At 63.6% G+C, this 170,770-nt stretch carries 159 protein-coding genes and 4 tRNA genes (1 of these 163 only partly in view); 62 read left to right on the top strand and 101 right to left on the bottom strand.

Features of this window, described 5'->3' with window-relative positions:
* Nucleotides 1-637, bottom strand: a 637-nt coding sequence (locus tag HOP58_RS06780) for an AAA family ATPase (protein WP_234259897.1), incomplete at its 3' end; no start/stop codon positions are given.
* A 144-nt stretch (nt 638-781) separates the two neighbouring features.
* Here HOP58_RS06780 and HOP58_RS06775 point away from each other — a divergent pair.
* On the top strand, nt 782-1,192 hold the full coding sequence (locus HOP58_RS06775) for a nucleotidyltransferase domain-containing protein (RefSeq protein WP_234259896.1): 411 nt from the start codon (nt 782-784) through the stop codon (nt 1,190-1,192).
* Nucleotides 1,193-1,276: 84 nt separating this feature from the next.
* Here the strand turns inward: HOP58_RS06775 and HOP58_RS06770 are convergent, their stop codons facing one another.
* The 6 genes from HOP58_RS06770 to HOP58_RS06745 form a co-directional block, all read right to left on the bottom strand.
* Nucleotides 1,277-1,504: a hypothetical protein gene (locus HOP58_RS06770; protein WP_234259895.1), complete on the bottom strand. Its 228-nt coding sequence runs from the start codon at nt 1,502-1,504 to the stop codon at nt 1,277-1,279.
* Nucleotides 1,497-1,874, bottom strand: a complete 378-nt coding sequence (locus HOP58_RS06765; protein WP_234259894.1) for a hypothetical protein — start codon at nt 1,872-1,874, stop codon at nt 1,497-1,499. Before HOP58_RS06765 ends, HOP58_RS06770 begins: the two co-directional genes overlap by 8 nt.
* Before the next feature lie 93 nt (nt 1,875-1,967).
* Nucleotides 1,968-3,482, bottom strand: a complete 1,515-nt coding sequence (locus HOP58_RS06760; protein ID WP_234259893.1) for a flagellin — start codon at nt 3,480-3,482, stop codon at nt 1,968-1,970.
* A gap of 195 nt (nt 3,483-3,677) precedes the next feature.
* Nucleotides 3,678-4,505 carry a flagellin gene (locus HOP58_RS23155; RefSeq protein ID WP_346657452.1) on the bottom strand — a complete coding sequence of 276 codons (828 nt, stop codon included), beginning with the start codon at nt 4,503-4,505 and terminating at the stop codon, nt 3,678-3,680.
* Between the two features lie 107 nt (nt 4,506-4,612).
* Nucleotides 4,613-4,894, bottom strand: a complete 282-nt coding sequence (locus HOP58_RS06750; protein WP_191225039.1) for a HigA family addiction module antitoxin — start codon at nt 4,892-4,894, stop codon at nt 4,613-4,615.
* 10 nt (nt 4,895-4,904) lie between these two features.
* A complete protein-coding gene (locus HOP58_RS06745) occupies nt 4,905-5,183 on the bottom strand; it encodes a type II toxin-antitoxin system RelE/ParE family toxin (RefSeq protein ID WP_234240409.1) in 279 nt (92 codons plus the stop codon).
* 175 nt (nt 5,184-5,358) lie between these two features.
* On the opposite strand from HOP58_RS06745, the gene HOP58_RS06740 reads away from it, so the two are divergent.
* Together HOP58_RS06740 and HOP58_RS06735 are read left to right on the top strand one after the other, a co-directional pair.
* Entirely contained in the window at nt 5,359-5,637 is a 279-nt protein-coding gene (locus tag HOP58_RS06740; protein ID WP_234259892.1) for a helix-turn-helix transcriptional regulator, read from the top strand.
* Nucleotides 5,630-6,916, top strand: a complete 1,287-nt coding sequence (locus tag HOP58_RS06735) for a type II toxin-antitoxin system HipA family toxin (protein ID WP_234259891.1) — start codon at nt 5,630-5,632, stop codon at nt 6,914-6,916. The genes HOP58_RS06740 and HOP58_RS06735 overlap by 8 nt, the downstream gene beginning before the upstream one ends.
* 19 nt (nt 6,917-6,935) lie before the next feature.
* Here HOP58_RS06735 and fliD read toward each other — a convergent pair whose 3' ends face one another.
* The gene (gene fliD / locus HOP58_RS06730) at nt 6,936-8,330 is read right to left on the bottom strand and encodes a flagellar filament capping protein FliD (RefSeq protein WP_234259890.1); all 1,395 of its coding nucleotides are present in this window, start codon (nt 8,328-8,330) and stop codon (nt 6,936-6,938) included.
* A gap of 217 nt (nt 8,331-8,547) precedes the next feature.
* On the opposite strand from fliD, the gene HOP58_RS06725 reads away from it, so the two are divergent.
* Complete coding sequence (locus HOP58_RS06725; protein ID WP_191224916.1) at nt 8,548-9,648, top strand: Fic family protein; 1,101 nt, start codon at nt 8,548-8,550, stop codon at nt 9,646-9,648.
* Nucleotides 9,649-9,657: 9 nt separating this feature from the next.
* On the opposite strand, the gene HOP58_RS06720 is transcribed toward HOP58_RS06725, so the two are convergent.
* On the bottom strand, nt 9,658-10,644 hold the full coding sequence (locus tag HOP58_RS06720; protein ID WP_234259889.1) for an OmpA family protein: 987 nt from the start codon (nt 10,642-10,644) through the stop codon (nt 9,658-9,660).
* A gap of 162 nt (nt 10,645-10,806) precedes the next feature.
* Nucleotides 10,807-13,329 carry an EAL domain-containing protein gene (locus HOP58_RS06715; RefSeq protein ID WP_234259888.1) on the bottom strand — a complete coding sequence of 841 codons (2,523 nt, stop codon included), beginning with the start codon at nt 13,327-13,329 and terminating at the stop codon, nt 10,807-10,809.
* Nucleotides 13,330-13,801: 472 nt separating this feature from the next.
* Here HOP58_RS06715 and HOP58_RS06710 point away from each other — a divergent pair, with 472 nt between their 5' ends.
* Nucleotides 13,802-14,167 (top strand): flagellar protein FlaG, encoded by a 366-nt coding sequence (locus HOP58_RS06710; RefSeq protein WP_234259887.1) that lies wholly within the window; start codon nt 13,802-13,804, stop codon nt 14,165-14,167.
* A gap of 4 nt (nt 14,168-14,171) precedes the next feature.
* Here the strand turns inward: HOP58_RS06710 and fliE are convergent, their stop codons facing one another.
* A complete protein-coding gene (gene fliE, locus HOP58_RS06705) occupies nt 14,172-14,501 on the bottom strand; it encodes a flagellar hook-basal body complex protein FliE (RefSeq protein WP_234259886.1) in 330 nt (109 codons plus the stop codon).
* A 299-nt stretch (nt 14,502-14,800) separates the two neighbouring features.
* Here fliE and fliF point away from each other — a divergent pair, with 299 nt between their 5' ends.
* The 13 genes from fliF (at nt 14,801) to fliR (ending at nt 25,970) form a co-directional block, all read left to right on the top strand.
* Nucleotides 14,801-16,534 (top strand): flagellar basal-body MS-ring/collar protein FliF, encoded by a 1,734-nt coding sequence (gene fliF, locus HOP58_RS06700; RefSeq protein WP_234259885.1) that lies wholly within the window; start codon nt 14,801-14,803, stop codon nt 16,532-16,534.
* Nucleotides 16,527-17,531 (top strand): flagellar motor switch protein FliG, encoded by a 1,005-nt coding sequence (gene fliG, locus HOP58_RS06695; protein ID WP_234259884.1) that lies wholly within the window; start codon nt 16,527-16,529, stop codon nt 17,529-17,531. The genes fliF and fliG overlap by 8 nt, the downstream gene beginning before the upstream one ends.
* Nucleotides 17,524-18,270, top strand: a complete 747-nt coding sequence (locus HOP58_RS06690; RefSeq protein ID WP_234259883.1) for a flagellar assembly protein FliH — start codon at nt 17,524-17,526, stop codon at nt 18,268-18,270. Before fliG ends, HOP58_RS06690 begins: the two co-directional genes overlap by 8 nt.
* 10 nt (nt 18,271-18,280) lie before the next feature.
* The gene (gene fliI / locus HOP58_RS06685; RefSeq protein ID WP_234259882.1) at nt 18,281-19,678 is read left to right on the top strand and encodes a flagellar protein export ATPase FliI; all 1,398 of its coding nucleotides are present in this window, start codon (nt 18,281-18,283) and stop codon (nt 19,676-19,678) included.
* Nucleotides 19,675-20,130, top strand: coding sequence for a flagellar export protein FliJ (gene fliJ / locus HOP58_RS06680; protein ID WP_234259881.1), 456 nt, complete (start codon nt 19,675-19,677; stop codon nt 20,128-20,130). Before fliI ends, fliJ begins: the two co-directional genes overlap by 4 nt.
* Before the next feature lie 18 nt (nt 20,131-20,148).
* Entirely contained in the window at nt 20,149-21,426 is a 1,278-nt protein-coding gene (locus HOP58_RS06675) for a flagellar hook-length control protein FliK (RefSeq protein WP_234259880.1), read from the top strand.
* A gap of 108 nt (nt 21,427-21,534) precedes the next feature.
* The gene (fliL, locus tag HOP58_RS06670; RefSeq protein ID WP_234246766.1) at nt 21,535-22,011 is read left to right on the top strand and encodes a flagellar basal body-associated protein FliL; all 477 of its coding nucleotides are present in this window, start codon (nt 21,535-21,537) and stop codon (nt 22,009-22,011) included.
* Nucleotides 22,012-22,030: 19 nt separating this feature from the next.
* Nucleotides 22,031-23,077, top strand: a complete 1,047-nt coding sequence (fliM, locus tag HOP58_RS06665; protein WP_234259879.1) for a flagellar motor switch protein FliM — start codon at nt 22,031-22,033, stop codon at nt 23,075-23,077.
* Nucleotides 23,070-23,642, top strand: a complete 573-nt coding sequence (fliN, locus tag HOP58_RS06660; RefSeq protein WP_234259878.1) for a flagellar motor switch protein FliN — start codon at nt 23,070-23,072, stop codon at nt 23,640-23,642. Before fliM ends, fliN begins: the two co-directional genes overlap by 8 nt.
* The gene (gene fliO, locus HOP58_RS06655; protein ID WP_234259877.1) at nt 23,639-24,076 is read left to right on the top strand and encodes a flagellar biosynthetic protein FliO; all 438 of its coding nucleotides are present in this window, start codon (nt 23,639-23,641) and stop codon (nt 24,074-24,076) included. The genes fliN and fliO overlap by 4 nt, the downstream gene beginning before the upstream one ends.
* Nucleotides 24,073-24,837, top strand: a complete 765-nt coding sequence (gene fliP / locus HOP58_RS06650; protein ID WP_234259876.1) for a flagellar type III secretion system pore protein FliP — start codon at nt 24,073-24,075, stop codon at nt 24,835-24,837. Before fliO ends, fliP begins: the two co-directional genes overlap by 4 nt.
* Nucleotides 24,838-24,883: 46 nt before the next feature.
* The gene (fliQ, locus tag HOP58_RS06645; protein ID WP_010628978.1) at nt 24,884-25,153 is read left to right on the top strand and encodes a flagellar biosynthesis protein FliQ; all 270 of its coding nucleotides are present in this window, start codon (nt 24,884-24,886) and stop codon (nt 25,151-25,153) included.
* A 25-nt stretch (nt 25,154-25,178) separates the two neighbouring features.
* Nucleotides 25,179-25,970 carry a flagellar biosynthetic protein FliR gene (fliR, locus tag HOP58_RS06640; RefSeq protein WP_234259875.1) on the top strand — a complete coding sequence of 264 codons (792 nt, stop codon included), beginning with the start codon at nt 25,179-25,181 and terminating at the stop codon, nt 25,968-25,970.
* Between the two features lie 138 nt (nt 25,971-26,108).
* Here fliR and flgL read toward each other — a convergent pair whose 3' ends face one another.
* The 11 genes from flgL to flgB all read right to left on the bottom strand — a co-directional run bounded on the left by flgL (nt 26,109) and on the right by flgB (nt 37,101).
* Entirely contained in the window at nt 26,109-27,404 is a 1,296-nt protein-coding gene (flgL, locus tag HOP58_RS06635) for a flagellar hook-associated protein FlgL (RefSeq protein WP_234259874.1), read from the bottom strand.
* A gap of 20 nt (nt 27,405-27,424) precedes the next feature.
* Nucleotides 27,425-29,332 carry a flagellar hook-associated protein FlgK gene (gene flgK / locus HOP58_RS06630; RefSeq protein WP_234240374.1) on the bottom strand — a complete coding sequence of 636 codons (1,908 nt, stop codon included), beginning with the start codon at nt 29,330-29,332 and terminating at the stop codon, nt 27,425-27,427.
* A gap of 60 nt (nt 29,333-29,392) precedes the next feature.
* The gene (gene flgJ / locus HOP58_RS06625; RefSeq protein ID WP_234240372.1) at nt 29,393-30,520 is read right to left on the bottom strand and encodes a flagellar assembly peptidoglycan hydrolase FlgJ; all 1,128 of its coding nucleotides are present in this window, start codon (nt 30,518-30,520) and stop codon (nt 29,393-29,395) included.
* Nucleotides 30,520-31,644 carry a flagellar basal body P-ring protein FlgI gene (locus tag HOP58_RS06620; RefSeq protein ID WP_234246797.1) on the bottom strand — a complete coding sequence of 375 codons (1,125 nt, stop codon included), beginning with the start codon at nt 31,642-31,644 and terminating at the stop codon, nt 30,520-30,522. Before HOP58_RS06620 ends, flgJ begins: the two co-directional genes overlap by 1 nt.
* Before the next feature lie 29 nt (nt 31,645-31,673).
* Complete coding sequence (locus HOP58_RS06615; RefSeq protein WP_234240369.1) at nt 31,674-32,384, bottom strand: flagellar basal body L-ring protein FlgH; 711 nt, start codon at nt 32,382-32,384, stop codon at nt 31,674-31,676.
* A gap of 55 nt (nt 32,385-32,439) precedes the next feature.
* Nucleotides 32,440-33,222 (bottom strand): flagellar basal-body rod protein FlgG, encoded by a 783-nt coding sequence (gene flgG, locus HOP58_RS06610; RefSeq protein WP_234259873.1) that lies wholly within the window; start codon nt 33,220-33,222, stop codon nt 32,440-32,442.
* Nucleotides 33,223-33,270: 48 nt separating this feature from the next.
* Nucleotides 33,271-34,026 carry a flagellar basal body rod protein FlgF gene (locus tag HOP58_RS06605; RefSeq protein WP_234259872.1) on the bottom strand — a complete coding sequence of 252 codons (756 nt, stop codon included), beginning with the start codon at nt 34,024-34,026 and terminating at the stop codon, nt 33,271-33,273.
* Nucleotides 34,027-34,061: 35 nt separating this feature from the next.
* A complete protein-coding gene (gene flgE, locus HOP58_RS06600) occupies nt 34,062-35,333 on the bottom strand; it encodes a flagellar hook protein FlgE (protein ID WP_234259871.1) in 1,272 nt (423 codons plus the stop codon).
* A gap of 220 nt (nt 35,334-35,553) precedes the next feature.
* Entirely contained in the window at nt 35,554-36,246 is a 693-nt protein-coding gene (gene flgD / locus HOP58_RS06595; RefSeq protein ID WP_234259870.1) for a flagellar hook assembly protein FlgD, read from the bottom strand.
* Nucleotides 36,247-36,251: 5 nt separating this feature from the next.
* On the bottom strand, nt 36,252-36,656 hold the full coding sequence (gene flgC / locus HOP58_RS06590; RefSeq protein WP_234259869.1) for a flagellar basal body rod protein FlgC: 405 nt from the start codon (nt 36,654-36,656) through the stop codon (nt 36,252-36,254).
* 31 nt (nt 36,657-36,687) lie between these two features.
* Entirely contained in the window at nt 36,688-37,101 is a 414-nt protein-coding gene (gene flgB / locus HOP58_RS06585) for a flagellar basal body rod protein FlgB (RefSeq protein WP_234254750.1), read from the bottom strand.
* Between the two features lie 183 nt (nt 37,102-37,284).
* Here flgB and flgA point away from each other — a divergent pair, with 183 nt between their 5' ends.
* The 3 genes from flgA (at nt 37,285) to HOP58_RS06570 (ending at nt 38,837) form a co-directional block, all read left to right on the top strand.
* Complete coding sequence (flgA, locus tag HOP58_RS06580) at nt 37,285-37,974, top strand: flagellar basal body P-ring formation chaperone FlgA (protein ID WP_234259868.1); 690 nt, start codon at nt 37,285-37,287, stop codon at nt 37,972-37,974.
* Between the two features lie 135 nt (nt 37,975-38,109).
* Nucleotides 38,110-38,391 carry a flagellar biosynthesis anti-sigma factor FlgM gene (gene flgM, locus HOP58_RS06575; RefSeq protein ID WP_234259867.1) on the top strand — a complete coding sequence of 94 codons (282 nt, stop codon included), beginning with the start codon at nt 38,110-38,112 and terminating at the stop codon, nt 38,389-38,391.
* On the top strand, nt 38,388-38,837 hold the full coding sequence (locus HOP58_RS06570) for a flagellar protein FlgN (RefSeq protein ID WP_234259866.1): 450 nt from the start codon (nt 38,388-38,390) through the stop codon (nt 38,835-38,837). Before flgM ends, HOP58_RS06570 begins: the two co-directional genes overlap by 4 nt.
* 137 nt (nt 38,838-38,974) lie before the next feature.
* Here HOP58_RS06570 and HOP58_RS06565 read toward each other — a convergent pair whose 3' ends face one another.
* Complete coding sequence (locus HOP58_RS06565) at nt 38,975-40,984, bottom strand: diguanylate cyclase (protein WP_234259865.1); 2,010 nt, start codon at nt 40,982-40,984, stop codon at nt 38,975-38,977.
* Nucleotides 40,985-41,252: 268 nt separating this feature from the next.
* Here HOP58_RS06565 and HOP58_RS06560 point away from each other — a divergent pair, with 268 nt between their 5' ends.
* On the top strand, nt 41,253-42,998 hold the full coding sequence (locus tag HOP58_RS06560) for a diguanylate cyclase (RefSeq protein ID WP_234259864.1): 1,746 nt from the start codon (nt 41,253-41,255) through the stop codon (nt 42,996-42,998).
* Between the two features lie 22 nt (nt 42,999-43,020).
* On the opposite strand, the gene HOP58_RS06555 is transcribed toward HOP58_RS06560, so the two are convergent.
* The 3 genes from HOP58_RS06555 to HOP58_RS06545 form a co-directional block, all read right to left on the bottom strand.
* Nucleotides 43,021-44,427 (bottom strand): amidase, encoded by a 1,407-nt coding sequence (locus HOP58_RS06555; RefSeq protein WP_010628996.1) that lies wholly within the window; start codon nt 44,425-44,427, stop codon nt 43,021-43,023.
* An 85-nt stretch (nt 44,428-44,512) separates the two neighbouring features.
* Entirely contained in the window at nt 44,513-45,475 is a 963-nt protein-coding gene (locus HOP58_RS06550) for an SDR family oxidoreductase (protein WP_234259863.1), read from the bottom strand.
* 294 nt (nt 45,476-45,769) lie between these two features.
* Nucleotides 45,770-45,845, bottom strand: a tRNA-Ala gene (locus tag HOP58_RS06545).
* 251 nt (nt 45,846-46,096) lie between these two features.
* Between HOP58_RS06545 and uvrY the strand changes: the two genes are divergently transcribed.
* The 7 genes from uvrY to nadB all read left to right on the top strand — a co-directional run bounded on the left by uvrY (nt 46,097) and on the right by nadB (nt 51,340).
* The gene (gene uvrY, locus HOP58_RS06540; protein ID WP_234246787.1) at nt 46,097-46,750 is read left to right on the top strand and encodes a UvrY/SirA/GacA family response regulator transcription factor; all 654 of its coding nucleotides are present in this window, start codon (nt 46,097-46,099) and stop codon (nt 46,748-46,750) included.
* A 24-nt stretch (nt 46,751-46,774) separates the two neighbouring features.
* Nucleotides 46,775-48,589: an excinuclease ABC subunit UvrC gene (uvrC, locus tag HOP58_RS06535; RefSeq protein ID WP_103968259.1), complete on the top strand. Its 1,815-nt coding sequence runs from the start codon at nt 46,775-46,777 to the stop codon at nt 48,587-48,589.
* Between the two features lie 67 nt (nt 48,590-48,656).
* The gene (gene pgsA / locus HOP58_RS06530; RefSeq protein WP_086508806.1) at nt 48,657-49,205 is read left to right on the top strand and encodes a CDP-diacylglycerol--glycerol-3-phosphate 3-phosphatidyltransferase; all 549 of its coding nucleotides are present in this window, start codon (nt 48,657-48,659) and stop codon (nt 49,203-49,205) included.
* A 71-nt stretch (nt 49,206-49,276) separates the two neighbouring features.
* Nucleotides 49,277-49,351, top strand: a tRNA-Gly gene (locus HOP58_RS06525).
* Nucleotides 49,352-49,452: 101 nt separating this feature from the next.
* Nucleotides 49,453-49,526, top strand: a tRNA-Cys gene (locus HOP58_RS06520).
* 40 nt (nt 49,527-49,566) lie between these two features.
* Nucleotides 49,567-49,653 (top strand) — tRNA-Leu (locus tag HOP58_RS06515).
* 88 nt (nt 49,654-49,741) lie between these two features.
* Nucleotides 49,742-51,340, top strand: a complete 1,599-nt coding sequence (gene nadB, locus HOP58_RS06510; RefSeq protein ID WP_234259862.1) for an L-aspartate oxidase — start codon at nt 49,742-49,744, stop codon at nt 51,338-51,340.
* Between the two features lie 31 nt (nt 51,341-51,371).
* On the opposite strand, the gene HOP58_RS06505 is transcribed toward nadB, so the two are convergent.
* Together HOP58_RS06505 and HOP58_RS06500 are read right to left on the bottom strand one after the other, a co-directional pair.
* On the bottom strand, nt 51,372-51,764 hold the full coding sequence (locus HOP58_RS06505) for a hypothetical protein (RefSeq protein WP_191224684.1): 393 nt from the start codon (nt 51,762-51,764) through the stop codon (nt 51,372-51,374).
* Nucleotides 51,724-52,017, bottom strand: a complete 294-nt coding sequence (locus tag HOP58_RS06500) for a succinate dehydrogenase assembly factor 2 (protein WP_191224683.1) — start codon at nt 52,015-52,017, stop codon at nt 51,724-51,726. Before HOP58_RS06500 ends, HOP58_RS06505 begins: the two co-directional genes overlap by 41 nt.
* A gap of 203 nt (nt 52,018-52,220) precedes the next feature.
* On the opposite strand from HOP58_RS06500, the gene HOP58_RS06495 reads away from it, so the two are divergent.
* The 3 genes from HOP58_RS06495 to lapB are packed head-to-tail and all read left to right on the top strand — an operon-like array spanning nt 52,221 to nt 54,039.
* Entirely contained in the window at nt 52,221-52,517 is a 297-nt protein-coding gene (locus HOP58_RS06495; RefSeq protein WP_086508802.1) for an integration host factor subunit beta, read from the top strand.
* Nucleotides 52,518-52,544: 27 nt separating this feature from the next.
* Entirely contained in the window at nt 52,545-52,850 is a 306-nt protein-coding gene (locus tag HOP58_RS06490; RefSeq protein WP_086508801.1) for a LapA family protein, read from the top strand.
* A 1-nt stretch (nt 52,851) separates the two neighbouring features.
* Entirely contained in the window at nt 52,852-54,039 is a 1,188-nt protein-coding gene (gene lapB / locus HOP58_RS06485; RefSeq protein ID WP_234259861.1) for a lipopolysaccharide assembly protein LapB, read from the top strand.
* 11 nt (nt 54,040-54,050) lie between these two features.
* Here lapB and pyrF read toward each other — a convergent pair whose 3' ends face one another.
* The gene (pyrF, locus tag HOP58_RS06480; RefSeq protein ID WP_103968256.1) at nt 54,051-54,752 is read right to left on the bottom strand and encodes an orotidine-5'-phosphate decarboxylase; all 702 of its coding nucleotides are present in this window, start codon (nt 54,750-54,752) and stop codon (nt 54,051-54,053) included.
* Between the two features lie 196 nt (nt 54,753-54,948).
* On the opposite strand from pyrF, the gene cfa reads away from it, so the two are divergent.
* Together cfa and HOP58_RS06470 are read left to right on the top strand one after the other, a co-directional pair.
* A complete protein-coding gene (gene cfa, locus HOP58_RS06475) occupies nt 54,949-56,100 on the top strand; it encodes a cyclopropane fatty acyl phospholipid synthase (RefSeq protein ID WP_234259860.1) in 1,152 nt (383 codons plus the stop codon).
* A 228-nt stretch (nt 56,101-56,328) separates the two neighbouring features.
* Nucleotides 56,329-57,237, top strand: coding sequence for a GGDEF domain-containing protein (locus tag HOP58_RS06470; RefSeq protein ID WP_234259859.1), 909 nt, complete (start codon nt 56,329-56,331; stop codon nt 57,235-57,237).
* A 6-nt stretch (nt 57,238-57,243) separates the two neighbouring features.
* Here HOP58_RS06470 and HOP58_RS06465 read toward each other — a convergent pair whose 3' ends face one another.
* Nucleotides 57,244-57,678, bottom strand: a complete 435-nt coding sequence (locus tag HOP58_RS06465; RefSeq protein ID WP_234259858.1) for a hypothetical protein — start codon at nt 57,676-57,678, stop codon at nt 57,244-57,246.
* A gap of 264 nt (nt 57,679-57,942) precedes the next feature.
* On the opposite strand from HOP58_RS06465, the gene HOP58_RS06460 reads away from it, so the two are divergent.
* The gene (locus tag HOP58_RS06460; RefSeq protein WP_010629010.1) at nt 57,943-58,281 is read left to right on the top strand and encodes a 4a-hydroxytetrahydrobiopterin dehydratase; all 339 of its coding nucleotides are present in this window, start codon (nt 57,943-57,945) and stop codon (nt 58,279-58,281) included.
* Complete coding sequence (locus HOP58_RS06455) at nt 58,282-59,469, top strand: amino acid aminotransferase (RefSeq protein ID WP_010629011.1); 1,188 nt, start codon at nt 58,282-58,284, stop codon at nt 59,467-59,469. It abuts the gene before it with no gap.
* 73 nt (nt 59,470-59,542) lie between these two features.
* On the opposite strand, the gene HOP58_RS06450 is transcribed toward HOP58_RS06455, so the two are convergent.
* On the bottom strand, nt 59,543-60,289 hold the full coding sequence (locus HOP58_RS06450; RefSeq protein WP_026038191.1) for a Crp/Fnr family transcriptional regulator: 747 nt from the start codon (nt 60,287-60,289) through the stop codon (nt 59,543-59,545).
* Nucleotides 60,290-60,443: 154 nt separating this feature from the next.
* On the opposite strand from HOP58_RS06450, the gene HOP58_RS06445 reads away from it, so the two are divergent.
* On the top strand, nt 60,444-61,976 hold the full coding sequence (locus HOP58_RS06445; RefSeq protein ID WP_234259857.1) for an NCS2 family permease: 1,533 nt from the start codon (nt 60,444-60,446) through the stop codon (nt 61,974-61,976).
* Between the two features lie 126 nt (nt 61,977-62,102).
* Here HOP58_RS06445 and HOP58_RS06440 read toward each other — a convergent pair whose 3' ends face one another.
* From HOP58_RS06440 to HOP58_RS06430, 3 genes are all read right to left on the bottom strand, one after another.
* Nucleotides 62,103-62,576: a Spy/CpxP family protein refolding chaperone gene (locus HOP58_RS06440; RefSeq protein ID WP_234259856.1), complete on the bottom strand. Its 474-nt coding sequence runs from the start codon at nt 62,574-62,576 to the stop codon at nt 62,103-62,105.
* An 83-nt stretch (nt 62,577-62,659) separates the two neighbouring features.
* Nucleotides 62,660-64,027: an MATE family efflux transporter gene (locus HOP58_RS06435; protein ID WP_234259855.1), complete on the bottom strand. Its 1,368-nt coding sequence runs from the start codon at nt 64,025-64,027 to the stop codon at nt 62,660-62,662.
* A gap of 54 nt (nt 64,028-64,081) precedes the next feature.
* On the bottom strand, nt 64,082-65,902 hold the full coding sequence (locus HOP58_RS06430; RefSeq protein WP_010629016.1) for an EAL domain-containing protein: 1,821 nt from the start codon (nt 65,900-65,902) through the stop codon (nt 64,082-64,084).
* A 277-nt stretch (nt 65,903-66,179) separates the two neighbouring features.
* Between HOP58_RS06430 and HOP58_RS06425 the strand changes: the two genes are divergently transcribed.
* Nucleotides 66,180-66,974 carry a 2OG-Fe dioxygenase family protein gene (locus tag HOP58_RS06425; RefSeq protein ID WP_234254772.1) on the top strand — a complete coding sequence of 265 codons (795 nt, stop codon included), beginning with the start codon at nt 66,180-66,182 and terminating at the stop codon, nt 66,972-66,974.
* Nucleotides 66,975-67,056: 82 nt separating this feature from the next.
* Here HOP58_RS06425 and HOP58_RS06420 read toward each other — a convergent pair whose 3' ends face one another.
* From HOP58_RS06420 to asd, 18 genes are all read right to left on the bottom strand, one after another.
* Nucleotides 67,057-67,641 (bottom strand): YceI family protein, encoded by a 585-nt coding sequence (locus tag HOP58_RS06420; RefSeq protein ID WP_234259854.1) that lies wholly within the window; start codon nt 67,639-67,641, stop codon nt 67,057-67,059.
* A 39-nt stretch (nt 67,642-67,680) separates the two neighbouring features.
* Nucleotides 67,681-68,235, bottom strand: a complete 555-nt coding sequence (locus HOP58_RS06415) for a cytochrome b (protein WP_010629019.1) — start codon at nt 68,233-68,235, stop codon at nt 67,681-67,683.
* Nucleotides 68,236-68,386: 151 nt separating this feature from the next.
* Nucleotides 68,387-69,583 (bottom strand): O-succinylhomoserine sulfhydrylase, encoded by a 1,197-nt coding sequence (locus HOP58_RS06410; RefSeq protein ID WP_234259853.1) that lies wholly within the window; start codon nt 69,581-69,583, stop codon nt 68,387-68,389.
* A gap of 8 nt (nt 69,584-69,591) precedes the next feature.
* On the bottom strand, nt 69,592-71,115 hold the full coding sequence (gene purF / locus HOP58_RS06405; RefSeq protein WP_010629024.1) for an amidophosphoribosyltransferase: 1,524 nt from the start codon (nt 71,113-71,115) through the stop codon (nt 69,592-69,594).
* A gap of 111 nt (nt 71,116-71,226) precedes the next feature.
* A complete protein-coding gene (locus tag HOP58_RS06400) occupies nt 71,227-71,790 on the bottom strand; it encodes a CvpA family protein (RefSeq protein WP_010629025.1) in 564 nt (187 codons plus the stop codon).
* A gap of 4 nt (nt 71,791-71,794) precedes the next feature.
* Nucleotides 71,795-72,487 carry an SPOR domain-containing protein gene (locus HOP58_RS06395; RefSeq protein ID WP_234259852.1) on the bottom strand — a complete coding sequence of 231 codons (693 nt, stop codon included), beginning with the start codon at nt 72,485-72,487 and terminating at the stop codon, nt 71,795-71,797.
* Nucleotides 72,488-72,504: 17 nt separating this feature from the next.
* Nucleotides 72,505-73,791 carry a bifunctional tetrahydrofolate synthase/dihydrofolate synthase gene (gene folC / locus HOP58_RS06390; RefSeq protein ID WP_234259851.1) on the bottom strand — a complete coding sequence of 429 codons (1,287 nt, stop codon included), beginning with the start codon at nt 73,789-73,791 and terminating at the stop codon, nt 72,505-72,507.
* A 9-nt stretch (nt 73,792-73,800) separates the two neighbouring features.
* Complete coding sequence (gene accD, locus HOP58_RS06385; RefSeq protein ID WP_234254778.1) at nt 73,801-74,829, bottom strand: acetyl-CoA carboxylase, carboxyltransferase subunit beta; 1,029 nt, start codon at nt 74,827-74,829, stop codon at nt 73,801-73,803.
* A gap of 80 nt (nt 74,830-74,909) precedes the next feature.
* Nucleotides 74,910-75,725 carry a tryptophan synthase subunit alpha gene (trpA, locus tag HOP58_RS06380; protein ID WP_234259850.1) on the bottom strand — a complete coding sequence of 272 codons (816 nt, stop codon included), beginning with the start codon at nt 75,723-75,725 and terminating at the stop codon, nt 74,910-74,912.
* A 2-nt stretch (nt 75,726-75,727) separates the two neighbouring features.
* Entirely contained in the window at nt 75,728-76,942 is a 1,215-nt protein-coding gene (gene trpB, locus HOP58_RS06375; RefSeq protein WP_234259849.1) for a tryptophan synthase subunit beta, read from the bottom strand.
* Between the two features lie 73 nt (nt 76,943-77,015).
* Entirely contained in the window at nt 77,016-77,669 is a 654-nt protein-coding gene (locus tag HOP58_RS06370) for a phosphoribosylanthranilate isomerase (protein WP_234259848.1), read from the bottom strand.
* A 35-nt stretch (nt 77,670-77,704) separates the two neighbouring features.
* Nucleotides 77,705-78,760: a hypothetical protein gene (locus HOP58_RS06365; RefSeq protein WP_234259847.1), complete on the bottom strand. Its 1,056-nt coding sequence runs from the start codon at nt 78,758-78,760 to the stop codon at nt 77,705-77,707.
* A gap of 21 nt (nt 78,761-78,781) precedes the next feature.
* A complete protein-coding gene (locus HOP58_RS06360; RefSeq protein WP_234259846.1) occupies nt 78,782-80,041 on the bottom strand; it encodes a PqqD family protein in 1,260 nt (419 codons plus the stop codon).
* Between the two features lie 37 nt (nt 80,042-80,078).
* Nucleotides 80,079-80,264, bottom strand: coding sequence for a lasso RiPP family leader peptide-containing protein (locus HOP58_RS06355; RefSeq protein WP_234259845.1), 186 nt, complete (start codon nt 80,262-80,264; stop codon nt 80,079-80,081).
* Between the two features lie 218 nt (nt 80,265-80,482).
* The gene (locus tag HOP58_RS06350) at nt 80,483-82,423 is read right to left on the bottom strand and encodes an asparagine synthase-related protein (protein ID WP_234259844.1); all 1,941 of its coding nucleotides are present in this window, start codon (nt 82,421-82,423) and stop codon (nt 80,483-80,485) included.
* A 162-nt stretch (nt 82,424-82,585) separates the two neighbouring features.
* On the bottom strand, nt 82,586-83,509 hold the full coding sequence (truA, locus tag HOP58_RS06345; RefSeq protein WP_234259843.1) for a tRNA pseudouridine(38-40) synthase TruA: 924 nt from the start codon (nt 83,507-83,509) through the stop codon (nt 82,586-82,588).
* Between the two features lie 7 nt (nt 83,510-83,516).
* Nucleotides 83,517-86,096: a FimV/HubP family polar landmark protein gene (locus tag HOP58_RS06340; RefSeq protein ID WP_234259842.1), complete on the bottom strand. Its 2,580-nt coding sequence runs from the start codon at nt 86,094-86,096 to the stop codon at nt 83,517-83,519.
* Nucleotides 86,097-86,306: 210 nt separating this feature from the next.
* Nucleotides 86,307-87,419 carry an aspartate-semialdehyde dehydrogenase gene (gene asd, locus HOP58_RS06335; protein ID WP_234259841.1) on the bottom strand — a complete coding sequence of 371 codons (1,113 nt, stop codon included), beginning with the start codon at nt 87,417-87,419 and terminating at the stop codon, nt 86,307-86,309.
* 355 nt (nt 87,420-87,774) lie between these two features.
* Between asd and HOP58_RS06330 the strand changes: the two genes are divergently transcribed.
* On the top strand, nt 87,775-89,013 hold the full coding sequence (locus tag HOP58_RS06330; RefSeq protein WP_234259840.1) for a nucleotidyltransferase family protein: 1,239 nt from the start codon (nt 87,775-87,777) through the stop codon (nt 89,011-89,013).
* A gap of 127 nt (nt 89,014-89,140) precedes the next feature.
* On the top strand, nt 89,141-90,856 hold the full coding sequence (locus HOP58_RS06325) for an ABC transporter ATP-binding protein (RefSeq protein WP_234259839.1): 1,716 nt from the start codon (nt 89,141-89,143) through the stop codon (nt 90,854-90,856).
* A gap of 43 nt (nt 90,857-90,899) precedes the next feature.
* On the opposite strand, the gene HOP58_RS06320 is transcribed toward HOP58_RS06325, so the two are convergent.
* The 5 genes from HOP58_RS06320 to leuC all read right to left on the bottom strand — a co-directional run bounded on the left by HOP58_RS06320 (nt 90,900) and on the right by leuC (nt 95,370).
* Complete coding sequence (locus HOP58_RS06320) at nt 90,900-91,172, bottom strand: lasso peptide biosynthesis PqqD family chaperone (protein WP_234259838.1); 273 nt, start codon at nt 91,170-91,172, stop codon at nt 90,900-90,902.
* 219 nt (nt 91,173-91,391) lie between these two features.
* Nucleotides 91,392-91,871 (bottom strand): lasso peptide biosynthesis B2 protein, encoded by a 480-nt coding sequence (locus HOP58_RS06315; protein ID WP_234259837.1) that lies wholly within the window; start codon nt 91,869-91,871, stop codon nt 91,392-91,394.
* A gap of 119 nt (nt 91,872-91,990) precedes the next feature.
* Nucleotides 91,991-93,070 carry a 3-isopropylmalate dehydrogenase gene (leuB, locus tag HOP58_RS06310; protein ID WP_234259836.1) on the bottom strand — a complete coding sequence of 360 codons (1,080 nt, stop codon included), beginning with the start codon at nt 93,068-93,070 and terminating at the stop codon, nt 91,991-91,993.
* A 197-nt stretch (nt 93,071-93,267) separates the two neighbouring features.
* On the bottom strand, nt 93,268-93,921 hold the full coding sequence (leuD, locus tag HOP58_RS06305) for a 3-isopropylmalate dehydratase small subunit (RefSeq protein WP_234259835.1): 654 nt from the start codon (nt 93,919-93,921) through the stop codon (nt 93,268-93,270).
* Between the two features lie 3 nt (nt 93,922-93,924).
* Entirely contained in the window at nt 93,925-95,370 is a 1,446-nt protein-coding gene (gene leuC / locus HOP58_RS06300) for a 3-isopropylmalate dehydratase large subunit (RefSeq protein WP_234259834.1), read from the bottom strand.
* A 328-nt stretch (nt 95,371-95,698) separates the two neighbouring features.
* Here leuC and HOP58_RS06295 point away from each other — a divergent pair, with 328 nt between their 5' ends.
* Both HOP58_RS06295 and HOP58_RS06290 read left to right on the top strand, forming a co-directional pair.
* Entirely contained in the window at nt 95,699-96,589 is an 891-nt protein-coding gene (locus HOP58_RS06295; protein ID WP_234254783.1) for a LysR family transcriptional regulator, read from the top strand.
* Between the two features lie 91 nt (nt 96,590-96,680).
* Complete coding sequence (locus HOP58_RS06290) at nt 96,681-97,985, top strand: hypothetical protein (protein ID WP_010629040.1); 1,305 nt, start codon at nt 96,681-96,683, stop codon at nt 97,983-97,985.
* A 4-nt stretch (nt 97,986-97,989) separates the two neighbouring features.
* Here HOP58_RS06290 and HOP58_RS06285 read toward each other — a convergent pair whose 3' ends face one another.
* Nucleotides 97,990-98,505 (bottom strand): zinc ribbon-containing protein, encoded by a 516-nt coding sequence (locus HOP58_RS06285; RefSeq protein ID WP_010629041.1) that lies wholly within the window; start codon nt 98,503-98,505, stop codon nt 97,990-97,992.
* Between the two features lie 206 nt (nt 98,506-98,711).
* Between HOP58_RS06285 and leuS the strand changes: the two genes are divergently transcribed.
* From leuS to HOP58_RS06255, 6 genes are all read left to right on the top strand, one after another.
* Nucleotides 98,712-101,294 (top strand): leucine--tRNA ligase, encoded by a 2,583-nt coding sequence (gene leuS / locus HOP58_RS06280; protein WP_234254784.1) that lies wholly within the window; start codon nt 98,712-98,714, stop codon nt 101,292-101,294.
* Between the two features lie 22 nt (nt 101,295-101,316).
* On the top strand, nt 101,317-101,808 hold the full coding sequence (gene lptE / locus HOP58_RS06275; protein ID WP_234254785.1) for an LPS assembly lipoprotein LptE: 492 nt from the start codon (nt 101,317-101,319) through the stop codon (nt 101,806-101,808).
* 15 nt (nt 101,809-101,823) lie between these two features.
* Nucleotides 101,824-102,882 (top strand): DNA polymerase III subunit delta, encoded by a 1,059-nt coding sequence (holA, locus tag HOP58_RS06270; protein WP_234259833.1) that lies wholly within the window; start codon nt 101,824-101,826, stop codon nt 102,880-102,882.
* Between the two features lie 226 nt (nt 102,883-103,108).
* Nucleotides 103,109-103,501 carry a PA2779 family protein gene (locus HOP58_RS06265; protein ID WP_010629045.1) on the top strand — a complete coding sequence of 131 codons (393 nt, stop codon included), beginning with the start codon at nt 103,109-103,111 and terminating at the stop codon, nt 103,499-103,501.
* Between the two features lie 14 nt (nt 103,502-103,515).
* Nucleotides 103,516-104,472: a PA2778 family cysteine peptidase gene (locus HOP58_RS06260; protein WP_234259832.1), complete on the top strand. Its 957-nt coding sequence runs from the start codon at nt 103,516-103,518 to the stop codon at nt 104,470-104,472.
* Nucleotides 104,473-104,503: 31 nt separating this feature from the next.
* Nucleotides 104,504-104,929, top strand: coding sequence for a DUF488 family protein (locus HOP58_RS06255; protein ID WP_234259831.1), 426 nt, complete (start codon nt 104,504-104,506; stop codon nt 104,927-104,929).
* A gap of 133 nt (nt 104,930-105,062) precedes the next feature.
* Here the strand turns inward: HOP58_RS06255 and HOP58_RS06250 are convergent, their stop codons facing one another.
* The 19 genes from HOP58_RS06250 to HOP58_RS06160 form a co-directional block, all read right to left on the bottom strand.
* The gene (locus HOP58_RS06250; RefSeq protein WP_234259830.1) at nt 105,063-105,905 is read right to left on the bottom strand and encodes an aldolase/citrate lyase family protein; all 843 of its coding nucleotides are present in this window, start codon (nt 105,903-105,905) and stop codon (nt 105,063-105,065) included.
* Nucleotides 105,902-106,537 carry a sugar transferase gene (locus HOP58_RS06245; RefSeq protein WP_234259829.1) on the bottom strand — a complete coding sequence of 212 codons (636 nt, stop codon included), beginning with the start codon at nt 106,535-106,537 and terminating at the stop codon, nt 105,902-105,904. The genes HOP58_RS06250 and HOP58_RS06245 overlap by 4 nt, the downstream gene beginning before the upstream one ends.
* Nucleotides 106,538-106,639: 102 nt before the next feature.
* A complete protein-coding gene (locus HOP58_RS06240) occupies nt 106,640-107,758 on the bottom strand; it encodes a hypothetical protein (protein WP_234259828.1) in 1,119 nt (372 codons plus the stop codon).
* Nucleotides 107,755-108,927 carry a glycosyltransferase family 4 protein gene (locus tag HOP58_RS06235; protein WP_234259827.1) on the bottom strand — a complete coding sequence of 391 codons (1,173 nt, stop codon included), beginning with the start codon at nt 108,925-108,927 and terminating at the stop codon, nt 107,755-107,757. The genes HOP58_RS06240 and HOP58_RS06235 overlap by 4 nt, the downstream gene beginning before the upstream one ends.
* A gap of 2 nt (nt 108,928-108,929) precedes the next feature.
* Entirely contained in the window at nt 108,930-109,892 is a 963-nt protein-coding gene (locus HOP58_RS06230) for a D-2-hydroxyacid dehydrogenase (protein WP_234259826.1), read from the bottom strand.
* A gap of 50 nt (nt 109,893-109,942) precedes the next feature.
* Nucleotides 109,943-110,710 (bottom strand): hypothetical protein, encoded by a 768-nt coding sequence (locus HOP58_RS06225; RefSeq protein WP_234259825.1) that lies wholly within the window; start codon nt 110,708-110,710, stop codon nt 109,943-109,945.
* A complete protein-coding gene (locus HOP58_RS06220) occupies nt 110,707-111,411 on the bottom strand; it encodes a hypothetical protein (protein WP_234259824.1) in 705 nt (234 codons plus the stop codon). Before HOP58_RS06220 ends, HOP58_RS06225 begins: the two co-directional genes overlap by 4 nt.
* Nucleotides 111,412-111,426: 15 nt before the next feature.
* Entirely contained in the window at nt 111,427-112,635 is a 1,209-nt protein-coding gene (locus tag HOP58_RS06215; RefSeq protein WP_234259823.1) for a CDP-glycerol glycerophosphotransferase family protein, read from the bottom strand.
* Nucleotides 112,636-112,647: 12 nt separating this feature from the next.
* Complete coding sequence (locus tag HOP58_RS06210) at nt 112,648-113,598, bottom strand: glycosyltransferase family 2 protein (RefSeq protein ID WP_234259822.1); 951 nt, start codon at nt 113,596-113,598, stop codon at nt 112,648-112,650.
* A 713-nt stretch (nt 113,599-114,311) separates the two neighbouring features.
* On the bottom strand, nt 114,312-115,703 hold the full coding sequence (sthA, locus tag HOP58_RS06205) for a Si-specific NAD(P)(+) transhydrogenase (protein WP_010629068.1): 1,392 nt from the start codon (nt 115,701-115,703) through the stop codon (nt 114,312-114,314).
* Between the two features lie 95 nt (nt 115,704-115,798).
* On the bottom strand, nt 115,799-116,062 hold the full coding sequence (nqrM, locus tag HOP58_RS06200) for a (Na+)-NQR maturation NqrM (protein ID WP_010629069.1): 264 nt from the start codon (nt 116,060-116,062) through the stop codon (nt 115,799-115,801).
* 18 nt (nt 116,063-116,080) lie between these two features.
* Nucleotides 116,081-116,860, bottom strand: a complete 780-nt coding sequence (locus HOP58_RS06195) for a hypothetical protein (RefSeq protein WP_234254798.1) — start codon at nt 116,858-116,860, stop codon at nt 116,081-116,083.
* Nucleotides 116,857-118,089 (bottom strand): NADH:ubiquinone reductase (Na(+)-transporting) subunit F, encoded by a 1,233-nt coding sequence (gene nqrF / locus HOP58_RS06190; RefSeq protein ID WP_010629071.1) that lies wholly within the window; start codon nt 118,087-118,089, stop codon nt 116,857-116,859. The genes HOP58_RS06195 and nqrF overlap by 4 nt, the downstream gene beginning before the upstream one ends.
* 71 nt (nt 118,090-118,160) lie before the next feature.
* Nucleotides 118,161-118,778 carry an NADH:ubiquinone reductase (Na(+)-transporting) subunit E gene (nqrE, locus tag HOP58_RS06185; protein ID WP_010629072.1) on the bottom strand — a complete coding sequence of 206 codons (618 nt, stop codon included), beginning with the start codon at nt 118,776-118,778 and terminating at the stop codon, nt 118,161-118,163.
* Nucleotide 118,779: 1 nt separating this feature from the next.
* Nucleotides 118,780-119,448: an NADH:ubiquinone reductase (Na(+)-transporting) subunit D gene (locus tag HOP58_RS06180; RefSeq protein WP_010629073.1), complete on the bottom strand. Its 669-nt coding sequence runs from the start codon at nt 119,446-119,448 to the stop codon at nt 118,780-118,782.
* A gap of 9 nt (nt 119,449-119,457) precedes the next feature.
* Complete coding sequence (locus HOP58_RS06175) at nt 119,458-120,270, bottom strand: Na(+)-translocating NADH-quinone reductase subunit C (protein ID WP_010629074.1); 813 nt, start codon at nt 120,268-120,270, stop codon at nt 119,458-119,460.
* A complete protein-coding gene (locus tag HOP58_RS06170; RefSeq protein WP_010629075.1) occupies nt 120,270-121,496 on the bottom strand; it encodes an NADH:ubiquinone reductase (Na(+)-transporting) subunit B in 1,227 nt (408 codons plus the stop codon). The genes HOP58_RS06175 and HOP58_RS06170 overlap by 1 nt, the downstream gene beginning before the upstream one ends.
* Nucleotides 121,496-122,845 carry a Na(+)-translocating NADH-quinone reductase subunit A gene (locus HOP58_RS06165; RefSeq protein WP_234259821.1) on the bottom strand — a complete coding sequence of 450 codons (1,350 nt, stop codon included), beginning with the start codon at nt 122,843-122,845 and terminating at the stop codon, nt 121,496-121,498. Before HOP58_RS06165 ends, HOP58_RS06170 begins: the two co-directional genes overlap by 1 nt.
* 371 nt (nt 122,846-123,216) lie before the next feature.
* Nucleotides 123,217-124,680: a glyceraldehyde-3-phosphate dehydrogenase gene (locus tag HOP58_RS06160; RefSeq protein WP_234254800.1), complete on the bottom strand. Its 1,464-nt coding sequence runs from the start codon at nt 124,678-124,680 to the stop codon at nt 123,217-123,219.
* A gap of 232 nt (nt 124,681-124,912) precedes the next feature.
* Between HOP58_RS06160 and mfd the strand changes: the two genes are divergently transcribed.
* Nucleotides 124,913-128,362 (top strand): transcription-repair coupling factor, encoded by a 3,450-nt coding sequence (gene mfd, locus HOP58_RS06155; protein ID WP_234254801.1) that lies wholly within the window; start codon nt 124,913-124,915, stop codon nt 128,360-128,362.
* 202 nt (nt 128,363-128,564) lie between these two features.
* Nucleotides 128,565-129,644, top strand: a complete 1,080-nt coding sequence (locus HOP58_RS06150) for a L,D-transpeptidase family protein (RefSeq protein ID WP_234254802.1) — start codon at nt 128,565-128,567, stop codon at nt 129,642-129,644.
* Nucleotides 129,645-129,807: 163 nt separating this feature from the next.
* On the opposite strand, the gene HOP58_RS06145 is transcribed toward HOP58_RS06150, so the two are convergent.
* Both HOP58_RS06145 and HOP58_RS06140 read right to left on the bottom strand, forming a co-directional pair.
* Nucleotides 129,808-130,071: an Lpp/OprI family alanine-zipper lipoprotein gene (locus HOP58_RS06145; protein ID WP_010629080.1), complete on the bottom strand. Its 264-nt coding sequence runs from the start codon at nt 130,069-130,071 to the stop codon at nt 129,808-129,810.
* A 193-nt stretch (nt 130,072-130,264) separates the two neighbouring features.
* Nucleotides 130,265-130,879, bottom strand: a complete 615-nt coding sequence (locus tag HOP58_RS06140; protein WP_010629081.1) for a L,D-transpeptidase — start codon at nt 130,877-130,879, stop codon at nt 130,265-130,267.
* Nucleotides 130,880-131,051: 172 nt separating this feature from the next.
* On the opposite strand from HOP58_RS06140, the gene HOP58_RS06135 reads away from it, so the two are divergent.
* A complete protein-coding gene (locus HOP58_RS06135; RefSeq protein WP_234254803.1) occupies nt 131,052-133,466 on the top strand; it encodes a xylulose 5-phosphate 3-epimerase in 2,415 nt (804 codons plus the stop codon).
* Between the two features lie 186 nt (nt 133,467-133,652).
* Here the strand turns inward: HOP58_RS06135 and HOP58_RS06130 are convergent, their stop codons facing one another.
* The 7 genes from HOP58_RS06130 to HOP58_RS06100 all read right to left on the bottom strand — a co-directional run bounded on the left by HOP58_RS06130 (nt 133,653) and on the right by HOP58_RS06100 (nt 143,022).
* Nucleotides 133,653-134,897 carry an ATPase, T2SS/T4P/T4SS family gene (locus HOP58_RS06130; protein ID WP_234259820.1) on the bottom strand — a complete coding sequence of 415 codons (1,245 nt, stop codon included), beginning with the start codon at nt 134,895-134,897 and terminating at the stop codon, nt 133,653-133,655.
* A 179-nt stretch (nt 134,898-135,076) separates the two neighbouring features.
* Nucleotides 135,077-135,508 carry a hypothetical protein gene (locus tag HOP58_RS06125; protein ID WP_010629084.1) on the bottom strand — a complete coding sequence of 144 codons (432 nt, stop codon included), beginning with the start codon at nt 135,506-135,508 and terminating at the stop codon, nt 135,077-135,079.
* A gap of 11 nt (nt 135,509-135,519) precedes the next feature.
* The gene (locus HOP58_RS06120) at nt 135,520-135,984 is read right to left on the bottom strand and encodes a 2-hydroxyacyl-CoA dehydratase (RefSeq protein ID WP_234254805.1); all 465 of its coding nucleotides are present in this window, start codon (nt 135,982-135,984) and stop codon (nt 135,520-135,522) included.
* A 133-nt stretch (nt 135,985-136,117) separates the two neighbouring features.
* Nucleotides 136,118-136,582 (bottom strand): DUF6586 family protein, encoded by a 465-nt coding sequence (locus HOP58_RS06115; protein ID WP_234254806.1) that lies wholly within the window; start codon nt 136,580-136,582, stop codon nt 136,118-136,120.
* The gene (topA, locus tag HOP58_RS06110) at nt 136,579-139,206 is read right to left on the bottom strand and encodes a type I DNA topoisomerase (protein ID WP_234259819.1); all 2,628 of its coding nucleotides are present in this window, start codon (nt 139,204-139,206) and stop codon (nt 136,579-136,581) included. Before topA ends, HOP58_RS06115 begins: the two co-directional genes overlap by 4 nt.
* 269 nt (nt 139,207-139,475) lie before the next feature.
* Entirely contained in the window at nt 139,476-141,944 is a 2,469-nt protein-coding gene (locus HOP58_RS06105) for a DUF3141 domain-containing protein (RefSeq protein WP_234259818.1), read from the bottom strand.
* A 136-nt stretch (nt 141,945-142,080) separates the two neighbouring features.
* Nucleotides 142,081-143,022: a hypothetical protein gene (locus HOP58_RS06100; RefSeq protein WP_234259817.1), complete on the bottom strand. Its 942-nt coding sequence runs from the start codon at nt 143,020-143,022 to the stop codon at nt 142,081-142,083.
* Nucleotides 143,023-143,114: 92 nt separating this feature from the next.
* Here HOP58_RS06100 and HOP58_RS06095 point away from each other — a divergent pair, with 92 nt between their 5' ends.
* Both HOP58_RS06095 and lipA read left to right on the top strand, forming a co-directional pair.
* Nucleotides 143,115-144,104 carry a LysR family transcriptional regulator gene (locus HOP58_RS06095; protein ID WP_234259816.1) on the top strand — a complete coding sequence of 330 codons (990 nt, stop codon included), beginning with the start codon at nt 143,115-143,117 and terminating at the stop codon, nt 144,102-144,104.
* A gap of 175 nt (nt 144,105-144,279) precedes the next feature.
* Nucleotides 144,280-145,335, top strand: a complete 1,056-nt coding sequence (gene lipA / locus HOP58_RS06090; protein ID WP_010629092.1) for a lipoyl synthase — start codon at nt 144,280-144,282, stop codon at nt 145,333-145,335.
* 22 nt (nt 145,336-145,357) lie between these two features.
* Here the strand turns inward: lipA and lipB are convergent, their stop codons facing one another.
* The 11 genes from lipB to HOP58_RS06035 form a co-directional block, all read right to left on the bottom strand.
* On the bottom strand, nt 145,358-146,008 hold the full coding sequence (lipB, locus tag HOP58_RS06085) for a lipoyl(octanoyl) transferase LipB (protein ID WP_234259815.1): 651 nt from the start codon (nt 146,006-146,008) through the stop codon (nt 145,358-145,360).
* 18 nt (nt 146,009-146,026) lie between these two features.
* Nucleotides 146,027-146,335 carry a DUF493 domain-containing protein gene (locus tag HOP58_RS06080; RefSeq protein WP_234259814.1) on the bottom strand — a complete coding sequence of 103 codons (309 nt, stop codon included), beginning with the start codon at nt 146,333-146,335 and terminating at the stop codon, nt 146,027-146,029.
* 198 nt (nt 146,336-146,533) lie between these two features.
* Nucleotides 146,534-147,739, bottom strand: coding sequence for a D-alanyl-D-alanine carboxypeptidase family protein (locus tag HOP58_RS06075; protein WP_234259813.1), 1,206 nt, complete (start codon nt 147,737-147,739; stop codon nt 146,534-146,536).
* Between the two features lie 51 nt (nt 147,740-147,790).
* On the bottom strand, nt 147,791-148,807 hold the full coding sequence (locus HOP58_RS06070; RefSeq protein ID WP_234259812.1) for a septal ring lytic transglycosylase RlpA family protein: 1,017 nt from the start codon (nt 148,805-148,807) through the stop codon (nt 147,791-147,793).
* Nucleotides 148,804-149,802 carry a lytic murein transglycosylase B gene (gene mltB / locus HOP58_RS06065; RefSeq protein ID WP_234259811.1) on the bottom strand — a complete coding sequence of 333 codons (999 nt, stop codon included), beginning with the start codon at nt 149,800-149,802 and terminating at the stop codon, nt 148,804-148,806. Before mltB ends, HOP58_RS06070 begins: the two co-directional genes overlap by 4 nt.
* A gap of 128 nt (nt 149,803-149,930) precedes the next feature.
* A complete protein-coding gene (gene rodA, locus HOP58_RS06060) occupies nt 149,931-151,085 on the bottom strand; it encodes a rod shape-determining protein RodA (RefSeq protein ID WP_234259810.1) in 1,155 nt (384 codons plus the stop codon).
* A 3-nt stretch (nt 151,086-151,088) separates the two neighbouring features.
* A complete protein-coding gene (gene mrdA, locus HOP58_RS06055; protein ID WP_234259906.1) occupies nt 151,089-152,999 on the bottom strand; it encodes a penicillin-binding protein 2 in 1,911 nt (636 codons plus the stop codon).
* A 39-nt stretch (nt 153,000-153,038) separates the two neighbouring features.
* A complete protein-coding gene (gene rlmH, locus HOP58_RS06050) occupies nt 153,039-153,506 on the bottom strand; it encodes a 23S rRNA (pseudouridine(1915)-N(3))-methyltransferase RlmH (protein WP_234259809.1) in 468 nt (155 codons plus the stop codon).
* Nucleotides 153,503-153,862 carry a ribosome silencing factor gene (gene rsfS, locus HOP58_RS06045; RefSeq protein WP_234244633.1) on the bottom strand — a complete coding sequence of 120 codons (360 nt, stop codon included), beginning with the start codon at nt 153,860-153,862 and terminating at the stop codon, nt 153,503-153,505. Before rsfS ends, rlmH begins: the two co-directional genes overlap by 4 nt.
* Before the next feature lie 66 nt (nt 153,863-153,928).
* The gene (gene nadD, locus HOP58_RS06040) at nt 153,929-154,558 is read right to left on the bottom strand and encodes a nicotinate-nucleotide adenylyltransferase (RefSeq protein WP_234259905.1); all 630 of its coding nucleotides are present in this window, start codon (nt 154,556-154,558) and stop codon (nt 153,929-153,931) included.
* Between the two features lie 65 nt (nt 154,559-154,623).
* Nucleotides 154,624-155,925, bottom strand: a complete 1,302-nt coding sequence (locus HOP58_RS06035) for a glutamate-5-semialdehyde dehydrogenase (protein WP_103968199.1) — start codon at nt 155,923-155,925, stop codon at nt 154,624-154,626.
* A gap of 89 nt (nt 155,926-156,014) precedes the next feature.
* Here HOP58_RS06035 and HOP58_RS06030 point away from each other — a divergent pair, with 89 nt between their 5' ends.
* Genes HOP58_RS06030 through HOP58_RS06020 form a run of 3 tightly spaced genes read left to right on the top strand, consistent with a single transcriptional unit; the run spans nt 156,015 to nt 159,260 of the window.
* On the top strand, nt 156,015-156,890 hold the full coding sequence (locus HOP58_RS06030; RefSeq protein ID WP_234250159.1) for a hypothetical protein: 876 nt from the start codon (nt 156,015-156,017) through the stop codon (nt 156,888-156,890).
* Complete coding sequence (locus HOP58_RS06025) at nt 156,883-157,815, top strand: GGDEF domain-containing protein (protein WP_234244635.1); 933 nt, start codon at nt 156,883-156,885, stop codon at nt 157,813-157,815. Before HOP58_RS06030 ends, HOP58_RS06025 begins: the two co-directional genes overlap by 8 nt.
* A 44-nt stretch (nt 157,816-157,859) precedes the next feature.
* Nucleotides 157,860-159,260 (top strand): bifunctional DedA family/phosphatase PAP2 family protein, encoded by a 1,401-nt coding sequence (locus HOP58_RS06020; protein ID WP_234259808.1) that lies wholly within the window; start codon nt 157,860-157,862, stop codon nt 159,258-159,260.
* Nucleotides 159,261-159,283: 23 nt separating this feature from the next.
* Here the strand turns inward: HOP58_RS06020 and HOP58_RS06015 are convergent, their stop codons facing one another.
* The 3 genes from HOP58_RS06015 to mpl form a co-directional block, all read right to left on the bottom strand.
* Nucleotides 159,284-159,907: a LysE family translocator gene (locus HOP58_RS06015; RefSeq protein WP_176342770.1), complete on the bottom strand. Its 624-nt coding sequence runs from the start codon at nt 159,905-159,907 to the stop codon at nt 159,284-159,286.
* A 67-nt stretch (nt 159,908-159,974) separates the two neighbouring features.
* The gene (locus tag HOP58_RS06010; protein WP_103968195.1) at nt 159,975-160,592 is read right to left on the bottom strand and encodes a flavin prenyltransferase UbiX; all 618 of its coding nucleotides are present in this window, start codon (nt 160,590-160,592) and stop codon (nt 159,975-159,977) included.
* Nucleotides 160,585-161,964, bottom strand: a complete 1,380-nt coding sequence (mpl, locus tag HOP58_RS06005; RefSeq protein WP_234259807.1) for a UDP-N-acetylmuramate:L-alanyl-gamma-D-glutamyl-meso-diaminopimelate ligase — start codon at nt 161,962-161,964, stop codon at nt 160,585-160,587. The genes HOP58_RS06010 and mpl overlap by 8 nt, the downstream gene beginning before the upstream one ends.
* Before the next feature lie 179 nt (nt 161,965-162,143).
* Between mpl and HOP58_RS06000 the strand changes: the two genes are divergently transcribed.
* Nucleotides 162,144-163,403 carry a 6-phosphofructokinase gene (locus HOP58_RS06000; RefSeq protein ID WP_103968194.1) on the top strand — a complete coding sequence of 420 codons (1,260 nt, stop codon included), beginning with the start codon at nt 162,144-162,146 and terminating at the stop codon, nt 163,401-163,403.
* Between the two features lie 63 nt (nt 163,404-163,466).
* Here HOP58_RS06000 and HOP58_RS05995 read toward each other — a convergent pair whose 3' ends face one another.
* Complete coding sequence (locus tag HOP58_RS05995) at nt 163,467-165,197, bottom strand: bifunctional protein-serine/threonine kinase/phosphatase (RefSeq protein ID WP_234259904.1); 1,731 nt, start codon at nt 165,195-165,197, stop codon at nt 163,467-163,469.
* Nucleotides 165,198-165,420: 223 nt separating this feature from the next.
* On the opposite strand from HOP58_RS05995, the gene ppa reads away from it, so the two are divergent.
* The 5 genes from ppa to prmA form a co-directional block, all read left to right on the top strand.
* On the top strand, nt 165,421-165,951 hold the full coding sequence (ppa, locus tag HOP58_RS05990; RefSeq protein ID WP_010629112.1) for an inorganic diphosphatase: 531 nt from the start codon (nt 165,421-165,423) through the stop codon (nt 165,949-165,951).
* A 198-nt stretch (nt 165,952-166,149) separates the two neighbouring features.
* Nucleotides 166,150-168,024 carry a protein-disulfide reductase DsbD gene (gene dsbD / locus HOP58_RS05985; RefSeq protein ID WP_234259806.1) on the top strand — a complete coding sequence of 625 codons (1,875 nt, stop codon included), beginning with the start codon at nt 166,150-166,152 and terminating at the stop codon, nt 168,022-168,024.
* Between the two features lie 190 nt (nt 168,025-168,214).
* The gene (gene accB, locus HOP58_RS05980) at nt 168,215-168,679 is read left to right on the top strand and encodes an acetyl-CoA carboxylase biotin carboxyl carrier protein (protein ID WP_010629115.1); all 465 of its coding nucleotides are present in this window, start codon (nt 168,215-168,217) and stop codon (nt 168,677-168,679) included.
* A gap of 27 nt (nt 168,680-168,706) precedes the next feature.
* Nucleotides 168,707-170,047, top strand: a complete 1,341-nt coding sequence (accC, locus tag HOP58_RS05975; RefSeq protein WP_010629116.1) for an acetyl-CoA carboxylase biotin carboxylase subunit — start codon at nt 168,707-168,709, stop codon at nt 170,045-170,047.
* An 80-nt stretch (nt 170,048-170,127) separates the two neighbouring features.
* Nucleotides 170,128-170,770, top strand: partial view of a 50S ribosomal protein L11 methyltransferase gene (prmA, locus tag HOP58_RS05970; RefSeq protein ID WP_010629117.1) — the 5' portion only. It continues 272 nt past the right edge of the window; the window shows 643 of its 915 coding nt (coding positions 1-643); the start codon lies at nt 170,128-170,130; the stop codon falls past the right edge of the window.

Here is a 170,770-nt window from a genome sequence, read left to right as displayed (position 1 = left end):
GATTGTTGAGGCCGGAGAACAGGCTTACCTTGCTGAACTTCGACACCCCGGTAAGCAGCACGAAGGCCAGGTGCGGGTCGGCATCCTTGAGCACGCTGTAGAGGTTCTTCAATCCCTCGCGTAGCTCGCGGGCCCGTTCGGGCTCGAGTAGATTGTCGAGAATGGGCTTGTCGTACTCGTCGACCAGCACCACCACCCGCTGACCGTACCTTTCGTGGGTGCCGCGGATCAGGGCCGAAAATTCGCCGGCGATGTCGGTCTCACGCCGCAAGGGAACACCCAGACGTTCGCGATGTTGAAACAGCTGGTCGCGTATCCGCTCATCGAGTTGCTCGCGGTTCTGCATCACGCCATCGGCAAAGCTCAGGCGGATCACCGGATGCCGAACCTGCCAGTCCCACTTGTCGTGGATATAGAGCCCTTCGAATAGCGCCTCGCGCCCCTCGAACAAACAGCGCAGGGTGTCCAGCAGCAGGCTCTTGCCGAAGCGTCGCGGGCGCGAGAGGAAGTAGTACCCGCCCTGTTCCACCAAGCGATGCAGCTGTGGGGTCTTGTCGACGTAGTAGTAGCCGCCTTCGCGCAGCTTGTCGAAGGCTTGAATACCAATGGGCAGTTTCTGTCGGGGCGCGGCGGACACGACACTCTCCTGGGACAAGCGCTCATTCCCGGCCAGCATAGCATGGCGCACGGCCGGGTGGCGTGGTGGTGGAGGCAGCGCGGATTGCCAACGCTGAACCGAGCAGGCATCCTGTCTTCATCGCAACCATCATGGTGGAGTGCCATGTCCTGCTCACCCGATGCACTAGCAGCCGTCTCGGAGTACTTGGCTGCAGCGCTACCTGAGCTTCAAGCCGTCTATCTTTATGGCAGCCAGGCCACGGGGGCGGCAACAGCCGACAGCGATGTGGATCTCACCCTGCTGCTGCCCACTCGCCTGGCAGCCGAACAGCGCTGGCAGATGAGCGGTGAAGTGGCGGAAAGGTTGCGAGCCGATGTCGACCTGCTGGATCTGCGTCAGACTTCAAACGCTTTGCAATATCAGGTCGTGACCGAGGGACGGAAGCTTTGGCAGCGCGGCAACAGCAGCGATGAATTCGAGTTGATGGTACTAAGTGAATATTGGGACTTGGCCATTCAACGACGAGAGTTGATCGAAGACATCAAGCAAAGAGGCAGCGTTTATGGCCGATGAAGTACTTCTCAACAAGAGCGCGACCATCGAGCGATGCGTGGCCAGAGAACTACTCGACTATGCCACTCGCTTGATTGAGCTGGCTTAGCCAGTATTCACGCTCAAGCGTATGCATGCCGAGGCGTTCAACATCGCCAGGGTATGCGCCCGCTGCTGCTTTACGGCATCGTCCAGAATCGCCAGCAGCCTGTCGTAGTCTTCCGACATCTTCTCGTCCATGCCGGAGGTCTCGAAGCGCTCGAGGGTGCTCTGCGTCTCGTCGATGAGCTCTTGCAGCGCGTCGATCACGCGCTGGTAGTCGGCTTCATTCATGCGCACTGCCGCCCGAGTCGGTTTGCAGCGCATGGGAACGGGCATAGAGTCGCCGGATGCTTTCGATGGCCACGGCCTCGTGCTCGTCCAGCCTCAGCAATGCACCACCCTTTCCTTCCGGATCGTCCGTTGCTTCCATCAGCTCATCCGAGTAGCGCCTGAGCAAGTGATCGAGGTTCATGCGGATCATGGTCAGCTCCAGCTCGAATTCCGTCTGGAGGTTCTTCAAGCGCAGCTTCTCTCTCGGTTCATAGCAGTTCTGCAGCTTTACCGTCAGCGTATCGCTGAGGAAATGCTCGGTGGCCTTCAGTTTCGGAATCAGATCCTCGACAAGTTCCTTGGCCGACAGTCTGGCTACCCGTTCAGTCATGCCATGCTCTCCTCAAGAAAACAGGCGCCACAAGGGCGCCTGTCGGGTCTTGAAGGGTGGGGCAAGACCTGCCCCCACCCGATCAAGTCCAGATTAACCCAGCAGAGACAGCACGTTCTGCGGAATCTGGTTAGCCTGGGCCAGTACGGAAGTGCCGGCCTGCTGCAGAATCTGCGCGCGGGTCATGTTGGCGACTTCCACCGCGTAGTCGGCATCTTCGATGCGCGAACGAGCGGCTGACAGGTTGGTAGCGTTGGTGTTCAGGTTGGTGATGGCGTCTTCGAAGCGGTTCTGGACGGCACCCAGCTCGGAGCGCAGGCTGTCGACCATGTTCAGGGCGGCATCGATCGACTTTAGGGGATCCACAGGAGCCAGAGCACCCAGAGTCACTTCACCGGTCGCCTGATCAACGGTGGCGGTGTAGTAAGTCGCGTCATCGCCTTCACCGTTACGGATGAAGTACGAGCCGTTATCGCCCTGCATCAGGGTGTTGGTACCTTCCAGCGCATCGTTGACACTGCTCAGATCAGCAGCGATCTCTTCCTGAGCGGCCAGGGTCAGAATGTTGCCGGTAGTAACCTCAGCATAATCGGTGAAGTCTGTGATGGCTGTGCTGTCAGCAGCGCCAAGCACAACCGCACCAGTTTCAAGGTCGATGGTATTGGTTGTCCCATCGATTGTCCAAGAATTGGTACCGTCGGAAACAACCAGTGTGCCAGTAGCGTTCGCTTGATGCACAGCAAACTCGACATCGCCGGCAGCATCTTCACGAATGGCGCTGTCAAGCGTGCTCAGCTCAACCAGGTTACCATCAGAATCAACGAAGCTGTCTGCGGTAGTTGCAGCAACACCAGTAGCGGCCGTGCCACTTGTGTCATAAGAGACGGTGTTGGTTGCTGAATCGAAGGTGGCATCGAAGAGGTCAGTGCCAACCTGGGCGTACAGCGCACCGTCATCACCCACTACCAGGGTGGCCTGCTCAGGCTCAGCGCCACTGAACGTCAGTGCAACGGTGGTCGCTTCCTGTGCCGGACGAAGAACGCCGCCCTCGACAGCTGACAGGGAAGACGAAGCCACCTGGTTACGCAGATCCAGGTTAGCCAGACCCAAAGTTTGGGCGTTGATTTGCTTCAGGTTAACGGTGATGGTTTCACCATCGTTGGCACCAACCTGGATCTTCAGGCCCTGGTCGCCGGCCAGCACTTTCACGCCGTTGAAGTTGGTTTCTTCTGAGATACGGTTGATTTCAGAAAGACGCTGGCTGATTTCGTCCTGGATGGACTGCAGGTCATCGGGTGAGTTGGTGCCGTTAGCGGCCTGAACGCTCAGCTCACGAATGCGCTGCAGGTTGTCGTTAACCTGGTTCAGCGAACCTTCGGCGGTCTGGGCGATGGAGATACCGTCGTTGGCATTACGCTGTGCCTGGTTCAGACCGGTGATCTGAGCGGTCATACGGTTGGCGATGGCCTGACCGGCAGCATCGTCCTTGGCGCTGTTGATACGCAGGCCGGAGGAGAGACGCTCCATGGAGGTCTGCAGGGCGTTCTGGCTCTTCTGCAGGTTAGCCTGGCCAATCATGGAAGTGATGTTGGTATTGATGACTGACATGGGTCATTTCCTTTTTTACGTTGAGGGCTCCATTGGCGGGCCCACTGAACCTGGTTTCGCTGGCCCAGCATCTTCGGGCCTACCTCAACGGCGCCGTTGGCCGTTACCCTGATTAACGGCACCTGTGGCCAGGACTTTAGGAAGAAGGGAAAAAAATTTTGAATTTTGTCTCGGACCTGGCGTCGAGGACCGGAATCAGCGCTGGCGCAGCAGCTCCAGAACGAGTTCCGGCATGCGGTTCGCCTGGGCCAGGATGGCGATACCGGCCTGCTGCAGGATCTGAGCGCGCACCAGGTTGGAGACTTCCTGGGCGTAGTCGGCATCCATGATTCGCGAGCGAGCGGCGCTGAGATTGACCACGGTGGTTTGAATGTTGTCGATCACCGCTTCGAAGCGATTGTGCAGCGCGCCGAGCTGGCTGCGCTGGCGGTCGGTTCGCTTGAGCGCTTCGTCCAGGGTATCGAGCGGCATTTCGGTGGCATCACCGCCTTCATGTGCCACGACACGAAAGCCATTCAGCCCCAGCGTGTGCCGATTGATGGCCTGGAGCTCGATGGTGATGGTCTCGCCATCATTGGCCCCCACCTGGATACGTAAGCCACGGCTTTCGCCCAGCACGGAAACGCCGTTGAAGCCTGTCTGCAGCCCGATGCGATCTATCTCATCCAGGCGCTGGTCGATCTCGTCCTGTATCGCGGCAAGATCGGTAGGGCTCAGAGTACCGTTGCCGGCCTGCACGGTGAGCTCCCGGATACGCTGCAGATTGGTATTGACCTGGCCGAGTGCGCCTTCGGCGGTCTGTACCAGCGAGATGCCGTCGTTGGCGTTGCGCGCGGCCTGGTTGAGCCCGCGAATTTGTGCGGTCATGCGGTTGGCAATGGCCTGCCCTGCCGGGTCGTCCTTGGCACTGTTGATGCGCTGGCCCGACGAGAGCCGCTGCATGGCACTCTGCATGGCCTGCTGGCTGCTACGCAGATTGTTCTGCACGATCATCGACAGAATGTTGGTGTTGATGCCTATCACGCAAACGCCCTCACCCCGTGCACGAAGGGCACCGGTGGAGAGAATATCGGCTTCTGCGGGTAAAGCTTTAGCGCGGTGTCGTTGGCATTCGCTCGTTTGGCGTTTCGTCAACCCGCGGCATGCAGAGGGATTACCTGAGCGCGTGGACGCTGGGACGCCTGCCAGAGTTCATGCTTGAGTTGCATTTCCAGCCACATCTCGGCGCTAGTGCCCAACGCCTGTTCAAGGCGCAGCGCCATATCAGCAGAGATGCCAGCGCCTCCATTCAGGATGCGGGAAAGGGCAGCGCGTGTCACGCCAAGCCGCGAGGCTGCCTCGGTGACAGTGACATCTCCGATGTACTCGCGCAGTACGGCGCCAGGGTGTGCAGGATTGTGCATACGGCCCATACTTTCTCTCCTAATGGTAGTCCTGATAATCAACCAGAATGGCGTCTTCCCCTTCGAAAGCGAAGGTGAGTCGCCAGTTCCCGTTGACGGTGATTGCCCAGTGCCCGGCCAAGTCGCCCTTGAGCGAATGGAGCTTCCAGCTAGGTGCACTCATATCTTCGGGACGTTTGGCGCTATCCAGGGCTGTGAGCTGCACCTGCAGCTTCGGTGCATGCTTGGCCTGGATGCCGGCTGTAGAGCCGGTTTCAAAGAACTTGCGCAGGCCTTTGTGACGGAAGCTCTTGATCATGCGTATACTGTATAGTATCGCTACACACAATACAATGGTTTCGCTCGAGAACCGCAAGGCACCGGGGTAGCCGGTTAACCCTCCGCCGCCACTCTTCTATAGATACGATAATATCTATTTTAACCATTTTTCTGCTATGATAGATATAATCATATCCCTTTATGTGTGTTTACCTATGCGCATCTCTCTACTCACCGCCAGTGACGTTCAGCACGACCTGGCCAAGGCCGTTCGCCGCCGTCGCCGCGAGCTGAAACTGTCGCGCCACGCCCTGGCCGAGCGAAGCGGTGTGCCGGCACCGACCATCAAGCGCTTCGAGAGCACCGGCCAGATTTCGCTGCGCCAGTTCCTGCTGCTGTGGCAAAGCGTAGATCAACTGGAACGTCTGGCAGCGCTTTCCGCAACCCCGCCGAGCACGCCGCAAAGCATCGAGGAGGTGCTGCGCGATGCCTGACTTCGTTCCGGTAAGGCAGCTCGAGGTACTGCGCCGACTCAGTGATGGCCGTCAAACACGCATTGGGCGGTTGGCGCAGAGTCGTCAGGGTGTGTTCTTCCAGTACGACGACGCCTACTGTCGAGAGTTTCACAACCTCTCGCCGTTTCAGCTAGCGTTCGATACACGGCTGCAAGGCGCACCGCGCCAGCCTCACCATGGCCTGCACGGCCTGTTTGCCGATTCGCTGCCGGACGGCTGGGGTCTGATGCTGATGGATCGCCTTTTTCGTCAGCACGGCATATCGCCACACGACGTTACGCCAATGGACCGCCTGGCTTTCGTTGCCGAGCACGGCATGGGAGCCTTGAGCTACCGGCCCGCTTCCAAGCTTGTCGATTACGCTGAATCTACCCCCTGGAGCAGCCTGGGTGAGCTTGGCGAGCAGGCCCGCCGACTCTTCGAAGGCCAAACCGACACCGTGCTCACGGCCTTGGCCCAAGCCGGCAGTTCGGGCGGGGCTCGCCCAAAGGTACAGGTGTATCTTTCACCCAATGTCACTGACCTGGCCAGCACCCACCCACGTGAGGGGTTGGAACCCTGGCTGGTCAAGTTCACTTCGAGTACGCTGGCATTGGGCCATGAGGAGGGGCTGTGCGAGGCTGCCTACCTGACCCTTGCCCGTCATGCCGGCATCGAGACACCCGAGTGGAAACTGATTTCGCCCCCCGAAGACTCCCCGGCACTTGCCTGGCTTGCATTGCGACGCTTCGACTGCAGCGAGCGGGGGCGTTACCACATGAGCAGTGCCTGTGGCTTGCTGGATGCCGATTTTCGTTCGCCGTCGCTGGATTACGAAGATCTGATCAAGGCCGGCCAAGTTCTGTGCCGCAAACCTGCCGTCGGAAAAGCGCTGTTTCGTCGCGCCATGTTCAACCTCTTTGCCTGCAATCAGGACGATCACAGCAAGAACTGGGCGTTTCTACTCGATGACGAAGGCCAATGGAGCCCCACCCCCGGCTACGATCTGACCTTCAGCCCCAGCCCATATGGCGAACACGCGACGGCGTTCAAGGGCCACGGTAGAAACCCACCCCTCAAGGCCGTTCAGGCGCTGGCCGAACAGGCCGGCTTCACTCGCTGGAGCGAAGCCAGGCAGGCGATAGAGAAAGTCGTGATGGCAGTCAGCGGCTGGGACACCGTTGCGAAGGAGTTGGGTGTCAGCATCCAGACACGACGGGAAATACAGCGGCGGCTGAGCGCCATTCAGAAAGAAAACCGCCCACTGTGGGGCGGTTGAGCGCTCGAATGGCGGGCTATCAGTTCCGCCCGAGCTGGGCGTTCATCATCTCGAACTGCTGGAACAGGTAGTCGCTGGTCTGGTTCATCTGGGCGATCATGCCGTCGAGCTGGCCGAACTGGGTGCGGTAGCGGGCGATGGTGGCCTCGATGCTCTGCTCCATGCGCAGGTAGCGCTCGTTGAGACTCTCGATACGGCTCTCGGCACCGCTGATGGCGCCGCCCAGGACACCATTGCTGCCATTCAACTGTGTGACGATCTCGCTGATCTGACCGGCCAGGCCGCCGGTAGTGCTGTCGCCGGCGAAGAAGTCGCTGAGTGCGTCCTGGTCGTTGGCGATCACGCTATCCAGACGCTGTTGATCGATTTCCAGGGTGCCGTCGAGCTTCATCGAAATGCCGATATCGCTGAGCATGGAGAAACCGCCCTCCCCTGCCTCCATGCCGCCGGCCAGCACGCTGCGCAGGCGCCCTTCAATGCTGCGCACGGCACTGTCACCGAGCAGATCGCCAGCGGTCTCGCTATCGCCGCTGAAAGCGGTCAATTCGCCGATGGTGCTCTTGAGCGCATTGTAGGCCTCGACGAAGCCGGTGATGGCTTCGCGCACCGCGCGGGTGTTCTGTTCGACCTTGACGGTACTGCTACCCTCTTCCGTCAGGCTGAGCGTGACGCCTTGGATCGCTCCTTCCACCTGGTTAGAAGCACTGGTGATGGGAATGCCATTGACGTTGAGCAGCGCATCCTGTCCAGCCTGAGCAATGGCTTCGGCCCCTTCGGTTTCACTGAATGCGATGCCATCGGCAAAGAAACCATCACTGAAGGTCAGATCGGTAATGGAAGCCGCCTCACCGGTCTCGCTGCTCATCAGTGCGAGCCGGTAGCCCTCACCGTCGTTGACGATGGAGGCGGTGACGCCGGCACCCTCTTGGGCATTGATGGCATCGCGAATGTCCTCGAGCGTACTGCCGGCGGCGATATCGATGTCGATCGCCTGAGGAGCCTCGCCGGTAGCGTTGCCGAAGTGCAACGTCAGCGTCTGGTCGCTATCGGTCAGTACCTGGTCGAGATCGACCTCGAGGCGCGCCGAGGCCAGGCTGCCTGCCGTGGCCAACCGCTCCACATCGATGGCGTACTGGCCCATGGCCGCATCACGACCGGCAGCCGCTTCGACGGAGCTACCGGCGACGGATGTGGAAAGGCTCTGATAGAGGGATGCGTCGTTGAGGGCGTTGGCGGCGGCTTGAAAGCCGGAAAGTGCGCCCTTGAGTTCACCGTAGGCGGAGATCTTGACTTGCTGGGTCTCGATCTGCCGTTCGATGGGCTTGAGCTTGCCGCGCTCGGCTTCGTTGAGCTGGTCGAGCAGACCGTTGAGATCGAGCCCGGAACCGATGCCGAGAGAAGAAATGCTGGCCATAAGGGACTGCCTTGTGTCGGTGTATTGACTTCCTGTTATCACAACCTCGGCGGCTTACCAAAAAACTTTAGCTTTCCGACAAAAAATTCCAGAACTCGCCGGCCGCCTCCTTGCGGAGTTGGTGTTACCCCTCATGCTCCGATAAATCATCATGGCGGCAGGAAACGAGCGCAGGGTGCCGTATAATGGCGACAATCGACCCTTTTGAGGCTGCCATATGCCAAAAAGCACCGCCTACCGCCCACCGTTCACGCTAACGCCATTAGCGCTCCGCCTTGTCGCGGAGATCAGCGAGGCTGTCGGGCGCTATGCGATTCTGGCGGAATACAGCCTCACCCCACAGCTGCGGCGAGAGAATCGGCTACGAACGATTCACGCATCGCTGGCCATCGAAAACAATACCCTCACGCTGGATCAGGTTAGTGCTGTCATCGACGGCAAGCGTGTGCTTGGCCACCCACGGGAAATCCAGGAGGTACGAAACGCTTTCTCCGCCTATGAAGCCATGCCGGGCTGGACACCCGAATCGGTGAAAGATCTGCTTGAAGCTCACAGCCTGCTGATGCAAGGGCTTGTCGATGATGCCGGCCGTTTTCGCACCGGAGGAGTGGGCATCTACAAGGGCAGTGAGCTGGTTCATATGGCCCCGCCCGCTCAGCGGGTACCTTTGCTGGTCGAAAATCTTCTGAAATGGCTGTCCGGCACAGATGAGCATCCATTGATTGCAAGCGCCGTGGTGCATTATGAACTTGAGTTCATCCACCCCTTTGCCGACGGCAACGGCAGGATGGGACGCCTGTGGCAAACCTTGATACTGCGTCGCTGGCGGCCGCTGCTGAGCTATCTACCTGTCGAGACGGTCATTCGCGACCGGCAGCAGGAATATTATGACACCCTGGCACAAGCCGACCAGGCAGGAGAAGCCACGCCTTTCATTGAATTCATGCTCACCGCACTGCGCGATGCCTTTAGGGAAGCGATTGAAAGCGAACCCGGCGCTTTCTCCCCCGCCATACAGCGGAATAGTCCAGATAGTGCCCTACGGACCGACCTAGCTAGCGACCCAGTAGACGACCCAGCTAGCGACCCAGTTGAAAGGTTGATGGCTGTCCTGGCGGCAGGAGAAGCCGGAACGGCGGCATTGATGGCAGCCCTTGGGCTGAGTCATCGCCCGACGTTCCGCAAGAACTATCTAGCCCCCGCGCTTGATGGTGCATGGATCGAACCCACCCAGCCTGAAAAACCCAACAGCCCCAAGCAGCGATACCGGCTGACACCAAAAGCAAAACGCTGGCTGCGGCTGCATGAGAACCCCTGAGCCAGGCCGTCACCGCGCATGAATGATCACTTCCACCCGACGGTTCTGGGCGCGACCTTCCACCGTCTCATTGCTCCCCAAGGGCCGGGTGTCGGCCAGCCCCACCGCGCGCAAGCGCTGCGATTCGACACCGGAACGCTCCAGGGCGTGAACGATGGCAATGGCTCGAGCACTGGAGAGCACCCAGTTGGAGGGGAATTCGTTGGTCTGAATTGGCCGGCTGTCGGTGTGCCCCTCCACGGCAACCTCGCCGTCGTGGCGCTGAATCACCTCGACCAGGCGCTGAATCAGCGCCTCGCCCTCTTCGGTAAGCTCGGCGGCGGCGGTCGGGAACAGCAGCCGGTCCTCTACGCGCAGCTTGATGCCCTCGGCGACTCGGGTCGCCTCCACTCCTTCCAGGTCGGGCAGGTAGGGCGCATCGTGCAGGTCTTCATCCAACGACTGTTGCAGCAGCTGCGATGCCGCAATGGCGGGCTCCTCAATCTGCTGCATACCGCTCGGGGGGCGGTCGGTCAGTACCAGGATGAAATCGCCGCGCGAGTTGGGCAGCACATCGTTGGTCGCGAGCAGGGGCTGCAGCGATGACTGTAATGGCGCAAGCGTAGCCGGCGCCTGCCGCTCCAGTAGAGCCAGCGGCGTTGGCGGCGGCATGAATGCGGGCAAAGCGGCAGGTGTCGGCATCGGCAGCTCCCGACGTGGCAGGCCGGCCACGCCCAGCGCTGCCGCAATGGCCGATTCGCTCAGGCGCCTGGCAACGGGCCGGGGCACGTCGGCAGCGGGCAGGGTCTCATCGATGGCAGGCTGCGCCTGGGTCAGCTCACTGGGCAAGGGGATCGCGAAAGGCACCCGTGATGCCAGCGACTCACTCTCGGCGTTGGAGCGGCTGAAGCTGGAGAGGGTGAAAATCAGCACCATCAGCGCAACCAGCAGAGTCATGATGTCCAGATAGCCGATCATCCAGGCACTGTCCTGGTCGTGATCGTGATGACTGGGCATGAGCGATTCGTGGCGCATGGGGCCACGATGATCGCTACTGCTGGCTTGCAGAGAGCTCATCGAAACGACTTGTCATCCGAGGGAAGATGGCATGCTAGCGTAACGGTCGAAGGCACTGAGTGAAACGGCGAAAAGCGCGACTCGCGGGCGCTTCCTCGAGCTTCAACTGGTGCTTTCAGGCAATCCGCTACGCGACGCCAGGTAGCGGCTGGCAAAAAGGTCGGCCGGCACCGCCCGGCCGGAGAGATACCCTTGGATCAGCTCTACCCCGTGACGCTCGAGAATATCGCGCTGCGCCTCGGTTTCGACCCCTACGGCGGCCAGGCGCAGCTCCATTTCGCGTGCCAGCCCCGCCACGGCGGCGACGATAGCCGCACTGCCTTTCTGGCCGCTGTCCAGCCGCTGCACGAAACGACGGTCGATCTTCAGCATGGTGATGGGCAGCTCATCCAGGTAACCGAGCGCGGCATAGCCTGTACCGAAGTCGTTGATGGCAACGTCCCCCGCCAGACGACGCAGGCGCTTTAGCACCACGGCGGCCTGCTGAGGCTTGTCGAGCAGGGTACGCTCGGCGATCTCGAAGCCCAGCAGCCCGGGTTGCAGGTTGTGCTGCTTGAGCTTGGTGGCCACTCGCACGGGCAGATCGGGCTGCCAGAACTGACGGGCGGAGAGATTGATGCTGATGGGAAGCGGCGCGCTACCGGCGGTATTCCATGCAACCAGTTGGGCGCAGATCTGTTCCAGCATGTATTCGTCCAGCTGTGGCAGCAGCCCGGCACGCTCGACCAGCGTCATGATATCGATTGGCGGCACGCTGCCCAGCAGCGGATGATGCCAGCGCAACAGGGCCTCGGCACCGTACAGCCAACCACCCTCACGCTCGAAGATGGGCTGATAGTGCAGCTGCAATCCTTCCCCCGTGACGAAGGCATCCTGCAAGGCCTTCTCGAGCGCCCGCTGACGGTCGTCCTGCAGGTTCATCTCATTGCGATAAAGGCGATAGCCGTTGCGACCCTCCTCCTTGGCCCGGTACATCGCCACGTCGGCATTGTGCACCAGGGCTTCCGCGGTGGTCGCATCGTCGGGGTAGAGGCTGATGCCCAGGCTGCAGCCGATGCGAAACTCCTGACCCTCGATCACGCAGGGCTCGCCAACGGCTTCCACCAGGCGACGAGCGATACGAGTCACCTCGTCGACCTCTTCGAGATCGGGGAGCAGGACCAGGAACTCGTCGCCGCCCAGGCGAGCCAGGGTGTCGTCTTCACGCAGGCGCAGCTGCAGCCGTTCGGACATCATCACCAGCAGTTCATCACCGAAGGCGTGACCGAGCGCATCGTTGACCTCCTTGAAGTGGTCGAGGTCGACGAAAATCACCGCCAGGCGGGTCTGGTTGCGGTGGGCATGCCTTATCGCCAGCTCCAGGCGATCTTCCAATAGGCGACGGTTGGGCAGGCCGGTGAGGGCATCATAATAAGCCAGCTTGCGGATGCGCTCTTCGTTCTCGCGCATATGAGTGATATCGCTGAACAGCGCTGCATAGTGGGTCACTGCGCCGCTGTCGTCGGTGATCGCTGTGATGGTCAGCATTTCGAGGTAGAGCTCGCCGCTCTTGCGCCGATTCCAGATCTCACCCCGCCAGTAGCCGCTGCGCTTCAATGCATCCCACATCTGGCCGTAGAAGGCGGCGTCGTGACGGCCCGAAGAGAGTATCTCCGGGGTTCTGCCAATCGCCTCTTCGGCGGTATACCCGGTCATGTGGGTAAAGGCACGATTGACGAATTCGATCCGGTTGCTGGGATCGGTGATGATGATACCCTCTAGCGAGGAGTCGATGACCCGCTCGGCCAGCTGCAGATTCTCCCGCGACTTGGCCAGCGCCTGATCACGCTGCTCCAGCGCCTCACGCAGATCCTGCATATAAAGGTACTCGGCACTGGCCAGCATATCGCGAAAGCCCAGCAGCCCAACCACCTCGTCGCTATCGTCGAGCACCGCGAGATGGCGCACCCTGTGGTTCATCAACAGGTCGCGGGCGGCAATCAGGGTATCGTCCTGATAAACCGTCAACAGCGGTCGGCTGGCCAACCCATCGATAGGCGTATTGCCCGGGTGACGCGCCACGAACCGCACCAGATCGCGTTCGGTGAGGATGCCCAGCTCGCCGTTTCCACATTTGACGACCACGGCATCGCATTCGGAAAGCCGCATCGAACGGGCCGCCTGGGACAATAGCTGCGTGCCGTCGAGCACCAGGGCACGCTGACGCATCGCCGCCTGCACCTCGCGCAGGCGCAGGTAAGGCTCGAGCCCCTGGTTCAGGGCGACATCCGTCTGCGACAGGATGCCGACCGGCGCTCCGGCATCATCGATAACCAGGAAGTGGCGTCGCCGCTCGGCGTTGAAGCGCAGCGCCGCCTCGCTCAGCAGCGTAGAGTGGTGCAGGCTCGCTACCGGCCGGCTCATGACTTCCGAAACCGGCTGACGTACGGCTTCGGGATCGGCGAAATTGACGGCCAGCGCATCGTGCTCGGTCCAGATGCCCAGCGGCTGTCCGGCCTTTGTCACGATGATGGAGCTACATTGGCGAGCCGCCATCCGCTCGGCCGCCATCCACAGCGGTGTCTCGGGCTCGCAGGTGAGAACCCCGGTCTGCATGATGCGTTCGATGGGTAGCTCTTGGCTCATGTCGCCTCACTGCTGGCTGCTGCTCGATGCTTGGCTACAATGCCCCGAACCCAAGAGCATCCGCCTGTCACCTGCATACTCTGAAGTGGCGCAGTCTTAAGGAAACACCGCACAAATGCCTGCGCGAGCGAATCACTGCGTTGCGCGGTGCTCAGAATCCTCACATATACCCCATATGCTCCGGTTCTTGTGCTCCGTGCGCCTTGCGCTTCATCTCGCTCGTCGATTTGTTCAGCGCTTCCAATGTAGCCAACTGTTACAGCATTTTATCCGCTTAGCTTAACTTTGCATCAACGAATGCAAAGAACTGCCAACGCTGCGACAACACGCCACCATGAAAAAAGTGACAAGATTCCCTAAAGGCGGCTTTTCATCGGCCGATATAGCCTGTGGGAGAGGCTGTCTGTGAACGGCCTTGGGGGAGATGCTGGGTACCAGCATCAGCAGGACATATACAAAAGGAAAACAGTCAATGTCTTCGCCACTGACCGACGCCACCAACGCTTTGAACACGTCAGCGCTGCACGACCTGACGCCACGTCAGCGCAAGGAGAGCGTTCTGGCCTCCTTGCCCAGCGCCGGCTCCATGCTGGCCCAGGCCGAGAGCCATGGGATGTCGCCCAGCCAAGCCGACCTGGTGGAGCCGATTCAGCGCATCAACGAAGTACTGCGTCAGTATGGTGTGGAATTCGAGCTCAACGACACGACACGCGTCATCACGCGCATCGTGGACCGCGAGTCAGGAGATGTGCTGCGCCAGATCCCGGCGGAAGAGGTGCTCGCCATTGCCGAGCGCCTGGACGAACTGAAGGGTAGTCTGATCAGTCTGCAAGCCTGATCGGTTACACCTGCATGTTCATGACGTCACGGTAGGCGGAAACCAGACGGTTACGAACCTGCAGGCCCATCTGGAAGGCCACGCTGGCCTTCTGCATGTCGACCATGACGTCATTGAGTTCGACATTAGGATCGCCGGCCTGGAATGCCATGGACTTTGCGGCAGAAGCCTGTTGCAGGCGATTGATACGCTGAATCGAAGCCTGAAGTTCGCCGGCGAAACCGCCCTGCCCCACCTGCGTGGATACCAGTTGCCCCTTGGCCGACGGCCCACTGGCCTGAGCCGCCAGAGTCTGCATCTGTGCCAATGCCGACTGGATGGCAGGTGAACTCATGTTCGGCACCCCTCGTCTTGTATTGATTAGCGGGGCCATTGCGGGCCCACTGGAATGTAGAGCAAGCCTATCAGGTTGCGGCGCCTACCAAACGACCAAATGGAAGGTAAAAAAGGGGCTTTTCCTGCCTTTGGAGTAGATGGCGGCTCGCATAATAGCGTTCATCACAGTTGCGCCCCCTGCGGGCAGCCAGAACGCGGTGAACGGATGCAGTCGATGCCATCTTCCAGCAACACACTTCACGCAGCCCAGTGCGCGCCTAATGCAATCGCCAAACGTGTGCCCATGCGGGGGCAAGCATGAGCAACGGCGCCACGACGCAGGAGCGTCAGGACTCTTCAGCCAGCGGCTCCGCCGCAGTGGTCGAACGTCTCCAGCAACAGCTGCGCGGCAATCCCACGCTCGCCATTCTGATCGGTGGCGCCGCGATGATCGCCATCGTGGTCGCGCTGCTCATGTGGGCACGTACGCCAGAGTATCGCGTCCTTTACAGCAATCTTACCGAGGCCGATGGCGGACGCATCATCAGCGAGCTGGAAAGCCGCGGCGTGCCGTTCCGCTTCAGCGAAGGCGGCACGGCACTGTTGGTACCCGGCGATGCCGTACACAGCCTGCGTCTGCAGCTGGCCGAACAGGGCCTGCCCCGCGGCGGCAATGTCGGCTTCGAATTGATGGATAACCAGGCCTTCGGCGTCAGCCAGTTCACCGAGCAGGTCAATTTCCAGCGCGGCCTGGAGGGCGAGCTGTCGCGCTCCATCGAATCCCTGGGGCCGGTATCACGCGCCCGCGTCCACCTGGCCATGGCCCGCTCTTCGGTCTTCGTGCGCGACCGTGAACCCGCCAAGGCATCCATCATCGTTACCCTGGAGCCGGGCCGGGTGATGGGCGACGGTCAGGTCAGCGCCATCGTTCACATGGTATCCAGCAGCGTCCCCGACCTGGCTGCGGAAAACGTCACCGTGGTCGACCAGAGTGGCCGCCTGCTTTCTCAGACCAGCACGCAGGGTCGCGGTCTCGATGCCACCCAGCTCGACTACATTGCCGAGGTGGAACGCTCCTTCCAGCAGCGCATCGAAAATATTCTGGCCCCGATTCTCGGTCGTGAGAACCTCAGCGCCCAGGTGGCCGCCCAGATCGATTTCTCCCGCCGTGAAGAGACATCCGAGCGCTTCGGCCCTAACCAGCCGCCCAACGAAGCCGCGATACGCAGCCGTCAGTCGAGCCTTTCCTACAACGGTGGCGACGACCTGGCGCTGGGCATCCCCGGCGCTCTGAGCAACACGCCGCCGGGCGTGGCCCCCTCGCCCATCGAGCTGCCCACCGATGAAGACGGTGAGCTCACCGAAGAGGCCCAGCAAAGCCTGCAGGCACTGAACAACCTACGCCAGGACGACGTGGTCAACTACGAGGTCGATCGCAACATCCAGCACATTCAGCACCGTCAGGGTGAGGTGACCCGTCTCACCGCCGCCGTGGTGGTGGACTATCGCGAAGAGCGCAACGAAGACGGAGAATGGCAGCGCGTGCCGCTGAGCGAGGCCCAGATCGCCCAGATCGAGCGTCTGGTGCGTCAGGCCATCGGCTTCTCCCCGGCACGTGGCGACGAAATCGAAGTGGTCAACAGCCCGTTCAGCCGCGACGCGACGGAAGCCGAAGAGTTCGAGTGGTGGCAATCGCCCGAGGTTCATTCGCTGGCTCTGACCATTGGACGCTATCTGCTGGTGGCGCTGGGCATACTTCTCGGTTACCTGCTGGTCCTGCGTCCGCTGATCAAGCGCCATACCGAGCAGCCCCTGCTCGCCAGCGCTCCGGGCACCGGCCTTCAGGTACGCGTGGGTGACGATGGTGAACCGACCGAGGGCGAACTGCAGGCGGCCGGAGACGATGACGAGCTGCGGCCGTACCAGAAGCCCAAGCGCAAGCGCCGCTCGTCGGCCTACGAAGACCATCTGGCCGAGCTGCGTGAGCTCGCCCAGGAAGATCCCCGCATGATCGCCATGATCGTACGCAGCTGGATGAGCAAGCATGAGTAGTGCCAAAGCGATGAACGGCGTTCGCCGCAGCGCCATCCTGATGCTGGCCCTCGACGAGGACAGCGCAGCCGAGGTGTTCAAGTTCCTCTCACCCAAGGAAATTCAGCAGTTGAGCATGGAAATGGCCGATATGGGCCAGGTCTCCCATGAAGACATGCAGCAGGTGATGCTGGAGTTCCACCGCGAGACTGAAGAGTTCATTGCCCTGAACCTCAACTCCAGCGATCACATTCGCTCGGTGCTGACCAAGGCGCTGGGCAGCGAGCGCGCCACCAGCATCATTGAGGACATCCTGGAGTCCTCCGGCTCCAGCAGCGGCATCGATTCGCTGAACCTGATGGAAGCCTCGATGGTGGCCGAGCTGATCCGCGACGAGCATCCGCAGATCATCGCCACCATCCTGGTACACCTGGAGCGCCACCAGGCCGCCGATATCCTCGAGCTGTTCGACGACAAGCTGCGCAACGACGTGGTGCTGCGTATCGCCACGTTCAGCGGCGTGCAGCCGGCCGCCCTGCAGGAGCTCACCGAGGTGCTCTCGGGCATGCTCGACGGACAGAACCTCAAGCGCAGCAAGATGGGCGGCGTGAGAACGGCGGCGGAGATCCTCAACCTGATGAACTCCGCCCTGGAGGAAACCGCCATCGAGACGGTGCGCGCCCACAGCGAGGATCTGGCACAGAAGATCATCGACGAGATGTTCCTGTTCGAGAATCTCATGGATCTCGACGACCGCAGCATCCAGTTGGTACTCAAGGAGATCGACACCAACTCGCTGGTGGTGGCACTCAAGGGCGCTCCCGAAGGGCTCATGGAGAAGTTTCTGCGCAACATGTCGCGCCGTGCCGCCGATCTCATGCGCGAGGACATGGAGGCCCGTGGGCCGATTCGCGTCTCGCAGGTGGAAGCCGAGCAGAAGGCCGTTCTCCAGGTGGTACGCCGCCTGGCCGACTCCGGCGAGATAGTGCTGAGCGGTGGAGACGACACCTATGTCTGAGCGGGCGACCGGCTCGGAACGCCACGCCCCCTGGCGGCGCTGGCAGATGGACGAACTGCATGCCGAGCGGCCCGAAGAAGACGCCCGGCAGGCACTTGACCCGGCCGTGGAAGCCCGGCGTCGAGAAGCCTTTCAACGCCAGGCAGAGCTGAAGGCGCTGCGCGAGAAAGTCATGCAGGAGGCCCGCGAGGAGGGCTACCGGGCTGGCTTCGAGGAAGGCCGCCAAGCGGGACATGCCCAAGGCCTGGATGAAGGTCGCTTAGAGGCACAGAAGGAACTCGAGCGGCTGGTACGCGACACCGTGGCACCGCTTCGGCCGCTGGCAGAGCAGTTCTCCATCGCCCTCGAGGGGCTCGATGAAGAGATTGCTAACGACCTGGTGGAGCTGGCCCTTGCTACCGGCCATCAGCTCGCCGGAGAGGCGCTCAAGGCTCGCCCGCGCCAGGTGCTTGAGCTGATCGGTGCGCTATTGCATACCGAGCCGCCGCTGGTGGGCCAGCAACGCCTCTGGCTACATCCGCTCGACCACAAACTGGTCGAGGAGCACCTGGGCACCGAGCTGGCAGCTGCCGGTTGGAAATTGCAACCCGACGCACAGCTCACCCGCGGTGGCTGTCGGGTCACCAGTGCCAACGGCGAGCTGGATGCCACCTGGGAGACCCGCTGGCAGGCGGTGAAATCCCAGGTCAGACGTCGGCGTGCAGCACCCGCCGACGACAACAGCGACAACGAAGAGTAGAGACAGCGCAATGAGCGAAGCGGCAGCGACCACCAATGCGCATCAAGCACGCTGGCAGCAGACGCTGCGGCATGTGCGCGCGCGCGTGGAAACGGTGCCCGGCTATCGCAACAGCGGTCGGGTGCTGCGCGCCACCGGCATGGTGATCGAAGCCGTCGGACTGCGCGTGGCGCTGGGCAACGCCTGTCGCATCGAGCTGCTCTCCCCCGGTGGCAACGAGCCGCCCCGTTTCGCCGAAGCCGAGGTAGTCGGCTTCAACGGCGAGCGTCTGCTGTTGATGCCGCTCACGGAAATCGCCGGCCTGATGCCCGGCGCCCGGGTCTTCCCGCTGGGCGACGGTCCGGATCATGCGGCACGCCGCTTCCCACTGGGTGAATCCCTGCTCGGTCGCGTGGTGGATGGCAACGGCGAGCCGCTGGACGGCTTCGGCCCTCTGGACGAGGCCCCCCGTGCCCCGCTGTCTACTCCCCCGCTCAACCCGCTGAAGCGCGCTCCCATCGACGAACAGATCGATGTGGGTATCCGCGCCATCAATGCCCTGCTCAGCGTTGGGCGCGGCCAGCGAATGGGGCTGTTCGCCGGCAGCGGTGTGGGCAAGTCGGTGTTGCTCGGCATGATGGCCCGCTACACCGACGCTGAAATCATCGTGGTGGGCCTGATCGGCGAGCGTGGCCGCGAGGTTCAGGACTTCATCGACAATATTCTCGGACCCGAGGGGCGTCGGCGTGCCGTAGTGGTAGCGGCACCGGCCGATACTTCACCGTTGCAGCGTCTGCAGGGTGCAGCCTATGCCACGCGGCTGGCAGAGGGTTTTCGCGATGCGGGCAAGAACGTCTTGCTGATCATGGATTCGCTGACCCGCTACGCCATGGCCCAGCGCGAAATCGCTCTGGCCATCGGCGAGCCGCCGGCCACCAAGGGCTATCCGCCTTCGGTGTTCGCCAAGATCCCCAGCCTGGTGGAACGCGCCGGTAACGCCGAACGCGGCTGCGGCTCGATCACCGCCTTCTATACCGTCCTCACCGAAGGCGACGATCAGCAGGATCCGATTGCCGACTCGGCGCGCGCCATCCTCGACGGCCATATCGTGCTGTCCCGCACCCTGGCAGAAGCCGGCCACTACCCGGCCATCGACATCGAGGCCTCGATCAGCCGCGTGATGACCCACATCATCGACGACCAGCAGTTGCGCATGACCCAGGCGTTCAAGCGCCTGTTCTCGCGCTACCAGCGCAATCGCGACCTGATCAGCGTCGGCGCCTATAGCCCGGGGCACGACCCCCAACTGGACGAGGCCGTGCAGCGTTACCCGCAGCTGGAGCACTTTCTCCAGCAGGGCATGAATGAAAACGCCTCGATCGAGGCTTCCAAACAGATTCTGGCCGAAACACTAGGAGTCAGACAATGAGTGCATCGTCACAACTCGCCATGCTGAGCGACCTGGCCCGCGACGCCCGCGATCAGGCGGGGCAGCTGCTGGCGGGTGAGCGTCAGAGTGAACGTCAGGTCAGCGCTCAGTTGGAATCGCTCAATCGTTATCGGCTCGAGTATGCCGAGCGCTTGCAACAGGCCATGCGTGAAGGCATCGACCCGGCCAGCATGCACAACTATCAGCAGTTCCTGGCATCGCTGGATGCTGCCCTGCAGCGCGCCAGGCAGGCGCTGGACGCCCAGCAGCAGCGCGTTCAGCAGAGCCAGCAAAATTGGCAACAGGAACAGAAGCGGCTTTCCGCCTTCGATACTCTGGTATCGCGACGCGATGCCGAGCGACTGCGCCAGGAGGCGCGCCGCGACCAACGTACCAGTGACGAAATGGCAGCCGGACGGCTACTACGCCAGCGTGCCGGTCACTCATCGTGAGCCGGTAAGGAGAAGACCATGAATATCCAGATGATCCTGTCCGCTCTGCCGAATCAACTCCCCGGCAAGCAGGAAGCCGGTGTCGCCCCGGGACAATTTGCCCTTGCCTTGAACCAGGCTAGTGGCAGCGCTCCCTTCAGCGACAGCACTGTGTCTCTTCCGCTAGCCGATTCCGGCCATGCCTTGGCACAAACCATGGCCGCACATCAGGCGCTGCTCCAGGCGATGTATGGCAACATCGATCAGCAGCCCGGCGGTGAGAACGGTCAAACCGATGCCAACGCCCAGCTCGACGAGATCATGGCACGTCTTGCCCTGATCGACGGCAGCTTCGCGCAAGAGCAGGATGCCGGCAGCGCGCCGGCTCCGATGCCACAGACCGATATCGACTTGAAGGTCGTCGGTGACGCCAAAGCTGCCGATCAAGCCGAACATCAAGCGGCCGCACTCGCGGCCGCCGCCGTGGCAGCCCCGAGCAGCTCAGGTGAAATGCGCATGCCGAGCGATCATCACGCATTGAACACCAGCACCGGACAGGCCACAGCCGTACAAACCGCTGCCGGGCAGAGCCAAGCCGCTCAGACCCCGGCGCTGCCCCAGGCCGCCATGGCCATCGATCGCGGCCTCGCCGCCAATGCCGACGAAGCCCCGCTGCGCGCCGCCAACTCGGCAACCGAATTCACCACGACCTTCGCCAGAGCGGCCCAGGCCGGTGGCGAGCTTCATCCGATGACACCGGACGCACCCCGCGCCGGCTTCGTGCCGGAAGCCACCACCATGGCACAGTCCGTTAGCGCCCCGGCAGGGCAGGCCCAGGTTGCTGCGCAACCCGCACTACCCACCCAGGCCACTCTCACCGCTCCGCTGCAGAGCTCCAGCTGGCCCGCACAGCTGGGTCAGCAACTGGTGCAGTTTGCCCGCAGCGGCGGCGAGCAGCAGGTCGAGATGCGCCTGAACCCGGCCGAGCTCGGCCCACTCTCCGTCACACTCAAGATGACCGAGCAGGGTGCCCAGGCACAGTTCCTGGCCTCACATGCACAGGTTCGTCAGGTGCTGGAGCAAGCCATTCCGCAACTGCGTGAAGCGCTGGCCGAACAAGGCATCACCCTGGGTGAGACCTCGGTGGGCGAGCAGCGCCGCCAGGATGCCCAGGCCTTCGCCAATCAGGATGGCCGACAGGGTCAGGGGGGCTCGGCTTCAGGCGAGGAAGAGGCAGCTCTGGCCGCAGCCGACGAAGCCGCATCGAGCTCAACCGCCACCCTGTCGCTGGATGGCCGGGTGAATCTCTACGCCTGAGACAAAAAGCCAAGATAAGCCCTTTCGCGCGGCTTGTTCCTGTCATCACAGGTCGCGCAGCTTGGCATAATCATCCCAACAGCTGGACAACATACGAAAGGCAAGGCAATGGCAAAATCGACGGGTGGCTCCTCCAAGCTCCTGTGGCTGATGGTGCTACTGGTACTGCTCTCCATGGCAGCAGCGGGAGCGGCCATCTACATGGTCATGAGCGAGCGTGACGCCAGCGAAGGCGGTAACGCTCAGACGCAGCAGCTGCAGCGTCAGACACCGATCTTCGTCAAGATCGACCCCTTCACGGTCAATCTCGCCGACGACAATTTCGGCTCGCGGCTGCTCTACACCGGTATCTCGCTGAAGGTCGGCAACAACGAGACTCGCGAGATTCTCACTGAGCACATGCCGCAGGTGCGCAGCCGCCTGCTGATGCTGTTCTCCGGCAAGCAGGCAAACGAGCTGACCACCCCGGAAGGCAAGCGCCGCCTCGGTGACGAAGTGATCGCCGTGCTCTCCGACCCGCTGTCCCAGCCTCAGCCGTCCCTGGATATTCGAGACGTGCTGTTCACCGAGTTCATCGTGCAATAAACCGGGTGCCCCTGCCACCATGTCCCAAGACGATCTGCTGTCACAGGATGAGATCGACGCCCTGCTCAAGGGCGTCAGCGGCGACGACGAGCCCGTTGCACGAAACGACGGTGAGACGCGCGTACGCCCATACGACCCGGCGACCCAGCACCGCGTGATCCGCGAGCGCCTGCAGGCGCTGGATATCATCAATGAGCGCTTCGCGCGGCACTTCCGCATGGGGCTGTTCAACCTGCTGCGGCGCAGCGCCGATATTACCGTCGATTCGGTGCGCTACCTGAGCTACAGCGAGTTCTCGCGCAACGTGCCGGTGCCGACCAACATCAACATCATCGGCATGAAGCCGCTGCGGGGCTCGGCATTGATCGTGTTCCCGCCGAACCTGGTGTTCATGGTGGTCGACAACCTGTTCGGCGGCGACGGTCGCTTCCTGACCAAGTCGGAAGGCCGCGAGTTTACCAACACCGAGCAGCGCATCATCCAGCGCCTGCTGAACCTGGCCATCGAAGCCTATGAGGAGTCGTGGAAGTCGGTCTATCCGCTGCAAATCAGCTATCTGCGCTCGGAGATGCAATCGAAGTTCGCCAACATCACCAACTCACCCAACGAGATCGTGGTGAACACGAACTTCAACATCGAGGTCGGCAATCTCACCAGCAGCTTCCAGATCTGCATCCCCTATTTGATGGTCGAGCCGTTGCGCGATTTGCTGGCCAACCCGCTAAGCGACGGCCACCACGACAAGGACGGCTCCTGGACCAAGCGCATGGCCGGCGAGCTTCGCCGTTCAGAAGTGGAACTGATTGCCAACTTTGCCGATATCCCTACCCGTATCGCCCATGTCATGGCGCTAAAGGTAGGCGACGTGCTGCCTCTCGAACTTCCCGAGACCGTGACCGCCAGCGTCGACGGGGTGCCGGTAATGGAGTGCGACTACGGCAGTCAGCACGAACAGCGCGCGCTGCGCGTCATCCGCATCATCGACCATGGTGCACAGAACCCGGTGTCGAAGGACGCCTTCATCAAGGGCGCAGCGCCTCAAGCCAAGGAATCCAAGCATGACTGATCCCAAGAAACCCGATCAGAACGTTTCCGACGACGACTGGGCCGCCGCCATGTCCGAACAAGAGGATAAGGAGCCGGCGACCGACGACGACCCCTGGGCCGAAGCGATGGCCGAACAGGCCGAAGCAGAGCAAAGCGCAGGCAGCGGTGACGACGACCCATGGGCTGAGGCCTTGGCCGAACAGGAGGCATTCGAGTCGTCCGCCGACGAGGCACCTGCCGCTGCCGCTCCCGCCTCTGCCCCGCAATCCGCCGGAGAGCGGGTTTTCCGCCCGCTCGATAGAGGCAAGGAAGGCGGTGCTCCGCGCGACCTCGAGATGATCATGGACATCCCGGTCAAGCTGACCGTTGAGCTTGGCCGCACCAAACTGACCATCAAGCAGCTGCTGGAGCTGGCCCAAGGCTCCGTCGTCGAACTCGACGGTCTGGCCGGCGAGCCGATGGACATCCTGATCAACGGCTACCTCATCGCCCAGGGCGAGGTGGTAGTGGTCGACGACAAGTACGGCATCCGCATCACTGAAATCATCACCCCCTCCGAGCGGGTGCAAAAACTCAACCGATGAGCAACACTCCCTCGACCGAAACCCCGGCCGGCATCGACGTGCTGGCCGTGGGTGGCGATGCTCTGGTGGGCATGGCCACTCTCGGCAAGACGGCTGCGGCCCTGGCGCTGGTCATCGCCATCATCCTGATCTGCACCGCCTTGCTGAAGCGCTGGAATCCTCAGCAGCGGGCCGCGGGGGGCCACCTGCGTGTGGTGGGCAGCGCTGCCGTCGGCACGCGCGAGCGGGTGGTGATCGTCGAGATCGAGGATACCTGGCTGGTGCTCGGTGTCGGCGGCGGCCAGGTCAACAAGCTGCTCGAGCGTCAAGCGCCGGCGCGGCCCGTCGGCGAGACGCCAGACACGGTGCCCGAGGGCGAGCGTTTTGCCGTTCGCTTTGCCCGCGCCCTGAAGCAGAACGCCGGCCTGGGTGGTGGCGGGCGGAGGGATTCATGATTCGCCCGCAACGCTCTCCGCTGTGCTCGCTGCTGTTGCTGGCCGCGTTCCTGCTCGCCCTGCTGCCCTTGGGCGCCCACGCCCAGCAGATCCCGGGGATCGTCAGTCAGCCGCTGGACAACGGTGGCCAGCAGTGGTCAATCCAGCTGCAAACGCTGCTGCTGCTCAGCTCGCTGGCCTTTCTGCCGGCGGCACTGCTGATGATGACCAGCTTCACCCGCATCATCATCGTGCTCAGCCTGCTGCGCACGGCTATCGGCACTCAGGCCACGCCGCCCAATCAGGTGTTGCTGGGTCTTGCTCTGTTCCTGACCTTCTTCGTCATGTCACCAGTGATCGGTCTGGTGTACGAGACCGCCTGGATGCCGCTCAGCGCCGACGAGATCGATTTCGAGGAGTTCCTGCTGCTGGCCCAGGAGCCGTTCCGCGAGTTCATGCTGGCCCAGACCCGCGAGCCCGACCTGGCGCTCTTTGCGCGCCTGGCAGAGGTCGGCCCCATGCAGGGGCCCGAGGATGTACCACTGCGTATTCTGGTACCGGCTTTCGTCACTAGCGAGCTCAAGACGGCGTTTCAGATCGGTTTCACCATCTTCATCCCATTTCTGATCATTGACTTGGTGGTTGCCAGCACCCTGATGTCACTGGGCATGATGATGGTGCCGCCGGCCACTATCTCGCTGCCGTTCAAGCTGATGCTGTTCGTGCTGGTGGACGGCTGGCAGCTGATAGTCGGATCGCTGGCGGAGAGCTTCTTCATATGAATGCCGTCAAGAGAGGCCGGGCGCCCCGCGCCGGCAAGGAGTCACGATGACACCGGAAATGGTCATGGGCATCGCCTACCAGGGCATGCGCGTCACGCTGTTCCTGGCCGGTCCTCTGCTGATCACCGCTCTGCTCACGGGTCTTACCGTGAGTCTGTTCCAGGCTGCCACCCAGATCAACGAGATGACGCTCTCGTTCATCCCCAAGATTCTCGGCGTGTTCACCGTACTGGTGCTGGCCGGCCCGTGGCTGCTGAAGCTGATCGTGGACTTCACTCGCAACCTCTTCACCAGCATCCCCAGCATGTTGATGTGAGTCGCACTCTTGAGGTGAGCTACGCATGGTCGAGGTGACCTTCGATCAACTCCACGGCTGGCTGGTGCTTCTGCTGTGGCCCTTCGTGCGCATCCTGGCATTCTTTCAGGCAGCTCCGCTGTGGGGACACTCCAGCGTGCCGAACCAGGCCAAGATCGGGCTGGCTTTTCTCATCACGCTGGTGATCGCCCCGGTATTGCCGCCCATGCCCGACGTGCCTCTCGTCTCCTGGGCGGGCTTCGGCATCATGGTGGAACAGATGCTGATCGGCATCGCCATCGGCCTGGTCATGCACGTTGTCTTCGCCGTGGTTCAGGCAGCTGGTGAGTTCATCGGCCTACAAATGGGCCTGGCCTTCGCATCCTTTTTCGATGCCGGCAGCGGCACCAACACCATGATCCTTTCGCGGATCTTCTTCATGATCACCCTGCTGATGTTCCTCGCCCTGGGCGGCCACTTGATGGTGCTGGAAGCACTGGTATCGAGCTTTTACGGCCTGCCTATCGGCATCGGCGCATTCAATCCCGCGGCTTTTGAGATGATGGTGCGCTACGGCGGCACCATCTTCGTCGCCGGCATGTCGCTGGCGTTGCCACTGGTGGGTTCGCTGCTGATCATCAACCTGGCCATGGGTATCTTGAACCGTTCAGCTCCTCAGCTGACGGTGTTCAACATCGGCTTCCCCACCTCGCTGACCGTCGGCCTGGTGCTGCTGATGGTACTGATGACCGATATGTCACGTTTCCTGCAGCGGCTGTTCAGCAACGGCATCCAGTTCATCTACGCGCTGATCGAGGCGCTGGCGCCGCTGGCCTGAAACGAAAAAAAACCGCCCCGGCCAAGCCGGAGCGGCAAAACGAGATCCCCTGGTTTGAATACTCCAACCACGGGATCTGCAGGGAAGCTTAGCCGTAGTGACATACGGCTCGATGAATTGGCGTCCCTGCCTAAGTCCTTACAGAAAATTGAACAGCGACATGCTCTTGACGTCGACGAAGGCCTTCTGGGCCGCCTGCAGGCCGACCTGGCGCAGACTGTAGTCGGCAATTGCCTTGGCGTAGTCGAGATCGACCAGATCGGAAAGCGTTTTATCGTAGTTCATCATGCGGTTGCCGGCCACGGCATCGACCACGTCCAGTTCGTTGAGGCGCGCACCCATGGAGGCACGCACGGTCAGTACGTTGTCGAGGCTGTTGTCGAGTTCACGCATCACCGTGTTGATGGTGTTGCGGAAGTGGGCACGGTTTTCTGGTGTGCCCTCCTGATCGAGCTCCAACAGGTCGATGGCATCCTTGAGGGACTTGAACAGGTCCTGGTTTGCATTGGCGTCGTTGGCCGGGCGCAGCTGGATCTGGTCACCGTCAGCGGGCATGCCCTCCAAAGTGATGCTGACGCCACCAAAAACGACGGCCTTGCCCGATTCATAAGACTCGTCAGCGACAATGGGGGTTCGGGTACCGTCGGCCTCAATGACACTGACGGAAAATACCGGGTTGCCATCCGTGTCAGTAGAAAATTCCAATTCGAATGGCTTGCCGAAGTGCTCAGCATTCGGGTCGACGCGGTTCGGCCCGCTGGTGAAGGCAACCGAACCTTCATTGCGTACGAAGCCTTGCTGAGTACCAACACTCGTTTCACCCGGCGACTCACGCTCCGCTCTCGCCACATAGCCGGCACCCGAAGGTACGCTCTGGAAGATGGTTTTTCCGTTGTCGGCCACCGGCATCAGGCGCGAGGCATCGATCCGTTGCTCACGGGTGTTCTCGTCGCCGACATAGTTGACACCAGAGATGCCGTCCCCGCTGGTGCGGGCGAAGGGCGGAGAGTTATCCTGGTAGCCACCAAACAGATAGCGACCGTTGCCGTCGGTGGCATTAGCCTGGCCGATCAGGGTCTCGTAGATGCCGCGCAGTTCGGCGGCCACCGACTGGCGGTCGACGTCGCTCAGGGTGTCGCTTGCCGCCTGGACCAGCAATGTCTTGGCGCTGGTAATGGCGTCGGCCGTGCTATTGAGCACGCTCTCGGCCTGAGCCAGCGAGTTGCGTGCCGACACACGAGCATCGGCATACTGCTGGGTCACGGCCTTGGCCTGGGACACCCCGACCGCCCGGGACGCCGCCTGGGGGTCGTCGGATGGATTGACCACGCGGCGACCGCTGGCGATCTGCTGGCCGACCTTGAGGAAGTCACCCTGCTGGCGGTTCATGGCCGAGAGGCTCTGCTCGTACATGGTAACGGTGCTGACACGCATCGTGGTGGGCTCCCTGAGGATCAGTTACGCAAGCCGAGAATGGTATCGAACACCGTGGAGGCGGTATCGATGACTCGGGCGTTGGCCATATAGAACTGCTGGTAGCGAATCAGGTTGGCCGCTTCCTCATCCAGGTTGACCCCGGATTCGGACTGCTGCACGGCGCGCAGCTGAGCGGTCAGCCCCTGACGCGCATCGAGGTTGACCTTGACGATGTTGGTCTGGTTACCCACGTCGCTGACCATGCCGCCGTAGGCCTGGCTTAGGGACGCGCGGCCACCCACCAGCGCCTGGCTCTGCAGGTTCTGCAGCGCCAGGGCATTGCGGTTGTCGCCGGTGCCCGAAGCGGCGACCGAGAGTGAAAGGGTCGCGTCCTGTCCATCCCCTGGGACTTCTCCAACCACGAATTCGATGCCGTCGAGGTTGATACGGTCCCCGGCTACGATACCGATGGTGTTGTCATAAGGCTCACCGTTGACGGTAAACGAGCTAGTGTCCGCCGGCGAAGTAACAGTGGTCGTTCCGCCGGCAGTTGACAGGGTGAAGTCATGCGAAGTGGCGCTGGCGAAGGCTCCGGATTCCGCGCGCAAACCTGAAACGGAAAGATTGCCGGAAGTGGTCACGAAGCTGCCCGCCGCGATCTTGTCCAGGTCGCCGATCTGCGATTCGAGATTCGCCGCGGCACGGCGTACCGGCTGCACTTCGTAACGGTCGCCAGGATTGGGCGCGCCGCTGAAGGTCAATGAGATGCCGCCGAAGCTGAGTACATTGTCTTCCCAACTGATCTCATCGGCTGGCACTGCCTGGCCGTTGTCCTTGCGAACGATCTGCGGCTCGCCAGCGCTATCGAAGCGCACCGTGTAGTCGGTGGCGCGCAGCTTATCGATATTGGCGGCATCGAAGGTGGCCGCCGTCACTTCCGCGCCACCGGTATTGCGCGGGAAGGAATAGACCCGGGGCTGGCCGATGCTGAAGAAATCGCCGCCCTGGTTACCATCGAGATCCTGACCCAGACGATGCTGCTCGTTGAAACCTACCGCCAGCGATACGGCCAGTTGTCCGATCTGGTTCTGAGTCTTGTCCAGGGTCTCGGCACGGAAGGTCATCAGCCCGCCTAACGTGCCACCCTTGATGGTACTCTCGGACAACGCTACCAGGCTGCCACCGGAGTCACGGTAACCAAGCACGGTACGCTGCGGGTCGTTGGGTGCATCCATCGCTTCGAGGCGGTAGTGATTGGTACCCGATACCAGCGGCTGCCCGTTCGGGAGGCTGACGTTATAGCTCTTGCCGTCCTGGATCTCCAGGCGAATGTCCATGCGCTCGCTGAGATCGGCCACCAGTTGATCGCGCTGATTGAGCAGGCTGTTGGGGGCCTCGCCGCTGCGCGCCCGGGCCAGGGCGATCTCGCGATTGAGAGTCGCCAGCTGCTCGGTCATGTTGTTGATCTGGGTGACCTCGTCCTTGATCTGACCGTTGATCCCTTCCTGCATGTCCTGTAGGTAGCCGTCGAAGGCGCGGAACTGAGCCGTCAGTGTATTGGCGGTGCCCAGCAAGCCCTGGCGCGCCGCCGGGTCGGAAGGCGCGCCGGCGAGATCCTCGAGCGAGGAGAAGAAGTTCTGCATCAGCGGCGCCAGTCCCGCCTCGCGATCGGCCAGCAAATTGTCGATCTGGCTGATCTGATTCTCGTAGGTCTTCAGCGCGCTGGAGGCGCTGGTCGCTGCGTTGAGCTGGTTGGCCACGTACTGGTTGAACTGACGCTGGATAGCATTGACCTGCACGCCGGCATCGGCACGGCTCTGGCCGAGAATCGTCAGTTCACGATTGTAGCCCGGCGTATAGACGTTGCTGATGTTGTTGCTGGTGGTGTTCAGCGCGTTCTGGGCGGCATTCAGCCCGCTCAGGCCGATGGAAAAAATGGTGCTCATGGTGTCGTTTCCTTTCGCCAATGCCCGCTATATCGGCCTGAATCGTCATGACTTTAGGGATCAGTAGCTGAAAAACACCAGCGAATCCCGCGGCCGCACCGAGCCCATGCTGTTCATCACCGCGATCAGCTTGTCGGCGTAGGCCGGGTCGGTGGCATAGCCGCCCGCCTGCAGCGCACGGGCGGCCTGCTCGGCAGTGCCCGCGGTGGTTACCGCCGCATAGCGCGGGTTGTTACCGATCAGCCGCGCGTAGTCGGTAAAGGCTTCTTCGAAGGAGTTGTAGACGCGGAAGGTGTCGACGACTCGCGTACGCTGACCGTTGATGTATTCATGGGTCACGATGTCGGTGGTGCGCCCTTTCCAACTGCTGCCGGCCTTGATGCCGAACAGGTTGTAGCTGTTGCCACCACTGGCGGTGGCGATCTCGTGGCGGCCCCAGCCGGTTTCCAGCGCCGCCTGGGCCAGAATCAGCTCGGCCGGCACGCCGGTCTTGCGGCTGGCGGCCTGGGCAGGCGCCGAGAGCCGCTCCATGAAGCGTTGCACATGTTCTTGTCCCTGACCCGTCGAGCCGGAACGGGCGCTCGGCCCTGCGGCGGGAGAGCTGCCTGCCGGTACCGCGGGCGCCTGAGCCGAGGCCGGCAGCCTGGCATCCAGCGCCGCCATGAAGCCGCCGCGTACGGCGTCCAACTCCTCGAGGAAGTGGGCCGGCATCGTGACCGGGTCCGCCTCTTGCTCCGAGTTCGTAGCGGCCCGTTCGGTTGGGCGTTCTTCACCCTCCGCAGCGGGCTGCAGGGCATCCTGGAGTACGCGAGGCGTGCCGCGCGGAATGCCGGCGATCAGCTCACTCAGTTCACGATCCGCCACGCCCGAACGCGGAGACGAAAGCCCCAATTGGTTTTCCAACTGAGCCACGAGATGATCGGCCAGACCGATACCGCGCCCGGCCATGGTCTGAGCCCACTGCTGATCCATCATCGACTGATGGAACTCGGCCTGCTGACTGTCGAGCATGCCACCCGACGGGATGGTGTCGCGCATGCTCTTGAGCATCATCTGCAGAAACAGCGCCTCGAACTGCTGAGCGGCACCGCGCAAACCCGCCGCTTCGTCATGCCTCGCGGTGTGCTTGAGCCGCTCGAGCCCTTGCACGTCAAGGGCGAACTGGCTGCCCATGTCCTGGATGCTCATCAGATGATCTCCAGATCGGCACGCAGCGAGCCCGCCGCCTTGAGCGCTTCAAGAATCGCCATGAGGTCGCTGGGCGTGGCGCCGAGAGCGTTCAGGGCATTGACCACATCGACCAGATCGGCCCCCTCGACCACGCGCAGATAAGCGTCCTGTTCCTGCAGCTCGATCTCGGTATCGGGCACGACCACCGTCTCGCCCGTACCGAACGGCGCCGGCTGACTGACCAGGAAGCGGGTGTCGATGACGATCGACAGGTTGCCATGGGCTACGGCGGCACGCCGCAGGGTCACGGCGCTGTTCATCACCACCGAGCCGGTACGGGCGTTGAACACCACCTTGGCCGGCGCCTCCATCGGCGTAACGCGGATGTTCTCCACCTGGGCCATGAAGTTGACCCGGGAGTTGGGGTTGGTGGGGCCATCCAGGGCGATGACCCGCCCGTCACGGGCTGCGGCTACCGGACGACCGAACTCATTGTTGATGGCGCTCACCACCCGCTGTGCGGTGCCGAAATCCGCCTGCTTGAGTTCGAGTTCGAGCAGACCGGCGTTGGCACCGAGGTCCAGCGGCACTTCGCGCTCGACCATAGCCCCGCCGGGGATGCGCCCGCCCGCCAGCTGATTGACTTGAACCTGAGCGCCACCCGCCTGGGCTCCGGCGCCGCCTACCAGCAGGTTGCCCTGGGCAATGGCGTAGGTGTCGCCGTCGGCGCCCTTGAGCGGGGTCATCAGCAGCGTCCCCCCGCGCAGGCTGCGGGCGTTGCCGATGGAAGAAACATTGATGTCGAGCCGCTGCCCCGGCCGCGAGAACGGCGGCAGATCGGCGGTGACCATCACCGCCGCGACGTTGCGCAGCTGCATATTGGTGCCCGGCGGCACGGTGATGCCGAGCTGCGAAAGCATGTTGGTGAGGCTCTGCCCGGTGAAGGGCGCCTGCATGGTCTGATCGCCGGTGCCGTCCAACCCGACCACCAGGCCATAGCCGACCAGCACGTTGTCGCGGACGCCGGCAAAGTTGGCGATTTCGCGGATGCGTTCGGCCTGAGCCGGCAGCGCCAGCAGACAGAGCAAGACCAGAAGTATTAGCTTCGCCGCCGCCGGAGCGGCACGATTTGGCTTTAACATCGTGTAGTCGGTCATGGTCGCCTCGCCAATCAGAAAGGCGAAATGTTGAGGAAGAAGCGCTGCAGCCAGCCCATATGCTGCGCTTCGCTGATATAGCCGTTGCCCACGTACTCGATTCGCGCGTCGGCCACGGACGTGGAGGGCACGGTGTTCTGGCCGGTGATGGTGCGCGGGTTGACCACGCCGGAGAAGCGGATGAACTCCACCCCCTGGTTGATGGCGATCTGCTTCTCGCCGCGCACCCGCAGGTTGCCGTTGTGCATCACCTCGAGCACCGACACGGTGATGGTCCCGGTCATGCTGTTGCTGGCCTGGGAGCCGCCGCCGCCGTTGAAACTGCTGCTGCCGGAAAGTTCGCCGGACAGGTCGATGCCTTGCTCGGCCAGGCGCTCCAGCACATCCGGCAGCGCTGAAATATCGAGCCCCGCCGAACCGTTACGACTCATGTTGGACTGTGAGTTCTTGCTGGCGCTGACCTGCTCGTCCAGTACGATGGTGAGAATATCGCCCACCATGCGCGGACGGCGATCCTCGAACAGCGGCTGCGAGCCACGCTGAGCCTGGTAGATGGAACCATTGGCCATGCGCGGCGGCGGCTCGGCGATGTTGATCTGCTCCTGTTCGCCGACCACCGAAGCACGCGGCACCTGGGCGCAGCCGCCCAGTGCCAGCACGGCCATGGCAACCATCGCCACGACCACTCGCGCGGCCGTACCTGTGTTAATGACGGTACCTTTCATTCTCACTCGCTTCCGGCCGAACGCTGCGGGCCAGGACGTTTCATCGTAGTCACGATCAGAGCTGGCTCAGGCGCGCCAGCATCTCGTCGCTGGTCTGCACGGCGCGGCTGTTGATCTCGTAGGCTCGCTGGGTCTGGATCATGCTGACCATCTCCTCCACCACATTGACGTTGGAGGTTTCCACGTAGCCCTGGAACAGCCGACCGGCACCGTTCATGCCCGGAATGGTCTCGTTACGCGGACCCGAGGCGGTGGTTTCCCGATACAGGTTGCCGCCGATGCTCTCGAGGCCGGTGGAATTGACGAAGGTAGAAACGGTGATCTGTCCCACTTCCAGCGCCTGGTTCACTCCCGGCTGGGTCACCGAGACGATGCCGTCCTCGCCGATGGAGATCGACAGGGCGTTGTCGGGGATGATGATGGCCGGCTCCAGCGGATAACCGTTGGCGGTCACCATCTGGCCGTTCTCGTTGAGCTGGAAGCTGCCATCGCGGGTGTAGGCGGTGGTGCCGTCCGGCATCAGCACCTGAAAGAAGCCATTGCCGTTGATCGCCAGATCGCGGGAGTTGTCGGTCTGCTCGAGCCCGCCCTGCGTATGCAGACGCTCGGTGGCCACCGGACGCACGCCGGTACCCACCTGCATGCCCGAAGGCAGGCGATTTTGAACGTCGTTCTGGGCGCCCGGCTGACGCAGGTTCTGGTAAAGCAGATCTTCAAACACCGCCCGCGAGCGCTTGAAGCCGTTGGTGCTGACGTTGGCCAGGTTGTTGGAGATGACGTCCAGCTTGACCTGCTGAGATTCCAGGCCGGTTTTGGCCGTCCACAGTGACTTGATCATGGTTCTTTTTCCTCGACCCTACGGGCCTCGCGGCTCCGGTGGGAGCCGTCAGCCTTGGATGGAAAGCAAATTGTTGGCCCGCTGGGCGTTTTCATCGGCGGTGCTGATCACCTTCATCTGCATCTCGTAGCGCCGCGCCACGTCGATCATCGCCACCATGGCCTCGACCGCACTGACGTTGCTGCCCTCCAGCGCCCCGCTGGCGAGTCGAGCTTCGTCGTCGGCCTCCAGCGCCACCGCTTCACCTTCGGCGTTGGGGGGCATGCGGAACAGGCCATCGTCGCCGCGCAGCAGCTCCTGCTCCGGCGTCACCAGCTTGAGCCGCCCCACGTCGACCAAGGCTTCCGGCCCCTCGCCTTCACCGATGGCACTCAGGGTACCGTCGGCGCCGATGGTGACGCTCGAGCCCAGCGGTACGATGATGGGGCCACCTTCGCCGATCACCGGGCGTCCCACCACGGTGACCAGGCCGTCGCCGTCCACTTGCAGGTCGCCACGGCGGGTGTAGGCCTCGGTGCCATCGTCCGCCTGCACGGCGAGCCAGGAATTGGCTTCCAGCGCCACGTCGAGCTCACGTCCGGTACGGGTAATGGGCCCCGGACTGAAGTCGCTGCCCGGGGTGGAGGCGGCTACCGACACACGGGTCGGCAGCGCGGCTTCGCCCTGCACCGGCACCGCCCGCATGGCGTGCAGCTGGGCGCGAAAACCGCTGGTGGAGACGTTGGCCAGGTTGTTGCTGACCACCGCCTGCCGGTCCATGGTCTGCTTGGCCCCGCTCATGGCGGTATAGAGAATGCGATCCACGGTTCAGGCTCCCTTGACGCTTGACATCAACACGCTTAGCGCAGGTTGATGGCGGTTTGCAGGAGTTCGTCCTGGGTCTTGATGGTCTGCGAGTTGGCCTGGTAGGCCCGCTGCGCCACGATCATGTCGACCAGCTCACGGGCCATGTCGACGTTGGAAGTCTCGACCGCACCGGAAACGATACCGCCCAGCAGGCCGGTACCCGGCGCACCGACCAGCTCCTGCCCCGACTCGTTGGAAGCACGCCATACGTTGTCGCCGGCAGGCGTCAGGCCTTCAGGATTACGGAAGCTGACCAGAGCGATCTGACCGGCGGGGCGCGACTGCTCGTTGGAGTAGTTGCGCATGATGGTGCCATCTTCATTGATGGTGATACCCACCAGGGTGCCTGAGGTATAGCCGTTCTGGGTCAGGCTGCTGACGGTGGAGCTATTGCCGAACTGGGTGGAGCCGGCGAGGTTGAGGTTGAACTCGAGATCTTCCGGCTCACCATTCAAGAACACGCCGGTGGGGAATGTGATACCGGCAATCGCGCCGTTAGCGTCTACGTTTCCTTCACCATGACGAAGCTTACCGTTGGAATCGAATTCCAACGTGAATGTAGTAGCAGTATCGGGCGTCACCCCACCCAATGCTTGCCCATCCAGCGTCATCTTGGCGGTCCACTCATTGGAGCCGACCTTCTCGTAATACACTGTGATATTGCGGGGATTGCCCAGCGAGTCGTAGACGGTGAAATTGTTCGAGTAGTGATAGTCGATCGACACCGGAGCGCCGTCTGCGTCACGTGCCTCGACGGTGCTCATGTCGTCGGAGCCCGCCACCTTACGCGCATCCAGATTGAGGGTGGTGCCGACACGAGTAGTAGGGCTAGCCGCCAGCTCCTCGGCCGAGACGTTCAGCGGCACCGGCTGGCCGCCTACCTGCACCTGACCGGCCGCGTTCAGGCCATAGCCCATGATCTGGAAGCCCTGAGCGTTCACCAGATCGCCGTTGGCCTTCATGGTGAGCTGGCCATTGCGCGAGTAGACCACCTCGCCGCTGGTATCCATGAAGCGGAAAAAGCCGTTGCCGGCCACCGCCAGGTCCAGGTTGCGGTTGGTAGACTCGATGTTGCCTTCGTTGAAGTTCTGCAGCACGGCGGAGACACGCGTGCCCAGACCCACCCTGGAGTTGGCGAAAACGTCGGAGAACTGGACGTTGGAGCCCTTGAAGCCCACGGTCTGGGAGTTGGCAATGTTGTTGCCGATGGCTCCCAGTTTCTGCGACTGGGAGTTCAGTCCACTCAGTGCTTGTGAAAAACTCATGTTTCGTTCCTCTGCTTACCGGCTGAATGTGCCGCTATGCGCGGTTCTATTAGTAAGCACTGCACGAATGCCTGCGCGAGCGAATCGCTGCGTTGCGCGGTGCTCGGAATCCTCACATATACCCCATATGCTCCGGTTCCTGTGCTCCGTGCGCCTTGCGCTACATCCCGCTCGGCTATTCGTTCAGCACTTCCTTTATGCTGTGTTATTGAATAACGATTCAAAGAATCTGCTTGACCTGATCGAGCCCGACCTGGCCATAAATGGCCCCCAGGTCGAGCCTCACGCCACCGTTCTTGTCCGGCGGCGTCACACCGCCGACCACGGCGTAGTTCAACGTGTTGGCGCTTATCGCCTTGCCATCGCTGGTGGCTTCGATGCGTACGCGATAGGAGCCCGGAGCGGCCGCCTCGCCCTCGCTGGTGCGACCGTCCCAGGTGAATGACTCCACCCCCGCCTTGACCGGCCCGATGTCGTAGCGGTTGACCACTTGGCCGCTGGCGCTGGTGATCACCACGCGCACGTTGTCGGCCGACTGGGGCAGCTCGATACCGAAGGGCGTGGTGTGCAATTCGCCCTCTTCGCCGTGTTCCAGCAGCAGGCGATCGCCCGGCACCAGCACGCCCTGGCCGATCAGCGCAGTGGCCTGCAGCATCTGGCCGGCGTTCATCTGCTCTGTGATGCCCTTCAAGGTCTTGTTGAGATCCTCGATGCCGCTGACCGTGTTGATCTGGGCCAGCTGTGTGGTCATCTCATGGTTGTCCATGGGATTGAGCGGATCCTGGTGCTGCATTTGAGCGATCAGCAGGGTCATGAAGTTGTTGCGCAGCTCGGCCGACTGGCTGGCGTCGCGAGAGGAGGGCCCACCCTGATTCAAGCGCGAGACGACGTTGGCATCGATAGTGTTCGACATGTCGATCAGCCCTCACCCAGGGTCAGTGTCTTGAGCATCATTTGCTTGCTCGTGTTCATCACTTCCACATTGGCCTGGTAGGAGCGCGAGGCCGAAATCATGTTGACCATTTCATGGACCGGCTCGACGTTGGGCATCGTCACGTAGCCCTCTTCGTTGGCCAGCGGATGCTCGGGACGATACTCCATACGCATGGGCGAAGGGTCCTCGATCACTTCACGCACGCCCACACCGCCGATGCCGTGCCCCCCCAGGCGCGACTCGAACAGCACCTGCTTGGCACGATAGGCCTGACCGTCGGGGCCGGCCACGCTGTCGGCATTGGCCAGGTTGCTGGCGGTGACGTTCATGCGCTGGGACTGGGCGCTCATGGCCGAGCCGGCGATATCGAACACGGAAAACATCGACATGGTAAGATCTCTCTTCCTTTGATCCGGCCTGTTATTCCGGCTGCATGGCGTTCTTCAGCCCCTGGATCCGGCTGTTCATGATGGTCAGTGCCGCCTGGTAGCGCACCGCGTTGTCGGCGAACTGGGTACGTTCGCGATCCATGTCCACGGTGTTGCCGTCCAGACTGGGCTGGTCGGGTATGCGGTAGAGCAGCTCCTGCCTGGACGCCGACATGCCCTGCCCCGCCAGATGGCGCTCGGAGGTTCGCGCCAGCGAGAGTCCACCGCTGGACGTACGCCCCTGCTCGACCGCCTTCTTGAGTTCGCTGGCGAAGTCGAAGTCGCGGGCCTTGTAGTTGGGTGTATCGGCGTTGGCGATGTTGCTCGCCAGCACCTGGTGGCGCTGCTGGCGTAGCCCCAGCGCCTGCTGGTGGTAATTAAAGGCGGCCTCGAGCTGGTCGATCATGCCGGCGCTCCCCGTGCGAAATCCTGATTGAAGACATACGGAACTTCTTGAGGTTGAAGAGTAACGACGCGCTTGTCACATCAATGGCAGAAACAGGCCCCTTTTCCTCGCTCATTTCCGCTGTTTCAGCCCATCGGGGCCAGCTAGAATCCTGCCATTACCCATGCTGGATGGCCCCGCCTCATGCGCCTTACCCGCTTAGTCCTGCTGCTACCGACACTGCTGGCCGGCCTGCTGTCGCTGCCGGCCGCTTCGGCCGACGACGGCGAACTGCTGCAAGCCGTGCACGGCTTTCTCCATGAGCAGGCCAGCGCGCTGGGCGATGAACTCATCATCGAGCTACGCCCTCCTTCCGCACGGCTACCCACCTGCGAATCGCCCGCCCCCTTCCTGACACGCCCCGGCGAAGTGCCGCTGGGCCGCATTTCCGTCGGCGTACGCTGCGGCGACGATGGCCGCCAGGTGCGCTACCTGCAGGCCGAAGTCGGCGTGATCGGCGAATACCCCGTGCTCGACACCCCCCTCTCTGCCGGAGAGACGGTGCGGCGTGAGCATCTGGTCATGCAGTCGGGGAATCTGGCCGAACTACCGAACCGCACCCTGCTCGAGATCGATCGGATCGTCGGGCAAGTGGCAACGCGGGCGCTCAGCCCAAGGCAGCCGCTGCTGGAGCATCAGTTCCGCAGCCTGCCGCTGGTGGAGAGAAATCAGCGGGTGGTGGTCGAGGCCCGGGGAAGCGGGTTTCGCATCGCCCGCGAGGGGCAAGCACTGGAGCCTGGCGCGCTTGGCGATCGTATTCGGGTTCGTTTCGACAGCCGCGAGATCATGACTGCCGAGGTGGTCGGAGAAGGCACCCTTGTCGTAGACTTCTGACATGGGCCGTCGCACCTCGAGCTCCCGAACGGGTATGGGCAGCTTCGCCCGGGAAACGCGTGCCGAAAATTAGGCTAAAGTTATTCCTCGCCCTGCCGATAGCAGGTAAAAGCATTCGGTCATGAGGCCATTAACGTGAAGATCAACAACCAGAATCCCCTGACTCGCCCGACCCAGACACAACCGCGCGAGGAAGCTCAACCGGTCAAGGGCGCTACCCCCTCGGGGCAGCAGGACCCCGGTCCTTCGGCTGCCACGCATCTGAGTCAGAAGACTACCGACGCCTCCCGCGATATCGACAAGGCGCGTGTCGAGGAAATTCGCGAAGCCATCCGCGAGGGTCGTCTGGAGATCCGTGCCGAGCGCATAGCCGATTCGCTGATTGAATCCTTGTCTGCCGAGAGTCGCAAGGCATGAGTCTGGCCAAGCTTCTGATGGAACAGCAGCAGCGTCTGAGCGAGTTCACCGAACTGCTCATGCGCGAACGAGCACTACTGGCCAGCGCCGATATCGAAAGCGAGACCCTCGCCGAAGTTGCCCAGCGCAAGCAAGCGCTGCTGGCCCGCCTGGAAGCGAGCGAAAAGCTACGCCAAGGCGTTCAGCACCGTCTGGGCTATGCCGATGGTGCCGCGGGCGCCCATCAGGCAGCGCTGGATGCAGGCTGCGAAGAGGCTTGGATGCAGACGCTGGAAATGACCCGCGAAGCTCAGCGCCTCAATACGCTGAACGGCGAGCTCGTTGCCTTGCGCATGGAGCAGAACACACGCCTGCTCGATTTCATTCATCAGGCCGCAGAGAAAACCGTGTACCGCGCCAGCGGTCGTGTCGCGGCACAGACAGGGCGCATCAACGCCTCGGTCTGATACGCCAGCAGCGGCGACCTCTTCGTCTTCGCAATTTACTTGCCCTTAGCCCCCGTCCGCCCGTGAAACCGCCCACATGTTGCATACGGGCGTCATGCCTGCACATCACCACAGCCTCCTCATCACTACAGGCCACTTCACCACAGGCTATCGATCAGATCGTCGTCCGAGGCGGTGACTACCACGGAGTTGCGACCGTCGGCCTTGGCCTGGTAGCTGGCCCGATCGGCTCGCGCGAACACGGACTCGATAGAGTCGTCGCCCTCCCGAAGTGACGTGACCCCCATACTCAACGTGATGCTGTAGGTCTTGCCGGCGTTGCTGACGGTGACCTCGGAAACGGCGCGCCGCAGCGATTCGGCGATTTCTCCCGCCTGCTTGAGCGTACAGCTGGGTAACAGCACGGCAAACTCATCCCCACCCTGGCGGGCCACATGGTCGCTGCGCCGCACCTCCCACGCCACCACTTGAGCGACGCGTCGCAGCATCTCGTCACCCAGGGCGTGACCGCCTTCGTCATTGATCGGCTTGAAGTGGTCGAGATCGAACAGGATCAGCACGGAGGGGGTGCCAGTCTTGGAGTACTCGGCCAGCGCCTCTTCCAGACGCCGTTCGAACCCGCGCCGATTGAGCAGCCCCGTCAGCGGATCGTGCTCGGCCTCCCAGCGTTGCAGCGCCTCCTGCTGCCGCCGTTCGGTAATGTCCTTGGCCATGCCCACGAAGCCCAGCGGCTGATCATTGCCCAGCACCTGGCTGGCGTGAACCTCGACCCACAGCGTCACGCCGTCGGGGTGCAGGAAGCGCAGCTGCCGTACGAAGTCGCTGCCGGTGGTCAAGGTGTAGCGCCACATGTCCTCGGTGCCACGACGGTCGTCGGGGTGGATTCGCTCCCACCAGTCGCGAGCTTCATGCGTCTCTTCGAGGCCAAGCAGCTCGAGCAGCGCCGGGTTCAGATAATTGAGACGCCCTTCCAGGTCCGCCACGAACATGCCGATGGGCGTCGAGCCGAGTACGGCATCGAGAAAAGCCTGACGATCGCGCAGATGCTCCAGGGCGGCAAGCCGCTCATGCTCCAGACGGTTGAAGCTGCCGGCCACTTGGCGCAGCTCGTGCATGTTGGTCGAGAGCTCGAGATAGCGCCGCTCTCCCGCGCCGACCTGCGCAATCTGCCGCTCCAGACGATGCAGGGGCCTTAGCAGCCGCCTAACCAACCAGCGCATGGTAATCAGCATCAAGATGGCTAGAACCAGCCAGGCCCACCACAAGCGTGCCAGAAAGTCGCCCAGCGGCTCTTGAACCTGGGCTTGAGGAATGGCTACCTTGACGATCCAGTTTGCCGGCCAAATCTGGCGATAGGCCATCAGCATCGCAATGCCCTCCCCGCTCGACCCAATGGCTTCCCCCTGCCAGCCATCCAGCGCCTTCTGCAAAGTGTCGGTGTCGCTCGCCAATGACCGACCAGACGCCGATGCCCGGACGCGACGGGGATGAAAAAGCGCTTCACCGGCGGCAGTGAAGACCGATACATAGCCGGCATCGCCCAGCCGAATCTCCTCGAGGCGGCGAAAAAGACCACCATGGGTGAGGTTGATCATCCCCCCTACCACGCCATTGAAGGCGCCTTGTTCGTCGAAGCGAGGTACCAGCATCAACACCAGAGAGTCACCGCTGGCCCGGCCGGTGAACGGCTGACTCACATAGGGCCAGGGCGAATGGCGCAGCATGCGGAAATACTCCGTCGTTGCGGTTTCCAGCCCTGAGCGACCCGGCACGATGGGCCAATCGGCCACGACACGCCCATCGGCATCGGCGACCATCAGCCCCTCGAACCATTCCAGCAATACCTGGGCGTTCTCCAGCCGTGCCGGCACCTCGTTTGCCGCTACATTACGCAACCCCTGCTCGAGCCGCTCCAAGGCACGCAGCCTGCGCTCGACCTCCTCGGAGAGATCGTTGGCAATCAGCTGCGATTCGTAACGCAGATGCGCCAGATTGGCATCGTCGACGAGCCCCTTGCCGAACTGCCAGGCCAGCAGCAGAACCAGACCAACGATGACTAACCAGGTCATGGCCAGGCCCGCCAGCAGACGCCCCTGCAGCGAGCAGATCGAGCGAGCCAGAACCCCGATACGCGCCGGTACGTGCAAGTATATGTCCTCAGTCAAGGTGGATGGCGCCTGCCGTGCCGATCAGACAGGTTGTGCCGCCTTCCCCTGGCAGCCCCGCGTATTGGGAAGCAGATTTCTATTTCTCTCTTATCGGCACATCCAAAGCGAATTTGAGCCTTGAGGGAAGATCGAACAATGTTACCCAATGACGCATTTTCCCTCTCAACGGAAGGCCTCACGCCCTCAAGTTCAGTCCCATGAGGACGATATAACTCCAAAGCAGGAACACATTGGTGACAACACATAAATGAACCATCACGGTAACCGCCCACCGGGCAAACAGGCCAAGCCCTTAGCCCAGCACCCCGCCCGGCTGGTGAAGGATGCCTTCGAGCAGAGCCAGACCGGCATGGTCATCACCGATGCCGACGGGCGCATCACGATGGTCAACGACGCCTTCTGCCGTATCGCCGGCAGCGACAGAGCAGAGACGACCGGCTGGCCGATCGAGCATTTTTTCGTTTCCCTGCGCCCATTTTCGCGCCTCCCCACCTCGGGAGACAGCGCCCAGGCCACGGCACTCTCCTGGCAACAGGAAGTACTGTGCCGTCAGAGCGACGGCGAGTCGGTACCGGTTCTGATGCTGGTCGACACTCTGCTCGACGAACGAAGCAACCCGCGCGGCCGCCTCTACTCTTTCGTGCGCCTCACTACGCCGAGTGGCGAGCTGCTGGACGATCACCACTGGATACACATCGACCCGATGACCGGTCTGCCCAACTGGTTGCTGCTACGGGATCGCCTCGACCACGCTCTGGCCCAGGCGGAGCGTGTCGACACTACGCTCGCCCTGCTATTCATCGATATCGACCGCTTCAAGGCGATCAATGATGCGGTGGGGCATATCGAAGGGGACCGCATACTGGGCGAGATCGCCCGACGGCTGCAGCAAGAGGTACGCAGCAAGGACACCCTAGCCCGACTCGGCAGCGACCAATTCGTGGTGCTACTGGAGAAGGACGGTACCGCCGAGGCAGCCCAGGTCGTGGCGGAGCGACTGCAGGAGGCCCTGGAGCCACCTTTCACCAGCGAGGATCGATACCTGCTGCTGACCTCTTCGATCGGCGTAGCGCTGTACCCTGGCGATGCAGAGGATGTCGAGACACTGATCCAGGCTGCGCGTAGCGCCATGTTCATGGCTCGCAAGAAGGGACCCGGGCGACTGGCCTTCGTCGACCACCGCCTGACCTCACGCCTGAAAGAGAAGTACCGGCTCGAGAGTCAGTTGAGCGAAGCCATCCACCTGCCGGACCGGCATTTCGCGCTGCACTACCAGCCCGAGTTCGATCGCAACTCGCTGCGCTGTACCGGCCTGGAAGCCATGCTGCACTGGAAGCATCCCGAACGCTGGCAACAATCACCAAACCATTACCTCGACGTGATTGCACGGCTGGGGCTCGGTGTTCGCCTCAACCGCTGGATGATCCAGGCGGTCATCGCCGACCATCGCCAGTGGAGCGACGACGCTTCGCCCCTGGCCCAACTGCCGATCTCTCTGCACCTGTGCGAGGCACACCTGGCGCAGGACACCTTCGATAGTCGTCCCCTGGACCATTTCCTGAGGCATCTGGACACGACGTCATTCGATTGGCTGACCCTCAAGGTGCCCGCCCAGGGGCTGGGCAACGACCTGGACATGGCCGCCCACATGCTCAAGCGGCTCGAACAGCTGGGCATCCGCCTTGCCGTCGAGGAGCTCGGCAGCACCCCGGTGGATATTGCCTGGCTGTCGCGGCTGCCCTTTCACAAAGCGACCGTCGACGCACGGCTGGCACGCGCGCATCGCGATGGAAGACGCTTGGTCGAGGCATCATGCCGCATGCTCAACTCCCTCGGCATTGAGCCTGTGATCGTCGGCGTCGATGACGAAACGGTAGCGACCGACATGGAAGCCACCTCCGCTCGCCTGGTCCAGGGCGACCTGTACTGCCCCGCCATGAGCGCCAAAGCGTTGTCAGCATGGCTCACCGAACACCAGCCTCCCGAGGAGTGACACGTCACTCCTCGGATCGCTCTCACACCTGCTTCGGCCGCTCGGGAAAGGTGGGTGGGTAGGCCGCCAGGTAAGCCTGGCTGACGCGCAGCACGCGTGCGTCGTCATGCTTGCCACCGGCCAACTGGAAACCGACCGGCAGACCATCCGGCGTGAAGCCGCAGGGAATGGAAGCGGCCGGCTGCTGGCTGAGATTGAAGGGATAGGAGAACGGCGCCCACTCCGCCCAGTCGCGCATGCCGCTGCCCGGCGGCACATCGTGATGAAGGGGGAAGGGGCGCACTGCCACCGAAGGTGTCATCACCAGGTGATAGCGCTGGTTGAAGTGCTCGAGCCCCTCCGTCAGCCGCGCCCGATCCCTGAGCGCATAGAACATGTCAAGTGCACTGAGCCGTTCCGCCCGCTTCGCATCCGATACCAGGCCACTGTCCAGCAGCCGTCGCTGGCGTTCACTGTGCTCGCGATAGACGGCAAGCGAAGCGGTGAACCAAAGAGTATTGAAGATGCGGATAGGCAACTCGAAGCCGGGATCGACCTCCTCCACCACAGCCCCTAGCGCTTCCAGACGATGGGCGGCCTGACGCACGCACTCGGCGACCTCCGGCTCCACCCGGGCATAGCCCAGGGTAGGCGAAAAGGCGATGCGCATGCCCTCGATGTCCTGACCCAGCTCCTCCCCCCAATCGGCAGGCTGACCGCGTAGGGCGTAGGGATCGCGATAATCGTAGCGCCCCATCACGTTCAGCATGCGCACCGCATCGGCCACGGTTCGCGTCAGCGGCCCAAGGTGGGAGAGCGTCGGCTCTTTGGACCGAGGCCACTCCGGCACCCAGCCGAAGGTGGGCTTGAAGCCGAACACGCCGGTAAACGAGGCGGGTATGCGGATCGAGCCGCCCGAATCGCCTCCCTGGTGAAGCACGCCCATGTTGAGCGCCGCAGCGACAGCGGCGCCACCGGACGAGCCCCCCGGCGTCAGCCGCGTATCCCACGGATTGGCGGTGGCCCCGAAGACACGATTGTCGGTGATGGCCTTCCACCCGAACTCCGGCGTATTGGTCTTGCCCAGAATCACCGCACCGGCCTCGCGGAGCATGCGGGCCGGCGGCGAGTCCTGCTCGCAGGGGGCGTCCGACACCGTCAACGACCCTTTGCGCGCCGGCAAACCGATCGATTCGGTCAAATCCTTCAACGACACGGGAATACCGTCTAACGCGCTCAGCGGCCGCCCTGCCTGCCAGCGCTTGCTCGACGCCTCGGCAGCGGCTTCGGCGCCTTCCCGGTCGACCAGTACATAGGCATTGACAGCTTCGTTGAAGCGCTCGATGCGCTCCAGCGCCGCGCGTGTCGCTTCCAACGGCGACGCCTTGCCACTCTCGAACAGCTCTCTCAGCTGGCCAGCATCCATGGCACCCAGATCGGTATCGCTCACAAGAACCTCCTTTTTTCCAGTGAGACACTACTGATTGTGGAAAACAGGTGGCCACCAGCGCAACCACACGGCAACAGCAACGCCTTCAGCGCTTCCCTGCCAACCAGCGCCCCACCATCAGGGCGGCAGTGGCCGAAGCCGCTACCAGAACACCCTGGCGCAGCCTCGATGAGCGATAGCCGCCGTCGATCCGACGCTCCCCCCCGGGTGGCTGGAACAGATTGCCCGAAGAGCGGGGAATTGGTCTGGCACGACGCACCGAGCCATCGACCAGCGCGGCATTGAGAATGCTGTAGCCTGGTACGAAGCGCGCAAGCAGCGAGAGTATCGCGGGCAAGCCGACGTAGGCGCTGTGGCGCGGACGCCTGGCCAGCCCCACGATGGCCTTCGCCGTGCGCCGGGGATCGTAGACCGGGGGCACCGGTTTGATAGCACGGCCGGTAAAGTTGCCACCGTCACGGAACCCCGGCGTGTCCATGACGGAAGGATAGACGTTGCAGACGTGCAGCTCGGGCCACTGCCGGAGTTCGCCACGCAGGCTGTCGGCAAAGGCCCGCAGGCCGAACTTGGCGGCACTGTAGGAAGCGGCATAGGGCTGCGGCGCCCAGCCACCCAACGAGATATTGTTGATCAGGATGCCGCGGCCCTGGCGCTTGAAGTGTGGTAGCACCGCATGAGCACCGCGCAACCCGCCCAGCAAGTCGGTCTGCACCACCTGCTCGTGGACGTCGAGCGGCACCTCCTCGAACGGTCCCAGCGCGCCGACCCCAGCGTTGTTGACCCAAATATCGATGCGACCGGCCAGGTCGACGGCACTCTCCGCCAGACGGGCCATGTCGTCGCTGTTGCTGACGTCGGCCACGACGATACGCGCCTGACCGCCCAGGCGATGACACGTCTCGGCAACGTCGTGAAGGGCGTGACGATCACGCCCGGCCAGGAACAGCGCCGCCCCACAGCGGGCAAACTCGTAGGCCGTCGCCCGACCTATACCGCTGGAAGCCCCTGTCAGCACGACTACTGAATTGCGCAAGTCTCGCAGCTGCATTCCATTTCCTCCCTGAAGACGAATAGCCTGTGAGCCACAACGTCCGGACATGCCGGGACGCAGGCCCACCCTGCCCTCAACGTAGTCAATACCGAAAGAAACCGACGAATCGCCAAGGGCCGCAGCGACGAACACGACAAAGCACCGACCTCGGAACGAAGGCCTGCTGGACAAGACTGTAAGAAACACCCCTCCGCCATGGTCGAGGGTATAGGAGAGTTTTCGGAAGTTTTTCGGGCACATGAAAAAGCCGCCTGGCGCGATGCGCCAAGCGGCTGATTCGTAAAAGCTTGTTGGTGGAGCCTAGCGGGATCGAACCGCTGACCTCAACACTGCCAGTGTTGCGCTCTCCCAGCTGAGCTAAGGCCCCACGTGCACTCGCCTTGCGAGAACGAGGCAAATCTTACTCGCCACACGCAGCTTCGTCAATACCTGAACATTGATGACGGCCTTCGTTGAGAAATACCATGGAAAGCGGATACTCATTCAATTTCCCTTGTCGGGCGAGTATGGCAAGCTTGCCCAGGACTACGTGGGTTCACTCGATAGCATCGCGGAATCCGATCACGAGCCTGCGGCCCCTGCCTGGCGGCAGCCGCCGTAATGACGAGGAATGTCAGCTTGATCAAGGTGCTCATTGTCGATGACCATCACCTGGTTCGTACCAGCCTCGCTCGCCTGCTGGAGAACGAAGAAGACATAGAAGTGCTGGGCGAAGCCGCCAGCGGCGAAGAAGCCGTCACGCTGTGCCGCACGCTCGAGCCGGACGTGGTACTGATGGACTTGCGCATGCCTGGCATCGGTGGGCTCGAGGCCACACACAAGATCATGCGCAACAATGAAGACGTACGCATTCTGGCCCTGACCGGCTTCATGGAGGACAATTTCGCTCAGCGCATGCTCGAAGCCGGTGCCGGGGGATTCATCAGCAAGGATACCCAGGTGGAGGACATGGTCGAGGCCATTCGCAGCGTATTTGCCGGCCACCGCTACATCAGCCCCGACATCGCTCAGCGGCTGGTGCTGTCACGCTTCGATTCCGAGGAAAATCCGTTCGACAAGCTCTCCCAGCGCGAGCTTCAGGTCGCCATGATGATCGTCAACTGCCAGCGGGTCTCGGAGATCTCCGATCGGCTGTTCCTCAGCCCCAAGACCGTCAACACCTATCGCTACCGGATCTTTGAGAAGCTCGGCGTCGAAACCGACGTGGAGCTGACGCACCTGGGACTGAAGCACGGCCTGGTAGAGGGGTTCGACACCACTCCCTCCAACTGAGCAGGCGTCTGGTATGCTAGCAGCATGAGCTTCGATTCACGCCAGTTCCTCGCCAACCTCACCCAGTCGCCGGGCATCTACCGCATGCTGGACGAGCATGGCGATACGCTCTACGTAGGCAAGGCCAAGCGCCTGAAGGCCCGCTTGGCCAGTTACTTCCGCGGCGCGCTCAATGCCAAGACCCAGGCCATGGTGTCGCGCATCGCCGATGTGCAAGTGACGGTCACGCGCAGCGAAATCGAGGCGCTGCTGCTCGAGCAGACCCTGATCAAGGAGCTGCGTCCGCCATATAACATCCTGCTGCGCGACGACAAGTCATACCCCTTCGTCTTCGTCACCGATCGCCATCCGTTTCCGGCGCTCGAATACAAACGAGCCCGTCGGCGCCATGAGGATGGCCGTTACCTCGGCCCCTATCCCAGCAGTGGCGCCGTGCGCGAAAGCCTGTCGCTGATGCAGAAGATCTTTCGCATCCGCAACTGCGAAGACAGTGTCTTTGCCCATCGTACGCGGCCCTGCCTGCAGTATCAGATCCAGCGCTGCAGCGCGCCCTGCGTGGGCTATATCGGTGAAGTCGATTACCGTCGCGACCTGGAGCACGCGGTGATGTGCCTCGAAGGGCGCAGCGAGCAGGTCACCCAGGAGCTGACCGAGGCCATGGAGACAGCCAGCCGCAATCTGGCCTTCGAAGACGCGGCCCGCCTGCGCGACCAGATCCAGCACCTGCGCCAGCTACAGCACCGCCAGTTCGTCGACACCGAAGGCGGCGACGCCGACATCTTCGCCCTGGCCGAACGCGAAGGAGCGCTGTGCATCTCCGTATTGGCGGTTCGTCAGGGGCGGCTACTGGGCGCTCGCCATCACGCGCCGGACAATGGCCTGGGGCTCGATCCCGCTGAGCTGCTGGGCGAATTCGTCAGTCAGTACTACCTGGGCCAGGGACGCGAGATACCGCGCGAGGTGATCGGCAGCCTACCGCTGCCCGACAGCGATATCCTGGAAAGTGCGCTGAGCAGTCGCGCCGAGCGGCGCGTACGGGTCACCCACAGGGTGCGCGGCCACCGCAGCCAGTGGCTGGAGCTGGCCAGAACCAATGCCGAACAGCAACTCGGCAGCCGCCTGGCCAGCCAGGGCGAACTCGAGCGACGTTTCCATTCACTGCAGACCGCGCTGGGACTCCCCGCCCCGCCGGAGCGGCTCGAATGCTTCGACATCAGCCACAGCCACGGCGAGGCCACCGTGGCCTCCTGCGTGGTATTCGACCGCAACGGACCACGCAAGTCCGATTACCGTCGCTTCAACATTGAGGGAGAAACCGCGGGCGACGACTACGCCGCCATGCGTCAGGCGCTCGGCAGGCGCTTTCGGCGTCTTGCCGAAGGCGAAGGCATCGCCCCGGACATCCTGCTGCTGGACGGCGGCAAGGGGCAGCTCAACCTGGCCCGCGAGGTCCTTGCCGAGCTGGGAGTCGGCAACATCCTGCTGCTCGGCGTGGCCAAAGGCACCACCCGCAAGGCCGGCCTCGAGACACTGTTCATCGAAACCATCGATCGCACACTCGACCTACCGGCATCCTCACCTGCGCTGCACCTGATTCAACACGTGCGCGACGAAGCCCACCGCTTTGCCATCACCGGACACCGCAACCGCCGTGACAAGGCCCGCCGCAGCTCCGCCCTGGAAGGCATTGCCGGTATCGGCCCCAAACGCCGACGCGAACTGCTGCGCTTCTTCGGCGGGCTGCAGGGGGTCAAGCAGGCCAGCCGCGAGGAGTTGGCCCGGGTTCCCGGCATCAGCGCCGCACTGGCCGAAGCGATTCATCGCTCCTTGCATGGATGATGACGCCCGGTACAGATAGAATGGGGCCTCTTCGGCTTTCCTGACCTTAGGCAAGGACCTCTCGTCAATGAACATCCCCAACATCCTGACGCTGGCAAGAATCGCCTTCATCCCGCTGCTGGTGGTGTTCTTCTACCTCCCCTACTCCTGGAGCATGCCGGTGGCGGCCGCCCTGTTCGCCCTGGCTTCCGTGACCGACTGGCTAGACGGCTACCTGGCCCGCCGCTGGGATCAGTCCACCCCGTTCGGCGCCTTTCTCGATCCGGTAGCGGACAAGCTGATGGTGGCCGTGGCCCTGGCGCTGCTGATCGAGCGCTTCGACAGTATCTGGCTGACCTTGCCGGCGCTGGTCATCATCGGCCGTGAGATCGTGATTTCGGCACTGCGCGAATGGATGGCCGAAATGGGCAAGCGCGGCAAAGTGGCCGTCTCCTGGCTGGGCAAGGTCAAGACCACATTGCAGATGGTCGCCCTGCTGCTGCTGCTGGCCTTTGCCCCCGGCACCCAGCTCTCGTTGCTGGGTGTCTTGACCCTGCATGCGGCCGCCATCATGACGCTCTGGTCGATGGTGATGTACCTGCGCGCCGCCTGGCCTCATCTATCCCGTGCCATGTAGCCTGACACCACCGAACGCCAACAAGTGATTGACACTAAGCGGCTTATCCGTATAATTCGCTCTCGAGTCGAGCGGGAATAGCTCAGTGGTAGAGCATCGCCTTGCCAAGGCGAGGGTCGGGAGTTCGAATCTCCTTTCCCGCTCCAATCTCTTGCGAGCCAAGCTCCAGGAGAGGCGGTATCGAGAGAGTCGTGAGCCGGCACGCCGGTCCGATCGATCTCCTTGCCGCGCCAATACGACTCCCAGAGGCTGGATGGCAGAGTGGTTATGCAGCGGACTGCAACTCCGTGTACGCCGGTTCGATTCCGACTCCAGCCTCCATTTCTTGTCCCCTTTCAGCTGCCTGCTCGAAAACCGTGCCGCCCGGATGGCGAAATTGGTAGACGCAAGAGACTTAAAATCTCTCGGTGGCAACACCGTGCCGGTTCGAGCCCGGCTCCGGGCACCAGGCTCTTCGCTATCCCGCTCTCATCCCTGTAACCTCAGGCACCTTTGAGCCAAGCTGGCTGATGCAACAGGCTTCAGCGAGAACCCGCATGGCCCCAAGCATACTGGCTCGTAGCGAACATGACATCCTGGTCATCGGCGGCGGTGTCGCCGGCCTGACCCTCGCCCTGCATGCCGCCGAGACGCGTCGCGTCACGCTGGTGCGCCCCGCCAGCGATGATCAGGGCGCCAGCCGCTGGGCTCAGGGCGGCATTGCCGCAGTGCTCTCCCCCCAGGACGACTTCGATGCCCACGTAGCGGATACGCTGGTAGCCGGCGACGGCCTGTGTGACGAGCGGGCCGTGCGCTTCACCGTCGAGCAAGGCCCGGGAGCCATCGAATGGCTGCTGTCGCTCGGCGTTCCCTTCACCCGCGACGACAGCCCCACGGCTAGCTACCCTTACCACCTGACCCGCGAAGGCGGACACGGCACGCGACGTATCATCCACGCCGAGGACGCCACCGGACGTGCCGTGCTGGATACCCTGAAGCGCCATGCCGAGGCGCATGCCGCCATCACGATCCGCGACGACCTGGTGGCCATCGATCTGCTGTCGGACACCGAGAGCCGCTGCCGCGGCGCACGCTGCCTGGACGAGCAAGGCCGGCTGCAGGAACTGGTGGCCAACGACACCGTACTGGCCACCGGCGGCGCCAGCGGCATCTATCGCCATGCCACCAGCCCGCACCCTGCCAGCGGCGAAGGCATGCTGATGGCGGCCGAACTGGGCGCCGAGCTGATGAACCTCGAGTTCCAGCAGTTCCATCCCACCTGCCTCTACGATCCGGAGGGCCCGCCCTTTCTGATCAGTGAGGCGGTGCGCGGCGAAGGCGGGCGACTCTACAGCACCGACGGACGCCGCTTCATGCCGGAACTCGACCCCCGCGCCGAACTGGCACCGCGCGACATCGTCGCCCGCGCCATCGATGCCGAGATGCAACGCACCGGCTCACCCCATGTCTGGCTGGACGTGACACACCTGGGCGAAGCGGCCATCCGCCATCACTTCCCCACCATTCACGCCCACTGCCTGAGTCGCGGCCTGGACATCACCCGCCAGCCGATTCCCGTGGTGCCCGCCGCCCACTACAGCTGCGGCGGCATTGCCACCGACCTGGACGGATGCTCCAGCGTGCCGCATCTGTATGCCATCGGGGAAGTGGCCTGCACGGGTCTGCACGGCGCCAACCGCATGGCCAGCAATTCGCTGCTGGAATGTCTGGTCTTTGCCCGCAGCTGCGCTGCAAGGCTGGCACACGCCGAGGCACCTGCCCTGGCGTCTCCAACGCCTGCGCCCTCGGGAAGTGAGCCGATAGACGCGGAACGTGTTCAGCAATGGCGTATTCGCATGCGCAGCGTCATGAGCCAGCATGTGGCAATAGTGCGCCGCGACGAGGGGCTCGATGCCGCCGCCGGCGAACTGGACTCACTGATGCACGAAGTGCGAAACGTCATCGCCAATGCCGCTCCCAGCACGGCGCTGGCAAGTCTGTGGCATGCGCTCAGGCTGGCCCGCTTGACCGTCAAGGCGGCGCGCATGCGTCGCGAATCCCGCGGGCTGCACTACAACCCGGATTGCCCGGACCACGCCAAAACCGGCCTGACACCACAACCGTCGCGGCTGCATCTGCAAGACTTGTCCCTCTGACGGGCGCCATCCTGCCGGCGCCCGACGCGTGTCATCGGGCCAGGGCGCGGCGCAGCTGACGCAACGCATCGCCGGGCGCACTGTCGGGCCACAGCCATGCCTTGCGTCCATTGAGTTCCAGGGCAATCAGCCAAGGGCCGAGATAATCGCAAGTCAACCTGACCGGCACCGCCTCGGCGGCCGACTCGGGCTGCCATGTCCAACGCCAGTTGCCGGCCGCTTCCGGATGCATGTGCAAGACGCCACGCACCTGCCCGCGCCAGAGCCACCAAGCCAGTGGCAATAGCCACCCCACGGCCGGCACCGCCAGCCAGCTCGGCCCGAAGTGGAGCACGACCCCGGTGACCAGCACGGCCAGCAGGAACTGGCAACACCACCCCAGTCTAGATGGGGCGATGCGGATCGTTGTCGGCGTTCTCGGCATGTTGCTGTATCAGCGTCACGATGCGCTGAAACTCCGGGGCGGGCGGCTCACGCCTCATCAGCCAGGCGAACAGATCCTGATCTTCCCCTTCGATCAAGGCTCGGTAGGCAGCCTGGTCGTCGCTGCCCAACTGGTCGTAGCAGTGCTCGAGGAAGGGAATCAGCAGCAGGTCGAGCTCCCACATTCCGCGCCGTGAATGCCAGTAGAGCCGCTTGCGCAAGGCTGCGGCATCGGGGGTGTTCGCTTCGCTCAACGTCGGCCTCGATGGTCTGAAAGAGTGGGCAACCAGTATACCGGACCCTCGAAAATACGGCAGCGCCTACCCTCAGAATGTGCGATTTCCTTGACCATGGTCGTAGTGCGTTGTTTTATCACGATTTGAGCAGTATGCTGAGGGTTAGAATAAGAATGCCGCCCAGTCCCACCGGACCGGGAATCGCCTGGAGAGATGACCCGATGACCAAATCCGAATTGATCGAGCAGATCGCCATGCGACAGCCCGAGCTTTCGATCAAGGAAGTCGAATCTGCGGTTCGCCTGATCCTCGATGACATCACCGACACCCTGGCCGAAGGCGGACGTGTCGAAATCAGGGGGTTCGGCAGTTTTTCCTTGCATTATCGAGAGCCGCGGGTAGGTCGTAACCCCAAGACCGGCGAGCCGGTCGCGCTGGAGGGCAAGTTCGTGCCACACTTCAAGCCTGGCAAGGAGCTTCGCGAGCAGGTCAATGCCAGCCGCGCCCTCGGCTATTAATCTTTCGAACTTACAAGGGATAGACACATGCGTTGGCTCAAAGGCCTGATCGTGGCCATCATTCTGCTGGCGGTCCTGCTTGTCGGCATCCTCTTTGCCGTCAACAACCAGCAGACGGTACCGCTGAATCTGATCTGGCTGGAGCTACCGGCAGTATCGCTCTCCGTCTGGCTCCTGGCCGCCCTGGTCAGCGGCGTCGTGCTGGGAATGCTGGCGATGACGGGAGTCTGGCTGCGGCTGCGCACTGCACTCTCCCGCGCCCAGCGGCTGAACCGTCAGCAGCGCAAGGAACTCGACCGGCTTCGCGTTCAGGAGCTCAAGGAACTGCCCTAAAATGCCCGATGCCCTGCTGCTTGCCCTGCTGGTGGCCGCCGTTGCCATCGGCTGGTGGCTAGGCCGACGCGAGCGCCAGGGTAACCGCGATCCCGCGCCGCCGAACACGCTGTCGCGGGATTACTTCGTCGGCCTGAACTACCTGCTCAACGAGCAGCCCGACCGCGCCATCGAGACCTTCGTCAGCGCTCTCGAGGTAAACAGCGAAACCGTCGACACCCATATCACCCTGGGCAACCTCTTTCGCACCCGGGGCGAGGCCGACCGTGCCGTCAAGATTCACCAGAACCTGCTGGCCCGCCCCACCCTGACCGCCCTGCAAAGCGATCAGGTGCAGCTCGAACTCTCTCGCGACTTCCTGCACCTTGGGCTGTTCGACCGCAGCGAGCGCCTGCTCCAGCAGCTGATCCGCGATACCAGCCATGACGACATTCGACATGCCGCCAAGCGCCTGCTTGCAGATCTGTTCGATCGTGAAGGCGAATGGCAGGCCGCCTTCGACGTCGCTTATCCCAACTTGATTCGCCAGCACGATGACGTGCGCCGCGCCGCAGCCCACTGGTTATGCGAAATGGCCGATCAGGAGCGCCACTCGGCTAGTCCGGGCCTGGCCCGCAAGCATCTGCGCCGCGCGCTCTCCATCGACCCACGCTGCGTACGCGCCAATCTGCTGTTGTCGGCCCTTGCCCAGGATACCGGTCACTATCGCGAGGCCATTCGCATACTCATGCGCATCCCCGATCAGGATCTGGACATGATGCCGATCGTGCTCGAGCCGCTGCACCATGCCTATCGCATGCTCGACGACGAGTCCGGCCTGGTATCTTGCCTCGAGGAGCTGCTGGAGCGCGCCCACGTCACCAGCCTGATCATTCTGCTGGCAGAAACCCAGCGCAAGAGGCTCGGCCTGCAGGTGGCCATCGACCTGGTCAGCGAACAGCTCAACCGTGCCCCCAGCCTGGGTGCGCTCGATTACCTGCTGGATCTCTATCAGCATCAGCAGCAGGAGCGTGGTGCGCCCGACAACCGGCTGCAGTTGCTCAAGCAGCACACCCATGCCCTGCTGGCGGTTCGTCCACGCCACCGCTGCCAACGCTGCGGCTTCGCCGGCCAGCCGCTGCATTGGCAGTGCCCCAGCTGTCGCAGTTGGGGCACCACTCGCCCCATCACCGGCATCGAGGGGGAGTGAGCGCCCGGGCCTCAGCCTGCCGCCAGTTCCTGCTCGATGGCCTGCAGCGCCGCCATGGGGTCCTGCGCCTGAGTGATCGGCCGACCGATCACCAGGTGCGTGCTTCCCGCCGCCATGGCCTCGGCCGGAGTCATCACGCGGCGCTGATCGCCATGCTCGGCACTGCGTGGCCTGATGCCTGGCGTCACCTTGAGAAAATCGGTGCCACACAGCTGCCGCAGCCTGGTCGATTCCTGAGCCGAGCAGACCACGCCATCCAGGCCGCACTCGCGGGTCAGCAGGGCCAGACGCTCGACGTGTTCCGCCGCCGGCGCGGCAACGCCAACCTCGGCGAGATCCTCACCCGTCATGCTGGTCAGCACCGTCACCGCGATCAGATGCGTCCCGAGGCCGTGGCGGTCGAGCCGCTCACGCGCCGCCTCCATCATGCGCCGCCCACCGCTGGCATGCACGTTGACCATCCACACGCCCTGCTCGGCAGCGGCCTGCACGGCCCCGGCAACGGTGTTGGGAATGTCGTGGAACTTCAGATCGAGAAAAAGCTGAAAGCCACGCCCGTGGAGCGCCTCGATGATCTCCGGGCCGCTGCGGGTGAACAGCTCCTTGCCGACCTTGAGGCGACAGCGCGCAGGGTCGAGCCGGTCGGCCAGACACAGGGCGGCATCGAGGGAAGAGTGATCGAGGGCGATGATCAGCGGTGAATCACAGGACACGTTACAGCACTCCGACGACGAGTTGAGCGGCGATTATACCAGCCTGGAAGCGTTAACCCTTCTTGGCCGCGTGGGCTATCTTCTGAACTATGCTCTTGCCTAATGCAGGCCCTTGCGATTGCACGGCAAATCCTGCCATGTGGCGATTCAGGTGACGACAACGACCAAGCCCTAAATCGATGGACCGGAGGAATCCATGACAATCGAACAACGCATTGGTCCCATCTCCCTGCCTGACAACCGTACCCGGCGAATGCTCACTACCCTGCTGGAGGGGTCGGGAGTGACCCTGAACGGCGATGCCCCGTGGGATCCTCAGATCTATCATCCCGACTTTTGCTCGCGCATTTTGCGCCAGGGCTCCCTGGGGCTGGGAGAGTCCTACATGGACGGCTGGTGGGAGTGCGAAAGCCTCGACGAACTGGCCTGCCGCCTGCTCCGACACGGCCTCGGCGAACGCGCCCGTCCAACCACCGATCGCATCATGTACCGGCTGCAGGCGGGGCTGCTCAATCTGCAGAGCAAGGCCCGAGCCTACATGGTCGGCGAAGCCCATTACGATCTCGGCAACGATCTCTTCGAGCGCATGCTCGACCCGACCATGTGCTACTCCTGTGGTTACTGGAAAGAGGCCACCACGCTTCACGAGGCACAGCTCGCCAAGCTCGAACTGGCCTGCCGCAAGCTGGAGCTGCGTCCCGGCATGCACGTGCTGGACATCGGCTGCGGCTGGGGCAGTTTCGCCGAGTATGCGGCCCGCCACCATGATGTTTCCGTCACCGGGATCACCATATCCCGCGAGCAGGCGGAGCTGGCCCGGCAGCGCTGCGTCGGGTTGCCCATCGATATTCGGCTCATGGATTACCGCGAGCTCGATGGCCGCTTCGACCGCATCGTCTCCATCGGCATGTTCGAACATGTCGGCCATCGCAACTACGCCACCTATTTCCAGACCGTGGAGAAGCTACTGACAGACACTGGCCTCTTCCTGCTGCATACCATCGGTTCGAACAGCTCCGAGATCACCGTCGACCCCTGGATCGACCGCTACATCTTCCCCAACGGCGTGCTACCCTCGGCACGGCAGATCGCCGACGCCAGCGAAGGCCTGCTGCTGCTCGAAGACTGGCACAACTTCGGCCCAGACTACGACCGGACGCTGATGGCCTGGCGCGACAATTTCGATGCCCGGTGGCACGAGATAGCCGATCGTTACTCAAAGCGCATCGAGCGCATGTTCCGCTACTATCTGTCGGTATGTGCCGGCGCCTTTCGTGCTCGCGACATACAGCTATGGCAAGTGGTGTTTTCCCGCGCACGCACCGAGCGATACGACGCGCCGCGCTGAGAGAACGGCATGCGGTCACGTATGGCTTACAAAAAGTATGGGCAATTTCTTACAGCTTTAGACAGGTGATTTACTCACTGTTACATCGTATATTAGGCCTTCGCTAAACGGCTCTACCCCGATGCAGGCGCTGGTCGCGCTGCCATCCTACCTGAGGCATTACGCCGAGCCGTTATATAACAACAGCTTGTTTGCAATGTATGCAGCAGGAAAACAAGGGACACCCGCATGCCTTACGACAATGCCATGACGGGTGGGGGGCTGAATGAGCCAATCGGCATGCACGATTTCGCTGAGCGCTTGCCTGGCGTCATCTTTCAGTTTCATCGTGACCCAACCGGTCACATGCACTTCCCCTACCTGGCCGGAAGCGGCACCAGCCTGCCCGGCATCGACCGTCACGCTCTGAGCCAGGATGCGCGTCACATGCTCGACCGCCTGGATGCGGAGGACCACCCGCGGGTCATGGCCGCCATCGAGCGCTCGGCGCGCTGGCGCATTCCCATTGCCACCAAATTCCGCATCCGCCTCTCGGGGCGTCGCTATCGCTGGGTCGCACTGCGCGCCCAGCCTGAGGATTCGGCGACAGGTGTGCTCTGGCATGGCCTGATGATCGATATCACTGAACAGATGGCCGAAGAGGCAAGACTGCGCAAACTCTCGGATACCGACGATCTGACCGGCCTGGCCAATCGTCGGCGCCTGATGTCGCGTCTGGACGAAGAGATCGCCAGGAGCAACCGTCACGGCAGCCCACTGTCGTTGATGCTCATCGATCTGGATCACTTCAAACGAGTCAACGACACCTGGGGGCATCTCCAGGGCGACCAGGTACTCGCCGAATTCGCTACCCTGTGCCATGACCTGCTGCGCGAAGAGGACGTCATCGGTCGCCTGGGCGGCGAGGAGTTCGCCGTGGTCCTACCGCTGACCCCGCTGGTCGCCAGCCGTCCCCTCGCCGAACGCCTGCGCAGCGAGATTGCCGATTATGACTTCGGTATCTCGTCCGGTCAGCTCACCGCCAGCATCGGTCTTGCCGAATACCGCCTGGGAGAGCCGAGAGACGCCTTGATCGAGAGGGCCGACCGCAGTCTCTATGCTGCCAAGCGCCAAGGGCGCAATCGTGTCGTCAGTTGAACGGCGTCAGCTGGTATTGCGTCGCTTTTGCCACCAGTGCATCACGACATGCAGCGGCAGGTAAAGCACGAGTGGCCAGACCAAGGCCAGCAGTAGCAGGTACAGCAGCGGATCGGCCCACTGCTGAGGGGTTCCAAAAGGCCCGTGCACCCAGTTGATGTTGCGCTCGGGCTCGGTGAAGAGATAAGTGAGCGGCAGCAGCAACCAGGTCAGCAGCGTCTGCCACCTCAGGGCTCGAGAGTCGTAGCCCAGCCTCAGCACGGCGTAGCCGGCTACCACCGGCAGAATGAGGTGATAGAGCGACAGCACCCTGGCCAGCCAGGGATGTCCGGGATCGAGCATGTACTCGGTGCCGCCGATCGGGTGTACCCCGGTCAACCAGGCCACGCCGACATCCAGCGTCCAGAAGGCCCCTACCAGCGCCACCGAGAGCCACTGCATCGACAGCAGCAGACGGCTTCAGAAAGCTGGCGACATTGCACAACCAGAAGTAGTTCTGCACGCCTAGCATCACGGCAAAGGCAGGCGCCCAGAACAGGATCCAGCCGGTGAACAGCAACTTGAGCCAGAGCGGCAAGGCGCTATGCTGATGCATTGAAACTCGACTCCCTGACGAGCCCCGCATTGGCGGCCCGGCTTGATTTCAGGGCTTCCCTTCCCTACAGCGTAGCCATGCAAAGGCCAAATGCCTCAGGAGAAACCGGCATGACCCAGCTCTCGCGTCAACCCTGCGAGGCCTGCCGCCGCCAATCCCCCACCGTGTCGGAAGCGGAAATCAGGCTGTTCAAACCCGAGGTGCCCGAGTGGCAGATTGTCGAACGCAATGGCATCATGCAACTTGAGCGGGTCTTTACCTTCCCCAATTTTCGTCAAGCGCTGGCGTTCACCAATCGCGTGGGCGAGATTGCCGAGGCCGCTGGCCACCACCCGGCGCTCCTGACCGAATGGGGTAGGGTCACCGTGAACTGGTGGACCCATAAGATCAAGGGCCTGCATCGCAACGACTTCATACTTGCCGCCAGAACCGACGAGGTAGCGAAATAAATGTTCGAACATATTGAGCGGGTCCCCGGGGACGCCATCCTCGGCCTGATCGAGGCCTTCAAGAAGGACACCAATCCTCAGAAGGTCGATCTCGGCGTCGGTGTCTACAAGGACGCCCAGGGCAACACCCCGGTGATGCGCGCCGTCAAGGAAGCCGAGGCCCTGCTGCTCAAGAACGAAACCACCAAGACCTACATCGGCTCCCACGGCGCGCCCCAGTATGGCGAAGTGGTTCTGCCCATGGTGCTTGGCAAGGACTCACCGGTGCTGGCCGCCAAGCGCGCCAGTGCCACTCAGTCCCCGGGCGGCACCGGCGCCCTTCGGCTGGCTGCCGACTTCATCAGCGCCCAGCTTCCCGGCAAGGGTATCTGGGTGAGCGATCCCACCTGGCCGAACCATCACGGCATCTTCACGTCTGCGGGCATCGAGCTGCACAAATACCCCTACGTCGACGCCGAAAACCGCCTCGATTTCGAGGGCATGCTGGCAGCCGTCAAGCAGATTCCCGCCGGCGACGTCATCGTGCTGCACGCCTGCTGCCACAACCCCACCGGTTTCGACCTGGACCGTGGACAGTGGCAGCAGATTCTCGAAGTGGTACGCGAACGCAACCTGCTACCGCTGATCGACTTCGCCTATCAGGGCTTCGGTGAAGGCCTCGACGAGGATGCCTATGGCGTGCGCCTGATGGCCGAAAACCTCGACGAGGTCATCATCACCAGCTCCTGCTCGAAGAATTTCGGCATCTACTGCGAGCGTACCGGCTGCCTGATCATGGTGGCGAAGAACAGCGAGCAGATGGAGAACGTGCGCTCCCAGGTAGCTATCGTGGCACGCGAGAACTACTCCAACCCGCCGGCTCACGGCGGCGCTATCGTCAGCGAGATCCTGCACTCTGCCGAACTGGCCGCCCTCTGGCGCGAGGAACTCACCGAAATGCGCGACCGCATCAATACCCTGCGGCGCGACTTCGTCGAGTCACTCAAGCCCTACGGACTCGATCAGAAATATGCCTGCGTGGCCGAGCAGCGCGGCATGTTCTCCTATACAGGGCTCAAGCCCGAGCAGGTCGACCGCCTGCGCGACGAGTTCGGTATCTACATGGTGCGCTCGGGTCGCGCCAACGTGGCCGGCTTCTCCCACGAGAACCTGCCCTACCTGGCCAAGGCCATCGCGGCCGTCAACTAGGCAACGCTCGCCCGAACGCAAAGCCCCGGCTCAGGCCGGGGCTTTGCGTTCGGGCGAGCGGTCAACGGTCCCGTCAGCCCTCCTTGCCATCGAACAACGGCCGCATGTTCTCGATCAGATAGCGGTCATCGAATCCCGCCTCCTGCTTCAACGCGTCCAGGTCGGGTATGTTCACCTGATATCGGTCGCGGAACACCAGACCATCGTCGTTCAGCGCGGTAAAGGTACGGCTGACATGCACCGGGCTGAGCCCCAGCAGATCCGCCAGGATCTCTTGGGATAGAGGCAAGCGCAGACTGTCACTGCCGTTGGCCTCGGTCTGGCGGAGGCGCTGAAACATCTCCAGAATGAAGTGGGCCACCTTCTGGCGGGCATTGCGGCGTGCCAGATTGACCAGACGCTCCGTGAGCAGCACTTGCTGACGACTGGCAATGGCGAAGAGGATGGAGGTCAGTGTCAAGGACTGCCGAAAGATATCGACCAGGTGGCGGTGCGGAAAGAAACACACCTCGCCATCCTCGACCATCTGCACGCCGGCCAGACGCTGGGAGAAGGCGAACTCGCGCAGACCGATGATATCCCCCGGCAGGTAGATCTCCAGGATCTGCCGAGTCCCGTTTTCCAATTCGCGGTAGGAGAATGCCCAGCCATGCTTGAGCGTGCAGAATTCATGAGCCTCGTCTCGCTCCTCCCACAGGACAGTGCCGGCCCGCACCGGCGTAGCGCTATCTTCCAGCCGGGCCAGTAGCATAACGTCCTCGTCTGACACCGGGTGGTAATGGCGAAAATGGCGAACGACACAGCTCTCCTCTGAGCTCATCGGTACTCTCCTCTCGATGCAGACGTAAGCCCACGCACGTGAACACTCAAAACCGTTACAGCAGTATACGACAAAGGCAGTCTTGACCAATCAGTCAGGCTCAGGCCAGACTGGATGCGCCTTGTATACAAACCCAACTCATAAGAGGCTCACCATGGCGGCTTCCCCTGTGCACTACCCCTGGTACAAGAAGGAGGATACCGACGCCTTCTTCGCCCTTTTTCAGAACAATATCGCGAATTTCGTCATCATTGCGATCACCATGCTGGGCATGGGGTTCCCCGCCTCCATCGTCTTCGGCCAGGTGCTCCCGGGAGCCGCCGTCGCCGTGATGGTGGGTAATTTCTACTATGCCTGGAGTGCGGCCCGACTGGCACGCAAGGAAAATCGCAGCGACGTCACCGCGCTCTCCTACGGTATTTCCACTCCGGTGATGTTCGTGTTTCTGTTCGGCGTGCTGCTGCCCGCCAAACAGCTCACCGGCGATGCCACGCTGGCCTGGAAGGTTGCCGTGGCGGCCTGTTTCATCAGCGGCGCCATCGAGGCGGCCGTGAGCCTCATCGGCCGCTGGGTCCAGTATCACCTGCCCCGCGCAGCCATGCTCGGTGCCGTCGCGGGGGTGGCGCTGACCTTCATCGCCGGCGAGATGCTGTTCAAGACGCTGGAAATGCCGGTCATCGGCCTGTTGGTACTGGCGATCATCATCGTCGGCCTGGTGGCCCGCGTCGCCATGCCGTTCCGCCTGCCCACCTCGCTGTTCGCCATCGTCATCGGCACCGCCATGGCCTACCTGATCGGCGATGCTGGCGGCGAGCGCTTCAGCGATGCCTTCACCCATCTGGGCTTCTATCCGTTGCTGCCCAACATGGCCTGGTTCGAGGGGCTTGGGCTGCTGTTCACCGGCATGTTGGCGGTGCTCACGGTGGTACTGCCGATCACGCTGTACAACGCCATCGAGACCATGAACAACGTCGAGGCGATGGAAGCCGCAGGCGACAAGTATGACGTTCGCGAATGCCAGGCGGTAGATGGAGCCGGCACCATGATCGGCGCGCTGTTCGGCGGCGTCTTCCCGACCACCGTCTACATCGCCACCGTAGGTGCCAAGTGGATGGGAGCAGGACGCGGCTACAGCATCCTCAATGGTGCAGTCTACGCCTTGGCCACCATGTTCGGCCTGATTGCCGCCCTGGCGGCCATCATCCCGGTCTCGGTGGTTGCCCCGATTCTGGTCTTCGTCGGCATGTCGATGATCGCCACTGCCTTTCAGAGCAACGATACGCGTTACTATCCCGCCGTGGCACTGGCCATGCTGCCCTACTTCGCCAACTACGTGATGACCCGCTTCAACAATGCCGCCGGTGAGACGGTCGCAGGCATCTCGCCCGGTATCGTGCCGCTGGGCCAGGGCGCCATGTTCATGGCCATCTTCATCGGCGCCATGACCGTTTCGGTCATCGATCACCAGTTCCGCCGCGCCGCCGCTTTCGCCGGCGTCGCGGCCGCCTTCTCCTTCGTCGGCCTGATGCATGCGCCCAAGCTGGCCTTCAACGCCGCCTGGGACTTCACGTTGGGCTACCTGGTGATGGGCGTGCTTTTCCTCTATTTCGCCTGGCAGCAAGAGAAGCTGGCCACCCCATACTCAGCCAATTCCGCATCCAACCGGCAACCCTCTTCCGCCGATTGATGACGCCCCACTGGCCATGCAACCAAAAAGCCCTGTCGAGTGACAGGGCTTTTCGCAGCAAGAAGCGCCTTCATGAGCGAAGCCGCTGTCTCAACTCGTTATTGACGAGCCTGCCAGGTCAGACAGTTACTGGATGGGCTGGGCGGGCTGTTCACCACCCTGCTGCTGCATCTGATCCTGCAGGTCCTGCATCTGCTGCTGTTGCTGGGCAATCGCCTCGTCCAGGCGCTGACGCTGCTCATCGGTGAAGACAGCTTCGATGCGGGACTGCAGCAGTACCGTCTCGGCAGTAATCTCACCGGTCAGGTCGCCCAGCCGCGCAGCATCCTGGCGAATGGCATTCTCGTCGAAGTCGGGGCCAACGTACTCACCGAGGCGCGCTTGCAACGCCTGAGCCTCCTGCTCCTTGGGTGCCAGCTGGCGCTCCGCATCGTCGAGCAAGCCACGGATTTCCTGCTGCTGATTCTCGTCCAGATCGAGCAACTGATCGAGCTGATCCACCTGGTCGCCCTGGGGCGGTGCCTGCATCTGCTGCGCTGCCGCAGCGCCAGCGATGCCCAGGGTGAGCGCGAGAGTTGCCACAAATTTGGTGAGCTTCATTGGTTACTCCATTCCATCAGAGTTGCTTTCATGGCTCGTGCCGGCCGAGCCACTACGTCCTTACCCTGACAGCACATAGCGCCTCAGGTTCGCTCACGAGCCAAAAGTTTCGACTCGGGCCCACCATCGAGCCCCCTTCGGGCCAGCAAGCGGCGCATCAGTTGCCAAGCCATCAAGCCTGCCAACACGTTCCCCAACGCGGCCCCCATGGCCAGACCGGCAAGCCCACCGAGCCAGGCCCCCAGCCATAGGCAAGGGAGATAACAGACGAAGAGTCTTGCCGCCGACATCAACATGGCCCTCAGCGGCCAGCCCAACGCGTTGCCGGCGGAAACCACCAGCATGCAGACGCCCAGCGCGGCGTAGCTTGGCAGCAGGAAGCGAATCAGCAAGGTCAGATCCCCGCGCACCTCTGGGCTTCCGGCCAGCAGCTGCGCCAGCCACGGAGCCAGGATTGCCAGTAGCAGGCCGAGCCCAAGCTGCCATGCCACCACGACCCGCAGCGCCAGGCCTATCAGTTCGCGAACCTGCTGCCAGTCGCCTGCACCGTAGCAACGACCCAACCAAGGGGGTAACGACATGGTCATGGCCAGGACCACGACCAGAGCCAGGGTCTCGAGCCGGCTTGCCAATCCCCAGGCCGCTACAGAAGCTTCTCCCAGGCCGGCCACTACCGAGATGGCGAGCATCGCCGCCAATGGCGGCATCAGCTGTCCGATCATCGCGGGCCCAGCGATACCAATGAAGGGGCGTGCCGAAACCGCCAACTCCTGTCTGAGCCCGCTTCGCGCCAGCCAGTCGCTGTGACGCAAACGCCCCACCACGACCAGCAATCCGCAGCCAAAGGCTATTGCCGTGGCCCAGGCCGCGCCTGGAAGTCCGAGCCCCGACCAGGGGCCAACGCCGAAGATCAGCAGTGGATCGAGCGCCAGGTTGACCAGGCTGGTGACGACCATCATCTTGCCGGGCAGGCGTGTATCGCCATGGGCGCGGAACAGGCTGTAGATGAAGTAGAGCACCGCCCCCAGCCAGGCCGCAAACAGCTGGGGCTCCCAGTAGGCGCGAATCAGCGGCAGCGTTGCCGTATCGGCCCCCAGGCGGGTGAAAATCGGCACCTGGGCCCACCATAACACGATGGCCAGCAGCGCTATGGTCACGCTGCCCACCGACACCACCAGCGTTCCCAGGCGCCGTGCCCGTGCGACCTCTCCGGCACCCAGTGCTCGCGAGATCAGAGCCGCAATGGCAATGCCAAGCCCCACCTGCACGCCGATGATGAGAAAGGTCAGCGGAAAAGTGAACGACTGGGCAGCCAATGGCGCCGTGCCCAGACGAGACACGAAGGCACTGTCCACCAGTTGGAAACCCAGCAGCGCCAGCACGCCAATGGTCATCGGCCAGGTCTGGCGCCATAGCGTCAAGCCCAGGGAAGAGGCGGCAGCGACAGGCATCAGACGGCTCCATCAATGAAGGGGGCTGCATTCTACGTGAAAGCGCGCCGCCACTCAGCCCTGCAAGCCACTAGGAGCGGCCACCAACCCCAGCAGGACGCGCTCGGTCATTGCCGCTGGCATGGGACGATAAAAATAGAAACCCTGCACGAGATCGCACTTCATCTCGCGGATCAGCTCGAGCTGCCTTTCATCCTCCACGCCCTCCGCCACCACTTCGAGCCCAAGCCGATGGCCGATGAATACCGCCGCTTCCATGATGGCCCTGTCCTTCGGCTCGCCGGGTGCATCTCGTACGAAGGAACGATCGATCTTCAGTGCCGTCACCGGGAAGCGTTTGAGATAGCTCAGAGATGAAAACCCGGTGCCAAAATCATCGATGGCTATGCGAAAACCGAGATGATAGAGCCCCCATAGCCCGTCCAGAATCCGTTCGTCAGCTTCGATCAATACGTTCTCGGTCAACTCGATACCAATTTCCCGTGGCCCAAGACCATGGCGCGACAGGCATTGACGCAAGCGTTCGAAGACATCCGGGCGCGAAAGCTGACGCCCTGAGACGTTGATGTCGATGCGCTCCAACGGCACGCCGGCGGCACGCCACTGAGCTCGCTGACGGCACGCCTCCTCGATGACCCAGTCCCCCAGGCGGTGTATCAGCCCGGAGCGCTCGGCAACGCGGATGAACTCGTGGGGGGGAACCGCAGTGCCACCGGGGAGTTCCCAGCGCAACAGCGCCTCGAGGTTTTCGATGCGCCCGCTTATCGCCGACACCTGAGGCTGATAGTGTAGAGTCAGCTCCCCAGCGCTCAAGGCGCGCTCCAGATTCTCGGCCAAGCGATGTTCTCGGACCAACTCGTCGTGCAGGTGTTGATGAAAAAAGCGGATGCTGCCACGCCCCTCCAACTTGGCACGATTCTTGGCCACGTCGGCATTGCGGATCAGTTCACGTGCGCTGGCACCGTTATCAGGGAAGAGACAAACGCCGATACTGGCCGAGACGCGCCGCTCGTGGCCATCCAGTCCAAAAGGCTGCTTGAACAAGTCATGGATCTTGTTGACCACCTGCAGCACGTCTTCCTCGCGATGCAGCCCCGGGAAGGCCAACACGAACTCATCGCTGGAAACCCGTGACAGCAGGTCGGTCGAGCGTAGCGCATTGCGCAGCCTGCGGCTCAGCTCCACCAGCAATTGGTCTCCCTGCTCATAGCCCAGGGCGTCGTTGATCTCGACGAAATAGTCGATGTCCAGGTAGATCAGCGCCAACCCCACCCCGCGACGACGCACGCCATCGAGCAGATACGCCAGGTCGGACTCGAAGGTCTGTCGGTTCGGCAACTGCGTCAACCGGTCGTATCGAGTGGCGAATTCGAGATCTCGATGCGCCTGTTTCTGGTCCGAGAGGTCGACATCGACACAGAACATGAGGGGATCGTCGGTATGCTCTTTGAGCATCACGTGATGTGAGAAGACCGGCACCAACTCGCCGCTCTTGTGCTTCAGCTCCAGCTCTTCGGCTGGGATTTCGATACCGTCCTGGATCCAGGCCCGATGCGCATGGATGACCCCTTCACGCATGAAGTCGGGAATGATCAGATCCTCGAGCAGCCCGCCCAGCGCCTCGTCGGCGGTGTAACCGTAGAGTCGCGTACTTGCCTCGTTCCAGTAGATGACACGACGGTCGCGATCGTACCCCTGCACAGCGACCTTGGGCAGGCTCTCCAGCAGCGCACGAAAGCGCTGCTCACTTTCGAGATATTGCTGGCGTACAAGCGCTACGGCTTCGTCGTTTTGCGTCGAGTCGACAGTCGCGTCAATCGAAGGCCGCCCCAGAAACCGGAGCAGCCACCGCCTGAAGCGCTCATTGGGGATCATAGGACTTCCTCGTAAGGGGGGACGACGGCGTCGCTGTTCTCTATGCGGAACGTTTGCACCGTTTTTGTTACATCCTACACAGCATCGTCAGAATTCTCCTACGTCCTTAGTCCAATGTCTCCCTCTAACTACCCAGTCATAACCCAGTCTTCTAGCTGACGACGACGCTCCATTTACAACTACAATACTTAACATTTAGTTTCTTTTCTTTTCACAGAGTTGAACGGGGCAACCCGACAACACCGGGCAATACCGCCCACCACCTGGAGATAGCGACATGAAACTCGACACCCTCAAGCATGGCTACGACTACACCGGCATGCCCGTCAACCCGCTGACCCATTACTGGGCACCGGGTGTCAGCGCTGACTTGGCAAGCCATCACTGGGCCTTGACCGAGGTCCGTTCGCGAATCGATCTGCCTGCCTGGCAGGCATTCACTGATGACCTACCACGCGACTCCTACGTCAACCAGCGCTGGAAGCGCATGTCCTGGTTGGCGCTGGATGAGAACGGCGAGGTGCAGGACATGGGCCATTGCCCCATGGCCCAAGGCGGCGCTTTCAATGCCGCGGAAAGCATGGCGGATCGCCTGCGCTACTATGAGCCGCTCACCCCGGAATTTCTCGGTCGTGCCGACGTCAAGGACTTCGTACACGCCTGGGCCCAACTGTGGAACCTCGGCCCCAATGAACCGATTCTGATGCAGATCACCGGTGTACGCGGCCAGGGCCTGGTCGATCCCCTACAGGGCCAGGGCATCCATGCCGACGGCTGCAAGGCACTGAGCATACTGGTGCTCAAGCGCGAGAACGTCACTGGCGGTACCAACCACCTGTATGCCGACAATGGCGGCTCGCTGCCCTTGCTCGATGCCACCCTGGAAGAGGGCGACATTCTCCACCTGCACGACGACCGGGTCTATCACAGCGTCGATGGCATTTCCCAGGAGGATCCCGAGGCACCTTTCGAACGCTTCATCATTATCATCAATAGTCGTTTCGTGGACGATTTCCAGAACCGTATCCTACGTCGGCACTTTCCTCACGCGGTGCTGAACGAAACCAAGTAAGCTTTCTCGCCCTGCCTCGTCCCTAAAAACACAACACCCTCGGCAAAAGCCGAGGGTGTTCTCATGCAAAGGCAAAGACGAATTACTGGCGCACGCCCTCGAAGGTAACGTAGAGCTCGAGCTCTTCCATCACCTCGGGGAAATCGCTCATGTCGATGCCGAAATCGGCCAGCGTGAGCATCGTCGAGCCTTCGAAGCCGGCGCGGTAGTTGCCCCAGGGATCCTCGCCCTCACCCATCAAGGTGACCGGCATCTCGATTTCGCGGGTTTCGCCCTTGAGGGTGAGCTCGCCGGTCAGCACGCCTTCATTGTCTCCAGTTGGTTCGAAGCCAGTGGAAACGAAGGTCGCCGTCGGGTAGTCACTGGCACTGAGGAAATCGTCGCTCAGAAAGTGGCGGTCGCGCTCGGCATGGTTGCTGTTGAGGCTGTTGACCTGCACTTCCATCTCGACGCTGGACGCTTCGAGATCATCCGCATCGTAGTAGAAGCGACCTTCGAACTCCTCGAAGTTACCGAGAATGTATGAGTAGCCGAGGTGATTGATCTTGAACTGAATGAAGGCGTGCTGGCCTTCGGTATCCACGACATACTCGGCCGCCATGGCCTGGCCAGCCGTGGCCAGGGCAGCGGTGCCTAGGGCAGTAGCGAGTGCGACTTTCTTGAACATGGGTCTCTCCTTGGTGATGGCGCCCGGAGGCGCAGGCGTTCAACGGCGACGCGTACGTGCTGGGTTCAGCATACGCAAGACGGTATCGTGTCGGTCGATGAAGTGATGCTTCAGGGCTGCCATCGCATGGCCTGCCGCCAGCAACATCAGGGCCAGAGCGCTGTACCAGTGTATCTCACCGGCAATGCTCGCCTGGTTGGGCAGGCGGCTGATCAACGCCGGCACCTCGAACCAGTCGAATACGCTGATACCACGCCCGCGGGCGGTGGAAATCAGATAGCCGCTGACCAGTACCGTGAGCATCAGAACGTAGAGTGCGATGTGACCGAAGTGAGCGGCGATACGCTCGAAACGACTGCCCTGCGCCTGAGGAGTCGGCTGAAACAGTCGCCACAGAATACGCAGCAGCGTGGCGAACAGCAGCAGCATGCCGATCGAGCGATGCCACCACGGCGCGCGATTGTACCAGGGGTCGAAGTAGCCCAGCCCGGTCATCCACCAACCGAGCACGAACAGGCCGACAATGGTCAAGGCACTGAGCCAGTGCAAGGCGATGCTGACCAGGCCCCAGCCTGTGCGGGTGTTGCGCCACATCTCGTCGCTCCCATTGAGCTTCGTTTTCGATGGAGGGCAGCATACCGCAGCGCATCATCGGTATGCGCTGAAAAAAGCCGAACGCTTCGTTCGCAAAAATCGCTTATCCAGCAGATGGCCTGCCGTCATCGAGACGGCCGGCCACGCTGAATCAGATCAGCGCATCGAGCCCACGGGCCAGATCGAGGCGAATGTCCTCGATCGACTCGAGCCCTACCGCCACTCGAATCAGTCCTTCACCAATACCGGCCGCATCCTTCTGCGCAGGAGAGAGCCGCCCATGGGTGGTGGTGGCAGGATGGGTGATGGTGCTCTTGACGTCACCCAGATTACCGGTGATCGACAGCATGCGCGTGGCATCGATGACCGACCAGGCCGCTTCGCGCCCCCCCTTCACCTCAAAGCCCAGCACCGCCCCGTAACCGGCCTGCTGCCGCCCAGCCAGCTCGTGCTGCGGATGGTCGGCGAGCCCACTGTAATGTACCCGCGCCACGGCCGGGTGCACCTGCAGCCATTCGGCCAGCGCCTGGGCGTTCTCGCAGTGCGCCCGCATGCGCAGGCTGAGCGTCTCCAGCCCTTTGGTAAAGATCCAGGCGTTGAACGGACTCAGGCACGGGCCGCAGGTACGCACCACGCCGAAGACCTCCTCGAGTTCCTTGTTACGCCCCACCACGGCGCCGCCCACCGCCCTGCCCTGGCCGTCCAGATACTTGGTGGCGGAATGGATCACCAGGTCGGCACCCAGCGCCAGCGGCTTCTGCAAGGCCGGCGTCAGGAAGCAGTTGTCGATGGCGAGCAACGCTGCGTGACGGTGGGCGATCTCGGCCAGCGCGGCGATGTCGACCACTTCGGAGAGCGGGTTGGAGGGCGTCTCGGCAAACAGCAGCCGGGTGTTGGGTGTGATCGCCGCCTCCCAGGCCGCCAGGTCCGAGAGCTCCACGTAGCGTGTGGTGATGCCCAGCTTGCCGAAGTACTTGTCGAACAGGCTGACGGTGGAACCGAACAGCGAACGCGAAGCGACGATCTCGTCGCCGGCCTGCAGCAGGGCAAGCACCGCCGAAAGAATCGCTGCCATGCCGGAACTCGTCGCCACGCAGCGCTCACCGCCCTCGAGCGCTGCCAGGCGACGCTCGAAGGTATGCACGGTGGGGTTGGTGAAGCGCGAATAGACGTTGCCTCGCTCCTCACCGCCAAACTTGCGCGCCGCTTCCGCGGCGCTGCCATAGACGAAGCTCGACGTGGGGAAGATCGGCTCGCCATGCTCCTGCTCATGGGTACGCTGGTGGCCGGCGCGAATCGCCAGCGTTTCCAGGGCCCAAGCCGGATCGGGTGTCGTCTCGTCGTGCATGGTGAGCCTCAGTCGTCGATGTCGTCATCCTGATTGTGCATGCCCACCAGTGCGTGGGCGCCGACGCTCTGCTGTTGCTTGGCCGCGTCGTTGCGCGAAGCCTCGAGTGCCGACAGGTAGTTTGCGTCGATGTCTCCGGTGATGTACAGGCCATCGAAGACGGAGCAGTCGAACTGGTCGAGATTGGGATTGACCTCACGGCAGGCGGCCTTGAGGTCGTCGAGATCCTGATAGAAGATGCGGTCGGCACCGATCAGCTCGCCCACCTCGGTTTCGCTGCGACCGTGGGCAATCAGCTCGGAGGCCGCCGGCATGTCGATGCCATACACGTTAGGGTAGCGTACCGGTGGCGCCGCCGAGGCAAAATAGACCTTGTTGGCACCGGCCTCACGGGCCATCTGAATGATCTGCTTGCAGGTGGTGCCACGCACGATGGAGTCATCCACCAGCAGTACGTTCTTGCCCTTGAACTCGACGCCGATGGCGTTGAGCTTCTGACGCACCGACTTCTTGCGCTGGGTCTGACCCGGCATGATGAAGGTGCGCCCGATGTAGCGGTTCTTCATGAAGCCTTCGCGATAGGTCACTCCCAGATGCTGTGCCAGCTCCAGGGCCGAGGTGCGCGAGGTGTCGGGAATCGGGATCACCACGTCGATGTCGTGGTCGGGCCACTCGCTGCGAATGCGATCGCCCAGCTTGCGCCCCATCTGGATGCGGGTGCCGTAGACATAGGCGCCATCGAGAATCGAGTCCGGGCGTGCCAGGTAGACATGCTCGAAGATGCACGGCGCCAGCAGCGGCGCATCGGCGCACGACTGGGTATGGATGTTGCCGTTCATGTCGACGAAGATCGCCTCGCCCGGGGCCAGGTCGCGATGCAGCTCGAAGCCGCCCACGTCGAGCGCCACCGACTCGGAGGCGATCATCACCTCCTGGCCGTTACCCTCGTCGCGGGTGCCGAACACCACCGGGCGAATGCCATGGGGGTCACGGAAGGCCACCAGGCCGACGCCGTTGATGATCGCCACCGCGGCATAGCCGCCACGGCAGCGCCGGTGCACGCGGCGCACCGCATCGAAGATGTCGCCAGGCGAGAGATGCAGCCCCTGCTTGCCCAGCTCATGGGCAAAGACGTTGAGCAGCACTTCCGAGTCGGAGCTGGTATTGATGTGGCGCAGGTCGGAGGAGAACAGTTCCTGCTTGATCTGCTCCGAGTTGGTCAGGTTACCGTTGTGAGCCAGTGCGATGCCGTAGGGGGAGTTGACGTAGAACGGCTGCGATTCCGCCTCGCTCGAGGAACCCGCGGTCGGATAGCGCACATGGCCGATTCCCAGGTTGCCCTTCAGGCGTGCCATGTGACGGGTGTGGAACACGTCGCGCACCAGACCATTGCTCTTGCGCAGCAGAAAACGGCCTTCGTTCCAGGTCATCATGCCGGCGGCATCCTGACCACGATGCTGCAGCACTGTCAGGGCGTCGTAGATCGCCTGATTCACGGTCTGCTTGGCCAGAAGGCCGACGATACCGCACATTCCACCTTACCTCGCTTGCAGGGGTGCCGACCGCAGCCGGCTTGAAAAAAGCCTATTTCAAACAATCACAAGTTCAAGCAGTCACAGGTTCGAACAATAAGGTTCGAACAATCACAGCGCGCCGGGTTCGGGCTCGCCGGCATCGCGACGCTCGGGCAGCGGCATGTTACGCCAGGCTTCGGGGGCCTCGGGCACACGACCCTCCCAGGCTTCGAGCTGACTCACTGCCCAGTCGCGCATCTGCTCGAAGGTGGGGCGAAGCTCGGCTTCCTGCCACGCCTGCAGCTGTGCCAGCGGCGTCAGGCTGATCAGGATGGTAGCCACCACCAGTACCGCCGCACCGCGGGCAACGCCGAAGCAGGCGCCGGCCACGCGATTGAAAAAGCCCATACCGACCCACTCCACCGCGGCATGCACCATGCGGATGACGATCCCGCACAGCAGCACCACGCCAAGGATGACCAGTACGAAGGCCAGCACCAGCCGCCCGTCGGCGTTGTCGATCACACCGGAAAGCAGGTCGGCCACCGGCTCGGCAAGCAAGCGCGCGGCCAGTAGCGCGATGATCCAGGCCGCCAGCCCCAGGCCCTCTCGCACCAGACCGCGCATGAAGCCGGCCAGCGTCGAAACGGCCAGCACGGCGAGAAAGCCCCAGTCGATCCAGGTCAGCGTCATCGTTTCAGTCTCTTACCCTGACCAGTAGACCCTGAAGGTTGGCGCGCTCCTTCACCGTATTCATGGCCCGCTCACCCGACTCCGAGGAGTCGAAGGGGCCCACGTATACGGTCGTCATGTTATTGTCGCGCCGCCGGCTATAGACGGGAAACCCCTCTTCCTCGAGCCGCGCCTGCAGGCGTTCGGCATTGCCTGCCTCACCGAAGCTGCCCACCTGCACGGCCCACTCGCCGCCGGGCGATGCGGTCGTGGCCGGTGGTGTCTGAGGCTCGGGGCTCGATGTAGCCGGCGGGCTGCTTGCCACTCGCTCGGATGCCGCCTGGGCCAGATCGGCAATCGGATCCTGCCGGGGCGCTTCCGCCGGTGGCGCGCCGCTACTCGCCTCGCTCTGCTGAACCGCCACGGCCGGCTGCGGGTTGACTTGTGCTGCCGCCCCGGGCTCCGCGCCCTCCACGGGCAGCTCCGGCTCGGCCGGGGCCGGACTGGTGCCGGGGGAGCGAATCTGGCCAAGGCTCTCCGGCGGCTGCGGATCGGGCACGTTACGCCGCTCCACCGGCACCGGCTGCTCGATGGTCAGAACCGGTTGGGGGCGCTCGTCGCGGGGAGCCGGTTCGTCGAACAGCGTCGGCACAAAGATCACGGCCAAGGCGATCAGGATGACCGCCCCGCTGATTCGTTCGCGCATTCCGTATTTCATCATCCCCTCCTGCCCCGCTATGCCGCGTGTGCCTGCTTCCATGACAATATGGCGGCCACCATGAAGAAGGAGCCGCAGACCAGCACCCGATCGTCGGCGGCCAACCGTTCGGCCAGCCACTCGGCACCGGCTTCGGGCGATGCCGCCTGATAAGCGACCTTACCGCCATGAGCCTCGATGCGGCTCGCCAGCTCCGACGCTGCGCGTGCACGTTCGCCACCCAAGGTGGCGGCCACCCACTCATCCGCCACACCGCCCAACGCCTCGATCACCCCATCGGCATCCTTATCGGCGAGCATGCCTAGCAACACCCAGGTGCGCCCACGGAATGGCTGCGCTGCGAGTCGACCCGCCAGATAGCCAGCAGCGTGCGGATTGTGACCTACGTCCAGGCACCATTGCCCTAGCCACTGCATGCGTCCGGGCACTCGCACATCGCGCATGGCTTCGCGACAGCGCTGCTCGTCGAGCGCAATGCCGGCCGCCACCAGGGCCTGCAGGGCCGTGGCGGCATTGTCCAGCGGCAACCCCGGATCGGGCAAGTCGTCGAGGCTTAGAATCGTCCCGTCGGAAGCGGTTCCCTGCCAGTCGAAGCAACCCTCTACCGCAGCAGCCCGCCAATCGAACTCAGGCCCCAGGGCGCTGACAGGCGCCTCACGCTCCCGGGCCGACTGACGCACGCTTGCGGGAAGCTCGCGACTGCCCAGCACAGCGGGTCGCCCGGTGCGCATGATACCGGCCTTTTCACGGCCGATACCTTCGAGCTCATTGCCGAGAAAGGCTGCATGGTCGAGCGCGATGGTGGTGATGACGGCAACATCGGCGTCGATGACGTTGACCGCATCGAGCCGACCGCCCAGCCCTACCTCGAGCACAGCGAGATCGGGGCGGCGCCGCGCGATGAGCCACAGCGCGGCCAGGGTGCCGGCTTCGAAGTAGGTCAGACTGACGGGATCGTCGGCTAGGCGCGCCGCCTCCACGGCCTCGAAGCCGGCGATCAACGCGGCGTCGTCTGCCTCGCTGCCATCGAACCGCAGCCGCTCGTTGTAGCGCAGCAGATGCGGTGAGGTATAGGCAGCCACGGAGAGCCCATGAGCACGTGCCACTGTCTCGATCATGGCGACGGTGGAACCCTTGCCGTTGGTACCGGCCACGGTGATGATGCGCGACGCCAGAGGCTCATCGAGTAGCCCCATACGGCGGGCCACCTCGGCCACCCTGTCGAGGCCGAGGTCGATGCCCACCGGGTGCACCCGCTCCAGGTACTCGAGCCAGGCATCCAGCGTACGCGTCGTCGAAGACATCACGAGCCTTCAGCGCGCCGCATCGGGCCGACCATCCGCATCCTCGGATGAGGTCGAGGTATCGGCATCTTCCGACGTGTCCAGCTCTGCCGCCTCGATGATCTCACCCTCTTCCACCGCCGCACGCTCGGCCTCGTCGACCAGGTCCGGCTCGTGAAGCAGACTCTCTTCGAGACCGCTGGGCGGCTGGTGAGTCAGCTTGCGTAGTACGCCCCCCAGACGCGAGCGCATCTCGCCGCGCGGCACGATCATGTCCACCGTGCCATGCTCGAGCAGGAACTCACTGCGCTGGAAGCCTTCCGGTAGCTTCTCGCGCACCGTCTGTTCGATCACGCGCGGGCCGGCGAAGCCGATCAGCGCGTTGGGCTCGGCCACGTTGAGATCGCCGAGCATGGCCAGTGAAGCGGACACACCGCCGAATACCGGGTCGGTGAGTACCGAGATGTAAGGCACGCCCGCCACGCGCAGACGCTCCAGCGCCGCCGAGGTCTTGGCCATTTGCATCAGCGAGAACAGTGCTTCCTGCATCCGTGCCCCGCCCGAGGCGGAGAAGCAGATGAAGGGAATGCGCTCCTCCAGGGCCAAGGTGGCGGCGCGCACGAACTTCTCGCCCACCACGGCACCCATCGAGCCGCCCATGAAGGTGAACTCGAAGGCCACCACGACGACGGGCAAGCCATCGAGCTTGCCGCGCATGGCCACCAGGGCGTCCTTCTCGCCGGTCTCCTTCTGGGCCGCATTGAGGCGGTCCTTGTACTTCTTGGAGTCGCGGAACTTGAGGCGATCCACCGGCTCCAGCTCGGCCGAGATCTCTTCCCGTCCCTCCTTGTCGAGGAACCAGTCGAGACGCTTGCGCGCGGTCAGGCGCAGGTGATGATCGCACTTGGGACAGACGTTGTGATGCTTCTCCAGTTCGGGCAGATAGAGCACCGCCTCGCACTTCGGGCACTTGCGCCACAGGCCGTCGGGCACGCTGGCCCGTCGGTCCTTGCGCTGAATCCGCCCCATGGAGGGCACAATCTTGTCGAGCCAGCTCATGTCAGAAAGGCTTCCGTATGCTGTTGCGCCCGGTCGTGCCGGGCGTCATGAGTCGAATCTTTAGCAGGGCAAGGGCGCGCTCAGCGGGCAGGCAACGCATCCAGGGCCTGACGCATCTCGCTCAGCACCGCCTTGAGCTCATCGGCAATCGCTTCCGGCCGCTCGGCGTTGTCGGCAATCCGGCTGACCAGCGCGCTGCCGACGATCACGCCATCGGCGACCTTGCCGACCTCGGCGGCCGAGGCACCGTCACGGATACCGAAACCGACGCACAGCGGCAACTCGGTCAGACCGCGCAGCGGCGCCAGATGCTCGGCCACGTCGGCGGCATTGAGCGTGGCGGCCCCGGTCACGCCCTTGAGCGCAACATAGTAGAGATAGCCCTCGCCATGGGCGCATATTGTAGCGGCCCGCTCACGCGAAGTGGTAGGGGCGACAAGAAAGATCGACGCCAGACCGCGCTGCTTGAGGATGGGGCCGAACTCGTCGGCCTCCTCCGGCGGCATGTCTACGGTCAGCACGCCATCGACACCGGCCGCGGCGGCCTGGTCGGCAAAAGCCTCGAGGCCGATGCGCTCGACCGGGTTGAGGTAGCCCATCAGCACCACGGGCGTATCGCCGTCGGTCTGACGGAACTCGCGCACCATCTCGAACAGGTGGGTCAGGCGCACCTTGTGCTGGAGCGCCCGCTCGCAGGCCTTCTGGATCACCGGGCCATCGGCCATGGGGTCGGAAAACGGCACGCCCAGCTCGATCACGTCGGCGCCCGCCTCCACCAGCGCGTGCATGAAGCCAACCGTGTACTGCGGGGCCGGGTCGCCGGCGGTGATATAGGGAATCAGCACGCGGCGGCCCTGGGCCTTGAGTTCGGCGAAGCGTTTGTCGATTCGATTCATCGTCAGAACTCCAGGCCGTCGATCTTGGCGACCGTCATGATGTCCTTGTCGCCGCGGCCGGAAAGGTTGACCACGATGTTCTGGTCGGGCCGCATGGTCGGCGCCAACACCTTGGCGTGGGCCAGCGCATGGGCCGACTCCAGCGCCGGCATGATGCCCTCGATACGGGTCAGCTCGCGGAACGCCTCGAGCACGGCATCGTCGTTGGCGACCACGTACTGCACGCGTCCCACGTCCTTCCACAGGGCGTGCTCGGGACCGACTCCCGGATAGTCCAGACCGGCCGAAATCGAGTGGGTGTCGGACACCTGGCCGCCCTCGTCGGACATCAGGTAGGTGCGGTTGCCATGCAGTACGCCGCGCGGCGCGTTGGAAGCCAGCGGGGCCGCATGGCGGCCGGTATCGACGCCGTCGCCGCCGGCTTCGACACCGTACATGGCGACCTCGTCGTCCTCGACGAAGGGGTAGAACAGGCCCATGGCGTTGGAGCCGCCGCCGACACAGGCGATCAGCGCATCGGGCAGCTTGCCGAATTCCTCCAGCGACTGACGGCGCGCCTCGCGGCCAACCACGGCGTTGAAATCACGTACCAGCATGGGATACGGGTGCGGGCCAGCCACGGTGCCGATGATGTAGAAGGTGTCGTCGACGTTGGTCACCCAGTCACGCAGCGCTTCGTTCATGGCGTCCTTGAGCGTGCGAGTGCCCGACTCCACCGGGATCACGTTGGCCCCCAGCAGGCGCATGCGGTAGACGTTGAGCTTCTGGCGCTGCACGTCCTCGGCGCCCATGTAGACTTCGCACTTGAGCCCCAGGCGAGCCGCCACGGTGGCCGTCGCTACGCCATGCTGGCCGGCACCAGTCTCGGCGATGACCCGCGGCTTGCCGCTCATCTTGGCCAGCAGCGCCTGACCGATGGTGTTGTTCACCTTGTGCGCGCCGGTGTGGTTGAGGTCTTCGCGCTTGAGCCAGATCCGTGCACCACCCAGCTTCTTCGACCATCGCTCCGCATGGTAGAGCGGCGAGGGACGGCCCACGTAATGGGCCAGGTCATAGTCGAATTCGGCCTGGAAATCCGGGTCGTCGCGAAGACGCATGTAGGTCTTCTCCAGATCGTCCAGGGCGAAGCTCAGGGTCTCCGAAACGAACCGGCCGCCGTAGGGGCCAAAGTGGCCGCGGGCGTCCGGCAGTCGGGTCAGGTCACTGAACTTGCTCACTAAAGACACCTCATAGGGTCGCCATAAGGGAATGGATGTGGTGTTGGGCCAGGCCCGGGAAAGCGGATGCAGGTCACGCCCGGTGGGTGCGATCGGCCTGGGCCACTGCCGCGGCAAAGGCCGCCAGCAAACCGCTATCCTTGCGTCCAGGCGCGGCTTCCACGCCGCCGGAGACGTCCACCGCATAAGGGCGGACACGCTCGATGGCTTGCGCCACGTTGTCCGGACCGAGCCCCCCGGCGAGAATAACAGGTTTTGCCAGGTTTGCGGGGATTCGCGACCAGTCGAATGTCTCGCCGGTGCCGCCCGGCACGCCGGGACGATAGGCATCCAGCAGCAAGGCCTGGGCGCCTGCGTAGGCTTCTGTGGCAGCGTGCAGGTCGAGGTCGTCGCGCATGCGCAGCGCTTTGATCCAGGGTCGGCCGAACCCGGCGCAGAAAGCCGGCGTTTCGTCGCCGTGGAACTGCAGCAGGTCGAGATGCTCGGCGCAACGCGCGATCAGCTCGGGCTGCTGATCGACGAACAGCCCCACTCGGGTGACGAAGGCCGGCACCCGTGCCGACAGTGCGGCAAGGCGCGCCTCGTCGACGCAACGCTTGCTGCCGGGCCAGAGCACGAAGCCCAGCGCATCGGCGCCGACGGCCACGGCATCGGCCACGTCCTGTTCGCGACTCAGGCCACAGAACTTGATCCGGGTGCGGAACCCCACGGTTTGTACGTCAATCATGTCCATCCTAGCAGTCTGTCGGATTTGACCGATCGTCAACTTGCCTGCTGTCGTTCGATGCCCTGTCCCTCCCCGAGATCGGCGAGCACCGCGCGGCGCACCTCGGGAAGATAGCGGTAGCCGCTAGGATAACACAGGCGCTTGACCACCACGCTGTGAGCGATGGCCGCGAGACGCTGGAAGCGCACACGAGCCATGTCTACGTGCTCGCCGCCGCTTCGCCCGCCCGCCGCCCCGTATTCCGCCAGCACCTCGGCTAGGAAGGAGTGACGCACGAGCTGAATCAGCGCTTCGCCCGGGCCGAGCGTTTCCAGGCGTATCGCGACATCGGCGGCGTCGGGGGCATGGCGCTCCAGCAGGTAGATTCTCGCCACCTGCCGCGTTTCCGTGGCAATGCTGCCTACCCTATCGGCCGGTACGCTGAGCTTGGGGAAATCGGGATGCACCAGAGCGAAACCCTCGGCGCTACCAACGAAGCGCAGGGCCTGCTGCGGCGTCAGCTTGAGCTGGGGAAAGGCGTGCCGGCACAGCACGCCCGCAGCGTCCGGCTCGAGCGCTGCGATATCGTCGGCAAGCAGGGGAAAGCCCGCAGCGACCAGCGAAGTGACCAGCGTACTCTTGCCGCCTTGTCGATCCGCAGCGAACAGCACCGCCCGACCACCGATCATCACGGCACCGGCATGCAGGGCGCTCACGCCGTTCATCTCCAGGTAGTAGGACATCACGTGCCCCAGCAGGCACAGATCCACCATGAAGCCTAGCTCGGCGTCATGCAGCCGACAGACGATCCGCCCGGGGCTCACCAGGAAGTCCGCCACGCCGGGAAAGCGCAACAAGCTGCCGTCGGCGGTGGCGTAAATCTCCAGAACATGCTCCCCGCACCAGTTCCTCTCCTGGCTGAGGTAGAGGACATCCGCAGATGGCGGGACGGCGTCATCGCCTTCCGGCACGCAACGATCGCTCTGCACACCGAGGCCCTCACAGAGAAAGTGCAGGTCGCAGGTTGCCGTAGCGGGCGCTGCAGTCAAGGGAGTACGGAAGCGGAAAGCGGTTTCCAGGCAGAGGCCATAGACCCAGTATCGGTATGTCACACTCGCCCCCTATTTCAAGACTCAGCGGTGAATCAGGATGCCGCTTTCCTCGAGTTCCACCACCAGCGAGGCCAGGTCCCGGCGAAGCACTTCTGGCGCAACGGCATAATTATCCAGCAGCAGCGACAGGGCTCCCTGCCGGCTGCCGGTGGCCAACAGAGCGCGCCACATATCGGCCGCGACCGAATCGAACTCGAAGCAGGTCGCAGGCTCGACGGGCTCCATGGGAAAACGCGCCACCGCCAGCGCATCGCCGAATGACGCCCACAGTGCACGATCGTCGGCCTTGAGTGGGCCGGGCCCTACTGCCTGCCGCTCGATCGTCTCCCACGCTTGCTCTCTCACCAGCCCTCTCACCAGCCCTCTCGCCCTCCCGTTTCGCCTGTTGCGCTGCGACGAGGCCTGCATACGACGCTTCAGGCACAGCGACGGCGGCAGAGCGTTCCAGCCAGCTTCGAAACACCCCGCTTCGGCATCCCAGTACTTGGTCTCGGGCTCGCACCAGGCGAAGGCGATATACTCGGCGATGCCGTTCCAGTAGCCATCGCCCCCCATTTGCCGCTCGCGCTCATCCAGCCACTGGGGATAGGCATCGCCGAACCGCTGCGGGGCGACGTCCCTGAGGTCTTCGGCATTGATACATGCCTCTACTCTTGGCTCGGTCCGTTCGATGGCCTGGCACAGCGCGCGAGGAGCGAACAGCGGGCAGAAGATGACGCCAGACAGGTCCCAGTCCTGCAGGAACTGCTGAAACCGCACCCCGGAGAGGGCGCAGTCGTCCACCACCACCCACTGCTCGGAATCTTCGCGCTCGGACTCGCCTGGTACGCCGATCTGGTCGGGTCGCAGATTCAGCAGATAGGAGAGCATGCCGAGCACGATCCACCCGCCCCGGGGAATCGCGGTATAGCGGAAGCGCGACAGGGCCTCCTGGCCGAAGCGCAGCCTGAGGGCGGTCGCCAGCCGCCCCGCTGCCTGCTCGGCGGCGGGATAATCGACATAACGATGATGCGTGAGCACCTCGTGGAGCTGTGCCGCTAGATCGGCGAGAAGCATGCGCTGCTTGGTCGAGAAATCACCGAAGACGGCAACAAGAGGGTCGGGCCAGGGTCGTATCACGAGCCTGGCCCCATTCAGTTTATGCCACAGGGGATTGGCCTGAATGCCCTCGGCGAGCGCCTGCAGGGCAGACTCCCGGTCGGGCTGCCGGGTAAAGGCAAGAAGCTGCTCGATGGACTGTCGCCCATCGAGCAGCAGAACGGCATCGATCTCCCTGATCATGGGCTAGCCAGCACCAAGCCGATCCGATACCCGGCCGCTACCGCCTCTTCTTCGGCCTGTTGACGCTGCCGCCCTGCCGACCCTGGGCCTGGCCGGGCAACACGTCGCCACCCGGTCGGGTCTGTCCCACCAGGGTGAGATCGGCTACGGTCCCCCACCTGGTCAGCTGTGGGCTGCTGTACTCACGCCGCACACCGCTCTTCATGTCCCGATTGTCGTTCATTACCTGATCCTCCGACCAGTTCCACCGCTGGATAGCGAACGCACCCACTTACCCAGCTCCATTGGGTTACTAACATTTCCTTACACGAACAGACTAGGCCAGCCCAAGTTGGGCAGCCATGCCAAAAAAATCTGGTTTACAAAGGGTTACCAGCTGATTTTTATCACTCGTGAAGTAGCGGCTATGCCAAGCGCGTTTGCCCAGCCCGGCTGATACGACTACCAGAATCGTCTCAGCCAGATTTCAAGCGACAGGGTCGGCCAGAGGTCGAAACCGGGCGCATTGCCGTGCACGAAACGCTCGAAGCGCTCGCGCAGCATCGCTTCGTCGATGAACCCGAGCTCGCCACAGCGACTGTGGGTCATCAGGTCGAGGACCTTGTGGTACGCCTTGTCACGCAGCGCATCGAGATACAGAGGTTCAGGGGAAACCTTGCCGACGGCCCGAATGGCTTCTGCCGGCATGATGCCGACCATGGCGCTTCGTGCCAGCCGCTTTCCCTTACTGGCGGTGTCGACACAGTACTGGGGACAGGCAAGTATGAATTCAGCGATGCGTCTATCACTCCAGGGATCGGCCAATCCCACGCCATGCTGGGCCGCAACACGCTCGGCATACGTCACTCCGCGCATGACCAGCGGCGAAAAGATGTGGATGTACCTGTTTCGCGGTGCTCTGTGCGGCCATACCCGTGCAGCCACCCGCACGGGCTCGATCGGTGGCAGGCCGACCTGGTGCAGGAATGCTGAGGAGACATGCTCGGCCGCCCACCTCATCGGCCCCCTTGGCAACAGATGTGCCCCTGCATCCCTCTTTGCGCTGCCTGCTGGACCGCTTCGTCGCAAGACTCCCCAGCCGTTGCCAAAGACTCCGCCTCTCAGGGCATCCGCCAGTACAGGGCGCACCAGGTAGCGTGATAGGGTCGAAGGCCAGGATAGCGAGAACACCTTCGACAACTCCGATAGTTCGCGGCAGCCTTCGCGCAAATGCCCCGCACGCAGCATGCCGGGCACGTCATTGACGTTGCCGCCACACATCACGTCGCCACGAAAACCATAGAACATCACGCTGACCCGGTCGGACGCAGCCGCAGACAGCGACTTTTCCATGAACGGCAGGAACATAGAGAAGAAAGGATCGTCTTCGTGAGGCTGGTTGAGAGCATCTTCGACCAGGGGGTAGGTCTCCTCCGCCGGTACCTCATGTACCGGCATGCCGAAATGATCCGCGATCCGGTAGATGTTCTCGCGCTCGTCGCACTCTGGCAGCTCGGAGAAGACCCAGCTATAGGCGCGCATCGTGGGAACTGCCTGCCCTTGGCCACGCAGCCAGCCCGCCACAGACGCCACGCAGGTAGAGTCGACCCCGCCGCTCAGGCTTACGCCAACTGGATCGCGGGCACGCAAGCGACAGCGCACTGCCTGCGCCAGCAGTTCGCGCATGTGCTCGGCATAGGTTCTCTCATTGGGGTAGCGCAAGCGACGCTCTGGATCCGGAGCCCAGAAGCACCGACTGCGCTTTCGCCCTGCCCGATCGATCGTGACTTCCTCGGCGGGCTCGAGCTCCTCGATACCCTCGTAGAAGACCTGACCCGGTGGTGTCTGCATGCCGCACAGGTGCCAGCCGACGGCCTGCTCGTTCAAGCGGCGCGGCACACCATTCGCCGCCAGGATCTGCCGCACTTCGGTGGCGAACAGCACCCGCCCGGTCTCGATACGGTAATACAGGGTGCGCATCCCCATGGAGTCCCTGGCCAGACGCAACTCGCGACGAGCAGGATCCCACAGCACATAAGCGAAGTCCCCAAGCAACCTTGCAGGCCCTTGCTCACCGGCGTGGAGCAGCATACCGAGCATGAGTTCGGCGTCCGTCGCACTCATGGAGAGGGGAGATGGATTCACACCAACACAGGCATCACGGTTATCGAGGCGCGCATCGGCGGCAAACACCACGCCATGTTGCCGCTCGATTACCGGTCGGCAGGCGCCGGCTCCGTCAGAGGTGGTATCCAGCGACAGGCAGGCGATCCCCACCGGCCCATCGCAGTAATATTCGATGCCATCGGCGCCTCGATAGGCGGCACGGGACGTCATCATTTCCAGCTCGGCACGGCCGACCGGGACGCCATCGAGACGAATGATTCCGCAAATGCCGCTCACTGGGGAAGGACCTCCCGCAAGCCGTCAGGTAACGTTCCAAGCCACCAGGCGCAACCCGGAGACACAACCGATCACCATTCATTTACAGAATGTAGCAAATAAGCCTGCCATGCCAAGTCGAGCTCGACTTGCCCAAATGTGGCGACCAGGTGCCGTGCCGACTCAATCGGCTACGGACGCTCCCTTTGCCCGGGGTTCACCGCGGCGAAACTCGACCATGGGACAGTCCGGCAGTTCGCGCTCACCCGTCCACTCACCGAGAAAGGCCAGCAGATTGGGCCCCAGCGGCTCCTGTGGCAGCCCCCAGGCGCCGTCGTAGAGCGAGTCGACGAAGTGCAGACCGCAGGCCGGTGCCGTCACGTCGGACAGCGTACGGTCCTTCAGCGCCAGCAGTTCGGCCAGATAGCCTTCCCCCTGCTCACCGCGCCCCACGCTGACCAGCGCGCCTACGATGTTGCGGACCATATGGTGGAGAAAGGCATTGCCCTGCACATCGACGACCACCAGCGGGCCATGACGGCGAACCTCAATGAAATGCAGATGCCGCCAAGGCGTCTTGGATTGACAGCCCGCGGCGCGGAAACTGGAGAAGTCGTGCTCGCCGACCAGCGCCTGAGCCGCGCGATGCATGGCATCGGCTTCGAGCGGGTCGCGACACCAGGTGACGTTGGCGCGCTCCAGCACCGGCCGGCTCATCTGATTGAGAATGAGATAGCGATAGCGGCGTGCCAGCGCCTTGAAGCGGGCGTGGAAATCGTCAGGCACTTCACGAACCCAGTGCACCGCGACATCCCGCGCCAGATTGGCGTTGACACCGAACACCCAGGCCTTCTCGGAACGCGGCGCAGGGGCGTCGAAGTGCACGATCTGGCGGGTGGCGTGCACGCCGGAATCGGTACGCCCGCTGGCATGTACCGTGACCGGTTGGCTCGCCACCTTGCCTAGCGCCCGCTCCAGCTCGGCCTGGACCGAGGGTGCATGCTTGAGCCGCTGCCAGCCACAGTAGGCGCTGCCGTCGTACTCCACCCCCATGGCCAAGCGGCCGCGCAGGGGGTGGCGATCATTGAGAAGTCGAAAAAGGGTCATGCCACCGTCAGAGTCGATAATGAGTGATCAGCGCCTCGACCTCTTCACGCAGGCGAGGCGACTCAGCCCCTTGGGACAGCCTCTGCAGCAGAGGACGAGCACATTCGACCTCACCGCTTTCCAGCAAACGGCGAGCTTCGCTCAGCTCCTCCCATTGGGCGGACTCGCCCAGGGTGGCGCCATTATCCCGCTCCAGCGGCGGGAAGGCCACCTCCTCCACCTCCCACTGCTCCGCCTCGTCGAGCGAAGGCTCCTCACGAGGAGACGGCTCGCTTTCAGAGGCTGACAGCGAGTCGTCAATCGCATCCATCCGAGGAAACTCGATGCTCGGCTGCATCGGTGTCTCAATCCTGGGAGCCGGCTCCGGGTCGAGGCTAGGGGGGCGATAGTCGATGACGTCCCACTCGATGGGCACCGCCTGCTGCGCTGGACGCGCCTGTGGCTCCTCGCTCGGCCCATCGCCGCCCGGCTCATATGCAGCGGCAGCTCCTGCGGTCGCTTCCCGATCCCGGGCAAGCGGCGGGAAAGCGACTTCGTCAGCCGTACCGTCGCCATCAGTCGGCGCTTCACCACCGTCTCGAGAGGGCTCGGCCGCAGGCTCGTCCCCAGCCGTTACCTCTCCAGGCATGCCTTCAATGGGCGTGGCCGCGTGACGGCGCTCGTACGGCTCATCCACCGTCGACTCATCAGTCTCTCGGTCCATACCGGCGCGGTCGCTCTCGGCATGGCGTCTGGCCATCAATCTGGCCGCTTCGGCCAGCAGAGCGGAGTCGCCGGTTTCGGCGAGCACCTGCATCTCTTCCTCGGCAGCCTGCCAGTTCCCCTGCTCCACATGGACGTTGAGCAGTTTGAGGCGCTGGTCGTGGCGCTCGGGATCACGGGCAAGACCGGCCTCGAGCAGCTCCCGGGCCTGATCGTAGCGGCCATAGGCCATGAAGATGTCGGCTTCGCTGATGGCCTCAGCCTGTGGCATCGCTGGGCGCGGCGCCTCCTGTTCTTGCACCTCGGTATCGCCAACGCTCATGCCTGTCGTCAGCGGCGGCATCATGGTGGCAGCCGGACTCGGCGACGGCATCGCGTCGACAGGCGGCACGCCATGTACCATGTTGGGTACGGAGACACTCCCCGTCCCAGCCGCGGTGTGACGTTGACGCCGACGTACCCAGAGCCACAGGCCCAACAGCGCGGCTAGCCCGGCTCCGCCCAGCAGCAGATGACGGTCGATATCAGCGGGATGAACGGCTCCCCACCAGGGCGTCTCTTCGATCTGACCCTCTGGCTGCACGACGACACTGCCGATTCCCGTGCCCGTCTCTGCCCTGCCATCGGCGAGCAGGGCCGCCAGCTGTTCGCGCATCGTCTCGACTTCATCACGCAGCTCTCCGAGCTCCTGCTGCAGGGTGTCGCGCTCGGCCTGCACCTCTTCCAGCGCGGCATGGCTCTCCTGCCAGCGCTGTTCGAGCAGTGCAAGACGCGGCTCGCCCTGCCCCAGCGCTAACTCCCCGCCCCCCAGGACCGACAGCACGTCGGCATCGAGGGCATGGCCGGCCGCATCCGCGCCCTGCAGTGCAGCCTCCGCCGCCAGCTCTTCGTCACTGAGCAGCGTAAGTCGCGGAGTGGCATCGCCAGTATCGCCAGCCGCCGTCGCAGGCATGGCAGTATCGGCCAAAGCCGCTGGTGTCGGCTCGGGTTCGGCCGCAGCGACCCGCTCAACTGCCTCGGTCGCAGCGGTGGCCACCTGTACGCTTTCAGCCACAGTAGCCGACGGCCCAAGGGGAACGCGTGCGGGAGTGCCGCTGCCGCGATTGGCCCAGGCCTGGTTCATCGCCTGAACGATGTGATCGGCCTGGGTACCGGTGCGAGAAGCGATGGCTTCACGTGACGGCACGACGAGGCCATGGCCGGCACGCATGGCATTAATATTACCCGAGGGGAAGACATCCGGATTGGCCTCGACCAGCGCAACCATCATCTGGTTCATGCTGACTCCGCTGTCGGGCCGCAGGCGCCCGGCTACCGACCACAGCGTATCGCCGCTGCCCACCCAGGCGGTGCCTGCCGTCATGGGTTGGTTTGCGAGCGTGGCGGCAGGCCGGGAAACAGGCTCGGCGGCAGGCTGAGCAACTCGCTCCGAGACCTGAGCGACAGGCTGGGAGCGACGGCTCGAACCGCTGACCAGCACCGGCATGCTGTCGTAGCCCGGCGGATCCAGCAGCAGGGTAACCTCACGCAGTTGCGTCCCGCTGGGCCAGTCGAAACGCAGCAGCAGGTCCATCCAGGGTTCGCGTACCGCCCGCTCACTGGCCAGCGTCACCACCCACCGCCCCTGACGCACCTCGACATCGGCGCTCACGCTGGCCGCAAGCGGGGTACGCAACAAGCCTGCTGATTCGAAGTCACGCGAGCCTGCCACGCTGACCCGCAGCCGCTCGGGGTCGAGTCCTGCCGTATCGGTGAGCGGGATCACAGCGCGCAGCGGTGCGTTCAAGGTGGAACGAACATCGACTTCACCGACACCCAGTGCCAGCGCCGGTGGGCTGACGGCCGAAAGCGACAGCAGCATGGCCAGTGACAACTTACGTCTCATCGAATTCCCTTGCGTTGCCCGCTTGCTTACGAAACGCCCGGTTCTTGTAATGCCAACGTTTAGAACATGACGGAATATGTACCATATTTGCGCACTGTCTGCGCCACCCCGGCGGATACGCATGGGAGCCAACTCATCATCGCAGCCTCCCCTCATATACAAACGGGGCACCTCCCTAGGAGATGCCCCGTCCTTGGCACTGCGAATGGATCACTGCTCGCGCAGGATCTTCAGCATCCGCTTGAGCGGCTCGGCCGCGCCCCACAACAACTGATCACCGGCGGTAAACGCCGCGAGATACTCGCCGCCCATGTTCAGCTTGCGCAGACGGCCTACCGGGACGCTCAGAGTACCGGTAACGACCGAGGGCGTCAGTCCGGCGATGGTGGCCTCCTTGTCATTGGGGATCACCTTGACCCACTCGTTGTGCTTGGCGATGCGCTCCTCGATTTCATCTATCGGCACATCTTTCTTCAACTTGATGGTGAAGGCCTGACTGTGAGAACGCATGGCGCCGATGCGCACGCAGATGCCGTCGATGGGCACCGGATTGTCCTGGATACCCAGAATCTTGTTGGTCTCGACGCTGCCTTTCCACTCTTCGCGGCTCTGGCCGTTGTCGAGCTTGGTGTCGATCCAGGGCAGCAGGCTGCCGGCCAGCGGCGCAGTGAAATTATCGATCGGGAAGTCGCCGCCACGCATGGCCTGGGTGACCTTGCGATCGATCTCGAGAATGGCACTGGCGGGATCGTTCAGCTCATCGGCCACGCAATCGCGTAATGCACCCATCTGCAGCAGCAACTCGCGCATGTGCTTGGCGCCGGAGCCTGAGGCGGCCTGATAGGTCATGGAGGTCATCCACTCGATCAGATCGGCCTCGAACAGGCCGCCCAGCCCCATCAGCATCAGGCTGACGGTACAGTTGCCACCAACGAAGGTCTTCGCGCCACGCGCCAACTGGTCGTCGATGACACGACGGTTGACCGGGTCGAGCACGATGGTCGCCTCGTCCTCCATGCGCAGGGTGCTAGCCGCATCGATCCAGTAGCCCTTCCAGCCACTGCCGCGCAGGTCGCCGTAAACCTGTTTGGTGTAGTCGCCGCCCTGGCAGGTGATCACGACATCCAACGCCTTGAGCTCGTCGATGTCGGTGGCATCCTTGAGCGGAGGAACGTCGACGCCGATATCCGGGCCGGGCTTGCCGACCTGGGAGGTGGTGAAGAAGATCGGCTCGATGCCGTCGAAATCACCATCCTCCTGCATGCGCTGCATGAGCACGGAGCCCACCATGCCGCGCCACCCGACGAAACCGACTTTCAACATGTGAAGTCCTCCTGAAGAGAATGAGGCCAATAGTATACATGACCCGGCCCCACCTCGCAGGCGGGCCCGGGCGCCAGAGTCACAGCAATGGAAGTGCCAGCACCGGCTTGCCCATTCCACAGGCGAAAGCGGCATGCATCCCTCGCTGGAAATATCCGCGGTCCTGGCCTTACCGTCCAGCATTTTGAGAGGCTCCGGGCAATGACTGGCGCGCTCCGCGATGCATACGCCTGGCGAAGCTCCCAAAAGTGTAATATTAAGTAACAGAACACCTCTCTCGACGGCCAGCATATCGATTGGCAAGGGTCTGCCCCGACTTGAGCAGCCAAGGACCACCCTCTGGAGGATCGCAACGATGCTTCACGACAGTGTCCGCCCCAGCAAGGCGGGGTTTGCCAAAGCGGCCAGGTCCGGCTCTCCGTCGCCGATGCTACGCTTGCTGTTTCTCCTCGCCAGGCTAGAGCTTTCGCCAGCTCAGGAGCGACAGGCAGTCGCTCTATGTGCCGCCATCGACGACTGGGCCGAGTTGATACGCCTTGCCCAGGACACATACCTGCTGCCTATTGCCTATCGCCATCTGGATCGGCTCGCCCCACCCGCGCTGCCCCCGCACGTCATGGCGCAGCTGCGTGGCGAAAGCCTGATGCTGGTGGCAGACAATCTGAGAGTGGCCGCCGAGCAGAAACGATTGGTGCGCAGTCTTCTCGAGCCCTTGCAAGTCCCGTACCTTTTCTTCAAGGGGCCGGCGCTCGCCGCCCGCTACTATGACGTCCCTGGTCTGCGCTGCTGTGGCGATATCGACTTGCTGATCCCGCGCAACCGACTCGTCGACCTGCTTGCCAGGGCGCTGCAGAGCGGTTACCTGCCCAGCGAGCCACCATGGCTGACCGCAGACAGGACAGCCCTGGAGTTTGCCGTCGACAGGCAACCCATCATCAACATCGTGACGCCGGGGGGTGTCGAAGTCGAAGTGCATTGCCAGCTCGACAAACAGGCAGCGCTCTATGATACGGAAGCTCTCCTTGCGGCTCGCGAGCCACTGCAAGTGGGCGACACCATCCTCCATGTCATGCCGACCCACGAGCTGTTCGTCTACCTTTGTTTGCACAACACACGCCATTACTGGTCGCATCTGCACTGGCTGGTCGATCTGGATGCATTGCAACGCCACCCTGATTTCGACCTGGCCGCCGTACATGCCTGCGCCAGGCAGCGTGGCCTGACCGCCACCGTCGACGCCAGCCTGGAGCTGAGCGAACTGCTCGCCAACCCCGACCTGGACGGTGCGGCCAAGGAGCTCAGCAAGCAGGGCCGTGCTTTGTATCAGGCCTGCCTGGCCACGCTCCAGGGCGGGCTGGAAGCCGAGCTGGCGTTACGTCGCAAACGGCCCGCACCCGAATTTGCCTTCCATTGGCAAACCACCATGCGCTACAGGATCGCGTGTCGCCTGAGACGATGGGTGCAACCCTTTCGTCCCAGCTATTTCGATTATGCCAGCCGCCCTCTCCCACCGAGCTGGCAATGGCTTTACTACGTCACGCATCCCTGCCGCAAGCTGCGCAACCTGATCCTCTCGAAGAGGTCACGCTCATGACTCACGCCCTGGCCAAGCACAAATGGTGAGCCTGCGGAAGCTCCTGGCTCCCGTGGACACCCTGAGAGCCATCCTTCCCCTACTGTGGGTGAGTAGCCGGAAGTGGACGCTGCTGAGCACACTGTTCATGGTGATGGAAGCATGCCTGGGTCTCGCCGTCCTCTATTTGCTCAAGCAGCTGGTGGATGTGGTCACCCAACTTCTCGGCGACGGCACCTCACCGGACAGCTTCGCTCCCGTACTGTGGTATGTCGCCCTGACAGGCATCGCGACGCTTGCCTTTATCGTGGTACGCGCCCTATCGAACCTCGCCAAGGAGATACAATCCCTGCTGGTGGCCGATCATATCGACCAGGAGATACATGCCCGGGCGGTGGCGGCTGATCTCGCCTTCTATGAAAGTCCACGCTACTTCGACACCCTTGAGCGCGCCCGGGAGGCGGGCAACCATCGGCCGGTGCAGGTGGTAAGCAATCTCATGATGCTGGTACGCAACTTCATCATGCTGACGGCCATCGCAGGGTTGATTCTTTCACTCAATTGGCTGCTGGTGCCGGTCCTGGCGGTCGCCATCGTTCCGGCACTGCTGGTGCGGCTACACTTCACCCGGCATCTTTACGACTGGCAGCTCCGCCGTACGCAGATGGAGCGTCGTGCCGGTTATCTCGACTGGCTGATGACCTCCAATTACCACGCCAAGGAGCTGCGCCTCTACCAGTTGGGAGATCATCTGAGAGGCTGCTATGGCAGGCTACGCAGCCAGATTCGACACGAGCGCCTGCAAATCACTCAACGACGCACGCGAATCGAAGTGATCGTGGGGGCCATTGCCACCATCGCCTTCTTCTGCGCCCTGGCCTATCTGGCCTGGCAAACCGCGCAGGGCTACAACAGCGTCGGCGATCTGGTGCTGTTCCTGCTGATATTTCAGCGTGCCCAGTCCATGGGGCAGGATCTGGTTCACCAGCTCTCCAATCTCTATGAAGATCACCTTTTCATGGGTCTGCTACTGGAGTTCCTGGCCATTCGCCCGGTCATCGCCGACCCCGCCGAGCCCGTGCCGATACCCGAGCCGATCCATGAGGGAATTCGCTTTCACGACGTCGGTTTTCACTACCCCGGATGCACCACGCCCGCGCTACGCCATATCGACCTGAGCATCGCCCCAGGGCAGATCGTGGCACTGGTAGGCACCAACGGATCCGGCAAGACGTCACTGATCAAGCTGCTCTGCCGTCTCTACGACCCGACGTCAGGCAAGATAACGCTGGATGGCGTGGACATACGCGACTATGGCCTGGAAGATTATCGCCGCCTGTTCAGCGTGATCTTCCAGGATTATTCCCACTACGCCGACTCGGCGGGAGAAAACATCCGCTTTGGCGATATCCAGGCGCCTCGCGACACCCCAGCCGTGAAATCGGCGGCGCTCAAGGCCGATGCCGACGGCTTCATACAGGGGTTGGCCGCCGGCTACGATACCCCCCTGACCCGTATGTTCGACGACGGTCAGGAGATCAGCATCGGTCAGTGGCAGAAGATCGCCCTGGCGCGAGCTTTCATGCAGCAGTCACGGGTCATCATCCTCGACGAGCCCACCAGCGCGCTGGACCCGGGCGCCGAATTCCAGCTGTTCGAGAATTTTCGCGAGCGCATCGATCATCGGGCCGCTCTCATCATCAGCCATCGGCTTTCGACCGTAAGAATGGCCGATCATATCTACGTGATGGAACAAGGCGTGATATGCGAGAGCGGAACCCATGACGAGCTGATCGAGCGAGGTGGCATCTACTGCCGCCTGTTCAACCAGCAGGCGCACCACTATCGCGAAGTAGGCGCCTGAGCTCATTCCAATCGAGAGGACGGCCAATCGAGAGGACGGCCTGTCAGCCGGTCGTCACCAAGCCTTCGGTCTCGAGCTGCTCCAGAAACTGCAATACGTCATGCTCACAACTTTCGCGCTCCACCGAGAACTCGGCCAGGAGCCGGTCGCAGATATCCGAGACGCTCATCTCGTGCTGAATCAGGCTCCAGATACGCCCGCCCACTGCCTGAGTGCCGTAGTACATACCTCGCTCGGCACTGAACAGCACCACATCGTCATTGACCTGGGATGCAAGCAGCGACGGATGTCGTTTCACTACCGTGTTCATCTGCATGATGGGTGACTCCTTTGATGCGCCGGACACTATGTGAAGAATTGTATCTTCACGCGTCTGCATCAAGACCGGAGGTACCGCCTTTTGGCACTAGGCGAAAGATAGGAGAGTTCTCATATCGGCAGGCTGAGGCCTAACCTGCCAGGGGTACGAAGCGTGCTTCTATCGCTAGGAGGTACGAGCTTATGGAAGGTACGAATTCATGCCTCGCGCAGGCCATCAGCAGGCCTCGCCTTCCCGAGCGGGATAGCAGCGCACGAAACTGGAGAGTGCCACATAGGGCTCGTCCTGTTGGCCCAGAACGACACCGCTGGCGTCCCTCACCCAGGCATGCGCCTTGAAGGTGGGGCGGCGCTCCGCATCCTGTTGGGTCAGGGTACCCAGCACCAGGCAGGAAGAGATTCGCCGCCGGTGCATCATCCACTGCGCCGCCATGGCCAGCATCAGGCAGGTCAGCCTGCCGCCCAGGCGGGCATTGATGGCCCTTACCGACCAGCAGATCTCCAGCGCTCGAGGATCGCGGCCGGCAGTCTTCAGCTCGACTTCACCCGCCGCCTGCTGGCCCAGCCAGCGCGACCAGAAGCGAAACGGCAGGCCACGGACCAGCAGCCACGCCAGGGCCAGCCACAGCGAGCCCTCCAGTAACAGGGCCTTGCGCTGCCAAGGCAAGCGAACAAAACGGCGGAGAGTCTTCACCATGGCGGGTTCCATGCTCGGCGACGTACCTTGTCACAAGCGTAGTCGAGAAACCCAACCCGGCGAACAACCATCCCGGTGAAGCCCCACCGCCGCGTATCAGCGCCGACTGGCGTCGTCCGTCACGCCGCTTCGAAAGCCGCCAGCACCGCATCGCCCATCTCGCGGGTGGAGACGGTACGGGTGCCTTCGGAGGCGATATCCGCGGTGCGCAGGCCGTCGTCCAGCACCTTGCCCACGGCCGTCTCGATGCGGCTTGCGAATTCGGGCTCGCCGAGCGAGTAGCGCAGCATCATCGCCACCGAGAGGATGGTCGCCAGCGGGTTGGCGATGCCTTTGCCGGCGATGTCCGGCGCGCTGCCGTGGCACGGCTCGTACATGCCCTGCCCGCTCTCGTTGAGCGAGGCCGAGGGCAGCATGCCGATGGAGCCGGTGAGCATGGCGGCGGCGTCGGAGAGGATGTCGCCGAACATGTTGCCGGTGACCATCACGTCGAACTGCTTGGGTGCCCGCACCAGTTGCATGGCGGCGTTGTCGACGTACATGTGCGAGAGCTCGACGTCGGGGTACTCGGGTGCCAGCCGCTCCATCACCTCACGCCACAGGATGGTGACCTCGAGCACGTTGGCCTTGTCGACGCTGCACAGGCGCTTGCCGCGCTTCTGCGCCAGCTCGAAGGCGACCCGGCCGATACGCTCGATCTCACTCTCGGAGTAGACGTAGGTGTTGAAACCGACGCGCTGGCCGTCGCGCACCTCGATGCCGCGGGGCTGGCCGAAGTAGATGCCGCCGGTGAGCTCGCGCACGATCATGATGTCGAGGCCAGCCACCAGCTCGGGCTTGAGGCTGGAAGCGCTGGCCAACTGCGGGTAGGTGATGGCCGGGCGCAGATTGGCGAACAGGCCGAGGTTCTTGCGCAGGCCGAGCAGGCCCTTCTCCGGGCGCTTGGAGAGGTCCTCGAGCTTGTCCCACTTGGGTCCGCCCACGGCGCCGAGCAGGATGGCATCGGCGGCCTTGGCCTTGTCCAGGGTCACGGCGGGCAGCGGCTCGCCGTGCTCGTCATAGGCGCTACCACCGACCAGCCCTTCCTCGATCTCGATGTCGAGGCCGTGGGCCTGGCAGGCGGCGAGGATGCGGCTGGCCTCGGCAGTAATCTCGGGGCCGATGCCGTCACCCGGCAGTACCAGAATCTTGCGTGTCATGTGTTTTTCAATCCTTGTGCTTGCCTTTCTCGAGCGATGGCGGCGGGCTGTACGGCGACAGGCCTGCGAGGAGGCGCTGTAAACCCATCCTTGGGCGCTACTTTTGCCATCCATGGCAAAAGACCTCCTCTCCGACCTGTCCCCTACGCCCTTCAATTCACGGTTGGTCAGTCTGCTCCCGGATCAGCCCTGAGCGGTCAGACCGTCGCGGTATCGCGAAACAACCACGGCCGGGCCTGGCGATGCTTCACCTCGAAGGCGCGAATGGCGTCCTCGTCCTGCAGCGTGATGCCGATGTCGTCCAGCCCCTCGAGCAGACAGTGCTTGCGGAAGGCATCGACTTCGAACTCGAGGATCTCCCCCGAGGGGGTGATCACCCGCTGGTTCTCCAGATCCACGTCCAGGCGGTAGCCTTCGCTGGCTTCCACCTCACGGAACAGCCGGTCGATGACATCCTCGGGCAGGGTGATCAGCAGCAGGCCGTTCTTGAAGGCATTGTTGTAGAAGATGTCGGCAAAGCTCGGCGCGATCACCACGCGGAAGCCGAAATCTTCCAGCGCCCAGGGGGCGTGCTCGCGGGAGCTGCCGCAGCCGAAGTTACGCCGTGCCAGCAGCACGCTGGCGCCCTGATAGCGCGACTGGTTGAGCACGAAATCCGGGTTGAGCGGACGCTGGGTGCAGTCCTGCCCGGGCTGCCCCTCGTCGAGGTAGCGCAGCTCATCGAACAGATTGACGCCGAAGCCGGTGCGCTTGATCGACTTCAGGAACTGCTTGGGGATGATCAGGTCGGTGTCGACGTTGGCCCGGTCGAGCGGTGCGACGAGCCCTTCGGTGCGTACGAACTTTCTCATGGCTCAAGCCTCCTCTGCGACAGGCTGTGCGTCGAGACGACGCACGTCGACGAAATGGCCGGCGATGGCGGCGGCGGCGGCCATGGCCGGGCTGACCAGATGGGTGCGCCCGCCGTAGCCCTGGCGGCCCTCGAAGTTGCGGTTCGAGGTGGAGGCACAGTGCTCGCCGGCACCGAGCTTGTCGGCATTCATCGCCAGACACATGGAGCAGCCCGGCTCACGCCACTCGAAGCCCGCCTCGATGAAGATCTTGTCGAGCCCCTCGGCCTCAGCCTGGCGCTTCACCAGGCCGGAGCCCGGCACCACCATGGCCAGCTTGATGGAGTCGGCCACCTTCTTGCCTCGCGCCACCTTGGCCGCCTCGCGCAGGTCTTCGATGCGCGAGTTGGTGCAGGAGCCGATGAAGACTTTGTCGAGCTTGATGTCGGTGATCTTCTGCTTGGGCGCGAGGCCCATGTACTCCAGCGCACGGGTGTAGCCGCGCTTGACCGTGTCGTCACCCTGATCGGCCGGGTCGGGCACTTCGCCGGAGATGCCGGTGACCATCTCGGGGCTGGTGCCCCAACTGACCTGGGGTTCGATCTCGGCGGCGTCCAACGTCACCACCTTGTCGAACTCGGCATCGGAGTCGGAAACCAGGTTGCGCCAGTCAGCCACGGCAGCCTGCCACTGCTCGCCCCGGGGCGCGAAGGGACGCTCGGCGAGATACTCGATGGTGGTGTCGTCCACCGCGATCAGGCCGACCCGGGCGCCGGCCTCGATGGCCATGTTGCACACCGTCATGCGGCCTTCCATGGAGAGGTCGCGGATGGCGCTGCCGGCGAACTCAATGGCATAGCCGGTACCGCCGGCGGTGCCGATCTTGCCGATGATGGCCAGCACCACGTCCTTGGCGGTGACGCCAGTGCCGAGCTTGCCCTCGACACGCACCTGCATGTTCTTCATCTTCTGCGCCAGCAGGCATTGGGTAGCGAGCACGTGCTCCACCTCGGAGGTGCCGATGCCGTGGGCCAGCGCGGCGAAGGCGCCATGGGTAGCGGTGTGGGAGTCGCCGCAGACCACGGTCATGCCCGGCAGGGTGGCGCCCTGCTCCGGCCCTACCACATGGACGATGCCCTGGCGCGGGTCGTTGATCTTGAACTCTTCGATGCCGAACTCGACGCAGTTGTCGTCCAGCGTCTGCACCTGGATCAGCGACACCGGGTCCTTGATGCCGGCGTTGCCCTCGGCACGCTCCTTCACCGTGGTCGGCACGTTGTGGTCCGGCGTGGCCAGGTTGGCGTCGAGACGCCACGGCTTGCGCCCGGCCAGACGCAGCCCCTCGAAGGCCTGCGGCGAGGTCACTTCGTGCAGCAGCTGGCGGTCGATGTAGATCAGTGCGGTGCCGTCGTCGCGCTCCTTCACCAGGTGCTGCGACCACAGCTTGTCGTAAAGCGTCTGGCCTGCCATATCGTTCTCCCGGGCTCTGTGGCCCTTTGCCTGTCCGGTCTAGGTTATCGCCGTGGCGTATCTTGCTGCCTATCCACGCGGCTCTCCGTCGACAGGTCTCGCGGAGGCGCTGTAAACCCATCCCTGGGCGCTACATTTGCCATCCCTGGCAAATGACCTCCGCTATGACCTGTCCCCGGCGCCGCTCACGCTCCAGCAACCGCCAAGCTCTTGGTACTGGTGATTCTCGCTTGGCTCTCTTTGGTGTCATCAAGTCTTGCGCGGCTCGCCCATAAAAGCAATTCATGTTATTTATTCATTGGATTCCATAAAGGAATACAAAAGAGAAATGGATACCCAAAGCCTGCAAGCCTTCCTCGCCGTGGCCGACAGCGGCAGCTTCTCCCGCGCCGCCGAGCAGCTGCACCTGACCCAGCCGGCGGTCTCCAAGCGCATCGCCACTCTGGAAGACCAGATCGGCGCGCGGCTGTTCGATCGCATCGGCCGCCGCGTCACCCTCACCGAGGCGGGCCGGGTACTGCTGCCCCGAGCCCGGCAAATCCTCGTCATGGTGGACGACAGCCGGCGTGCCCTGACCAATCTCGAAGGTCAGGTGGCAGGCAGCCTGACGCTTGCCACCAGTCACCATATCGGCCTGCACCGCCTGCCGCCGCTGCTCAAGGCCTATACAGAGGCCCATCCTGAGGTACGCATGGACCTGCGCTTCCTCGACTCGGAGCTGGCCTATCAGGGGGTGTTGGACGGCGAGCTGGAGATCGCCGTGGTGACCCTGGCGCCGCACCCGGACCCGCAGCTCGTCGTGGTACCCGTGTGGCAGGATCGCATGTGCTTCGTCTGTGCCCACGACCACCCGCTGGCCGGTCATGGGCGGCTTACGCTGCATGAACTGTGCGCCTTCGATGCCGTGCTCCCCGGCCCGCTGACCTTCACCCGCACGCTGATCGAGTCGCGCTTCGCCGCTGCCGGCCTCACCCTGCCCGTGGCGCTGGCCACCAACTATCTCGAAACGCTCAAGATGATGACAGCCATCGGCCTGGGCTGGAGCCTGCTGCCGGAAAGAATGGTGATAGGTGAACTGCACGAACTCGACGTGGAGCATCCGACCATCTACCGCTCCCTGGGCTATCTGGTGCACCGCAGCCGCACGCTCTCCAACGCCGCGCGGGCAATGCTCTCCCTGCTGGAGGAGGCGCGCGACACGGCGAGTCGCGGGGGATAGGAAGATATTGTTAGACTGCTCATAAATCAGAAGATAAGAATCCCGACTCGCCGGAGCCCACGCCATCGTGTCCCCACCCGACTCGTCACCGATGCCCTTGCGCCATGCCCTGGCAGGCGTGCTGATCCTGCTTGGGCTGATGCAGCAGATTCTTGCCTTTACCGGGGTCGTGCTGTTGCCGCATGGAGTCGGCTATGCCCTGTGGCTGGCCACGCTGCTGCTGTGGCGCGACATTCCCCGGCGTACCCGCTGGCAGGCCGGGGCGCTGGCCATCATCGGGCTGGGCTTGCTGATCGTCTCACGCTGGCACTATGGTGCGCAGGTCGCCTGGCCGGCGGTCACCAGCGGCAACACCTACGTGGTGGCGATGCTGGTCGGCGTAAGCTTCATCGGCCTGATCGGAAACCGCAGCGGCTCGTCGCGGCCCCTGGGCCGCCCGATTACCGGCCGCCGAGGTACCCTGGGCACCTGGCTCGGCGTTCACCTGCTCGGCACCATCCTCAATCTGTCGACGGTGTTCATGATCGGCGACCGTCTGGCCCGGCGCGCTGCGCTGACCACACCTCAGCTGCTGGCACTCAATCGCGGCCTCTCCAGTGCCGCACTATGGTCGCCCTTCTTCGCCTCCATGGGCGTGGTGATGACCCTGGCACCGGGCATGGAGTATTCAAGGGTACTGGCCATCGGCCTGCCTCTGGCGCTGATCAGCGGGGCACTCACCACGATCGAGCTGTCGCGCCGTTTCGATCTGGCCGAAGTGGCAGGCTTCTCGCTCTCCCCGCGCAGCCTGTTGATGCCGGTGGCCATGGCCGCTCTAGTGATGCTGTTCCATTTCCAGCTGACGCCTGCGCTCGGCATCGTCAGCATCATCACCTTCCTGCTGCCGGCGGTGGCGCTGGCCAGCAATCTGCCCGCCGGGCCGCGCTGGACCTGGCACCGGGTGCGTCAGCACACCCTCACACGGCTGCCGGCGATGCGCGGCGAGATCGCCCTGTTCCTCTCGGCGGGCTTGCTGACGCTGGGGCTCTCTACCTTGGTGGCCGCCGCCACCGGCAGCGAGTGGCGGCTGTTCGCCCATTTTGGCGCGCTTCAGGCCGTGATCAGCTTTCTGGCCATCGTGCTCAGCGCCGTGGCCGGCCTGCACCCGATCATCGGTGTCTCGGTGCTGGCCTCGATGCTGGATCTGCGCGGCAGCGAACCGACCCTGTTCGCCTTCACGGCGCTGGCCTCCTGGGCCGTGGGCACCTCGGTGGGGCCGCTGTCGGGTATCAACCTGTCGCTGCAGGGGCGCTACGGCGTCAGCGGCTATCGCATGATGCGCCTCAACCTGGGCTACGCCCTGGTGCTCAGCGCGCTGGTGGTGGGGGCCATCATGCTGCTCGATGCCTGGCTCTGACGTCTCACTGCGATACGCGATAGAAGTAGCGATGGCCGCACTGGTGACAGGGCTCGATGCGGGTCACGCCTTCGAGATCGACCACCGCATCGCAGTGCACGCAGGCCATGCGCCCGGGGGCTGCCACCTCGCCCTCGCAGTAATCGGCCCGGGCGGCTTCCAGATCCTCCTTGAGCCGCTCGTTGTCGACGATGCTGCGGTCGGCGATGGAGAACAGCGAATCCACCACCTTGCGCGAGAGCTGGTCGAGATCGATACCCAGCCAGGCGGCTACGCCACGCCCGCCAGCCCGCAGGTAGCGGCGCATGTCGATAAGGTCGCGCTCGACCCAGGCGCGCAGCAGGGCCAGCTCGTCCTTGGTGAACTCCTCGAGTTCGGCCTCGAACTCCACGGCCTCGTCCAGCTCTTGCTGCAGGTTCTCCCAGGTCAGGTCGTCGGCGCCCTCACGCAGCCGTGACAGCATACGCTCGTAGCCTTCGCGCAGCCGATGTTCGCGATGGGAGTCGGGACGTTCGCTCATGGTCATCTCCTCGAACCGGTTTCGGCATGGGCCGGGCATGGCCGGGCATGCCCTACTGGGGTATCCTTGGTTACCATTTAGACGCCATCCCGCCGTCAGTTCAACGTTTTATCGTACGGCTGCCGAGCGGGAATGACGCCGGACAATTTCTGCGCACCCGCACGGCGCGGCCGTGCCCGTACACTCTAAGGTCATTTCGAAAGCCGATGGACGCACAGTACAAGCCCTTTGAAATCGAACGCGACGCCCAGCAGTTCTGGGACCGGAACCAGTGCTTCAAGGCGGTGGAAGACGCCAACCGCGAGAAGTTCTACTGCCTGTCGATGTTCCCCTACCCCAGCGGCAAGCTGCACATGGGGCACGTGCGCAACTACACCATCGGCGACGTGGTCTCGCGCTTCCAGCGTATGCAGGGCAAGAACGTGATGCAGCCCATGGGCTGGGACGCCTTCGGCATGCCGGCCGAGAACGCCGCCATCCAGAACCGGGTGCCGCCGGCCAAGTGGACCTACGACAACATCGATTACATGCGTAACCAGCTCAAGGCGCTGGGTTTCGCCTACGACTGGAGCCGCGAGTTCGCCACCTGCGACACCAGCTACTACCGCTGGGAGCAGTGGTTCTTCGCCAAGCTGGTGGAGAAGGGGCTGGTCTACAAGAAGATGTCCACCGTCAACTGGGATCCGGTGGACCAGACCGTGCTGGCCAACGAGCAGGTCATCGAGGGCCGCGGCTGGCGCTCCGGCGCGCTGGTGGAGCGCAAGGAGATCCCGCTGTGGTTCCTGCGCATCACCGACTACGCCGATGAACTGCTCGCCGACCTCGACAAGATCGAGTGGCCGGAGCAGGTCAAGACCATGCAGCGCAACTGGATCGGCAAGTCGCGCGGCGTGGAGCTCAGCTTTGATATCAAAGCTGCCGACGGTAGCGCGGCCGAGCCGCTGTCGGTCTATACCACTCGTCCCGATACGCTGCTGGGGGTGACCTACGTGGCGGTGGCGGCCGCTCATCCGCTGGCCAAGGCCGCGGCGGAAGGCAACGCCGAGCTGGCCGCTTTCTGCGAGGAGTGCGCCCAGGGCGGTACTTCCGAGGCGGAGCTGGCCACCAAGGAGAAGCGCGGCATGGCCACCGGCCATGTGGCCGTGCACCCGCTCACCGGCCGCGAGGTGCCCGTCTATGTGGCCAACTTCGTGCTGATGGAGTTCGGCACCGGGGCGGTGATGGCCGTTCCCGGCCACGACCAGCGCGACTGGGAGTTCGCCACCAAGTACGGCCTGCCCATCGAGGCGGTCATTGCCGACGAGAGCGGCCAGGCGCCGGATCTCTCGCAAGGCGCCTACGTGGAATATGGCCGGCTGATCAACTCCGGCGAGTTCGACGGCCTCGACTTCGACGCCGCCTTCGAGACCATCGCCGGCAGGCTCGCCGAGCTGGGTCGCGGCGAGGTGAAGACCAACTACCGTCTGCGCGACTGGGGCGTGGCCCGTCAGCGCTACTGGGGCGCGCCGATTCCGGTCAAGTACGGCCCCGAAGGCCAGACCGTGCCGCTCTCCGACGAGGAGCTGCCCGTCGCCCTGCCCATGGAGGTCACCGTCGACGCTTCCGGCTCGCCGCTCAAGCGCATGCCCGAGTTCTATGAGCTGGGCGACGGCTGGGTGCGCGAGACCGATACCTTCGACACCTTCATGGAGTCGTCCTGGTACTTCGCCCGCTTCTGCTGTGCCGACAACCAGGAGGCGATGCTCGACGAGCGTGCCGACTACTGGCTGCCGGTGGATCTCTACATCGGCGGCATCGAGCACGCCATCCTGCACCTGTTATACGCGCGCTTCTTCACCAAGCTGATGCGCGACCTGGGCCTGGTGAAGGTCGACGAGCCGTTCCAGCGTCTGCTCACCCAGGGCATGGTGATCGCCGAGACCTTCTACCGCACGACGCCGAACGGCGGCAAGGAGTGGTTCAACCCCGCCGACGTGGAGGTCAAGCGCGACGACAAGGGTCGCCCGGTCAGTGCGGTGCTGATCAAGGACGGTGAGCCGGTGGAGATGGGCGGCATCGAGAAGATGTCGAAGTCCAAGAACAACGGTGTCGACCCGCAGTCGATGATCGACCGCTTCGGCGCCGACACCGTGCGCCTGTTCATGATGTTCGCCGCACCGCCCGAGCAGTCGCTGGAGTGGTCCGACTCCGGGGTCGAAGGCGCCAGCCGCTTCCTCAAGCGCCTGTGGCGCCTGGTCGTCGAACACCTCGAGGCCGGCGAGCCGGGCAAGCTGGATATCAATGCCCTCAGCGACGCTCAGCGTGAACTGCGGCGCAAGACCCACGAGACGATCAAGAAGGCCAGCGACGACATCGGCCGACGCACCACCTTCAACACCGCCATCGCGGCGGTGATGGAGCTGAGCAACGCGCTCTCGAAGTTCGACGATACGTCCCCCTTGGGTCTGGCCGTGGCTCGTGAAGCCATCGAGGCTTGTGTGCTGCTGCTCGCCCCGATCACGCCCCACGCCTGCCATGCGCTGTGGCGCGAGCTGGGCCATGCGGAACCCGCCATCGACGCTGCCTGGCCGCAGTTGGATGAGTCGGCCCTCGAGCGCGACACCATCGAGCTGGTAGTACAGGTCAACGGCAAGCTGCGCGCCCGTATCGAAGTGGCCGCCGACGCGCCCAAGGATGCCATCGAGACCGAAGCCTTCGCCGCAGAGAACGTCCAGCGCCATACCGAGGGCAAGACGGTACGCAAGGTGATCGTGGTACCGGGCAAGCTGGTCAACATCGTGGTCAGCTGACACGGATCGAATGGGAGCGCTCATGCAGCGACGTGGATTTCTCAACCTGGTCGTGACCGCTGGTGCCAGCCTGGCCCTGGCGGGCTGCGGCTTTCGCCTGCGCGGTTTCGATTCACCGGAGCTGACCATAGACGAGCTTGCCGTCGCCGGCAGCGACAGCGAACTGGCCCGGCTCACGACAGAACGCCTCTCGTCGCTCGGCACACGTGTGCGCGCCAATGCCCCCCTAGTGCTCAATCTGGGGCCAGAGAACTTTGGCGAGCGCCAGCTGAGCGTGCTGGACAGCGGCCCCCAGGAGCGGGAAATGACGCTTGCGGTGCCGTTTTCCGTTCAGCGGCGCAGTGACGGTGCCTATCGCCTTCCCCAGCAGCGCCTGGAGGTATCGACCCGTTTCACCGTCAGTGACGACAACCTGCTGGCCCAGGACGATATACGCGAGGAGGCGCGTCAGGAGCTGCGTCACGAGGCCCTGCGCCGCCTGTTCGATCGCCTGCGCGCGCTGGAAACCCGCTGACATGGCCTCACGCGTATGAAGGTCTTTGCCGACAAGCTGCCGGAGGCGCTGGGCAAGAAACTGCCCCCGGTGGTGATCGTTGCCGGCGAGGAGCCGCTGCAACACATGGAAGCCTGCGACGCCGTACGCAATGCGGCGCGCGCGCACGGCATCGAGGAGCGCGAGGTGCTGCACGTGGAGGGCAACTTCGCCTGGGGCCGGCTGCACGAAGCCGCCGCCAGCCTGTCGCTGTTCGCCTCGAGCAAGCTGATCGAACTGTGCCTGGGCAGCCAAAGCCTAGGCCAGGAAGGCAGCAAGGCGCTGAAGGAGTACGCCGATGCGCCGGGTACCCGCGACAACGTATTGCTCGTGAGCATGGGCAAGCTCGACTTCCGTCAGCAGAAGAGTGCCTGGTTCCAGGCGCTCGACAAGCTGGGGCTGTTCGTGCCGGTGTGGCCGGTCGACGCCTCCCGCCTTGGCTTCTGGCTACGCGACCGCGCCGAGCGTCATGGCCTCTCCCTCGACCTGGATGCCGCGCGTCTGCTCGGTGACCGCACCGAAGGCAATCTGCTCGCGGCGGATCAGGAGCTGCAGAAGCTCGCCCTGCTACTGCCACCCGGCACTCGTGTCGGCCCACCCCAGATCGCCGGCGGCGTGGAGGACAGCGCCCGCTACGATGTCTTCACCCTGGCCGATGCCTGCCTCAAGGGCGAACGCGAGCGCGTCTCGCGTATCGTTCGCGGCCTGCGCGGCGAGGGGATCGAGGCGCCCATCGTGCTGTGGGCCCTGACCCGCGAGCTGCGTACCCTGCTCTCGCTGCACCAACACCTCGATCAGGGCCAGAGCTTCGAGCACGCCTGCAAGGCGCAGAAGCCGGCCATCTTCGATAAACGCCGCCCCGCCTATCAGCAGGCCATTGCGCGCCTACCCAGAAAGCGGCTGCACAAGCTGCTGCTCTTCGCCCAGCGCCTCGACCTCTCGATCAAGGGCGCCGCTCAGCTACCGCTGTGGGAAAGCCTGCACGACCTGGCGCTGACCCTGGCCGGCGGTCGCGGCCTACTGGCCGAAATGCCCTCCTCCTATCGCGTGGGCTGACGGCAATCGTTGGCCGTCGATGCCACCATGGACGGGATTCTTGGGCGCCTCGTGCCCCGCTGCGGCCACATTCTTCAGGTAGTCGCGAAATGTAATGCAAGGGCATGAAATTGCATGCGCTTTTTGCTTATACTTATTAAGCATCGCTGGAGCACAACAACACGACTGCGCCCGATTAGCGTGGATCATTCAAGAGCCGGAAGCCCAAGAAGAAGGAACACTGAACATGAAAACACTCCGCCGCTTTCTCAGCCCGCTGTTGATTCTGGCCCTGGTGCTCGGCAGCGTCTCCGTCTCGGCCGCCCCGCTGCCCACCAGCGAACTCATCTCGACTCAGGCCGCCCTTTCCGCCGAGCGTGCCGATGCCGACCGCGAGCGTATCAATGAGATCCTGTCCCGCGCCGAGGTGCAGGAGCAGCTCATCGCCCAGGGCGTGGACCTGGCCGAAGTCGACGCTCGTGTGGCCGCGCTCTCCGACGAAGAAGCGCATCAAATGGCAGAACAGCTCGAGCAGCTGCCGGCAGGCGCCGGTGTCGTCGGCGCCCTTCTGGTCGTCTTCATCGTACTGCTGGTTACCGACATCCTGGGTCTGACCAACGTCTTCCCCTTCACCCGCTGAGGACGAACGTCACCATGCAAGGCCGTATCGATCGGCCCCTCCGGAACGCCCGCCTTGCGGGCGTTCTGCTGTTGGGGCTACTGCTGTTGACCGGCTGTGCCGCCACGCCGCGCCTGGCCGAGAGCACTGCCCAGACCCTGCCTCGCCAGGCCTGGGTGGAAGACGTGCCCTTCCACGCCCAGCGCGAGTACCAGTGCGGCCCCGCCGCGCTGGCCATGGTGCTAAATCACGATGGCGTGGACGTGCCCATGGAGACACTCATCCCGCAGGTGTTCATCCCCGGCCGTGAAGGCAGCGTGCAGCCCGAGATGCTGGCCACCGTCAGGCGTCATGGACGCATTCCCTTCGTGCTCAACGACTCGTTCGACGCCCTGCTGACCGAGATCGACGCCGGTCATCCCGTGGTCGTGCTGCAGAATCTCTCACTTCCTGCCTGGCCGATGTGGCATTACGCCGTGGCCATCGGCTACGATCTGGATGCCAGGGAGCTGACTCTGCACAGTGGCGAAGAGGCGGAGCGTATCGAGTCGTTTCGTCGCTTCGATGCCACCTGGGCTCGCAGCGATCGCTGGGCGTTCGTGGCCCTGAAGCCCGGCGAACTGCCAAGCGGTATCGGCGAGCAGCGAGCCCTGCAGGCCATCGCAGCGTTCGAGCAGGTCCAGAATGCCGAAGCCACGCTGCCTGCCTGGGCGGCCTTCGTCGAGCGCTTCCCTAACTCCGGCATGGGTTACTTCGCTCTGGGCAATGCCCGGCATGCCACAGGGGATCTCGAAGGGGCCGGCGAAGCCTTTCGTTCCGCGGTGGCGCAGCGAGGCGACCTGGGCGTGGCATGGCTCAATCTGGGCCTGACACTTCAGGCCCAGGGCGACACCGGTGGAGCTCGCCAGGCATTGGAGCGCGCCGCCGCCCTGCCTGGTCATTGGCAGGCCCACGCCACGGCTGCTCTGGAAAGGTTGTCATCGGGTGACTAGGTGAGAAACCAACAGCACAAAGGGAGACGGTGTGAGCTACGAGATCGTACTCAAACGAATCTACAGTCCGAGCGAACCCACCGACGGTGCCCGGGTCCTGGTCGACCGCCTGTGGCCCCGCGGCAAGCGCCGCGAGAGCCTCAACCTGACGGACTGGTATCGCGGCGCCTCGCCGTCGACGCTGTTGCGGCGCCAGCTGCATGAGGGCGAGATCACCCCGGCCGTCTTCACGGTACGCTATCGCGGCGAGCTGCGAGACCATCCCGAGTGCCTCGTCCCGCTCATGCGCTATGCGCGCCAGGGGAAATTGACCCTGCTTTCGGCGGCTCGCAACCTGGAGGACTCCTACCTACCCCTCTTGCAGCAGGCCGTGCTGGAAGCGCTGCAGCACGAGGACATCGACGATCTCGAGCTCACCTCACCGCCCTGTTATCGCCCCCAGCTCGGGGAAGAGTAGCAGCGCACCATCACCGCCTCCTGAAAACGAAAGCGCCTGACGGTCTAGCCGTCAGGCGCTTTTGCACAGCCCTCTCGCCTCTCCTGCCTGCGCTACACCCTCGGCTCATGACCTGGGATTCACGGCAAGGACTTCAGGCCACTCTGGGCTGTTGGTATTGAGCGTTGACCGCCGCCGCGCGCAGCGCCAGGCTTGCCTGGTTGGCGGCCAGCTCGTTCGGCGCGGTCATGGCGAGTTGCTGATAGCAGCGCTGCATGGCGTTGAGTTCGTTCGCCAGATCCAGGCGCGTCAGCAAAGCCGGCAGCGTTTCCGCTCCACCGTGGAAGGCTCGGGACAGAATGACCCACTCCGACCCGAGGCGTACGTGCTCACTGAGAATCCACTCGGCGGGAACGAGTCCCTGACCGATGCAGCCGACCCCGCCGATACCGAACGGAACGCCTGCCTCACGGCAGAAGGAGGCGGGCCCATCGAGCATACGACCGCCAAGCAGCTCGAAGAGAAAGTCGAGCCGCATGTCGATACACAGATCGTTGAGCCCGAAGTGCACCCGGTCTTCCACCTCGAGCAGGGGCAAGATCAGTGGTAGACGCGTCAGGCTTGCCGCCGTTTCCACCAGCAGGGTGACCGGCACACGACCCGCCACGGCCCGCTTGAAGGCGTCCACCTCGGCCACATGCCTGAACATGGGCAGCATCAGCCGCTGGGCGCCTGCATCGATGGCGGCATCGACCTCGGCCGACGTGCCCTCCCAGGGGGGATTGATCCTCACCATCAGCTCGGCCTTGGTGAGCACTGCCGCAATACGCGCGACATCGGCATAGGTATGCGCACTCTTGTGCGTGTCCAGGTGTCCCTGTCGCTCCGCCTTGCCGCGCGTTTCCATGTCGATGAAAAGCGTATCGACGCCGCTCTCCTGCGCATACAGGGCAATATCCGGCACTACGGTGATCAGCATGGTATGCAAGCGTTTCACTTCGATTCCCCCACGTCGTGCCGGCCCCGCCCATTGCGGTATTGGCGCCAGTTCTGCTCGGTACTGCCGTAGATGTCTTTGAGAGTCAGCACGACATAGACCGTGGCCAGCATGAGGCGAAGGTCCCGTCCAATGCTGACACGCTCGGCATACCGGGAGTCGAGTTCCAGTTGCTGGAGCCAGCCGAGACTGCGCCGCCCACGCACCTGCGCCAGCCCCGTCAACCCGGGCCGCACCGAGAAGCGATTCAGATATCGCACCGGCACGGCCTCGACCTGCTCGATCAATACGGGGCGGGGGCCCACCAAGCTCATGTCACCCTTGAGCACGTTCAGCAGCTGAGGCAGCTCATCGAGGCTGGTGGCGCGCAGCAGGCGTCCTATACGGGTGATGCGCGCGTGCCCCGAGTCGATGACTCCTTCAACTAGAGGGTCGATCTCGTTGGTGGGTCGATCCTGCATGGTGCGAAATTTGTAGATGTCGAACGGCACCAGGTGACGGCCCACCCGGCGCTGCACGAAAAGCGCTCCTCCGGGAGAGTCGTATCGGATCAGCAAGGCGATCAGCAGCATCAGCGGCGCCAGCAACAGCAGCGCCAGTACGGCGAGGACGACGTCGAGAGTGCGTTTCATGGTAGCCACGACCTCCTATCTGCGGAGTTGGCCAGTCGCAAGGGCTTGCTGCAGTGCACATGACGCTGGCTGCACATTGGCAAAGAGAAATGGAGACGAGCGTCAGGGCAGCGTCGAAGCCGCCCTCAGCGAGAGGTGCGTGCCAGCCCCTTCACCGGTCGCCATACGCCCGGCGAGGGCAAGGTCATCGATGTACCAACGGTGAGCGGCCAGGTAGTAGCGCTTCAGTATCTCTTCCGGGTCGGCATTCACCGCGATCACGATGGGCGCCCCGAAGAGAGAGGACGTCAAGCGGGAGAGCCGACGACTGTCTGACACGATGGCAGCCTGACCGTAGACCCCTGCCATCAGCAGTCGACCCAGCCGCTTCCAGACCGCGGATCCCGCTTCGATCCGTTGTGTCCGCACGCCGATAACGGACAGCACCTGCTCGATGCGATGAGCCAGCATCGCCGCTTCAGGCCCGGCAAGGTAGAACATGACCGGCGCCACGGGCCGCTTCAGCGGTACGCGAGACCGCCGCCCCAGAACGAACCGTCGGCGCCGACGCAGCACGAGCGAGATGCCGCCCTGTGCAAGTGAGGCGCGAGCCGCCGCCAGCAGAAATGCAACGCGCTGCAACCGCGAGATGCGTCGTCCTGATAGTGTGGCCGGCAGGCTGCCCTGCAAGGCACTTCCAAGACTTTCGCCGATATCGGCTAGCCAAAGGCGACGCTGCTGTTCGGGCGCCTGATGCCACTGAAGAGAGGCTTCGGCCAGCCGACTCGGCTCCACCCGCTTGCCTCTCATCAGCTTGCGCAGCAGTAGATCGGAAACCGCCGCCACTCCGATGAGCATCGGGCCATGCGGGCCCGAACGAACGGCGATCAGTTCCTCGCGACAGGTCAGCGCCCCACCCACCTTGAGGTCACCGTAAGTGATATCGATGAGCTGATGGCCGAATCGCGCGGGCATGACCAGCACCAGGTGTCGCAGCCAGCGCGGATCCGACTCAAGCGACACCGTGCCCGCGGCCAAGGGAGACAAGGCGTGGAGAAAGCGCGAAATGTCCGCGCTGTGAACCCAGAGGTCGAGATCCTTGACGGTAGCGCTGGCAAGCCAGGCCGCCAACCCGCCCTTGCCCCCGCGCAAGGCCCAGCGAACCCCCGTGGGTACGGTGCTTTGCAGATACTCGAGCAGAGCGGGTTTGACCCTTCCAGGTGTATCAGTGAAGTGGTTCATGCCAGGTCTCCCAGTGGCTGCCCCAGATTGGCGATGGGCATCTCCTCGAGCATTTGCCGATTGACGAAGTCAGTGGTGAAACGCTCGAGCACCATTGCCCTACCCGCCCGTCCCATCCGCCCGATGAGCCCCGGATCGCTGATGAATGCCTGCATACGCTCTGCCAGCGCAGCCGCATCGCAGGGGGGAATCAGCCAGCCGTTGACCCCCTCGTCGACGGTTTCACGACAGCCCGGCGAATCGCAGGTGATCACCGGCCTGCCGGTGCTCATGGCTTCCAGCAGGCTGCGCGGAATGCCCTCGCGATAGTACGAGGGCAACACCATCACCGATGCCGCCTGGAGATGGCCGCGGACATCGCGCACCCTGCCGGGCAGCGTGACGATGCCTTCCTCGCGCCATGCCGCCACTTCCCCCGCCCCGACCCCGTTGACCGTGCTCTCGTCGGTATCGCCCAGCGCGACGAATTCCACCCCGCCTTGTTGGCGGGCCACTTGCCTCGCCGCGCTGACGAACTCACGAATGCCCTTTTCCTGCAGGAAGCGACCCATGAACAGAAAGCGGACCGGTGTCACGGGCGGCTCGCTGAAAGGGTACTCATCGGGATCCACGCCGGAACCGTTGACCACGACGCTGCGAGTGAAGCGGCGAAAGAGTGCGAGCTGCTGCAGCTCGTCGCGGTCATCGGGGTTCTGGAAGAAGAACGCCCGGCTCAGGCCACCCGACAGGGCGTAGCAGCCGTTGACCAGACTACGGATCAGGCGGGTACGGCGGTCGTGCCGCCCATAGAGATAGCCAAGCCCGGTCGCCAGACAGTAGGTTTCCGCAACCCCCGCCAACCTGGCGGCCGGGATGCCGAGCACTATCGGCTTGACGGAGTAGGCAAAGACGGCGCGGGGCGCGATCTGGCGAATCAGGCGGCGCAGCGCCAGGAACCGGGAGATCTCCCCGCCAACGCCCATGCTGTGCCGCTCGAGCGGATACTGCCAGGTGGCGACCCCCAGCCCATGGACTTCCCGCAGGAACTCTTCGTCCGGCACCAAGGCGCCGACGCTCAGGCCTCGCTCCTGCAAGGCGCGGATGAAGGATCCCCGGTTGACGGCCAGCGAGCGTGTGTTCGCGGCAATGAACAGAACGTCCAGGCCGTTGCAGTCACTGGCTTTTTCCATACTCAATATCCCCGCTGCGGGAAGACCTCGGTGCGCAACGGAGCGCCGGCGAGGTAAGCCGCCATGTTGTCTCTGAGCACGGCCAGGCCCAACTGATGTCCCGCTGCAAAGCGACCCGCCACATGCGGCGTGATCAACAGGTTCGGCGTCGCCCACAGCAGCGAATCGCTCGGGAGGGGCTCTTCGCGGAACGCATCCAGCGCCGCTCCTGCCAGCTTGCCCGCGCACAGCGACGCTCGCAGGGCCTCCTCATCCACGAGCTCACCCCTGGCCACGTTGATGAAGATGGCGTCATCTCGCATCGCCCCTATCGCGTCTCGATCGAAGACACCGCGGGTTTCCTCGGTCAGCGGCAGGGCGCACAAGACGTAGTCGAACGTGCCGATCACCTGAGACAGCGCCGACAACGGGTGCACGTGCAGGAAAGGCGCTCGCGGCGAGGTGTCCCTGGCAATCGCCTCGACCGTGACACCGAGCCCCGCCAGCGCGGAACCGACGGGAAGGCCGATCCCGCCCGCCCCGCATACCAGTAGCCGCTTGCCTGCCAACTGACCGAGCACCGGCCTCTCCCAGCGTTTCTCCCTCTGACTATCGACGAAGAGCCCCAGGCGCTTCTCGAAATGCAGCAGCACGGCCAGCAGATACTCGACCATGGCCTGGGCATGAATGCCGCGAACGTTGGTGATACGGAAAGCGACAGGGCCGGGCCCGATGGCGTCGAGCAGGCGATCCACCCCCGCACTCATGATCTGCACCCAGCGCAATGACTCGGGCGGCGCTGCCAAGCCGGCCATGAGTGCCTCGTTCTCGTGTCCCACCAGCACCTCGGGCGCCATGTCGTGCAAGCAGCCCGAGCGGCTGCAGTCGAGCAGGGTCAGCTCGGGCATCAGTTCGGCCAGGGCCGAACTCACCTTGCGCTCCCAGTCGTCATGGCTATGGGAAGGGAAGCAGAGACCCACTCGCATGGCATACCTCGAGTCAGCGGAGAGAACGCAGAACGGGCTCTCGGCTCGCGTTACGGGACTTGGCTCAAGCCGTGGGCAGGCCCTGGCGCAATGGCCTTCATCGAACCAGCCAGCCCCAGGGCATGCGCCAAGGCGCACAGCCTCCGATGGCTAGGCTCACCCAGGGTATTGTCGAACGTGACCACCTTCACTCGGCCTGACGACTCCAAGGCGTCGATGACGGCGAGTACTTCCTCGACGACCATGGCTGCGTCGTTCGGTGCGACTCGGCTCCTGTCGATCACGCTCTGGCCGCCCAACCTGCCTCGTTGCCGTGCCTGAATCACCTGCCCCTCGGCGACGACGTGCAGGACGACGATCGGACGCGACGGCAGCAAAGCCAGCGTGAGCGAGACCCACTGCTGCATCGGAAAGGGACGGCCGGCTGCCGGTCTGGCACGAAAGCGCAACGACCAGACCGCCTGAAAGATGCCCTGGCAGAGCACGATGGGCCTCTCCTGCCGGTGCAGGCACTGCACCATGGCAAGCAGCTGCAGCCAGTTCAGCAAGGCACGCCCTGCCGCCGGCGCACTCGACCACGGCGTGTTCCAGACGAGAGAGCAGAAGCTCCACCAATGCGCCCCCAGTACCGGCAGAGCAGCGACGATGAGCCGTACCTTCCATGCCACACGCGACAGTCGCCGGGCTCGGGATAGGGAGAAAAGCTCGGTCTGGATACCCGCATCCTGCAGCTCTGCGAGCCTCAGCAAGCGCTCGGTCACGTAGGTCTTACCCACTGCGGGGCAACCAAACGCCTCGACGTATGGCGCCGTGCTCATCGATCCCGCTCCAGGTTGTGCTCGAGCAGCGCAAGGACGTCGGCCAGGGTTCCCGAATTGTCGATACGTTCGACCCGGCGTGCTATCGGCTGGTAGTCGAGGTTTTCCCGATATCGCCGCTTGATGTCCTCGGCGCTCTCCTTGCCAGCCTTCACCCGCTCGGCGTTACGTTGGATAGCCGTCGATTCATCGACGATGAGAAAAAAGGCAACGTCGGCCGGTTCGACGCGCCGATAGATGGCGTTTTCCAAACCGGCCAACAGGCGCAGGATGGCGCCGTTCAGACCCGGCTGGTCCCGGGCGATCTTCGGTCCATCCATCTTGCCATACTCCAGCGTCGGCCATCGGTCCGCCACGACCGTGACGCCGGCGAGCGCGAGCCGACGGGCACGGCGGGACAGACGCCAGCGCAGCAGTGCAAGCACGATTCCGGGTAACGCATCGCGAAAGATACGGGTCTTGTGTCTCGATTGGCTTCGGCCCGCCCCGTCATTGGACGACGCCTTGCGCAAGCCGAGGCGCAGCCTTTCCAACCAGGCGGCTTGAGGTTTACCACCGCTGACCAGCGCCACCCGCTGCGTCGTCGCGAGACGAGCCGTCAGGCTTTCCACCACCGTTGACTTGCCGGCACCATCGATGCCGGAGATCACGACAATGCGCCCCGCCTGGGGCACGCTTCCGTGGAGCACGCCGATGCTCATGCGACCCCCCCGAGGTCAATCCGTCAGGCTCTTTTGCCTTATCGTCTCGATGATGGCGGCGCACGCCGCTATCGCATCCCCGCCACAATGCACTTCCTTGAACCCCTGCACCCGGCTCAGGGCATGCTGCTGCAAGGCCGGATCGAGCACCTCCTTCAGCTCATCGACCCTCAAGGCGGGCTCCGACTCGCCATAGGCCTCATACAGCCCCGTATCGCTGGTGATGTAGTCGTCGAGGTCCGGCGCATAGAGAAAGGCAGGGCGAGCCAGAATGCAGAAGTCGTAAATCACGCTGGAGTAGTCCGTCACGAGTACATCGACATCCTGCAGAGCAGAGTTGATGTCGTTGAGCCGCTGACATCCAAGCTCCACGAAGCCTAGCGTCGACAGTTGGCGACGGACATCTTCATCCATCTCTATCGACAAGGAGGGGTGAGGTCTGAGCACGACAGCGTATCTTTCTGCATTGGCATGGCCAACGAAAGTGACGAAACTCTCGTCGATCTTCAGTCGGAAAGCGCTATCGGCACGGCGTGTGGGAGCATACAGGATGACTTTTTCTAAAGCGGCGGCAAGGTCGCCCTTCAGCTCTTCCTCGATGATTCTCCGCAACACCCCACGATTGTCCGTTATGCCCTTCCAGCGCGGATAACCCGAATTGACGACCGCAATTGCGCTACCTCGATAAGCACTCTCGAAGCGAACCTTCGAGACCTCGGAGGAGACGAACGCGGCAACCGGTGTCTTTCTTTGAGGCGTGTAGGCTCGGACCTTTTCGTACAGTCTTCTCGACCGCCGTTCCGGATGAACCGCTAGATTATCTCGGCCCATGCGTTTCATCGGCGTACCATGGGTGATCTTGAACAGCTTACTGCGGTAAGAAGCGAAGGGATTGACATCGTCCGCCGAGTGACTGACCACGGCAACTCCGGCACGCAGCGAATAATAGATTCCCATCGGGGATAGCCAGTAGTGCGCCTGATAACCTTTCGCCTTCAGTTCTTCGACTATCTCGGGGGATTTCGATATCCAGATCGGCACAATGGAGCTATCGGTAGCACCGAGCATCTCATACAGATAGCGTGGGTTGTCTGAATATTGCCTACCGTTCCAGGCACCGAATACCCATATCGAGCCATTTTTCTTGACGAGAAAGGAGAGAACGACCAACGGTAAGCACACCGTTGCCGCCAACCCGCGTCTTACCAATGAAAGCGGCGCCATATGCTCGAGCCCCTATTGGTGCTTGGCTACCAGCGAACGGAAATTTTGAAAGACATTGCGGGGCAATAGCAGCATCATGCAATGCAGCAACTGTTTCACAGAAAGTGCACTCAGGTAGAGACTAGCGATATCCTCCGTCACTTTCATGCCATGCATTCTTTTCTCTACGCTCCAGGAGACCAGCTTCCTGTTTATCGCCTTTCTGGCGTAGTAAGCCTCTCGCCAGGAGAGCCTCCCCGAAAGAGAAGACAGTGCGTCTCTGGCCGGATGAATATGAGCGAGATTAATTATATCATTGCTGATACCGCAATGATCTATCTTCCACTGACTGGTAATCTTTCGGTTGTAATGCGTTTTCTCCAAGATCGCTAGCATGCGGATCCAGTAATAGACATCACCGCCCCTTCGGTATACGCCTGCCGGAAAGCCACCGCTCTCGAGGAACGCCGCTCTCTCGATACAAGCCCCGTTCATATGGATGTAATCCGAGCGCGAGAACAGCTCGAGTCCTTGTTGTCTGGAAATCTCCCCCTCATGAGGATAAGCCACGGCTGGCTCGGCTCTGTCGCCCCGCAACTTGGCATAGGCATTCACATACAGCTTGATTGGCCTGCCCTCGGTGCGCTGGATGTTCTCGTTGAATTGGGCCAGGTGATCGGGTGAACACCCATCGTCGGCATCCTGAAAGAGCAGCCATTGGCCTTTTGCCAATCGTGCGCCATGGTTTCTAGCCGCGTACCCACCGGGCCCTGGCTGATGACGCTGATACAAACGCAGCTTTCCCTGCGCCTGGTACTGCTCCAACAGCTCCAGCGAGCCGTCGGTGGAGCCATCGTCCACCGCTACTATCTCGAAGTCTTTGAAGGTTTGTACAAACAGGGAGCCAAGCGCCTCATCGAGGTATTTCGCTTTATTATAAACCGGCACGACAACGCTGAACAAAGGACTGCCTGCAGACTCCATGATGCCCTCCAGCGAACACCCAGATATCAATACTTGAGCGCCTTTTTTCCAGCCACTCCTTGGGAACCGCTGCACAAATGCCTGCGCGAGCGAATCACTGCGTTGCGCGGTGCCGAAGCGTCGGACCGTCGGAATCCTCACATATACCCCATATGCTCCGGTTGACTCGAAGCCTGCGGCTTCTCGCCCCTTCGGGGCCAGCCTACGGCTGTTTGTCACTTCGCTCGGTACTGTGCTCCGTGCGCCTTGCGACCCACAGGGATGTGGGAAGTGCGTTGGTTCGTCGGGAACGAACCTAGCCACTTCATCTCGCTCGTCGATTTGTTCAGTGCTTCCCTTGGCACGCTACCGCCCAGGAGTCATCAGGCCCTCTCCTTGCCTTGCACACCGAGTCGTCATCCACTTGTCGTACACCGCTAACCAAATCTTCATCGTTCAGCCATATTTCCTTCAGATACATAAGATCACACAGCTTGATCGCGGCTGCGTATATCATTTTTCTCATGCTTTTTCGTCATCATTCGGCTATGCCGGAGAGGGATGCCTTTACCATCCTTACCGAAGTTCAGATGAACAAGCCGCCAAGAGCAGAGCCGTTAAAAAGGCAAACAAGGAACTGCGGAAGTACGATATATGGGCACAAAAAAGCGCCGGTCTTTTCAGCCGGCGCGGAATGAGAAATATCGTGTATTGGTATGAAATAGAGATGGACCTCAGAACACCCGATTCAGCCCGTTCTGTGCCGCGACCCGGTACGCTTCCGCCATGGTCGGGTAGTTGAACGTGGTGTTGACGAAGTACTTCAAGGTGTTGGCCTCGCCCTTCTGCTGCATCACGGCCTGACCGATATGCACGATCTCGGAAGCCTGGTCACCAAAGCAGTGGATGCCGTAGATCTCCAGCGTGTCCTGATGGAAGAGTATCTTCAGCATCCCTACCGTGTCACCGGTGATCTGGGCACGTGCAGTATCCTTGAAGAAGGCCTGGGCAACCTCATAGGGTACCTTGGCCTCGGTCAACTCGCGCTCGGTTCGACCGAAGGAGCTGATCTCGGGGATGGTATAGATACCGGTCGGCACCTCATTGACGAAGCGATAGTCTCGTTCGAGCAGCTCGTCGCAGGCGTTGAGCCCCTGATCGTAGGCGGCACTGGCCAGGCTGGGCCAGCCGATCACGTCACCGGCGGCATAGATGTGCGGAATGGCGGTGCGGTAATGATCATCGACTTGCAGCTGACCGCGCCCGTTGGCCTCGAGGCCGATGTTCTCGAGACCCAGCTCGTCGGTATTGCCGGTACGGCCGTTGGCCCACAGGAAGGCATCGGCGCGCAGCTTCTTGCCCGATTTCAAATAGACCACGACGCCGGAGTCGTCCCCTTCGACACGCTCGTACTCTTCGTTGTGGCGGATGAGCACACCATGCTTGCGCAGATGGTAGGAAAGCGCATCGGAAATTTCATCGTCGAGGAAGGAGAGCAGCCGGTCGCGGTTGTTGATCAGGTCGACCTTGACGCCCAGCCCCGAGAAGATGGAGGCATACTCGCAGCCGATCACACCGGCGCCGAAGATCACCAGCGTACGCGGCGTATGCGAGAGGCTGAGAATGGTGTCGGAATCGTAGATACGTGGATGGCGGAAATTGATGTCGGCCGGACGATAGGGGCGCGACCCCGTGGCGATGATGATCTTCTGCGCCACCAGTTCTTCCAGCGCCTCCTGGCGGTCGCGAACGAGCAGGGTGTGCTCATCCTTGAAGCGCGCCACACCGCTGTATAGGTCAATGCGGTTGCGGGCATAGAACTTGGTGCGCATCTCGACCTGCTGGTCGATGGTCATACGCGAGCGTTCCATGACCCTGGGAAAGGAGAACCAGCGTGGCTCGCCGATATCGCGGAACATGCGGTTGGTGTTGAACTGCATGATCTGCTTGACCTGATGGCGAAGCGCCTTGGAGGGTATCGTGCCCCAATGGGTGCAGTTGCCCCCGAGAACGGGCTGCTTCTCCACGACCGCGACCCGCTTGCCGTGCTTGGCTGCATTGATGGCGGCACTCTCGCCGGCCGGTCCGGTACCGATCACCACCACGTCGTAGTTATGGACTGCCATGGGCTCTTGCGTCTCCTTTCCCTTGTTGATGTCAGGTGCCGGCGTTCACTTGTCGCCATGACCCAACGGCATACGGCTCAGCAGCACGTAGCGGCTCAACGGCGAGTGGCATCGTAGCCAAGGTCGGCGCCACGACTCTCATCGCTTCTGCGGCGCTCGCTCGCCAGCCCCTTGCGCTTGCGATTCTCCTCCTCGCAGACTTCATCCTTGCCTCCGCAGATGTCACATCCCTCCTTGAGACCGAGCTGGTTGAGGCCGCCGCAGGAGCCGGCGATGGGCTTGCGCCCCAGGATCACTCCAATCGCCATGGCGGCCATGATCAACAGCATGAAGCCCAGAACGACGAGAAAAGTACTCATTGATGAAGCTCCTGGCGGCTAACGAACGAGCCAAGGCTCGAGTGCCGCTGTGTGATGGATTTCAATGCCCTGTGGTCTCTTGACAACAACCTTGGCCGCGCTATCCAGCTCATCGGCCAGCCGTATGGCCTCCTCGGGCCCGGCGTGGATCAGCAGACTGGCTTCTCGCATGGCCGTGCCGGCATCCGCTGCGATGACGCTGACGGAAAGCGGCGTCGCCGGTGTAACGAGGGGGGCTGCGGCCTCCTGCTGCACGAACCGATGCACCAGCGCGGCGTCCTGCAGGCGGACATGGCGCGCTCCTTCGGGCACTGGCAGGCCAGGCTGTTCGAGCGAAAGACGCCAGGCGCCGCCAGGCGGCGTACCTGAGCTCCGCATGACCCCACCCACCTCGACCAGCACGGCGACGGGGGCAACGGCATGGTGGCCCAGCCATAGCGTCAGACGGTCGACAGCCAACGCTTGGAAACGTCGATCCACCTCATGTTGCAGTGCCGCTGAAGGCGCCACCCAGAGCGGCGAGAACGCGGAAACGCTGGCCCTGATCAGTACCTCACGTTGCGCTTCGAGGTTTGCCAATTCACCTTGTATGCCGGCTTCGAGCTCGGCGGCATGGCCCGCTCCGAGGTCGGCATAGAGGGTGATATGGTAGCCCGTTCCCAGCGCCGTACCCTGATAGAGTTGCTCGTCGAGCTGCTGGCGGCAGGCACTGAGCAGAAAGGATGACAGCATGAGAAAGAACAGGGCCGGCCCGTAAAGGGCCAGCCCGGAGAGTCGCCCGTGGGCGAGCTGCATCATCCGCCAAAGTCGTCCAGCAGGATGTTTTCGGGTTCCACACCCAGATCGAGCAGCATCTTGATCACCGATGCGTTCATCATGGGCGGCCCACACATGTAGTACTCACAATCCTCGGGGGCCGGATGGTCCTTGAGGTAGTTCTCGTACAGCACGTTGTGGATGAACCCGGTGGGGCCGGTCCAGTTGTCCTCGGGCAGCGGATCCGACAGCGCCAGATGCCACTCGAAGTTCGGGAACTCCTCGGCCAGCTGATCGTACTCATCGTTGTAGAAGGTCTCGCGCCAGGAGCGCGCACCGTACCAGAACGAAATCTTGCGCTTGGAACTCAGGCGCTTGAGCTGGTCGAAGATGTGGCTACGCATCGGGGCCATGCCCGCACCGCCACCGACGAACACCATCTCGGCGTCGGTATCCTTGGCGAAGAACTCACCGAAGGGCCCCATCACGGTGACCTTGTCGCCCGGCTTCAGATTGAAGACGTAGGTCGACATCAGACCCGGCGGATGGCTGGTGCCGGGAGGCGGCGTGGCGATACGGATGTTGAACTTGAGGATGCCCTTCTCTTCCGGGTAGTTCGCCATGGAGTAGGCGCGGATGACTTCCTCGTTGTTCTTGTGGGAGATCTTGAACAGATCGAACTTATCCCAGTCGCCGCGATAATCTTCCTCGATATCGAAGTCGGAGAACTTGATGTCGTAGGGCGGCGCCACCAGCTGAACGTAGCCGCCGGCACGGAAGTCGACGTTCTCGCCTTCGGGCAGCTTGAGGTTGAGTTCCTTGATGAAGGTCGCCACGTTGGGATTGGAGATGACCTCACACTCCCACTTCTTGACGCCGAAGACCTCTTCGGGAACCTCGACCTTCATGTCCTGCTTCACCGGCACCTGGCAGGAGAGCCGCCAGCCGTCCTTCTTCTCACGCATGGTGAAGTGGGATTCCTCGGTGGGCAGGATGGCGCCGCCACCCTCCTCCACGCGGCACTTGCACTGGGCACAGGAGCCGCCGCCGCCGCAGGCAGAGGAAAGGAAGATACCGTTGGCCGCCAGCGTGTTGAGCAGTTTGCCACCGGCCTGGGTAGTGATGGTGTGCTCGGGGTCGCCGTTGACCTCGATGGTCACGTCCCCGGTGCTCACGAGCTTGCTGCGGGCGGCCAGGATCACCAGGACAAGGCCGATGACGACCGCGGTGAACATGAACACACCGAGCAAGATGACAGTTGTTCCAACCATGTCGGTTTCCTATTTGCTGTGAGTAACCTGCACTCCGGCGATGCCTGGCATCGCCGGAGACGCACCCTGGCTCAGAGCTGAATGCCGGAGAAGGACATGAAGCCCAGCGACATCAGACCCACGGTGATGAAGGTGATGCCAAGGCCCTGCAGGCCACCCGGCACATCGCTGTACTTGAGCTTCTCGCGCAAACCTGCCAGGGCGGTAATCGCCAGCGCCCAGCCCACACCAGAGCCGAGGCCGTAGACCACGGACTCGCCGAAGCCGTAGTTACGCTCGACCATGAACAGCACGCCACCGAGGATGGCGCAGTTCACGGTGATCAGCGGCAGGAACACACCCAGCGCGTTGTAGAGCACCGGTACGTACTTGTCGAGGAACATCTCGAGGATCTGCACCAGTGCGGCGATGACGCCGATGTAGGAAAGCAGACCCAGGAACGACAGGTCGATGTTCTCGGCTCCGGCGATGCCGGTCCAGGTCAATGCGCCTTCGGCCAGCAACGCGTTGTAGATCACGTTGTTGACCGGCACCGAGATGGTCAGTACCACGATGACCGCGATGCCCAGACCGAAGGCCGCCGAGACCTTCTTGGACACGGCCAGGAAGGTACACATACCGAGGAAGAACGCCAGGGCCAGGTTCTCGACGAAGACCGAGGCGACGAAAAGGCTAATATAGTGCTCCATGTTACACAGCCTCCTTCGGCTCGGTGTTGTGCTTCATCTTGAACTCGTTGGCCTCGACCTGTTCCGGGTGCATGCCGCGAATCGCCCAGATCAGCAGACCGATGATGAAGAACGCCGACGGCGGCAGCAGCAGCAGACCGTTGGGCACGTACCAGCCACCGTTCTGCACCGTCTCGAGCACGGTGAAGCCGAACACGCTGCCGGAGCCGAACAGCTCACGGACAAAGCCGACCAGCATCAGGATCAGGCCATAGCCCAGACCGTTGCCGATGCCGTCCAGGAACGACAGTCCCGGCGTGTTCTGCATGGCAAAGCCTTCGGCGCGCCCCATCACGATACAGTTGGTGATGATCAGGCCGACGAACACCGACAGCTGCTTGGACATCTCGTAGGCGAAGGCCTTGAGCACCTGATCCACCACGATGACCAACGAAGCGATGATGGTCATCTGCACGATGATGCGAATGGACGACGGAATGTGCTGACGAATCAGCGAGACGAACAGGTTCGAGAACGCACAGACGAAGATTACCGCCAGGGTCATGACCAGCGACACGCTCATGCTGGTGGTCACGGCCAGAGCCGAACAGATGCCAAGCACCTGCAGGGCGATGGGGTTGTTCCTCGTCAGCGGCGTCGTGAGAACGCTCTTGGGAGTAACGGCTGACATGATCGCTCCTTAAGCTTCAGCTTCGAGTTCGACATCGGCTTCCTGAGCTTCCTCCGGCTCGACTCCGGTACGGAATCTTGCCAGATACTCACCGAAGCCTTCCGGGCTCAGCCAGAACTGCAGCATATTGGTCACACCATTGGCGGTCAGGGTAGCACCTGACAGACCGTCCACCTGGTGATCGCCAGTGCCGCTGCCCCGCGCCACGCGAATGGCCGGGGTCACGCTCTCTTCGTCGGCGAAGATACGCTTGCCTTCCCACTGTGCCTGCCAGCGCGGGTTGTTGACTTCGGCGCCGAGTCCGGGCGTTTCGCTGTGCTCGTAATAGGTGATACCAACGATGGTGTTACCGTCGCCCTCGATGGACATGTAACCGCGCATCAGCCCCCACAGGCCCTGGCCGCGAATCGGCAGGATGATCTGATCGGGGTTCTCGGGGTCACCCACCAGATAGACGGTAGCGAAGTTCTCGACGCGGGTCAGCCCGGCGATATCGCGATCGCCCGACAGAGTACGACCGGTAGCCGGATCGCGAGCCGCCTGGAAGTGGTCGAAGGTCTCCGCATCGAACTCGTCGGTGTACTCACCGGTACGCATGTCCACCACACGCGGCGTGATCTCGGCAAAGGCCGCTTCCACGTCGATGCCCGGCTCGTGGAGATTGGCCACGCGCAGGATGTTGGTCTTGCGGTCGAGTTCCACGTTGAGCTGCTGCATGGGGCGCAGCGCCACCGCGGCGGTGGAGACGATGACGGAGCACACGATACAGAGTGCGAACGCCACCGTCAGAATCTTCTTGATGGAGTTGTTGCTCTGGGCCATCAGGCAGTCTCCTCGGCCGGCACACCGGTGCGCTGCATGCGGCGCTTGATGTTGGCCTGAACAAAGAAGTGGTCGATCAGCGGCGCAAACAGGTTGGCGAACAGAATCGCCAGCATGATTCCCTCGGGGAATGCCGGGTTCACCACGCGGATGAGCACCGTCATCACGCCGATCAGAGCGCCGAAGATCAGTCGTCCCTGGTTGGTCATGGAAGCCGATACCGGATCGGTGGCCATGAACACCATGCCGAAGGCGAATCCGCCGATCACCAGGTGCCAGTACCAAGGCATGGCGAACATCGGGTTGGTGTCGGAACCAATCAGGTTGAAGAGCGCACTGGTTGCGACCATGCCGAGGAACACCCCGAGCATGATTCGCCACGAGGCGATCTTGGTCCATAGCAATACCGCGGCCCCAAGGAATATCGCCAGCGTCGATACCTCACCCACCGAGCCGGGCACGAAGCCGATAAAGGCATCCCACCAGCTGTACTGGCTGGTCAGGTCGGCCATGCTCTCCTGGAAGGCAATGGACAGCGGAGTCGCACCGGTGAAGCCATCGGCGGCCACCCACACGGCATCGCCCGAGATCTGCGCCGGATAGGCGAAGTAGAGGAAGGCACGGCCGGTCAGCGCCGGGTTGAGGAAGTTCTTTCCGGTACCGCCGAAGATCTCCTTGCCGATCACTACACCGAAGGTGATGCCGAGCGCCACCTGCCACAGCGGGATGGTGGCCGGCAGAATCAGGGCGTAGAGAACCGAAGTGACGAAGAAGCCTTCGTTGACCTCGTGACCACGCTTGACGGCGAAGACCACTTCCCAGAACCCGCCGACCGCGAAGGTCACCAGGTAGATGGGCAGGAAGTAGGTCGCACCGAGCACGAAGTTGGCCCACAGGCTGTCCGGATTGTGGCCACCGGCCAGGGTCATGAGAATCGCTTCACGCCAGCCGCCCATGGAGGCGTAGCCGTCGGCGATCGCCACGTTGGCCATCCAGCCGGCATTCCACATGCCGAAGAACATGGCCGGGAAGGTACACAGCCACACGGTGATCATGATGCGTTTCAGGTCGACGCCGTCACGCACGTGGGCCGTGGTCTTGGTCACGCTTGGCGGAGCATAGAAGATGGTGTCCACTGCTTCGTAGAGCGGATACCACTTCTCGTACTTGCCACCCTTGTGGAAATGCGGTTCGAGATTGTCGAGCGTCTGTCGGATACCCATCATCAGGCCTCTTTCTCGATCATGGTGAGGTTGTCACGCAGGATGGGACCGTATTCATACTTGCCCGGGCACACGTAGGTGCACAGCGCCAGGTCCTCTTCATCCAGCTCCAAGCATCCGAGCTGCATGGCCACCTCGATGTCACCGACGATCAGCGAGCGCAGCAGCTGGGTCGGCAGAATATCCAACGGCATCACCTCCTCGTAGACGCCAACCGGCACCATGGCCCGCTCGGAGCCGTTGGTGGAGGTATTGGGCGCGTAGTTGGAGAGTCCCTTGAACTTCGACAGGTAGATGCCCAGCACGGAGTGGCGGTTGGCGCCCGGCGAGAGCCAGCCCATGAAGGCGCGCTTGTTGCCCTCTTCGAGCAGGGTCACCTGATTGTGGAAGCGGCCCAGGTAGCGCAGCCCGCCTTCCGCTGTGAATCCGGAGAACACCGAACCGGAGATCACCCGCGTACCTTCGGGTTGGAGGATTTCACCCGCCAACAGTTCCTCGGTACTGGCACCGATTCGCGTACGCAGCAAGCGCGGCTTCTCGGCACGTGGACCGCCCAGCGCCACCACTCGGCTGGTCTCGATACGGCCTTCCGTGAACAGCTTGCCGAAGGCGATCACGTCCTGGTAGCCGATGTGCCACACCTTCTTGTGCAGCGCGACCGGCGACAGGTAGTGAATGTGGGTCCCGACCAGGCCCGCCGGATGAGGACCGGCGAAGGTCTCGACCTGCACGCCATTGACGTCGCCACCGGGAATCGGCGCACTGGGAGCGGTGCACAGATACACCTTGCCCTTGGTCAGCCGCGCCAGCACCTTGAGACCGTCCTCGAACGCCTCGGGCTGTTCGTTGATGATATCGGCGGGATTCGGGCTCAGCGGATGCGTATCGACCGCGGTGACGAAGATGTCGGCCGGCACGCCGTCGATGGCCGGTGTGCGCGAGAAGGGACGCGTACGCAGCGCGGTCCACAGCCCCGACTCGACCAGTTGATCGACCACGACCTGGCGATCCAGGCTCTCGAGCCCGTTGCGGCCATGAGCCGTGAACTCGACAGCTTCTTCGTTCTCGTCGATCTTGATCACCACGGAAAGCAGCTTGCGCTTCTCGCCGCGGTTGATGGCAATGACCTCACCGGCCGCCGGGGCCGTGAAGCGTACGCCTTCGTTCTTCTTGTCGGTGAAGAGGAGTTGGCCCAGTTTCACCTTGTCCCCTTCCCGGACCTCCATGGTCGGCTTCATGCCGACGTAGTCGGTGCCCAGGATAGCCACGTGACGCACGGCTCGCGCATCCTCGATGCGCGGCTCGGGCGTCCCCATGATGGGGAGATCCAGGCCTTTCTTGACTTCGATCATAGTCTCGCCCAGTTGATGGATCGGAAATGCGAAGGAAAGGGGTTCGAATGGATTCGAATTCTTGTTGAGTTCAGTACGTTACCAGTCAGGCCCGAAGGCATTTCGGACCACCCCGAAAAAATCCCCAGCATTATAAAGACAAGCGCGACCAAAGGCCACACGACCTAAGGTCGCAAAAGGGGTAACGAAGCCGCTCGGCGCCTGCCTCGAGAAGGGTTCAAAAGGCGTTGAAAGGCGCTCGTTTCATGAAGTTCAAGCAGCCTCGAAGGCGACGGCCGGCACCTGGGCGGTACCGGCCGACGTGAAATGAAGGTGACTCAGGTCAGAAATTCCCGACCCATCGGGTCGGGAATTCGGCTGTGTCGCCTGACTCAAGCCTGAGCGCGGGGCAGCTTGAGGAAATGCACGTTGGAGATGTGCTGCAGGATACGCACCACCTGGCAGCTGTAGCCGAACTCGTTGTCGTACCAGACATACAGCACCGCCTGCCTGCCGTTGGCGATGGTCGCCTTGGCGTCGACGATACCGGCATGGCGGTTGCCGACGAAATCGGACGACACCACCTCGGGCGAGTCGACGTAGTCGATCTGCTTCTGGTAGGAGGAGTCGATCGACATGCGGCGCAGGTAGTCGTTGAGCGCCTCGGCATCGGTCTCGCGGCCCAGGGTCAGGTTGAGGATGGCCATGGAGACGTTGGGGATCGGCACCCGAATCGCGTTGCCGGTCAGCTTGCCGCCCAGTTCGGGCAGCGCCTTGGCCACCGCCTTGGCAGCACCGGTCTCGGTCAGCACCATGTTGAGCGGCGCGCTGCGACCGCGGCGATCGCCCTTGTGGTAGTTGTCGATCAGGTTCTGGTCGTTGGTGTAGGCATGCACCGTCTCGACGTGGCCGGTCTCGATGCCGTACTCGTCGTTGAGCACCTTGAGCACCGGCACGATGGCGTTGGTGGTACACGAAGCCGCCGAGAGAATGGTGTCGTCCGCGGCAATGTCGCCGTGGTTGATGCCGAACACGATGTTCTTGATGTCGCCCTTGCCCGGCGCGGTGAGCAGCGCCTTGGACACGCCCTTGCACTCTAGGTGCTGGCCCAGGCCTGCCTCGTCGCGCCAGATGCCGGTGTTGTCGACCACCACGGCGTTGTCGATGCCATAGGCGGTATAGTCGATGTCGCTCGGCTTGTCGGCGTATATCACCTGGATGACGTTGCCGTTGGCGGTGATGGTACGCGCCTCGTAGTCGACGCTGATGGTACCGTCGAAGGGCCCGTGGACGGAGTCGCGGCGCAGCAGGCTGGCACGCTTCTCGAGGTCCTTGGCGATGTCGCCACGGCCGCGCACGACGATGGCGCGCAGGCGCAGCAGGTTGCCACCGCCGGCCTTTTCCACCAGCACCCGCGCCAGCAGGCGACCGATACGGCCGAAGCCGTAGAGCACCACGTCCTTGGACTGACCGTTGTTGCCGCTGGAGTCGTGGCCATCGACGATCTCGGCGAGCTCTTCACGCAGGAAGGCCTTGGCGTCACCGCCGCCACGCTTCTTGAAGGCCACACCCAGCTTGCCCACGTCGACGTGAGCCGGACCCAGGTTGAGCTCGGTCATGGCCTGGACCAGCGGCAGGGTATCCTGCACCGAGAGTTCGGTGCCCTCAACCTTCCTGACGAAACGATGGTCCTTCAGGATACGGATCACCGAGCGATTGAACAGCGAGCGCCCGTAAAGGGTGGTGACCACGTTGTTGTGACGATACAGACTGCCGATCAGGGGGATCATCTGCTCGGCAAGCGCCTGATTGTCGTGCCATTCCTGGAAGACGGTCTCGAGGGGTTGCTGACTCACGTGAAGCCTCTCTGGTAATCGGGAATTCCTGTTCATTATCCCGTCCGGGCTCGTGGGGGGCAATCGCAGGATGGTCGCAGGTGCTGTAGGGGTATTACAGAAAACACAGGTTGACTACAAGCGCCGCATCGGGCTGGTATGATCCAACACCGACCACAGGCCGCCGTTCCATTCGGCATGGCGAATGCCGCAAAGGCCGCACACACGAACGACGATACGTCTCGACGCCATCATGCCCAAATTCTCGCTGCTCGACCCGCCCCGCCCCGCCGGGATCCGCGAAACCCTCTACTGGCAAACGCCGCCCGGCAGCGCGGCTGCGCTGGCGCTGGCTCATCTGGCCGACGATGAGCCGCTGCTGGTCATCACCCCGGATACCGCCAGCGCCCAGCGGCTCGAGGACGACCTGCGCTTCTACGCCAACGTACCGGTGCTGCCCTTCCCCGACTGGGAAACGCTGCCCTATGACAGCTTCTCGCCGCACCAGGACATCGTCTCGGAACGCCTGCGCACGCTTCGACGGCTGCAGGACGGCGAGCACGGCATCGTGCTGGTACCGATCAACACGCTCATGCAGCGCCTGCCGCCGGTGGACTACATCGCCGGCCGGGTGCTCACCCTCGAGGTGGGCATGCGGCTCGATCGCGAAGGCTTTCGCGACAGCCTGTCACGGGCCGGCTACCGGTCCGTGGAGACGGTCTACGAACCCGGCGAGTACGCCCTGCGCGGCGCCTTGATCGACCTCTACCCCATGGGCAGCGAGAGCCCGCTGCGCATCGACCTGTTCGACGACGAGATCGACACCTTGCGCCGCTTCGATCCCGACACCCAGCGCAGCCAGGACAAGGTCGAGCGGGTCGAACTGCTGCCCGCTCATGAGTATTCCCTGTCGCGCAGCGCCATCGCCTGCTTCCGCGAAGGCTTCGAGACACTGTTCGACGTCGACCCGCGCCAATGTCCGCTCTATGTTGACGCCCTGAAGGGCATCCCCTCACCCGGGCTGGAGCAGTACCTGCCGCTGTTCTTCGAAGAGACGGCGACCCTGTTCGAGCACCTGGCCGAGGGTACCCGAGTGGCTCTGCTGCCCGACGTCTTCAGCGCCGCCGAGCATCACTGGGCCGCCATCGAGAGCCGCTATGAGAACCTCGGCGTCGACCCGACCCGGCCGCTACTGCCGCCCCACCGCGCCTTCGTTCCGGTCGCGGAGATTTTCGCCGCCATCAAACGCCACCCGCGCGTCGAGCTGAGTGACGACCCAGAACAGCGACATGCCCACCCAGGTGCCGTGCAGGCACTACCGCAAGTGGCGGTCAACGCCCGCGCCAGGAAGCCACTGGCGGCGCTCGAGCACTTTCTCGCCGAGCATGGCGACACCCGGGTGCTGTTCGTCGCCGAGTCGCGCGGCCGCCGCGAGGCTCTGGAAGAGACGCTCGCCCCGCTGCAGCTGACGTTGCCCCATGTCGCCGGCTTCAATGCCTTTCAAGCCAGCACGGCACGACTGGCCGTCACCGAAGGCGAGCTCAGCGCCGGGCTGTGGCTGGAGCAGCCCGATCTCGCCGTGATCAGCGAGACGGAGCTGTTCGGCGACGTGGTGCGTCAGAGCCGCCGCCGCGAGAAGGCCACCGACATGGGCGAACTGGCCATTCGCCACCTTGCCGAGCTGCGCCCCGGCGCCCCGGTGGTACATCAGACCCACGGCGTGGGCCGCTACCGCGGCCTGGAACTGATCGAGGCCGGCGGTCAGGCGGCAGAGTTCGTGGCGCTCGAGTACGCCGACGGCGCCAAGCTCTACGTGCCGGTGGACAACTTGCATCTGATCTCGCGCTACGCCGGTGCCGACGACGAACTCGCCCCGCTGCACCGACTGGGCTCCGAACAGTGGGACAAGGCGCGACGCAAGGCCGCGGAGAAGATTCGCGACACCGCCGCCGAGCTGCTCGACGTCTACGCCCGCCGCGAGGCCCGGGAAGGCTTCGCCTGCGCCCTGCCCGACGAGGAGTATGCCCGCTTCTCCGCCACCTTCCCGTTCGAGGAGACCCCCGATCAGCGCGCCGCCATCGCCGCCGTGATCGGCGACATGACCGCCCCTCGCCCGATGGATCGCGTGGTGTGCGGCGACGTCGGCTTCGGCAAGACCGAGGTCGCCATGCGCGCGGCCTTCCTCGCCGTGCATTCGGGGCGTCAGGTGGTGGTCCTGGTGCCCACTACCCTGCTGGCCCGCCAGCACTTCGAGAACTTCCGCGACCGTTTCGCCGATACCGCGGTGCAGATCGAGCTGATCTCTCGCTTCACCGCCGGCAAGGGCCAGGCTGAGTCACTCGCGCGCATCGAGAGCGGCAAGGCCGACATCGTGATCGGCACCCACAAGCTGCTGTCGAAGTCGATGAAGCTGCCCAACATGGGCCTGCTGATCATCGACGAGGAGCACCGCTTCGGCGTCGCCCAGAAGGAGCGACTCAAGGAGCTGCGTGCCGAGGTCGACATCCTCACGCTCACCGCCACCCCGATACCGCGCACGCTCAATATGGCCATGAGCGGCATCCGCGACCTGTCGATCATCGCCACGCCGCCGGCCCGCCGCCTGTCGGTGAAGACCTTCGTCCAGCAGCGCGACGAGTCGATCATCAAGGAGGCGATGCTGCGCGAGATCTTGCGCGGCGGCCAGGTCTACTACCTGCACAACGAGGTCAAGACCATCGAGACCGCCGCCGAGACGATCCGCTCGCTGGTGCCGGAAGCGCGTGTCGCGGTGGCCCACGGCCAGCTCCCCGAACGCGCCCTGGAGCGCGTCATGTCGGACTTCTACCACAAGCGCTACAACGTGCTGGTGTGCTCCACCATCATCGAGACCGGCATCGACGTGCCTAGTGCCAACACCATCGTCATCGAACGCGCCGACAAGTTCGGCCTGGCGCAGTTGCACCAACTGCGCGGTCGCGTCGGGCGAAGCCACCATCAGGCCTATGCCTACTTGCTCGCTCCGCCGCCCCGCGCCATGACCAAGGACGCCGTCAAGCGCCTTGAGGCCATCGCTGCCGCCGACGACCTCGGCGCCGGCTTCACCCTGGCCAGCCACGACATGGAGATCCGCGGCGCCGGGGAGCTGCTCGGCGAGGAGCAGAGCGGCCAGATGGAGGCCATCGGCTACACGCTCTACATGGAGATGCTGGATCGCGCCGTGGCTGCCATTCGCGCCGGTAAGACGCCCAACATCGAAACCCCGCTGAACGAAGGGGTCGAGGTCAGCCTCAACCTGCCGGCGCTGATTCCCGACGACTATCTGCCCGACGTGCAGCAGCGCCTGGTGATGTACAAGCGCATCGCGAGCGCCGCCGACGAGGCCGAGCTGAAGGAGCTGCAGGTGGAGATGATCGACCGCTTCGGCCTGCTGCCAGCGCCGGTCAAGACCCTGATGCGCCAGACCCGACTGCGTCAGCGCGCCGAACGGCTGGGCATCGTGCGTCTCGAGGCCGGCACCGAACGCGGAAGGATGATCTTCGGCGGCCAGACCCGGGTCGATCCGCTGGTACTGGTCAAGCTCATTCAGGCCGAGCCGCAGCGCTATCGGCTCGACGGCGCCGACACCTTGCGCTTCGAAGCGACCATGGACAAGGAGGAAGGGCGCTTCCAGACCGTGGAGCAGCTGCTCGACGTACTCAACCGCAAGGCCCAGGCCGCTTGAGCGGCAACGCCAGGGTCCACGCAAGAAGCACGCCAGGACTCCCGCATCGCGCGGGAACGCTATACTATGCGTAGGTGTCCAATCGCAGCCTTGACACGAACCCGGCGCCAAGAACCGAAAGGCGCGTGACCGTTGCCGAATGACGTGGCATGTCTGGAGACATGCCACGCGTTGGCGACTTTATGACGAGAACATGACGTAAATGAAGAACCCGACACTGGCCAGGCGTATCGGCCTTGGCGTTGCCCTGTTCAGTCTTGCCGCCCTGTTGGCAACGGCAACGGTTGCCGACGAGAGTTCGAACGGCACCCGAGAGTTGCCCCGCGGCCATTTTCACCTGCCCGAAGCGGGTAACGTGATCGGCGAAGCCTATACCGTCGTCGTCGAAGAGGGTGAAACCCTGCTCGACATAGGCCGCCGCCACAACGCCGGCTACGAAGAGATGCGCATGGCGAATCCCGACGTCAGCATCTGGGCTCCCCAGGCCGGCACCGAGGTGGTGATCCCAGCCCAGCACATCCTGCCGGATGCTCCGCGCGAAGGTATCGTGGTCAATCTCTCCGAACTGCGCCTGTACTACTACTCGCGCCCCGGCATCGTCGAAACCTACCCGATCAGCATCGGCCGCGACGGCTTTGCCACACCGGTGGGTGTAACCCGCACCACCGTCAAGGTCAAGGACCCGCACTGGTCGCCGCCCCGCTCCATGCGCGAGGAAGCCGCGGCACGTGGCGAGCCGCCGCCCGCCGTGGTACCGCCCGGCCCCGACAACCCCCTGGGCCGCCACGCCATCCTGCTGGGTCTGCCGAGCTATCTGATTCACGGCACCAACATGCCCGACGGCGTCGGCATGCGTGCCAGCCGCGGCTGTATCCGCATGTACCCGGAGGACATCGAGTCGCTCTACGAGCGCGTTCCCAGCGGCACTCAGGTGAACATCATCGATCAGCCGTTCAAGGTGGCCTGGTCGGCGGATGGCGTGCTCTACGCGCAGTCCTTCCCGCAGCTCGAAGAGAACCAGGGCACCTTCGAGCCGATCATCAACGCCATGGAAGTCCTGGCCAACGCCTTCGGTGAGGAACGCCCGCCGGTAGACTACGCCCAACTGCGTCGCGTGGTGGAAAATCCCGACGGTCGTCTGGTCTCGCTGCTGCGTGTCGCCGAAGAGGAGCCGACTCCTGCCGCCCCGCAGCACGACAGCCTCGACAACGGAATCTTCTCCGAGATCGAACTCGGCCAGCTTTCCGGCCTCTTCACGGAGCTGGAAGCCTACCGCCGCTAGGCCTTCGCCCCACTGCCGACGGCAAGCGCACCACGCCGTCGGCGGCATCCGCTCCATGCCCACTTCACGAAGCCAATGCCCACGAACGAGAAAACCCCGCCGAGGCGGGGTTTTCTCGTTGCAGAACCGCCATCACCCGAGGGTGATGATGGCCCCAGCAGAATTACTTCTGCATGGAGCGCTGGAACATACGGTTCATTTCTTCGCGGTTCTGCTCGGACATCTGCAGAGCCGCCTGGGCGTCACGCTGCGCCTGGTTGGCAGTGTTTTGCGCCTGAGTAGCGATGCTGCGAGCTTCTGCAGCGTCCGCCTGAGCGGCTTCAGCAGTCTGGCGAACTTCGTCCAGAGCAGCGTTGGTAGCACAACCAGCCAGGATGGCCATAGAAGCAGCAGCGGCGGTCAGCTTCAGGGTGGTCTTCAGAGTCATGATGTTCTCCTTGAGTCTTCCTTGGTACTGCACAGGTTAGTACAGCGGCGTTGATGATGCCTGTGATCCAGGCTTTTCCTGCTCAATGCAGGATTCTTGCAGCGACTGCTGCCAAGCACAGGAGTCAAACGCTGTTTTATAATACCCTACGGCGCTTGTCCATAGCTCGAAACGTCCCTTGCGTATCTTGAGCCTAGCGGATGACGACGCGAGTGCCAATGTCGATTAGCTCGGAAAGCCTCTCGATCTCCGCGTCGGTTACCGCCACACACCCCTGAGTCCAGTGATAACTAGCATGAACCTCCGGGTCTGCCCTACCGAGGCCATGGATTCCGATGAAGCCCCCCAGCACTGTCTGCTGGGGCGGATACCCGTGACGCCGATAGTAGGCGAAATAATCTGCGTAATCCTGCTCCGTGTAAAGCCCTGTTTCCAACGCAGTACGCGCATGGGACGGCGTAGGATAGTCGATGCCGATGAAGATATGCCACTGACTTTCCCAATTAAAGCGATTGACGCGGAATTCACCCTTCGGCGTGACGTTGCCTCCGTAGGTGCGCATCGTGCTGGCACCGGAGCGACCCAGCGAGACAGGAGCGAAGCGCTCGAGCAGGGCGTTGCCCCGATAGACGCTCAGCGAGGATTCCCTATCGTCGACCAGCACCCATATCTCGCTGTCATGGCGAGGCGTGGGTGCGCGCGACAGAATGGTCTCGATCAGGCTTGCATGGGCTTCGCGCCCCGTCAGCAGAGCGAAGGGGGCCAGCAAGGCCAACTGGCCAAAGCGACGGCGGGAAACGGATCTCATCGACTCCTCACGGCAGGTCGGTTCGTTAGCGTTTTATAACGTATCCCGCTTCGACTGTCAGTCCACTTAACGTAACCGAACATTGCATCCATGACGCCGGTCAATGGCCTTCGTGCAAGCAAGCCTCTAGGCTCACAGACAGGTTTATCGTCATTAGCCACGGAGCCCACCCATGCCCGCTCAGCCCGGAAGCTCTCGCCCGCCCCGCCACGCCCAGCTCGCGACCACCGAGCAGAGCCCCGATTTCGCCGCCTGGGCCCAGGGGGTGGGTATGATCTCCCATGGCCCCGCCACTCAGGCGGCCATCGCTAGCCTGCTGGAACGCCATGCCCCCACCGCCGAACTCAGACGCACCTGGCTGGCCAAGCTGCGAGCCGCCGACCGGCTGGCCAACATGGGAATGTGGCTGGTGGCCCACATGACCTACGCGCAGCGCGTACGGCTGGATGGTGAGCCGCTCGTCGAAGGGGATTTCAAACCCCGGCCGGAAGGACACACCGGTGGCGCCCTCAACATGGTGCCCGCCTACGTCGGCTATCTCACTGCCAACAGCTTGACCTGCCTGACCCGCAGCTGGCTGATGGGGCAAGGTCACTGTGTGGCCGCCATCGATGCACTCAACGTGCTGGTGAACAATATGGGACCTGCCCACGCGGCTCGCTATGCGCTCAGCGACGAGGGCCTGACGCGGCTGGTCAACGATTTCTACCACTGCGGGGTCGATGCCGACGGTCATCCCGTCTCCCCTCTCGGCAGCCACGTCAACGCCCACACGGCGGGTGGCCTGAGCGAAGGCGGGTATCTCGGCTTTGCGGGCCTACAGTATGTGCACATGCCTCTTGCGCACCAGAATCTTGTGGCCTTTCTCAGCGATGGCGCCTTCGAGGAGCAACGCGGGAGCGACTGGGTACCGCGCTGGTGGCGAGCCGAGGACAGCGGCTCGATCGTGCCGGTGATGATCGCCAATGGCCGCCGTATCGATCAGCGTACGACCATGAGCCAGTCGGGCGGCACCCACTGGTTCGAGGAGCATCTGATGCTCAATGGCTTCGCGCCGCTGACCATCGATGGCCGGGACCCCGCCGCCTTCGCCTGGGCGATCATCACTGCCGAAACGGAACTGGCCGAACAGGTGGCTGCCCTGGAAGCGGGACACGGCCGCTACCCCCTACGCCTGCCCTATGTCATCGCCGAAACGGTAAAGGGCTACGGCTTTCCAGGCGCCGGCACCAATGCAGCGCATAATCTCCCGCTGCTCGCCAGCCCGGCCGAAGATGGCTCGGCTCGCGAGCGCTTCAATGCAGGCGCTGCCGCGCTCCACGTGCCGCTAGCCGAACTGCGCCAGGCGATCGATACACTCAACGATCACACTACGAGCCAACGCCCCAAGGAGCGCAATCACGAGCTGGCCGTCGCCGTGACGCCGCTACCCACCGCCCCACTGCTGCCGACCTTCATGCCAGGCCAATCCGTCTCCCCCATGGCAGCCATTGATGAAACCTTCAAGCGCCTCGTGCTGGCCAACCCCGAGCTGCGGGTGCGGGTGGGAAATCCCGATGAGATGCGCAGCAACCGGCTCGACCAGACCCTGGACCTGCTAAAGCACCGGGTGACCGACCCGGAACCGGGCGTCGCCGAGGCCCTCGACGGCTCGGTGATCACTGCCCTCAACGAAGAAGCGGTGGTGTGTGCGGCACTGGCCAACAAGCAAGGCCTGAACCTGGTGGCATCGTACGAGGCCTTTGCCGTCAAGATGCTGGGTGCCATGCGCCAGGAGATCATCTTTGCCCGTCATCAGCACGAAGTCGGCCTCGAGCCGGGCTGGCTGACGGTGCCGCTGCTGGCCAGCTCCCACACCTGGGAGAACGGCAAGAACGAACAGTCGCACCAGGATCCGACGCTGTGCGAAGCCTGGCTGGGTGAAATGGACGACGTGGCGCCGACGCTGTTCCCGGTCGATGCGCCAAGCGCGGCCTATGCGCTGCGAGAGCTTTACCGCTCACGCGGCCGCATTGCACTAGCGGTGGTAGCGAAGAACCCCGTGCCGGTAGTGCTCGATGAAGAGCAGGCCAGGCGCCTCTACGAGGACGGCATAATCTGCCTGCACGATACGGCGGCTCCACGTGTCCAGCTGTTCGCGATAGGCGCCTACCAGTTGATCGAGATGCAGCGTGCCCTGGCAAGGCTGACCCTGGCGGGAGTCGAGGCCAGCCTTTATGTGATTCAGGAGCCCGGCAAGCTGCGCGAGGCCAGGGACGAACGAGAGGCGACCGCCACCCTCGGCCAGTGCCGGCTCAGCCAACTGGTGCCGCCTACCCATGCCAGGGTCTTCCTCGCGCACTGTCGCCCCGAGCCGTTGTGCGGCGTGCTGCGCCCGCTCGACACCGGCAGCGGTTCACGTTTTCTTGGCTATCGCAACCGCGGCGGCACGCTGGATACCTTCGGCATGCTTTATGCCAATCGCGCTACCTGGGGCCATGTGTTGGAGGCCGTCAGCGAAGTGGCAAATCTCGAACTCGAGGCCCTGCTCGATGAACCGGAGCGCCTGGCACTTGCCGGCGAAGGCGATCCCCAGGCGCTGCGCTGAAGCGTTCGGCACTGCGCTTATCGGCAAGCGCAGCGCCTTAGGCTTTGTACGAAAAGTCGGCGAGCGATGGCCAGACAAGGCAAAAATTGGCGAAAAGACGGAGTTTACGAAGTGTAAATGAGTACTTTGAGCCGATTTTTAACGCCGTATGGGCGAGCGCAGACAGTTTTCGTACAGAGCCTAGCCTCAGGCCGACAGGAAGGCCCCCATACGAAACACTTCCCGTAGGCTGGTGATGCCCGACTCGGCCTTGGCCAGACCGTCGGCCAGCATCAGTGTCACGCCGCGCTCCAGCAAGTGCCGGCGCAGCTCGGCCTCATCGGCATGGCGCAGGATTCGGGCATGATCCTCAGGGGTGAGCTGCCAGATCTCGAACACCCCGATGCGACCGCGATAGCCGAGGCCGTCGCAGCTTGAGCAGCCCGATGCGCTCCAGGTCAGCTCCGGCACTGCCAGGCCTATCGCCGCCAACCACTCCCGCTCGCGACGCTCAGGTGACACCTGCTTCCGACAGTGCGGGCATAGCCGCCGCACCAAGCGCTGGGCGATGACCAGGCCAAGATTGGCGCTGATCTCACTGTCGCCGAGCCCCATCTGACGCATGGAGGTCACCACGCCCACCGCATCGCGACTGTGCAGGGTCCCCATCAGCGAGCGTCCGCTGCTGGTCACGTTCAGCGCCGCAAAGGCAGACTCGCGATCGCGAATCTCACCGATAAGAACGTAATCGGGGTCGAGACGCAGCAAGGAACGGGTACCGCTGGCAAAATCGAGGCCATGATCCGGATCGACCTGAATCTGATTGATGCCCTCGATACCGTACTCGACGGGATTTTCCAGCGTGACCACATGGCTGTCGGAGAGGCGCAACTGGCCGAGCAGCGTATAGAGCGTGGTGGTCTTGCCGGCACCGGTCGGCCCGGCCACCAGCAGCATGCTGCCCGTGGCATCCATCCAGCGCCTGATGCCCAGCGCGCCTTCCTCACCGATGCCCAGCCCGGCCGTATCTTCATATGCCTGTGGCGGTGACAGAAAGCGTACGGCCAGCTTCTCCCCCGCGACACAGTGCACGGCGGTAACGCGAAGCGAGCGCTCCTCCGCCGGGCTCTCTGCGTGGAACCAGTGGAAACTGCCCTCCGCAGTGGCCAGCGAGGGTACCGGGTTGAGCTTGGCAAGCACCTTGAACTGGTTGACCAGACGCGCACCCTGCGTCAGATCCACATGTAGTGCCTCGACGATGCGTCCATCGATGCGCAGACGAATGCGGTATCCCCGCCGCTCGGGGTCCAGATGGATATCGCTGGCTCTGGCCTGCTGGGCATCATCGAGCAGCGCATGCGCCTCCAGCGTATTGCCGCTCGGCAACGGCTCTGCCTCGAGCAGCGCCAGCAAGGCAGGCAGCAGCTGATGCCGGAAGCTCTCCTCGGACACGGCGTTTCCTCCCTGATTGGTCCATGCGCCATATCGCGCCGAAGCACGACCGCTGCAGGAAGTCTAGCTCAGGTAAGGTTCGCCACACGGAAAAGGCCTCATCACGCAGTGAGCCCCGGCAGTTCGACTGCCGGGGCTCACTTGGCTACTGCGAGGTCACCTGCCCCGGCGACAGCGCTCTAGGCGTGGGATTCAACGGTGAAGATGCTCTGCAGCTTGTGCTTCTTGCCGTAGATGTGCACCGTGGTCTCGTCGAAGGGAAAGCGGTCGCGATACTGACTGCCATTGTTGAACCTGGGCTTGTGCGCGTTGATCATCGCCGCCGTCAACCGCTCGCGATTGGGATGCCCCACCAGTCCCACGGCATACCAGAGCTCCTCACCCGGCTGCAGGAAGGCCGCCCACTTGTCGTGATCAGGATGATGCTCCAGACCATAGCGGGCACTGCGGTGCTCGCCCACATAGAGCAGCTCTTGCACATCCATCTCATTGGTTTCCGGGTCGCGGGCGGCGCGGAAGACACAGAAGAAGCCCGACTCATCCGGCGTGTCGTGCAACTGCTCGCGCGTCCAGTAGCCCAGCACCTTGGGGGAGAGTAGCTGTTCCGACATGGGTGACCTCCTCAGTAATCTTCCAGTCGTTGCATGTCGCGGGCGATGCGCCGCACCTCGGCTTCATGCCCCGAGGCCAAGGCCTCGAAGAAGCCTTTCTCGCCGCTGCCGCCGGCCAGCTCGGCACGGTGGGCGTAGAGATCCTGAAGCGTCCGGTGCGCAGTCAGCGCCGTGGCCAACACGTCCTGCACACTCTTACCATCGACGCCATCCGGCAAACGTTCAAGTACCGGTGCATGAGGAAAATCGTTGGGATCGTCGAACCAGGCTTCCAGCACGCTGCGGTGATCGCTGCCGTCATCGAGATAACCCAGCAGATCGCCTTGCAGCTTACGCTCGCGTTGGGCCAGGTATTCGAGCGCCATCTTGACCCGCTCATCGTCCCCTGAGGCTGCCAGGCGAGCATACTGATCGGCCAGACGGGCATGATAGTCCGCGGCCCAATCGACCAGCTCCTTGACTTGATGAAAGCGCATGGGCATTTCCTCCCGAACCTCCGCCAGCCACGCCGACCGGCTCTCTTGCTTTCATCCTAGCCAAAGCCGGGTGAACACGCTTGACGTACATCAACGGAAGACGATATGAGCACCAGCCGCCGGGCGATGGCGGCTACCACTCCTGGCTGGTCTCGCGCAGCGACTGGATTTCACGCTTGGCTTCCTCGAGGCAGGCCCGCAGCTCGTCGCCCAAGGCTGCACTGCCGCCCACCGCGATCATGCCCGCAGCGCTCGGCCTGCCCCGCCGGGCAACACCAGCGCTGTCGTGCAGCGCCTCAATGCGCTGCAGCAGCCAGCTCAGCCAGCTGTCGGGGCGGGCCGCCAACTCACGCAGCCGGTGCAACTCGGCAATGCCGAGCCCATCGCCCCCGAGCAGCTCGCGCCAGTCGTGTCGCGGCAGGCGGGCGTGCTCGGTGACCTCGCGCAGCAGCGACTCCAGCGCCAGCTCGGCCAAAGCCAACGCGGCCTCTTCGCTCGCCATGCGCCGGGCCTCGGCATGCTCGTCGTTGCCGGAATCGATGTCGAGCAGCAGCTCGGCCTGATACAGCAGCTGATTGGTACGGCCACGAGGGGTCACTTGCGCTTGTCCTCCACCTGCCATTTGCCATTGTCGAAGAGCGCCCGCCAGCCGGTTGCCTTGCCGTCATCCTCGGTCATGACGAACTGCTCCTTGCTCTTGCGCGAGTAGCGGATCTGCGCCGGGCGACCGTCCGGATCCTCGGCAGGCGCATCGAGCAGGTAGTGGTATTTCTCGGGCAGTTCCTTGGCATGTGCCTTGAGTTCACGCACCAAGGGTGGGCGCGTCTCGCGATTGCGCGGGAACTTGCTCGCCGCCAGGAACAGACCGCTGGCGCCGTCGCGCAGCACGTAGTGATCGTCGACCTTCTCGCAGGCCAGCTCCGGCATCGGAATGGGGTCCATCTTGGGCGGCGCCACCTCGCCGCTGCGCAGCAGCTTGCGGGTGTTCTTGCACGCCTCGTTGGTGCAACCGAAGTACTTGCCGAAGCGGCCGGACTTGAGCTGCATCTCGCTGCCGCACTTGTCGCACTCGATGGTGGGGCCCTCATAGCCCTTGATGCGGAACTTGCCGTGCTCGACCTCATGGCCGTCGCAGTCGGGGCTGTTGCCGCAGATATGCAGCTTGCGTTTCTCGTCGATCAGATAGCTGTCCATCGCCGTGCCACACTTGGGGCAGCGATGCTTGGCGCGCAGCGCCTGGGTCTCGGCCTCTTCGCCGGCGTCCGCCGGCACTGCCTCGTCGCCGGGCAGCAGATCGATGGTGGTCTTGCAGCGCTCCTTGGGCGGCAGATTGTAGCCGGAGCAGCCCAGGAACACCCCGGTGGAGGCCGTGCGGATCTGCATCTTGCGCCCGCAAGTGGGACAATCGATATCGGTGGGCACCGGCTGATTGGGCCGCATACCCGCCTCGCTCTCGGCGGCCTCCAGCTCCTCGCGGAACTCGGCATAGAAGGCATCGAGCAGTTCGCGCCAGTTGCGCTCGCCCTCGGCCACCTCGTCGAGGCTGTCCTCCATGCGCGCGGTGAAGGAGTAATCCATCAGGTCGGGGAAGGACTCCTTGAGGCGCTCGGTGACGATGTCGCCCAGCTTCTCTGCGTAGAAGCGCCGGCTCTCCAGCTTGACGTAGCCGCGATCCTGAATGGTGGAGATGATCGAGGCGTAGGTCGAAGGACGGCCGATACCGCGTTTCTCGAGTTCCTTGACCAGGCTAGCCTCGGTGTAGCGGGCCGGCGGCTTGGTGAAGTGCTGCTGCGGGTCGAGTGCCTCGAGCCGCATGGGGGTACCCTCGGCCAGGTCCGGCAGGGCCTGGTCCTCGTTCTTGCCCATGGGCTTCATCACCCGGGTATAGCCGTCGAACTTGAGCACCCGACCCTTGGCCTTGAGCTCGTAGCCTTCAGTCTCGACCGTCAGCGTACTGGAGAGGTACTCGGCCGGGGTCATCTGACAGGCCACGAACTGACGCCAGATCAGCTCATAGAGCCGCTCGGCATCGCGTTCCATACCGGCCAGGTCGCCAGCCTTGCGATTGACGTCGGAGGGACGAATCGCCTCATGGGCCTCCTGTGCCCCCTCCTTGCTCGAGTAACGGTTGGGCGACTCTGGCAAGTAGCGCTTGCCATACTCTTGCTCGATGTGTTCGCGGACCATGGCCACCGCATCCTGCGAGAGATTGGTGGAGTCGGTCCGCATGTAGGTAATATAGCCCGCCTCGTAGAGGCGCTGGGCCAGGGTCATGGTCTTCTTCACCGAGAAACCGAGGCGGCCGCTGGCGGCCTGCTGCAGGGTCGAGGTGATGAAGGGAGCGCCCGGCTTGGAACGCGTCGGCTTATCTTCGCGAGCGGTAATGGCCAGCGAGGCCTTGCGCAACGCCTCGATACGCGTAAGCGTCTCGGCCTCTGTGGTGGGCCGGAACGCCTTACCGTCCTGGCGCACCAGCTCGAAGCGTACCGGTTCACCTTCGCTGGAGACGAGGTCGGCGTGGACGTCCCAGAACTCCTCGGGCACGAAGGCACGGATCTCTCGTTCGCGCTCGACGATCAAGCGCACCGCCACCGACTGCACGCGACCGGCGGAAAGGCCACGGGCAATCTTGGCCCACAGCAACGGCGACAGCATGAAACCCACCACGCGGTCGAGGAATCGACGCGCCTGCTGCGCTTCGACACGGGGCAGGTTGAGCGTGCCGGGCTCCTTGAAAGCCTCCTTGATGGCGTTCTTGGTGATCTCGTTGAACACCACGCGACGGTAGCGCTCGTCGTCCCCGCCGATGGTCTCCTTGAGGTGCCAGGCGATCGCCTCTCCCTCTCGATCGAGATCGGTAGCGAGATAGACGGCGTCGGCCTTCTCGGCCAGCTTCTGCAGCTCGGCCACCACCTTTTCCTTGCCGGGCAGAATCTCGTAGTGGGCCTTCCAGCCGTGCTCCGGATCGAGCCCCATGCGCCGGATGAGCTGTTCCTTGGCCTTGTGCTTCTTGTACTCGGCTTTCTCCTCGGGCGACATCTTGCGCGTCGCCGCCGCCTGGCGCGCCCGCTCCTTGGGGTCGGTGGCCGTCTTGCCCGAGCCGCTGGTCGGCAGGTCGCGAATATGACCCACGCTCGACTTCACGATGAACTCGCTGCCGAGATATTTATTGATCGTCTTGGCCTTGGCCGGCGACTCGACGATGACCAATGACTTGCCCATAGTGCTCCACATTCTACTAGGCGGGACTCTTCCCCGCCTGACGGTTTCGGCCCGCCTGTCCTCGGCGGACGCTCCGTGCGGGGTGAAAAATCCGCCTACCCTACCCCAGCAACCCGTTTCGCGCCAGTTGCTTCCACATGGCGGCAGTAAAGCAGCAATCTCGACATAGCATCAAGAGAACATCAAGAGAAGGTAAAACAGCAGCGCCTCTGCCGCTAACGGCAGAGGCGCCAGGAGACCACGCAAAGTAGCCACTCGGCCGTTGCGCGTCAGCTCTTGCGAGGCTTGCGCGGCGCCCTCTTGGTTACCGGCTTCTCGCCGCCGGCATCGCCACTTTCCTTGGACACGGTGGCCTTGGGCGCGGTGGCCTTGCTGCCACGGCTGGCGCGCTTGGCCGGTGCCGCTTTCGCCGGGCTCGGGTCGACCTTGGTCTCGGCATCCTGCAGCATCTTCTCCACTTCATCCCTGGCGGCGACCTCGGCTTTGGCTTCCGCCGCTACTTCGTCGTGCAGGGCGACGAGGGCCTGGCGACTTGCTGCCGGCTCGACCCGTTCCAGCGCCTCGCCGAAGAGCTCCCGAATATGCTCATAGCGCTTGCGCACCTGCTCGGAAAGCTCGCCGCTGGCGGCCAGTACATGCTCGATATGCTCGAGGGAGTCGCGAATCGCCTCGGGCCGTTCTCCTGCCAGCAGCTCTAGAATGGCTGCCAGCGCCGCCTCACGGTCGAGCTTGAGGATGAAGAACTGCTCACGCACCAGATGCTTGAAGTCCGACAGGCTACTGCCCGGCTCCAGCTCGGCCCGCGACGCCCGCAGGCGCTTGAAGTTGCGCTCGTCGGTGGTGGGCGCCCCGCCCAGTACATAAATCACCGAACGCATCACCGCCTCGTGGATACCGCCTTCGGCGACGCGCTGGCGCAGCTCGTCCTGACGCCGCTCAATGAAGCGCCGATGCTCCGGCTCGCTGCCGGGCTGACGGCGATGTACGTGGGCATCGCCGCCCAAGCCGACCATGGCCTGCAGCAGCGGCTGGCCGTACACCGTAAGGAAGGCATGTTCGATGCTCTGATCGCGGATCTCACGCCAGGTATCCAGAGCCCGGGAGATCTGACCGGAGCAGGCCTTCTCCAGTGAACGCAGCAGGTTGCTGTCGTCGACCGGATGCCGGTCGCGACGCACCCAGTCGGCCAGCACCGGCAGCGGCACCGACAGCGGATTGCGGTCCGACAGCAGCTTGTAACCTAGGCGGATCGGGTGCATACGCCGCATGAGACGTGCCGCTTCGGGCGTGATGGTCGCCCGGATCCAGGGCTGCACGAACAGCCGGTAGAGCCCCAGATTGATTTCCGAGACGCGCGCCACGGTAGCGAAGCGAGTGTCGTCATCGGCGCGGTGCTGCAGCACGTCCCGGTTGAGACCCTCGATGGAGCGCGCCTTGAACTCGAGCAGGTAGTCGCGCTCGATCAGCTCGGCATCGTCACGCTCCTTGGCGCTGGTGACCTTGGTCTCGTAGAGCCCCGGTGGCAGTACGTCGATATAGTCGATGTTGGCCGTGAACTCGGCGTGCTCCTTGCGCGACACGCTGCCCGACACGAAGATGCCCAGGTGCCCGGTGCTGTCGTGCACGCAGTAGACGATGGTCTGCCCGCTGGCAATGATGTCGTCTACTCCGCCATAAAGGTCACGCACCCAGCCCAGCGCTTGGGGCGGCGGCGTGATGTCGTCGCCCTGGGAGCAGAACACCACTACTGGAGAGCGCACGTTGCGCAGATCGATGCGGCGGCCGTCCGAGGTCACCAGTTGGGCGGTGGAGAGGCGGTTGCCGACGAACAGGTTGTCGACGATGTACTGGATCTCCTCGCCGCCCAGCACCACGTGACCGCCCCACCAGCGCTCGAAATTGAGATAGCGCCCGGCCTCGGTGTCGACGTTGGCGTACAGCCGGTACTGCTTGTCCCACCAGGTATTGGCCGGATTGAGGCGTTCGAAGTTCTGCACCAGCAGAGCGCCGTCGAACAGGCCATCTCCCAGGTCGCTGGCCAGGGTGGACATCCAACTGCCTCCGGTCATGCCGCCGGTGTAGCGCATCGGCGCCTTGCCCCGCTCACCGGCCCAATAGGAGAGCGGCGCGCCGGCAATGAGAATGGGGCCGAAGACGTCAGGCTCGAGCGACGCCGCCATCATGATCTGCCAGCCCGCCTGGCAGTTCCCCACCACCATCGGCTTCTCGCAGGAGTCGGGATGGTGCTCGATCACGCAACGCAGAAAGGCGATCTCCGCCTCGACCACGTCTTCCACGGTCTGGCCGGGCTCCGGATAAGGCAGAAAGCCGATGAAATAGCAGGGATGACCGGCGCGCAGGGCGACACCGATCTCGCTGTCGGGCTTGAAGCCGCCGATGCCGGGCCCGTGTCCGGCACGTGGGTCCACCACCACGAAGGGGCGGGACTGGGGATCGACCTCGATCCCGGCCGGCGGCAGGATCCGCATCAGTTCGTAATTCACCGGTCGCGGCAGGGTGCGACCGTCCATCACCACCTCGGCATCGAAGCCGAGCACGTTGGGTTTGGTCTTCTCGATGTGTTCGAGATACTGGTTGCCACGCTCGCGCATCACGTCCATGTAAAGCACACTGCGCTCGACGGCATCACGCCAATAGTCGAAAACGGCACGGCCAAAACCGAATGGGTCGAGCAAGCTGAGCGCCTCTGCGGGCGGTGTCGGCATCAGTGAGTTCATGTTCGGCTCCAGTTTTCCCGGCGCACGTCAGGGGCGTCAGGAGGAGAAAATTTGCTGCACTGCAACAAGCATAGTACTCCCTGCGCCGGATGGACGCAGCCGTTTTGTCGATTTTTTGTGACCGCTCGCGGTAGCCTCAGTCCACTTCGCCATTGCCGGGCGCGACGTCGCCATGCCATTCAGTCAGTGCCCGCCGCTCACGACGCCTGGCCTCGGCCGCATCGCGCCCCCACACCAGCAGACGAACCCGGGCCTCGTTCCCGACCGCTGCCGGTCGATCGAGCCTGACCCCCGGCCCACCGCAAAGTAGCCCTTTGCCCAGCGGAAGCAGGCGCAGGCTGGCATGACCCGGCCGCCCCGGACCGTGCCCCATGTGGCCGACCCTGGGGCGCCGCAGCCTCTCCCCTTGCACCAGACGAATCTGCTCGACAGCCAGATCGAGCCCGCTCAATACCTCGGCCAGGCCCTCGAAACCCGTCAGGCCGGGGCGCATGTCGACAAAGCCCAGGCGGTTGTTGGCCAGGGTGAAGCTCAACGTCGCCAGGCCGACCAGACCCAGGGCGCGGGCACCCTGCACGGCTAGCTGCCCAAGATAGGCGCGCTGCTCCGGCGTCAGCCGTTCGCTCGGCGCCACGGCGAAATCGTCGGCCATCCGCTCGTGCTCGACCAGGGCCAGCGCTTGGCCACGATTGTCGGCCAGCACCGGCAGATGGACGCACGGTGAAGAGGGCACCGGCTCGGCCAGCGGCAGGCCCGCTTCCCGCATCAGATGCCGGGTGGCATCGCCGTTGCACATGGCGTCGAGCAAGGTCGTGCCCGAGCCGACGAACGCCAACCCGGCGCCGGCACAGGCCCGTGCCAGGCTGCGCTGCTGCTCTGCCGTCGCCTCACCCGGGTGCAGTGCATCGCAGTCCAGCTCACGCGCGCGTGCGATCAGCGCATCGTCGGCCAGACAGCCGCCGGCATGCCAGGCCAGCCCGAGTTCGCTACAGGCCTGGCCTGCACGCAGGGCGCCAAGCCCGCTACCGGCCACCAGCAGACGCTGCCAGCGCAATGGATCGAATCGAAGGCTTTGCATGGATTCCCACTCTGTGACGCTATGACAAGGCAGTGATAGCATGACAAGGGTTCTTCACCGGGCCTGCCTGTGCCCTTCCAGCGGATCGATCGATGACAACCCCAAGGCTGCTGAACCGCCTGACCTTTCGCCAGTTGCAGGTCTTCCAGGCCGTGCATCGGCAGCAATCCTACTCACGCGCCGCCGAACAGTTGGGCCTGACCCAGCCGGCGGTCAGCGCACAGATCCGTCAGCTCGAGCAGGCCCTCGGCCAACCCCTGTTCAAGTACGCTGGCAAGACCCTGCACGTGCTGCCGGCGGCCGATGCCCTGGCAGCCTCGACCCAGGCCATCTTCGGCCAGGTCTCGCGACTGCAGATGACGCTATCGGACCTGGACGGCACGATTTCCGGGGAGCTCAATCTGGCGGCCGTCTCAACGGCACAGTACGTGGTACCTCATCTGATCGCCCGCTTTCGCGCTCACTACCCCAACGTTCAGGTACGCCTGCGGGTCTGCAACCGCAGCCAGGCCCTGGAAAGGCTGGCCGCACGCAACGACGACCTGGTGATCATGGCGATGGTGCCCGAAGAGGACGACAACCTGGTCTTCATGCCGTTCCTGGAGAACGAACTGATACCCATCGTCTGGCCCGGCCATCCACTGCTCGAGGCGCCCTCGCCCACCCTGGAAGATCTGGCCCGCCACTATCTATTGATGCGTGAGTCAGGCTCCGGCGTACGCACCGCTTTCGAGCAGCTCGCCGCCGAGCAGGACGTGGCCCTGCAGCATACCATGGAGCTGGGCACCAACGAGGCGATCAAACAGGGGGTGATGGCTCACCTGGGTGTCACCGTGCTGCCGCGGCTGGCAGTTCGTCTCGAGATCGGCGCCGGACTGCTGGCGGAGCTGCCACTACCGGGTTTTCCCCTGCGCCGCTCCTGGTGCACGGTCTACCCCCGAGACCGCTTCCCCACACCGGTCACCGAACTGTTCCTGCGTTTCGTGCGCGAGCGTCTGGGCGAAATCGAAGCGCACTTCCGGGCGCCACCCCGGCCAATCCCCGACCATGGCGTCGTCTGCCTGCCGCTTACATCAGGTTGAGCGTCACGCCTGCGTCGCCCTGCTCCGCTGTGCCAGTCAGGCGCGATATGGTAGATTACGGGCCTGCGACCAACGTATCAATTGCTGTGCCTTTGGCCAGGTCCGCCCGCGATGATGGCGCACCGATGAACTCTGGCATGGCCGTGGCAGCCGCCTAGTGGAGAGGCTCACACCTATGAGCGACAACACCTCGAAACGCGTGCCTAGCGGCGCGAAGTTCCGCACCGAGCACGGCTTCGCCGCCATCAAGGACGGTATCAAGCTGCAGCGCAGCCAGACCGATGAACAACCGGAACCGGGGCGCAAGCCGAAGTGGCTACGCGCCCAGATGCCCGGCGGCGGGCGTTTCGAGGCAGTGAAGCGCAACGTCAAGGAACACCGCCTGAGCACCGTATGCGCCGAGTCTCACTGCCCCAACATGGGCGAGTGCTGGAGCAACGGTACGGCCACCATCATGCTGATGGGCTCGGTGTGTACCCGCGCCTGCCGCTTCTGTGCCGTAGATACTGGCAATCCCCGCGGCTGGCTGGACAGCGAGGAGCCGGCCAATACCGCCAAGTCGGTGGAGCTGATGGGCCTGCGCTACGTGGTGCTCACTTCGGTGGACCGTGACGACCTGGCCGATGGCGGCGCCTCTCACTATGCTGCCTGCATTCGGGCGATCAAGGCCAACACGCCCGCAGTGGTAGTCGAGGCGCTCACCCCCGACTTCGATGGTGACCAAACTGCCATCGAGCAGGTGGTCGACTCCGGACTGGAAGTGTTCGCCCAGAACGTCGAGACGGTGGAACGACTCACCCACTACGTGCGCGACCCGCGTGCCGGCTACCGCAAGACCCTCGACGTGCTGGCCCACGCCAAGCGCTACCGTCCCGACGTGCTGACCAAGACTAGCCTGATGCTGGGGCTCGGCGAAACCGACGAAGAAATTCTCCAAACCTTCGACGATCTGCGCGCCATCGACGTCGACATCGTCACCCTGGGGCAGTACCTGCGCCCGACGCGCAACCACCTGCCGGTGGAGCGCTGGGTCACCCCGGACGAGTTCGAGCGCTATCGCCGCCTGGGTCTTGAAAAGGGCTTCATGGAAGTGGCCTCCGGTCCACTGGTACGCTCCAGCTACCGGGCCGACCGGGTGTTCGAGAAGAACAATCTGGGCCTGGCCGCCCCCGCCGAGGTACCGGGCCAGGAGCCCGACCCTAATCGCATTCAGGCGATCAACGTCGGCTGACGCCGCTCCCCGCCGGCGGCCCTCACACGGCCGCCTGCGCCTCCTGGAGCTGCAGCTCGCGCCCCAGCTCACTCGCCAGGCTCCGTGCCAGACTAAGACCCACCTGCTCCGCCGAAGGCGGTTCGGCCACCAGATCGGCCAGGCGCGTCATCGCCATGCCGGCGTAGCCGCAGGGATTGATACGGGCGAAGGGGCTCAGGTCGGCATCGACATTGAGCGCAACGCCGTGATAACTGGCACCGCGCCGGATACGCAAGCCCAACGAAGCGATCTTGGCCCCGCCGACGTAGACACCGGGAGCATCGGGGCGTGCCCGCGCCTCGACGCCCTGCTCCGCCAGCACAGCGATGACGGCATTCTCCAGCGCCGAGACGAGATCCCGTACGCCAAGCCGCGAGCGCCGCACGTCGAGGAGTGGATAGAGCACCACCTGCCCCGGCCCGTGATAGGTCACCTGGCCGCCGCGATCCGTCTGTACCACTGGAATGTCGCCCGGCATCAGCAGGTGCTCGGGCTTGCCGGCCTGGCCCTGGGTGAAGACCGGGTCGTGCTCCACCAGCCAAAGCTGGTCCGCGGTCATTTCATCGCGGGTGTCGGTGAGGTCGCGCATGGCCTGCCATACCGGGTGGTAGGGTCGTCGGCCCAGGCGATGAAGCTCGATAGGGGCGGCCATAGCGGCGCTTGGCGCCATCTATACCACCATGTGCACGCGGCCGGTGGCCTTGAGATCGGCGAACAGTGCCTTGAGCTGCTTCTCACCGGTCGCCCGCAGGGTCAGCCTCACCGAAAGGTAGCGGGCGGTACGGCTCTCGACGACCTCGATGCTTTCGGCATCGAAGCTGGCATCGTGGCGCAGCACCACCTGGCACACAGTGGCGGTGAAGTCCTCGGCGGCATCGCCCACCACCTTGATGGGATAGTCGCAGGGAAAGGTGATCGTCGGCGGCGCTTGGTCTGCCGCCGGGGCTTGGCGTAAATCGCGCAGTTTGTCGTCTGACATGGCTCTCTCGGGGTCGTGGCCCTTCCTATCTATTCCGAGTATTTTACTCGGCTTTCACTCGGCACCCAAGCCATCGGCACCCAAGCCATCGGCACCCAAGCCATCGGCACCCAAGCCGCTGGTGCCCAAGGTATACCAAGGAGTCCCATGCAGGCGGCGCACAGCGGCGCCGCCTGTCTCGAATGGCCTGGGAACGACCTAGAACCAGCCGCTAAGCAGATTGCTGAAGAAGCGCCTCACCTGATCGAATAGGCGCTTAAACAGTCCGCCCTCCTCGATCGTCTCGAGGGCCACCAGGGGGTGTTCGCCCACGACTTCATCACCGAGACGAACCTCCAGGGTGCCGACCCGGTCGCCCAGGCTGATGGGCGCATTGAGGTCCTGGCGAATGTCCAGCCGTGCATGCAGCTCTTCGTTGCGCGCCCGCGGCAGAGTCATGGCCACGTCGCGGTCGACGCCGACGCGCAGCTCGTTCTTCTCGCCGCCCCAGATCCGGGGTGAGTTGAGCACCGCCCCCTGATCGTAGAGCTTGAGGGTTTCGTAGTAGCGGAAACCGTAGCTGAGCAACTTCTGGGTCTCCTGGGCACGAGACTCCTCCGAGCTGGTGCCCATCACCACCGAAATCAGGCGCATGCCGTCGCGCTTGGCCGATGCCACCAGGCCGTAACCCGCCTCGGTGGTCCAACCGGTCTTGAGGCCGTCGACAGTGGGGTCGCGCCACAGCAACCGGTTGCGGTTGGGCTGGCGAATGTCGTTGTAGGTGAAGTATTTCTCGGCGTAGACCGCGTAATGTTCCGGGTAGTCGTTAATGATGTACTGCGAGAGCAGAGCCATGTCGCGGGCCGATGAGTACTGCTCCGGATGCGGCAGCCCGGTGGCATTGGCAAAGCTGGTGTTGTGCAACCCAAGGCGCGTGGCGTGCTGATTCATCAGATCGGCGAAAGGGGCTTCACCGCCGGCCAGGTGCTCGGCCACGGCCACGCTGGCATCGTTACCCGACGAGATGATGATGCCGTAGAGCAGATCGCGGATGGAAACCTCGGTGTTGACCTCGATGAACATCTTGGAGCCGCCCGTACGCCAGGCGTTCTCGCTGACGCGCACGGTGTCGTCCAGGTTGATGTTGCCACGGTCGAGCTCCCGCTCCACCAGATAGGCGGTCATCAGCTTGGTCAGGCTGGCCGGGGGAAGACGCTCATCGGCGTTGTGCTCGACCAGCACCCTGCCGCTGTCCGCATCCATCAGAATCCAGGACTTGGCAGCGATCTGCGGTGGAGCCGGGATCATGGTCTGTGGGGTCGGGGTCGGAGTTGCCTGGGCCAGAGCCTTGGAGACGCACAGCAACAGGCCGAACAGTATCAGTGGCAGCAGCCGACGGTAGATAGGGGTGGACAGCACTCGCATGGGCATGAATCTCATCACTACGTCGAGAAAGGTCAAGGGGAACGGCGCGACTCAGTCGGCGCCGTTGACAATAAAGGCTTGTTCGAAGCCGGCACGCCTCAGCTCAGCGCGCACAGGCTCGACCTGCCCGGCGTGGGCCAGGGGGCCGACCTGGACACGATACATACCGGTGGCATCCGCCACCCGCACGGGATGAGACAGCTCGCTTTCGAGGCGAGCCTTGAGCGCCCGGGCGTTGTCGGCGGATCCCAGCGCGGCGATCTGAAGATAGATCGGCATGCCATTGCTGCCAGCCTGGTTGGACCCACTCGATGCAGCAGCGCCGGCGCTCGCCGCCGGGGCACTGGCCTGCTGAGGTGCCGAGCTGGCTTGCTGAGATGCCGGGTTGCTGCGTGGAGTCGCCTGAGCCGCCGTTTGGACAGCGCCAGAGGAGGTTCGGTTCGCGCCGTTACCACCATTGCCGCCATTTTCGGCCAGCCACACCTCCGCATCGATCGCTTCGACCTTGACCCGACCGGTGCCGCGCTCGAGGATGTCGAGCCGCGCCGCTGCCGCGTAGGAGAGATCGATCTCGCGATCGTTGTGGAAGGGACCGCGGTCGTTGACCCGGACGATGACCGAGCGACCGTTCTCGAGGCTGGTCACACGCGCATAAGTAGGCAGCGGCAGGGAACGGTGGGCCGCGGTCATCTCGTACATGTCGTAGATTTCGCCATTGGACGTGGCGTAGCCATGGAATTTCTCACCGTACCAGGAAGCCGTACCCTGGCGGGCGTAGCCACGCGCGTCGGGCAGCACGTTGTAGGTCTTGCCCCACACTTCGTAGACGGGACGATTGCCGCCGCGTGAGAGCGGCTCCACGCGCGGCACGGCATCAGGAATCTGGCTGACGTCCGGCGGATTCTCCGGATAGGCATCGCTGTTCATGGCATAGCGACCGCCACCACTGGAAGATGCCGGAGCGGGCTTTCCATCGGCACTGTCACGCTGAGGCGCGGTCGTCGGCCCGCTGCTCGCACAGCCCGCCAACAGGGCGGTAACGGCAAGCACAATCGGCAGCGCTTTCATGGCGATTCCCCTCGTTCGACGGATCCATTCTGCGGCAGAGGGCCGAGCTCGCGCATGGCGGCAATCTCCTCGGCTAGCTCGGTCACGGCCATGGCGTAAAGATGGCTGTGGTTGTAGCGGGTAATGACGTAGAAATTCTCATGACCGAGCCGATAGCGCCAGCTCGACTCATCCACTTCCAGCGCCAGCGGGATCACCCGCTGCTCACCATCGAGCTCGCCCTTGGCAGCGACGCCCGCCTGCTCCAGCTCACTCACTTCGACGTAGGGACGCTGAGTGCGGTTGAAATCGATACCGGAAGGCGGCTCATCGGACGGCCCCTGAGCTTCAACGTAGATCAGCTCGCCGGGGAGCCAGCCATGCTCGGCGAAGTAGTTGCCCACGCTGCCGATGGCATCGACGGGATTGGTCCACAGGTTGCGCTGGCCGTCGCCGTCGAAATCGACCGCGTAGGCGCGGTAGCTGGTCGGAATGAACTGCGGATAGCCCATGGCGCCGGCGTAGGAACCCTTGAGACTGCCGGGGTCCACCTCCTGCTCGTGGGTGATCTCGAGAAAGGCAGCCAGCTCGCCACGGAAGAAATTACCGCGCACCGGATGATGGAAGGCCAGCGTCGAGAGCGAGTCGATGACGCGGTGACGTCCGGTGAAGCGGCCATAGCTGGTTTCGACGCCGATGATGGCCGCGATCACCTCCGGCGGCACACCGTATTCGGCATAGGCGCGCTCGAAGGCATCCTCGTGGGCTTCGATGAAGTCAACGCCACGCGCGATGCGCTCCGGCTGCAGGAAAATCTCGCGATACTCATCCCAGCGCAACCGCCGCTCGGCTGCCCCCTCCATGGCATCGAGTACGCCCTGCTGGAAGACGGCCTGTTGCAGCGCCGTCTCGAGCCAATCGCGTTCGATGCCGCGCTCGGCCAACTCCTCCACCAGTTGCCTTGCCCCCTCGTGCTGGGCAGGGGTGAAATCCGCCGCCTGAAGAGACGGTACCATCAATCCCAGAACCGTTGCCGTTACAGCGGCAATTCGAGGTCCTTTCCACCCTTTCCACTTGCACTCAGGCGTCATGCTTCTGCCACTCCCTGACCGGGGCATTGTCGCTCGAACCCGCGCCACCACCGTTAACGCGGCAACAGACGACGGTGTCCGTGAATCGACATGAGAATACCGAATCCCGCCAGCAAGGTCACGCTGGAGGTGCCGCCGTAGCTCACCAGCGGCAGCGGAACGCCGACCACCGGAAGAATGCCGCTGACCATGCCGACGTTGACGAATACGTAAATGAAGAAGGTCAGGATGATACTGCCTCCCAACAGCCGACCGAAGGTATCGTGCGACGCCATGGCCAGCCACAGCCCACGCAGGACGATCAGCAGATAGAGAAACAGGATCAGCAGCATGCCGACCAGGCCGAACTCCTCGCCGAGCACCGCCACGATGAAGTCGGTGTGACGCTCGGGCAGGAATTCGAGCTGCGACTGGGTGCCCTGGAGCCAGCCCTTGCCCCACAGGCCACCGCTGCCGATGGCGGTGGTCGACTGAATGATGTTCCAACCGGCACCCAGCGGGTCGCTTTCCGGGTTGAGGAAGGTCAGCACCCGCTGACGCTGGTAGTTGTGAAGATTCATCCACAGCAGGGGCAGCGCCGCCGCCGCGGCAACGGAAAGAAAGAGGATGAAGCGCCAGGAGAGCCCGGCCAGCAGCACCACGAACACACCGGCACAGGCCACCAGCAGCGAGGTTCCCAGGTCCGGCTGCTTGGCGATCAGTACCACGGGCAGGCCCAGCAGCACGGCACACACCAGCAGATCCTTCCAGCGCGGTGGCAGTTCACGCCGGCTCAGCCAGGCCGCCAGCATCAGCGGCATCACCAGTTTCATCAGTTCCGAGGGCTGGAAGCGTATCACGCCGGGAATCACCAGCCAGCGCCGTGCTCCCATACCGACGTCCCCCACCAGCTCGACGGCAACCAGCATCAGCAGTCCGACAGCATAGAGCAGCAGCGCCCAGCGCATCAGGGTGGCCGGCGGCAGCTGAGCCAGCGCCAGCATGATCACGAACGCCACCACGAAACGCGATGCCTGGGCCATCACCACTTCGATGCGCTGGCCGCTGGCGCTGTAGAGCACGCCCAGCCCGACCGTCAGCAGAATCACCAGCAACAGCAGCAGCCAGGGATCGAGATGCGTGCGCTCCCAGATGCTCTTGCGCCGCGAAATGCCGCTTTCCGGCGCTCGCACCGGCCGGGCGCGCAGCCCATTCATCAAGCCGAACATCGCTCAGTTCCCCGCCACGGTGCTGTCATCGTTTTCCATCGCCTCGCGGATCTCCTCTGCATCGGGCGCCTCTTCCTCCTCCAGCAGCCAGGCATCGGTCATCGCCCGCGCCAGATGGGCGGCATGGGTACTGCCGCCACCGGCGTTCTCCACGATCACCGAAACGGCGATCTGTGGATCCTCCAAGGGGGCAAAGGCCATGAACAGGGCGTGATCGCGCAGCCGCTCGGCCAGCTCCTCGGCGTTGTAGCGCTGATCCTGGCCCAGCGAGAACACCTGCGCGGTGCCCGACTTGCCGGCCATGCGGTACTTCAGGCCCACGCCGGTTCGCCGCGCCGTACCTTCACTGCCGGTCAGCACTTTCTCCATGCCGGAGAAGACACGGTCCCACCAGACATCACTCTGCACCGCGATATCGTTGGGCGTATCGGGTAGCTCCACGGGCACCGGCTCGTCGCCGATCCGGCTCGCCAGGCGCGGCTTGACCCACTGACCGCGGTTGGCGAGCACCGCCGTGGCGGTTGCCAGCTGCAGCGGCGTGACCTGCCAGTAGCCCTGGCCGATGCCCACCGACAGCGTCTCGCCGGGAAACCAGGGCTGATTGAAGCGCGCCCGCTTCCAGTCGCGCGACGGCATCAGCGCCCCGCTCTCGCCGAACACATCGTGACCGACGCGCTGACCAAAACCGAAAGCGCTCATCTGCTCATGCAGGCGGTCGATGCCCATCTCATGGGCCAGCGAGTAGTAATAGGTGTTGTTGGAGACGGCGATGGAACGCTCCATGTCCACCCGTCCGTGCCCCCAGCGCAGCCAGTTGCGATAGCGCCGGCTGTCGTTGGGCAACTGGTAGAAGCCGGGGTCGTTGATGACACGATCGGGCGTGATCACCCCCTCCACCAGGCCCGCCAGGGCAAGGAAAGGCTTGATCGTGGAACCGGGTGGATACTGCCCGCGAATGGCCCGGTTGAACAGCGGCAGATCGATGTTCTCCTGCAACGCCCGATAGGAGGCGAAGTCGATACCGGTGACGAACTGGTTACTGTCGAAGCCGGGCGCCGACACCATGGCCAGTATCTCCCCGGTAGCGGGAACGATGGCCACAATGGAACCGCGTCGGCCATCGAGCAGCTCATAAGCGAGATTTTGCAGATCGCGGTCGAGGGTCAGCGTCAGGTTCTGGCCCGGCACGGGATCGGTACGACCGAGTTCACGCAACACACGGCCACGCGCATTGGTCTCCACCTGGCGCAGGCCGGCCTGTCCGTGCAGCACGTCTTCGTAAAAGCGCTCCACACCGGTCTTGCCGATGAAGTGAGTACCCGCATAGCGCCCAGGATCGAGCGTCTTGACCTCTTCGGCATTGATGCGACCGACATAGCCGATCGCATGGGCCATGATGTTCGCATCGGGATAGAAGCGCAGCAGTTGGGCTTCCACCTCGACCCCGGGCAAGCGGTGCCGGTTCACTGCCAGCCGGGCGATCTGGACCTCGTCGAGATCGCTCATCAGCAGCGCGGGCTGGAACGGTCGCTGCGGCTGCCGGGCGCGAATGCGAAATCCTTCCGCCTCTTCCGGCGTCAGCTCCAGCAGCTCCTCGAGCCGGTCCAGAGTGGCATCGAGGTTTTCGGCCCTCTCACGTATCAACGTCAGGTTGTAGGTCGGACGATTCTCGGCCAGCAGCCTGCCGTTGCGGTCGAAGATCAAGCCGCGGGTGGGCGGCAGCGGCTCCACCCGCACGCGGTTCTTCTCGGAACGCGTCGTGTAGACCTCGTGCTGGACCACTTGCAAATAGACGAGCCGTCCCGACAGCAACCCGGTCAGGATCAGGATCGTCAATACGGCGAGCAGGGCGCGTACGCGAAAGATGCGCAGCTCCTGCTCGGGATTCTTGAGGGTGTCACGGCGGTCGCGCATGCCGACAATAGATCTCACTCAGTTTCGGTAAGGCGCCGTTCAGCGGTGGTAGGGATGCCCCACCAGCAGGGTCCAGGCGCGATAGAGCTGTTCGGCCAGAATCACCCTGACCAGTGGATGCGGCAGCGTCAGCGCCGACAGCGACCAGCGGCGATCGGCGGCCGCGGAGAGCTCAGGGGCCAGGCCATCCGGCCCACCCACCAGCAGCACCACCTCACGCCCTTCGAGCCGCCAGCTCTCGGCCTCCTGGGCCAGACGCTCTGTGCTCCAGGCACGCCCGCCGACTTCGAGCGCCACGACGAATTCATCGCCCTGCAGCCGCTCGCGTATGCGCTTGGCTTCCAACGCCACGGCCCTGGCCGTATCGGCATTCTTGCCACGCTGACCGGGAGCGATCTCTTCGATCTCCAGAGCGAAGTCGCGCGGCAAACGCTTGCGGTACTCCTCCACCCCTTCGTTGACCCAGCCAGGCATGCGGGTGCCGACCGCCAGCAGGCGGATTCTCATGCGCCGCCCTGCTCCCGGTGCTCACCATCGCTCGGCAGGTCGGCCCATAGCCGCTCCAGGTCATAGAGCTGGCGCGTCTCGGGCAGCATGACATGCACGACGAGATCGCCAAGGTCGACCAGCACCCAGTCGGAGCCGGCCTGCCCCTCCACCCCCAGGGGCTGAATGCCACTTGCCTTGGCCCGCTCGACCACATGGCCGGCCAGCGCCGTCACATGACGGGTGGAGGTACCGCTGGCTACTACCATCAGGTCGGTGACACTGGTGAGGCGGGAGACATCGAGCAGGGCGACGTCCTTGGCCTTGAGATCCTCCAGTGCATCTACTACCAGTGTCTTGAGCGATTCGTTATGCATAGCCCCTCATCAACGGGAAGTCTTGGACGCCGCCATTGTAGCGTCTTGGGCAGCTGCTGGCAGCGTTCAAGAGTGACGATACAGCGAGGCGGCCTCGATTCTTCTCTCCACCGCCTCCGGCAGCAGGTACCGCACGCTGCGCCCCTCCGCCAGACGCTGGCGTATCGCCGTTGCCGAAAGCGCCATGCGCGTGGGCAATGCCAGGCGCAGCAAACCACCCGCCGCACGCCGCATGAGAAGTTCGGGTCTATCGACCTCACGTCCGGCGATCAGTTCGGCCAGCGTGGGAGAAAGCGGTGCTTCATGGTCGGGGCGATCGATGACCACCAGGTGAGCTAGCTCGAACAGCCGCTGTGGCTCGTGCCAGTCGGCCAGGCGCAGAAAGGCATCATGGCCCAAAGCCATGATCAGGCGCGCCTCGCGACCGTACTCGTCGCGCAGGCTGGCCAGGGTATCGACGGTGTACGACGGGCCATCGCGCTCGAGCTCACGCCCATCGGCCACCAGCCCCGGGGTATCGCCTATCCCCAGTTTCAGCAGGCCCAAGCGCTCCTGCGGCGACACCTGCGGCCTGTCGCGCAACGGAGGCAGGCACGCCGGCACCATGTGCACCCGGTCGAGCGCCAGTGCCTCGTGCAGTTCCACGGCGCTGCGCAGGTGGCCCAGATGAACGGGATCGAAAGTGCCGCCGAACATGGCCACGCGCGGCGGCTCGAGAGACTTCACGGCCTGCTGCGAAGGCAAGGCGCCGCTCTGCGCCGTCACTGCCGTACCTGACCGTCGCCCAGCACCACGTACTTGCGCGTGGTCAGACCCTCGAGCCCGACCGGGCCGCGCGCATGGAGCTTGTCGGTGGAGATGCCGATCTCCGCGCCCAGGCCATACTCGAAGCCATCTGCAAAGCGGGTCGAGGCATTGACCATCACCGAGCTCGAATCGACCTCGGCCATGAAGCGGCGCGCCAGCCCGTAGTCTTCCGTCACGATGGCGTCGGTGTGGTGCGATCCATAGCGCTCGATGTGCTCGATGGCAGCCTCCATGCCATCGACCACCCGCACCGCCAGCACCGGGGCCAGATATTCGGCGTACCAGTCTTCTTCGCTTGCGGCAGCGATGTCATCGAGAATGGCCCGACTGCGCTCACAGCCACGCAGCTCGACCCCGTGCGCGGCATAGGCTTGCGCCAGGCGCGGCAGCAGCGCCTCGGCAACCGGCGCATCGACGAGCAGAGTCTCCATGGTGTTGCAGGTGCCGTAGCGATGCGTCTTGGCATTGACGGCGATCGCCAGCGCCTTTTCGGGATCCGCCGTGGCATCGATATAGACGTGGCATACGCCGTCCAGGTGCTTGATCACCGGCACCCGCGCCTCGCGCGAAATACGTTCGATGAGCGACTTGCCGCCCCGGGGAATGATCACGTCCACGTATTCGGGCATGGCGATCAGCTGCCCCACCGCTGCACGGTCGGTGGTGGCTACCACCTGCACCGCCGTCTCCGGCAGTCCGGCATCGCGCAGCCCGTCACGAATGCAGGCGGCGATGGCGGCGTTGGAGTCGCGCGCCTCGGAGCCGCCGCGCAGGATGCTGGCGTTGCCCGATTTCAGGCATAGGCTGGCGGCTTCCATGGTCACGTTGGGCCGCGACTCGTAGATGATGCCGATCACCCCGAGCGGCACCCGCATCTGGCCCACCTGAATACCGCTGGGCCGGTAGCGCAGCCCCTCGATCTCGCCTACGGGGTCGGGCAGTGCCGCCACTTGTTCGAGGCCTTCGATCATGGCATCGATACGCGCATCGTTGAGCGCCAGACGATCCAGCAGGGCCGCCTCGAGGCCGCTCGCGCGGCCGCGGGCCAGATCGGCAGCGTTGGCCTCGAGTATCTCACTGCGGCGACGCTGCAGATGCTCGGCCATGGCCAGCAGGGCCCGGTTCTTGTCGCCGGTCACGGCGCGACGCATCTGAGTGGCGGCAACGCGTGCCGCCTGGCCGAGGCCAGCCATGTAGGCAACGACATCGTCGATCTGGTTGACGCTGGTTTCGGTTTGAGAGGCGTGAGCGGTCATGCGGAACGAAGTTCTCCTGGCAGAGCGCCACACGGCGCTGCGAACGTTATACTGGCGCGATACCAAGTTGAACCCCATAGTAAGGCACCATGCAGAGCAAGTACAAAGTCGGGCTGATGCGCCTGAACCTGTGGGCCGCGGCGCTGCTACTGATCCTGCTGGCTTACCTCGCCGAACCGCTCTCCAGCGCTCTGCTGCTGGTATTGGCCAGCGTCTGGCTGATGGTGACGGCCAGCCTGCTCGAACTCAGCTACCGGCGCCCCCCCACCGTCCCCTGGCAGCTACTGCCCAGCCTGCTGCTGGCCGGCCTGCTGCTCGTGGAACCGGAGCGCCATGCCCTGTGGCTATGGGTGTGGCCTGCTTTGCTGATGCTACCCCAGCCCGGCTGGGTCCTGGCGCTGAGCTGCGGCCTGGCCGGGCTCACCTGGTGGCGCCTGGCAGACCTGCTGGGCATCGAGCAGACGCTGTTCTCCGGCCTGGTGCTGCTGCCGCTGATGCTGCTTGGACTGGCCCGCAACCGCTACTTGCTACCGTCACGCGCCGGTGCACGTCAGCGCATGCGTCTGGTGCCGGGCCTGCCGCTCTGGAGCAGTCAGCAGCTCTCCGCCGACCTGCGCCGTGAGCGCGCCCGCTGCCGCCGGGAAGGCGTGCACGGAGAGCTGATGCTGCTGCGCATGCCACGCGGCAAGTTCTGGCCCATGGCCCAGGAACTGTGTCGCCTGACCCACGATTTCGAGAACTGCTATCGACTCGACCATCGCACCTTGGCGACGCTGCTGCTCAGTCGCAATGACGGCCAGGCCAAGGCCCGCCGTCAGGCGTTGCTCAAGGGGCTGCGTCCCAATGCCGAGGTACGCTTCGTAGCGCTGGACCAGGTTTCGACCCTCGACGACCTGACGCGACACTTCGCGCATCACCAGCCCCAGCCCCAGCCCCAGCCCCCTACGGAGCGTCCGAATGGATGACGATAGCCGCAACGTCGCGGGACGACTCATCGTGGCGTATGCCTTCTCCACGCTCTTGCTGGGGTGTTATGCCGCCTGGCGCTATCTGATGGGCGACTATAGCCGCATCCTGCTGCCGGCAGCCCTGGCGCTGGTCATGCTGGTCGCCTGCCTGCTGCACGTGGCCCGCCCCAACCAGGCACGTCTGCCGGCCTATCTGGCGCTGCTCGTCGGCTATTCGATGCTGGCCCTGGAGCTGCCCTGGCTGGAAGAGGCGGGCATCATGTGGATCGGCCTTGCGCCGCTGCTCACGGTCCTGCTGCTGCCGCTGGCTTCCGCCATGCTGCTGAACCTGTTCCTGGCCCCCGTCTGGCTGTTCTTGAGCGATACCGCGCTGGATCTGCATTTCGCTCTCGGCTATGTGGCCATGACCCTGGTCGTCGCCCTGGTACCTTGGGAGCAACGCCGCCAGCAAGCCCTGCTGGAAGCCACCAACCCTCGCGACCGCCATTGCAATGCCCTGGCATGCGAGGCCATGCATGAACTGCTCGGCAGTGAGTATCAGCGCACACAGTTCCTCGGACAGCCCCTGGCCGTCCTGGTACTGCACTTGCCCCAGTTGGAAATGGCCGGCGAACAGTTCGGCAGCCGGGCACGTCAGGCCCTGCTCGACGCGCTGTGCCTAGCCGTACATCGCTGCTCGCGGCGCCACGACTTCCTGGGCCGGCAAGGCACCGCCACCTTCTGGCTGGTGCTGCCCGATACCAGCCAGAGCGGCGCACAGATGGTACAGCAGCGCATCGAACAGGCGCTCGAGTCGACGGTGCTGGTGGATACCGGTACCTTGCGAGCACCCATCGCACACTGCCAGCGGCTGCCCGGCGAGAGCTGGCCGCGTTTCGAACAGCGCCTGCTGGAGCTGACACGCAAGCTCAGCGAGACTTGAATTGAAGGCGCTCTGCGCCATGACATACCCACAAGGAGTGTTGTTTGAGCCTGACAGAGACCCTGCAACAGCTTGCCCCCTCCCCCGAAATGCTGCTGTTCATCGTGGGCGCCATCACCCTGCTCGAGTCTCTTGCCCTGGTCGGCTTGCTGTTGCCCGGCGTGGTGTTGATCACCGCAGCGGCATCCCTGGCCGGCCACCAGGACATGGCCTTGGCCTCTCTGTTGCTGGCCGCCTTCATCGGCGCCGTCCTCGGCGACGGCATCAGCTTCGCCCTGGGCTACAGCCAACGCGAGCGAGTCACCCGACTGTGGCCGCTGTCGCGTCATCCCGAGTGGCTGGCACGCGGCGCTCGCTTCTTCCAGCGCTACGGCAGCCTGTCGGTCTTCTTTGGTCGCTTCGTGGGCCCGGTGCGCCCGGTGATTCCGCTGATCGCCGGCATGCTGCACATGTCGCCGCGGGCCTTTCTCTGGGCCAACCTTGCCTCGGCGGCGCTGTGGGCACCGGCCTACGTGCTGCCCGGTTACCTGCTGGGGCAGACCTGGCAGCAGTTGCTCACGCTTCCGGCAGGGCTGGAAGCGCTACTGATCGTTCTGGCGATCATCATCGTGGTGCTGACGGTGGCCTTCTCGTGGCTGCGTCATCAGGTCAGCCGCTCCGGTCGCGTCTACCGCCTGCTGGCCCATGGCGCCCGGCGCCGTCCCTTGCTGCGCCGGGCATGGCTCAAGCGCAGCTGGCGCCGCGGCGAGGTGCCACTGGCCAGCTGGCTGCTGCTGGTATTCTCGCTGGGCGGGCTGTCCGGGCTGACCATCGCCGTCATCCGCCAGCGCGGCCCCTTTGCCGTCGACCTGCAGGTGCATGCCTTCTTCGATACCCTGATAGTGCCGATGCTGCCCGAGGCCGGCCAACTGCTGGCGCGTATCGGTGACATGTACGGCATCCTGGCGCTGGTACTGCCCTGGGGCGTCTGGCTGCTGCTGCGTCGCCATTTTTCCGCTTTCGCCCACATCGGCGCCGGGCTCGGCGCCATTGCCCTGTTCAATACCCTGGGCAAGGCGCTGATCGGTCGGCCACGCCCGGACACGCCGGACTACCTCACCGGCTCGCTGGCCTATCCCAGCGCGCATGCCTCATCCGCCGTGGTGCTGTACGGTCTGGCCGCCGCCTTCATCGCCCAGGAGCTGCCTTCGCAACGCCGCTTCTGGGTCTACTGGACGGCCATCGCCCTGGCATTGCCCATGGCGCTGTCACGCCTGGTGATCGGCGTGCACTGGCTGTCGGACCTCATCGGCGGCGGTCTGCTGGGGCTGGTGGTGTGCGCCCTGGTACGACTGGCCTGGCAGCGCAAACCCCACGCCTCGCTCGCACCCTGTCCCTGGCTGGCCCTCACCGTGGCCTCGCTGATTCTCGTCGCGACCCGGGTCGTCTTGTTGCCGCCGGTATGATGCGAACTGGCTTACGCCGATGCTCAGCCCAGAGCCAGCCAGACTCCCACACCGACCATCAGCGTGCCGGCAATGCGGTTGAGCAGGCGCACGTTGCCGCTCTCGCCGAGCACCCGACGCAGCCCCTTGCCACCGGCGGCATAGAGCAGCAGGCAGAGAAATTCGATGAGCAGAATAATCGCGATCAAGACGGCCAGTTGACCGCCAAGCGACCGCGAGGCATCGAGAAACGGCGGCAGCAGCGCGACGAAGAAGGCCCAGCCCTTGGGATTGGCCACCGCGGTGACGAAGCCCTGCAGCGCCAGCTGGCCCCGCGAGGCTCGCGGCAGTTCGACGTTCTCCAGCGGGATCGCCATACGCCCACGGGAGCGCCACATCATCACCCCCAGATAGCCGAGATAGACGCCCCCCACCCACTTGAACAGGGCGAACAGCTCCGGCTGGCGCAGCATCAAGGCCGCCACACCGGCCCCGGCCGCCAACGCCACCAGCCCCACGCCGACCAGCTCACCGGCCATCATCCACAGCGTGCGCTTCACGCCCTGGGTCATGCCCAGCACCATCGACAGGGTCATGCACATACCGGGTGTCAGCGAGACGAACAGAAAGGTCGGCACGAAGACCGAAAGCAATGAGAGTTTGATCATGCGGTTTGGCCTCGTCCTTGGGCAGGCAGTCTGGCAGGTCAGGATGACAAGGAAATGTCCGGCGCGCTCATTCGCCCCAGCGCGGCATGAGACGATGCTCGATGCCGAGCTGGTTGAGAATGCGCGCCACGATGAAATCGACCAGATCGTCCACCGTGGTGGGCCGGTGGTAGAAACCGGGCGCCGCGGGCAGGATCACCGCTCCCAGGCGGGTAAGGTTCAGCATGTGTTCGAGGTGAATGGCCGAGAGCGGCGTTTCCCGCGGCACCAGGATCAGCTGGCGACGCTCCTTCAGCGCCACGTCGGCGGCACGCTCGATCAGGTTGTTGCTGGCCCCCGTGGCCACCGCCGACAGCGTGCCGGTACTGCAGGGACAGATCACCATGGCCGAGGGCGCCCCCGAGCCGGAAGCCACCGGCGCCATCCAGTCTTCGCGCCCGAAACAGCGAATCTGACCCTCTGCCGCCCCGCTGCGCTCGCGCAGCGCCTGGGCCAGGCGCTCAGGGCGTGCCGGCAGGCTGGTATCGGTTTCGGTCTCGATGACGAGATGTGCCGCCTTGGAGACCATCACCCACACTTCGTGGCCGGCGGCCACCAGCGCCTCGATCAGGCGCAGGCCATACTGGGCGCCCGACGCCCCGGTGAGGGCCACCGTGACGGGCGGATGAAAAACGGGTTCATTCATGCGCCACCACCAGCGCCGCCAGCAACTTGGCGTGAATGCCGCCGAAGGCGCCGTTGGACATCACCACGATACGGTCCAGCGGCCGCGCCTCGGCCACCAGCGCCGCCACCAGGGTATCGATGTCCTGCTCCAGGCGGGCCGGTATTGGGCTGGCCTCGAGCACCGGGTCGAGCGACCAGTCCAACCCCGGCGGCTGATACCAGAATGCCAGATCGGCCGCGGCCGTACTTGCCGCCAGGCGTTCACGCAACGTCCCCAGACGCATGGTGTTGGAGCGCGGTTCGATCACCGCCAGCAGGCGACCGCGGGGCGTGGCGGCGCGCAGCCCTTCGAGGGTGGCGGCGAAGGCAGTGGGATGATGGGCGAAATCGTCGATGACCTGAATGCCGGCCACCTCGCCGCGCACTTCCTGACGCCGCCGCGGGGTCTCGAAACGAGCGGCGGCGGCACAGCCGCGTGCCAGGTCGACGCCGCAAGCGTGCGCCGCGGCCAGCGCGGCCAGCGCATTGCGCGCATTGTGGGTGCCGGTCAGCGCCCAATCGACCACGGCGTCCTCGTTAACCTCGCCCTGCTGGTGCACCACGCGGAAGCGCGAGGCATCGTCCCGCTCCAGCTCCAGGCGCCAGGGGCTCGCGGCGTCGCTACCGAAGCGCTCCACCGGGGTCCAGCTGCCCATCTCCAGCACGCGGTCGAGGGCCGGCTCGCCATCGGCCACCAGCAGCCGGCCACGCCCCGGCACGGTGCGGACGAGGTAATGGAATTGACGCTCGATAGCGGCAAGGTCGGCAAAGATATCCGCATGATCGAACTCGAGATTGCCCAGAATCGCGATCTCGGGCCGGTAGTGCACGAACTTGGAGCGCTTGTCGAAGAAGGCGGTGTCGTATTCGTCGGCCTCGACCACGAAGGGGGCACCCGGGGCACCCAGCCGTGCCGACACACCGAAATTGCGCGGCACACCACCGATCAGAAAACCCGGTTCGAGACCGGCGGACTCCAACAGCCAGGCGGTCAGGCTTGCCGTGGTGGTCTTGCCGTGGGTACCGGCCACGGCGATGACCTGTCGTCCCGGCAGCACCTGTTCGGCCAGCCACTGAGGGCCTGAGGTGTAAGGCAGGCCGAGATCGAGCAGCGCCTCCACTTCGGGGTTGCCCCGCGAGAGGGCATTGCCCACCACCACCAGATCCGGCCGTGGTTCCAGGTTGCTCGCGGCATAACCCTCGCGCAGTTCGATGCCGGCCTCGACCAGTTGGGTACTCATCGGCGGATAGACGCCGCTGTCCGAACCGGTGACGGTATGGCCGAGATCCCGTGCCAGCAGCGCCAGGCTGCCCATGAAGGTGCCGCAGATACCGAGAATATGAACGTGCATGGAGTCCGACCTTAATCACCGCATAACGCAGGCAGGCGCCGCCTGCCAGGAAGAACCGGCAGACTAGCACGGTGCGCTGCCGCCTCTCCAGCAGCGTGCAGGCTCGCCGCCTTTCGTCTAAAATACTTCGCCTTGTCGTCAAGCATGAAACGGACTTTTCCCAGGAGCCCATAAGCCCCATGGCCCAGCATAACGCCTTCTATGCCCAGTCTGGCGGTGTCACCGCCGTGATCAACGCCAGCGCCTGCGGCGTGATCGAAGCCTGCCGCCTGCACTCCGACCGCATCGGCAAGGTCTATGCCGGGCACAACGGTATCATCGGTGCCCTGACCGAGGATCTGATCGACGTCAGCCAGGAGTCGGACGAGGCCATCGCCGCCCTGCGCCACACCCCCGGCGGCGCCTTCGGCTCCTGCCGCTACAAGCTCAAGGACATCGAGAGCCATCGCGCCCAGTACGAACGCCTGATCGAGGTGTTCAAGGCCCACGACATCCGCTACTTCTTCTACAACGGCGGCGGCGACAGCGCCGACACCTGTCTCAAGGTCTCGCAACTGTCCGAGAAGATGGGCTACCCGCTGACCGCCATCCACGTGCCCAAGACAGTGGACAACGACCTGCCGATCACCGACAACTCGCCGGGCTTCGGCAGCGTGGCCAAGTACATCGCCACCTCCACCCTGGAAGCCTCGTTGGACATCGCCTCCATGTGCGCCACCTCGACCAAGGTCTTCGTGCTCGAGGTCATGGGCCGCCATGCCGGCTGGATCGCCGCCGCCGGCGCGCTGGCCGGCGAGGGTGAAGGCCAGCCGCCGCATCTGGTGATCTTCCCCGAAGTGCCGTTCGAACGCAGCAAGGTGATGGCTCGCGTCGAAGCGTGCGTAGAGAAGTACGGCTACTGCGTGATCGTGGTCTCCGAAGGTGCCCGCTACGAGGATGGCACCTTCCTCGCCGACTCCGGCAACACCGACGCCTTCGGCCACCGCCAGTTGGGCGGCGTGGCCCCCACGCTGGCCGGCATGGTCAAGCAGGACCTCGGCTACAAGTATCACTGGGCAGTGGCCGACTACCTGCAGCGGGCGGCACGCCACCTGGCCTCACGTACCGACGTGGAGCAGGCCTATGCGGTAGGCCAGCAGGCGGTGGAGCTCGCCGTTGCCGGCAAGAACGCCATGATGCCGGCGATCAAGCGCGTCAGCGACTCCCCCTACGAGTGGCGCATCGAGTCTGCACCGCTGGCCGAGGTGGCCAACCGCGAGAAGTTCATGCCGCGCGAGTACATTCGTGAGGATGGCTTCGGCATCACCGAGGCGTGTCGCCGCTATCTGGCCCCGCTGATCCAGGGCGAGGACTACCCGCCCTTCGAGAACGGCCTGCCCAAGGTGGCCAAGCTCCAGTTGGCCAAGGTGGAGCGCAAGCTACCCGAATTCAAGCTCTGAGAAAGCGCCCCACCCCCGCAAAGAGCCCTGGCAATCGCCAGGGCTCTTGCGTTGTGGCCAAACTCACTTCAGCAGCCAGGAGAGCACCAGCAGCAACAGCAGAATGCCCGCCACCCCCTGCCAGAAACTGGCCGGGTCACGCAGGAAACGGCGCGGGTCGCGGCGCCTGGGCTTGGCCCGCCCGTCATGATGGCGCAGTGCATAGAGCAGCTCGGAGAGACGTCTGAAGCGCAGCGAGCGCTGCGGATCCAGCGCCCGACGCAGCGTGTCGTCGAGCTGAGGCGTCACTTCCGGGTTGAACAGTCTGGCGCTGCGATAGTCGAGCTGTTCGAGGTCGGTATGGCTGCGCAGCCGGTCCGGCGTCAGGGTATAGGGCAGCTCTCCGGTCAGCAGCCAGTAGATCGTCGAAGCCAACGAGTACTGATCGCTGCGCCGCCCGACGCCGTCGTCCAGCGCATACTCCGGCGCACTGTGCTCGGACAGGCCGGTCTGGCGAGCCAGCTCGCGGGAGCGCCGGTGTCCGTCCAGGCCACGCATGTGGCAGGCGCTGAAATCCATCAGCACCGCCTGACCGTGGGTATCGATCAGCACGTTGTCGGGATGGATGCGCTGATGCAGCACCTCGCGATGATGCAGCGCCTGGATCGCCTTGCCCAACTGCACGGCTATGTCGAGACGCTGGGCCAGGCTGGCCTGGGGGTGGCGCCGAGCCCATTCGCTGAGCGTCATGCCCTCTACGTAGGCCATCAGGTAATAGAGATGGCGACGCGGCCGCGAGGACTCCATGACCCGCGCCACGAACGGCGACTTGACGCGCTCAACCACCCACTGCTGCAGCAGGAAGTGCTCCAGGTAGGCATTGCGATTGGAGAGCTCGGGGCTGGGCGCCTTCATCACCATTTCGCGCTCGGTACGTGTATCGCGCACCCGGTAGACCCGCGACTGCGCGGTACGCGAGAGCACCTCCTGCACTTCCAGGCCGTCGATACGTTCGCCCGGAGCAAGCTCGGGGGGAATCGGCAGGTCGCCGTAGATACGGCTGGGGTGATCGCGCTCCGCCTCGGGCAGCTGATCGATGCGCACCAGTTGGAAGCAGAACTGGTCGGCGCCGTAACCGCGCTCCTGGGCTCGGTCACGGGCCGCCGCTGCCAACCGCTCGCAGGCGGCATCGAGGTCGCTGGCGTCCTGGCGAATCAACCCCACGTAGTCGGAAGGCATCAGGGTGCCGCGCACCGCCTGGGTGGTGAAAAGGAAGATATCGCCCTGCTTCAGCGGCAGCTGCATGTAGTCGATATCGATGCTGCCGTCGAGCCCGAGCGCGCGCGACGGATAGCGATAACCGCCCAGATCGGTGATGTGGTCCCGCGAGAGCTGCTCGAACTCGGCGCCGCGCAGGCGGAAGATCAGCGTATCGCCCATGTGGAACAGATGGGCGTCGCGCCCGCGGTAGACCATGGCCGACAGCGAGGCCACGTAGCTGCCGTCCTGAACGAAGGTGCTCTGGCTGTAGCACCAGCCATTGAGCGCCCGCAGTACGCGGGTGGCCGAGGTCTTGACGTCCCAGTGGTCCGGGGTGGAGAAGTAGTCTGCCAGAAAGCCGCGCACGCTGAGATCGCCGGCCTGTTTGGCAATGCCGTTGCGCGAGCTGGTGTCGCTGATCACGGCACACGCCCCCTTGGCGGCAAACTGCCCTGCCTGGTCGGGAATGCGCACCGACATGGAGCTGCGGTGACGCCGCCGGTCGGGGGCCACGAAGGCCTGCCCGACGCTCAGCGCCAGCCGATTGGCCGACAATACACGCTCATTAGAGATATCGTCGCTGATCACCGCTCGCTCCACATGACTGGCCGAACCGCCCGACGTCGGCCATCATACACGCTTGTGGCCGACACAACCTGTCAACCAAAGCCCAAACCGGGCCGGCTCTCACCTATGTCGCATTGGTAATCCTCACAGCAGCTCCGTATAATTCTGCGCATTTTGCGGCCTCAACTTTTCGCCAACGAAGGAAGCGACGATGAACTTCGACCACATTCCCGCCGGCAAGGACCTCCCCAATGACGTCTATGTCGCCATAGAGATCCCTGCCAACCACGCTCCGATCAAGTACGAGATCGACAAGGAGATGGGCGCCCTGCTGGTGGATCGCTTCATGGCCACCCCGATGTTCTACCCGGCCAACTACGGCTTCATCCCTCACACCCTGGCCGACGACGGCGACCCGCTGGACGCCCTGGTGGTCACTCCCTACCCGGTCCAGGCCGGCAGCATCATCCGTGCCCGTCCGGTCGGCATCCTCAACATGACCGACGAAGCCGGCGAGGACGCCAAACTGGTGTGCGTACCCCACGCCAAGCTGTCCACCCTGTACGATGACGTTCAGGAAGTCGCCGACCTGCCGGAACTGCTGCGCCAGCAGATCGCCCACTTCTTCGAGAACTACAAGGATCTCGAGAAAGGCAAGTGGGTGAAGGTGGAGTCGTGGGAAGGCGCCGATGCCGCCCGCAAGGCCATCGAGAAGGCCGTGGCCGCCTACGAAAAAGCCTGAACCTAGCCAGCTCTGCCGCACGGGCCGCCCTATTGGGGCGGCCCGTTCGTTTTCCTGCGACATCGGAGCGCAGGCGTAAGGTTCTAACCCCGCCGGCGACTGAGGTATTCTAAGGAAGCCATCAGCTCGCCGGGAACTCGGCGTAACGCGCCCGGGTCCTTGTAACACCCGGCTACGTTTCGATAAGGAACCTCTGCGTTGACTCACCGCCATCTCGCCATACGCCTGATCTGCACCCTGCTGCTGTGGGTGCCGCTGGTCGCCCAGGCCCAGTGGTTCTCGTCGTCTTCCGGCAACCAGAGCGACTTCCTGCCGGTGATGGAGGCCTTTCAGCCCAGCGCCTGGCACGACGGCGAAACCCTCTATATCGGCTTCGAGAATGCCGAGGGCTACTACCTCTACCGCCACCAGCTCGGCGTCGAGAGTCGCGACGATGCCTTCGAGATCGGCGAGCCGGAGATCCCCGCAGGCGAGTTCAAGAGCGACGAGTTTCTCGGCGACGTCTACGTCTTCTACGACCGCGTGGTCTTCGAAGCGCCGCTGCAAGGAAGCGCCGAAGGCCCGCTGGACATCACGGTACGCTTTCAGGGCTGCGCCGATGCAGGGCTGTGCTACCCGCCGGAGCGGGTCGAACTCCAGGCGCCCGCCAGCGCCATGCCGGCCGCCTTCGTCGGCTGGCGTGACGGTAACGGCGACGGCTCGGGCGGAAGTGCCATCGCCACGGCTGCTACCACTTCGCCCGCTCTGCAAAGCCAGGACGGTCGTTTCAGCAGCCTGATCGGCGAGGCCAGCCTGCCCATGGTCCTCGGCCTGTTCTTCCTCGCCGGGCTGGGCCTGACCTTCACCCCCTGCGTGCTGCCGATGGTGCCGATCCTGTCGTCGATCATCGTCGGACAGAACCCGACACGGCCACGCGCCTTCGCCCTTTCCGCCAGCTATGTGGCCGGCATGTCGCTGACCTACGCCCTAGTCGGCGTGCTGATGGGCCTGTTCGGCGCCGGTCTCAACCTGCAGGCGCATCTGCAGTCGGCCCCGGTGCTGATCGTCTTCGCTCTGCTCTTCACGCTCTTCGCACTCGCCATGTTCGGTACCTTCGACCTGCGCCTGTCGCCACGCCTGGCGGGACGCGTCGACGCCTGGCAGGCTCGCGCCCAGCGCAGCGGCCCCCTGGGTCTGGCCGGTGCTGGTTCGCTGTCGGTGCTGGTGGTCTCGCCCTGCGTCTCGGCACCGCTGGCCGGCGCTCTGGTGTTCATCTCCTCCACCGGCGATGCCATGATGGGAGGCGCCGCCCTGCTGGCGCTCGGCCTCGGCATGGGCGTGCCGCTGCTGCTGGTCGGCACCTTCGGCGCCACGGCACTGCCGCGCAGCGGCGCCTGGATGAACGGCGTCAAGATCGCCTTCGGCATTCTGCTGCTGGGCGTCGCCGTGTGGTTGATCGAGCGGCTGCTTCCTGCTTCCGTCAGCCTCCTGCTGTGGGCAGCCCTGGCCATTGGCAGCGCCCTGGCACTTGGCGCCCTCTCGCTCAATCAGGCTCAGGGCTGGCCGCGAGTACGCCAGGCCGGCGGCCTGCTGTTGCTGGCCTGGGGCATCGCCCTGGTGTTCGGTGCTGCCATGGGTGGCAGCGACCCGCTGCGTCCGCTGGCCGCCCTGCCCAACGGCTCGGGTACCGTCGAAGCGCCCCCGGTCACTACCGTGGCGGATCTCGAAGGGCTGCGCAGTGAGCTACGCGCGCGCTCAACCCAGGGCCAGCCGGCCTTCGTCCACTTCACCGCCGACTGGTGCATCTCCTGCAAGCAGATGGAACGCCAGGTCTATCCCGACCCGCGGGTCGCCGAGCCCTTGGCGCAGTTCGCCCATATCTACGTCGACGTCACCCGCACGGATAGTGCAACCCGTGAACTTCTCGACCACTTCGGCCTGTTCGGCCCGCCGAGCCTGCTATTCTTCAGCGGGGAAGAAGAGGTTCGCGAGGCGCGCATCCAAGGTGAGGTGCGGGCGGGCGAACTCGCCAGCCACCTGCAGGGCCTGCTCGACTGGCTCGAAGGCCAGGCTTCCGTTCCTGAAGCATCCTGACTCCTCATGACGTAACCGAACGCCGTTCGACCGGCTGGACATCCCCGCGGATTTTAGGCACACTCCGCCAACAACGCTCTTTGAGGCCGATAGCGTCGGCAATGTTCACCATCTTGTCGCGATCTATCGAAAGTTGGCTGGGGTTAACAGCGCCCTGCCAGCGCCATTTACCCACCGGTCGAGACTTAACATGGATATCCGTAAGGTCAAGAAGCTGATCGAGCTGCTCGAAGAATCCAACATCAGCGAAATCGAGATTCAGGAAGGCGAAGAGTCGGTGCGTATCAGCCGCCACCCCAACGGGGTGAGCTGGCCCCAGCCTCCCATGCCCCAGTATGCGCCCGCTCAGGCCATGCCCAGCCAGCCGGCACCCGCTTCCGCTTCCGGCCCTGCCGAAGAAGCACCTGCGGCCGCCTACCAGGGTCATGCGCTGACCTCGCCCATGGTCGGTACCTTCTATCGCAGCCCGGCGCCTGGCTCCAAGCCGTTCGTCGAGATCGGCCAGAGCGTGCGTAAGGGCGAGACCGTGTGCATCGTCGAAGCTATGAAGATGATGAACCAGATCGAGGCCGATCGTGACGGCGTCATCGAGGCCATCCTGGTCGAGGACGGCGAGCCGGTCGAGTTCGACCAGCCGATGCTCGTCATTTCCTGATCTTTCACCGACACTGGCGGACTCCCTATGCTGGACAAGGTTCTCATCGCCAACCGCGGCGAGATCGCCCTGCGAATTCTGCGTGCCTGCAAGGAGCTGGGCATCAAGACCGTCGCGGTACACTCCAAGGCCGACCGCGAGCTGATGCACGTTCGCCTGGCCGACGAGGCCGTATGCATCGGCCCGGCCCCCTCGGCACAATCCTATCTGAACATTCCGGCGCTGATCAGCGCCGCGGAAGTCACTGATTCCAGCGCCATCCACCCCGGCTACGGCTTTCTCTCCGAGAACGCCAACTTTGCCGAGCAGGTGGAGCGCTCCGGCTTCGTCTTCATCGGCCCGCGTGCCGAGACCATCCGCCTGATGGGCGACAAGGTCAGCGCCATCGAGGCCATGAAGAAGGCTGGCGTGCCGACCGTACCCGGCTCCGACGGGCCGCTGGGTGACGACGAAGGCGACAACATGGCCATCGCCCGGCGCATCGGCTATCCGGTAATCATCAAGGCCGCCGCCGGCGGTGGCGGACGCGGCATGCGCGTGGTGCACACCGAGGGGCACCTGCTCTCGGCGATCACCGTAACGCGCACCGAGGCCCACGCGGCCTTCGGCGACGGCACGGTCTATATGGAGAAGTTCCTCGAGCGCCCGCGCCACGTCGAGGTTCAGGTGCTGGCCGACGGCCAGGGCAATGCCATCCACCTGTATGACCGCGACTGCTCGCTGCAGCGCCGCCACCAGAAGGTGCTGGAAGAAGCGCCAGCACCGGGCATCGACCCGAAGGCCCGCGCCGAGGTGCTCGAAGCGTGCCGCCAGGCCTGCCTCGAGATCAACTACCGCGGCGCCGGCACCTTCGAGTTCCTCTATGAGGACGGCCAGTTCTTCTTCATCGAGATGAACACCCGCGTGCAGGTGGAGCACCCCGTCACCGAGATGGTGACCGGCGTGGACATCGTGCGTGAGCAACTGCGCATCGCCTCGGGCTTGCCGCTGTCGATCCGACAGGAGGACGTCAAGATTAACGGCCATGCCTTCGAATGCCGCATCAACGCCGAGGATTCGCGCACTTTCATGCCCTCTCCCGGCAAGGTCACGCTCTACCACCCGCCGGGCGGCCTGGGCATTCGCATGGATTCGCATCTCTACACCGGCTATACCGTGCCGCCCCACTACGACTCGCTGATCGGCAAGCTGATCACCTGGGGCGACAGCCGCGAGATCGCACTGACGCGCATGCGCAATGGCCTCGACGAGCTGCTGGTGGAAGGCATCAAGACCAACACCGACCTGCACAAGGACCTGGTCCGCGACGGCCATTTCCAGCAGGGCGGCGTCAACATTCACTACCTGGAGAAGAAGCTCGGCTCCTAGGAAGTTCGCTTCCCGGTCCGAACATCGCTCCCGGCGGGGTGGCCAAGGCCACCCCGTCTGCGTTAAGCACGGAGAATGCCATGCCCTGGCTGCAACTCAAGGCCTATGTCGCCCCGGAGCAGGCCGAGCTGCTCGAAGAGCTTCTGCTGGCCGAAGGTGCCACCGCCATCACGCTGCAGGATGCCCACGACGACCCGGTATTCGAGCCCGAGCGCGGCACCACGCCGCTGTGGAACGAAACGGTGCTGACGGGGCTCTACGACGATCTCGAAGGCCTCGAGGCCATGCTCGAGCGCCTGGCCGCCGCCTGGGCCGAGAGCGTGCCCGACGAGCCCTGTCCGGTCATCGAGCACGAGCTGCTCGCCGACCGCGACTGGGAGCGCGAGTGGATGGAGGACTTCAAACCGCTGCGCATGGGCCAGCGGCTGTGGATCGTGCCCAGCTGGCACGAGCCTCCCGACCTCGATGCCGTCAACCTGCACCTGGACCCCGGCCTGGCCTTCGGCACCGGCACCCACCCCACCACGGCCCTGTGCCTCGAGTGGCTCGATGCGCTGGCGCTGGAAGGCGGCCTCGACGGCATCGAGCTGCTCGACGTGGGCTGCGGCTCCGGTATCCTCGCCATCGCCGCGCTCAAGCTCGGAGCGGCAATGGCCACCGGCACCGACATCGACCCCCAGGCGCTGCAGGCCAGCCGCGACAATGCCATACGCAACGACGTTG

The organism is Halomonas sp. MCCC 1A11062 (assembly GCF_021404355.1).
GTDB classification, from domain to species: Bacteria; Pseudomonadota; Gammaproteobacteria; order Pseudomonadales; family Halomonadaceae; genus Halomonas; species Halomonas aerodenitrificans.
Note: the sequence above shows the minus strand (reverse complement) of the source record. Positions and strands in the feature narration are given on the sequence as shown.

Coding starts and splice junctions, on each gene's coding strand:
- HOP58_RS06245 (WP_234259829.1), bottom strand. CDS start 106,537: ATGAAACGCACTCTCGACGTCGTCCTCGCCGTACTGGCGCTGCTGTTG.
- HOP58_RS06745 (WP_234240409.1), bottom strand. CDS start 5,183: ATGATCAAGAGCTTCCGTCACAAAGGCCTGCGCAAGTTCTTTGAAACC.
- purF (WP_010629024.1), bottom strand. CDS start 71,115: ATGTGCGGTATCGTCGGCCTTCTGGCCAAGCAGACCGTGAATCAGGCG.
- HOP58_RS06320 (WP_234259838.1), bottom strand. CDS start 91,172: ATGCAGATGAACACGGTAGTGAAACGACATCCGTCGCTGCTTGCATCC.
- HOP58_RS06100 (WP_234259817.1), bottom strand. CDS start 143,022: ATGCAAAGCCTTCGATTCGATCCATTGCGCTGGCAGCGTCTGCTGGTG.
- HOP58_RS06240 (WP_234259828.1), bottom strand. CDS start 107,758: ATGAACCACTTCACTGATACACCTGGAAGGGTCAAACCCGCTCTGCTC.
- leuS (WP_234254784.1), top strand. CDS start 98,712: ATGGACGCACAGTACAAGCCCTTTGAAATCGAACGCGACGCCCAGCAG.
- HOP58_RS06080 (WP_234259814.1), bottom strand. CDS start 146,335: ATGTCAGACGACAAACTGCGCGATTTACGCCAAGCCCCGGCGGCAGAC.
- truA (WP_234259843.1), bottom strand. CDS start 83,509: ATGACCCTTTTTCGACTTCTCAATGATCGCCACCCCCTGCGCGGCCGC.
- accB (WP_010629115.1), top strand. CDS start 168,215: ATGGATATCCGTAAGGTCAAGAAGCTGATCGAGCTGCTCGAAGAATCC.
- nqrE (WP_010629072.1), bottom strand. CDS start 118,778: ATGGAGCACTATATTAGCCTTTTCGTCGCCTCGGTCTTCGTCGAGAAC.
- HOP58_RS06715 (WP_234259888.1), bottom strand. CDS start 13,329: ATGAGCCAAGAGCTACCCATCGAACGCATCATGCAGACCGGGGTTCTC.
- HOP58_RS06010 (WP_103968195.1), bottom strand. CDS start 160,592: ATGAATGAACCCGTTTTTCATCCGCCCGTCACGGTGGCCCTCACCGGG.
- flgC (WP_234259869.1), bottom strand. CDS start 36,656: ATGTCGATGTTTTCCGTGTTCGATATCGCCGGCTCGGCCATGAGCGCC.
- HOP58_RS06135 (WP_234254803.1), top strand. CDS start 131,052: ATGCCCGCTCAGCCCGGAAGCTCTCGCCCGCCCCGCCACGCCCAGCTC.
- HOP58_RS06105 (WP_234259818.1), bottom strand. CDS start 141,944: ATGAACTCACTGATGCCGACACCGCCCGCAGAGGCGCTCAGCTTGCTC.
- HOP58_RS06410 (WP_234259853.1), bottom strand. CDS start 69,583: ATGCACGACGAGACGACACCCGATCCGGCTTGGGCCCTGGAAACGCTG.
- flgL (WP_234259874.1), bottom strand. CDS start 27,404: ATGCGTGTCAGCACCGTTACCATGTACGAGCAGAGCCTCTCGGCCATG.
- holA (WP_234259833.1), top strand. CDS start 101,824: ATGAAGGTCTTTGCCGACAAGCTGCCGGAGGCGCTGGGCAAGAAACTG.
- fliN (WP_234259878.1), top strand. CDS start 23,070: ATGACTGATCCCAAGAAACCCGATCAGAACGTTTCCGACGACGACTGG.
- nqrM (WP_010629069.1), bottom strand. CDS start 116,062: ATGAGTACTTTTCTCGTCGTTCTGGGCTTCATGCTGTTGATCATGGCC.
- HOP58_RS06465 (WP_234259858.1), bottom strand. CDS start 57,678: ATGCAGTGGCTCTCGGTGGCGCTGGTAGGGGCCTTCTGGACGCTGGAT.
- HOP58_RS06355 (WP_234259845.1), bottom strand. CDS start 80,264: ATGAACGACAATCGGGACATGAAGAGCGGTGTGCGGCGTGAGTACAGC.
- HOP58_RS06415 (WP_010629019.1), bottom strand. CDS start 68,235: ATGTGGCGCAACACCCGCACAGGCTGGGGCCTGGTCAGCATCGCCTTG.
- HOP58_RS06775 (WP_234259896.1), top strand. CDS start 782: ATGTCCTGCTCACCCGATGCACTAGCAGCCGTCTCGGAGTACTTGGCT.
- HOP58_RS06230 (WP_234259826.1), bottom strand. CDS start 109,892: ATGCGAGTGGGTCTCTGCTTCCCTTCCCATAGCCATGACGACTGGGAG.
- sthA (WP_010629068.1), bottom strand. CDS start 115,703: ATGGCAGTCCATAACTACGACGTGGTGGTGATCGGTACCGGACCGGCC.
- flgA (WP_234259868.1), top strand. CDS start 37,285: ATGCGCCTTACCCGCTTAGTCCTGCTGCTACCGACACTGCTGGCCGGC.
- HOP58_RS06445 (WP_234259857.1), top strand. CDS start 60,444: ATGGCGGCTTCCCCTGTGCACTACCCCTGGTACAAGAAGGAGGATACC.
- HOP58_RS06495 (WP_086508802.1), top strand. CDS start 52,221: ATGACCAAATCCGAATTGATCGAGCAGATCGCCATGCGACAGCCCGAG.
- flgE (WP_234259871.1), bottom strand. CDS start 35,333: ATGAGTTTTTCACAAGCACTGAGTGGACTGAACTCCCAGTCGCAGAAA.
- HOP58_RS06460 (WP_010629010.1), top strand. CDS start 57,943: ATGACCCAGCTCTCGCGTCAACCCTGCGAGGCCTGCCGCCGCCAATCC.
- HOP58_RS06195 (WP_234254798.1), bottom strand. CDS start 116,860: ATGATGCAGCTCGCCCACGGGCGACTCTCCGGGCTGGCCCTTTACGGG.
- fliF (WP_234259885.1), top strand. CDS start 14,801: ATGAGCAACGGCGCCACGACGCAGGAGCGTCAGGACTCTTCAGCCAGC.
- HOP58_RS06175 (WP_010629074.1), bottom strand. CDS start 120,270: ATGGCCCAGAGCAACAACTCCATCAAGAAGATTCTGACGGTGGCGTTC.
- HOP58_RS06330 (WP_234259840.1), top strand. CDS start 87,775: ATGCTTCACGACAGTGTCCGCCCCAGCAAGGCGGGGTTTGCCAAAGCG.
- HOP58_RS06725 (WP_191224916.1), top strand. CDS start 8,548: ATGCCAAAAAGCACCGCCTACCGCCCACCGTTCACGCTAACGCCATTA.
- HOP58_RS06295 (WP_234254783.1), top strand. CDS start 95,699: ATGGATACCCAAAGCCTGCAAGCCTTCCTCGCCGTGGCCGACAGCGGC.
- flgK (WP_234240374.1), bottom strand. CDS start 29,332: ATGAGCACCATTTTTTCCATCGGCCTGAGCGGGCTGAATGCCGCCCAG.
- HOP58_RS06260 (WP_234259832.1), top strand. CDS start 103,516: ATGCAAGGCCGTATCGATCGGCCCCTCCGGAACGCCCGCCTTGCGGGC.
- asd (WP_234259841.1), bottom strand. CDS start 87,419: ATGTTGAAAGTCGGTTTCGTCGGGTGGCGCGGCATGGTGGGCTCCGTG.
- fliD (WP_234259890.1), bottom strand. CDS start 8,330: ATGGCCAGCATTTCTTCTCTCGGCATCGGTTCCGGGCTCGATCTCAAC.
- HOP58_RS06290 (WP_010629040.1), top strand. CDS start 96,681: ATGCCCTTGCGCCATGCCCTGGCAGGCGTGCTGATCCTGCTTGGGCTG.
- HOP58_RS06315 (WP_234259837.1), bottom strand. CDS start 91,871: ATGGTGAAGACTCTCCGCCGTTTTGTTCGCTTGCCTTGGCAGCGCAAG.
- HOP58_RS06760 (WP_234259893.1), bottom strand. CDS start 3,482: ATGTCAGTCATCAATACCAACATCACTTCCATGATTGGCCAGGCTAAC.
- HOP58_RS06440 (WP_234259856.1), bottom strand. CDS start 62,576: ATGAAGCTCACCAAATTTGTGGCAACTCTCGCGCTCACCCTGGGCATC.
- HOP58_RS06505 (WP_191224684.1), bottom strand. CDS start 51,764: ATGCCGAGAACGCCGACAACGATCCGCATCGCCCCATCTAGACTGGGG.
- flgJ (WP_234240372.1), bottom strand. CDS start 30,520: ATGAGCATCCAGGACATGGGCAGCCAGTTCGCCCTTGACGTGCAAGGG.
- HOP58_RS06145 (WP_010629080.1), bottom strand. CDS start 130,071: ATGACTCTGAAGACCACCCTGAAGCTGACCGCCGCTGCTGCTTCTATG.
- mpl (WP_234259807.1), bottom strand. CDS start 161,964: ATGCACGTTCATATTCTCGGTATCTGCGGCACCTTCATGGGCAGCCTG.
- HOP58_RS06325 (WP_234259839.1), top strand. CDS start 89,141: ATGGTGATGGAAGCATGCCTGGGTCTCGCCGTCCTCTATTTGCTCAAG.
- HOP58_RS06570 (WP_234259866.1), top strand. CDS start 38,388: ATGAGTCTGGCCAAGCTTCTGATGGAACAGCAGCAGCGTCTGAGCGAG.
- rlmH (WP_234259809.1), bottom strand. CDS start 153,506: ATGAGAATCCGCCTGCTGGCGGTCGGCACCCGCATGCCTGGCTGGGTC.
- accD (WP_234254778.1), bottom strand. CDS start 74,829: ATGAGCTGGCTCGACAAGATTGTGCCCTCCATGGGGCGGATTCAGCGC.
- lipB (WP_234259815.1), bottom strand. CDS start 146,008: ATGGCCGCCCCTATCGAGCTTCATCGCCTGGGCCGACGACCCTACCAC.
- HOP58_RS06470 (WP_234259859.1), top strand. CDS start 56,329: ATGCCTTACGACAATGCCATGACGGGTGGGGGGCTGAATGAGCCAATC.
- HOP58_RS06140 (WP_010629081.1), bottom strand. CDS start 130,879: ATGAGATCCGTTTCCCGCCGTCGCTTTGGCCAGTTGGCCTTGCTGGCC.
- HOP58_RS06690 (WP_234259883.1), top strand. CDS start 17,524: ATGTCTGAGCGGGCGACCGGCTCGGAACGCCACGCCCCCTGGCGGCGC.
- leuB (WP_234259836.1), bottom strand. CDS start 93,070: ATGACACGCAAGATTCTGGTACTGCCGGGTGACGGCATCGGCCCCGAG.
- HOP58_RS06215 (WP_234259823.1), bottom strand. CDS start 112,635: ATGGCGCCGCTTTCATTGGTAAGACGCGGGTTGGCGGCAACGGTGTGC.
- flgB (WP_234254750.1), bottom strand. CDS start 37,101: ATGATCGACCAGCTCGAGGCCGCCTTTAATTACCACCAGCAGGCGCTG.
- HOP58_RS06720 (WP_234259889.1), bottom strand. CDS start 10,644: ATGCCCAGTCATCACGATCACGACCAGGACAGTGCCTGGATGATCGGC.
- lptE (WP_234254785.1), top strand. CDS start 101,317: ATGCAGCGACGTGGATTTCTCAACCTGGTCGTGACCGCTGGTGCCAGC.
- fliR (WP_234259875.1), top strand. CDS start 25,179: ATGGTCGAGGTGACCTTCGATCAACTCCACGGCTGGCTGGTGCTTCTG.
- topA (WP_234259819.1), bottom strand. CDS start 139,206: ATGGGCAAGTCATTGGTCATCGTCGAGTCGCCGGCCAAGGCCAAGACG.
- cfa (WP_234259860.1), top strand. CDS start 54,949: ATGACAATCGAACAACGCATTGGTCCCATCTCCCTGCCTGACAACCGT.
- HOP58_RS06420 (WP_234259854.1), bottom strand. CDS start 67,641: ATGTTCAAGAAAGTCGCACTCGCTACTGCCCTAGGCACCGCTGCCCTG.
- HOP58_RS06170 (WP_010629075.1), bottom strand. CDS start 121,496: ATGATGGGTATCCGACAGACGCTCGACAATCTCGAACCGCATTTCCAC.
- HOP58_RS06220 (WP_234259824.1), bottom strand. CDS start 111,411: ATGAGCATCGGCGTGCTCCACGGAAGCGTGCCCCAGGCGGGGCGCATT.
- HOP58_RS06430 (WP_010629016.1), bottom strand. CDS start 65,902: ATGATCCCCAATGAGCGCTTCAGGCGGTGGCTGCTCCGGTTTCTGGGG.
- HOP58_RS06265 (WP_010629045.1), top strand. CDS start 103,109: ATGAAAACACTCCGCCGCTTTCTCAGCCCGCTGTTGATTCTGGCCCTG.
- HOP58_RS06210 (WP_234259822.1), bottom strand. CDS start 113,598: ATGGAGTCTGCAGGCAGTCCTTTGTTCAGCGTTGTCGTGCCGGTTTAT.
- HOP58_RS06030 (WP_234250159.1), top strand. CDS start 156,015: ATGCAGAGCAAGTACAAAGTCGGGCTGATGCGCCTGAACCTGTGGGCC.
- folC (WP_234259851.1), bottom strand. CDS start 73,791: ATGTCTTCGACGACGCGTACGCTGGATGCCTGGCTCGAGTACCTGGAG.
- lapB (WP_234259861.1), top strand. CDS start 52,852: ATGCCCGATGCCCTGCTGCTTGCCCTGCTGGTGGCCGCCGTTGCCATC.
- flgG (WP_234259873.1), bottom strand. CDS start 33,222: ATGATCAAGTCACTGTGGACGGCCAAAACCGGCCTGGAATCTCAGCAG.
- HOP58_RS06235 (WP_234259827.1), bottom strand. CDS start 108,927: ATGGAAAAAGCCAGTGACTGCAACGGCCTGGACGTTCTGTTCATTGCC.
- HOP58_RS06675 (WP_234259880.1), top strand. CDS start 20,149: ATGAATATCCAGATGATCCTGTCCGCTCTGCCGAATCAACTCCCCGGC.
- HOP58_RS06560 (WP_234259864.1), top strand. CDS start 41,253: ATGAACCATCACGGTAACCGCCCACCGGGCAAACAGGCCAAGCCCTTA.
- HOP58_RS06070 (WP_234259812.1), bottom strand. CDS start 148,807: ATGAAAGCGCTGCCGATTGTGCTTGCCGTTACCGCCCTGTTGGCGGGC.
- HOP58_RS06750 (WP_191225039.1), bottom strand. CDS start 4,894: ATGGGCCGTATGCACAATCCTGCACACCCTGGCGCCGTACTGCGCGAG.
- HOP58_RS06125 (WP_010629084.1), bottom strand. CDS start 135,508: ATGTCGGAACAGCTACTCTCCCCCAAGGTGCTGGGCTACTGGACGCGC.
- HOP58_RS06285 (WP_010629041.1), bottom strand. CDS start 98,505: ATGAGCGAACGTCCCGACTCCCATCGCGAACATCGGCTGCGCGAAGGC.
- fliI (WP_234259882.1), top strand. CDS start 18,281: ATGAGCGAAGCGGCAGCGACCACCAATGCGCATCAAGCACGCTGGCAG.
- flgD (WP_234259870.1), bottom strand. CDS start 36,246: ATGTCGAACACTATCGATGCCAACGTCGTCTCGCGCTTGAATCAGGGT.
- fliE (WP_234259886.1), bottom strand. CDS start 14,501: ATGAGTTCACCTGCCATCCAGTCGGCATTGGCACAGATGCAGACTCTG.
- fliO (WP_234259877.1), top strand. CDS start 23,639: ATGAGCAACACTCCCTCGACCGAAACCCCGGCCGGCATCGACGTGCTG.
- fliM (WP_234259879.1), top strand. CDS start 22,031: ATGTCCCAAGACGATCTGCTGTCACAGGATGAGATCGACGCCCTGCTC.
- HOP58_RS06150 (WP_234254802.1), top strand. CDS start 128,565: ATGAAGAACCCGACACTGGCCAGGCGTATCGGCCTTGGCGTTGCCCTG.
- HOP58_RS06400 (WP_010629025.1), bottom strand. CDS start 71,790: ATGACGCTGACCTGGATCGACTGGGGCTTTCTCGCCGTGCTGGCCGTT.
- HOP58_RS06450 (WP_026038191.1), bottom strand. CDS start 60,289: ATGAGCTCAGAGGAGAGCTGTGTCGTTCGCCATTTTCGCCATTACCAC.
- nqrF (WP_010629071.1), bottom strand. CDS start 118,089: ATGGTTGGAACAACTGTCATCTTGCTCGGTGTGTTCATGTTCACCGCG.
- HOP58_RS06455 (WP_010629011.1), top strand. CDS start 58,282: ATGTTCGAACATATTGAGCGGGTCCCCGGGGACGCCATCCTCGGCCTG.
- fliQ (WP_010628978.1), top strand. CDS start 24,884: ATGACACCGGAAATGGTCATGGGCATCGCCTACCAGGGCATGCGCGTC.
- fliJ (WP_234259881.1), top strand. CDS start 19,675: ATGAGTGCATCGTCACAACTCGCCATGCTGAGCGACCTGGCCCGCGAC.
- HOP58_RS06710 (WP_234259887.1), top strand. CDS start 13,802: ATGTCTTCGCCACTGACCGACGCCACCAACGCTTTGAACACGTCAGCG.
- rodA (WP_234259810.1), bottom strand. CDS start 151,085: ATGTTCGGCTTGATGAATGGGCTGCGCGCCCGGCCGGTGCGAGCGCCG.
- HOP58_RS06120 (WP_234254805.1), bottom strand. CDS start 135,984: ATGCGCTTTCATCAAGTCAAGGAGCTGGTCGATTGGGCCGCGGACTAT.
- mfd (WP_234254801.1), top strand. CDS start 124,913: ATGCCCAAATTCTCGCTGCTCGACCCGCCCCGCCCCGCCGGGATCCGC.
- HOP58_RS06740 (WP_234259892.1), top strand. CDS start 5,359: ATGCGCATCTCTCTACTCACCGCCAGTGACGTTCAGCACGACCTGGCC.
- fliG (WP_234259884.1), top strand. CDS start 16,527: ATGAGTAGTGCCAAAGCGATGAACGGCGTTCGCCGCAGCGCCATCCTG.
- leuD (WP_234259835.1), bottom strand. CDS start 93,921: ATGAGAAAGTTCGTACGCACCGAAGGGCTCGTCGCACCGCTCGACCGG.
- HOP58_RS06095 (WP_234259816.1), top strand. CDS start 143,115: ATGACAACCCCAAGGCTGCTGAACCGCCTGACCTTTCGCCAGTTGCAG.
- lipA (WP_010629092.1), top strand. CDS start 144,280: ATGAGCGACAACACCTCGAAACGCGTGCCTAGCGGCGCGAAGTTCCGC.
- HOP58_RS06000 (WP_103968194.1), top strand. CDS start 162,144: ATGGCCCAGCATAACGCCTTCTATGCCCAGTCTGGCGGTGTCACCGCC.
- HOP58_RS06180 (WP_010629073.1), bottom strand. CDS start 119,448: ATGTCAGCCGTTACTCCCAAGAGCGTTCTCACGACGCCGCTGACGAGG.
- HOP58_RS06620 (WP_234246797.1), bottom strand. CDS start 31,644: ATGTTAAAGCCAAATCGTGCCGCTCCGGCGGCGGCGAAGCTAATACTT.
- fliP (WP_234259876.1), top strand. CDS start 24,073: ATGATTCGCCCGCAACGCTCTCCGCTGTGCTCGCTGCTGTTGCTGGCC.
- HOP58_RS06370 (WP_234259848.1), bottom strand. CDS start 77,669: ATGATTGACGTACAAACCGTGGGGTTCCGCACCCGGATCAAGTTCTGT.
- HOP58_RS06425 (WP_234254772.1), top strand. CDS start 66,180: ATGAAACTCGACACCCTCAAGCATGGCTACGACTACACCGGCATGCCC.
- nadD (WP_234259905.1), bottom strand. CDS start 154,558: ATGTTCGGCGGCACTTTCGATCCCGTTCATCTGGGCCACCTGCGCAGC.
- HOP58_RS06435 (WP_234259855.1), bottom strand. CDS start 64,027: ATGCCTGTCGCTGCCGCCTCTTCCCTGGGCTTGACGCTATGGCGCCAG.
- accC (WP_010629116.1), top strand. CDS start 168,707: ATGCTGGACAAGGTTCTCATCGCCAACCGCGGCGAGATCGCCCTGCGA.
- HOP58_RS06615 (WP_234240369.1), bottom strand. CDS start 32,384: ATGAAAGGTACCGTCATTAACACAGGTACGGCCGCGCGAGTGGTCGTG.
- leuC (WP_234259834.1), bottom strand. CDS start 95,370: ATGGCAGGCCAGACGCTTTACGACAAGCTGTGGTCGCAGCACCTGGTG.
- HOP58_RS06735 (WP_234259891.1), top strand. CDS start 5,630: ATGCCTGACTTCGTTCCGGTAAGGCAGCTCGAGGTACTGCGCCGACTC.
- nadB (WP_234259862.1), top strand. CDS start 49,742: ATGGCCCCAAGCATACTGGCTCGTAGCGAACATGACATCCTGGTCATC.
- HOP58_RS06770 (WP_234259895.1), bottom strand. CDS start 1,504: ATGAATGAAGCCGACTACCAGCGCGTGATCGACGCGCTGCAAGAGCTC.
- fliL (WP_234246766.1), top strand. CDS start 21,535: ATGGCAAAATCGACGGGTGGCTCCTCCAAGCTCCTGTGGCTGATGGTG.
- HOP58_RS06490 (WP_086508801.1), top strand. CDS start 52,545: ATGCGTTGGCTCAAAGGCCTGATCGTGGCCATCATTCTGCTGGCGGTC.
- HOP58_RS06165 (WP_234259821.1), bottom strand. CDS start 122,845: ATGATCGAAGTCAAGAAAGGCCTGGATCTCCCCATCATGGGGACGCCC.
- uvrC (WP_103968259.1), top strand. CDS start 46,775: ATGAGCTTCGATTCACGCCAGTTCCTCGCCAACCTCACCCAGTCGCCG.
- trpA (WP_234259850.1), bottom strand. CDS start 75,725: ATGAATCGAATCGACAAACGCTTCGCCGAACTCAAGGCCCAGGGCCGC.
- HOP58_RS06360 (WP_234259846.1), bottom strand. CDS start 80,041: ATGATCAGGGAGATCGATGCCGTTCTGCTGCTCGATGGGCGACAGTCC.
- HOP58_RS06225 (WP_234259825.1), bottom strand. CDS start 110,710: ATGAGCACGGCGCCATACGTCGAGGCGTTTGGTTGCCCCGCAGTGGGT.
- mltB (WP_234259811.1), bottom strand. CDS start 149,802: ATGGTACCGTCTCTTCAGGCGGCGGATTTCACCCCTGCCCAGCACGAG.
- pgsA (WP_086508806.1), top strand. CDS start 48,657: ATGAACATCCCCAACATCCTGACGCTGGCAAGAATCGCCTTCATCCCG.
- mrdA (WP_234259906.1), bottom strand. CDS start 152,999: ATGCGCGACCGCCGTGACACCCTCAAGAATCCCGAGCAGGAGCTGCGC.
- rsfS (WP_234244633.1), bottom strand. CDS start 153,862: ATGCATAACGAATCGCTCAAGACACTGGTAGTAGATGCACTGGAGGAT.
- HOP58_RS06395 (WP_234259852.1), bottom strand. CDS start 72,487: ATGAAATACGGAATGCGCGAACGAATCAGCGGGGCGGTCATCCTGATC.
- HOP58_RS06015 (WP_176342770.1), bottom strand. CDS start 159,907: ATGATCAAACTCTCATTGCTTTCGGTCTTCGTGCCGACCTTTCTGTTC.
- HOP58_RS06035 (WP_103968199.1), bottom strand. CDS start 155,925: ATGACCGCTCACGCCTCTCAAACCGAAACCAGCGTCAACCAGATCGAC.
- HOP58_RS06075 (WP_234259813.1), bottom strand. CDS start 147,739: ATGCGAGTGCTGTCCACCCCTATCTACCGTCGGCTGCTGCCACTGATA.
- HOP58_RS06025 (WP_234244635.1), top strand. CDS start 156,883: ATGGATGACGATAGCCGCAACGTCGCGGGACGACTCATCGTGGCGTAT.
- HOP58_RS06550 (WP_234259863.1), bottom strand. CDS start 45,475: ATGCAGCTGCGAGACTTGCGCAATTCAGTAGTCGTGCTGACAGGGGCT.
- HOP58_RS06340 (WP_234259842.1), bottom strand. CDS start 86,096: ATGAGACGTAAGTTGTCACTGGCCATGCTGCTGTCGCTTTCGGCCGTC.
- HOP58_RS06765 (WP_234259894.1), bottom strand. CDS start 1,874: ATGACTGAACGGGTAGCCAGACTGTCGGCCAAGGAACTTGTCGAGGAT.
- ppa (WP_010629112.1), top strand. CDS start 165,421: ATGAACTTCGACCACATTCCCGCCGGCAAGGACCTCCCCAATGACGTC.